Source organism: Pseudodesulfovibrio sp. S3 (assembly GCF_004025585.1).
GTDB lineage: Bacteria > Desulfobacterota > Desulfovibrionia > Desulfovibrionales > Desulfovibrionaceae > Pseudodesulfovibrio.
In genome coordinates this window covers 57672-288357 of sequence record NZ_QTZO01000005.1, presented here as the reverse complement: position 1 = coordinate 288357, position 230686 = coordinate 57672, and the positions used below count along the sequence as shown (strand labels likewise).

The window sequence follows — 230686 nt, the reverse complement described above, 5'->3', positions numbered from 1 at the left end:
AGTCTGCCCGCAGGCGTGCTGACCAACAGGCAAACCGAAGTCATCACCCTCTTCTTCAAGGAAGGGATGGTTGCCTGCGAAATCGCCGCCGCCCTGAACATCACTTCGAGAACGGTTCGCAGCATCAAATTCCAGGCCCTGGACAGACTGCGCAATCATTACGGAACCGCCACGCCGCTGGAAGCGATCCAGGACCGGGCGGACGAGACAAGGAGGAAAGTCTCATGACGGTTGATACCACCAGCTATTACGATTCCCTCATTACGGCGAGTACCGCGGCCACCGCCACCACAGAGAGCAGCACCTCGCTGACTTCGGATGACTTCATCACGCTGCTGTGCGCGGAGTTGCAGTACCAGGACCCCACCGATCCGGTCGACAACTCGCAGATGGTCGATCAGATGACGCAGTATTCCCAGCTCTCGGAATTGTCGGACCTGAACGATAAAATGGACACCCTGACCGACAGCCTGGACTCCATGTCCGCCACATACGGCCTGGACTACCTGGGCAAGCAGGTCGAGGCGTCCGGGTACACCATCAACAAATCCGGCGACGACATATCCAGCCTGTACCTCACGCTGGAAGAGGACTCGGCGAACCTGACCGTCAACGTCTACGACACCAGCGGCAATATCGTGGACAGCCAATTGTTCTCGGACGTCGATGCGGGCACCACCGCATTTGTCTGGGACGGCACCGACTACGACGGCAACGAAGCCGACGACGGAAACTATTACATCGTTGCCACAGCCACCAATTCCGACGGTGATGAAGTCACCTGCACCACGACCACCACAGGCACTGTCACGGGGCTCAGCATAACCGACGACGGCGTCATCCTGACCCTTGCCGACGGCCGAACCGTCAACATGACTGATGTGACTTACGCAACCGAGTAACAAGCGCCTTTTCCCAAGCCCAATATTCAAGGAGATTCACCATGAGTATCACCGGATCCATGTACACCGGCATTTCCGGCCTCCAGGCCCAGAGCAAGGCCACTTCGGTGGTCAGTAACAACCTCGCCAACTCCACCACCACGGCCTACAAAAGCTCGACCATCACGTTTGAAGACGTCTTCTATTCCACGGTCTATGCCGGAGGCTCCGCCGACCAGGTCGGCAACGGCGTGGCCGTATCCTCCATCTCCACGGATTTCTCGCAGGGTGCCTACACCACCACCAACACGGTCACTGACGTGGCCCTCAACGGCGACGGATTCTACATCGTGGAGGACCCCGACACCGGCAACACCTACTACACCCGGGACGGCAGCTTCGAATTCGATACGGACGGCTACCTTGTGGATGCCCACGGCAACAGGGTCCAGGGTTGGGTGACGGAAGACGGCTCCATCACCGGCGGCCTGGTGGACATCCAACTGGACAATTCGCAGTCCCCGCCGCAGGCCACCAGTACCGTCAAGTTTGCCGTGAATCTGGACTCCACCTCCACGGACAACACCACCTCGACCACCAACCCCTACGCGGCCCTGTTCAATGTTTATGACGGCACATCCGATCCGGCCCTCGACGACTCGCGGTACGCCTACACCACCACCATCACCGTTTACGACGAAAACGGCGCTTCCCATGATCTCTCGGTCTACTACGACCCCGTAGAGACGAGCGACGGCTCCATCGTCTGGGAATACGTAGTCACATGCGATGCCAGCGAAGACATGCGCGACTTCGCCGGAACGGACATGGACACCACCAGCGGCGCGGGAATGCTCATGACCGGAACCCTGACGTTCTCATCTTCCGGCGATCTGCAAGCCATGACCGCCTTCACCCTGTCGGACACCCCCACGGACACCACCAATCCCCTGGCTGAGGAGAACTGGGTTCTGGCCGAATTCGACACTGACGGCCTGCCCATCTTCGAAGCCAACTTCACCGGTTCTGACGAAAACCAGGCGATTACGCTCAACTTCGGCATCTCCAACTCGGATTACGCCACGGGAACGGGCTGGAACTCCGCCACTATCACCTCGTTGGACGACCTGAATGCGGCCACGGACGTCGACGACCTGCCCGCCTTCAACACCGGCATCCTGGCCACCAGCGCAGCCACAAGCACCACCTCCAGTTCCGCCACGTATTCCCTGACCCAGGACGGCTACGCACCGGGTGTGCTCGTCGACATCACCATCGATGAAAACGGGGTGCTCGAAGGCTCCTACACCAACGGGCAAAGCCAGGAACTGTTCACCTTCGGCCTTGCGGACTTCACCAATACCCAGGGGCTGTATGCCGAAGGCAGCAACCTCTATTCCGCCACAATGGAATCAGGACAGGCCTACATCGGCACCGCCGGATCGGCCGGATTCGGCACCATCGCCTCCAACGCCCTGGAGCAGTCCAACGTGGATACCGCCACGGAATTGACCAACCTGATCATTATCCAGGCGGCCTATCAGGCGAACTCCAAGATCATCACCACAGCCGACACCCTGCTCACGACCGCCATAGGCATGAAGCGATAGCTCAACCTGAGCCAGGAGGGCGAGATGATAAACAATCTGTGGAACATAGGGAAAACAGCGCTCCAAAACGCGCAGGTGGCCGTAAACAATGCGTCCAACAACATCGCCAATGCGGACACCACCGGCTACCAACGCACCTCCGTGGTCTCCGAGACCAGCAGTTCCATCACCGTACTCGGCCTTACTGTGGGTACCGGAGCGGACATCACGTCCATCCAGTCGGAGTGGGACAAGTTCGTGGAGTCGCAGTATCTCGACGCCCTTTCGGACCTCGCCACCCAGAGCATCTCCCTGGACTACCTGAGCCAGCTCGACTCCCTGCTCAACCAGTCCGAGGGGGGATTGAGCGATATCCTCGAAGACTTCGTCGACGGCTGGAACGAACTGGTCACGGACCCGGACTCGCTGTCCGCTCGGGAAGACCTCCTCGGCGACACCGAAACCCTTGTCTACGCCCTCAACTCCACAGCCGAGCAACTGGAGCAGACCGTGGAAACCATCAACTCGGAAATACAGGATCAAGTGGCGACGGCCAACGAGCTCATCGAAGGCATCGCCGAGGCCAACGCCGCCATCGCGATCAACCCGGACGACACGCAGGCCGTCTCGGACCGCTCGCAAATGATCCGGGAACTCGACGCCCTCATCGGCGTGGACGTTTTGTACCAATCCAACGGGCAGGTCACCATCCTGACCGAGGAGGGATATACCATGGTGGACGGCACTGAAACCCACAGCCTCGTATACCAAAGCGCCAAGGTGAACGAATCCCTGATGCGCGATTCCGATTATGACGGAACCCTTGAATACTCCGGCACCTCCAGCGAGGAACTGCTCCTGGAATTCGTCTCCACGGGCGCTGACGGCACGGCCCGGTTCAAGGTCTCCACCGACGGCGGCGAAACCTGGCTGACCGATGAAAACGGCGACACCATGCTCTACACTGCAGACGGTCAGGACGGGTCCGTGGAGATCGAAGGCGTGGAAATCTGGTTCGACGGAGCCACCACGGACCATGCCGAGGGAGACCGGTACATCATCATGGCCAAGTCCGGCCTGTATTGGGAATCCGGCGACGGAGGACTGACCAACATCACCCCCCTGACCGACGATAGCGGCCAGAGCGTTTCCGGCCGCACTTCAAGCGGCAGCCTGGCCGGGTTGTTCAACACCAGGGACGACACGGTGGTCCCCACCCTGGACGACCTGGACGACCTGACCGAAGCCCTCATCTGGGAAGTCAACTCGGCGCACTCCCAAGGCGCCGGGTTGGAACACCACACCAGCCTGACCGGCAGCTACTCCGTGGACGACTCCTCGGCCATGCTCAGCAACAGCGGTCTGAATTACGCCGACAACATCCAGGCGGGCGACCTCGAACTGGTGACCTACGACGCCGACGGCAATGTATCCACTTCATCCATCATCTCGGTCGACCCGGCCACAGATTCCCTGGACGACGTGGTGGCCGACATCAACACGGCCTTCGCCGGTGAGCTTACCGCCTCTGTCACGGCTGACGGTCAACTCCAGATTTCAGCCGCCACGGACGTGAGCTTCGAAATAGCCGGAGATTCCTCAAACCTCATGGCCGCCCTCGGCCTGAACACCTATTTCACCGGCACCAGCGCCAGCACCATTGCCGTGGACAGTTACGTCAGCACGGACACGTCCCACATCAATGCCGGGGTTGTCGGCGACGACGGATTGGTGGCCACCGGCAACAACGATGTGGCCTCCATCCTGGCCACCATAACGGAACAAACCTCGACCGTGGGCAACACCCAAACCACCTTGAGCGGCGCCCTTGCCACCCTGGTGGCAAACGTGGGTTCCGCCGCCTCCAGCGCGGAACTCCAACAGACCTATGCCCAGACATCTGCGGAATATCTTTACGAACAGCAGGCCTCGACCACCGAGGTCAACGTGGACGAAGAACTCATCGAACTGACCAAGTATCAGCAGGCATTCGAGGCAGCATCGCAAATCATCAACGTGACCAGGGAAATGATGGACACCGTCCTGGACATGGTCTGATCAAAGGAAAGCCATTATGCGAATCAGCACATCACAGATTTTCTCGCAATCGCTCAACCAACTGAATTCGGCCCTGAACGATGTCTCGAAGCTCAACTCCATGACCGCCAGTCAGAAAAAGGTCAACAGCCCGTCCGACGACCCCTCGGGCATGGGCAAGATTGTGGAGCTGAGCTCCTACCAGCAGTCCTTGAGCGGCTATATCGACAATTGCGCCGTGGCCCTGGAACACCTGGGAATGGCCGACGATGTCCTGCTCACGGCCAGCGAACAGATCACGGCGGCCCAGGAACTTGCCGAGCAGGCCTCCACAGAGACTTACACCGCGGAACAGCTCAAAATCATGGCCCTGGAAATGGAGAGCTACATGGACAGCCTGTTCGCCATCGCCAACACCCAGATGGGTTCGGATTCGGTCTTTGCCGGGGACGACACCGGCGACAACGCTTACGAGATGGGACTGGGCGTCACCCTGCCCAATGATTCCCTGGAGGCGACCGACTTCGTTGCCCTGACCGGCGAAACCGACTCCACGATATCCGTCCGCTTTGACAGCGACGGCACGATCGGCACCGATGCCCTGGATTACAGCTATTCCACGGACGGCGGGGATTCCTGGACCACGGCCACCCTGGCTGCGGGTGACACGGAACTCGACCTGGGCACCTGCCGGGCGGAACTGGCCACAGGCACGGCGGTGACAACTGCGGACGACGACGGCAACGGAACGCAATTCTACGTGCGCGAGGCCGCTGTCTACACCGGCAGCAGCGAGGCCATGTCGGTCTCCATTTCAGAAAACACTTCCGTGGACATGAACACCGTGGGCAGCACCATTTTCGGCGGCGTGGACCAGGCCACGGGCCAGCCGTACGAATCCCCGAACCTGTTCGAAACCATCAGCGACTGCATCGTCTACATGGAAACCGGCGACTACGACAAGGTGGCCGAATGCCTGGAGGACCTGAAGACCTGCCATGAAGACGTCGAAACGGGCGCGGCAAACATCGGTGCCCGGGAAAACAAGACCACTTACACCCAGACGTCCCTGTCCCTGGTCAAGGAACTGACCAACAACAGCATCAGCAGCATCGAGGACGCCGACGCCACCCAGTTGGTCGTCGAACTGGAGCAGGCCAATTACATCTACGAAGCCGTGCTCAGCTCTTCGGCGGACATCATGAACATGAGCCTGCTCGACTACATCTAGGAGGGAATTATGGGTTACGTTTCATCTCTGTCCAGCACCGTCACTGCTTACGAGCCTGTCACCACCTCGGGCGAAATATCATTCTCCGGCCTGGGCAACGGTACGGACTTTTCGGAAATCATCGACGCCACCATCGACGCCGAGAGCTACCAGTTGGAGAATTACGAATCGCAGAAGGCAGAGAATGAATATATCATCGACCTTCTGGAACAGCTTTCAGATGCGATCGACGACTTCAACGACACCCTGGACGACATGGATGAGCTGGACGAGTTCTACTCCATGGTAGGCACCGTGAGCGACGACCAGGTGGACGTAGACGTGGACGGCAATGCCGACGTGGGCATCCACACCATCATAGTGAACCAGCTTGCCCTGCAGGACGTCTGGGTCAACACCGAAACTGCATACGACTCTGAAGAGACCGTTGTCGCCAGCTCGGCAACAACACTGTCCATTGATTTCGACGGAGAGACCATAGACATCGATGTCGCCGGCGGCACCACCCTGGAGGGACTCGTCACCACCATCAACGGCAACGTGAATGCCCGCGACAAGTTCGAAGCATCCATCCTGGATGACGGCGACGGATACTATCTCGTCCTCAAGAGCACGGACGCCGGCAGCGACAACACCATCTCCATCACAGACACCGGTACATTGACAGGCATGTCCGTGGCCGGATTTGAAAACACCCAGGCGGGCCAGAGCGCCCAAATCAAGGTGGACGGGTTCCCCACGGGCGCAGACGATTGGATCGAACGCGATTCCAACTCCATCGACGACGTGGTGGAAGGCATAGAATTCAACCTGCTGAGCACCACGGACGGCGAAGCGATCCAGGTCTCAATCGATTATGACACCGACGACATGTTCGATACCATCACCGAATTTACGGAAGAGCTGAACCAGATCATCCTGGACATTCAGCTGCTCACGGGCAGGGTGACCGAGGAGGAGGATTCCGACGAAGAGACGTACACCATCGACAGCTATGCATTGGATATCGTCTACAACGAGATGAAGTCCATTCTTTCGTCCTCAGCTCTGGGATTCACACGTTATGACGAAGATACGGGCGGAGACTACTACACCGCACTCTCGCAGATCGGCTTCGAAACGGATACGGATGAAGGATCGGACACGTACGGACAGCTCATTCTGGACGAAGACGAACTGGAAGAAGCACTGGACAATGACCCGGCAGCCGTGGCTGCCCTGTTCGCTGCCCGATCCGAAGGCGAGTCGGACAGCGAGGGGTTCCAGGTCATCTCGGTCATCGACGGCGTGACTCCTGCCGGTGAACATAACGTGGAATACACAGTGTCCGGCGGCGTGCTGGTCTCGGCCACCATCGACGGCCAGGAGGCTTCGATTGACGGCTGGACCATTCTCGGCACCGGCAGCAAGTCAAAGGGGCTCTATCTGTCCGTTTCCGACGAAGGGGACGGCGACTTCGAAGGCACCGCCCGTGTAAAACAAGGCAAGATCGGTGAGTTATCGGACTCCCTGGACGACGTGACCAGCTCCGAGACCGGAACCATCACGCTCCTCATCGAAAACTACGAGGAGCTGGTTACCAACCTGGACAACCAGATATATAATGAGGAAAAACGGCTCGACGCCCTGGAGACCTCGCTGGAGCGCAGATACGCCGCATTGGATGCGACCTTGTCTTCCTACGAAAACCAGAGCTCCCTGCTCACCTCTTTGACGGCACAACTGGATTGATCCCATCGGCGAAAGGCCTGAACGACCGAGCTTCCCCGCCGCATGGATCAGCCTCTTCACGACTGTCCCAGATCAACCGCCGGCCATCCTCCAGGGAGGCCGGCGTTGCTTGGCCTTCGTCGCGCATCCTGAGCAGGACACGCTCCAGTTGCTCCACCGACATCACCACCGGAAACAGCATAGGTCCTCCCACGGGATATAACGACAAAAACGGCCGCACCCAGGGGCGCGGCCGGGAGCCGTGGCTCCACATGAGCATCATTTCCGGAGATCGACCTTGGTCATCATGCGCTGACGCTCAGACCGGAAGAAGAGACATCGGCGCCCAAGCTGCCGAAGTCGAATGTCCCTTCCTGCATCTGGCCATAGGCTTCTGCTCCGCCCGCCTGGGTCTGCCCGGAACCCGATCCGACCATATTCAGCAACTGCTGAAACTGGTCTGAATCGCCGGACTCAATCCCGCTGAACATGCTTCCGGAAGAGAGCTGGTCCGCCATCTTGCCCAACCGGGACTCCATGTCGGCCTCAAGCTCTTCCTGGGAGACAAACCCGTCTTCGTTGGTGTCGAGGGCGTCGAACGCCTCCGTGCTCTGGGTTTCCCCATCGCCCACCGCGAACTCGGACTCGCTCAACAGGCCATCGCCATCCGAATCCATGGCATCGATGAAGTCGGAGGACGCTTCCGATGCATCGGGTTTTTCCATCCCCTGCATCATGCCGCCCTGCATGCCCATCATGCCGGTCATGGAACTCACTGATCCGATTTCCATTGACATTCTCCTTAGTTGATCCGTCTCTGGATTGCTCAGCCCGGCAACTGCCGAAGGACAGTCTCCCCTTCCCGTGGGCGGGCTGAGAACGAATGACGGAGTACTCACCTGAATCATCGGACACCGAGCGTTGGCAGTTACGTAATATATGTCTGTTTTCCCTAAAGAATCCTTAACAAGAGAACCATACCTCCAGGTGTGAGAGTCAGGGTAAATTGTCATTTCTTGCGCCAGGGGGATACAGGCAGGTATTTGTACTGCAGGACTCAGCATGGCCAACACAAGGCGGAGATGACCATGGACTCGCACGACTACGAAATATATGAATACAAGGGGAGGTTTGCACGCACCCCGATCAAATCCATACAGGAAGTGCCTCTGACCATCATGCTCAACGGGCGTGAGGTCGTGACCCTGCTCTGCACAGCCAAGCACCCCGAGTACCTGGCCATAGGCTTCCTGAAGTCCGATGCATTCCTGTCCAGCCCGGCCCAGATAACTGACCTGACCGTCCGCGACGAAGGCGACCGTCTGGTGGCCGAGGTCGAGACCTGCCACGACCCGTGGAAAGACCGGGTCATGGAGCGGTCCATCACATCGGGCTGCGGCAAGGGAACCAACTTCGGCCGCAATGTAGCCACCGTGTCCAAACGGTTCCTGGGCGGCGACATCAAGGTCACCCCCGAACAGATACTGGCCCACGCCAAAGAGTTGCACGAACGCTCCACCCTCTACAACGCAACCCGCGGTTGTCACAATTCCTCGCTGTGCACCCCGGACCAAATGCTCCTGTTCCGTGAGGACATCGGCAGGCACAACGCCATTGACATGATCTGCGGCCAATGCTTCCTCGACGATGTGGCCGTAGACGACAAGATGATCGTATCCACCGGGCGGATTGCCTCGGAAATCCTGCTCAAGGTGGTGCGCATAGGCATCCCCATCCTCGCCTCCACGGCCGTGGCCACCAGCTTTTCCGTGGAACTGGCCCGCAAGACCGGAATCACCCTGATCGGCAATATCAAGGATGACAGTTTCTGGGTCTACAACGACTGTGGACGAATCATCGGTTTCTGATCCGCACACCCCTTTTTTCCCTTCAGGAACAGCCTGAGTTCAATTTTCTTCATCTTTCTGAACACCCTGTTTTATTGACCAATTCCATACTAATTATGCCTATTGAGGCATAATTCCATTGAAACTTGTCAAGTTATTTAGACGGTTTACATAATTCTTGTGCCAGACCTTGAGTAAGTGCAAAAGCTTTGGCAAGATGGTGGGCGCCCCATAGGGTTTTCCAAACACGGAAAATACCAAGAGGACATCACATGGAACGCAACATGACCGAAGCAAAGCGCAAGCTGGACAGCAAGATCACCCAGTTGAAAAAAAAGTCGTATATCTCCAGTGAACTGATCGACCTGCTGGACGCAGTGGCGCACATACAGCTGGACGCGTATGCAGAGGCCGTTGTCACCCTGCCGCCCGACAGCGAACTGACCCCGGCCGAAGCAGTGTTTCAGGGGGTGTCGCTGATCGCCCGTGAAGACCTTCCCTATGATGCGGTCCAGGCCGAAACCCTGCTCGGCAAGCTCATCGATCTCCTGAGCAAGGCGGGTGGTCCCATGGGTGAAGGCGCCGACGCGGTAGCCAAAGCCCTGGCCAGCGACGAGTTCACTGCGGCAGAACTCTTCACAAAATTCCAGAACGACGACACCGCATTCTTCGCCTCCTGGACGGAACGTACTCCGAATGCGCCCAAGACCCTGCCTTTTTTGGCCTTTGCCTCCATGGGACCGTCCATCGAGGCCGCGGCGGGACTGCTGGCGGAAAAACTGCCCGCAATCAAAGTTCCGGCGGTCGGCACCTGCCCCGTCTGCGGCAGTCTGCCATTGATATCCTCCCTTGAGCAGAAAGAAGGCGCACGCCACGCCACCTGCTCCTTCTGCCGCCATCACTACCGGATCAAACGCATCAGCTGTCCGGTCTGCGGCGAAGAGGACCAGAAAAAACTCACCTTCTTCACGGTGGATGAAGAGCCGGGATTCCGCGTGGATGTCTGCGACACCTGCAAGACCTATATCAAGACCATCGATTTCCGGGAACTGGACCGTGTCGCACTGCCGGTTCTCGACGACCTGGACTCATTGGCCCTGGATTATGTGGCTGCCGGTCAGGGATACAAGCGGGCAACCCTGTCCGCATGGGGTTTCTAGACACAGGAGGCTTCCATGCCTGCTCTTCTCCGGGATACCATGCAGAAAAATTCGCACATCATGCCGATCATCGACCCTCTTGGCAAAGACGGGTTCGACATGCTCCTGTTCGATGACGCCAAGGCCAGGCAATACCTCCTTGCGCTGACCTGGCCCACGGGCGATCCCTTCTGTCCCCGGTGCGGACACCGTAAAGTATACTCCCTCTCCGGCGAACGGCTGCGCTGTGCCAGTTGCAAATACACCTTCCAGCCCTTTTCGGGCCGCTGGCTCAACAACGGCGCGCTCAGCCCGAGCGAATGGCTGCGACTCCTGGTGCTCTTCGTAAACGAAAATTCGGTCCACCAGATGAAGGAACAGCTGGAGCTGTCCTACAACACGGTCTACAAGGCACTGACCGCCATCCGGTTCGCCATCATGGCCCATGCCCTGGACGCCCGCCAACTGATCAGCTCCGCCACGGGCCTGGATTCATACCTCAAGGGCAACCGCCTGACGGGCGGCCCCCGTGAAATGCGCATGGACACCATCCCGGTCTACGGCATACTGCGTCGGGACGATCTGGTTTTCATCGACCTTGTGCCCGGCTTCCAGGCCGAGACGCTCTTCCACTTCCACATGAACTTCCACCTGAAGCTCATCCGCACCGGCAACCTGGTGTACACGGACAAATACAAGGAATATGACGCGCTCATGTTCTGCGGTAACGACTCCCTCCACTACGAGGTCATCCGCCGCTACGACGAGCCTCCCCACATCGACGCGGTAAAGGATGAATTCTGGGAGTACGCCCAGTCCCGGATCAAGAAATTCCGGGGCATCTCCTGCCAGCGCTTCCCGCTCTACATGAAGGAGTTGGAGTTCCGTTTCAACAACCGCGACAAGTCCCTGACCGAAATCCTGGCCGCCTATCTTTGCGCGCTGGTGCCCAGCGCGGACTGACCGGTCGGCACCTCTCTCTACGGCAGGCCGCCCGGACGCGGCCCCGCCATGCCACAGCCGGTCCGCTCCCTTTGCCCGCAGCGCCTGACGGTCAATTAATAATCCCTTTGATTACAGCTAGATGATTCGGCATACCCGCCCGGCCACCCGGCTGCCCTTCCTCAATTCGTCCATCATTAGCCCACCCGGGCAGATCTTGTGCAAAAGCGTGGTAAAGGTATCAATTTATGTCATTTTTGACATAACGCAAAACCATGCCCCCCAACATGTTTGAAAAAACATGTCGTTTTTCCCCTGTGCGAAAATAGTGCGAAGACACATTTCTTTGCCGCCCCCCTCCAACTCCTCCATAAAGGGGATAACCGAACAAATGGGAAAGGTACGCTCATGCGCATGATCAACAACCACTTGTCGGCTGCAACCGCGGCAGCCTCCACGCCCTTCCAGGGGCTTGGATTTGCCGTGGATGAGGTTTTGGCGGCGGCACAGACGATGACCCTGGTCCCTCACTGTCATGGTGGCAGTTCAGGCGTCTCTGTGTCCGTCCCGGAACCCGTAGTGCAGCCTGGCGGCTACAAGCTGCTCGTGGCCTTGGGCCGCGAGATCCGCGGGCGTTGACCCGCACCCAACCTCAGGAGGTCGAATGCATACCAATCGAAGAAACTTCCTCAAGCTCTCCGCTGTCGCGGCCACAGCCACGGCTTTCGGCGGACTCGGGCTTGGCAGCAATGCTCAGGCGGCTACCATGCCGAACCACGCTGCTGCCCTTGACCCGAAATGGAGCAAACAAACCACTACCGTCTGCTGTTACTGCGCAGTCGGCTGTGGTCTCGTCGTGAACACGTCCCTCAAGGACAAGAAGGCCGTCAACGTTGAAGGTGACCCGGATCATCCGATCAACGAAGGCGCCTTGTGCGCCAAGGGCGCATCCATCTGGCAGCTGGCTGACAACGACCGCCGCCCGGATTCCGTCCTCTACAGGGCTCCCTATTCCAAGGAATTTAAAAAAGTCTCCCTGGCTTGGGCCTTGGAGAAAATCGCGCACAACATCAAGAAGACGCGCGACGAAACCTGGACCGAAAAGAACGCCAAGGGCCAGGTGGTCAACCGTTGCGACGGCATCGCCTCCCTCGGATCGGCCGCTCTCGACAACGAGGAGTGCTGGGCTTACCAGACCATGCTCCGCAGCCTCGGCCTGGTGTACATAGAACACCAGGCGCGTATCTGACACAGCGCAACTGTTGCGGCTCTGGCAGAGTCGTTCGGACGCGGCGCGATGACCAATCACTGGATCGACATCCAGAACTCTGATTGCATTCTCATAATGGGCAGTAACGCTGCCGAAAACCATCCCATCTCCTTCAAATGGGTGACCAAGGCGCAGGAAAAGGGCGCAACCCTGATCCACGTCGACCCCCGTTTCACCAGGACCTCGGCCAAGGCCGACATGTACGCGGGCATCCGCTCCGGTTCCGACATCGCCGTGCTCGGCGGCATGATCAAGTACATCCTGGACAACGACCTGATCTTCAAGGACTACGTAGTCAACTACACCAACGCCTCCTTCATCGTCGGCGACAAGTACAAATTCGAAGACGGCATATTCGCAGGCTATGACGAGGCCACCAGGACTTACGACAAGTCCAACTGGGCCTTTGCCATGGATGCGGACGGCAATCCCAAGAAGGACCCGACCCTGACCGATCCCAAGTGCGTTTACCAGATGCTCAAAAAGCACTACGAACGCTACAACCTGGACAAGGTCTCCTCCATCTCGGGCATGGGCAAGGAAGACCTGACCAAGCTCTACGAGACCTATGCGGCTACCGGCGTGGCCAACAAGGCCGGAACCATCATGTACGCCATGGGCTGGACCCAGCACACCGTCGGCGTGCAGAACATCCGCTCCATGGCCATGATCCAGCTCCTGCTGGGCAACATCGGTGTGGCCGGCGGCGGCGTCAACGCCCTGCGCGGCGAATCCAACGTCCAGGGTTCCACCGACCACTGTCTGCTCTACCATATCCTTCCCGGCTACCTGAGCACCCCCAAGGGGTCCCAGCCCACCCTGGAAGCATACAACGAGGCATACACCCCGGTCTCCAACGATCCCAAATCCGCCAACTGGTGGCAGAACTACCCGAAGTATTCCGCCTCGCTCATCAAGTCCATGTGGCAGAACGACACCCCGGAAGACGCCTACCAGTTCCTGCCCAGGCTCGATTCGGCCTCGGCCATGGATTATTCCTGGCTGACCCTGTTCGACAAAATGGAAAAGGGCCAGTTCAAGGGATTGCTGGCCTGGGGCATGAACCCGGCCTGTTCCGGCGCCAACTCCAACAAGACCAGAAACGCCCTGACCAAACTCGACTGGCTGGTGAACGTTAACATCTTCCCCAATGAAACCGGATGGTTCTGGGAAGGGCCCGGCATGGATCCCTCCAAGATCAAGACCGAAGTCTTCTTCCTGCCCTGCGCGGTTTCCATTGAAAAGGAAGGCTCCATCACCAACTCCGGCCGCTGGATGCAGTGGCGCTACAAGGGACCGGACGCCCCTCACGGCCTGAAGCCGGACGGCGACCTCATGTACGAACTGATGAAAGAGATTCAGACCCTGTACAAGAAGGAAGGAGGCGCTTACCCCGAGCCCATCACCCGGCTCACCTGGGACGCCATCGCCACCAAGGGCGTGTTCGATCCCCACAAGACAGCCAAGCTGATCAACGGATTCTTCACCAAGGATACCGAGATCAAGGGCAAGATGTACAAGAAGGGCGAGCAGGTTCCCAGCTTTGCCTTCCTCCAGGCCGACGGTTCCACCGCTTCGGGCAACTGGCTGTATTGTCACTCCTACACCGACAAGGGCAACATGGCCGCACGCCGCGACCTGACCCAGACCCCGGAGCAGGCCAATATCGGCCTCTACCCGAACTTCTCCTGGTGCTGGCCCGTCAACCGCCGCGTGCTGTACAACCGCGCTTCGGTCGACCTTCAGGGCAAGCCCTACAACCCGGAAAAGGCGGTCATCGCCTGGAACGGCGAGAAGTGGGTGGGCGATGTGCCCGACGGCGGCTGGGCCCCCGGCACCAAGTACGCCTTCATCATGCGCAAGCACGGATTCGGTCAGCTTTACGGCCCCGGCCGCGCCGACGGTCCGCTGCCCGAATACTACGAACCGCTGGAATGCCCGGTCAAGAAGCATCCCTTCTCCGGCACCCTGCACAACCCGACCGCTCTCAAGTTCGACGCCGAGGAAAAGGCCGTGTGCGATCCCAGGTTCCCCCTGGTCGGCACCACCTACCGCGTCACCGAACACTGGCAGACCGGCCTCATGACCAGGAACTGCGACTGGCTGACCGAAGCCGAGCCTCAGGTGTTCGTGGAAATGAGTCCGGAACTGGCGGAACTCCGCGGTTTCGAGAACGGCGAGAAAGTCATTGTGGAATCGTTGCGCGGCTCCCTCTGGGCCAAGGCGATCGTCACCAAGCGACTGAAGCCGTTCCTGGTCCAGGGAACCACCGTCCATCAGGTCGGTCTCCCCTGGCACTTCGGCTGGACATGGCCCAAGGATGGCGGCGATTCCGCCAACCTCCTGACCCCGTCCGTTGGCGACCCGAACACGGGTATCCCTGAAACCAAGGCCTTCATGGTCAACGTCCGAAAGGCGTAAAGGAGGAATGACACATGAGTAAGACATTCTTCATAGACCTGACCAAGTGTACGGCCTGCCGTGGTTGCCAGGTTGCCTGTAAGCAATGGAAGAAACTGCCCGCCGAAAAGACCGAGAACTGGGGCTCCCACCAGAACCCCAAAGACCTGTCCGGCGTGACCCTCAAACTGGTCCGCTTCGAAGAAGTGGAAAAGGACGGCAAGATGCAATGGCTGTTCTTCCCTGAACAGTGCCGCCACTGCATTGAGCCGCCGTGCCTGGATGCCATGACCGTGCCCGGTTCCATCGTGCACGACAAGGAAACCGGCGCCGTGGTCTACACCGACCTGACTGCGAAGGAACCGAACAAGGATGCCTTCGGTATGTCTTGTCCCTATGACATCCCCCGCGTCAACAAGGAAACCGGCCGGGTGGTCAAATGCGACATGTGCATTGACCGCGTCAAGGCCGGCATGCTGCCCGCCTGCGTCCTGACCTGTCCCACCGGAGCCATGAACTTCGGCGACCGGGAAGACATGCTTGCACTGGCTGAAAAACACCTTGCTGCGGCAAGCAAGAAATACCCGGAAGCGGAACTTGTCGATGCCGAGTATGTGCGTGTCATCTACCTGGTGCAGACCGACCCGGACAGCTACTACGAGTCCATGTCCGCAGACGCTTCGCCCGTAAGGAACAGCCCCATGTCCAGGAAGCAGTTCCTGGCCGCCCTGGGACGTCCGGTCAAAAGCATGACCTCCTAATACCCCTCCCCCCCGGTGCGGACACTGTGTTCCGCACCGGGGTTTACTCTGCACGCCAGACATGCGAGAACACCTCCGTAGGCCACACCGTCCGGACACTGTCAGCGTCCGGGGCTATCGGAGTTTTTCACGACCCCGGCAATTGTTATTGTCGGGGTCGTCATGCAATGGCCAAAAGCCTGCCCGAATCCGATGTTACATTGTGGGGAAAAAGGGAATCCTTGTTTTTTTACGAGCGAGCCAGTAACGAGAGTGACAGCATAGTATTGTTGATCCCAATTTGGAGTAGAAACGTGCGAACCCCCTTTTGGATCTGTATTTTCACCTGCCTGACCCTTGTCCTGGCCGCATGTGATACCGCCGACGAATCCTCAATTACAGATTCGCCCACTCCGGGTGTGACCGACAACCTGATCACCCTGGGGTCATCCCTGGCCCTGACCGGCCATGCGGGATATCTCGGCACCCAGACCCTGCGAGGCGCCCAGGCGTACCTCCACCACATAAACGAGCAGGGCGGCGTCCACGGACGAAAGATCCGGGTGGACGCCGTGGACGACTCTTACGATCCGCCCCAATGCCTGGCCAACACCCAGCGATTCATCATCGACAACAACGTGTTCGCCCTGTTCTGCTACGTGGGCACCCCGACCACCCTCAAGGCGCTCCCCCTGGTGGAGGAAGCCCACATTCCCCTGGTGGGCATGTTCACCGGCGCCAATGCCCTGCGCCAGCCCGTCAACCGTTATGTGGTCAACATCCGGGCCTCATACTACCAGGAAACCATGGCTGCGGTGAGCCATATGGTCAACGATCTGGGGCTGCAAAAGATCGCCGTGTTCTATCAATTCGACGCTTACGGCTTTGACGGTCTCATCGGCACGGAGCTCGCCCTCAAGAAATACGAGCTTGAACCCGTTGCCCGAGGCTCCTACATCCGCGGAACGCAGGATGTGCAAGAAGGGCTGGAGAAAATCCGCAAATCCAACGCCGAAGCAGTGGTCATGATCGGCACCTACGGCGCCTGCGCGCAGTTCATAGAACTGGCCGAACAGCAGGAATTCAATCCGATTTTCTACACTGTATCCTTTGTCGGGGCTGAGGAACTGGCCCGCCGAGTCGGCATGAATTCTCCGGCCCACGTGTTCATGTCGCAGGTGGTACCGCCACCCATCGACACCCCCACGGACGGCTACTCGGCCAACGATTCCGCCAGCGACTACGTCAGGCTCCTCAAACGGTATTTTCCTGACGATACCCCGAGTTTTATCGGCCTTGAAGGATTCCTCAACGCGAAAATCATGGTGGAAGGCCTCAGAATCGCCGGGCGCAACCTGACCCGCGAACGATTCATCAACGCCATCGAATCCATCCACGATTTCAAGCTCGGACCGGGCATGTCCATCACCTACGGTCCTGCCGACCGCCAGGGGCTGGAGGCCATCCATTTCACCAAACTGCACCAGGGGCACTTCGTCCCGTTTTCCAACTGGTCCGGATTCAACGAAGAATTGAGGTCGCTTTGATGAGCCTCAGCACACAGGCCTCCACCCGCTTCGCCCGCATCGGCCTGCGCGAAAAGCTCCTGTTTTCCATGCTGGCAGCCGTGCTTTTCATCTCGGTGGCCATTGCACTCGTTTCCCGCTATATCCTGGTCAGCTCCCTGACCAACGAACTTGAAATGCGTGGCTTTGCCATCGCCCACTCCGTAGCGGAACGCGGCGGCTCGTACATCCTGGACAACGACATACCCAAATTGCTCTCCCTGATCTTCGACGAGGGCCGTCTCAGACAACGCAAGGATCTGGTCGCCTACATCTTCATCGAGAACCAGGACGGCAACATCCTGGCCCACACCCTGCCGCACAACCTCCCGGACAACCTGCGCGACAACACCATCCCGCCCGGCAAGCACGATTCCATCCGGCTGATGGAGTTGGGAGGCCAGGAGATATACGACCTGGCAGCCGCCATCAACGAAGGACTCTATCGCATCGGCACTGTCCATGTAGGACTGAACAAACGCCACATAGACTCCCTGGTGGGCAAGCTGCGCGTGGCCTTCCTCGGTTTCATCTCGGCAGTGATCATCATCACCATCATCCTCAGCTCCTGGCTGTCGAAATACATCACCAAACCCGTGTCGGACCTGACCCGGCTGTCCGACGAAATCAGCCGGGGCAACTTCGACATCCCGCTCAAGCTCGGATCGGGTGAGGACTGGGATGGCGCCGAGTGCCCGGCCTTCAGCAACACGGACCTGCCCTGCTGGCATTTCGACCAGTCCCGCAGCGGCCAGCGGCCCGGAGAAGCGCACCGAAAGTGTGCGGACTGCGCCTTCTACCGCAAGCACGAAGGAGACGAGGTCGTCCAACTCGGCGACTCCTTCCGCAACATGCTCTGGTCCATCAAGCTGTACCGACGCCGCCTGCGGGAGTCCGAAGAAAAATACCGTTCACTGTTCGACTCAGGCCCGGACCCGATCTTCGTGGTTGAATGCGCCACAGGCAAAATTCGCGATGCCAATCCGCGTGCCACGGAACTCTACGGATACCCCAAGCAGGAAATCATCGGGATGCGGTTTTTGGATCTCGGTCCCGAGCACAATATAGACTGCCTGACCTATTTCACGGATGGTGGAGGCGGCTGCGTCTACTACCCCAAGCTGATTCATTACAAGCAGGACGGCGAACCCTTCTTTGTGAACATACACGCCTGCCCCATTTCCTACAGGGGACAACACGCCATCATCATCGCGGTAACGGACATCACGGAACTGATCGAAAAGGATGCCCAACTCATCCAGGCGGGCAAGATGAAGTCGCTGGGCGAGATGTCGGCCGGCGTGGCCCACGAGATCAATCAGCCGCTCAACGCCATCAAGATGGGTAGCGAATTCCTCGCCAAGATGCAGGAAGAAGACCTGGAAATCCCCAAGGAACATTTCCTCGAGGTGGTCCGCGAAATTTCCATTCAGGTGGACCGTGCCGCCGAAATCATCAACACCCTGCGTTCCTTTGGCCGCAAGTCCGACCTCATGGCGGAACACGTGGACATCAACCAGCCCATCAGGGCGGTCCTGTCCATGGTCAGGCGACAGTTCGAACTGAACAACATCCGCTTCGTGTTGGAGTTGGCCGACAACCTGCAGCCCGTGCAGGCCCATTCCAACCGCCTTCAGCAGGTGGTCTTCAACCTGGTGGCCAACGCTCGGGATGCCATCAACGACGCTTCCTCACCTTCGGACGGCGATAGCGACCGCCGGATCATCATCCGCACCGGCGGAGAGAACGGCCGGGTTTATGCCGAGGTTGAAGACACAGGTTCCGGCATAGCCGAAAAGGATCAGCGCAAGATTTTCGAACCCTTCTTCACCACCAAGGAGGCCGGTCAGGGCATGGGGCTCGGACTGGCCATCACCTATGGCATCATTAAGGATTACGGTGGAGAGATACGCATCAACAGCATTCAAGGAAAAGGCACGGTTTTCAAGATTGAATTCCCTGCAGCCAGCAAGCGAGGAGAATGCAAGGCATGAAGAAAAAAGTACTGGTCATAGACGACGAACAGCCTACATTGAAGATGTTCTCCCTCCTGCTCGCCGCATACGGCTATGAGGTCCTGACTGCGGAGAACGGCCAGGAAGGCGTCGATACGTTCAAACGGGAGTCTCCTGGTCTTGTGCTGACCGACATAAAAATGCCGGTCATGGACGGTATCGAAGCGCTCAAGGCAATCAAAAAACTTGATCCTTACACGGAAGTCATCGTCATTACCGGCCACGGCGACATGGACCTGGCCATCCAGGCCCTGAACCTGGATGCCACGGATTTCATCAACAAGCCGTTGCAGCGCGAAGCCCTGGAAAAGGCCCTGACCCGCGCCGAAGAGCGGATGTCCATCACCAAGAACGAAGAAGGGCAGGTGGTGCTAGAAGAGCGAACCAGAGCTGCGGTCATCGGCGTGCGCGGCAACGTCACGGCCATGACCATGACCCGCCTGACGGAAACCTTTGTCCAGGCTGTGGCCCTGAAGAAAGACGTCATCCTCATCGATTTCGAAAAGAATGCCTCCATCAACGGGGCGGGCATCACAGGCCTGACCAAACTGATCAAGGAATATCAGACCGCAAATATCCGCATTATCCTTGCCGGCCTGTCCAGCAATTTCAAGGCGGTATTCGAGACCCTGGGCATAACCAAGCTCGTGGAAATGTTCGACACTGAAGAGGAAGCCCTGACCGCCCAATAGCGGAACGGTTTATTTGCCGAGTTTTTCCAATTCGTGAATCAATACGCCCAGATCGGGACGCATGTTGATGTCGTGGACATCAATGAAACGGATGATCCCTTTTGTATCGATGATGAACAGGGCGCGTTCGGTCATACCGTCGGACCGAAGCACGCCATAACTGGCCGCCGCCGCACCATGAGGCCAGAAATCCGACAGTACAGGAAAGTCCAGGCCATGCATGGCCGTTGCCCAGGCGGCCTGACTCGGGGTGTTGTCCGCGCTGATGCCCAAGAGTTCGGCATTGTTGCCGTGAAACAGTTCCAGGGCGAGGTTGTAGCCCGGCCATTGGTCGGAGCAGACCGGGGTCCACGCGGCCGGGACAAAGGAAATGACCACGTTCTTTTTGCCCCGGTAGTCGCTCAGGCGCACCTTGTTCCCGTCCAGGCCTGGCAACTCGAAGTCCGGTGCAGGATCGCCCACCGCGACCTTGAGCACGGAATCCGTCGGTTTGAGCTTCCCCACGTGATACGGGGTGAAATGTTCTGCAAAGGCCACGGCAGCAAACAAACAGGTCATCATGACCGCAAGAGACAGTTTACGTAACATAGCCCCCTCCTATCGACCTGTCTTGTCCAGGACGGTCTTCAAAAAAACGTCCTTGTCCGGGATTTCGCCCTCATGGAAAAACAAAATCTCCCTCTGGCCTTCCCTGAGATCGACCAAATAATATGCCGGGGTGCCGATTTCGCCCAAGGCCTTGTGGACCACGTAATCGGGGTCCTCGAAAATCGGAAATTCCACCCCGTACTTCTTGCGGTAGAACTCCACCTCAAAGGGCGTGTTGCCGACCCCGATGCCGATGAACCGAATGCGCTCGCCCTTGTCGGACGCGGTCGCCTCGACGAACATCCGGTTCACTGCGGGCGCTTCCCGCTGACAGATGGGGCAGTACATGCTGAAGACCTCGACGAGCAGGAAGTCAGCTCGGATGTCCGCCACGGAGAACTCGCCCTCGGGCGCGGCCAGATAGGCCCGATGTTCCGGACTGATCTGGCCCTTGAGGACCAGATCGGGGAATTGATCAGCTGCCATTGCCGGTGCGGTCGCCAATAACAGGCAGGCCGCCAAGGTCAGCATCATTTTCTTCATGTCATTATCCTCATCCTTGGGTGGATTTAACTCTCGTCGAAGGAGACCGGTGCCTATGAACCACGTATTTTATTATTCCAGAAAATACTCGCCTTAAGCAATACCCCCTCTCTCTCACATGCTTCTGCACCAAGGTTGCCACAGCCTGACCCGAACATCTTTTCTCGCCCTCTCCCATGGAGTTGTGATAAAGTGCGTCCACATGACGAATCACTAACCATAACCGGGCAGAAATGCTCTGCTCAAGAACGGGAAAAAGCATGGAACAGAAATACTCCTCTCACTCAATCATCACAGGGGCCATCCTGGCGCTGGGCATCGTGGCCGGCTGCTGGGTGCTGGGTAACGCCCTGGTCGGATTCAAGGCCATGGACCGGTATGTCTCGGTCAAGGGCCTGGCCGAACGGGAAGTGCCTGCCGACCTGGCCATGTGGCCCATCAGCTTCAGCGCCGCTGCCGACACCCTGCCCGAACTGGATGAGGCCCTGGCCCAATCCCGCGCCCAGATCATGATCTTTCTCAAGGCGCAGGGCCTGGGAGATGCGGAAATAATGAACGCAGCCCCGCTCATCCAGGACAACCAGATGAACATGCCGAACCAACGGCCCGCCCAGCGGTACACCGCCCAGGCCGTGCTCACGGTCCGTTCCAAGGATATCCCCACCGTGAAAAAGGGTATGTCCGCAGCCGGCGAACTCGTGTCCCTCGGTGTCATGCTGGTCCAGAACTGGGAATTCAGGCCGACCTTCACCTTCACCGGCCTCAACGCCATCAAGCCGGACATGATCGCCGAGGCCACCCGCAACGCCCGCGACGCAGCCAAACAGTTCGCCGAGGACTCCGGTTCCCGGGTTGGCAACATCCGCAGGGCCAGCCAAGGCTATTTCAGCCTTGAGGACAGGGACCAGTACACGCCGGAAATCAAACAGATCAGGGTCGTGACCAACGTCGACTATTTCCTGGAAGACTGATCGGGCTTTTCAAAAACAAACAGGCCCTGCAACAATTCTGTTGCAGGGCCTTGTTATTATCCGAATTTGCGCAAAGCTATTCGTTGACCGTTCGCAAGACTGAGTCCAGTGCAAGATACTTTCCATACAATCCGGTATATTTCTCCACGGCACCGGCTGAGGGAGTCGCTCCACCGGGAGCATCCATGACCACATACCTCGTCGCAAGATCGACCAGAGCCACTTTATCGCCGCCATCCCGTTTCACGCACCACACGGCCTGAATGGCCGCGCCGAGTGCTCCTGCTTCTTCTACCACGGGACAAACCACCGGACAGTCGAAAACATCAGCCACCATCTGCCGCCACAACGTGCTTTTGGCCCCGCCGCCGACCAGCCGGATTTCCGCAGGCTTCACGCCGAGACGCTGCAGGACGCCCATCCCGTACCGCAAACCGAAGGTCGCCCCTTCCATGGCCGCACGACACAGGTTGGCCGGAGTGTAGTTGGAAGTATTCAGACCGTGCAAGGAAGCCGTTGCCTTCGGCAGGGCCGGAGTCCGCTCGCCATTGAAATAGGGCAACAGCATGACGCCGCCCGCGCCCGCGTCGGCCTGGGCAGCTAACGTATTGAGCTTGGCGGTGTCCATAGCCAGCAGATTCCTGGTCAGCTCGGTGGCCACGGTCACGTTCATGGTGCAGACCAGAGGCAACCACCCGCCGGTGCTTGAACAAAACGCGGCCAGTTCCCCCTGCGGGTCGATGACCGGCTTGTCCGCATGGGCGTAGATAGTGCCCGAAGTGCCGAGCGAGGCCGTGACCACGCCCGGAACCACGTTGCCGGTGCCGATGGCCGCGATCATGTTGTCACCGCCGCCGCTGGAGACCAGGACGTCCGTGCCGAATCCGAACTCTGCAGCCACCTCCGGTCGAACCACGCCTGCGGGCTGGTCGGATTCAATCAGCTCGGGCAGACAATCGACCAGCTTGCCGGACGGGTCCATGGCGGTCAGCATCTCCATGCTCCAACGCCGCTGGGCCACATCGAAATAGGCCGTGCCGGAAGCATCGCCGCATTCGGTCCTGCGCTCACCCGTGAGCCAATAATTTATATAATCATGGGGCAACAGAACAGTGGACAGCCGGTCATAGTTCTCCGGCTCGTTGTCCTTGAGCCAAACCACCTTGGAGGCCGTAAACCCTACGGCCACGGAATTGCCTATGGCATCGACCACCGCCTCCTGACCGCCCATGGCTTCAGTGACGGCACTGCACTGGGCCGTGGTGGCCGTGTCACACCACAGCTTGGCCGGGCGGATGACCTCCCCGGCGGCGTCCAGGGGCACGAACCCGTGCTGCTGGCCGGATACACCGATACCGCGCACCAGAGACGGATCGACTCTGGGATCGGACACCAACTGGCCCAGGACGGCCCGACAGGCGGCTATCCACCAGCCCGGCTCCTGCTCGCGCTTGCCCGTACCGTCTTCAATCAGGCTGTGCGGAGCGTGGGCCTCGGCCAGAATACCGCCGGACTCCGCGTCCAACACCAACCCCTTGGTCCCCTGCGTCCCGGAATCAATCCCAATAAACAGTCCATTCATACGACAACTCCCGTCCGCCGAAGGCACCCTAGATAGCGTTGATCAAAATATTTTCGAGCATCTCCTGACGACCGGAAACACGCTTGGGTTCGCCCAATTCCAGGGCCTTGGCTTCCATGGATTCCAGGGTCTCGTTACCTTCCAGCATGGACTTGCCGAAACCGGTGTCCCAACCGGCATACCGTTGCGCCTTGAACTCGCTGATACGGCCGTCGTCCATGATGGCCTGAGCAGTCAGCAGGGCGCGGGCAAAGGTGTCCATCCCGCCGATATGGGCGTGGAACAGATCCGCCGTGTCAATGGAAGCACGGCGCACCTTGGCGTCGAAGTTCAATCCACCTGAACCGAGTCCGCCGTTTTCCAGGATCACGAGCATGGCGCGGGTGGTGTCGTTGATGTCCGTGGGGAACTGGTCCGTATCCCAGCCGAGCAGGGGATCACCCATGTTTGCGTCCACCGAACCGAGCTTGCCCGCTTCCGCGGCCACGGCCAGGTCATGGGCAAAGGAATGACGAGCCAGGGTGGCGTGGTTGGCCTCGACGTTGATCTTGAAATGGTCGAGCAGGTCGAATTCGCGCAGGAAGGACAGGACCGTGGCAGAATCGAAGTCATACTGATGTTTGGTCGGCTCGTGGGGCTTGGGTTCGATGAGGAACTGGCCGGTAAAGCCAATTTTTTTGGCATACTCCACGGCCATGTGGAAGAAGGCCGCGATCTGGGCACGCTCACGTTTCATGTCCGTGTTGAGCAAAGTCTCGTAACCTTCACGGCCGCCCCAGAAGACATAGTTCTGGCCGCCCAGTTCCCTGGTGGCGTCCAGAGCGCGGCGCACCTGCATGGCGCAACAGGCGACCACGTGCGGATCCGGGTTGGAAGCCGCCCCATGCATGTATCGGGGATGGCTGAACATATTGGCCGTACCCCAGAGCAGCCTGACGCCGGCTTCCTGCTGATAAACCTTGGCCTTGGCCACGATGGTCTCCAGGTTGTCTATGGATTCCCGGAAGGAAGCGCCCTCGGGCGCAATGTCCCGGTCGTGAAAGCACCAAAACGGTACGCCGAGCTTGGTGATGAACTCGAAATTGGCTTCCAGGGTCTTCTCCGCCACCTCCATGGGAGTTCCGGCATTCCAGCTGCGTTCAAAGGTGCCGGAACCGAACGGGTCGCTGCCCTGGGACTTGAAGGTATGCCAGTAGCAGACCGCGAACCGAAGATGTTCGGCCATGGTCTTGCAGCCTACCACCTGTCCGGCGTCGTAGTACTTGAAGGCCAGAGGGTTGGTGGAATCCCTGCCCTCGAACTCGATTTTCCGCACTTCGGGGAAAAAGTTATTCATTGTCTACCTCGCTCTTTATTTTCCTGTTATTATTGAAAATTGATTAATTATTGCGTTTACAAATCGATCATCTTGACCGATGTATCTTGTCCAGCGGCGACTTATAGAGTTCACTCAGGACGAACCCGGCAGCCCCACGCGCCCAGTCGTTGTCACCCCATGCCTGAATGACGATCTCGGTAGCCTCGAGCAATTCCTTGTTGAGAAACTTCTTCATGGCCCTGCGCATGGGCGTGTAGACAAGGTCTCCAGCCCTGACACCTTCGCCGGTGACAATAACCCGCTCGGGATTGAAAATCTGAATGAGTCCGGCAATGCCTTGGCCCAAGATGGTCCCGGCCTCGCGAAAAAGCTTCTGCAAACCGGTATCCCCGGCCTTGGCCATAGACGTAACATCCTCTATGATCAGAGTCTCCAGATTCGGAATGGAACCTCGCCTCCTGGACAGCTGTTCCTTTGCCCTGCGAAGAATGGAACCGTCGCAGGCATAGGCCTCCACGCAGCCGAACTTGCCGCACCGGCACGGCTCTCCATCAGGCACCAGAACCACATGACCGAATTCCGCACCGATGCCGGACGATCCCCGGTAAAGCTTGCCGTCCACCACGATGCCCATGCCCACACCGTGCTCCATGGTGACCACCAGAAAATTGTCGATCCCCTTGCCCAGCCCGAACCACTGGGAGGCCACGGTCACGGAATTGGCATCGTTCTCGATGTAAACGTCCATGTTCAGGCGGGCGGAAACCATGGCGCGGATGTTACTTTGTCCCTTCTTCAGCGGCGTCCACATGCAGGTACCGGTGGCCGAATCCACGAAACCGGATATGCCCAGGCCGCAACCGGCAATGTCCTCCATGCGCAACCGGGCATCCTCAACGCAATGCCGAACCCCGTCCTCGATAAAGTCGGCCACGGTCGCCTCCGACCGCTCGCTGACCCTGATGGGCATGGTGAGAGACGACTTCACGTCCCCCACGAAATCCACCACCGCAAAACTGACCTGGAAAGCGGAAATCTTGACGCCCACCACATGGGCGGCCTCGGGATTGAGGGTGAGCATGATACGCCGTCGCCCGCGCTTGGGTTTGCACCCGCAGTCCTCTTCGCGGATGAGCCCCTGGCTTATCATGGCTGCAGTAATGTTGGTCACCGAGGCCCGGCTTTGCCCGGTTCTCTCGGCTATCTCCACTCTGGAGATACGCCCGGCCTCGCGTATGCTGTTCAGAATATTGAACTGATTTACGGCACGGGTAAAATCTTGGTTGGCAGCCTTCATTACTGGACGTCCTTTAATTCACTCACAAAACTTAAAAATCAACTTCGCAACCAGGGACTGAGGAAATTTATAAAACAAAAAGAACGATATTAAATTCAATAATTCAAGATTAATAGAAAAAGAAGCCATTGTTGAAATCATAAAAAAATGTCCCTATTATCAAAATGTTTAACAGGGATAGGATGGCATGGCAAGAAATGCAACAGCCTATTATTATTGATATCATCGAACCAGACAAGGTTAATCAAAGCCTAAGATTGGTTAATTATATCAGTATTTCAAGGCAGTTAAAAGACAGATGCAACAAAACTCGACAACACTTCAATTCTTGTCGTTTTCAAGTTTATTGAACGAATTAATTCTTGCCACAGGCATTATTTTTTGGCAGAGTTCGCCGTATGATGTGGCAGATTTTCCGCCGGGGAGGCAGGAAGTCGGCCCGGGCCGTTTGCCGCACCATCCCATTTTGGAATTCAGTTGCGGATGCCCTTAATCTGGGCATTGAATGCCAAGAATGGCGGACGGGCGGCTCTTCGCCCCCCTGCCCCGCCCGGGACAGATAAACGGAATGTGGTAAGGAGGAACCCCACATGTTGAAGAAACTCACATTGCTGGCTGTTGCTGCCGTCGTGATCATGGCCTTTGGCACCAGTGCCGTGGCCAAGGACCTGATTGTCGGCGTTTCCTGGTCGAATTTCCAGGAAGAGCGTTGGAAAACCGATGAAGCGGCCATCAAGGGCCAACTCGAAAAAATGGGCGCCAAATACATCATGGCCGATGCCCAGGCCTCCGCCGAAAAGCAGATCGCCGACGTCGAGAACCTGATCGCCCGGGGAGCCAACGCCCTGATCGTGCTGGCCTGGGATGCCGATGCCGTCCTGCCCGCCATCGCCAAGGCCGAGGCCGAGGGGCTGCCTGTGGTCGGCTACGACCGCCTCATCGAAAAGAAAGGCGTTTTCTATCTGACTTTCGACAACAAGGAAGTTGGCCGCATGCAGGCCCGCGCCGTCTATGCCGTCAAGCCCGAAGGCAACTACGTCTTCATCAAGGGCGCACCCACCGATCCCAATGCCGAATTCCTGTACGAAGGCCAGTTGGAAGTCCTGGACGAGGCCATCAAGGCCGGAAAGATCAAGAACGTGGCCGCCCAGGGAACCGAGGGCTGGAAGCCTGAAGTCGCCCAGCGAAACATGGAACAAATCCTGACCGCCATGGACAACAAGGTCGACGCAGTCGTCGCTTCCAACGACGGCACCGCAGGCGGCGTTGTGGCCGCCCTGACCGCCCAGGGCATGGAAGGCATCACCCCGGTTTCCGGCCAGGACGGCGACCATGCCGCCCTGAATCGCGTTGCCCGCGGCATCCAGACCGTCTCCGTATGGAAGGACGCTCGCGTGCTGGGTGAGGCTGCTGCCAGAATAGCTGTGGAACTGGCCCAAGGCAAAACCCCGAAAGCCACCATCAAGTGGTCGGGTGGAGCCAAGGGCGTTGAAATGGACGCCATCCTGCTTCCCCCTATTCCCGTCACCAAGGACAATCTGAGCCTGGTCATCGATGCAGGTTGGATCACCAAGGACGTCCTGTGCCAGGGCGTCGAGGGCCAGTGCCCATAACCCGCTGAGTAATCGCATATACTGTGGGGGACGTCCGAATGGGCGTCCCCTTTCCGCACCCGTTGAGCTGCACCTTTCCCCATGGCCGCTTTCCGGGTATACATACTACTAAACAGCAACACTTTTCAGGGGGCAGGCGGCTTTATGGATTCCCAAGAACAAGAGAGCAGGCTTTCATCCTTCGAACGCCTGTGCAGTACCCTCGAGATCGACACCCGAATGCTGGCCATGATCGGTGCACTGCTCGTCATCTGGATCACGCTCAACATCATGACCGACGGCATCTTCTTCACGGCCCGGAACATGTACAACCTGGCAGTGCAGACCAGCGTGGTCGGGATCATGGCCACCGGCATGGTGCTCGTCATCGTGGCCCGGCACATCGACCTCTCCGTGGGGTCGGTCATGGGCTTCACCGGCATGGTCATCGCTTTTTTGCAGGTCCACATATTCACTCTGGGCGCCGCCTGGAACTGGCCCCTGACCGTTGTCTGCGGCCTGTTGCTGGGCGCCCTGATCGGCCTGTGGCAGGGATGGTGGATCGCCTTCCGCGGCGTTCCCGCCTTTGTCGTCACCCTGGGCGGACTGTTGGTCTTTCGCGGCGCGGCCTACCTGGTCACCGACGGCCGAACCGTAGCCCCCATGGACAAGACCTACCAGTTGCTCGGCGGCGGCATCGACGGCTCCATCGGGGCCACCGGAAGCTGGATATTCGGTGCCATCTGCATCCTGGCCCTGCTCTTTGCGGCCCACCAGGGGCGCATTCGGCGCAAACGCTATGGCTGCAAGCCCAAGGCGCTTTGGGCGGAACTGCTTATCCTGGGCGTCTCCATCGGACTTATCTGCGGCTTTGTCATGATCATGAACTCCTACTACAAACCGCGTACGGAAATCCCGCGCGGCATCCCCATCCCGGTGCTTATTCTCATCGGCGTGGTGGTCATCATGACCCTGCTGGCCAAGCTCACCAAATTCGGCCGCTACGTCTTCGCCATCGGCGGCAATCCCGAAGCGGCCGAGCTGTCCGGCATCAACGTGCCGCGCGTGACCATGTACATCTTCGGCGTCATGGGCGTCCTCTGCGGCGTGGCCGCGGTCATCACCACGGCCCGCCTCAATGCAGGAGCCAACTCCATGGGCATGATGGCAGAGCTCAATGTCATCGCTGCTGCGGTGATAGGCGGCACGTCCCTGGCCGGAGGACTCGGTTCCATTGCCGGGGCCATCCTCGGCGCACTGATCATGCAGTCGCTGGAATCCGGCATGGTTCTGCTCGGCGTATCCAGCGCCATGCGTCAGGTGGTCATCGGCCTGGTCCTGATCATGGCCGTCTGGTTCGACGTGGTCTACAACAAGAACAGAAGATAGGAGCGCATCATGTCACAGACACCATTGGTTGAAATGCGCAACATAAACAAACGATTCGGCGGAGTCCATGCCGTGCAGGACGTATCCATCGACCTCATGGCAGGCGAAGTGGTCGGTGTGCTCGGCCACAACGGCGCGGGCAAGACCGTGCTCATGAAGGCCCTGTCCGGGGCCATCCCCTGCGATGAAGGAGATATCTTCATCAACGGCGAAAAAGTGGAAATTAAAAGGCCACGCGATGCCCGTGCCCACGGCATCGAGTGCATCTACCAGACCCTGGCCCTGTCCGACAATCTGGACGCCCCGGCCAACCTTTTCCTGGGCCGGGAGATCATGACCAAATGGGGCACCCTGGACGATGGGCGCATGGAAAACGAGGCACGCGCGGTCATCAGCCGCCTCAACCCCAACTTTACCAACATCAAGGACCCGGTCCGCAACATGTCCGGCGGCCAACGCCAGTCCGTGGCCATTGCCAGGGCCATCTACTTCAATGCCAAGATCCTGATCATGGACGAACCCACGGCAGCCCTCGGCCCGCACGAGACAGCCATGGTGGCGGAACTGATCAAACAGCTCAAGAGCGAGGGCATCGGCATTTTCCTGATCAGTCATGACCTGCACGACGTCTTCGACCTGGCCGACCGGGTGTCGGTCATCAAGAACGGCAAGCTCGTGGGGACGCAACGCACCAGGGACGTGACCAAAGACGAGGTGCTCGGCATGATCATCCTGGGCAAGAACCCCGGAGAACCCAAGGCCGCATGACAGCCCGTTCCATGACAGCAAAACGGCCGTCTCCTTACGGATGCGGCCGTTTTGCTGTCATGGATGAAAGGACCTACTCCAGCAACAGGAGTCGCACCGCCTCCATGCCGGACCAGGACTGATACAGGGCCATGAGAAAAAGAAGCGCGTTGGTTGCCCCGTGGGTCAACGCCAACCGGGGCTTCTTTCCGCCGGGTTTTTGCAGGATATACCCGGTGACAAGGCTGATCAGGATAAGCGGCACCATGAACATACCCACAAGATAGTGGCCGCCGGTCAGGCCCAGGGTACCCCAGCTTTGCTGCGCCATGTACAGACCGAGCACCATACCGGCCAGCCAGACCCAATCGACCACCTTACCGAGCAGCACGTGCCGCTTCCAGTTGAAGGAAGCCTTCTGCTTCAGATGCTGAAAACGAAATCGATTGCACCCCATGTACAGGACATAGGAGGCAAGGATAAGGCAGAGCGCCTGCATAATCGGATGTATCCAAAGCATGATCGTCCTTTCCGGCTACAAGGTGTTTATTAAAAGCGGGAACAATCCCAGCGGCAGGGAAACATACATGGCCGTTGACGCCGGACGCAACCGGTTGGTCGCAGCCATGCCGGCGGCCGCGCCCCCGGTCAGCAGCAGGACCGGCGGGACTATCCACCGAAGCGATTCCGGCCCGGCCAACCCGGCCAGACAGCCCAATCCCACGAAATACGCCCCCACCCACACGCCCATGAGTCGGGAACGGAAGGCCGGAGACAGGGAGGCGGAGAGCATGGCGAATCCGGCGCGTTGGTAATCGGCGCGGTGCTTCTCGGCCAACAGCCAGAAATGGGGCACCTGCCAGAGATAGAAAACCACAGTCACGGCCAGGATGCCCGGATCAAACGGTTGACCGCCTGCGGCCATCCACCCGGTCAGGGGCGGCGCGGCCCCGGCAACCCCACCGGCCAGCAGGGCCAGGGGTGTAACCCGCTTCAACGGGGTGTACACGCCGTTGTACACCGCCACTATAACCACACCAAGCAGGAACAGCGCCCCTCCACCGGCCAGAAAAAAGCTCGCCAGTCCGGCCGACAACAGGAGCGCTGCCAGCAGGGCGGCCCGTGCAACCGGTATCCGGCCAGAGGCCAGAGGGCGGTTCCGGGTGCGCTCCATGCGTGCGTCCGGCCCACGCTCCTGAATCTGGTTCACCACGGAACAGGCGGCGCACAGGGCAAACGCCCCGACAGGGGCCAGGACCGCCCCGGCAGGATCAGCCCCGCCGTGATACAGCACGCCGAACAGGCTCCCGGCGGCCACGGCCAGACTCACGCGCGGCCGGATCAGCCGCAGGCCGTCCCGGATCATTGTGCACCTTCCGCGCCCAAAGACTCAATATAGCCGATCAACCCCTGCAACGTTTCCTCATCAAGGTCGTCGTAAATGGGCATCTCGTCCTCGAATCCCTCGGGGATATTGGCCGAAGGGCCGACAATGGCCCGCCTGACATAGGCCTTGTCCGCAATGGCCGTGTAGGGCTTGCCGTCAGCATCCTTTCCCTTGCGCTCGGAGCCGAACAGTCCCAGGAAGGTCGGTCCGACATCATCCTCGCCCGTGGCGGTGTGGCAACCGAGACACCCCTGCTCTTCAGCCAGGACCTGCCCCGGATGGACCTTGTTGCCCTGAAGCAGATAGGCGGCCATGGCGTCGATCTGGACATCGGAAATATCTCCGTCAAAGGACGGCATCTCGTCATCCCACCCCTTGACCAGCTCGGCCCCCGGCTCCAGCACGGATCGCCTGAAGTAGTCCGCGTCCGCCTTGAGCGTCTTCTCGGAGCCGTCGGCAAGGACCACAGTCCGATCCCGGTTGGCCATATTGAGCAGACTCGGGGCCGCGTCCTCGGACAGGTCCATGGAGTGGCAGTCGAAACAGCCGAACTCCTTGAGCAGGGACAGCCCCACATCCCCTTCTTCGGGCTGTCCGGCGTCGGCCAGCCAGGCGTCGAACTCGTCCTGTTCCAGCACCCGCAGGATGGAAAGCATGTTCGCGTGTTTCAGGCCGCAGTATTCGGCACAGAAGATATCGTAGTCGCCCAGCGTATCGGACTGAATCCACACGCTCGTTTCCATGCCCGGCACCATGTCCCACTTCACGCGCATGGCCGGGATGTAAAAGGAGTGGATAACGTCCCTGGCCGACAGGCTCAGCTTGACCGGCGTGTTCACCGGCACCACCAGCTCATTGGAGGATTTGCCGTTTTCGTAGGTGAACCGCCAGGACCACATGCGCCCTTCCACGGCCACGACCATGGCCCCCTCCGGGATGGTCCGCATGGCCTTGAACGAGGTCCAGCCGGTCCAGAACAACCCCATGACGATGATGGCGGGCAGCACGGTCCAGATCACTTCGAGCAGCACGGAACCCTTGATTTCCGTGGCCTCGGGATTGCGCGTGTAATGGTATCGCCACAGGAAATAGAGCATGACCACGGTCACGGCCACCAGAATGAACACGGAGAATCCGAGAATGATGAGGAAGGCCTGGTCCACTTCCCTGGCTGCGGAGAAAATCTGCGGATACATCGTTTCCTATCCTGCTTCCTTTACTTCTTCCGGTCGTTCAAAAGCCGCGAGGACAAGGCGCAAGAAAAAGGCAAGACCGAAGCGTATCCGGAATACGTGAGGGTTTGTCTTTTTCGCAGCAACGCAGTCCTCGTGGAGTTTTCAACGACCGGCTACCTGTTCGCCGTATCGAAAAAGGTGAAACCGATGAAAATGGCCAGGATGACAAAGGCCAACAGGACCATGCTCTTGAGCGTCCAGCTCTCATATTTCAGGTGCATGAAGAAGAAGACCACCAGGGCCGCCTTGGTCGAGGCAATCGCCATGGCCACCACCACGTTCAGGAACCCGAGGTCCACGGTGGACGCCCAGACCGTGATCCCCGTGAACACCATGAGCGCGGCCCATACGGCGACGAACAGTCCGTAACCGGGTCCGTGATGTCGTGTCTGCTCACTCATGCCCGCACCCTCCTAGGTGATGAGGTAATAGAGCGGAAAAAGAAAAATCCAGACCAGATCCACCAGATGCCAGTAGAGTCCTCCGTTTTCCAGGGCCACGTAATGATCGGACGTACACTTCCCTGCCCGTATCAGCCACCACACCCATCCGAACAGGGCCATGCCGATGAGCACGTGCACCCCGTGCAGGCCGGTCATGGTGTAATACAGGGCAAAGAACGCCTGCTTGCCGGGTGCCCAGTCCGCTATGTCCGCGGAACCGGGATAAATGCCCATATGGAACTTGTGGGACCACTCAAAGTACTTGATGACCAGAAAGCAGCAGGCCAGGGCCACGGTCAGACCGATGAATACTTCCGCCAACCTGCGGTTGCCCTTTTGCAGGGCGGTCACGGCCAGGGCCGCGAACAGGCTGGATGTTATCAGAACCACGGTATTGGTGGTGCCCATGGTCACGTCCAGCAACTTGCTCGCCTCGTGAAACTCGATCGGGAAGCGCCCCAGGGTCACGGCATAAAGCACGAACAATCCGCCGAAAAGCAGTATCTCCGTGAACAGAAACAGCCACATGCCCATCTTTGCACCCTGATAGTCCCTGTGCTCATGCATCGTCCTGCACCTCGCCGAATTCGTAGGGACCATGCGTGACAACGGGTTCTTGATCGAAATTATGGGTGGGCGGAGGCGACGGCAGGGTCCACTCCAGGGTGGCCGCCGCCCACGGATTGCGTCCGGCAGGTTCGCCGCGGTAGCGCGACCGGATCAGGTTGTAGCACATCAGCCCCAACCCGATCAGGGTGATCCACGAGCCATAGGTGGAGAACTGATGCAGCTGGGTGTACTGGGGCAGATAGTCGTAGTAGCGGCGCGGCATCCCGGCCAGACCGAGCAGGTACATGGGAAAGTACAGCCCGTTCAGGCCGACCACCAGCAGCAAGGCGCTGATGATCGCCTGCCTGCGATCGTACATGCGCCCGTACATCTTGGGGAACCAGTAGTGAATGGCCGCGAACATGCCGAACCCGGTGCCGCCGAAGATGACATAGTGGAAATGGCCGACCACGAAATAGGTGTCGTGGACGTGCATGTCCGTGCCCGCACTGCCGAGCACCAGCCCGGTGATGCCGCCCATGGCGAACAGGAAGATGAACCCGAGCGCGAAGATGAGCGGCGGCTCCGGCCGGATGGACCCCTTGTACATGGTGGACAGCCAGTTGAAGACCTTGACGGCGGAAGGCACGGCCACCACGAAGGTCAGAAAGGAAAAAACCATGACCGCCGTGTCGGACATGCCGGACACGAACATGTGATGCGCCCAGACCAGCGACCCGGCAAAGGCGATGGCCAGGGACGAACCGACAATGGTCTTGTATCCGAAGATGGACTTGCGGCAGAAGACCGGGATGATGTCCGAAATCACGCCCATGGCCGGGAGGATCATGATGTAGACCGCCGGGTGGGAGTATATCCAGAACAGGTGCTGGTAGAGGATGGGATCGCCGCCCCGGGCCGGGTCGAAGATGCCCATGCCGAGCAGCCGCTCGATGATGATCAGGACCACGGTGATGGACAGGATGGGCGTGGCCAGCACCTGAATCCAGGCCGTGGCGTAGAGAGACCATGCAAACAGGGGCAACCGCGCCCAGGACAGCCCCGGCGCGCGCAGCCGGTGGATGGTGACGATGAAATTCAACCCCGTCAGGATGGACGAGAAACCGAGGATGAATACCCCGGCCACGGCCATGGAAACGTTGGTGGTGGTCACGGACGAAAACGGCACGTAGAAGGTCCAACCCGTATCGGGTGCGCCTCCGCCGGTGAACAGCGAGACGAGCGCCGTGCCGCCGCCGATGACGTACAGCCAGAACGAGAACGTGTTCAGCCGGGGAAAGGCCACATCCTCGGCCCCCAGCTGCAGGGGCAGGAAGATGTTGCCGAACGCCGCCGGAATGCTCGGGATGACCACCAGGAAAACCATGATCACCCCGTGCAGGGTGAACACCGCGTTGTACTCCTGCGGTCCGATGAGGTCCTTGCCCGGCCAGAACAGCTCCAGCCGCATGAGCAGGCCGAGAAATACGCCCACCGCGAAAAAGGCCATGATGCACCACAGGTAGAGCATGCCGATGCGCTTGTGGTCGATGGTGAACAGCCATTCCCGGACCCAGGACTTGTCGCCGGGCGTCATGAAGCCAGCATCAACGGTCATCAACGCCTCTTCTTTTTTCCGCCCAACAGCAGCCAGGTCAGGAAAATGCCCACGAAACCGAGGATGGAAAACCCGGACACGCGCAGGATGTCAAAGACGTACCGGCGCCCGTCGGGATCATAATTATAACAATAGGAAAGCAGCCGCTTCACGGACAGCCCGGTCTTGCCCGTGGCCGCTTCGGTGCCTGCCATGGTGATGTCGAACGGCAGGAATGTGGTGCCGTAGAGGTAGCGCACCACCTTGCCGCCGGGAGCAATGGCGATGGCTGCCACCGGGTGCGCCCACAACCCGCCCTGCTTCTGGACCGTGTAGCCGATGGCGCCCAGAACCGCGTCGATGGCGTGCTGGTCGCCGGTCAGGAAGGTCCAGTACTCGGCCGGGAAACCGTCGCCGGTAATGGCCGTGTAGTTGCGCTTGGCCCGGGCCGAATCCCTGGGGGTTTCACGGGCGTCAAAGCTCATGGAGACGACCCGGATCTCGGTGCCGGGCGTGAGCTTCACGTCCGGCAGGATCGAGGCCATGGACCCCTGGAGCAGATTGCACACGTCGGGGCAACGGTAATAGATGGGCAGCAAAATGGTCGGGACGTCCGTCAGTTCCCGAAGATTGACGCGATTGCCCTCGGAATCCGTGAACTCCGCATCCGGGAGCATGTTGCCCAGCCTTTCCTCGATGCCCACGGGGAGGTCCGCCTCTTCCGCTTCCTCCATTATCCGAGCATGGTCGTGCCCACTGTCGTACATGGGCATTTGGTCCATGGATTCCTGATCCATGGCATCATGCTGCTCATGAGAGCTCGCCTCGCCCATATCCATCGGCCCCGCCTCGTTGGCCGCCCGACAAGGGAAGGCCAACAAGGCGGTGATGATGACTGTTGCGATCAGACTGCGCATGGGCCGTTAGAGTGAACCGATATAGGTTGCCAAAGCCTTGGTTTCCTCGGCGGACAGCCCCGAAGCCACGCGTTCCATGGTCTTCTTCTTTTTTCCGCCATAAGTGCCGTCAACATATCCGGTGAGCTTCATCTCGATTTCACCCGCAGACTGGCCCTTGAGGACCACATCCCCTCCGGCGGCGGAAGACTCGCTTCCGTCCCGATGGCACTTGGCGCACCGTTTCTGATAGAGTTCACCGCCGTCAACAGCAAAGGCGGCAGTCACACCAAAACAGCAAATCGCGGTCAATACTATAAAGAGCTTCTTCATGTCGTTCCTCTGGGGATTAAAGGGTTTGTTTCGACAGTCTCATTAATAGGCTGATTCCATTTTTTTTGTAAACCTCATATCAGGGGCAACACCTCAATCAACTTGAGGCCGTCCTGGATCACAGGGGCTTGATGATTTCGCAGAAGAAACTATCTCATCGCAAAAAACAACATTTCTAGTGGCGTTAACTCCCAACTGGTCATAGATTGAAGAAAATTAAATTCTAGGGAGAAGCATATGAGCATCAAATGGAAATTATTACTCGTGGTCGGCGTGCCGATCTCAGCCATCCTCATCATATTCATCGTGGGGCTTAGCAGCTTCAACATCATTCATGGGGACATGAACGCCATGAACGGCCTGCACATGGATCGCGCGACCATGATCGACGCCGATCGGGACGCATACCAAGCCCAGGTAGCCATACTGGAAGCCGTCGAGGCGAAGTCGGCTGAAGAACTGAGCAAGGCCAAGACCGATATTGAAGAAAATGCCAAACAGACCTGGGAACGCATACTCGGTCCTGCGGAACACTTTACACCGGACATGTCCAATGGACTCGCTACGTTCAAGACGGAATACGACAAGTGGAAAAAGGGACAGGAGGAGATTCTGACCCTGTCCGCCAAGACCATGGAAGCGAACCTGGCCCGCGATGAAGCCGAGAAGCAGGCCCTTGCATCCTTTGATTCCATGCGGGAAGTCATCAACAATCTTGGTGAATTAGCAGGGAAGAAGCTCAAGACTGCCAACCTGGACCAAGCGGAGCGGAGACGTCTTGAAGAGGCACTCGACAAGATTCTCAATGGCGACCGTGACGCCTACCAGGCATATGTGGCTCAGATCCTGATCGTCCAAACACTTGATGCGGAACGCGTAGCCGGTTTAGCCGAATCCTATGAAGAAAACCTGGGACAAACCCGGGACCGGATTTCCGCAGGCGCGGACTTGATTGGGTGGGAAGGCTCTGAGTTCAAAGAAGAGTTCATGACGCAGCTTGCAGCCTGGCAGAGTCACAGCCAAAAGGTGGTAGAACTGAGCAAAGGCAACATTGACGACAACATCAGGGAAATCGAATTAATCGCGCAGAGCGGCAGGAGCTTCTCCGCCATGCGCGAAGCCATTAACCAGCTCGGGGAAAAGGAAGTCAATCGTGTCGAGGCCGCCTTGACCGCTCTGGAAGAAATCATCTCGACCACCATCTGGACCTATGTCCTGATATCCATCCTGTTCACCATCGCCGCCGTGATAGTCACCCTTATATTCTCCACAAAGGTGGCCAATGTCATGCGATTGACCGCTCAGGTGGCTAAGTCCCTGTCCAATGGCGATTTCACCGTACGACTCGACGTGAAACGCAATGACGAAATAGGCCAGTTGGCCGATGCCATCAACTCCATGATCGAACGGCTCCGCTCCATCGTCTTCGAAGTGCAGTCAGCTACCGGAAACGTGGCGGCCAGTTCCGAAGAGCTTGCCGGTGCCTCGCAGGCCCTGAGCCAGGGAGCCACGGAACAGGCTTCGGCTGTGGAAGAGGTCTCCGCTTCCATGGAGCAGATGTCGTCCAGCATCAGCCAGAACTCCGAAAGCTCCGGCAAGACCGAGGGCATTGCCCGCAAGACAGCGAAAGAAGGCAAACAGGGCGGCGAGGCCGTGCGCCAGACCGTGGAAGCCATGACCCAAATTGCGGAAAAGATATCCATCATCGAGGAAATCGCCAGGCAGACGAATCTGCTGGCCCTGAACGCGGCCATTGAGGCCGCCCGTGCAGGCGAGCAGGGCAAAGGTTTTGCCGTGGTTGCGGCCGAAGTTCGCAAACTGGCGGAACGAAGCGGAACGGCAGCGGCCGAAATCGGGGAGCTGTCCGCTTCCAGCGTCGAAGTGGCAACAAGAGCCGGTGAAATGCTCAAATCCATTGTCCCGAACATTGAAGAAACAGCCGGAATGATTCAGGAGATTTCCGCCGCGAGCAACGAGCAGAATGTCGGCGCCAGCGAAATCAGCAACGCGCTCCAACAACTTGACAACGTGATCCAGTCCAACGCCAGTTCCTCGGAGGAAATCGCCTCCACGGCCGAAGAGCTTTCTTCCCAGGCCGCACAGCTGGAAACCACCATGGGCTTTTTCAAGCTCGGCGCGAAGAGCACCGGAACTCCTGCTCCTTCAAATCGGACCGTGGTCAAAAAGCATCCGCATATGTTGACGCATACAGCCCAGAAAACCCAGGGAATTGACATGGAGTTGGATGACGACATGGATGATTCCTTCGAAAAATTCTAACCCCTCCCGCACAAATCAAAGGGCGGCTCCATGAAAGCGGAGCCGCCCTTTGCCATTGCGTTGACCTCAGGATCGTCCCGACCATTGCCATCCCCCCATACCCTCAAGACAATTTCCAAAGAAAGCTCCCTGCGGCCTCAAAAACGCCGACAACGGGCCGGAGAAGGGTTTAAAAGCATACCAAAGCAGTATGGAATACTCAATTATCTCTGAAAAGAATGGACTACTTTCTTCCCATATGCTTATACAGGACGCTATCTCAGACCGAGGGGTCGAGGTGGCCGGAGCCATATGACGATTTATGCAAATCGCCTGCCCCGCCGCACGGCAGTTGGTCTGGGTTTTAGCTGGTAACAGCGACGGAGTTGAGGGTGCACTTTGGGAAGGGATGCACGTACGAATTTGGATGGCCGACGCCGTCTGAATCCGCCTCAAATCCTTGGGCGTCGAAATCGTCATGAGTAAAGATCATGGGTAAATCGTTCTTGGCAGGTTTCAAAAACCTGTTTTCGGGTCATCCCTTGGAGTTTGCGCTCCGTAAAGGCTGCACGTCACGCCGCCTTGCGACAGCCTGCAACCGATGACCTTTGTCGGGATGGCCCGTGCATATCGCCTTCTGACGAATACGGCCCCACTTTGAATGACCTGTCTCGCTCATTAAGCGGGACGCTTTTTGCCGCTTCCCCGGTGGAGCGGTGTCACAACACAAGGGGGTGCTATGGGAAAAATCTCCTCTTGGGATTGGGAAGTCGGCCAGAAAACGGTCGTCAAATCCCTCTCCCCACTCGAAGGCCACGCATGGCAGGAAGAGCCTTATGTTTCACCGGACGGTGAGACTCTGGCCGCAATCGTCAAAGTTGGCGACGGCGAATTCTCCATTCGGACCAACGACTCGGTTTGGGAAAATACGTACGAAAAGATCTGGTCTCCTAAATTTACGCCGGACGGCAAATTGACCGCTATCTGTCAGCAGGACATGGAGTGGGCCATTAACGTCGACGGCGAAATGCTGGGAGAGGCCACTGACTACGTATGGGACAGCATGATCAGCGAAGACGGCTCCGTCATTGCCTCCATGGTCAAATCCATGGAACAGTACGCAGTAGCCGCCAACGGTGAACCTTGGGAAACCCTATTTGAAAACGTCACTCACCCCGCACTGTCCGCCGACGGCTCACACACCGCCGGCGTTGCTCAGATTCACAGGATGGCTGCCGCTGACATTGAAGCTTTCAAACGCGGCGTCTACACCGTTGTCGTGGATGGCAAGCCTTGGGAAAAGCTGTTTGTCAATGTCTGGACCCCGACCTTCAACAAAACGGGTGACAAAGTGGCCGCTCAGGTACGCGTCACCCCTTACGACAACACCATCGCTGTGGACGGCAAGCCCTGGTCTTCCGTTTACAACCAAGTGTGGGAACCGGTATTCAATCCAGCGGATGATTCCGTGGCCGCTCCTGTCCGCCTGGCAGGCAAGTGGGGCGTTGCCAAAGACGGCAACATCCTCTGGGAGCCGCGCTACGTGCAGTGTCTGGGATTGCAATACTCCAAAGACGGCAGCAAGCTGTGGGCCATTGTTGCCACCGGCTACGGCCAGTTCACCGCCTGTATGAACAACGCCCCCTGGGACGAAACATACCCCACGGTCACCGACCTGGTGGTCAGCCCCGACGGCAACCGCGCCGGCATCATCGCTAGTGAATACAGCGCTGACTTCCGCATCGTGGTTGATAAAAAGCCCTGGGCTGGTGCATATGAAATGGCTTGGCCGGTCGCTTTCTCTGCCGACTCCAAAAACGCCGCCGTCATGGTCGAGAAGAACGGCAAACGCCGGATCCTGGTCAACGGAAAGCCGTTTGAACGCGACTTTGATCAAGCATGGCCCCCGATCTTCAGCGAGGACGGCACCAAGGTGCTCATCCGCGCCATCGAAAACAATAGCTACATCCGCATTGTTGCGGAAGTAGCCCAGTTCTAGGCGGAGGGAGACAATATGACTGCTTTATACACTCTCGCCACCGGACCCCTTGCCTGGGTAGCCTTTGGCATATTCATCATTGGTTCCATCTACCGCCTGGTCAGCATGTATGCCCTGGCCAAGGCCAAAGACGGTTCCTCCACTGCGTACATGAGCTGGTATTACGGACTGAGGTCCATCCTCGCATGGATGGTCCCCTTCAAATCCATGGGTTGGAAGTCCGACCCGCTCATGACTGTGACCACATTCGTGTTCCACATCGGCTTCCTTCTGGTGGCCGTGTTCCTGAGCGCGCACGTGGTTCTCTGGGATACCAACTTCGGCATCAGCCTTCCGAGCCTGCCCACTTATACCGGCGACATCGTCAGCTTCGTGGTCATCGCAGGTTGTGCTGTCTTTGCATACCGCCGTTGCGCGCTGCCCCATGTCAAGGGTGTTACCCGTTGCCAGGATTGGTTTGCCCTGATCCTCGTCGTGCTGCCGTTCATCACCGGTGTCCTGGCCTATCACCAGATCGGCCCGGTTCTCCTGATGACCACCCTGCATGTGCTCACCGCTGAACTGCTGATCGCTTTGATCCCGTTCACCCGTCTGAGCCATGCACTGTTCGTCCTCTTTACCAGGGCGTACATGGGTTCGGAGTTCGGCGGCGTTCGCCATGCCAATGATTGGTAGGCCAAACCATCACAGTAACGCGAGGTACGAATAATGAGTCACATAGCTGACAGAATCATATCCGATGTCGGCCTTGAGGTCGGTGTCGCGAGCCTGACCACGGAAAAGATTCAGGAAGTGGTCACCCGGACGCTTAAAGGCGAAACCGGAGCCAAGCTGAAAGCATATAGAGAAACATGCATGCGTTGCGGCCTCTGCTCGCAGGGTTGTCACTTCTATATGTCCCACGATCAGGATCCGAGCTACTCCCCGGTGAGCAAAGCTACGGAAACCATGTACGAACTCATCGACAAAAAGGGGAAGGTCTCTCCTGAGCGCATCTACGAAATGGCTCAGATTGCCTTTACCGAGTGCAACCTGTGTAAAAGGTGTGCACACTACTGTCCGATCGGAATCGACATCGCCTATGTCATGATTACGGTTCGCCGCATCTGTTATCTGCTGGACGTTGTCCCGCAATACATCCGCGACACCGCTCATTCCCACTCCTCCACCATGAACCAGATGTGGGTCAAGGATGACGAGTGGATCGACTCCCTGCAGTGGCAGGAAGACGAAGCGCGCGATGAATTCCCGGAATTGCGCATCCCGCTGGACAAGGAAGGTGCCGATGTCTTCTACTCAGTCATCGGACCGGAACCCAAGTTCCGTACCCAGCTCATATACCAGGCTGCCGCCATCATGAACGCTGCCGGTATCGACTGGACCATGCCCTCTCATCCGGGCTGGGACAACTCCGACATGTGCATGTACGTAGGCGACTACGAAAACATGGGCCGCATTAAACGCGCCCACTACGAAGCCGCACAGAAACTGCGCGTCAAACGCATCGTCATGGGCGAATGCGGCCATGCCTTCCGCTCCATCTACGACATGGGCAACCGCTGGCTCGGCTACAAGGAAATGCCGATCCCGGTCATCCATGCCATCGAATTCTACTGGGATTTGATTCAGGAAGGGAAGCTCAAGATCACCCACAAATACGAAAAACCCGTCACCATTCAGGATCCGTGCAATGTCATTCGTGGCCGCGGCCTGATGGACAAACTGCGTGACGTTGTCCACTACCTCTGTGAAGAAGTGGTGGAAATGACCCCCAACCGCGAGCACAACTACTGCTGTTGCGCCGGTGGCGGCGTCATCAACTGCGGTCCGCCGTTCAAAAACACCCGCATGACGGGCAACCGGGTCAAGGCTGAACAGCTCAAGGACACCGGAGTCAAGGACATCGTCATTCCGTGTCACAACTGTCACGGCGGCATTGAAGACATCATCGGTTATTATGATCTCGGGATGCACGGCAAGTTCATCGGCGACATCATATATGAACTGATGGAAAAACCGGAAGTGTAGGAGGACGCCATGCACAAAAGAAACACCATTAAGCTTGCGGCCTCCATGCTGACCATCATTCTGTTGGTCATCGCATACATGGCTCCGGCCGCCTTTGCCCAGGACGATATGACCATGGTCCCCGTGGACGCATTCGCCAAGCTGGAACGCCCTCAGGTTCCCTTTGCCCATGACGCTCACAACGAAAAGGCCGGCGTGGACGATTGCGTGGTCTGCCATCATTCCAAGAACGATGACGGCACCCGCAACACCGAAGAGTCCTCCGAGGGCGAAACCTGCGCATCCTGCCACGCAGTGGAACGCACCGACGGCGGCACCCCGCTCATGCGGGCCTACCACCAGCAGTGCATCGATTGTCACAAGCAGCAGGCCAAAGGCCCTGTTGCCTGCGGCGAATGCCACCCGAAATAGACCCCAAGGACACACGTTAACCAAAGCGGCCCCGGATTTCTCCGGGGCCGCTTTCTTTTGCGGAAACAACAGGAAAGACTCGACACGCCTTCGGCGGAATTGTCAGGTGATTTCGCCTCCGGCGGCCAAAGGCCGAGGGCCTTTGGAATCCCGGGTCGCCTGCGGCGAAAGAGTTCTCACGCAAAGCATCGCCACAGCAACCACAGACCCCGCGAAGCGCAAAAAAAGTTTTGAAAGGGACGGCATTCCCCCTTGGCGACTCTCAGTCGAACGGCTTGAAATCTTTCAGGAACCGGGCACGCCTTCGGCGGAATTGTCAGGTGATTTCGCCTCCGGCGGCCAAAGGCCGAGGCCTTTGGAATCCCGGGTCGCCTGCGGCGAAAGAGTTCTCACGCAAAGCATCACCACAGCAACCACAGACCCCGCGAAGCGCGAAAAAAAGTTTTGAAAGGGGAGTCCAGAGGGGAAAACTTTTTCAAAAGTTTTCCCCTCTGGCCGCCGGAGGCATTCCCCCTTGGCGATTCTCAGTCGAACAGCTTGAAATCTTTCAGGAACCGGGCACGCCTTCGGGCGACTTGCGCCTCGTTGGACATGATCATGTCCAACTGTCGGGTATGCGTGATGAGATAGCCGATGATTTTCAAACGGTGGGCCATGGTTTGGCGGTCCACCCCTTCCAGCCGGGCAAACATGTTGTCCTGGCGGACCCTGACCCTGAAATCAAATTCTTCCAGCAGTTCACCGACAAACCGGGCACGCAGGATGCGCCGCTCCATGTTCGCAGCACCACCCTTGAACTGGAAGCTGGCGTAATTCTCGCTGATCCGGTCACTGACCAGGGCCTCCACTCCGCAAAAATGGAACCCGAAACGGGATTGCAGCGAGCAGTAGTTCTTGGAGACCATGAAATAATTCTTCTGGGTATAACGGGTGCCGGAACTGGGGTTCAGGTCCGGGTTCATGGTGGCTTCGAACATGACCGACATCAGTCCCCTGGCGTGTACCGGAGGCGGTCCCTCCCAGGGCACGGCCTGCATACCTTCCCATATTGCCTGCATGGGTTCGGAGACCACATGTTCCAGAAGGACGCACCGATCCTTGCGATCCTGACCTTCAGGGGAAAAACCGTCGTCGAGATTGAGTATCCAGAACTGCTTGGGCACGTCACTGATGAGTTGACGGCTGGCAGATTCGAGAAATTCGTCGTTGGTGCCGAACTCGAACATACCGGTCACGGCCTTTTCATGGCAATAGCGCATAATGTCATGCAGGGTCCGACAGTTGACCGGATTGAACTCCGTGGAGTCCGGGTCGGTCAGGTTGAGCCGGACGATGTGCCGCGCTGCCTTGCGCAGCGTCGCCTGCACCGGACTGCCGCGCATGATGCGCTGCTTCGGGCGCTCCACCAGCAGCGACTCCACCGCGCCGTCGTACACGGCCCGGCCGTCCGCATCCACCGTGAGGATATGCCCGTTCTCGAAACGCCCCACCACGTCCGATATTCCGAAAAGGGCCGGGACCCCGAATTCTCGGGCCACGTTGGCCAAGTGTCCGGCCATGCCGCCCTGTTCGGAGATCAGGGCGCTGCACCGATCAAGCAGGGCCGCGCGGCTGGGCAGGGCCTGCCGAAGTATCATCACTGCGCCGTCGGGGAAGGTGAGCGCATCCACGTCCTTGCGAACAGTGTAAGCCGGGCCGACTCCAACGCCGGGGCTGGCCGTTCTGCCGCCGGTCACCAATGGCACGGACCGGACCGCCGGTGGCACCATGGCTTGCGGGTCCGACGACATCCGCATGAGCGGACGGCATTGCAGCAGATGAAAAATCCCGTCATCGGTCATGGCCCACTCGATATCCTGGGCCGAACCAAAATGTTCCTCGATGCGCATTGCCTCACGGGCCACGACCAACGCCTGTTCCTCGGAGAGGGACGACAGTTTGCCACGGCCCTCGGGGAGCGGCTCTCGGCACACGCCCTCTTCCATGCAGCACACATACATGTCGGTCTTCTCGGCGATAATGGTATCCACCACCCGCAAAGGCTCGCGGCCCACGAGAATGACATCGGTCCCGGACGTGCCGTCCACCACGGGCTTTGGCAATCCCCATACCGAGTGAATGGACACCGTATCGTCGTGCACGTTCAGCGGACTGCTGGAATAGGCTACACCGCCCGACATGGCCCGAACCATGGTCATGCACCCCACGCTCATGGCCACGTCCTCGTCCCGGATGCCGTGTCCCAGACGATAGGCCATGGCCTGGCGCGAATACTTGGAAGCAAGGACCTCCTTGTAGGCGGCCAGGAGCGAAGCGCGGTCCACGTTGAGCACAGAACGGTACTGGCCCGCATAGGACGACCCCTCGATGTCCTCCCCCAGGGCACTCGAACGGACGGCCAGTTCGGGCAATCCTCCCACATCGGCGGACAGCCTGTCGTAGGCGGACAGGATATCTTCGGCCAGATCGTCGGGCAGCATGGTTTCCATGACCAACTGCATGACACTGGATGAGACCTGAAAAACGGATTCCCGGTCATTGCCGTCCATGGTCTGGATGAGCCGGTCGATCTCGACGCCAAGCCCGCCGTTCTGCATGAACCGCTCATAGGCCGTCACGGTAATCACGAAGCCGTCGGGAATTTTCAACCCAAGGCTGGTTCCGGCCTCGCCGAGCATGGCCATCTTGGGTCCGCACAAATCGGCGTGGTCACGGCCCACCTCGGCCAGATCTATGACCGACGCACCCTCAACGGCCAGTGTCTCCGGCTCCAACTCCGCCATGATGCGCTTGTTGATGGAATGCATGGCCTCCACAAGATCGGCATGACCTCGGGAATCCAGCTCACCCAAATGACGGACCATCTGGTATATGGACGTGGAAATTCGTGTGCACAGAGTCCGGACGTGATGCATACCATAGGGAGTATAGCCCCGGAGCGCCTCTTCAAGTTCGCCGATCAACTCATGGGCACGGGTATTGGCCTGGATGAGCAGACGAAAGTGGTCGAACCGGGTGGCGAACACCCGGCGGATTTCCGCACGCTCTTCGGGAGTTTTTTCCTTCCTACCAAACGACAGCCAGTCGAAAAAGCCCATAGCAGGTCTTCCTCCGAGGATATCCTACGATACATTCACAGATGGATGTCAGACAGATTCGAGGCGCACAATCAGAGGCCAAGGACGGCCCCTATTGACTGTTCGTCTTGGCCGCCAGCCTCTCTTCGAGACGCTTCTTGCGGGTAAATGCATCCTCAAGCTTGTAGAGCAGTTCTTCAAACTCCACGGGCTTCATCAGATAGTCGAACGCGCCCAGCTCCATACCCTCAATGGCAATCTCCATATTGGCATGGCCCGTAAGCATGACCACTTCCACCTGCGGACTCGCACTCTTGATCTTGCGCAGGGCCGTCAGGCCGTCCATGCCGGGCATCTTGACATCAAGCAGGATCACGTCCGGTTGAAACTCCTCCAACTTTTCCAGGGCCTCTTCGCCGGACCCGGCCTGTTCCACAATCACACCCCGCCGGGTCAATCGTTTGCCCAGCGTACTGCGAAAGGAATCTTCATCATCCACGAGAAGCGTTCTTATTGGGGCCATGGGCCTCTCCATGTTTTCCGTCCGTTTTCTTCTACCGAGCTACAGCCTGGTGTATTTTCGCCAGAAGAGCCTCCAGATCGCACGGTTTGAGCAGGTAGTCGAAGGCGCCGAATTTCACCCCTTCCCTGGCTGCCTGCTCGGAACCGTGGCCGGTGAGCATGATCACCGGCAGATCCGGTACCATCTTCTTCATGATCTGCAAGACTTCAATACCGTCCATATCTTCCAGCTTGAGGTCAAGCACAACCACATCGAAATCGTTCTTCCTGAGCACCTGAACGGCCTCGGTTCCACTGATGGACGATGTGACGAGGTAGCCGCGCCTGCCCATGCGCTTGGCAAGCACTTCCACAAAACCGACCTCATCATCCACCAAAAGCACGCGAATGGGCGTATCGCTCATGAGATTCTCCCTAATCGCCCCTTCGCAAGACGATATGCCTGGCGCGGGCCTCCAAAATCTTGGTTTCGTGAGCCTGCTTCTTGTCGTAGGCATCCCCGACCTTGGCAATCAGTTCCTCAAGGTTACACGGCTTCATCATGTAATCGAACGCCCCGCCCTTCATGCCCTCAATGGCGGATTCCACAGTGGCATGCCCGGTAAGCATGATGACTTCCACCAGGGGGAATTCCGCCTTGATGACCTTCAGCACCTCGTTGCCGTCCATGCCGGGCATCTTGACGTCAAGAATGACCACATCGAAGTTTACATCACCGCCCAAGGCATTGATGCCGTCCTGACCATTATAGGCGGAACGCACGGTGAATCCACGGTTTTCCAGGCGCTTGGCCATGGTGTCCACAAAACCTTGTTCATCGTCAACGAGAAGAATTCTTGCAGGCATCTGCCCCTCCTGATTGTTCTTTATTGTGGCCCGTTCAGGCCACTGTTTCATCCTTTCGCGCGCCGGTTTCCACATCCCCCGCCACCGGAAGCCGGAGGGTGAAGGTGGTCCCCTGCCCCACTACGGAACTTACGGAAATCGTGCCGTCCATCTTGTTGATGATGCCGTAGATGATGGACAGCCCCAGCCCGGTCCCCTTGCCCACGGGCTTGGTGGTGAAAAACGGATCGAATATGCGCTGCAGGTTCGCCTGGGGAATGCCGCATCCGGTGTCCGAGATGGACACCACCACCACGCTCCCCTCAAAACGCGTAATAATGTCAAGATCGCCGCCGCCCGGATCCATGGCGTCGATGGCGTTGTTGACCAGATTGAGAAAAACCTGCTGCATCTCTGACGGACTCGCCTTGACCGAGGGAATACCGTCCCCCAGGCTCGTCTCGATGACCACATTGGCGTACTTGGCCCTCTGCTGGGAAAGTTCCACGATCTCCATGACCAGATTGTTGAGGTCGAAGGTCGTGACCGTAGGGTCGATCTTGCGGGCAAAACTGAGCAGCTTGTGCGTGATCTCCTTGCACCGTGTGCCCTGGGTGCGGATCTGGTTCAAGGCACGCTGAACCTCACGTTCGTTGTCTCCCTTTGCCAATCCTTCCTCAAGAAGATCCTGAATCCAACCGGCCTCCTCCACCATTATGGCGACCGGATTGTTGATCTCGTGAGCGATGCCTGCCGCCAGTTCGCCCACACTGGCGAGTTTGCCCGCCTCGATGACCTGATCGTTCATGATTTCCTTGGCCTCGTCAGCCTTCTCCACCTTCCGGGCCATGCGTCTGCTCATCAGGAGAGCCATGACCGTGATGGCAATGCCACCGATAAGCAGGACGAGCAGGGCGAAATTCCGGCTGCGGTTGAGGGTGGCGAAGGCGTCGTCGACATCCTGCTGGTAAACCATGAGCCAGTCGCCGCCCTTGATGGGGCTGGTCACGAATATGGTTTCGCGGTTGGTGGCCGGGTTGGTGATGATGGACATGGAGGCCCGACCACGCACCAGGTCACCGCCCAGCGTCATGGACTCAGCCATCTGGCGCAGAAACGGAACCTCTGAGGTCAGGTCGCGGCGGGGGGTGGTCTGAAACTGGCCGTGCTTGTTGATGATGTAGGCCATGCCGGTTTCACCGATACGGATGTCCTCAACCAACCTGTTGAAGGCGATAAAATCCAGGGTGGTACGCAGCACCCACTCCTTGCCGCCCGCCTGCATGCGCTGCGCGATGATGAAATGGGGAACGCCGCGGAGTCCGAGCCCGACATCGCTGACGTGAACATCCCGCTGTTGCACGGCCTTGAACCATGCCTGCTGTGAATAATCCACACCCTGCAACTGGAACGGCCCGGAATAGGCCACCTGGATGCCTTTGTCGTCGATCAGCCCGAGATCCACGAAATCACTCCCGTGCCCACGGGTCAGCGCGGCGTGCAGTGCGTGTATCCCGTCAGGATTGTACAACTTGCCCAGGTCGATGACCTCGGACAACACCCGGATTTCGGCAACCTTTTCCTCAAGATAGGCGTCAACGGACTGATCATGTTTGAGCACCAGTTCGCGCAGATGCGCCTCGACCTTTTCCTCGTAGGCTGCGCTGTACTGATATCCTGCAATGAGAACGACGGCGAGCAGGGGCGCGAACGAAACGAGAATGATGGTGAACATCATGCTTTTGGCCAAGCCGCTATAATAATGAGCCTCAGACATCGCCTCACTCCGGTCAATGTTCAAAGATGCATGGTGAAGTCTGTCCGGCCCCATGGCTTAATGGGAAAAAACTTCATTACATGCTGCCATTCTATAACCAATGTGCAAGAAGAAGCAACAAACTCCGGTTGTTCCACACGAAAAACTGTGCAAAAATCGGGTATAAGCTTCCGCCCGAATTCCGCAAAACTCAAAGCAACTCTTTATCAATCGAACACATTCCTGTTGATCATGCCCGTTGATCCGTGGTTTAGTCCTGTTCGAAAGGCATATATCTCATCATATCAACATCGGGCAGAGAACATGTATAGAAACTTCGTACTCATCAGCATAACCTTGGCCCTGCTCACCGCTTGCGGTGCCTCCGGCATCAGCCGGATGCAACAAAACACCCCCATGTTCTATACCAAATCTCCGACCAAGACCGCTGCCACGGTAAGCACGAGCAACACCCCGGCTACCATGACCCCCCAGGAACTCCAGGCCGCGGTCATGGCCTTTGCAGACACGACCAACACACGCATGGCGGAAGCTGCCGCAAAACTTGAAGAAATAGGGACACCTCAGGCCAGAATCACCGCTGCACGCATGTTGGTATTCAACCTGGCCAGCAATGTTGAAATAGCCGCTGGACCCTATCCCGGAGTCGCTTTGTTGGACCTGATCGTGGTCGTCTCCCTCAGGCGCATGGTCTGGGAAGATTTCTGGGTACCCAAGGTCTTCGGGGAACCCGCCAAGCCCATCGTGGGCATATTCAGGGAAGTGGAGAAGGAAGTCTGGGAACTTGCAGCCAAGATAATGGACCAGGAGCAGATGGACGAACTGGCCAGGGTTATTCTCCTGTGGCGCAAGAACAATCCCGACAAGGTCGCCGTCAACTACGTGCGCTTCGAGGACTTCGGCGAACTCGGCCTCAAACCCTCCATGGAAAAACTCAAGGCTCCGGGCGGCCTGTTCGCCAGCGTCGAAACGGCCGCCGAGGTTGCCCAAGACATAAAAATAGCCATTGACCGCGCCTTCTATCTCATGTCCCGAATGCAGATCGCGCTCAACTTCCAGGCAAAGCTGGCCTACCTGGAAATCATGTTCCAGCCGGAGATGAACGGCCTCATAACGCAGACGGACAAGGCGGTCGGGCTGGCCGAACGATATGCTGAGATCGCCGAAAACCTCCCCAGAGAATTCAACGTGGTATCGTCCAATCTCATGAACGAGATGTTTGTCAGGCTGGACCATCAACGCACCGAGACCCTGAACCAGGCCCTGGCCGGAATGAACACATGGCAGAACGCCATCGTCACCGACGTCATGACCAATGTCTCACAGGAGCGGAAAGCGGCCCTGGATCAAGCGCTCGAAGGCATCGGACTTCAGCAGGAAGCCCTTTTCAAGCACGCCGAGGAGTTGATGGAGCAGAGCGAGCAGAAACTGGAGAACACTCTTGAGTACGCATTCGTTCTTGGGCTATTGCTCATCCTGGCTTTTTTCCTGGGCCTGAGTCTATACAAGGTATTGGTGGTCAGACCGCTGCAGAAGTCCGCCAGACAAGGCTGAGCGCCGTCAAGAATAATGGACCAAGTGCCTTTTTCCATCTAATATCAAACAACATCGACAATTTCTTCTTACAAGTTGGTTCAATATGCTTTCCTTCCTCGACAAAGTATCAATCGGAACACCTCGGATCAGACGCGTCGTCTTTTGGCTGTTCATCACCTTCGTTGCCTACATTCTTTTCGGATTCCTGGCCGTTCCGCCGATCCTGAAGAGCGTGATGCTGCACCAGATCGACGCCAACCTGAAACGGCCGGCCAGCATCGAGGAAATTCGCTTCAACCCGCTCACCCTGCACCTTGAAATCACCGGCCTGAAGATACGCAACCTGAAGGAAGAAGGCGACCTTGTGTCCGTGGGCAGTCTGATGATCGCTCCGGGCGTTTCCACCATATGGGAACTGGCACCCGTCATCGCCTATCTCCGACTGGATGACTTCAACTTCAACCTCACCTTCTACGGAGACGGCCAGTATTCCATATCCGACCTGCTGGGTACGCCCGACAGCGTTGGTCAGCCCAAGGGCAAGACCGAAGAATCCGAGCAGGCAGACGCGGTCTTTCCCTTTGCCCTGTACGGCTTTGAAATGACCAACGCCAACATCACCTTCGACGACCGCCCGCACAACAAGAAGCACGTCATAGCCGATATATTCCTGCGGGTTCCCTTCACCTCAAGCATCTCGAACAAGGTAAAGGAATTCACTCAGCCCAAGTTCACGGCCGTGGTCAACGGCGACCCCGTGGAACTGAAGGGCCGCACCTTGCCCTTTGACAAGACCCTGCTGACCGAATTCGAGCTCGGCGCAGTCAACATCAACCTGGACCAATACTGGAAATATGTCCCCATCAAAACGCCGCTCAAGCTGAAAAGCGGAAGATTCACCTCGGATATTTCCCTGTATTTCGAACGCCCGGACGCCCAAAGGCTCAACCTCTTTCTGGGCGGCGGCGGCACGCTGTCCGGCGTAGACCTTGAAGACCCAAAGGAAGGATCGGTTTTCTCCTTCAAGGAACTGGCCTTTGAAATGGAACGGTTTTCCCTGGACGACAACGCCCTGATCTTCAAGAGCCTGACTCTGGACAAGCCGTTCTTCAAGATCATCAGGGGCGGAGATAATGAAATAAACTGGGCAAACTACTTTCCTGGCTCCGAAATGGGGCCTACCGGACCGAAGATCAAGACAGAAGCGGACACCGACTCCGCCTTTGTCATGGACATCCGTAACTTCGAGTTGAAGGACGGCACCCTGGACACTCTGGACCGTGTGGTGACAGGCGGCTACAAGCGCACCTATACCGGCCTCAATTTCTCCGGCTCCGAACTCTCCACACGGAGCGAACGTCAATGCTCGTTCAAAGGCTCCATGGGCAAGGAGGGGATCATCTCCCTCTCCGGTCTGGCCACTCTCGAACCGCTGGCGGCCACGGTCACCGTTTCCGGCGAGAACCTGTCCGTGCCTTCCTACGGACCATACATCAATCATGTCCAGCCCCTGATCGTGGACTCCGGCACGGCCGGATTTTCGGCTGACATCGGCTTCAAGATGGTGGATGAGGAACCGGAACTGACCGTGACCAATGGATCTGTCAGCCTGACCGGCCTTGCGGTCCGCAAGGCAAAGGCCCAAAAGCCATGCTTCACCATGGACGCACTCACCGTTTCGGGAGCTTCTCTGGACCTCAAGGAACAATCCGTCAGCGTGGACGAAATCAAGGTCTCGGGTCCTTCGGCCAGCGTGACCAGGGAAAAGGACGGACAGTTCGACCTGCAAAAGGAATTCGCCAGGGGCAGGGAGCAGGCCGAAGCCGAAAACAGGACCTCCCCGGTCCTCGATGCCGCAAGGGCGACCTGGGCCGGAGGATGGCAGGCAACCTTCACCCACATCATCCTCGAGGACGGAACAGCGGACTTCCGTGATCTGACGGTAAAAGACCCGGCCACCCTCGGGATCAGGAAATTCCGGCTGGACCTGAAAGACCTGACCACCGAAAAGGACGCCGCAATGCCCTTTGCCCTGAACGGCGCCTGGAGCGGTGGCGGAACGTTCTCGGCCCAGGGCAAGGCATCCATCGAACCGCTCTGGTCCGACGGACAAATCCGGGTCGACGGCATGGGACTTCGCCCCCTGGACAACTACCTGGCCGAAAACACAGACCTGCTCATCGCCAAGGGGACCGCTTTTGCCGATCTTGAATACACGTTCAAGGGCGGCGATCGACCCAAGGTGACCGTCACCGGCAAGACGGCCCTGAGCGACCTCCAGATGAAGACGACTTTTGACGGCAAAGAACTGGCGGGCATGGACCGACTGGACGTCACCGGCATCACCTTTGCCACCGAGCCGAACACCCTGTCCATCGGCGAGATCAGTCTGAGCGGACCAAGGGCGTTCGTCCACTTTGCCAAGGACGGACGGTTGAATATACGACGCGCCCTGCACCTGCCCGAACCCTCCCCGCCGGTCGAGGAAGACAAAACGGCCGCCCCGGCGAACAAGGCCGCCGGAGCCTTGGCCGAGGCCGCGACAGGAGTGCTTGAGACCGAGGTCGAAACCGCGGAAGCGATGGCCAAGGCCGATGCCGGAAAGCCATTTTTCGAAACCCTGGAGATCCGCAAGGTCAGCATGCAAAACGGCACGGTCCGATTCAGGGATGACAGCATGCAGCCGGGGTTCGCTACCGAGCTGACGGCCATGACCCTGAGCCTGACGGAAATCGGCAAGACCCCGGAGGCCCGGCCCAAGGTGGATTTCAAGGCCAATATCGGTCCCACGCCCATGTCCGTCACCGGCGTCCTGAACCCCGTCATCAGCCCCATTTATTCCGATCTGGCCATCTCGGTGAACGGCATGGAGCTGGTCCCGCTGACGCCCTATACACTCAAAAACCTGGCCTATCCCGTGGAAAAGGGACGGCTCTATGCGGATGTCACCTTCAAGACCGAGAACTGGGTGCTCGACGCCAAAAACAAGTTCTTCATCGAACAGCTCAAACTCGGCAAAAAGGACACCCGCCCGGATGCCCCCAACATTCCCGTAGAATTCGGCCTGACCCTGCTCCAGGACTCCAACGGCAACATGGAGCTCAACCTGCCCATCAGCGGCAGGCTGGACGATCCGAACTTCCGCGTCGGCGGTATCGTGTTCAAGGCCATCATCAACCTGTTCTTCAAGGCGCTGGCCTCGCCCTTCTCCCTCATCGGCTCCATCTTCGGCGGCGGAGAAAACATGGACTTCGTGGTCTTCGAGCCGGGCAGGGCCTCACTTGACGCCGGGGGCGAAGCCAAGATGGAGACCATCATCAAGGCCATGACCGAGCGAAGCAAACTCAAACTGAGCGTAGACGGCGTCATCGACCCGAACGCAGACAAGAACGGTTTGATCCAGGCCACCCTTGAACGCAAGATAAAACAGGCGAAATACGATTCCCTGCCCCGGTCAAAACGAGCCGAAACCGCCGTGGACAAAATGGTCATCACACCGGAAGAATATGAGGATATGCTCTATGAAGCCTATGCTGATGAACCGGACGAAGAAGGCGTCAAGCCCACCACACTGTTCGTGACAGACCGCCAGCCCGTGGAGGTCATGGAGAAATTCATCCGTGACCGCATCGTCATCACCGACGAACTGCTGAACAAGCTGGCCTTGCAGCGGGCCAATACGGTCAAGAATTACATCCTAGGAAAAAACCCGGAACTGACCGAACGCGTTTTCCTGCTCGACCGACGCGAAAAGGCCAAGGGCAAGACAGGTGTACCTGCACACCGCGCCGACCTCGGCATCAAGTAGGGAAAATGCCTCCGGACTCACCCTTCAGAACTTTTTGTCGCCGCTTCGCGGGTTGAGGAGGGTTGAGTGAGGAAGTACTTCTTTTCAACTGTTCCGAAACATGGCCATTACCAAACCTCACCTTGACCTCGAAAGCCTCAGAAAAGGAAAACGGGCCGCATCCCTGCAAGGATGTGGCCCGTTGCTTTCATGTGGTCGCCGGGAAATGGAATGCGGGTCATCCGCCGATGGACGCCATTCTCGTTTTGCAGACGCCCTTGCCTGCGGGCATGCGCTTGAGCAGATCGTTGCCGATGGGCTTGGATTTCCCGGCCAGTCGAATGATCCGCTCCACTGCCTCCAGCCCCAGGGCGGGATGGCGCAGGGCCGGACGCAGCCGGTAGACCCTGTCCGAAAAAAGACAGGTCCGAAGATTGCCGTCCGAGGTGATGCGCAATCGGTTGCAGGTGGCGCAGAAATGATTGGTGTAGGGAGAAATCAGACCGATACGCCCCTTGCCGCCCTTGATGTCGAACATACGGGCAGGGCCGTGACGACGCTCTCCGGCCGCGCTCACCGGAACCAGCTCCGCCAATTTTCCGGCTTCGGCCAGAATGTCTTCGGCAGTCCAGACCAGACCATCGTCCCACCCGGTCTCAAGCCCCACGGGCATGAACTCGATGAAACGGAAATCCACGGGATGGGTACGGGCAAACTCCACGAAGCCAGGCAATTCGTCGTCATTGACGCCCTTCATGGCCACGGCATTGATCTTCAGCTTCATGCCCGCTTCCAGACAGCGGTCAATATTTTCGCGGACAACAGCATACTGGTCACGGCCGGTAATACTCTCGAATCGTTTGGCATCGAGCGTGTCCAGGGAGATGTTCACCCTTTTGACACCAGCCCGGGCCAACCGCTCGATCTCGTCGCCGAAAAGCGTGCCGTTGGTGGTCACGCACAGGTCCATATCCTTGAACCGTATGGCAGTGTCGGCCATGAACTCACCGAATCCCTTGCGCACGAAAGGCTCGCCGCCGGTGAAACGGATCTTCTGCACCCCCAGATTGCGGGCCATACCGATGAAACCGGCAATCTCTTCATAGCGGAGAATGTCCGGATGAGGAATGAATTGCATTCCTTCCCCGGCACAGTAGGTACACCGCAGGTTGCAACGATCGGTCACGCTGATGCGCATGTAGCTGACCGTGCGCCCGTGGGTATCCTCGAGAATATGATGCATGGCTGCCTTTATGCGAAAATTTCTTTTTTGGTCACGGCCTCGGCCTTGACCCGATCCAGAAAGTCGGCCAGGGCGGGCTTGACATTTTCACGGATATCGCCAGCCACGATCAGGAAGAGCACGTCGTCACCGGGCTGCATACGCCCGGAACGGGCATGGGCCACGGCACGGAAAATGCCCTCATAGGCCTCGATGTCCTTGCGGATTTCCTCCATCTTGTCCAGATCGGGGGTGATTTCGATGGCGACGACTTCGCTGTGATCCTTGCGGGACCACCCTCGGACGATTCCGTTGTGCACCAGCACCATGCCCACATTGTCGGCAAAGCCGGGTTCCTTTTTCAGGTCGCTGAGCGCTTTATTGATATCCATGACATACTCCTTGTGGTCGTGTAGCCTGTTGCCGGTACCCGGTCAAATTAAGCCCTTGCCCTGCCATTGACAACCTTTGCGGTTTTCCCCCAGATCAGGCACCTGTCATATTCCAATAATATAATACCATCACAGAAAAATAAGACTATACTTGGATCAAAAGGCCGCACAGGCCTTCAAATATGGCAATCCTCCCCTAGTTGACGGCTCGAAGAGGCATCGTCATCGCCAGGAAAACGCGTCCCGCCGGTCAATGCCCTCCACTGCCCTGATCGGCGGATCCTGCTACGCGGAAAGGATGCACTCGAGCGTCGTGCTTGGGGCCAGGGTCAGCTTCCGGACTTACCCAATCCGGAACCGCCTGGCCCCAGTTTTTTTACAGGGACTCCAGCCCGGCCAACACTTCATTGATGAGCGTTCTGGGGGTGGATGCACCAGCGGTGACCCCTATCCGGGCAAACCCGGTAAGGGAATCAAGGGACAGATCGTTGAGGGTCTCCACATGCTTGCACGGAGTCCCCTGGGCCGAAACCACCTGGGCCAGTCTGCGGGTGTTGCCACTGTTGTAGCCGCCCACCACCACCACGAAATCCACTTCGGCAGCCAGTGTTTTGGCTTCTGCCTGGCGGAGCTTGGTGGCATCACAGATGGTTTCGAGCACGGTCACATCCAGACCGAACTGGCCGGACAATTTTTCGGCGATCCTGTCGAAATGCACCCTGTCCTGAGTAGTCTGAGCAGCCAGAACATATTTTTGACCGGACTTGAGGCCATAGGACTCCAACTCCTCCTCGACCCCGAACACGCGATAGCCGTTTTGTGCATAGCTGACCAATCCGGCCACTTCCGGATGGTCCGCTTCGCCGTAGAGCAGCAGTTCGCCTCCTCCATCGGTATGATCGGCTATGAGCAGTTGCGCCTTCTTCACGCGGGGGCAGGTGGCGTCCTTGATCCTGACGTCACGGGCGCAAAGCTGCGCCTCCACCTGTCGGGGGATGCCATGTGCCCGGATGACCACATAGGCCCCGCCCGGTACGTCCTCCGGCCTGTCCACCATGATCACGCCCTTGTCCGCGTAGCGCTTGAGTACCTGCGGATTATGGATAATGGGACCGAGGATATAGATGGGACGGTCCTTTCCCTTGGCAACCAGCTTGTCCAGATGGGTGAGCGCCAGCCCCACGCCCATACAGAAACCCGCTGTTTTCGCTAAAATGACTTCCACGCACTTATCTCCTTGGCAGAACACGGGCCCAATTACCCGCCTCAGGAAAATCTTGACTTGCCGGTCCCTCTGAGGAATAACTTGTTCAAACAACCGTTTCAAGCAAACCGGGCGACTGACGCCTCCGTAGGACTATTACTTATGAACGATTCGCCCGACGTCAACACCAAAACCGCGCTTTTGGCGGCAGCCATCGAAGTGTTTGCGGACAAGGGATTCGATTCGGCCACGGTGCGCGACATCTGTAGCCGTGCCAAGGCCAATGTGGCCGCCGTCAATTATCACTTCGGCAGCAAGGACGGCCTGTACGCATCGGTGCTGGAGGAAATTTTTCCAAAGGGCGAAGAGTGGCAGGCCAGGAAAACCTCCGCAATCTCCACCAGGGAACGGCTGCACAATTTCCTGCACGGCCTGGCGTCAGAAATCTACGAACCCACCGGCAACCTGGTTGCCCAGAAATGGGCCATCTTTCTCCGCGAAATGGCGAAACCGAGCCACAACCTCGACATCATCGTCCAACACCAGGTGCAACCTCGCGCCAACGAGCTGCGGCAGATACTTTCCGACATCCTCGGCCCGACCGTCCCGGACCATGCCCTGGCGTTTTGCAGCTCCAACATCTGGGCCATGATGCTCGACCACCTGCTCACCCAGCCCATTCTGGACAGACTCAATCCGCACCGGCCAAACCTGAAAACCAGCATGGACCAGTTCGTGGACCACGTGGTGATCTTTTGTCTCGGCGGTCTCGAAGCCATCAAAAACAACACGTAAGCAAAACCGTCCCAGGGCACCCTCTCCTTGACCGCCTCCCGGATTCCTGCAACCTTCCCCCCAGCGGCGGGAATAGGCTTACCGGGACACCCCTCCCCGCCCTGCCAGATTCAAGGATATTCCATGCGTGCCTATGCCGTCATAACCGCCGTGTTCCTGCTCATGGCCTCCATTCTGGTCCTACCGACTCCAGGCCGGGCCGAAGCACCCGTCATCCCCTGCCGCCCGATCAAGGAATTCCCGCACGACGCAGGCACATCGACTCAGGGACTCTTCTGTTTTGACAACAAGTTCTATGAATCCTCGGGCGGCTACAATCGCTCTTTCCTGGCCGTGGTCGATCCGGAAACCGGCCGCCATATGCAAACCGTGGCCTTCAGCCCAGACCACTTCGCCGAAGGCATGGCCCCCTTCGAAAACTCGCTGTATCTGCTCACCTGGCAATCAGGCGTGGGATACATCTACACCCTGGCCGGGCTGGAACCTGTCAGCAGGTTTGCCTACCGCAAGACATTCGAGACCGTCGAAGGATGGGGACTGGCTTTCGATTCGGATCATTTCATTCTTTCCTCCGGTACAGCCCAACTCCGTTTCCACGACCCCAGGACCTTCGAATTGATCGCGGTCAAAGACGTCACGGACGGGGACAAGCCCGTTCCAAGGCTCAATGAATTGGAATATGTAGAGGGTCTGATCTATGCCAATATCTGGAAATCCGACCTTGTGGCCATAATCGATCCGGCCTCCGGCCAGGTCAGGGCGTGGCTGAACCTGGACCCGCTGCGCAGCCGCATCGACGAAAAAAGCGGCGTGGCCAACGGCATCGCCTATGACGCAAAGGGCAAACGGCTCTTTGTCACCGGCAAACATTGGGACAAGCTGTTCGAGATAGAAATCCCGAAGTTATGACGCCTTTCTGTAGGCCCACCACAAATACCCGATTCCAAACAAGATCATGGGCATACAGAGCAACTGCCCCATGGACATCCAGTTGAGGGCCACAAACCCCAGATGTCTGTCCGGTTCGCGGACGAATTCAACCAGAAAGCGGAAGACGCCGTAACCGAGCAGGAACACTGCGCCTACGCACCCTTTGGGCCTGGGTTTGGCCGAATACCACCAGACAATGATGAAGAGGAGCACACCTTCCAGACCGGCTTCGTAGAGTTGCGAGGGATGCCGGGGCAGGCCTCCTGCGCCGGGGAACGGCATGGCCCAGGGCAGATCAGTATACCGGCCCCACAACTCCGCGTTGATGAAGTTCCCCAAACGTCCGAAAAAGAGACCGGGCGGCACCAGAGGCGAAACAAAATCCCCCACCTCGACAAAGGACATGCCGTTGAGTCGGCCAAAAATCCAACAGACAAAAAGTACGCCGATCACCCCGCCGTGAAAGGACATGCCCCCTTCCCAGACTGCGAACATCTTGAGCGGGTTGGCGATGAAATAGGAAAAATTGTAGAACAGGACGTATCCGAGCCTGCCGCCGACCACCACCCCGAGGATGGCCCAGGTGATGAAGTCGTCCATCAGCTTGGGGGACATCTTGTTCCAGGGTTTGGAGGCCCTGTACCGGCCCAGGAGCCAGCCCGACAGGATGCCGAAAACGTACATCATGCCGTACCAGCGCAAGGAGAGCGGGCCTATGGAAATCATGGTAGGATCGAATTGGGGATACTGGAGCATGGAACGGATCTCCGTCTGTGATGTCTTTCTTTGTTTTCTTCAAAAAATCAGGTACGCTGTCGCATAGCGAACAGGGTGTCTCTTTTTTTACCGCCCCGTCAACCCCAAAACGTGGTGTCATGAAAAAGCAACCGGATATTGACATATTGGAAATGCCCGTGGAGGGCCTGGCCGCTTATTGGCTGTCCATCAAGAAAATCATGGATGCCAAGAAAGGGCGCTCCATCCTGGACGAAGAGATCGCCAGCGCCACGGAACCGTATATCCTGCACCTGCTGGATACGGTCTTCTCGAAATTGGATACCGCCCTGGTGCGGAGACTGGCGGAAACCAAGCGGGACATCCAGCTTGACGACTACCGGACCAAGATCGACCTCATGCGATTGGCCATCTACGCCATCGCATCAGGCGAAAACCCCCGCATCACATTGGTCCGCATGGACTCCAAGTTCGCGCATCCCCTGATGACCGAGGACCGCGCCTTTGACATGGCCACCTCCATGTTCGACGCCATCAAGCCCAAGGGGGTCGACATGACCACCCTGCTTTCCGTGAACCACAAGCTGAAGGCCGATCGCCTGCTGGTCAAACTGCTGTTTTTCGTCATGTACGCCCGCCGCGAAGGACGGCAGAACATGGACAGGTTCATCCCGTTCCTGGGGTCCCGGTTCTTTTCCGAAGGAATTTCCCTGGCCATCGACAACTTCGAAGCCGATTTCCTGGCCAACCACCTGGAAAACATCCGAGACAGAGTCGTGATGGAAACCGCCCGCAAAATGGACATGGCCCTGGAAATGGCTCTGGGCATTCGAGAAAAAATGGCCTATGACGACATTTTCCGTATAGCCAGGGCGTATATGCCCTGAACGACGAGGATGACATGCGTAAACTCACCTTATTCATATTGACAATGGCCCTTTTCCTGGCCTCTGCATGCCCGGCGGCCGCTTCGGCCAGAGGCGGAGACCGGAACTTTGAACGGGCGTGGCGGGTCTTCTCCAACAGCCAGACCGACAAGGCCTTGGAATATTTCAAGAAGGCCGCTCAGGAATATACCCAGGCCCTTCAGGAAGATCCGCCGAGCAGGACCATGCGTTTTCCTTCCACCCTGATCAAGGCGGGTATATCCTTCTACTATGCCGGAGACTACGACCAGTGCATCAAGACCATGAAACTGGCCGCCCGCAAGGACGAGCGCATATGGGAAGGTGACATCTACACGGCCCTTTCCCACGCCAGACAAGGAGATGCGGACGCCGCCATGAAGTCCCTTCAGTTGTTCCTCGACTCCATGTCCTCGCAACGATTCATCACCAATGAAGTAATCAGCCAGATGCCCGGCATGAAAGATGGCTCCGTCCCGCTGGCGAACGGCATGGAGCTCATCGAGCAATCCGTGCAGAGACAGATCGTGGACAATGTCGTCAAAACCAAAAATCGCCGGGCTGGTCCCATACCCAAGGAACAGTGCAGCGGTCCCTACTGGTGGCGCATGAGCGCATCTCCCTGCAGCACGGCCAGTTCCAGCTACGATTAGACACCATCATGGGCTTGACGAACCCGCAGGAATGTACAACGATTACCAAACTTCAAACGACAACGCCGAAGCATTCATGACCACGGACACAATAGATATACCACTAGAACACCTCCGCGCCTTCACCAAAGATGACATAAACGCCATGCCTCTCCGCCATTACGAGGGGGAGGTCAAGGTCATCCGTACGGAGGAGGCCTGCATCGAGGCCATCGAAGAGATGCAGGGCCACCCCCTTCTGGGCTTCGACACCGAGACTCGGCCCGTGTTCAAGAAAGGCAAGAAGCCGGGGCCGCCAGCCATTCTCCAACTGGCCACGGGCGACTGCGTCTACGTCTTCCAGATAAGCATCCTGCCGCTGAACAAGGCGTTGTGCGGATTATTGTCCGACCGCCAGATCGTCAAAACCGGCGTGGCCGTGCGCGATGACATCCTGGGGCTGCAAAAACTCGCCCGGTTCAAACCGAGTGGCTTCGTGGACCTTTCCGACATCACTTCCAAGGCCAACATGCAGACACACGGCCTGCGCAACATGGCCGCCAACCTCCTGGGTTTCCGCATTTCCAAATCGGCCCAATGCTCCAACTGGGCCAAGGAAAAGCTCACACGGCAACAGATACTCTATGCCGCCACCGACGCCTGGATCAGCCGCGAACTGTATCTCGCCCTTGATGACCTCGGCCTGACCTAGCCTTTTTCTCCGCCCCGCTCCCGATTCGGGCCATGGCATGTATCGTGCAAACTCCGTAGGGCAGGAAAAACCTGCCTTTCCTCATGCCGTTAGCATGATGGTCTGTCGCGAGTATATGACTACATAAACTGGATATACGGGATTAATCAGTGAATCAGCGACATTCCTGCACATCAGCAGGTCACCCAACGGTACTCCCCATGAAGATCGGCAGGAGGGACAGGTCGTGAAGCGGATCGCCTGGGTCGGTGGACAATATTTCAATCCTCGTCAGGTAAAGGAATTCGGCTTCGACGTCATCAACATCCCCCTTGACGAGTCAACGCCCCTGAGCTGGAACGATATTACAGACCGGTGCAGCGGGGAACCCGACCTGGTGCTCTATGCCGACCGCAGCGTGCCGCCGCCGCTCATCGGCATCGAGAGATTCCCCTGCCCCACAGCCTTCTATGCCATTGATTCGCACATACACTCCTGGTATCCCATGTATGCCCAAGCCTTTGACCTTGTGGCCGTGTCCCTGCGCGACCACATGCCCAGATTCCGCCAGCGGCTGACGCACGATCAGGTCATCTGGCTGCCGCCCTATCCGCTGCGGGACGAGCAGCCGCCCGATACACCGCCAGCCAAGGAATGGGATCTGCTCTTCGTCGGCAATGTGGACCGGGAAACCACGCCCGTCCGGTACGAATTCCTCAGGGAGCTCAAGGCCAGACTGCCCAATCTGACGGTCATGAAGGGCGAATTCGGGGAACTCTTCCCACGCGCCCGAGTGGTCCTGAACATCGCCGAACACAATGATCTCAACTTCCGCGTGTTCGAGGCCTTGGCCACCGGATCCTGCCTGGTCACGCCCGAAGTCGGCCACGGTCAGTCCATGCTCTTCGAGGACGGTACGCATCTGGTCACCTACCCGCCCAACGACATGGATGAGCTGATTGCCATTGTCTGCGATCTGCTGGGAGACAAGGCCAAAAGGGAAACCATCGCCCGCAACGGCCATGCCGAAATCGAGGCGAAGCACCGGGCAAGACACCGGGCAGCGACCCTGCTCGAAGCCCTGAACGCCATTTCCGAGGCCGTGGTCAAGACCCGGCTGAACACGGCGGACTACATCCACACCAAATATCTCAAGGTGGTCTATCTGCTCCTGGCCGAAGCCTACGGGGATACCGAACTGGGCAGGCAATACCTCACAGCGGCCCTTCAATCCAAAGCTAGTATTCGCCGCTGAAATCCGGCAGTTTGCGGTTCTGCTTGCGCTGGCTCGTACGCTGCTTGCGCTCCAACCGCTTCCGCTTGGCCGACTTGGGAATCCGTGTTTCCTTTCGCGGAATCACCGGCTTGAGCGCCCATTGCAGGAGTTCCACGAACCGCTCTATGGCCGAATCCTTGTTGGACTTCTGACTGCGGAAGACCTGGCTGGAAATCTGGAGCACACCGTGCTTGTCGATGCGCCTGCGCAACTTGCCCTTGACCGCCACCTTCTGCAATTCGGTCAGGCTGGGAGATTCCTCCACGTTGAAAAGCAGGGTCACCCGCGAATCGGTGGTATTCACGTGCTGACCGCCAGGCCCGGAGCTGCGGCTGGTGATGAAGCGTATCTCTTCATAAGAAATGACGATTTTCGGTGTGATGCGGAGCATGACCACAAATTGCCACGACTTGCCCTTTGGGGCAAGCTCTTACTCATTGACACTTGGGCGGTTTTCTCTACAATCCCCTGCACCAAAACCAAACGAGGTATCCATCATGTCCAAAGAATGCCCCTGCGGGTCCGGCCTGGATCACACCAAGTGCTGCACCCCATATATTTCCGGAAAGACCCCGGCCCCAACTGCCGAGGCGCTCATGCGCTCCCGCTACTCCGCCTATGTGTTCAAGGAGATCGACTATCTCAAGGCGACCCTGGCGCCAGAAGCCCTGGAAGGCCACGACGACAAGTCCGTACGCGAATGGGCCGAGTCTGCAGAGTGGTTGGGATTGACCATCCACGACACCTGGGCCGGACAGGAAGGCGACGAGGCGGGCATCGTGGAATTCTCCGCCAACTACGCCATCGACGGCGAAGAGCAGACTCACCGCGAACGCAGCGAATTCAGGAACGAAGGCGGCAAGTGGCTCTACGTGGATGGCCACATGGTCTCCGGCCCGCCGGTTCGCAAGGAAAAGAAGATCGGCCGCAACGAGCCCTGCCCCTGCGGATCGAACAAAAAATACAAGAAGTGCTGCGGACGATAAACGGCGTACCTTGACGGCGCATCTGCGCCGCTTTTGACAGCCAGATCACTGCCAGGAACAAAAAAGGAACCGCTCCATGGAGCGGTTCCTTTTTTATCGTTCTGTACTCAAGCGATTATTTACAGAGCTTCTGCATGGCGGTCTTGATCCCGTTGGTGTCGATGCCGAGCATGTGCCGCAGTTCCTTTTGCGTACCGTGCTCGATGAACTCATCGGGGATGCCAAGCAATTTGATTGACTTGCCGTGTAGGACGTCATGCTCGGTGAGAAGCTCGAGCACGGCGGAACCGAACCCTCCTGCCAGGGCGTTTTCCTCCACCAGCAGAATACGGTTGAACCGACCGGCCAGATCCAGGATCTGCTTTACGGGCAGGGGCTTGACGAACCGCGTATTGAAGACCGCCACGTCCACCCCGGATTTTTCCAGTTCCATGGCCGCCTCCACCGCAGGGTAGACGCGGGAACCGAGGGTGATGATCACGCCGTCCTTGCCTTCGCGCATGAGTTCGCCCTTGCCGATGGCGATCTTGCGCGGATTGGCGGACACCTTGGCGCCGACCCCGGTGCCGCGCGGATAACGCATGGCGCAGGGACCGTCATAGGCAAAGGCCGTGGCCATCATCTGGGCCAGCTCGGCCTCGTCCTTGGGGGCCATAAGCACGAGGTTCGGGATGTGGCGCAGGTAGCTCAGGTCAAAGGCTCCGTGATGAGTAGCCCCGTCCTCGCCGACCAGACCACCTCGGTCCAGGAAGAAATTCACGTTCAGGTTCTGCAGGCAGACATCGTGGATTATCTGGTCATAGGCGCGCTGCATGAAAGTGGAATAAATGGCCACCGCAGGCTTGAATCCCTGGGTTGCCAACCCGGCGGCAAAGGTGACCGCATGCTGCTCGCATATCCCCACGTCCACGAATCGTTCCGGATAATTCTGACGGAAGCATTCGGTCCCGGTTCCCTCGGGCATGGCCGCGGTAATGGCGAATATCCTGTCGTCCTTCTGTGCCAGGGAGCACAGGGTGGACCCGAAAATGGAGGTGTAGGAAGGAAGGCCGGAACCGGAGAACTTGCGGGCCAAGCCGGTCTCCGGGATGAACTCGCCCACCCCGTGATAATGGGACGGATCGGATTCGGCTGGCTCATACCCCTTGCCCTTCTTGGTCATCACATGGACAAGCACGGGTTTCTTAAGCTGCTTTATCTCTTCGAAAACCTTGACCATCTTGGCTGTGTCGTGGCCATCGATGGGACCGACATAGGTGAAGTGGAACGCCTCGAACAGGATACCGGGGGTGAAGAAGGACTTGACCGAGTCCCCGTACCGCTTGGCGTATATGGCCAGATCGCCGCCGATCTTGGGTATGGTGCCGAGCAATCCTTCCACATCGGCCTTGAGCCGCTGCAAAAACGGAGTGGTCATCTTGCGGCTCAAGAACTGGGACAACGCGCCGACGTTCTTGGAGATGGACATCTCGTTGTCGTTCAGGACCACCACCATCTTGCGCCCCAGATCGCCCGCCTGGTTCAGTCCCTCGAAGGCAAGCCCGGCGGTCAGGGAACCGTCGCCGATGACCGCCACGACCTCATGATCTTCACCCTTGAGGTCGCGGGCCATGGCCATGCCCAGGGCAGCGGAAATGGATGTGGACGAATGGCCCACGCCAAAATGATCGTATTCGGATTCCGCCATGCGCGGAAAGCCGCTGAGCCCGCCCTTCTGGCGCAAGGAGGGGAACGCTTCCATCCGGCCGGTGAGCAGCTTGTGCGCGTAGGCCTGATGACCGACATCCCAGACCAGCTTGTCCCGCTCGAGGTCAAACGACCGGAACAGGGCCAGGGTCAGCTCAACCACGCCGAGGGAAGGGGCAAGATGTCCGCCGTGGTCGGAGACCTGACTGATGATGACATCCCGCAATTCCTGGGCAAGGATGTCTATCTGATCCCCTTCCAGTGCACGAACGTCGCCGGGCCTGGTTATCTTGGACAGAACGGTTGTTTTTTTCGGATCTTTAATCATAGGGGCAAAATACTATTCCAATCAATACACCCTGTCTACTATGTATCGGGCCAATTGCCACAGGAACTCCTGCTCGCTCCCATAGTAGCCGGACAGATGCTTCAGGGCCTCGTCAATGTAGTCCCCGGCCAGTTCCTTGCTCTTTTCCAAGCCCATGAGCGCCGGATAGGTGGACTTGCCCATGGCCTCGTCACTCCCTGCGGGCTTGCCCAGGGTCGCGGTGTCACTGACCACGTCGAGCACGTCGTCCACGATCTGGAAGGCCACGCCGATATTGCGTCCGAACTCGCGGGCATTGTCGATGTCGCATTCCGCTGCACCGGCCAGTATGGCCCCGCACTCGCAGGCCGCAGTGATGAGCGCCCCGGTCTTCATGGCATGCATCTGCTGCAATTCCTCGAGCGGCACCCCGGTACGACCCGTGAACTCCATGTCCACGGCCTGGCCGCCGACCATACCGCCTGCACCGGCCGCCCTGGTCAGGGTAAAGATTGCCCGCATCACCCGGTCTGCCGGCAAGCCGTTCACAATGGAAGCCGCAGACATCAGTCCGAAGGCCTCGGTCAGCAGTCCGTCACCGGCCAGGATAGCCGTGGCTTCGTCGAACTGCTTGTGGTTGGAGGGCTTGCCGCGCCGCAGATCGTCGTCGTCCATGGCCGGAAGATCGTCGTGGATCAGAGAATAGGTGTGGATGCACTCCAGGGAAGCGGCAAAGGGCATGACCTTGTCCGGTTTCCCCCCGAGCAGGGAGGCCCAGGAAAGGAGCAGCACTGGTCGAAGCCGCTTGCCTCCGGCCAGCAGGGAATATTCCATTGCCGCCAACAACCGGGAAGGAATGCCCCGATCCCGCAGGCAGGTGACCAGAAACTCCTCGACGGCGGCGGCACGCTTTGCCAGTTGCTCCTTGACCTTCACTACGCTTCCTCCGGGTCGGCGGCCAGGGATTCCAGGGCATCAAACTCCCGGACCAGCCCTTCGGACACGATTTTAACGTCATGCCGAGCGGTTTCCAACTGCTTTCCGCACGCCTTGACCAGTTCCAACCCCTCCTTGTACAGGGCCACGCCCTCTTCCAGGGGCAGATCGCCGCGTTCCAGCTTCTCGACCACGAGCTTGAGCCGTTCCAACCTGTCTTCAAAAGTCTCTTTCGCCACGGGTTCCTCCAGCAGCAGAACTAATCAATAATATATTATTCTAACACCTTGAAATCATCACATTCAAATAAAACCTCAGGATCCACCACTTGCCCCAAGGCAAAGATGCTCAGGTGCAGATGGGCACCGTTCACCCGGCCCGTGGCCCCCGACAAACCGATCTTCTGCCCAGCATCAACCATATCCCCTTCCCTGACAAGCATCCTGGACATGTGACACGACATGGATATCAATCCATTGCCATGGTCGATCCACACCGCATTGCCAGCATAATAAAAGTGGCCCGTAAGAACAACTCTGCCTGCGGCTATGGCATGGAGCGGCGTGCCTTCCCAAGCCCTGAAATCCAACCCGGTATGGCGGCTTTTGGTCTCACCGTTGAACACCCGGTGCAGACCGAAGCGACTGAGCATCTTGCCCTTGACCGGCCTGACGAATGGTATATTCCAGAACCGTTCGGGGGACACGGTGTCCAGTACGGCCAGAACCTGCTCACGCTCACGTTCGATACGGGCCAACTCGGTCGCGGGCGGCTTGACCATCTTCGGCGGCACACTCAGGGTCTCCTGACCCCAGGCCGACTCCACCACCTCGATATCCCGGGAAAACCGTCGTTCGTGCCCCCAAATATCGGCGATCACCTCCAGGGTGTAGGTCCCGACATCCTGGCGCAAACCTATGCCGAGCAGGAGCATGGCCCCGGACTTCCCGTCCCACCAGGTTACCGCCGGCTGCACGGTCTTTTCGTTCCAGACCACCCGGAGGTTCTCCAGAGGATACCAGGTGCTGATACGGACCAGAAAAGGCTTGCCTATCCCAACCTGCTCCGGCGCAAAGACGTCCACCATATCTCCTGCCAGCGAGAGGCAAGGAAGGCAGACCAAGAACACCAGAAAGGCCAGTGTGGGCCCGAGGGGTTGTTTTTTTAGCATAAATTAATCAATAGCCTACTATTGCAGCATGTTATCAGCAGAGTTTTTGAATAAAGGCGCTGGATCGACCAGCTTGCCCAGGACCGATACGGAAAAATGCAGATGCGGTCCTGTGGCCCGCCCGGACTGACCGGACAACCCGATGGCCTGACCGCGCTGGACCTTGTCCCCCTCCTTGACGATGGGCTTGGACAGATGGAAATACATGGTCACCACGCCGTTGCCGTGGTCGATGTACACGGAATTGCCCGCATAGTAATGATCGCCCACCAGGATGACCACGCCGTCGGCAGCCGCCTTGACCGGGTTGCCCATGGGGGAGCGCAGGTCCTGTCCCCGATGGGGATTCTTGGGCGTGCCGTTGAGGATACGCTTCAATCCGTACAAGCTGGACACCTCGCCCTCCACCGGACGTTCAAGGGGCAGCCGCCACAATCTCTGGGCCGAGACCGTGTTCTTGGCCGCCGTGGTCAGCTCCCGTTCGGCAGCAATGCGGTCATAGACGTCCTGTGGCGGCGTGACCATGCCCGGAGGCAGCGTCAGCTCCTGTTTCGGATACTCCACCGACGTGACCTGAACAGAACGGCGCAGGGTATTCTCCTTGCCGTCCACCGAGGCGATGACGGACAAATCCTGCTTGCCCGGCTTGGCGTCGATGACGTCCGTGCCGAGCATGACCAGGGCCACATGACGGTTATTCCAAACCGAAATGGACGGTACCACTTCCTTGCCCAGCCAATGCACGGACACCGAATCCAGGGGCTGATCCGAGGTCAGACGGACCAGGAACGGCTGGCCCACGCCCACCCGGCCCGGCGCAGCCAGAATCAGGGCGGACCCGGCATGGACGGGAGCGGCCTCGCTGGCAGCGGAAGCATCCTTCGGCAGGACGAGGCCGATGTCATCTCCCTCTTGCAGCCCGAAATCCTGGGCCGTCCCGGACACGGGAATCATGGGTAGGGCCAAAATGACTACCAGGAACAAACTCAGAAAAAACCGTTTCATCAATACCCCTATGCGTCGGTTGGTTTGGTATCGGTCACCGTGGCCGCAACGCGACCGTCTCGGACCCTGATATCAAGTGCGTCGCCCTTCGTCACCCCTTTAGGGTCACGCAGGAATTTACCGGTCCCGACCACCTGCACCAGGGCATAGCCCCGCTCCAACGGCGCTTCCGGGTCCAGGCCACGCAGCACGGTCTCAAGCAGGGCCAGTTCACGGCCCTTTGCCTCCGCAGCATGGTACGCCCCCTTGTCCAGCCGTTGACTCAGCCCGGAAAGCCCGTCCGTCAGGCCCTCCACCCGGCTTGGACCAAAGGCCCTCGACAGCCGGTACGCCACCCCGGCCACGTCCCGGCCGAGGTTGTCCAGCCGCTCCGGCCCGAACGCACGGTCCAGACGGTCCGCAGCCTGCGTGGCATTCCCGGCACAATCATAATAGTGATCCAGTCCGGCTCCCTGAAGCCGGGCCATGAGCGCGGAGAACCTGTCCTCCATCCGCTCCAGCCGCCGTTTGGGGGAGAGCCACACCATGGCCTTGCGCAGATTCTCGAACTGGCCGTCCTTGCCGGACAGCCAGTTTCCGTAAGCCCGGTTCAACCCCATATCGAGCACGTCCAGTTTCTGGGCCAGGGTCTCACGCCGGGGCCACAACTCCTGGGCCGCATGGCTCGGCGTGGCCGCACGCTTGTCCGCAACGAAATCCGCTATGGACACGTCCGGTTCATGCCCCACGCCCGTGATGACCGGCAGTCTGGCCCGGTAAATGGCGTCCGCCACTTCCTCGGTATTGAAGGCCCACAAATCCTCCAACGACCCGCCGCCGCGAATGAGCACGGCCACCTCGGCCCAACCCTCGGCATCCACCTGATCCAGGGCCTCGGCGATCTGCCAGGGAGCACGTTCACCCTGCACCAGACACGGATAAATACGAATTTCCGCCCCGGTGCCGCGCGTCTCCGCAATGCGCAGAAAATCCCGGATGGCCGCGCCGGACCGGGAAGTGATCACCGCCACCCGCCTCGGGTCACGGGGCAACGCAAGCTTGCGGTCTTCGTCGAAATACCCTTTTGCGGCCAGCTTTTTCTTGAGCGCCTCAAAGGCCACCGCCAGATCGCCCACGCCCTGACTCTGGACCAGTTCGGCCACCAACTGGTACTGACCGCGCGGCTCGTACACGTTGAGCCTGCCTGCGCACAGCACCTCCATGCCGTCCTCTATCCCGCTGCCGCTCAAGGCCGTGCCGCCCTGCTCCTCCTCGATCTCTCCGGTCAGCGGATTGACCGTGTCCCCACCCCGCTTCACCGGCTCCGACGACATCTGCGAGGACTTGAACCAGACCACGGACAACGCCGCATCCCCGTCCGAAAGCGTAAAATACACATGCCCGCTGGCCGGGCGCGCAAGATTGGTCACCTGGCCGCGCACCCACACGAACGGGAACTCCGCCTCAAGCAGGTTCTTGACTGATCGGGTCAGCTCACTGACGGTCAGGATGTTGGACAAAAGGCCTCCGGCGGCTGGGGGGAAGGGAGAGAAAACTTTTTGAAAAAGGTTCTTCTCTCCCTTCCCCCCAGACCCCCTATCCCTCTCTTTCCAAAAATTTTTGGTGCCGCTTCGCGGGTGTCGAGAGTCGAATGGGGGCTTATATTTTAATAAGTTAACGTTAGCTTCCCGGTTTTCATCTTACTCCGACGCGATAACCGCGCCTGCGCCGATCATGATGGTGCCGGCGGTGCGGTTCATGACCTTCCACAGCCGCGTCGATCGAATCGCATTGCGGCCCCTGGAGGCCAGCCAGGCGTAGACCAGGGGAACCGTGGCGATGATCGGCACGATGATGGAGATCACCAGGATGATGTCCGAACCGGTCAGTTCGCGCATGTTCACGAAACCGGGCAGGAAGCCGCAGTAAAAGGCGATGGCCTTGGGATTGCCCATGGTCACGCACAGGCCGGTCAAAAAGCTCCTTCCGGGCCTGACCGCCATGGGGCAGGCATCCCCCTGACTGGCCGAGGGCTTGGCCAACCAACAGTTGACGCCCATGTAGACGAGGTAGGCGGCACCCGCCCATTTGAGCACCACGAAATACGGACCGATCTGCGAGGCCACCCAGCCCATGCCGAACAGGGCCGTGAGCAGGTAGCCCACATCGCCGAGCGCCAGGCCGCAAGTAAAGCTCGCTCCGGCCTTGAATCCCCGCGCCAACGACTGGGCGACCACGGCAGAAATACCGGGGCCGGGAATGCAGGCGAAAACAAAGGTGGCCAGTGCCAAGGCGATTCCGCTTTCAAGAGTCATTTTCTCTCTCCCAAACTATTCGTTATCCGATTAAAGGCAACCTAGCACCCCCCTCCTCACGCTTCAACCGTAAAGCTAAGGGAGAGGGAATGCCTCCCCCTCTGGACTCCCCCTTCCAAACTTTTTGTGTGCCTTCGGCAAGGGTGTGCGAGCGCGTTCAGGTCTAGCCTCTTTGCCCATAGTTCTTGGCAAAAGCGCACAGGTATTTCCCTCCACTCTCCTCGCGCAGCGACCCAAAAAGTTTAGGGAAATGAGGGGATGTGGGGCCGGAGGCATCAAAAAAACCCCGGCGCGGGGTTCCGCGCCGGGGTTTTGGTATCAATGAACGTGCGGAATCTAGGCTATTTCCAGACCCCAGTTATTCCAAATCTGCTTGCGCCAGGCAATGAAGGCTTCGGCGAAACCGTCGAGGGGCAGTTCGATTTTTTCGCCGGTCTTGCGGTCCTTGGCCTCGATGATGCCGCTTTTCAACCCCTTGCCGCCGAGCACCAACTGCATCGGGTAGCCGATCAGGTCGGCTTCGGCGAATTTGACGCCGGGACGCTCGTTGCGGTCATCGAAAGCCGCGTCCACACCAAGGTCCATAATGGTCCCGTAAAGCTCTTCGGCCTTGTCGACCACGTCCTGATCCTTGCCGCCAAGGGATATCAGGCAGACCTCGAACGGGGCGATGGAGGGCGGAAAGATGCAGCCGTTTTCGTCGTTGTTCTGCTCGATGGCAGAGGCCACGATGCGGGACACGCCGATGCCGTAACAGCCCATGACCATGGGCTTGGACTTGCCGTTCTCGTCCAGGAAGGTGGCTTCCATTTTCTCGGAGTACTTCAGGCCGAGCTTGAAGACATGGCCCACTTCGATACCCTTGGTGAACTCGATCCTGCCGCCGCATTCCGGGCAGGGATCAGTGGGGTCAATGACGCGCAGATCGGCGTATTTCTCGATGGTGCAGTCACGACCCAGGGCGAGATGCCGCACATGGGTATCGCCCTTGTTGGCCCCGGCCACCCAGTCGGTGGCGGTGAGCAGTTCGTGATCGGCAAAGACGGGCACGTCCTTGTCCAAACCGGCAGGACCGGCAAACCCGACAGGGGCGTTGGTCAGTTTCTTGACCAGGGCCTCGTCGGCAAGCTCGATCTCGTTGCCGCCGACCAGGTTGCGCAGCTTGACGTCGTTCACTTCGCGGTCGCCGCGCACCAGGGCGGCCACGGGCTTGCCGTCCACGATAAAAAGCAGGGTCTTGACCAGCTTGTCGGCGGTGATGCCGAGGAAGGTACAAACCTCCTCCACGGTGTGCGAACCGGGAGTGGCCACTTCCTCGAGGGCAGGCACGGCGGACTCGTCGCAGACTGCGCCCTTGGGCGGCGAAACCTTTGCCTTTTCCAGGTTGGCCCCGAAGTCGCAGGACAGGCAGGAGGCTATGGTGTCCTCGCCGGTATCGGCCAGGACCATGAATTCATGGGAGAAGTCGCCGCCAATGGCCCCGGAATCAGCCTGAACCGGCTTGAAGCGCAGCCCGATGCGGGAGAACGCAGCCTTGTAGGCGTTGAACATGTCGTAGTAGGACTTTTCCGCGCCCTCCTCGTCCTTGTCAAAGGAATAGGCATCCTTCATGATGAATTCGCGGCCGCGCATGAGGCCGAAACGGGGACGGATTTCGTCGCGGAATTTGGTCTGAACCTGATACAGGTTGACCGGCAGTTGCTTGTAGGACTTGATCTCGCCGCGCACCAGATCGGTGATGACCTCTTCATGGGTGGGTCCGAGACAGTAGTCACGGTCGTGCCTGTCCTTGAAACGAAGCAGTTCCTTTCCGTAGTAGTCCCAGCGCCCGGTCTCCTTCCAGAGGTCGGCGGGCTGGACCATGGGCAGGAGTACTTCCAGGGCTCCGGCGCGGTCCATCTCCTCACGCACGATGGCAGCGACCTTGTTGATGGAGCGCAGGCCCAACGGCAGGTAATTGTAAATGCCGCTGGTCAGCTTGCGGATCATGCCCGCGCGCATCAGAAGCTTGTGGGAGACCACCTCGGCGTCCGCCGGGTCTTCCTTGAGGGTCGGGACGTAATAACGGGAAAGACGCATTTATTCACTTCTCCTTTCTTCCAGGAATTTATCGATTTCCTTCATGAATTCCGGCAACAGGTTGTCGCTGCCCCGGACCTTGCGGACGATCTCGCCCTTCTTGAAAATTATGCCCAGATCACGGCCTCCGGCAATGCCGATATCCGCTTCCCTGGCCTCTCCGGGGCCGTTGACCACGCACCCCATGACAGCCACGGTGAAGACCTCTTCCACCCCTCGAAGGGCCGCCTCCACCTGTTCGGCCAGCTCGATCAGGCCGATCTCGGTTCTTCCGCAGGTGGGGCAGGATATAATCTCCGGGCCACGTTCACGCAAGCCCAATGATCGCAGGATTTCATAGGCCACGCCGATCTCGGCCACCGGATCGTGGGTCAGGGACACGCGCAGGGTGTCGCCGATACCGTCATGCAGCAGGATGCCCAGTCCTACAGCGGACTTGACCGCTCCGCGCACCAGGGTTCCGGCCTCGGTGATGCCGATGTGCAGCGGGTAGTCCACCTTTTCCGACATGATCCGGTACGCCTCGACGGTTTTCAGGACCGACGAGGTCTTGAGCGAAATCTTGATGTCGTTAAAACCGCGCTTTTCGAGCATGGCCACGTGACGCAGACCGGATTCCACCATGGCCTCGGGCGTGGGACCGCCATGGTGCCGGAGCAGGTCCTTTTCGAGGGAACCGCCGTTGACGCCGATGCGGATGGGGGTGCCGTGGGCGAGTGCAGCCTTGACCACGATGTCCACCTTGTTTTCGTCCCCGATATTGCCGGGATTGATACGCAGGCCGTCGAACCCCGCCTCCAGGGCGGCCAGGGCCAGACGGTGGTCGAAATGGATGTCCGCAATGAGCGGCACCGGGGACTGCTCGCGGATGGCGGCCAGCTTGGCGGCTGCGGCTTCGTCGGGCACGGCCAGACGCACGATCTCGCACCCGGCCTCGGCCAGTTGGTTGATCTGGGTCACCGTTGCCAGGACGTCGCGGGTGTCGGTGTTGCACATGGACTGGACGCGAACAGGGTTGTCCCCGCCGATGCCCACACCGCCTATACTCATGGATCGTGTCTGCTTGCGTTGCATAAGAATTTGCACGTTACGCAATTTCCCTATACAAGCCAAGTGGCCCAGTCTCGTTAAAAATCGAGGGTATTTATAATTGAATCTTCGTCAGACTTTCTGCATTTTATACTAACAGTATCAACCTTCAACCGACGAGTGAGTCAGCCATGAAAATCAATGTCAGAGTAAAAATCCTTCTGTCGTTTGCACTTTCGCTCTTTTTGCTCTGCGCTGCCATTCTTGCGGTCAGTCTTACATCCATTTACAACGATTCCGTAGAATACAGCCAGACGTCTGCCGCCGGTCAGTTGAAGCACATCGACGGCACAATCTCCATGTATATTCAGGAGACCCTCAACAACACGGTCATGATGGCAGAAGACCCGCGCGTCCTCAGGGTGGATGAAATCCTGACCAATTACCTGGACCCGAACAAGGAATACAAGACCACCGATCCCGAGCCTGGAGATCACCTCGGACGCGAGATCCGCGGCCTCTACACGATGATTCTCAAATCCCATCCGAACTACAAGGATTGCTATCTGGGAACCAGCAACGGCGCCTTCATCATCGGCGGAAACGACCCTCTGCCAGCCGGGTATGACCCCCGCAAGCGCCCCTGGTATCAGAAGGCAACCGCCACCCCGAGCAAGGCCGTCATCTCCGAAGCCTATGTATCCACCACCAACGAGGCCATGATCAGCACGGGCAAGGCTGTCCTTGACGGCAACAAAGTGGTGGGCGTGACCGCCATGGACCTCTCGCTGGCACAGTTGACCAAGCTCATCGAACAGGTCAAGCTCGGAAAAACCGGCTACGTCATGATGGTGCAAGATGACGGCGTGGTCATCGCCGACCCCAAGAACACCGTCAATAATTTCAAAAAGATAGGCGAATTGGGCGATGACCTGTACCGCAAGGCGTTCTCCATGGAAAACGGAGCCGCCGAAGGCGTCATCAAAGGCGTGGACTACATGGCCGTAGTGCACACTTCGCCCCAACTCAAATGGAAATTCATCGCCTTCATCGAGACGTCCGAGATCATGGCCCCGGTCTGGTCCAACGCCCTCAACGCCACAGTATTGTCGATCCTGGCCCTGATAGTCATCGCCGTATGCATATGGTTCTACATGAACGGCCTGCTCATCAAACCGCTGGACCAGATCGTCCGGGCACTCGGCCTTGCGGCCAATGGAGATTACACCACTCGGGTCGATGTGTACCGCTCAGACGACATAGGCGCGATCTTCCAGGCGCTCAACGACATGTCGGACAAGCTTTCCTCTATCGTCGGCGAGGTCGTGGACGGCAGCTCCCGCGTAGCCTCGGGCAGTGAGGAGCTTTCCGGCACCTCGAAGTCCCTGTCCCAGGGCGCGACCCAGCAGGCTGCAGCACTTGAGGAGGTCTCCTCCTCCATGGAAGAGATGGCGGCCAACATCAGGGCCAACGCGGAAAATGCCCGGACCACTGAGTCCATCGCCACCAAGGCGTCGGAAAACGCCCGTGTCGGCGGTGTGGCCGTGAACGAAACCGTTTCGGCCATGCAGGAAATTGCCGAAAAGATCTCCATTGTCGAGGAGATTGCGCGCCAGACCAACCTCCTGGCCCTGAATGCGGCCATTGAAGCGGCCAGGGCCGGTGAACACGGCAAGGGCTTTGCCGTGGTCGCGGCTGAGGTCCGCAAGCTGGCCGAACGCAGCGGACATGCCGCCGCCGAGATCAGCGAACTCTCCTCAACCAGCGTGGAAGTAGCGGTCAAGGCGGGTGATCTGCTCCGGGACATGGTCCCCGACATTGAAAAGACTGCGGAACTCATCCAGGAAATCACGGTGGCCAGCAACGAGCAGAATACCGGTGCCGAGCAGATCAACGCGGCCTTGCAGCAGCTTGATCAGGTGGTCCAGCAGAACGCCGCAGCTTCCGAAGAAATGGCCTCCACATCCACAGACCTGGCCAGCCAGGCCCACGGCCTGCAACAGATCATCTCGTTCTTCAAGGTGCAGGGCGGAAGGCAGGAACAGGTTCGGCGAATGCCATCGGCTCCAAAGACAAAGGCCCAAATAAGCAAGCCACGGAAGCCGAAACCCCTGGCCCCGGCAAAACCCGCTCCCGCAAAGGAGACCGGCGGCTTCGACCTGTCCATGGACGATCCGGACGACGGTGATTTCGAACGCTTCTAGTCAGTTTCGAAGAACACAATACAACGGCCCTGTTCCATGATGGACAGGGCCGTTTTCTTCATGAAACGCCACCGACGTTCAGGACGCAACGTATGTCAGACAGGCTCCGACCATGATAAGCGACACGCCAACCACACGCGGCAAATGGAGGGACTCGCGCAGTACCAGCCATCCCAGGCCGACCCCGACGACAAGACTCAACTGCCGCAATGCACCGACGTACGTGACCTTGCCCATATTCAACGCCATGAGCATGAGGACAAATGAAAGCGTGTTCAATACCGAGACAGTGAGGATGCTCCATTTGTTCCGTTGCCATTCCTTTACGACGGCAACACGGTCAAGCCGTCGCAGCAGTGGCAGAAAATACGCACAGGACGCCAATGTATAGCAGTACATGTAGATGAACGGGTGGATATGCAGGACGGCTTCCTTGCCCCACAGCGTATAGAGCGCCACAAAAAAAGCCGCGGCCACGGCGAACAGCAATCCCGAACCGCTGTTCCGGCTCCCCCTGAACAGACCGGACAGGCTGAACTCCTTCATCTGCACGACGAGAACACCGACCGTAACGAACACAACGGAACACCAGCCAACACCATCAATGCTTTCCTGAAATACCAGATATGCCAGAAACGGAAGAAACAACGTGCTGGAACGCGACACGGGATACGCAATGGAAAGATCAAGGCGTTTGTAGCTGTTGGCGAGACAGTAATAATTCACCACGGAGAGGAGTGTGCCGACACCTGCGAACCAGAGGGATGCCGGGTCAAGGCCCCATTTGCCGACGGCCACGGCAAAAGGGATTGCATAGATGACCGGCTCGGCCATTTTACTCAGGCCGAGAAAAGCGTCCTTGTTTTGCGCCCGCTTCAAGAGGAAGTTCCAATACCCATGCGCAATGGATGAGAGGATCACGAGAAGAAATGGAAGTTCCTGCATACCCTTTTACAATGTCCCCGGTTTCAATTCAGCAGATGTGCCCCTATCATCCTCTTTCCTCACAAAATGTAAAGATGTCCGTTCGATGCAAGTAAGGCATACTGCGCCCCCACTGGCACGGCCCGGCGCCATAAAAATACTGTTCCGAGGTCCCATACATGCTTATACTGGGCGGGAAAATCGGAGGACGCCATGCGTACCGGGAGACCATCCACACTCTGTCTGCTCTGCCTGCTCTGCCTGTTCGCGGCAGGACAAGCCATTGCGCAGGACGCCTCCATTTTTACTTCGGCTCCGCCCGAAATCCTCGACTGCATGGATTCCAAACTCGATGCAGACCTCATGGAGCAGGTCCGGGCAGGGATCAGGCCAAAGGAACGAAACTCACGAAAAATGATCCGGGAAGCCTATGAGTCCTGCCTGTCCGCTGGAGATTATCCGAAATATTCCCGATACGACGGCCCGCTGTTCGACGCCATGAGCCAGATCGACGAAACCGTGGACATGGACGCGGCCATCAGGAACGTCCGGGAAGCCGGAGTAGACAAGCTCGCCCTGTTCGCCCGCAGTAGCAAGCGGTTGCATGACAATGAACTGGCCGTGATCGATATGGCAAAGCGCAACCCGGACCTGATTGTGCTCGGCGCACCCAAGTTCTTCCAATTGTCGGAGGATGTCTCCGACAGGTACATCTCTGCCACGGTGAACGGCATCCGAGGGCACGGCTACCGGTTCATCGGCGAATTGCTCTACACTCACGGTGACAAGCAAACCGGGAAAAGATACGAGGCTGGCGAGCGGTATGTGGACCCATCCAAAACCGGAACCGCCAAACTTCTCGAAGCGATAGCACCCCTGAACATCCCCTTCATGGCCCACTGGGAGCCCTACGCGCCCGAACGCGACTTCCCCCGCTTTCACGCGCTCTATTCCGCCTGGCCCGACCAGACCTTCCTGCTGCCGCACATGGGATTTGCTTCCGCCCAACAACTGGACGAATTCATGCGCCGACACCCGAACCTCTTTCTGCTGACATCCAAGAAAGAACGGTACATGGACGACTTTGCCGACCCCGAAAAGCAGCGGATGATCGGTCAGGCCATGCTGGATGGCGACCTGCTCAGGCCCGAGTGGAAGGAACTCCTCATCCGCTACCAGGACCGCATCCTGTTCGCCACTGACCCGCACATGAAAAAGCTCTGGATGAAGTATGGAGATGCGGTCGGAAGGCAGCGGCTCATTCTCGGACAGCTCCCCCGCGACGCGGCCGAAAAAATCGCCTATAAAAATGCGGAAAGGATGTACGGTGTTCGTCTCAACGACACATGGACGGTACGATAGTTTTCGCACCAGAAAGGGAAAAAGCCCCGACTCGCATGAGCCGGGGCTTTTCATTTGTCGTTTGCCGACGGCTATTCTTCGTCGGTCTTCTTCTCTGCAGCGGCTTTCTTGGCCTTGGGCTTGGGCGGGGTGCCCTGCTCGATCCAGGTGACCTTTGCTGCCATGGGTTTGCGGTGCGTGTCGTTCATGGTCAGGCACTTTGTCGGGCAGTTGTCCCGGCAGTAGCCGCAGGAGATGCAGGCGTGCGGATCGCACTGCCAGGTACCGGCCTGTTTGTCCACGGTGATGCACTGGCTGGGGCATTTGCGTTCGCACATGCCGCAGAAGATGCACTTTTCGATGTCAATGACCAATTCACCACGGAAGTTGGGAAACGGCTCGCGTACCACGAACGGGTAGTTGCGGGTGGCGGGCTTCTTCAGCAGGTTCTTGATGACGGTAGGTGTAAACAACATACGGTCCTCCTAGCGTTCGGTGCAGCTGATGCACGGGTCGATGGCCAGCACGATGACCGGCACGTCGGCCAGTTCGCAGCCAGGCAACATATGCAGGAGCGGCGGGATGTTGGCGAACGTGGGGGTACGGATGCGCAGGCGGTCCAGATGCTTGGTGCCGTTGCCCCTGATATAGTAGACGCACTCGCCGCGCGGCTGTTCCACGCGCATGTAGACTTCACCTTCCGGCGGATTGCCCTTGACCTTGGCGGCCAGGTCGCCTTCAGGCAGCTTGCTGATGGCCTGGCGAACCAGGTCGATGGATTGACCGACTTCCCGGAAGCGGACTGCGGAACGGGCCCAGCAGTCGCCGGATGTCTCGATGACCGGTTCGAAGTCCAGCTCCGAATAGGCGCCGTAGCCGAGCATACGCATGTCGGATGCGACACCGGAACCGCGCAGGGTGGGACCGGCGGCGCCGAGGATGTAGGCGTCGTCCTTGGACATGTAACCCACGCCCACGGTACGGGCCTTGACCGAGTAGTCGTTCATGATGGTGTCCTGCATTTCACGGACTTCTTTCTCCACGATTTCCAATTCGCTGAGAATCCAGCGAAGCTGATCCGGGGAAAGGTCTGTGCGGACGCCGCCGATGATGTTGACGGACACGATGACGCGGCTGCCGGCGGTGGCTTCGTTGATGTCCATGATGCGCTCGCGAACCTTCCAGAACTGCATGAACAGGGCTTCGAAGCCGAAGGCGTCGGCAAACAGGCCCAGCCAGAGCAGATGGGAATGCATGCGGTGGAGTTCGCTCCAGATGACGCGCAGCATCTCGGCGCGGGCCGGGACTTCGATGCCCATGAGTTCCTCGATGGACTGCGAGTAGCAAGTGCCGTGGATCATGGAGCAGATGCCGCACACGCGTTCGCACACGGTGATCATCTGATGATAGTCGCGGATTTCGGCCAGCTTTTCCAGGCCACGATGGACGTAGCCCAGTGCCGGAATGGCCTCCTTGACGATCTCGTCCTCGACCTTGAGGGTCAGGTGGACCGGCTCGGGAAGGACGGGATGCTGCGGGCCGAAGGGAATTACGGTAGTAGCCATTTCAGCCCCCTATTTTTTCGGCGCGATCTTGACGTTGGACACCAGGGGAACCTGAGTGACCTCGGGGTCGAGATAGAGCGTACGGTTGAAGTCGAGGACCAGGCCGTCGAACTTGACGTCCCACTGGTCGCGAATTTCGTTTTCCACCAGCAGAGCGGCGAAGTAGACGCCGGAAACGCTGGGGATGGGCTTGTCCATATCAGCGACAAGGCGCAGATGGGTATCCTCGTAATCCTTGTCGAAATGGTAGAGGATGCCGATCTTGCCCTCGCCTTCCTGATAGGTCGAGAACGTGACGAACCTCTGCCCGTCGTTCTTCATGTTCATGACCTCGCCGACAATGTTGTCGATGGTCACGTCAATAATTTTACCTTGCATATTTCACCTCTGTGGACGGGCCTATTCGGCTTCTTCCACTTTTTGCGCGAACTTGGCCAGACCCATGACAACGCCGTCGATGATGGCTTCTGGCTTGGCCGGACAGCCGGGAACATACACGTCCACCGGGATGACCTTGTCCACGCCGCCCACGACATTGTAGGCTTCGCGGAACACACCACCGGTATTGCCGCACGCGCCGATGGCGATGACGGCCTTGGGCTCGGGCATCTGATCGTAGATGTTCTTGAGCACCTTCTTGTTCCGGTGGTTGACCGTGCCGGTGACCAGAAGCACGTCTGCGTGCTTGGGGTTGCCGACGTTGATGATGCCGAACCGCTCCACATCGTAAAGGGGAGTCAGGCAGGCCAGTACCTCGATATCGCAGCCGTTGCAGCTACCGCAGTCGAAATGCATGATCCACGGAGACTTGGCGCGAGATTTCTTGATGAATGATCCGAACATGATTTACCTCGCGTACAGCCAGATGAGGTTGACGACGGACAGGCCCATGCCGAGCACCCAGACGCGTTTGAGCATCCAGCGCCAGGTCATGCGGGCCATGGTGTTGTCCACCAGGATTTCGAGCATGTAGGTGGCCAGCAGCAGCACGGCCATCCAGGCCACGTTGGTGTGCCAGAACAACGCGCACACGCCGAGCACCAGTATGGTCTCGTACCAGTGGGCGATCTCGATCAGGGCCAGGTAGGGGCCGGAATACTCGGTGAGCACGCCCTTGACCAGTTCCTGATGTCCGTGATGGGAAGTGGAGAAATCAAACGGCGACTTGCGCAGCTTGATGGTCAGGGCGTAGCCCAGGGCCAGATAGAGAAGCGGCATCTTTGCCAGCAGCGGGATGTCCTGCGCCCATATGGCATCGATGGAGAAACTCCCGGTGACCATGTAGAAGCCGACGAAAACCAGGATCAGAACCGGCTCGTAGGCCAGGATCTGCAGGAGTTCGCGCTGTGCGCCCACCTGGGAATAGGGAGACTTGGCAGCCATGGCGCCCATGACCAGGAAGACCGCGCCGATGGCCTGCACGAAGAAGACGAGGAGCAGGTCGCCCTGGGCAAAGAACAGCGCGACCGAGGTGGCCGCTGCGATCAGATACACCCAGGCGCAGAGGATCTGCCACTGGTTGACGACCATTTTCTCTTTGCCGAACAGCTTGGCCACGTCATAGAAGGCCTGCATGATCGGGGGACCCTGACGGGACTGGAACCAGGCGGTGACGCGACGATCCAGACCGGCGATAAGGCCGCCGACAAGGGGCGCGACCAACAGTCCTATGATAACAAGAATAAGCGTTTCCATTAGAGCGCCCCTCCCAGCATGAGGACGATCAAAGCGACCGCCAGTGCGTTGAAGATGGAGGTGAGCTTGCCTTCTGCAAACAGCTCGCCCAGATACATGTTGCTGGCGGCAAACGGCACTTCGCCGTTCATGGGACCGATGTAGGTGCCGTCAGTGGTCGCATTGGCTCCACCCAGGTAGGGAGGCACGATCTTGACCTTGCGGTAGCCGGAAGCGGCCTTGACCGCATAGAGCAGCCCCAGGCCGAGGACCAGGAAGAGCGGCACCACGATGAATGTTCCGTGCACGGATTCAAGGGAGCCGAAGCCGACAACAAAGGGAGTCGAACCGAGCCAGGGGGCCAGCATGGAGTTGTATATCCAGGGGGAAGCCACGGACAGGACCACTGCGCCGAGACAGAGCAAGGTCAGCGGCAGCCGGGTCAGCAGGGGCTGCGTTTCAGGCCTTGCGCCCTCCTCGCGGGTACCCATCATCGAACCGGCCCAACGGGCCAGATAGACGACCATCATTGCGGAACCCATGGCCAGCATGACGATGACGAAGATGTTGCTGTCGGCAGCGGCCTCAATGGCCATCCACTTGCCGAGCAGCACGCCGAACGGAGGCAGCATCATGGTCAGGATGCCGATGATGGTGATCAGGGCGGTCCGGGGATGCTTGGCATACAGTCCGCGCATGTCTTCGATGTCGCGGGAGCCGATGGCCTGCTCGATGGTGCCGACGCACAGGAAGAGCAGGGACTTGGAGATGGCGTGGAACAGGATCAGCATGACCGCGGCCGTCAGGGCCAACGGAGTGTTGATGCCCGCGCAGCAGATGATCAGGCCGAGGTTGGCCACGGTGGAGTACGCCAGGATCTTCTTGCCGTTGGACTGTCCCACTCCCAGTGCGGCGCAGGCCAGGAAGGTGAACGCACCGCAGATGGCCACGCCCGTGGACAGGAAGGTGCCTGCATATGCGGGCGCAAACCTCAGGACCACGAAGACACCGGCCTTGACCATGGTGGAGGAATGCAGGAGCGCGGAAACCGGGGTCGGAGCGACCATGGCGCCGAGCAGCCAGCTCTGGAACGGAACCTGGGCGGCCTTGGTGAACCCGGCCAGACAGAGGAAGCCCACGCCGGTGACCATGAGCGCACCGGCAGGACCGGCGGCCAGGATGGCCGAGATGTTCAGGGTGCCGGTCTGCATGTAGACCAGCATCATGCCAAGCACGAAGGCCAGGCCACCGAACGCGTTCATCCACAAGGCGCGAACGGAATTCTTGGTGGCGACCTCGGTGCCGTCGTGACCGATGAGCATGAACGAACAGAAGGTGGTCACTTCAAAGAAGAAGTACATCCACAGAATGTTGTTGGACAGCACCAGACCGTTCATCGCTCCCAGGAACAGCACCAGGTAGAAGAAGAAGCGCGGCTGACGCGAGGTTTTCAGGTGCAGGTGCTCTTCGTGTTCCTTCATATAGGGAATGGCGAAGATGCAGATCAGCGAGCCGATGATGGAGATCACCAGGACCATGATCAAGGACAGTTGGTCGCCCATGAGCGCGGGAACCGCCTCATGTTCGACCATGACCAACTCAAACCACACGAGCAGAACGGCCTGGGCCAGGGTGAAACCCTGAATCAGGATGCTCTTGTGTTTGATACCATAATAAAAAATGACGCCCAACAGTGCGAAATCCAGGATGGTGACCAGGAAGTCGCTGCTGATGCCAAGGAATGAACCGACCGCAATCGGCTCAAAGGTCCCCTGCCCGAGCAGGCCCAGAGACGCAAGCGTCAGGACCACGCCGGTTCCGAGCACGGTCAGCTTCCGTGCGGCCGAAGACCGGACGAAATAGCAGACCAGCGCGGCAACGGCTGGCAGAAGGATGAGAAGCAGTAACAGATTCGACATGAAGACCTCGTTTCAATAGATGATGAACGAGTACAGCAGACATGTGGATTCCGGAAACACCTCCGACCGGATTCCACAATGCGAATGCACTTTACCCTTAGCCTAGTAAACATGTGTCCTTAGGTGAAGTTAACCCTCAGGTCAAGACAGAAACCGACTTTTGGGCCTATCTCTCTGCCCTGTCCAACTGTTTAGCTTTACTCACGATTTAGCACAAAGATCCATTGGCGACACCATTTCCCCACCATTCGGGTGGGGAAAATTTGTGAAAAAAAGTGCAATTAACCCGAGGGTTACTTTCGAAGTCCGTTGTTGTTCGCGAACGTGCGGATCAAAAATAGCCGAGACTGGTCAGGGAGCGGAGCATTTGTTCCTTGTTCCGGTCGCGGCCCGACCGTTCGGGACCGCCCTTCTCCGGCCGTGCCGTGCAGGGACGGCAACCGAGGGAGCGATACCCCCGGTCGTAGAGTTCACAATGCGGCAGGTCGAACCGGGCGTGGAAGGCCCATATGTCGGTCTCGGTCCAGTCGAGGATGGGATTGACCAGGACATGCGGCGGCGTCAGGCGCTTCTCCTGGGCTTGTCTGTCCGCTCTGTCCGGGTGCTCGTCCCGGCGAATGCCGGTCAACAGATGCGTGGTCCCCGTGGCGGCAATGGCCGCCTGCAACGGCTTCACCTTGAGTTCCAGGCAACAGGCCAGAGTGTCCCGGGCCAAGGGATAGCCTTCCAGGGCCACAGCCGGACGGGCCACGAAAAGCTCCAAACCCCACTCTCCCGTCAGCCGGTCGCGGAAGGCCAGCACCTCGGGGAATTTGCAGCCCGTATCCAGGTTGATGACCCGGCCGTTCCCCAACCCTGCGTGATCCAAAAGCATCTTCCATATGAACAGGACCACTGTGGAGTCTTTGCCCCCGGTCCAGGCCACACGCACCGACTCGGCCCCGGCTCGTTCTAGCAGGTTCGATAATTGGGCTTCGCTATTGCGGATCTTGTCGTCAAGGGTCGTCATGCCCACTCCGGGGATTGCTTTATAATGGATATCGAAACGAAGATGCGATATGGACATTTCATGAGCAACGAAAAAATGCAAATAATCGATGACCTGATCACTTCAGAGGACATCTGCGTTTTGGCCACGACCGACGGTATTCAGCCTCACAATTCGCTGATGCATTTCTTTGCCGACCACGCGGCCATGAAGTTCTATTTTCTTTCACGAAAATCCACGCAAAAGAACAAGAACCTCAAAATATGCCCTCATGTGAGCATGTTGATCGACCGGCGCGACGAAAAAGTGGCCCTGGTCATCCAGGGGGTCAACTCCCCCATCAAAAAAAAGCAGACAGAGGACGCCATTATCAAGCTCTACCTGCTGAAGCACCCGCAAATGCGCGCACTGGCCGAAGATCCTGACACGGAACTCATCAGAATCCTGGGCCGGTCAGCCGAACTCTGCTGCGGTTTCACCGATGTTTTCACAACCAAATTGCAAAATTCCTGAAAAAACCGCTTGACGTCCCAAGCACATGGGCATAAACAGACTCTTCCTTTGTGCGCCCGTGGCTCAGCTGGATAGAGCATTCGGCTACGAACCGAAAGATCGCACGTTCGAATCGTGCCGGGCGCACCACGATAGTCAAATCCCCTGCAAACACCGTTTGCAGGGGATTTTTCGTTGCACGTTCCGTCAAGTAGTATAGGCTGTCTCGTCCGCTGTCTGATTGAGGTCCGATCAAGGAAGACCCGAGACCCATTGACTCCGGGCACATTGCCACTCATGCTTAAAGACAACTGCAAGGAGTCATCCATGGACAGATTCAAGATTTACATCACCCGGCGGATTCCGCAGGCGGGCATAGACCTGCTCCGGCGCGTGGCCGACGTGGAGATCAACCCTGTCGACGCCCCGCTTCCCCGGAAGCAACTCCTGGAAAAGGCCGCCGGATGCGACGGCGTCATGGGTCTTTTGACCGACAGGATCGACGCCGAATTCTTTGACGCGGCCACGAATCTCAAAGGGTACGCCAACTACGCCGTGGGTTTCGACAACATCGACGTACCCGAGGCCACGCGCCGCGGGCTGCCGGTGTCCAATACGCCCGGCGTGCTGACCAACGCCACCGCCGAATGCGCCTGGGCACTGATCTTCAGCGTGGCCAGGCGCGTGACTGAGACCGACCGGATCATGCGTTCCGGCTCCTGGACGGGTTGGGGACCGATGCAATTCATCGGCGGCGACATTTCCGGCAAGACTCTCGGCATCGTGGGTGCGGGCCGCATCGGCACGGCCACGGCGCTGATGTCCAGGGGATTCGGCATGAATGTCCTCTACACCAGTTCATCGAACCGCAAAAACGGCGTGCTCGAATCGGAAATGAACGCCAAGCTCGTTTCCTTCGACCAACTGCTGACCAAGTCCGACTTCATCTCCATCCACACCCCCCTGACGCCGCAGACCCGGCATCTGTTCGACGCGAGCGCTTTTTCACGCATGAAAAAAACCGCTTATCTTGTAAACACGGCGCGGGGACCGATCATCAAGGAAGACGACCTGGTGGCCGCCCTTCGCGCAGGCGAAATCGCCGGTGCGGGGCTGGACGTGTTCGAGAACGAACCGGCCATGGCACCGGGCCTCGCCCAACTGGACAACGTGGTGGTACTCCCCCACATCGGCTCCGCGACCGCTTCATCGAGGACGGACATGGCCACCCTGGCCGCACGCAACCTCATCGCCATGCTCAAGGGGCAAAAACCGGAAACCTGCCTCAATCCCGAAATCTATGGTTAGCAGGCCGGGACAGCTACAGGGACGTTACATACCGACATGACCGCATATACCAAACAGAAGGCCCACCTCCTGAAAATTGTCGAAATGGCCCTGGAGGCAGTGGCACCCGCCCCGGCCCTGCGCGCCGCCCTGGCCCTGGAAGACGATAAACTGACCGTGGGTGGACGTACATACGACCTCTCAGCCCATGACCGGATATTCCTGACAGGCGCGGGAAAAGCCTCGGCTGCCATGGCCCACACCATGGAGGACATCCTCGGCGACCGGCTGCATCGCGGCATCGTGGCCACGAAATACGGCCACGGCCTGGAGCTGGAAAAGACCGTGGTCATGGAGGCCGGACACCCGGTGCCGGACCGGGCCGGCGAACTGGCCTCAAGGAGAATGCTCGAACTGGCCCGAGAGACCACGAAGCACGATCTGGTCTTCTGCCTGCTGTCCGGCGGAGCCAGCGCCATCATCCCTGCACCGCGCCAACCGGTCAGCCTGGCCGACAAGCAGGCAACCACGGGCAGTCTGCTGGGGTGTGGAGCGACGATCAACGAGATCAACGCCATAAGAAAGCATCTCTCCCGATTCAAGGGCGGCCACTTCGCCAAGGCCCTGGAACCGTCCACGGTCATCACCCTGATCATATCGGACGTGGTCGGCGACCATCTTGACGTTATCGGGTCCGGCCCCACCGCTCCGGACGACTCCTCCTTTCTCGACTGCCGGACCATCCTGGACAAGTATCGCCTCTGCGGCCACATGCCGGACGCAGTGGTCAAGGCGGTCAACGACGGATGCGCAGGGCTTGTGCCCGAGACCCGCAAGGCCGGAGATTCCTGTTTCGACCGCGTCCACAACGTCATCGTGGCAGGCAATGCCATGGCCCTGAACGGCGCTGCCCAAGCGGCCAGGAAACTGGGCTATACCCCTGTTGTGGTCGACTCTGCCATGGAGGGGGAAGCCAGGGATGTGGCCGCCCGGCTCGTTCGGCTGGCCCAAGGATACTGCCGAGGCCAACACGGATCAGGAGAACCGGTCTGCCTTCTGGCCGGAGGAGAAACCACGGTCACCATCCGGGGCAAGGGCAAGGGCGGACGCAATCAGGAACTGGCCCTGGCAGCCGCCGTGGAGATTGCACAAATGGGTAAAATGGGTGAACGCCTGGCAATCCTGAGTCTTGGAACGGACGGCACAGACGGCCCGACCGATGCGGCGGGGGCCATGGCCTTCCCGGACACCGTGGCCCGATCCGGCCCCTTGGCGCAAGCAGCCCGCACCTACCTCGAAGACAACAACGCATACGCGTTCCTTGCCGATGCAGGCACACTGGTCATGACCGGCCCGACCCGCACCAATGTCATGGACGTGGTCGCCGTTCTGGTGGACCCGGCATAGGGAGCCTTCCGGCTCCCTCCCTTGGATCTATCGGAATTCCTTGATCTCACATCCGAAAACAATTGCACCGCTCTTGCAAAACCCCTTTACTTCCATTAGCCTTCTTCGTGGCTGAATCCGCCTACTATGGTGCTGACCACGAATCACTTTTCGGATCAGATTTTTCGTTGAACATTTGAGGAGGAATAATGAAACGTCTTACTACGTGCCTGGCCCTCATGCTCTGCATGCTCCTGGCCATGGCAGCCACAGCGTCTGCCGACTCCCTGGCTGAAATCGTCAAGCGCGGTGAACTGCGCGTCGCCGTCCAGACCCAGTGTCCCCCGTTCAGTTTTGTGGACAAAAACGGTGAGCGCACCGGCTCTTCCGTTGAATTCTGCCGCCTGATGGCCAAGGAAATGGGCGTTGAAATCAAATTTCTGGACTACGATTGGGACGGGCTGATTCCGGCCCTGCTGTCCGGCAAAGCCGACATGCTGGCTGCCGACATGACAGCCAACCTGCAACGCGCCCTCAAAGTCTCTTTCTCCGATCCCTTCTACTTCTCCGGCTCGGTGGCCGTGGTCAAAGCCGACTCCACCATCACCAGCTGGGAGCAGATCAACAAGAAAGGCATGAAAGTCGCCGTACTGCTCGGCGGTACCGGCGAAGTGGACGCCAAGCGCCTCTTCCCCAATGCTGAAATCAAATCATACAAGGGCGGCGGCCCCATGCTCCTCAATGCCCTCATGGCAGGCAAGGCTGACGTGGCCGTCAACGACAACACCTCCATCGCAGGCAGCATGGCCTCCTTCCCCCCGAACTCCATGAAATTCGTGGGCGACATCATGTCCAAGCAGCCCCTGGCCTTTGCCGTCCGTCATGAAGACGAGAACCTGCGCCAATGGATCAACCTCTTCTTCGGCTGGGTGAAATCCGACGGCCGCTACGACGAAAACATCAAATACTGGGTCGAGTCCAAGGCCTGGGAAAAAGATCACTAGACCGTCAGCGATGCGCCATGTCCCGCCGGGGGCATGGCGCATCTCCATACGGATTCAGCGCACATGCTCGAATATTTCAATTTTCGCATCATATGGGAGTACATGCCCCTCTTCATGGACGGGCTGTACCAGACTGTCTGGATTTCACTGGTCGGCATCATAGGCTCGCTCATCGTGGGCATGATCGCCTGTTCCTGCCGTATCTCAGGCATCAGGATACTGTCTGCTCCGGCCGTGGTCTTCATCGAGGTAATCCGCTCCACGCCCCTTCTGGCCCAACTCTATTTTCTCTATTTCGGGCTCCCGTCGCTGGGAATTCAGGTAAGCGAACTGACCACCGGCATCGTGGCTCTTTCCGTCAATTCGGGAGCATATGTGGCAGAGATCCTGCGCGCCGGGATCAAAGGCATTCCTGGCGGCCAGGTGGAAGCCGCCATGGGACAGGGGTTCAATGTCTACCAACGCTTTTTCTACATCCTTTTGCCCCAGGCTCTCGCCAACACACTGCCCACAATGCTCGGTCAGGCCATAGTCCTGGTCAAGGACTCCGCTGTCCTGTCCCTCATCTCGGTGATGGAACTGACGCGCGCAGGGCAGATTCTGAACTCCGAGCGATTCATGCCGTCCGAAGCCTTCCTGACCGTGGCCGCCCTGTACCTGCTCGTTTACTACGTGCTCAAGGGGCTGAGCAAATTCTATCAGATGCGCATGATGCGCTTCAGGAGCGCATAAACCATGTGGGGTTTCTATTTCGATCAACTCATGAACAGCATGCCCATGTTCTACAAAGGCATGGGCATGACCGTGGCGGTCTCCGCCCTGAGCCTTGTCGGCGGCACCGTCATCGGGACCATCGCCGGCATTCTGCGCTCGAACAGAGGCACGTTCCTGTCCCGCATCCTGTCGCTTTACGTGGATTTCATGCGCGGCACACCGTTTCTGGTCCAGTTGTTCATCATATTCTTCATCCTGCCGGAATTCGGATTGCAGATGGAGGCCTTCACGGCTGCGGTGGTCAGCCTGACCATCTACGCGGGTTCCTACATCTGCGAGATCGTATCGGCAGCCATTCAGGCCGTGCCCCCGGGCCAGGAAGAGGCGTGCCGGTCACTGGGCCACACCCGTAGCCAGGCCATGCGCCTGGTCATCCTGCCGCAAGCCCTGCGCATGGCCCTGCCCGCCCTTGTCGGCCAGTACGTGCTGCTCATCAAGGACTCGTCCATCGTCTCAGTCATCGGCCTGACGGACATCACCCGCGCAGGTTGGCTCACCGTTCAGCGCGTACCGGAAGGCATCATGGTGTTCGGACTTGTCGGACTGCTCTACTTCGCAGTCTGCTACCCGCTCATTCAGCTTTCCAACATACTGGAAAAGAAATTCTCCACCGGCGACATGAAGCTGTAGTTCAACAATAGGACACGAGCCGCCAGAACCGGCTTCTGCCAGGGTGTGGAACAGAGCAAATCACAATGAAAAACCCCGGAAGTTATCTTCCGGGGTTTTCCTGCATCATATAAATTTCTAATGAGTGGGCATCAATTGATAGCCGAGGGGAGTTCCGCGAAACTGCCTGCGGTAAAGGTCATGGTGCCAAGACCGTCAAAGGTGGTTGCCTGACGGACAGTCAAGGGCAGCGGATTACCTATCTTCACGGTAAAGCTCTCCCCTTCGGACAAGGGCATGTCCCCGGCTGTGGCCATGAGCTTGTTGCCCGGACCGTTGCTCCAGGCCGCCTCAAGCACGTACTCTCCTGCGGGCAGCCGGTAACTGCCGCCTGAGGTCCAGGGGATGAGGAGGTTCTGGCCGCGCTTGTCGGCCAGCCTGAGTGCGAGCACCTTGCGCGGCACGATGTCCACATAGAACGAGGCGCTGGGCACCCCGGGGGTCTCGCGGACCACCTTGAACCGGGTCGCGTCCGGCCGATCGGTCGCCATGGCGTATTTTCCCATGAAATTATCGGGGTCGAGGATGATCTCCCACCCCATGTCCTGACCGTTGTTGGCCCAGGGAATGGCAACGAACCCCTTCAAATTGACGATCTCCTTGAGATCGCTTCCCCACACCCCTTCAAGGATGAGCTGATCTCCCAGCACGGTATGAAGGACTTCGCCGTCACGCACGAACACCGGATTGCCGTTGAGCCAGCAGACGAACGCGGGCTTGTCATCACCCGCCGAAGACGGCAGTTTGCCGGTCCAGCGGACCTGGGCCGTTGCCACCTGCTTGCCGTCCGAGCGCAATTCCAACTCGCTGAACGGTTCCAGGGCCATGCGCTGGGCATTAATCAGGTTCACGCCGGGACGGTCCGATGCGAACAGGGCCAACTCGGGTGAAAATTCGCGTAACCCGGAAGAAATGGACTTCACGGTCAGGGTCGAACCTGGAACCATGTTGATGACGGAACTGGACTCCAGGAGCCGCCCGTTGACGCTGACCTTTACTCCCTTGAGGGCGTAAGCAAGCACGTCCTCGTCGGAAAAATCGGGCGGCGTGACTTCCACACCCAGCCGGTGGAGCAGCATGACGGTGGCCGACAACTGCTGACGGACCTTCCAGTCGATCTGGCGGATGGACTTGGAGACCTCCACGGCCATGGCCGGAATACCGTGTTCGGCCAAGGCATAGCAGGTCAGTGACTTGCGCATTTCCGGGTAGTCCGTTCCCTTGTCAAAGGTCCGTGTATTGAAAAGTTTGAACTGGTAATCGCTGAAACCGATCTTGCCGTTGAGTTCCGTCAAAACGGAATTGACGGTCTGTTCCAAATCGATCTTGTCATAGACCAGGGTGTCCACGATGATGGACTGACCGTATCGCTTGGGGTTGCGCAAATTGTCCACGTAGGTGGGGTTGTAGAAACCGCTGCCCTCGTGAAGATGGATGAAGGCGTCTGATTGCGCCAACAGGAAGCGGATCACCCGAGCCACGCGGTCCTCGTAAAACCGGTTGTAATTCTGGTCAAACCGCCGATTCATGTCGACGTTGATCTGCCTCTTGCACAGATTGATGGAGGGAACGTTGGCCCGGGGCAGCACGATGACGTTGCCGCGAAGGACTTTCGCCTGGGTCAAGAGTTGTGCGGTAACGAACCCGGATGTTTCATCCCCCTGGATGCCGCCCTGAACCATGATGGTGGGACCGGGCAGTTCACCCTGGAGATAGACTACCCTGAGCGGATACTGGGTACCTGTGAAGAAAGCATGTTCCCAGGAACCGGCCACCGCGTGAGTGCCCATTGTCAGCAGGAAGAGTGTTGCCAGAAAAAACTTGATTCGCATCCCTTTCACCAATTATCTCCGGTATTCCCAACTATCAGACGGTCCTGACGGCCGTAAAAGGTGTCACAGCACAACGAAAATTGAAGCGCACTCCATACGAGAAGGGGGGGGGACAACGCTTCAACAGCGCCGGTATCGTCCAATCGGCTAGGATGCCAGAATGTGATAGAAGGGATATGTTTCGGCGAAAATGACATCCCCGTCCTTTCCCCTGATCTCAAGACGCAACCCGAAGAGATCCTTCTTGTCCATCCCCTCGGGGAGAAGGAAGTCTGTCTGAATGCGCTTGAATCGTTGAATCTGGAATGACAGATCGGTTTTATTGGTTTCGACATCCACGACCTTGCCTGCCTTGGTCAGATAGATGAAGTCCGCCTGTCCGGCCATGGACTTGGAGGCCTGAAGGTTGTTCAGTTCAAATGAGACGGAAAGCTTGCTGCCCGTCAGCTTGGCCTGCATGTTTTCCACACCGACCTGTCGTGTGTCGATGCGAGCAAAAAGCTTGTTGAGATCCACATCTTCTTTGGTCTCTGGCTGCTCCGCCTCGGTGGTGGCGGCGGAGAGCAGGGACTGCAACTCCGTGGGATCATAGGATTCGAGAATCTTTTCCATGTTGCCCAGCCGCTCCAGCCGGACCTCCGCGTCCACCAGGCGCTGTTCAAGCCCTTTTTTTTCGGAATGGAGCTTGGAGTTGATCCCGAAGCCGCGAACTCCCATGTATATCCCGCCCACAGCGCACAGCAGCAGAAATATCTGACTGAAGACGAACATCTTGAGCCAGAAAGGGCTGATGCGATACCGGGTCACATCCCGGTCGTCTCGCATGAAGAGTACGCTGTACTTGGAATCGCTCATCTTCCTCGTCTCCACTCCTCACTTCCGATTTTCCAGGTACCGCCGTCCGGAATCAGGACCAGGGTCTTGCGGCCTGCATCGCCATATCCGCTGGCGTCTTCAAACACCTGATCAAAGGCCACCTTGAGTCCCCTTGGGTGCAAAGCCACTTTCAGGCCATCAACTTCAAGCTTAACAGGAGGCGTCTTGTCCCACAATGTCTTTTTGTAATCAGCAATGTTGGTTGCGCCCTTTCTCCCCCCCTGATCGGCCTGGGAGACATAGAAGTTCTTGTAGGCTTCCACATCGGCGGACAGCCAGGCAGTTCGCCATGACTCCACCACCTCCCGGACCTCTTCGGACTTGGCGGCCAGGTATTTGGCATCCAGCTGTTCCGACGCCGGGGTGTATTCGCGCCCGGCAATACGCCATTCTCCATCCGCGTCCCGGAGCCAGTAAAACCGCTTGCCGGTGGTCGAAGCTATTCCCGGAGCACGATAATACTGATCGAACCAGGTCACCCAGTAGCCGGGCCCGGGGATAGCCCGGACATTGTCGACCATGACCTGAATCCATGGCTGGGACGCAAAAATGTTCCGCTTGTGGTTCTCGAAATTCGTGAAGACCAACCCTTCGGACGATTCTATGGATTCGGCATCGTAGTAGGCAAAAAAAGCCTCGTCCTTATTGCCCCAGTCCGTTGCCCAGCTTTCCAGCTTCTTGGCCAGGGTCAGGGCCGTGACCTCGCTCTCGCCCGGCTCCGAAGACCAGTCCAGATCGTTGGCAATGACCACAGGGGTGCCGAAGGCGGCCTCCATGGCCACGCGCTCCATGTCCGGCACCTTGAGCGCCACGCAGCCCAGCGTGTCCCTCGGAAGAAAGGTCTTGCCCCGACCATGCAGCCAGATGCCGCTGCCGGTCTTGCCCTTGATCCGATCTATTGGATTTGGATAATTCAAGGAATACGCTATGTTGCCGTAGAGACCCCAATCGAGCTTCCGATTGATGCGGCCCCCCACGAAGTAGATACCTTCGGGGGTGCGCAGATCGCCTTCCTCGCTCTTGTCTCCGAGGGACTGTCCCGTGGTGCACGGGAAGCGGCGAACCTCGTGCAAGGGCGACTTGCGTTCCAGCATGATCAATTCCTGAGACTGCTTGTCCACGGCAATGATCCGCTCCGGGCCATACGCATGGGACGAAAGCACCGGCGCCCAGCCCTCTGCACAGGCCGCGCTCACAGTCATCAAGATAATCAGAACAATGATTGCTACACGCATCTACCACTTTCCCGCTCAGGTTTTCCCCGAACCTAACCGACGTCTCCCCCGACGCGCCTGTCTACCTTCCCGCAGCCAGCAACTCCTGACGGGTAAAGATGGAATTCAATTCCAGTCCCGCCGACTTGAGTTTTTCCCTGCCGCCCTCTTCACGATCCAGAACGGCCAACACACCGACGATCTCAAGGCCCGCATCCCGCACGCGTTCAGCGGCCGTGATCAAGGTCCCCCCCGTGGTGCACACATCTTCCAGCAGGACGACCTTGTCACCCTTGCTGAAATTGGCCAATCCTTCAAGATATTGATCGGTGCCATGCCCCTTGGATTTCTTGCGGATGATGAATCCCGGCAACGGCCGTCCTTCCAAATAGGAGACCACGGTCACCCCGGAGATCAGTGGGTCCGCGCCCAATGTCATGCCGCCCACGCCGTCCACATCATAGGCCTTGAGCATTTCGAAAAAAAGACGCCCGATGAGATAGCCGCCCTCGGCGTGCAGGGCTGTCTGTTTGCAATCGAAATAGTAGTCGCTCTTCTTGCCGGAAGTCAGCGTGAAGTCGCCTTCCTTGTAAGAAAGCCTGAGCAACAGCTTTGCCAGCCTGGACTTGAACTCGGTCATACCTACTTCCCCCCAAAGACGCGGCTGAAAACCACATCCTCATATCGTTTGTAATACGAGGGGTCGAAAGCTTCGTCAAGGTCGTTAGAAACAAGATGTTTGTTTACTTCCGCATCGTTACGCACTTCATCCTCGAATTGGATGCGGCCTGCCCAGCAACGCATGGCCACTTTCTGAACCATTTCATAGGCTTCCTGCCGCTTGAGGCCGGTGCCGATGAGCTTGTTCAGCACCCTCTGCGAGTAGAAAAGACCGAAGGAACTCATGAGGTTGCGTTCGATGACATCCTCCTTGACCACCAGCAGTTCCAGCACGCCGGACATGCGATTCAGCATGTAGTCCACCAGAGCCGTGGTATCCGGCATGATGATCCGCTCCACAGAGGAGTGGGAAATATCACGCTCATGCCACAGGGCCTGATTTTCCATGGCCGCCACGGAGTTCGACCGGATGAGCCTGGCCAGACCGCAGAGATTCTCCGCAGAAATGGGGTTCTTCTTGTGCGGCATGGCCGACGACCCTTTCTGGCCCTTGGAGAAGCCTTCCTCCACCTCAGAAACCTCTGTGCGCTGCAAATGCCTAAGTTCCAGCCCGAGGCGCTCGATGCCTCCGGCCAGCATGGCCAGGGTGGTGAAAAACTGCGCATAGCGATCGCGCTGTACGATCTGGGTGGAGTGGGGATCGGCCTCAAGCCCCAGAATGGCGCAGGTGCGTTCTTCCAGTTCAGGGCTGAGATGGGCGAAAGTGCCCACTGCACCGGAGAGCTTGCCCACACGGATGCTCTTTCGGGCCGCTTCGAACCGCTCCTTGTGGCGCATAAACTCGGCATAGAACCCGGCAAACTTGAGGCCGTAGGTGGTCGGCTCGGCATGGATGCCGTGCGTGCGGCCCATGCAGATAAGCCCCTTGTGCTTATAAGCCAGGTCCTTGAGCACTCCGAGAATGCGATCGATGCCTGCAGCCAGGATGTCGGCGGCGCGGGTCAGGAGCACGCCGTTGGCCGTGTCCACGATATCCGAGGACGTACATCCCAGATGGATATAGCGAGAATTGGGACCGACCTTTTCCTCCACTGCGGACAAAAAGGCGATAACGTCATGCTTGGTGGTTTCCTCGATCTCCAGAATACGATCGATCTCGAAGTCTGCCTTGGCATGGATTTCGTCACAGGCTTCCTGGGGGACTACGCCCATTTCAGTCCAGGCCTTGGTCACGGCCAGCTCCACCTCAAGCCAGACCCGAAATTTGTTTTCCAGGGTCCACAACTCTCTCATCTCCGGACGGGAATACCGTTCAAGCATTGTCTCTCACACTCCACGTTATGGTGCTTGGTCTTGCAGGGGCATACTATGGCAAGGAAGCCATAAAACTCAAGGGCGTCGATCTCCAAAAAAAAAGGCAGCCATAGCTGCCTTTGGCGCATACTCTAGGATGCGGAGCCTGCGCTCGATTTGTCCGCAGAAACTGGACATTTGGAAACCGGAGCGGCTTCGGATTTGGATTCGGGTGTACTGTCGCCACCACTCCCTTCAACAGGCTTCTGCGCTTCGCCAGGCTTAACCCCGGCATTCTTTCCGCCATACCCGTCGGCATACCAGCCGGATCCCTTCAGATGAAAAGACGAATGCGAGATGAGCCTCTTGGACTCACCGCCGCACTCGGGACATTCCATATCCTGTTCTTCAAACCCGGACTGCCACTCCTCGAACAGGGAATGGCAGGACTGACACTGATACTCGTAAATCGGCATGACGAATACTATCTACTTAAAATACTTTACGAACGGAACACTGTTCACCAAGACTGGATGCGAGGCCGCAGGTACAATGCCTCCCCAGACGCGAACACCACGCTGAGGTCGGCCCTGTGCCCACAAACGATTCGACCGGCTCGACGACAGCGAGCTTAGGCTTTTGCGGCCTTGGCTTCCTTGATTGCTGCCTTGATGGCCTTCTGGCGGCGATGACGCTTACGGTCCAATTCTTTCTTGCGCTCATGTTTCTTGTGACGTGCCATGTTTGTCTCCTTGATATTTCAGCCCGGTAAGGGCGTTTCATTCTTGCGAGCCGCACTTCATATAACAACTGCGACCGCTTTGTCTACCCCCGCGACAACCGATTTTCCCTTGACTCTGCCCCGCTTGATGTCCATATTCCCTGCTCCAAGCCATTTTTCCAAGAGGATTATCATAATGATCAGAAGTGTCAGCATTAAAAACGCGGTCAAGGATGCCCTTGAGATATTCCAGTTCGACCAGTGGATCCGGTTTTATTTCGTCACCGAAAAGGACGATGCGCTCTGGGTGGAAATCCCCGACGCCGTCATGGAGGCCCTCCGGGAGGACCACCCTGCTTTTCACAGCTTCGCCGACATGGTGAACAACGCGATCACCGACTACAAGCGATCCCAGGACAATGTCTGCTCCTTTGTGGCGGCCCGATTGGACGGCCAAAAATACGAAGCGACCGTCCTGCCCCAGGTGTTCGACAACGCCACCTTCAAGGTGGAGATGTACATTTTCAACGTCTGGCTCAAGATGCATGAATCCCACCTCGACGAAGAGTACATGGACTTCAATGCATGGATGGAAATGTACGACGGCTGGAACTCCCTGGACGAGGTCAAGGAGTACCGCACCAAACTGTTGGAGAGCGGTACCGATCCGCAGATTCCGACCTGCGGAACCGCCCAGTAGCCAACGCCGTCGAAAACGCGCAAAAAGCCCCTGCAACCCTATGGTTGCAGGGGCTTTTTGCGCTGACACCATTATTTCTTTTTTCTCGGGCCGGGTGGTTCCTGTTGCACCCCGGTCACCTTGCCGCCCTTGCCCTTGATAATGAGCATGGGAGGCTGGCGATCGGTCTGCCCGTCCTTTTTCTTCCTGTTGCCCTGCCCGTTTTGGTTGGAGGCCACGAGAAAAGGATCAGCCTGAAAGCGGACATCCGCAGCCAGGACCGGCGAGAGCATCATGAGAGTGAGGACTGTTGCCAAAAGAATCTTCTTCACTCGGGCCTCCGCTGAAAAAATAGCAAGTGGCGTGCCTGACAAAACAACAGGTATTCCAAGCCGCTGCCCCGGACCACGCCGTATGCGCAGACAAATAAATGCGCACATGGGACCATGTTTTCACTTCGGAGCGCATCGTATCCGGCCCGACATCGGCCTGTCAACGAAACGATCAGTACCGGATATTGTCGTCCAGATACAGAGAGAGCACGGCTTTGTCGATGCTCTTCCTGGCTTGCGCATCGCCCGGATCCACATACCCCACAAAGGTCAACATGCCTTTCCTGGTATACACGATGTAGGTCAGGCTGAGCATGGTCTCACCGCGATGCACCACCTCACTCTCAAGCCGCAGGGTCTTTTTTTCCTGAATGTAGGTGGCATCCTTGAGGGTCAGACGAGGCGTATCGGGCAACTGCCACTGGGCCTGGCCTGACCGGCTTATGGATTCGACGATGAATCGATTGAAGTTGGATATGTCGGCGGCATGCATCTTCCGACCCGGCTGGACCTCCACGAGCAGACTGTGAACGCCGCCCTCGGCGGGACTGCAATACCCCGCCTGCCAGTCGGGCATCATTCCCCGAACAGGAAACGGAGTGCCAGCCTGTTCAACCGATTTGAGGTCGCATTCCGAGACCTCGCTCCAGCCCTTGGGCAGCCAGATAGTGTACCCGATGTCGGAGTTGTAATAGGGTAGAGAGGCCCAGACAGGAATCGAAAAGACAAGCGCCGCTATCAAGGCAGCGACAAAACATACAATGCGCATATGATAACCTCAGCTTCACGGATGCGAAGCGGTCAGAGCAGGGAGGCAAGATACTCTTTCCCCGAGACCAAGGCAACACCGAAATGACAAACGTCACCACGGTCACCCTCTTTCCATGCCCGTTTTTTTATCTTATACTTTATATATACCGAAAAACAGCAACGGAGGTTCCTCATGCAGAGCTACAAGTGTACTGTTCACGGCAAGGTCACCGGCGGCAACTTTCAGCTTTGGGTTCTGAACGCCGCGCAAAGGCTCAATTTGAACGGATGGGTCCGCAACATCGCCGAAGGCAAGGCCGAAATCCTGCTTCAGGGCGACGACGACAACTACGCCGCTTTCCTGGAACGCCTCAAGACTGAAGCGCCCATTGTGGACAAGGGTGAAATCGCAGGCTTCCCCATTGAATATGACAAGGTTTACGACAAGTTTGAAATACGAGGCTGAATGAAGTTTTCACGACAACAGGCACTGCCCGCCGCACCGCGCTGTCCGGCGGGCAGTATCGTCTCCCAGGCCGTCACCGCGCGCATTGCCCTGGCCCCGCGAATGAACTAAGAGACATGGCATGTCCCCGGTCCGCCACCTGAATATCGCCACCAAGCTCACCATATGGGCCTGCGCCCTGATCATTCTGTTCTTTGCCACCTCAGCCTATCTTTTCCGGCAGGTCAGGCATGACGCCGAGATCTCAAGCCGTCTGGTCACGGAAAACCACGACCTCGATTCCGCCATCCAGCGCATGCTGGAACGGCTCTACAGCGTCCAGGACAACATCCGGCGCTACCGACTTCTGGGAGGAGACGAAGCCGCCGTCGGATTCATCGTGGAAGACCTCTCCCGGTTCGGCGAAATCCTCAACGAGACTCTGAAAAAGCATCCCCAATACACGGCTGAATGGCAGGAACTGACTTCGGAATACGAAATAACCCTGGGCCCGGGCGAGACGTTGGGCGACAACCTGACCCCAAACGTGACTGTCCGGGACTGGACCGACATCCTGGAACAATCCCTGCTCGACAACGTGACCGACATGCAGGCCCGGCTGACCAGGCTTCATGAAGCAGGGCAACAGGCGGCGGATATCGGCCTGTACGGACTCATTGCCTGCCTGATTCTGGGCGTGGGAGGAAGCCTGCTCCTTGCCTACACCCTGAACCGCTCCCTGGCCGAAGTACGCACGGGCATCCGGGAACTGGGCACGGGTGCCACCCCCCGCGACGTACGCATCCTTTCCAACGACGAACTGGGCGAACTCGCCCTGGCCTTCAACGCCATGGCCGCCCGTCTGCGCCGGGAGGAACGTATGCGCGCCGACTTCATCGCCATGCTCTCCCACGAGATCAGGACGCCGCTGACCTCGGTCCGGGAGGCCGTGGACTTGATCGAGACCGGCGCCTTCGGCGAGGTCAACGAAAAGCAGCGGCAGTTCCTCAGGATTGCGGAAAAGGAATCGGCTCGACTGTCCGACCTGCTGACGCGGCTGCTCTCGGTCTCCCGCATGGAGTCCGAGGAGCTGGTGCTCCGGCCCGAAAGCATGGACGGGAAACGGCTCATCGAATCCACATTGGAACGGCTGCTGCCTGCGGCCAGGGCCAAATCCGTCACCCTTGAATCCCAGGCCGACGACGCCCTGACCCTGACGGCGGACACCGGGCACATCCGTCAGGTGCTCATGAACCTGGTCGGCAACGGCATCAAGTTTTCCCCGGAAGGAGGCCATGTCAGCGTCACCGGAACCGGACGCCGCAACGACATCCTGTTCTGTGTGCGGGACAACGGTCCCGGCATTCCCCCCGAGGAACAGGACCGGGTCTTCCATAAATACTACCGCGAACCAGGGGTACGTGACTCCATTGACGGCGCAGGACTCGGACTGGCCATTTCCAAGCGCATCATCTTGGCCCACGGCGGCCGCATCTGGGTAGAAAGCGAACCAGGGCAAGGCTCGAACTTCTTTTTTTCCCTGCCCTCCACTCCCGCAAAGGACATCGCATGAGCAAAAAAATTGACATCCCGACCATCCTGGTGGTGGACGATGACGAGAATATCCTCCAGGTGCTTGAGGCCAGACTCCTTTCCTCGGGCCTGACCCCCCTGCTGGCCGACCGGGCTGAAACCGCCCTTGAAATGTTGGCCTATGAGCCCGTGGATCTGATCATATCCGACGTGAAGATGCCGGGCATGGGCGGCCAGGGATTGCTCAAGGAAGTGATGGAAAACTGGCCGCACATTCCCATCATCATGCTCACGGCCCATGGGACCATCCCCGATGCGGTCGGGTCCATCCAGGCCGGTGCCGCCGACTACCTGACCAAGCCCTTTGACGGCAAGGAGCTGGTACGCCGGGTCAGGGCCAGGCTGGAAGAACGCCGAACCACGGCCCCAAGCAGCGGGAAATCGATTGATGCGGCCCCGACCGGACATTCTCCGGCCGCTGTAAACGGCTTGCTGGGCGGCAAAGCCCCGTCCATGGCCCGGTTCCTGGAATTGCTCGAACGCGTGGCCCGGTCCACGGCCCTGGTCCTATTGTTCGGCGAGTCCGGCACAGGCAAGGAAAAGGCGGCGCGAAGACTGCATGACGCCAGCCCCCGCGCCGACGGGCCGTTCGTTGTGGTGGACTGCGGCTCGACCCAGCCCACGTTGCTGGAGAGCGAACTATTCGGACATGTCAAGGGATCCTTCACCCACGCGGTCAAGGACAAGAAAGGACTGATCGAAGCGGCGGACGGCGGCACCCTGTTTCTGGACGAGATCGGCAACATTTCCCCGGACATGCAGACCAGGTTACTCCGTTTTCTACAGGAGGGCACCATTCGACGGGTGGGAGACAATGCCGAACGATCAGTGACCTGCCGAGTCGTTGCCGCCACCAATGCGAACCTGCCGCACATGGTCGCCCAAGGCCAATTCCGCGAAGACCTCTACTACCGGCTCAAGGTCGTCACCCTGACCATCCCACCCCTGCGCGAGCGCAAGGAGGACATTCCCGCCCTGGCAAAAGGATTTGTTGCCGAATTGTGCGCCCATCAGGAACGCCCTCCAGTGGTCATCTCTTCAGGCGCCATGGACATCCTGACCACCCACCCATGGCCCGGCAACGTCCGCGAACTGAAGAACACCCTGGAGGCCGCCCTGGTCTTCTGTCGGGGAGACACCATCCAGGCCGATGATCTCAACATCGAGGAGCCTCCTGCCGGTTCACCCGCAGCCAGAGTCCACGGCCTGTCTCTGGAAGACAGCGAACGGGAGGCCATCATCCATGCTCTGGATGCGTCAAAAGGCGTCAAGAAGGTGGCTGCAGACCGGCTCGGCATCAGCCGCAGGGCCATTCACTACAAAATCAAGAAATACGGAATCGACAATACAGAGGCATAGACCCTGTCAGTATTTCCACTGAGCCGAACACACAGGGTTGCGCCCGGCAAACCCCTTGTATATGTATTGGGTCTGGACACTGCCCAACTTTGTGGATTTCCCTGGAGACACCGTTCATGAGCGAAACCAATATCCTGCTTGAATCCGGCACCAACGAACTCGAAATTGTCGAGTTTTATCTGGACGAGACGCGCGCCTCCGGGAATTACCGTGGCTATTACGGCATCAACGTGGCCAAGGTGCTGGAAATCATTCAAATGCCCAACCTGACGGAAATGCCCGAAGCCGCACATGAATCGGTAATGGGTGCCTTCAACCTGCGCAACGAGATCATTCCGCTCATCGACCTGGCAGGCTGGCTGCATAAAAAACGTTCCGAAAACGATGCACCCAAGGTCATCGTCACCGAATTCAACCGCACCAAAAGCGCTTTTCTTGTCTCGGGCGTGACCCGAATCCACCGCATCAACTGGCATGAAGTCGAAGCACCTACCAATTATGTCTCCTCACTGACGGTCAATTCCATCACGGGAGTAGTAAAATTCACTTCCCGCATCATCTTCATCCTGGACATGGAAAAGATCTGCATGGAACTCAACCCCGAGGGGGAGCCTGTTCTCGAACCCGTAGAATCGGTCAAACAGGAAATCACCCAAAAGGATATCAGGGTGGTCCTGGTCGACGACTCCAACATGGCTCGCAAGATGATCGCCAACATCATGACCTCAACCGGCTTCAAGGTCCACACCGAGGAAAACGGGGAGCTGGCCTGGAAATACCTGCTCAAACTCAAGGCCAAGGCCGAAGCCGAAAACAAACCACTCGAAAATTTCGTCAACCTTGTCGTATCAGACATCGAAATGCCAGCCATGGACGGGCATACCCTCACCCGCCACATCAAAGAGGATGCCCTGCTGAAAACGCTCCCGGTAATCCTGTGCTCTTCCATCATAACCAAGACCCTGCATCACAAGGGCATTGCCGTGGGGGCCGACGAACAGATCTCAAAGGCTGAACTCGGAGAACTCGCATCCAAGGCTCTGAAATTACTTAGCGCGTCCAGAACTTGACCCGGACTGCCTCCAACACACACCACCTCATGAAAAACAAAACCGCCAAGAAGTTCTTTGCCTACGTGGCCAAGCACTTTCCAGTCATGTGTGCTTCCGGGGCTTTTCCCCTGATGCCGCCCGTATCGGATTCCTCCAAATGGATGGATCGCCTGGACGACCTTTCCTCAAAAGGCATTGAACGGCATCTGACCGCCTTGAACGACTTCAAAACGGATTTCCTTACGGCAGCGGACCGGGCAGCAGGACAGGAGGAAAAAGCAGAGGCCCTCGCCCTCACCCTGAGCGTTGGCGGCGCCATCACCGAACTGCACGACATCCGGGCCTGGGAACGGGCCCCGGAGCATTACCTGCTCGTCGCCTTTACCGGCCTTGAACAGGCGGCAGACATGCCCGCCAAGAGCGATCGACTGCGGCAAAAACGGTTCATAAAACGACTCCGGTCCATCCCTGCCCTCCTGGAGCACGCTCCGGGGAACATCGAAACCATCAGCGCCACCAGCCGAGCCACCTCCCAGACCATGATACGGGATTGTGCCCGCTATCTGACCGAGCTGGGCAATCACCAACTGGGCCGGGTCGGCAAGGCCCCCCACTTCCTGGCAGACGCCCTGGAAGCTCTCAAGGAATACGACCGGTTTGTGACCAGCCGCACGGAGACACCCGACAATGAAGGGCCATCCTTCCAGCACATCACAAAAAACGTATTCGGCACGGACAAGGCACCGCAGGACATCCTTGCCCTGGCCGAAGAAGAAATCGAACGAAGGCTCCAATCCCTGCATTGGCTCCAAACAAAAATCGGGGGGGGAGACTGGAAAACCCTCTACAACGAGTATCAGGGACCGCCCACCGACAACCTGGAAGCCCTTGATCTCATCGTCCGCGAGATTCACCGGCTCCGCAGCTTCGTGCAAAACGGCCCCCTTGCGGACACCTTTGCCGACACCGGACTGCGCGTGGACCCGCAGCCCCTGCACATGGCTTCCACCCTGCGCCCCATCCATCTTGACCCGGCACTGGGCGCATGGGAAAATGAATTTTCACGCTGCTACGTCAGCCCGCAGTTATTTTCCGGGAACCGGTTCAGGGACACCCCCGACCGCCTGGCCCGTATGCGCAAGGAATTCCCTTTCATGGCCGCCGCGCAGACCTATCCAGGCCGACACCTGCTCGATTCACAACGCCGGCTTCTGGGCGAATCTCCGCTCTCCCAGGTGACCAATCCGCTGTTCATGGCCGGGTGGCTGGCTTTTTCCGAAAACCTGCTTGAAGAGTTGGGGTATCTAGAGGCCCCCCTTGACCGGCTGGTTCATCATGTGCGCGGTCTGCGCCGGGCCACATTGGCAAAGATTGATGCCGGGCTGGCCATGAATACCCTGGACCAGGACCGCTGTCTGGAAATTCTGAGCGAAGCGGGGTTTTCGCGTGGAGAAGGACTCGGCACCATTCGGACCATCCGTCTCGCCCCAGCCAAGAAGGCCATGCCTATTCTGGGCCTGCACGAAATAACGGCCCTCCGAAAGGAATGGAAAATGGACCTCGGCCCGTTCTGCAAGACGCTCTTTGCCGGGGGGCAACTGCCCTTTTCCTGCATCAGACGCAAAACAAATCTGTAACAGACCCAATACTATTCGGAGAATACCCCAAACGGGGTTAGAGACCGGAGAGATTGCCCAGGGCCGATATGTGCGTGGCCTTGGTCACCTTGACTTGGTCGGACAGGGTTTCGATGCGCTCGATGTTGTTCAGGAAAAAAGCCGTCAGATCGGCGTCCAGCTTGCCTGTCGCCACTTCCTCGCGCAGGATTTTCACTGCCTCGCTCCGGGTATAAGCAGGCTTGTAGTGCCGTTCCTGGGTAACGGCGTCATAGATATCGACGATAGCCATCAAGCGGCTCTGAATCAGCAGCTCATCCCCTTTCAGCCCGTCGGGGTAACCTGATCCGTCCATGCGCTCGTGATGTTGGCGAATGATGGTCAGCATATTGCTGTAGTTGTCGTGCATGGGGATGTGTTGCAGGATGCGTTCACTTTCCGCCGGATGGCGTTGGATTTCCTTGCGCTCGTCCTTGGTCAGGTTGCCGTAGGACAACAAAAGATGCTCCAGTTCGTCTTCGTGCAGATACGGCAGGTTCGTCTCCCCCTTGCGCATAGCCCGCGATCCCAGACTCTTGATGAATTCCAGATCCTTGGATTCCGGCGTCATGGCCTTGTTCACATCGCATAGACATTCATAGGCCTCGGCCCAATTGAAATTGTCGAATTGTCCCATGAGTTGGAAACGGGCCCGGACGACTTCCATACGCCGTTCAGACAGGCGGGTGCGCTTGGTCAGCACCTCCTCCTTGATGCCTATCTTGCCGACGTCATGCAGGATTCCGGCATAATATATCTCACGCAGTTCATCGTCGGAGAATACAGTCCCTTTGTGACCGCCATCCTCGTTCATGGCATGGGCAAACGCCACGGCCAGGTGAGCCACACGCTCGGAGTGACCAGCCGTGAACGGGTCCCTGGAGTCAATGGCTTCGGCCAACGCCTGCAGGATGGCGTTCATCAGTTTCTGAATGCCCTCGAAATTGAATGAGTTGCTCACGGAAATGCCTGCCACCGAGGCCAACGTGGACAGGCTGCGCCGATGGGCGGCTTCGAACACACCGGTATTCTCCGATGCCAGGATGAGCACTCCCTCGCAACGGTTGGGGGAACTGATGGGAATGAGGATCATGGAAGACAAGCCGGGCAGTTCGTTGTCCCACCGCTTTTCCTTGGCCAGGTCGTTGACGATCTCACCGTGGCCCGAATGAACCACCTCGTTGAACAGGGCGCTTTCGGCCATGGGTTGTAAATAACTGCCAAAAGGAAAGCCGAATTGAACGGCCAGGCGGAACATCTTTCTGCCCGGTTCCAACAGAAAAATCATGCCGCGCTCGCCGGGGTAGTTTTCCAGGCGGCATTCGTCGATGAGTGCGCTGACCACATCGCGCATGTGCAGGGATGTGTTGATATTCGGAACCGACCGATGCAGCAGGGCCAACTCACGGTACTTGGCCAGGGCTTCCTCGGCTATGGACCGTCTGGCCCGCTCCATGTCGATGAGTTCTTGAATGGAATAGGCTATGAAATCAAGCAACCGCCCAAAATCGGTCGAAGAGCAGGACGGCGCAACTCGAATGGCAACACACCCGGAATGAATATCGTCATACTGAAGCGGCGCGACAAGCACGCCGGGTTCGTTCTCTCCGAAGCCCGTCATGGAATCAGTGCCTTCCACGATGACCACTTCGCCGTCATACTTCATGGCCAAAGGGCATTCGCCGCCAGCCATCTCATGGGCCTTGCGCAGAAAATTCCGCAACACGCCCGGACGGATGTATTTTTTTAACGGGGTCATAGGGAATTCAGCAGCACCGGGAAAAAATGGTTTACAGCTCTAGCAGTTCTTTCGAAACCCGCAAAATCTCGTCGGGATCAAAAGGCTTGGTCATATACATCATGGCTCCCAGCTTCAGCCCCTGCTTGCGGTCCACTTCCTGCCCCTTTGCCGTGAGCAGAATGATCTTCACATCCTGAAGATTGCTGTCATCCTTGACGATGCGGCAGACCTCGTACCCGTTCATTTTGGGCATCATTATATCCAAAAAAACCAGATCAGGACGCTTGCTGCGAATGAACTCAAGACCCTCCTCCCCGTCGGAAGCCGTGAACAGTTCGACCTCGAACTCGTCTTCGAGTTCCTCAAGCGTCTGCTCCAGCAACATTTTGATATGCACCTCGTCATCGACTATGAGGATTCTCTTGGTCATTGCAAAACTCCTTAAGAAGCCGGTTGAAACAAATTGTCATTATTAATGACCATCACAATAAGTTATGCCACAAGAGGGTTTGACCTCGCAATCGGAATCACGCATTAATCCGTTATTCTTCCAGAATAGGCTGGCAGGATGATGACGGCAACCCCCGGCAGATGGGTCAGCCTCTCCAACTCGATCCTGTCGATTTCTGCGTTAGGAATAAAAACCGTTCCGGTAAACCCTCGGTCTACCATACCCCAAAACTCTTCCGTGGAAGAGAAAGTCACTTCACCCGTGCACAGGATCATCAGCCCATCCAGATCACATTCCTGCTTGTTCCCGAGCACAATGCACGACTTGCAGCATTCCTTTTCCCTGAGCAGGATGCGGGCGGCCTGATTCAGTTTGATCTCATCCACCGGCTTGACCAGTGCCATGTCGCCGGCCTCGCCCTCAAAGCCGCTCAGCGCCGTGATCACCAGAATGGGAATATGCCGTGTGGCCGGAATAAGGCGCAGCCTGCGGATGACCTCATGACCGTCCATACCCGGCATCATGAGATCCATGGTGATCAGGTCCGGCAGTATTTCCTGAGCCGTCTTTATGGCGTCCGGGCCATTCAGGACTTCACAGACCCTGAAGCCCTGTTCCTCGAAAACCTGTGCCAAAAAACGGGTCAGGGAAGGGTCGTCGTCCACGACCATGATCAGGGAACTGGCGGCACCCTCCCGTCCGCAGCCCCGGCCCTGCGACCTGCGATGGTCCTCGACCTGGCAGACGGCCTTGCCTTCGGCCCCGATCGCCGGAGGCATTCCACTGACAGGGATGGAAAAATGAAATATGCTGCCCTTGCCGGGGAGACTCTCTGCCCAGATACGCCCGCCATGGCGTTCCACGATCTGGCGGCAGATAGGCAGCCCCAGCCCTGAGCCTTCGGGTTTGCCGGTCAAGGTGTCTCCCACCTGCTTGAACTTGTCAAAGACCAGGTCCAGTTCCGCCAGTTCAATGCCGGAACCCTTGTCGGCCACCGACACCAGCACCGATCCGCCGTCCAGAACGGCCGTACAGACGATAGGGCTTGATTCCGTGAACTTGACGGCATTGGAAATAAGGTTGACCACCACCTGCACCAAGCGGTCGTAATCGCCGTACACTTCCGGCAGGCCGTCCTCTACGCGGGTCTCGACCAGAAGGTTCTTGGCGCCCCACAGCCCCCGTGTGGCTTCCTTGGACTGCTCCAGGATCTTGGACATGGAGACGTTCCCGTCCCGCCACATCAGTTCCCCTGCCTCCATCCTGGCGATGTCCAGGACATCATTGATCAATTCCGTCAGCCGCTCGGCCTCGGAGACTATGATCTCCATGTTGCCGCGCACCTGATTGACGGGCTTCACGACTTCCGCATTGTCCGCCAGAAGCGGGAAGATGACCTGCTCCAGCTTCTTCTTGATGATCTTGGAAAAGCCGAGCACCGATGTCATGGGCGTTCTCAATTCATGGGACACCGTTGATATGAAGTCCGTCTTGAGCTGATCCAGCTCCTTTTCGCGGGTGATGTCCCGGATGAGAATGACCCCGCCGAGACACTGCCGGTTCGGTTCCTCGATGAAGATGGAAGACCCCACGGCCTTGCCGGTCCTGCCCCTGGACAGGGGGATCTCGGCGGACAGTATCTCGCTGTCGCACTTCCTGATCTTCCTGGTTATGCCCACGACCTCGGGCGGAAAGACCACGGACGAGGCCAATCCCGCATACGACGGAGCCTTGAGATCGAAAAACTCCCGCATTGCCGGGTTGATGACCGATATCTCCCCGCTCACGCCGACCACCAGCAGACCGTCCGCCAGGTTGTCGATGATGGCTGCGAGGTAGGCCATGTGATCCCGCAGTCCCACGGTTGCCTTGTCCACCTCGCTCTCCATCTCTGAAAAAAGCAATGAAAGTTCCTGGCCCATGGACTGCATGGCTCTGCCGAGCAGGTCGAGTTCGTCCTTGGTCCTGATGTCGATGGAAGCGGAAAAATCATGTGCCGCCAACCTCCTGGCATACTCCGTCAACTGATGAAGCGGGCGGGAAATTCGGCGGGACATCAGATAGAGGATGCCGACGCAACCCCAAAAGACAAAAAACAGCAGGCCCTGCATTCTGATCACCGCCTGCCAGAAATAGCTCATGATCAGTTCCCTATCCATGCCCACGTGCACGTACCCGGCCACGCCCGCCAGAATGGGCTCGCAAATGTCGATCACCCGACCGTAGGGTTTGATCTCGATGTCCGAAAGGGTATGTGCATGTTCCGAATTGCGGAACTCGCGCAGAATGGAAGGCATTTCAGGGACAAAGGTATGCGAAACCACGAATCCTTCCCTGTCCACGACAAAGACGTAGGCCACGCCGTCGATCTCGTGGTACTGATCGATCATGGCCTGCACCGTGGCCGCATCGCGGTTCAGCAGGATTTCCTGACTGGCTCCGGCAATGGACCTGGCTATGGCGATCCCCTTGCTGATATATTCGCGGGTCATGTGCTCATGCAGGGTCCAGGCCGCAAGCGCAGAGGTCAGGGTGGAAATGACTCCGAACAGACAGAACGCAAGAAGACCGGTCTTCTTGAACAGAGACATGCCCCTTATTTCTGCCATGTCTGCCACTGCTCCGCGTCAATGGGAACGAACTTCCGATCATTGACCGTGGTAAAATAGACCCGATCCAGTCCCTGATGCCTTTCAGGGCCGAAACTCACCGGGACGTCTATGCCAAGATCCGCTTCCCGTATGGATTCGGCCGCATGTTTGAGTCCTTTTGAGGGATTGCCGTCATATGTTTTCAGAATGCATGCCATGACCTTGGCGTTGAGGAATCCCTCAAAACTGGTAAAACTGTAGCGCAGGGGCGTGTAATGCTTTTCGGCCAGCACCGGCGGCACCGGCATGAACCGGTCCATGAAATCGCGATATTCCCGGACAGCGGGCAAGCTCACATCCTCGTAACTGGGGACCACCTGGGTATTGATGAGGTCGACCGTATAGTCCCGTCCGGCCGCTTCTCCAGCCGCCACCAGCAGTTTGAGCAGATTTTCACTGCCCACAAACGAGACATTGGCAATGGGAACGTCCAGGCCCATGTTCCGGGCATCGCGGACAAAGGCGGCGCAGGCGGCATAGGAGCCGATGGACAGCACTGCGTCGGGGTTGGAGCGCATGATGATTTCCACCTGCTGTTTCATGGACGTGCCAAACGGCGCCCCGCGCCTGTAGGTGGCTTCGCTCGCCAGTTGCAGTCCCCTGGCGGCCAGGGCGCGGCGAGCCCCGTCCCATCCACTGCGGCCGTAAGCGTCGACCTGATAGAAAACCGCCAGGCGATTACGACCGAGATCGGCGAACCTGTCGACCAGGCCGGACAGTTCCTGCCGATAGGAAGCTCTCAGGTTGAAAACATAGTCGACGTAAGGAGGCTGCCGCTGCGGCTCGGCCCCGGTAAAGGGAAAGAACATGAGTTTCTGATATTCCCCGTATCCCTTGAGAAGAGGAAGAACGCGGGTCACCGTGGGCGTTCCGACATAGTTGAACAGGCACAAGACTTCACTCTCTTCCAGAAAATCGATGGTATTCTTTATGGCCGGATCGGGCTGGTACCCGTCGTCCAGGGTTTGAACGGTCACCATTTTGCCATTGATGCCGCCCTGATGATTGAGGTGTGTGAAGTACGCCATGGCCCCACGGTAGACCTCCACACCGAGCCCGTCGCTTGGGCCGGTGAATGCGGCTGACATACCGAGTACGTACTTATCGAAGGCACGGGCTGGCTGACCCCAAACAAAAAAACAAAGCAGGCCAAGGACGCACAGCAATGGCAGCCGCAACTTCCAAGAGACACAGTTTGCACTGCAAGCGCCTGCTTTTTCAATCTGATTCACGAATTTGTCCTATTTCTTTATTGCATAGCATTTCATTTCATTATTGAAAAGACAGTTAGAACCAAAAAAGCACTCAGGAAACCCGCCGTCTCCCCTTCCAAGACCATCCCTGTCCAGACTTTGTTCCGACCACCCTTCGAGCTTGCAAAGGCCTGCCATGTGCAGTAATTCTTCAACCGAACGCAGGATGCCCGGCGCGCACCATGCGACCGTCGCCGCATATTGTCCCACGATCCGAAACCATCCATCAGGAGTTTATGACCGCCATGTGTGGCATCGCCAGTTTTTTAAGCAACAACAAATGGTTGGACAGGCCAGACACCGACTGGCTCTTCACTCTTGAAACCGCCTTCGACGACATCCGCAACACCAATGATCTGCTTGAGGCCGCCGTTCCCATGACGGCCCTGGCCGACCATTTCTATGAACTCATGGCCTTTGGCCTGCACCTGCTGCTCGTGGCCGACCCCGACACCAGACGCGCTGTCACCGGCATCCGCGACACCATCAGGAATCTGCGCAACGCCGCGGCGGTCAAACTGGAACAGGGGCCGCGCACCGACGAATTGGAAGCACTGCGCGAAACCCTGGACGACTATCTCTGGCAGATCGACCAGGAGGTCCTGACCAACGCGGACCGCACCCTGGCCCTCATGCCCGAAGCCCTGTCCCGGAACACGGACGCCCGCGATCGTCAGTTCCTGGCCTGGGGAACGGAACAGGTACTTCAGGCCATAGACAAGCTCGAAGTGCGCGGCCGGGACTCCGCTGGCGTGGCCGTGGCCTTCATCCTGCCCAGGGACAAGGACCCGGAACTCGCCCTGACCAAGGAACAGAAGACGGAGCTGTGCGACCGCTGCTCCATCGGCAACGCCGACACTCGCCAGGTGCTCGTGCGCAAACTGCCCGATGGCCGGACCGCCTGCCGCTTCCTGTACAAGGTGGCACAGCTGGTGGGACAGCTCGGGGACAACGGCAGCGCCCTGCGCGACTTCATCAGAAACGACGAACTGCTCTGGTCCATGTCCGAGGGACTGGAAACCCTGAATATCATTGCCCACACCCGCTGGGCCTCCAACGGCATCATCTCCGTGCCCAACTGCCACCCGGTGGACGGGTTGGTCGAGGGCGACATCTCCACCGGCCTGGAAAAGACCATGTTCGTGCTCAACGGTGACGTGGACAACTACCGGACCCTGGTTGAGGAAACCGTCCTCTCCAAGGGCGCGCATATCCCGTCCGTAATCTCCACGGACGCCAAGATCCTGCCCGTGCTTTTCCACCTGGGCGTGGACGAAAACGGCGATGCCGAGGAGCGGTTCCGCAGCGTGCTCAAGCAGTGCGACGGCTCCCTGGCCGTGGTCATGCAGAACCTGAGCGACTTCGACTCCCAGTTCCTCGCCCAGAAGGGATCAGGCCAGTCCTTCTACATCGGACTGACCCGGGACGGCTGGCTGGTGGCTTCCGAAGCCTACGGCATGGCCGCCCGCGCGCGTTCCTCCTACCCCATCGCCATACACCAGCAGGGCGGAGTCTCGGTGGTGCTCAAGGATTCGGACCCGGCAGGCAGCATCCCCACGGCCCGGTATCTGGACTCCGGCAAATCCGTGAAGCTGGCCGAAGAAAAAATCGAAATTTTCTCCAGAGACATTTTCCGGGGCGATTACACTCACTACATCGAAAAGGAAATCCACGAGGCATCCGATTCCGTGCGCAACACCCTGCACGGAAAATATCTCAAGAAAAACGGTGGCGTGGAGTTCCTTCCCGAAGGGTTCGGCAAAGGCCCGGCCCTGGTAAAACGGTTCCGGGATACCGACAAGCCCATTAAGCGGATCATCTGCGTGGGTCAGGGTACCGCTGCCGTGGCAGGTATGGCCGTAGCCCAGCTGCTCAGGCGCACCCTGGCCGACACCGACATACGAATCGAATCCTACACCGGGTCCGAACTGGTCGGTTTCATGGGCGACGAACGCATGGACGACGTCTTCCTGATCCCGGTCTCGCAGAGCGGTACCACCACGGACACCAACCGGGTGGTGGACCTGTGCCGCGACCGCGGCGCCTGGGTGAACTGCATCGTCAACCGGCGCAATTCGCCTCTGGTCCAAAAATCCGACTCCTACATCTACACCAGCAATGGCCGCGACGTGGAAATGGCCGTGGCCTCCACCAAGGCCTTCTACTCGCAGATCGCTGCGGGCAAGCTCCTTTCCCTTTGGCTGGCCGACGTGCTCAAGACCATGGGAAAAAAGGCCATCCTCACCGAGATCCAGGCTCTGGAAGCCTTGCCCGGCAAGATCGACGAAGTGCTGACCGGGAAGGACTCCATCGCCGAAGTGGCGAAGAAATACGCCCCGGTCCACCGCTATTGGGCGCTGGTCGGCAATGGCCGGAACTGCATCGCGGCCCAGGAAGTGCGCATCAAGCTCTCTGAACTGTGCTACAAGTCCATCCCCTGCGACGTGACCGAAGACAAAAAACACATTGACCTGTCCACCGAACCGCTGACCCTGGTCATGGCCTCGGACCTGCCTGAAATGGTTGTCATGGACACGGTCAAGGAAGTGACCATCTTCAAGGCACACAACGGTTCGCCCATCGTGTTCTGCGCCGGGGATGAAACCCGCTTCGACCATGTGGCCGAGGCAGTCATCAAGGTACCCCGGGTGGGCGGCGGCCTGGACTTCGTCCTGGAAACCGTTGCCGGTCACTGGTGGGGCGTGTGCGCGGCCAAGGCCATCGACAGCCATGCCGAGCCCTTCCGCGCGGCCCGCGTGCTCCTCGGCAAGGTGATCGAGGACACGGCGAAATGGGACCGCAAGGAACTGCTGGTGGCCCTCAACAACTGCATAGACCGCATAGCCTCCGGGGCCACGGACTCTGCCCTGCCCGCACGGGTGGCGGCATCCCTGTCCAACTACATGCTCTGGCTGGTCAACCAGTCCGAAGCCATCTGCGCCTCCGAAGCCAGACTGGCCGACATCCTGACCATCCTGAACAAGGCCATAGAGGAAATGACCCGGCCCATCGACACCATCCGCCACCAAGCCAAGACCGTGACCGTGGGCATAAGCCGACCGCAAGGGTAGACAACTTGTGGGAAAGTAATAAAGTTCTATAGCAAGTAATAAAGTTGTTAACAAAAGCCGCTTCTGGCGCTCGTAAAAAGAGCAAGCCAGGAGCGGTTTTTCAGAACTTTTTTTGCGGAGGGGGATTCTCACGCCGGCCATGAGCAGGCTAGGTCAAAGAGCAAAGGAAAGGCCCGGTTTGACCGGGCCTTTCCAGCTAATAGATATGTATGGTGTCCCCCTAATTCCGTGTCCCCCTAATTCCCACCCCTAATTCCCGGCTATAAACAAAAACCGCAGATCACATAAGTCTTCACAATACAACCATTAGCAATATTACGCGAAAAAGCTAAAATATAAGACCTGACCCCTTTCTTCCTACACGTGAAAGAACGTGAATTCCTGGAGTTAAGCTGAATTGTGTGAATCGGGACGAGAGTGAATACGTATCGCCTAGAACATCGTATGGGCTGTATTTTATTTGAAAAAAACAGCGGGAGATGCTTCGCATAGTTGTATTCACTTGTATTCACATGGAATCAAATTGACCGGAGAGTCGTAAATGCGTTTACTTGTTGTGTAGCCATGAACTGTTTGGCGGGGGGGCTATGTATTTTTTGTCGGTGCCCCTACCTTTTATGTGGCGGATAAAAAAACAGGAGGAATTATGCGGATTATTTCATTGAAGGATACGCGGCTGATTGCCCAAGTTGTTTTATTGTGCGTGGCAATGCTCGTTGTCAGTGCCGGGGCTGGGTTTGCGGAATCATTTGTCGACAATAATGATGGCACGGTTACGGATACAATGTCCGGATTGATGTGGTCAAAAAAACCGGCTCCTGGTGGGCCTGTTCAGTGGGAGCAGGCTAAGTCCATAGCCTCATCCAGCAGCTTTGGCGGGAAAGGCGGCTGGCGGGTTCCGACCAAAGAGGAACTTGAGGAACTTTATTCTCATTTGAATAGCGGCAGTAATCCCTTTGATATGGGATTCCCTTCATCTATCCCGCACTGGTCGAGTACTGCTTACGATCGTGGTTTTTGTGATGGGTGTCAGTATTTTGTAGATATGCACTCAGGGAAAGTAGAAGTACATCGCCCTGTAGGAATCTACTCATATGTGTGGCCTGTCCGAAGCGGTAACTAAACAGGCAAATGGGGTCAGGTCTTATATTTTAGCCTTTTAGAATGGGAAAAGCTGAAATACAAGACCTGACCCCGCTCTTACATGTTGTATGGGGTAAATTAAAATTTCCTACTATAATGCACTCTTATTGTGAATTCACAAATCATGCACGCTGAGAGTAGCATAAATATTGAGTCGTAAATATCAAAATGCTGTTTTATTGCCGTTAGCAATGCGACGGTAACGTAAAAAACTAAAGTAGCTATTAGCACTGTTTTTTTATTGTGCTTCAACTTTAACGAGCCACTATTAATGCTCGCACAATATTTGACGTATTTATTTTGGGAAAAAATAAATATGCCCTGTAATATAATATACAGCAACAATGCGCTAAATGTAGAAAGTCGAACATTAAATGGTGTTTCTTGAAAACAAAACGTCACAACTGTAAGAAATATATATGAAATTAAGAGAAATATGCCTGATATCGGCATCGTATTGTCTGCGAATGATAGCATTTTTCTGTTAATTGGGATTGTCTTTGTGCATCTAAAATGACTCCTACTGTCAATTGATAAGGAAAGTGGAATCAGTGACAGCGCTATAGATGCAAACAAAAAAGAGTGGAATGTCGAATATAATGCGATTGATGCAAGCGCAACTAATATTGACAGCGTATACCTATAGACAAAGCAGTATTTTGGTGCGGCTAATTTTCGCAAAAGCTTAAACCTCTTTTAGCGCTCAGCTACAGCTCCTTGACGATCGGCTCATGGAGGCCAGGCTCTAGTTGAATATATTTTAAATTTTGATCAGGAAATACCTGCGACTTTACGGAGCTAATAAGGTCTTCATGAGCCCCAAATGGTGAGGCAATATCCATTAAGCCTACTGACCCCACTATAATGAAGGCCTGTGTGATTTGCGATTTCCTGCTGCTTATAACCATATCCGAAGCGGGCTTGCCATTTATGATCCGTAGCACAGCAAATGCTAAGATAAAAGACCTGACCCCTTGCTTCGGACCCATTGGTTCATCCGGCCAGGGCGTCCTTTGATTCGTGAATGCCCACGGCGCTAAATCCGGGGATACAATACTCATGAAAACAGTATCGTATCCCCGGATTTTGCATTCAAGAGGCAGGGACTTCCGTAAGGAGTCCACCACGAGTTCGTCGTTCCTTTTGGCGCGGACTTGCCTCATGCATCTATCTGTGACAAGCCAAAAGGGTGCCCCCCCCTCTTGCAAGGACAGTCCGCATGCAGCAGCGATTTATACTCTTTCTTTGTGCGTTGGTTCTGTTTGCCTCTTGCGGTTGTGTTGCCCGTCAGGACCGGCAGACTGTCCAGGAGCAGACAGCCAGCGTCAACGGCGTGCAGCTTGGATACCGTATTATCGGCAGCGGCCCCCCTCTCTTGTTGATCATGGGCTATGCCGGAACCATGGACGTGTGGGATGCCGACATGGTGGGGGAATTGGCGCGACAGAGGGCCGTAATCCTGTTCGACAACCGCGGCATGGGACATTCAACCATTGACGACACGCCGTTAAGCATGAAGCTGATGGCCTCGGACGCAGCGGCTTTGCTGGATGCCATCGGAATCGAGCGGGCCGACGTCATGGGATGGTCCATGGGGTCGATCATCGCCCAGGAAATGGCGCTCGCGTACCCGGACAGGGTCGGCAAGGTCGTGCTCTATGCAACGGCCGTGGATTCGGCCCCGGTCAAAGCCGCATTGGATGGAATGGGAGCCCTGAGCCATGAGGAATTTGTGGCTCAACTGTTCCCCGACGCCTGGAAAGAACTGCATCCCGATATATATTCCCAACTCCCTTCGCCCGCCATTGCACCGCCGCTTGAAGTTGTCCAACGACAATATGAAGCCTTGACCAACTGGTCCGGGACCAGAGAACGGCTCGCTTTGATGGACAAGGATACACTCGTTGTTGTGGGACAGGATGACCGGATTACGCCCCCGGATCAGGCCCTGGCTGCCGTCGGTCTCATCAAGGGGGCATGGCTCGTCCGATTCAAAGGGGCGGACCACTGGTTGATGTATCAGGCCGGAAAAGACCTGGCCTTGGAGGTTGAGCATTTTCTTGGTGCGCGGGAGAACCTGTTGCTCCGCCGAGCGAGTGGATCAGAGGTAGAATGAAGACCCAGAATATGAAAACCCTGGAAATATAACACCAATAAAAACAATATGGTGTCCCCATATTTTCAGCCGTGAAATTTCACGCCGATCCTTTGTCCTTCGAGAAGGCAGGTGTTTGCGAAAAGCCCCTCATCGAGAGAGCCCGGTACGGATTGAACAAGATCGCTATTTGAAACGCTCAAAAATATAATATCACCTGGATTTGGCAAGGCAGAAAAAACAGTGTAATTAGCCAATTAAGGTAACAACAAGATCGCTATTCGAAACGCTCGTTTTTTTTGGAGGGAGTATGCAAAATTGGTCCTTGATAGTCCCTGAAAGCCAGGACCTTGGACGTTTGAAAGATATCGCCCAGGATCTGGTAGCCTCCTCTGCTTCTCTGGAAGGCAGGGTTGCGCCCGAGACCGCTAGAATTCTTGGCGGCCACCTTCGGCTGATCAACAGTTATTACAGCAATCTCATTGAAGGTCACAAATCGACGCTTCGGGGCATTGAGGACGCAATGAATAAGCGCTTCGATGCCAATGTAGAGAAACGGTATGCCCAGGATCTGTGTGCCGCTCACGTGTTGGCCGAAAAAGAATTGATGGCGGACCTTGAGAACGGGACCATCGGTGATGTTGCAAGTCCTGCCTCGTTGAAACTCATCCATTCACGATTTTACAGCCACCTTTCTGCTGATCATCTTTTTACTCATGACCGAGAGGGGTTCACGGATATACCGGTTTTACCCGGTGAATTCCGTGACAGGCTTATTTCGGTGGGGCCCAATGCAGCGGTGGGAGCCTCTATCGGTCCTTCTCCCGAAGAGTTGGAGAGAGCGTTGCAGCAATTCGCAGACGACTATGGCTCCAGCCATTTCTTTGGTGACGAGCGGCTTGTTGCAATGGCTGCCTCACATCATCGTTTGACATGGCTACACCCATTCAGAGATGGGAATGGCCGTGTAAGCAGGCTTTTTTCGACTCTCTATATGGCCCGCTGCGGAGTCAACAAAGCCAACCTGTGGTCTTTGTCCCGGGGATTGTCGAAAAATAAAGATGCGTACATGATTAATCTGTTCTCGTGTGACCCTGTCCGAAAGGGGGAAGTGTCCGTGCATACCCCAAGTGAGGTGCTTGCAGACTTCATCGAATTCATGTTTGAGGTCTGCTTGGATCAAATTCAATTCATGAGCGGGCTGCTTTCCCTTGAAACGATTGAAGGGCGTATTGAGTGGTATGTTCATGCAAATTCAAAAAAGCATGGGGGGAGTTTACATCCTGATTCGTCCCGTTTGCTCCGGGCTGCTTTTATGCAGGGAGAAGTCCCCAGGGGTGAAGCCGGTAAGATTCTCAACAAGGCAACCTCCACGGCCAGGAAAATTGTAAAAGAACTCATCGAGGCAGGCCTGCTTACATCGGATTCGCCAAAATCCTCTTTGAAGGTGGCACTTCCATCAAAGGCCCTTTCCTTCTACTTTCCCGCCCTTTATGACCCCAGCGTTGTGGGTGAAGATTATATGGCCATGATTGAGAAAAAATAGTGAAAAGCGTTCGTTTTGCCTTGTAAACAGAGGTTGTCCCGGTTGCTCGAACAGGTGGGCAGCAAGATTTATGAGGACAGTTTAACCATCCAGCATATCTGAAGAATTTAACTAACGACTCTATTGTTCCGGCATTGATTTTGGGCCATTTAAAATGGAGACTCTGTGGTGGCCTGTAAGCAACTTTCTCATGCTCCCCCACCAGCTGGGGGTAAGTAGTAAAGCTGTTTCCTGGGAGACCTTGGCTACCAAGAATAAAAAAGTATTGTGTCCCCAGATTGACAAAGCATAAGCATGGAAAATAAAGGGGTACCTACCGGATACGGCATCAAGGATTGCTAAAAACAGTTCTCTACCCGTGTCCTTAAAAAAGGGGTAACCGCGCATTTCCACGCGCCACCACAGGATATAATGCCCCAGAAAATTCCATGCGAAGAGGTTGTTACGTGAAGCTCTACAATAAAATCAGTACGTTTTCCCTGGGCCTTTTGCTTTTTGTCGGCGCACTGTTTCATTGCTCCCCATCCTGGGGGCAGTCACTTCAGACGATCTTCAAAGAGGCTGCTTCAGGTGGACGATTTGCCATGCCGACCCATGGAGAACTGGCCGAGGCCCAACTCCTCTTCGAGCTTCTGCTCGCCGGGAAAAAGAATACCAAGGCATTCGAAGCACTGCTTGATTCGCTCCACATGGAAATGGTCCCCCTGGAACATGAGGGGGACACGCTGACCGTCATACGCGAGGCAAAAGACCGGAAGACCGGGCGAGGATTGTATGTGCACTGCGATGCAGCGCCGGCCTCCGCATATCTCATGGCTCCTCATTCATTCACGGATATCCATACAGGCCGCATCGCGCTCAAGCTGGTGGAACTGGGAGGCTTTTCTCTCACGGCTTTCAATACTGAAAAAAGGTCTCGTGTCGACGGGAATGTCAAATTGAACCAGGACATGGCTCATTTGACCGGGACATATTTCACCGCACTATCGCATGCCATCGCCAAGCAGACAGGCTCACCGAGAGTTGTCCAGCTTCACGGATACGAACAAGGACACCAGAAGACTCCGGAAGCACGTGAAGCAGAGATAATCATCAGTTCGGGACAACGGCCTTTGCTGCCTGTGGTGAAAAAAATCTCGGACAGCCTTTCCAACACCACCCCCTTCTTAACGCGCACATATCCTGACCATGTGGACGAGTTGGGGGGAACGACCAACATTACCGGCAGGATCATGCGTAAGGCGAGGCAGGAAGGTTTTATCCATGTGGAGTTGAGCCGCCCGGTGCGAACCAGGCTCAATAATGATCCGGAAACATTACATAAATTCAATCAATGCATCACAGGTCGCCAGTAACAGGGAACCGGGACAGGCCTTGAATTACAAGGCTTAAAACCCACTTCTTTCATACTAGCACCGACCCTAGTCCAGGCTTGCCTGGACAATTGCACGATTACGCTCCTGTTTGTTGGGAACGCCCCCTTTGGACGCCGGGTTCTCTAGAGAGAGGAGGGGCGAAGACGCACATTTGGCAACGTTATTGTTCTCCATTCTGCCAGCCTGGTTCGTAGATCACTGCTGCAGTCTGCGCAAAGAGCGTTCGTGCGCACGGCGCAGAGGAACGCTCAGCCTATTTCTGTTGCTGTTCTGGATTCCGGAAGGGGCGTCCTTCCGGAATCCTTCTGATGCAAGTCTGTTTACAGCGCCTTGAGGTATATTTCCGTGATTTCATCATCCGTGGCGCAACGCGGATTGGTGAACTTGCAGATATCCAGCTGGGCATTGGCCGTCATGATGGGAATATCGGATGCCTTGACTTCTTTGCCATAGCGTTTGCCCAGTTCTGTCAGGGTCTCCGGGATACCGACATCGACCGACAACTGACGGATGGCCTTCAATGCCAGTTCGGCAGCGTCGCGGGGTGACAGACCGTCCGTATTCTCCCCCATGATCTCTGCCATTTCGGCAAACTCTTCGACCTTTGCGATCAGATTGAACTCTTCGATATAGGGCAGGAGCAGGGCATTGCATTCGCCATGCGGCAGGTTATAGAGACCGCCAAGCTGATGGGCCATGGCATGCACATAGCCAAGGCTGGCGTTATTGAATGCCATGCCGGCCAGGTACTGGGCAAAACACATGCCTTCACGGGCTTCCAGATCCTGTCCGTTTGCCACTGCCCTGCGCAGGTACTTGAATATCAGCTTGATCGACTCAGTGGCGCAGGCATTGGTGATGGGGGTTGCGATCGTGGAAACAAACGCCTCCACTGAGTGGGTCAAGGCATCCATGCCGGTGGAAGCCGTAAGGGCAGGCGGCATGCCGACCATGAGAACGGGATCGTCAATAGCGATGCCCGGAGTGATGCGCCAGTCTGCAATGGCCATTTTGACGTGGCGTGATGTATCCGTAATAACCGCAAAACGGGTCATTTCCGAGGCTGTTCCAGCCGTGGTGTTGACTGCCAGGTAAGGCATCAATGGTTTGGTGGCCTTGTCAATGCCTTCATAGTCGTGGATTTTGCCTCCGTTTGAGACAATTAGCCCTATGCCCTTGCCGCAGTCGTGCGAGGAACCGCCACCCAGCGTGATGAGGCTGTCACACTTGTTTTTCTTGTAAAGTGCAATACCGTCCTCGACGTTCTTGTCCGTGGGGTTCGGGACGGTTTCATCATATACGACGTATTCCATGGATGCGGCGTCGAGCAGATCGGTTACCTGTTTGCAGACGCCGACAGCCACGACGCCTTTGTCGGTAACGAGCAGAGGCTTGCTGCCACCGAGCGCTTTGATCTTTTCAGGTATCTGCTTGGATGCGCCAATACCTATCAATGTCATGCTGGGAATAAAAAAGCCGTACACCTGTTCTTGAAGCGCCATTACTACCTCCTGAGTCTGTTGGAGCTGTTCATGAACACGCCGCCACTGCCAGTCGGATCGCATGGAACATCCATGCCGTACAGTGACGAACATGCCCTCTGTGGATGTCGTTCAAACCTGTCCCCTCCTTTTCTATCCGAATCCCGCAACTTGAAGCTCTTCAGGATAAGCGTGTACAGAAGGTGGGCAACATCCTGTTCAAGGTCACACACCTGAAAGCAAAAGGCAGGCCACCCTGCTCGGCGCCATGATATTTTATATTGGTCTGTTATTTTAGTATGATAGAAAAACCAGAAGAGAAGGCTGCGGCTGGCACCAATGTCCAGAAACTGAACATGTCCACTGGACATGTCGGCAAGCTGGACACAATGCTACGGGTTTTGCGCGTCTATTTTAGGAGAGGCCAACGGGGCCCGCCAGGCGTTCTGGCCTGGCGGGCAGGATGTTCATCTTACGCTTCGCGGAATGCATCCACCTCGATGCGATACTGCTTGAGTTTGGCATACATGGTGGTTCGGGAGATGTTGAGAATTGTCGAGGCACGGCGCAAATTGCCATTGGTTTCACGCAATGTCTCCTGAATGATCGATTTTTGGAATCCTTTGAGCGACAGAGCGCCGCCACCGGGCCCTGTGAGAGATTCCTGCTTCTCACCGGCAACAATATCCTGGGGCAGGTCAACAACGTCGATGGTATTGCCTTGGGCCACATTCACCAACCGTTCCATGCAGTTTTCCAGTTCACGGATATTGCCCGGCCACTGGTATGTCTTCAGGGCGGTCATGGCTTCATCGGAGAGCTGCAGCGGTTTTTTTCGCAGGGTCGTGACGAATTTGTTCAGGAAAACCTGAATCAGCAGTTCCACATCGCCGTAGCGCTGGCGCAAAGGGGGGATCGTGATGGTCAGGACATTCAGGCGGTAATAAAGGTCTTCACGAAAGGCCTTGTTGCGAACGGCGCCGGGAAGGTCTTTGTTGGTTGCCGCAATAATGCGGACATCGATGCGCTTGGCCTGTTTACCGCCCAACCGGGTGACTTCGCTTTCCTGGAGCAGGCGCAACAGGCTCACCTGTGCCTCCAGAGGCATTTCGCCGATCTCGTCAAGAAACAATGTTCCGCCGTCCGCCAGTTCGAATTTACCCGGACTGCCCTCCTTCAGTGCCCCGGAAAAGGCTCCGGCCACGTATCCGAACAGCTCGCTCTGCACGAGGTTACGCGGCAGTGCGCCGCAGTTGACCACCACAAACGGCTCTTTGCGCCGGTTGCTGGCGTTGTGGATGGCCTGGGCAAACAACTCCTTGCCCGTGCCCGATTCACCAACCAGCAGCGTGGTGGCTCCGCTCTGTGACGCGACCTGCGTCAGGCGCAGTGTCTCATGCAAGGCAGCGGAACCCCCGACGATATTGTCAAAGGTATAGACCGCCTTGGCCCCTGCCACCCGTGCCGCATAGTGGCGCATGCGTTTGACGCCCCGCAGAGTCAAGATCACCCCGGAGTCTCCGAAGGGGACACAGGACAAGGTGCAGAAAAGTTTCCCCTCACGCAATTCGAATGAGACCTCCCGGTCGTGAAAAGCGTTTCGATCGGCCAGGATGGATTGGAGTACCGTGCTGGAAGGTATGTATATCTGTATTCTGTCGCCTACGGGCTGGGTGTCCAGACCGAGCATCTTGCTTGCCTGAGGGTTGATGCTGGTGATGACGCCGTCGCATCCGAGGACGATGACGCCTTCGTCCAGTTGTTCCAGAATAACCTTTTGGTTGTGTACCAGACTTCGCAACCGGAGCTGTTCCTCGATGGCGTGGGTGGCTGCTTCCACCAGCCCCAAGGTATGCTGATGGAAATTCTCCGTATCGATGGCCAGATTGAGCGCGCCGACAAATTGTCCGTCGGGATCATGAATGGGAGAAGCAGAACAGCTGAGATAGTGCAGCGAGGAACTGTAATGCTCCGAAGCAACAACATGGATCGCCTTTTTTTCGATAATACACAGCCCCATGCCGTTGGTGCCGATGGTGGCTTCGTCGCATCGCCGTCCCGGCATGCCGTAGGGAACATTGTCGAGGTCCTGGCTTGTTGCCGAGGCGTAGAGCACCAGTCCGGTTGTATCGACCAGCGTGACAACGCTTTTCGACAAATGAATGGAGTGCGCCAACTTGTCCATGATGAGTTTTGCGCTTTCCACCAGATGTCGATTGAAGGCAATGGCCTTTTCCAGGGCGGGCGTATCAATGGGGCATAGCGGCAGGGAACCACTGGGCATATTGGCTCGGCGGCAGCGTTCCCAGGAACTGTGGATCACCGGGCGCACCACACTGGGGTCCACTGGACACCGGGCCTGAAAGCGTTGCCATTGCTTTGTTATTGCAGATCTTCGATCATGTGACAAAGGAGACCAGACTCTTTTTCCCATTGAACAACCTCACAGATAGAATCCCAGTACCCTGCTGCCCAGCACTGACGTATTGTCCGGACACAGTTTTCCGCCGAAAAAACTGTTAAAAATCAAACAAACAAGCTGTTTGTAAAGACACGCCCCCGTTGCTATCAATGAAGGGTTTGTCTGAACTCTATGAAATGGAGAAAACAATTACAAGTGCATAAACAGATTACAACACACTGAAACACTTCCTGAATTTCAGACATACACAGTATGGAATAAGGCAAAAGAAGAGACGGTATGCATAGCCGGGGTGGTGACGGATCAGGCAGGAGAGGCGTTTCCGCCTTGGGAATACAGAGGGGCAGAAAATATGGGAAATCTCAAATCTGGGGGGACACAATCCTATTTTATCTTTGGCCGCCCAGGCTGCCCAGGCAATAACAATTTCCTGAGAAGCCGTTCAGTTTTCTCCACAAAGTCAATATTCCCAACTTATGGGGACACTTTACCTTTTTTTTACAGATAGACATGGTGTCCCCCCCCCGAATTGTTATTGCACAGGTAAATGCTAACATCATATGATCTCTGTCACCATGTTAACAACGGAACAACGGCCGGCCCTTTGGCGGGCAATCGGAATATCGTAAATCAGACCGCTTCCGGCAGGGCCGACCAAAGTGCCCGGGAAGCCATTTTCCTCGGAACAAGGAAATTCAGAAACAACAAGGGATATCCCCATGCAAATGACCGTCACGACCCCGGCCCTGCTTTTCCCGGCCATCTCGCTCTTCATGCTTGCCTTTACCAACCGGTTCCTGTCCCTGGGAGGCCGCATCCGCAGCCTTCACGACCAGTACATGAAATCCGGGGATGCCGGCATCCGCGCCCAGATCGAGAACCTGCGCGTACGCGTGCACATGATCCGCCACATGCAGGGGTACGGCGTCATGTCCATGCTCGCCTGCATCTTTTCCATGGTCTGCATCTTTCAGGAATGGCTGCTGGCCGGGCAGATCCTGTTTGGCCTGAGCCTGATCTTCCTGATCATCTCCCTGGTCTACTCCTTCATGGAGATACGCATTTCCATCAAGGCCCTGGACATCCTGCTCAAGGACATGGAGCAATAAAAAAGGCCCCGGTCACTGCCGGGGCCCATAAAAAAACGGAATGCGCCTTAGATATAGAGCGTCTTGAAATTCTGTTTCACGTCGGGATACCGCTTGAATTCCTCGTATTCCCCGGCTGCTTTCTGCATGTAGGCGACCAGTTGCGCGATCATCTTGCCGCGCTGAATTTTCCGATTCCACGACTTGACAACCAAATCCTCGTTGGTCTGCAGGGACACGGCGAATTCCAACACCGTGGACTCGTTGATCTCATCGACGGAACCGACCGCATTCACGGTCAGGTCAACCCTGGTAAAGGTATTCCGGTGTTCGCTGACAACCTTGTTGATAATACCCACTTCCTGGGTGGTCAAACGCAATTGCTCCAGGGAAACCGATCCCCTGACCGAGACCAGACCGGACAACCCCCCAGCCGCCTGTCTCTGAAACAACTGGGTCTTGAAAAAAAACAACCCGACTCCTGCAACCAGGAACAGGGCCACAACATACACACCGACCGGGAACTGTTTCCCGGTCCTCGCCCTCTTGGAAACCATTATACACCGCCTTAAAATTCATTATATCCGGTAGGAAAGCATGTGGAAAACATATTTTCATTCTGGTTTTTATAATATTTTACGGTTCTTGGCAAATTGTTTTAATACCCCGCTTCCACAAGTCCGCCCCAAGATGTCATCATCGTCCGCGTATTGCTAAATTCAATACTTTCCAATTAAAAACTCTATCTTACTAAGTATTTATAATCCCTCCACGCATCAAAACAGTTGTCTGGCATCTTCCTATGATGTAAAATTGTTCATCATGGTGGATAAAAACACTCCTGAATACCGCATATCCGTGGACCAGCTCCGACCCGGCGTCTTCATTCGGCTCGAAAAAACCGGCTGGTTCGACCACCCTTTCCTGTTCAGCAATTTCAAAATTAAAGACTTCGACCAGATAGCCCTGATCAAAAGGCTGGGCATCACGCATGTTCTCTGCATTCCTGAAAAATCAGATGTCCTGCCCGCCAGTCCCCAGGTGGAAGAAAAGCCCGATGCACTGCCAAAGGAAAAACAACTTTCCCAGGAAGTCATTGACCACTTATGGGTAATTAAAAAGGAACGGACCCGACGCCTCAAGGAAAAAAAAGAGCAGATCGCCCTGTGCGAAAAACGGTTCAACATCTGCATCAAGGCTTTCAAAGGCATCCTCAAGGGGGTGCTCAGCGGTAACGTCGAGTCGTCGGAAGCCGCTGTGGAATTCGTCGACAGGCTCTCGAACTATTTCCTGGGAGACAAGGAATCCACCCTGCATCTCATGAACGTCATGGACAAGGCGGAATCGAGCTATTCCCATCCCATGAACGTGGCCGTCCTTTCCCTGATCGTGGGCAAGGAGGCCGGCCTGGACAAGACCGAAATGACCACGCTCGGATTGGGAGCCCTGTTCCATGACATCGGCAAGGATCGCATCCCCAAGATGCTCCTGAAAAAAAAGAGCGAACTGACCCGCCCCGAACAGGACATTATTGAACAACACCCTTTGTTCGGCGCAGGCCTGCTGGACAAGATCGACATCTTCCCCAAAAAGGTCGGCCAGATCGTGGCCCAGCATCATGAGCGCATGGACGGTTCGGGATACCCTGAAGGATTGAAGGGAAACGAAATTGACCGCCTGGCCCGGATCATGGCCATTGCCAACGCCTACGACAACCATTGCAACCATGACGACCCCATGGAGTCGCTGACTCCGTACCTGGCCCTGTCCTACCTGTTCGGCCAGCAAAAACACCTCTTTGACGTGGAGGCCCTCGCCCTGCTCATCCGCTGTCTCGGCGTGTACCCGCCCGGAACCGTCGTAGAAATTACCAACGGCGAAGTCGGCATGGTCATGGCAGTGAATCCGAAGAACCAACTCAATCCAAGCATCATGCTCTACGATCCGAACGTTCCCAAGAAGGAAGCCCTCATCGTGGACCTGGCGGACGAGCCTGACCTGCGAGTGGAAAAATCCATCCGACTGGCCCAACTCTCCAGGGAAATGTACGAATATCTTTCGCCGAGGACACGAATCACCTATTTCGTGGACCCTACCCTCTAGCAGTTTTCCGGCTTTTCCCCGACAGTCCGCACCCCGAACCGGACAGACAAAAAAAGCGGACCGGAATCATCCGGCCCGCATTCCTCTTCATGTCACAGGGCTTGTTACAGCCCCTTACAGTTGGCGTAGTAGGTCACGGTGGCGGGCCAGTCGCTGAATATCCCGATGACCCCCACCTGCTGGGCCAGCACGTCCACCAGGGTCATCATGTCGCCGGGCTTGCGGATCACGTCCTTGATCGACTGGTAGTACCACCCGCCGCCGTCGGCCAGCAGGCCGGACCGCTCCAGCGACCATGTGATGATACCCAGACCGGCGGCCTTGGCCTGCCTGGCGTACTCCGAAGGCCTGATCTTGCCGTTCTCGACAGTGACCAGAAACCACAGGGGCGGAGCCACGATCTTCACGCCCTCGGCCTTGAGCTCGTCGATGGTCGGAGACCATGTCTCTGGCTTGTTGTTGTCAAAACCCTCAAGCCCATCCTCATCAAGGAACACGGCCTGTCTGCCGAACTCTGGCTCGTTCCTGAGCCAGTACAGGATGTCATCCAACTTGAAGGACTGGGCATAGACCATGGATGCATCCACGCCTGCGGCCTTGTACTCGTCAATCATCTGCTGGGCGTATTTTTCCTGCGTGTAATCGCCCTGGTAGGGCATGTCCACGCTGGGAGTCTTCAGTTCAGGCGTCATCTTCACCCCCAGCTTCTTGAACAGTTCAATGGACTCGGCGTGGGTAAGCACGGTGCCGGTGGCCGTATACAGATCGGTGCGCCAGGCAGGCGTGCCTTTCATGAACGCCTCGACCGTGGTGGCGGCTGGATCGGAAGCGTCCATTTTGCCCTTGAGCCGCTTGAACTCTTCCACAGTCAGGTCGCTGGTGCAGCACATGGCGGTGGCTGGTTCCAGTACCTTGCCGGTGGCGGCGTCGATCCTGGCGGGCCGGAACGGCTTGGAGCACTTGGCGGCCAATTCGGGGATGGCCAGGATATCGGTGGTAGTGGCCAGATCACACTGGGAATGGCGGCAGACCAACTGGCGATCCTTGGTAAAGGCCACATCGCATTCGAGCACACCGGCGCCCATACGGGCGGCGGCCTCGTAACTCTCGCGGGTATGCTCCGGGAACTGCATGGGCGCACCCCGATGGCCGATGGAAAAGTCGGTCTTCTTGAACGGCCCGTCCGCACACATCTTGAGGGAATCCTTCAGCGGCCCGTCATCCATGTTGTCCACAAGATAAAAAGGCCTGGGGCCGAGCTGGACAGCGTCACCAGCGGACGCCACAAGGGAGCCGCCCATCAGGCAGACAGCAACCATCCCCACAATGAAAGCAAAACGCAAACGCATGGTTTCCTCCGGGAATCAGTAAAAAGTGCATATGGAAACAACAAGTAATCCATAAACATATAGCATGGACCCGAAATCGTTCACATTGCAGGATGGCGGCAACAAGGAAAACTTTGGGTTACGGCGCAAGTGGCGACTGTAACACGGAAGCCGTGGAATGCCCCGATGCGTTGCGGGAAAAAGAGCTATTTTTGGGAAAGCAAACGGCTGATGGAGGCCACGAGGTCGTTCTTCAGAATCGGTTTCATGATGAAATCGCCGATGCCGATGTCGCGCAACCGGTCGTAGGAAACGGCATCCGAAAACCCCGTACACAGGATAATTGGGATATCCGGCCGAATCTTGAGCACCTCGCGGGCGAACTCCATGCCGGTCATGTTGGGCATGGTCTGATCAGTGACGATCAGATCGAAATCCGTGGCCTTGAACTTGAATGCTTCCAGGGCCTCGATGCTGGATGTTCGGGTGACGACCTCGAAACCACAGGATTCGAGAATCTCCCGCCCGATATCGACGAGAGGCTTTTCGTCGTCCACAAACAGGATACGTCCTTCGCGAAACACGAGTTCCGTGGGCATCTCCAGGTCTCCACGCTCCACTTGAGAACTCCTGGGTAAGAAGACATGGAAGGTGGCCCCCTGCCCCGGAAGATTCACCAGATCCAGATACCCGTCGTGCCGCTTGACGATGCCATGCACCATGGCCAGCCCCATGCCCGTTCCCTCGCCCTGCTTCTTGGTCGTGAAGAAGGGATCGAACACCCGGTCGACCACGTCGGGATCAATGCCGGGACCGGTATCGGACACGGTCAGGCGCACAAACCGTTCCGCCCTGCCGAGATCTTCCGGCGGGATGACAGCATCGTCCGGGGAAACGTCGGCCAAAGTGACGGTAAGGGTGCCGCCGCTTTCCTGCATGGCGTAAGACGCGTTGCCGCACAGATTGAGCATAATCTGATGTATCTGCGTCGGGTCGGCCATGACATGGTCCTGGTCGGTCTCCATGCGGGAGATGATCTCGACATTGGTGGGCACGCTGGCCCTGAGCAGCTTGAGGGCTTCCTTGATGAGCGGCGTGAGCGTCATGGCATGCCGCTCCTGCGGACCCTGCCGGGAAAAATTGAGGATCTGGGTGACCAGATCACGGGCACGGCGGCCCGCACGGGAAATCTCCCCGATGCGACGGTCCAGACCGGAGTCGGGCTCGGCACTGGACTCGATGATCTCGGCGTAGCCGAGAATGACGCCCAGAATGTTGTTGAAATCGTGGGCGATACCGCCAGCCAGGGTTCCCAGTGCTTCCATCTTTTGGGACTGACGAAGCTGCTCCTCCAGTCGCTTCGGCTCAGAAATATCAAAAAGATAGCCGCGCAACTCCTCCACATTTCCATCGGAATCGGTCACCGTATCGCAACTGACGAGCAGGTGCCGCCGAAGCATGCCTTGGGAAAAAACCACTTCATGATTGGCCAGGCGTCCGGCACCGGACACAAGATCACTCAAGGATTCCGAAGCCCCTGCCTGATCCCACAGATCGAAGATGTTTGAACCGTACGCATCCTGTGGCGAGATGAAATGGAACAGATCGGCAAAGGCCACGTTGCACTCCAGGATGAGCCCGTCCCTGTCTGCCGCAAAGTTGCCGGTAACGTTTTTTTCAAAGAGCAGCCTGTAGCGCTGCTCGCTGGCCTGAAGTTCACGCAACACGGCGGCGCGTTTGGAGATATCGAGCCGCAGCCGACGGTTGGCCGCATTGAGCTCACTGGTGCGGGCCTCGACCTTGACGGCCAGGGTTTCATTGAGGTCGCGCAGCCGGTTCTGGGCATCCCACTTGGACCCGAGCGACAGGACAATCTGCTTGAGTTCGGGTGAGCGAAAGGGTTTCTGGATGAACAACAGCTTTTCGGGCGGCTGAACGCGCTTGTTGATCTCCTTCAGGGGCACGGTATGACTGGACGAAAAGAGCACGATCTCGATATTCGGGTCCATGGCCCGGATTTCCTTGGCAAGATCCAGTCCGGCCAGGGATTTGCCATCATCGGACAGGTGAATGTCGATAAGGGCAATGGCAAAGGGACAAGCGATCTCAAGGGCACTGGACATGGCCTCCTTGGCTTCATCCCCGACAGTCGCAAAATCGATCTCAAACACAGGCTTGCCGGCGTCCTCATCGATCTCCTCCCTGGACGGGAGCCTTGCATCATCACAGAACAGCGCTTCCAGCGCGGACGGCTCCTCGACTTCATAGCAGAGGATATCGCGATAAAACGTGAGCATATACTCGTCGTGATCCACGGCAAGAACGCGAAAACGCGTGATCATATCGGCTGCCAAGAAGCGTCTCCCTAATCGGCTCAAGCCCCAGGTCGTTGTCTTACTCCGCGAGGAAACATAATGAAATCCATCGGAAAAGGGAAGGTTCGGTTCAAACACAGGCACCCCGGAACGGACAGGGTCAGCCTGTCCGTCCGAGGTACCGCCGGTGCCGATATCCTTCTTGTCTTTCATAAACTTCCCGCCTTACAAATGGAACCCTTCCACCTTGGGGACAACGCGCTCGAAGACCGGCGCGCGTTCGAGGTTCAGAACGGCCAGCACGTCGGGACGCTCGGCCTTGGCCTCGTCGATCGAAACGAAATTGCCGACCAGAACTCTGTACCAGATGCCCTTGTCTCCAAGGTTCACCTGATTGATCCAAATGTCAAAGCCCTGCTTTCTCAGATCCGCACAATGGTTGAAGGCGCTTTCGTGGTCGCGCCAGGAACTGACGTGCAGGCCAAAGGACTTTTCAAGTATAGTGTCTGCCCCGGAACCCGGCTGCTCAAACGATACCTTCTGGATATCGGAGGTACGGGGTGGCGAGCCTGCGGACGCGGGAGATGCCGCAGGCTCGCCGGGGTTCTGCTTCGCGTCGGGGAAAGACTGACGAAGCAGAGGGTTCGGGGTGGAACCGCTGATTTGGGTGCCGTTATCCTGGAAGCGGGCGGCCAGACGCGCGCGCTTCAGATTGTCGGCGGCCTTCACGTAATAGCTGGTGGATAATTCAATGGCCTTCTCGAAATACGGCACGGCCTTGGCGGGCATATTGTCCGTCAGCAGAACGTATCCGAGATTGTTGTTGGCCTTGGCTTCGCCACCGGCATACTTGAAGGATTCGAGGGCCTCGTCGAACCGACCCATACGGGTCAGGGCCAGCCCCAGATTGTTGTAAGTACGGGCGGACACGCCGCCGGATTGCAGGGCCAGGCGGAACGCCTCCACAGCCTTGCCATATTCCTCGCGGGCAATATGCACCACGCCAAGATTGTTGTAGATATCGTCGACATCATTGCCCTGGTGCAGTTCCAACGCACTGTTGAAATGCTCGATGGCCCGACCGTGTTCGGACTCGCGGTCATAGAGGATGCCCAGATAGTTGTTGGCCTTCCAGAGCATCGGGTTCAAGGCCACGGCCTTGACCAGATGGGCCTCGGCTTCGGTGTACAGGCCGGCCCTGAAATAGACGCCTCCGGCGGCCTCGTTGGCAATGGCGTGATCAGGGTCCTTTTCCAGGACGTTGTTGAACTCGGCCAAAGCCTGCTCTTCCAGCCCCTGATCCGTCAGCAGGTTGCCCCGCTTGACGCGCACATCCAGGTTGTCCCCGTCTAGTTCGATGGCCTTGTTGAAATGCACGAGGGCCATTTCCGGCTGGGAACGCCGAACGTACCCGTCGCCCACCTGCTCATGCTGCTCACTGGAAAGGTTGATGGAAGAGTCTTCGCCGTAGGCGAGTTGGTCAAATGTCTTGTCGTCATGGGACTTGCCCATGCAGCCGGAAAGAACGAACCCGGCAAGAAGGGTCATGGTGATGAAAATAGTCTTGTGCATGATAAATCTCCTTGGCTCTTCGGGCCTACTTGTTCATCACAATGAACATGTCCATACACATGATCACTGCTGGTCCAAGGATAGTCACGAAGAGGGTCGGCAGGATAAACAGAATAAGGGGAAGAAGCAGCAACACAGGCATCTTGGCCGCCTTCTCCTCTGCGCGCTGAGAGCGCTGGAGGCGCATTGCATCGGAATAGACACGAAGAGTTCTACCAACGCTTATGCCGAAAGAATCGGCCTGGATGAGCAGCGAGGTCAGGCTGTTCAAATCGTCCAACCCCGCCCTGAGCGCCAGGGACCGAAGGGCCTCCACGCGGGATTTTCCCGCACGAAGTTCCAGTGTCAGCAGCTTGAACTCCGAACTGATGATCGGGCCGGAGGTCCGCATTTCGTGGCAGACCCGATCCACGGCCTGGTCCAGCCCCATGCCGGACTCCACACAGACCACCAGCAGATCGAGGGCGTCGGGCAGCTCGTCGCTGAGCTCCGCCTTTCGCCTGGCGATCTTCTTTGACAGCCAATATTCCGGTCCGTAGACACCCAAGGCAGCCAGAAGCACGGCACCAAATGCGGTTACGGCCAGGCTCGTGTCAGTAATTATCAGGTAACGGGCAGCCAGGAATATGCCTGCAAAAACCACGGCCAGGCATCCCTTGAGGCCCTGAAAGACCTTGTAGGAATCGGGCTTGCGCAGACCGGCCTGAACCAGGCGCATACGGCTCTTGTCGATTTCAGCGGTCTCGGAGGGACCTATCTTGGTGCCGAGACGGCCGAAGAAGTCAACAACGTTGCCGAGCACAACGGAAAGCGGCGCAACCAGAGCGGCAGACCGCTTGACCGTGGTGCCGGACACACGCTCCTTGAGCCTGGCCGATTCATTTGCGCCGCTCAGGTAGCCTATGAGGCCGTACCCGGCCAGGAGAACGGAAACGAAACCGATACTCGCCGCGAACAGGGGGATCATTTGTTCATTCATGCCACCCTCCTAGACCTTTATCTTGATGATCCGGCTGATGATGATCGAGCCGAAGACCATGGATATTACAGCGCCCCAAGTCATGTTTTGACCCAGTTCGCGGGTCCACAAAAGACTGACGTAATCGGGATTAACCGCATAAAGAATGCCGCCAAGAACAAAGGGAAGCGCCACCAGAATGTAGGCGGAAATACGCCCTTCGGCCGACAGGATCTTGATCTTGCCGAACAGGGCGAACCGTTCGCGCACCAGACTGGCGATCTTGGCGATGATCTCGGCCAGGTTGCCGCCGGTTTCGCGCTGGATGTTCACCGACACGACAAAGAACTTCAGGTCCGGGCAATCCACCCGCTTCTGGAGATTGGCAAGGGCCCGGTCCACGTTCATGCCGTAGTTTATCTCGTCCAGAGTCTTTCCGAATTCGGGACCTATGGGAGCATCGAACTCATTGGCCACCATGCGCATACCGCCGCCGAAGGTGTGTCCCGCCTTGAGGGCGCGGGCCATGAGGTCCAGCGCTTCCGGAAGCTGCTTTTGAAACTGATCCATACGCTTGCGCTTCATGGACTGAAGTCGCCAGAGAGGGATGTACCCGAGCAGAATGGTTGCGGCCAGACTGACCCATACCCTGCCGGAAAAGGTCCCGACATAGAAACCGATCACGGCCAGCAGGGCGCAAGCAAGCAGATATGCGCCTGCCGAACCCTTGGCATCGGCCTGATACATGAGTCTGCTGAACCTGGCTGACCAGCGCATGCTTTCGAGCAGGCGGTTGAACAGGGGCACCTCGCTCATGGAAGTCTCGCGCAGAACCAGGTCCACGATGTCTGGATCGACATCCGACATGGCCAGGGCCTTGAGACGGCTCTTGACGCGGCGCTCGGCCTTGTCCGATCCCGACTGCATGAGGGAACCTATGCCCATGATGAGCATGAAGACGATGAACACGGCCACAACGGAAATGATGATGGTCAGTGACATGCCTTACCCCTTCATCCCGGCCAGGGCCTGGGGCGAGAGATCGAACATGCCCGATGTGAACGGACAGCCCATGCGCTCCAGACGTTCGGCGAACTTGGGCCGTATGCCGCGGGCGGTGAAATACCCTTCGACCTTGCCCGCTGAACTCACGCCAGTCTGCTCGTAGGCGAAGATTTCCTGCATGGTGATCATCTCCCCTTCCATGCCGGTCACTTCCTGAATGGAAATGACCTTCCTGGTACCGTCCACCATGCGGGTGGCCTGGATGATGACGTCGATAGCCGAAGAAATGTACCGCTTCATGGACAGGGGATTCAGATTCAGACCGGCCATGGAGATCATGGTCTCAAGCCGCATCAGTGCATCGCGCGGGGTGTTGGCGTGGATGGTGGTCAGGGAGCCGTCATGACCGGTGTTCATGGCCTGGAGCATGTCCAGTGCCTCGGAAGAACGGACCTCGCCCACGATGATGCGGTCAGGGCGCATGCGCAGGCAATTCTTGACCAGGTCACGCATGGTGATCTCGCCCTTGCCCTCGATATTGGCCGGGCGGGTCTCCAAACGGACAACATGTTCCTGCTTGAGCTGGAGTTCCGCCGCGTCCTCGATGGTGACGATGCGCTCTTCCTCGGGCACACTGCGCGACAGGCAGTTCAGCAGCGTGGTCTTGCCGGAACCCGTACCGCCTGAAATGAGCACATTGAGCTGCGTCTTGACGATGCCGTGCATGAGTTCGGCCATCTGCGGATTCAGGGAATTGAAGCCGATCAGGTCGGCCACTTCCAGGGGGTCCTTGGAAAACTTACGAATGGAGAGCGACGGGCCGTCTATGGCCAGCGGCGGGATGACCGCGTTGACGCGGGAGCCGTCCAGCAGGCGGGCATCGCAGAGGGGCTGCGATTCGTCGATGCGGCGTCCGACCATGTTGACGATGCGGTCGATGATCTTGCGCAGGTGGTCATCATCCTTGAACCGGGCCTGGGCCCGTTCCAGCTTGCCGGAACGCTCCACATAGATATGCCTGTAGCCGTTGACCAGGATATCGTTGACCGTGGGGTCCTGGACAAAGGGCTCCAGAGGGCCGAGGCCGATGACCTCGTCCTGGATTTCGGCCAGCATCCGCTTGCGCTCGGCCAGGTTCAAAGGCGCGTTCTGGAACTCGTCCCAGAGCAGGCCTTCGGTCACCTTGGCGATTTCAGAACGCATCTCGGTCTCGCTCAGGGAATCCAGGAGCGAAAGGTCGATCATGTCGATGAGCCGGTCATGAATACGGGTCTTGATGTCGAAATAATGGTCGGCAGCCTCAACCTTGGAGGTTCGGGTCTGCGCTTCCGCCTTGCCTGAGACAACCGGGCCGCGCTTGGCGGCATTTCTGTTCAGTCGTTCTGCGAGGTTCATAAGGTGGCTCCTGCAAAGGTGTCGCTGGCGTCCGCCCCCCTGCTCTTCTTGCGGAACAGGGAACCGAACGAGAAACCCTTACGGGTCTTGACGGGCCGGGGAGCCAGGGACTTGGCTATGCCTTCAATGACCCTGGAAACCGGAGACTTGGGATAGGCCAATGCCAGGGGCGTCCCCTGGTTGATGGAGGAAAGCACGGAATCGCCGTCCTCAGGGATCACCCAGGCAATCTGCCGTCCCAGAACTTCAGCCGCCTCGGACACACCTATGCTGGAATTCCTGGACACACGGGTGGCCACGAGCTGCATACGCCTGTCCGCGTCCGGGTCCTGGCTGCGAATGGCGTCCATCAGGCGGGAGGTCCGGGCCAGACACGGCAGTGACAACTGCATGGCAATCAGGATGGAGTTGGCCAGTTCGATTTCCTTGGGCAGGTCGTCATCACCGGTGTGGGCGGTGTCCACCACCACATAGTCGTAGCTGCTTCTGAGCTGCTCCAGAATGAGGAACAGATTGTGATTGCTCGGTCGTTCCGCATTGCCGGGTGCGGGCAGGACATGCAGGCCGGACTCGTGCTCGGCCATGACGCTGCGCAGGTAGGTGGCGTCAAGACGGGAAATGTCGTGCACCAGATCGCCCCAGGTGTATTCGTACTTGAGATCCAGGAAATAAGGCACTTCGCCCACGGGATGGCGCAGGTCGAACAGCACGGTGCGGCCCGGTTCGCGAGCGTTCAGGGCGCAGGCCAGACTGACGGCCAACGTGGTGGAACCAAGTCCGGCCTTGCTGCCGAGCAGGGTGAAAATCTTGCCCTTCTCGCCCTCGTCGCACCCCAGGCTGGAACGCATGGCAGTGCGCACGATGGCGGCACGGAAGTCGTTTTCGTCAACAGGGAACTTAAGATATTCACGGACGCCGCTGCGCATGGCCCGGATGAGGATTTCGGGGTCGGCCACATTGCCCGCCAGATAGACATCCTCAGCCTGCCCCGATTCCAGGGCCTGGATGATGTGGGGCATGTCCTCGGCAACGTTATCGCCCGGTTCGTAAATGAGCACGCCCATCTCGTCGGCCTCGTCTTCCACGAGACGGACCATGGAGTTGGCCGAGATCAACTGCTCGATCCGCAGACGCTGCTCCTTGTCGCTGATAGCCAGCGAAACCGGTATTATTCTGTTGTTCATGGTTCCCCCTTTCCCCCGTATTTTCTAGTTGGCCTTAATGACAGTGACCGACTGGCTACCGTTTTCCCCATAAGGCCGCAGATTTTCGTACAATGTCAGATCAAGAACCAGCACGGACAACATCAGGAGCACCAACACCAGCTCAGGCCAGTATTCGAACCGCCCCTGACCGCGCATCACTTATCCTCCACCACACCGAAAATTGATCCGAAATTCCGCTCTGACTTTTCCTTGGGACCGGCCTGATGCTTTTCAGCCGCTGCCGCAGCGTACTTGCCGTCCAAGCCCACCACCAGGGCATCGGAACCGGCCTCGGGATTGGCGGTCTGGCTGGCCACGGCCATGCGGACCGAGCTGCCGAACGGCGGCGTTGATTCCTTCGGGAAAATGGCACCGCAACCGGCCTGGAGCATGATTCCCACGATAGCGAGATAGATCATAAAGTTCTGCATGACGCTTCCTCCGCTCTCAAAATTACTTGGGCCAGGAATGGCCGAACTCCCCGTCGAATCCTGATTCGGGACGGACAACGGTTCCAGGTTCGGCAGCACCCACTTGCGCCGTGTGCGCGGCCTTGGTTCCCTTGTTGCTGTCCTGCCCTTCCAACAGGCCGAAGAGATAGAACTCCTTGTCGTCGGGTTCCTGGAACCCGTCAGTGGGCAAGGTCTGGGAATCCCTGTCCACGGGCTTGGCCAGGTGGGCGGTCACCAGGACCACCAGCTCGGTCTTGTTGCTGGAAAAATCCTTGGAACTGAACAGGGCACCCAGCACCGGGATCTCGCCCAATCCCGGGAACTTGTGGGAGTTTTCCTTCAGGGAGTCGCTGATAAGACCCGCGATAACGAAACTCTGGCCGTCACCCAATTCCACCACGGTGTTGGCGCGGCGCGTGGAGATGGTCGGCACTTCGTAACCGGCCACTGGTACCGACTTGGAATAATCCAGTTCGGAGACTTCGGGATTGACCTGGAGGTTGATGCGGCCGGAATTCATGACCGTGGCCGTGAACTTAAGACCAATGCCGTAGGGCTTGTATTCGATGGCGATGGTACCCAGTGAGCCAGGCATGGGGATTGGCACCTCGCCGCCGACCAGGAACTCGGCGGATTCGCCGGAGATGCAGGTCAGATTGGGCTCGGCCAACATGCGCACCAGCCCGTTGGACTTGAGCGCGTCTATCATGCCGTGGATGGTCGTACTGCCGGACCTGTAGCCACCGGTGAAGTTGATTCTGTCGGTCAGATTGAAAATGCCCTTTTCAGCATCGTAGCTGGTCAGGTTGTTGATGATGGAATAAATGGAGAAATTGGAGCCTATGGCCGCAAAGTTGATGCCCAGCCGCTTGGTCACGGCACGGGACATCTCGGCCACACGGACCTCCAACATCACCTGGTGGATGCCGTCCACGCTCAGGAGGTTGACCACCTTGTCCGGGGCGGCTGCCTGGGCCAGGGCGAGCACCGAAGTCAGGCTGGAAGTGCTGGAAACATACCCTGACAAGGTGACTGAATCGCCGGAAGACAACACCTTGACGTTCTGTTCTGCGGGTAAGATCTCGTGGATCATCCGCTTCAGGTGGGTAACGTCAGGAATGACCGCCACATCGAAGACATCGGACACCTGCCCGTCGGTCCACAGGGTCAAGGTGGTGGAGCCGAGTGCGGTGCCGGTAAGATAAATCTGTCGGGGAGAAAGAACCACGATGGAAACCACGGTTTCGGACCCGACCGAGACGCGGCTTATTCTTGACTCGGTGTTGATGACCGTGGACTTGCCCACCACCAGTCGAATCTCCTCCTGGGCTTCGGTCTCATACACCGCAGCCTGAACAGTAACGGCAGCCAGAAGGACCACCAGCACTATCAGGGCGGCGTAAACGGTTGTTATGGAGCGTATATTCTGCATGGTCGATCTCCTAGAACTTCACCGAGAAGCTGTTGCCGCCGGTAATGACCTCGACCTTTGACGCCCTGTTGGGACGAACCTTGGCCTTGGGCCGCAGGGCTGCCAAGGTCTTGGGAACGGAGGAACCTGTGGTCAGTATGTTTTCCTTGTCCTGCTCGTTGCGCAACGCGAAATGAAGGGTTCCCCGGGTGGCGGCCAGGGCCAGACGCTCAGATTCCTCAGGGGTCAGTTCCAGCGTATAGACATCGACAGAGGCGGCCTCTCCATCCTCGTCGGGCGGAGCAAGCTGGGTACCGGTCGCAATAACCTTGATCTGTTCAAGAACGAGCTTGGTAACCGGTTCTTCATTCGACCCCTTGGTCATGGAGACAATGACGTCCACCCGGTCGCCGGGACGAACAAACCCGGAAAGTCCCATAACGGCGTTGCCCTTGACGGCCATGGCCCGCTTGCCGGGCTCGATGAGCGCGGAAACTCCGCCGCCGATAACGGATTCGTCGGCCAACTTGTTGGCGGTGACGGCCTCGTTGGCACTCACGTCCTGGTTGAGCACACGTCCAGCCAGCTTCTCCGGGTCGGAAAAGGCACCGGAGGGACGGGAATCGGTGGTAAACTTGCGGACCTCGATCATTTCCTCGGTCAGCTTGACACCGCGCTTCAGGTCCGACTTGGCCACCATCACAGGCACCGTGCTTTCGACAGCGGCCACCGGAGCGGCCTGCTTCATATTGCTGACCCACATGAAAATGAGGACTCCCGCGACCATGGCAAGAATCAGCGACAGGCTGATCTGCACCAATGCTCTGGTTGACTTGCTCATGACATCTCTCCTTTAATACCCGCTGTGGATGGAACCGGTCTGCCAGGCATACATACCCATGGCGAGAGCGGTTCCAACGGCGATGGCCACACCGTAGCAGAGCCGGGGTATGACCTTTTCAGTGGTTACAGGGTCGAAGTCGAACTTGCGGGTTGCCATGAAGACATAAAAAGTGCCTGCAATATTGTGCAAAACGGCCTTCAGCACCTGGCGATTGAATGCCAGGACGCCGAGGGCATAGATTCCGCCAGCCATGGACGTGAACAGGAAGGCGGTGAAGGTCGCTTCCAGGCCGAGCCAGGCACCCACACCCGCCATGAGCTTGACATCGCCCGCGCCCATCACGCCCATGAAATAGGGAATGGCCATGGCGATGAACCCCAGAGCGAACCCGCTTGCCGCGAACTTCAAGCCCTCAAGGCCGCCGAACACGGTGTGCGTGGCGAACCCGGCCAGAATGAGCGGGAAGGTGAGCCAGTTGTAAATACGCTGGCACCTTATGTCCGTGATGGTAGCAGTGATGAGTGCCACTGCGAGCACGATGGTGACGAGAATATCCATGGTTCCCCCGATCTGCCAATGCCAACCTGTCTTGCTGTCTTCGCTTTCCCTCGAAGACAAAACCGGGGCTGACGGGACCGTCCCGCAAGCCCCGGTTCGGCTGCTCTGGCTGCTTCCGTTAAACGGTTAGCTCTGTTTCGATCTACGGCGTGACCATGGCGCCAGACATCTTGTCCTTGACGTAGGTAAAGGTCGCGACAACCTGATCGCCCAGGGCGGTGGTAGCAGTCGCAATACCGGCGGCGATCAGGGCGGCAATCAAACCGTATTCAATCGCGGTTGCGCCTTCTTCATCCCGGATAAGGTTCATAAGCTTCGTCATTGTCATTCTCCTTAGTTTGTTTCAAAGAATTTCAAATTTGTTTTGTTGCATCTCAGCATCAGCCACGCTCACCATATAGCAACCGGTGTGCCACAACGAGAAACCACTCGACACCACCATGAGCAACTCGCTTAAATAACATGATAAAATTTTATTCCTGAGGATTCAGGCGCAAGAACCCACCATTTTCAGCAAAGGGGAAATCTAATATTTATGGACTAAAAACAAACCTCAAAGGTCAAGAATTGATGAAAAAACTGTTTATATTCAGTATATTGCATTGATCTATTAAAAATAGATACGGCTGTTTCAGAAGCACCCGCCCACGCTAAACACGAACAAAGGCTGCGTATTGTCCGCCACGGCAATGTACCGGGCTGACAACAGCCCATAAAAGATGGATAAGGAGAGATTCTGCCCGGAGCGGCAGAGGGTCCTGGAGGAGAGAGGAAATCTAATTCTTAAATAATACCGGATTGATGCCGTGCTTCTTGAGCTTGTTCCACAGATTCTTGGCAGACACGCCCAGCGCGCTCGCTGCCTCGGTCTGGGTGCCGCCGCAGGCCCGGAGCGAGCTTTCTATGAGCATCTTTTCGTACTGGTTGAGGGCCTGCTTGAGGGGCAACCCCTCGCCCGTGGGCAGGGTCATTCCTGCATCGGCCGCAGGGCGGGTGTTGGAAAAGGCCTGATCCACCTCGGCGGGCGTGATCCGTGTGGAGGTGCAGAAGATGGCGGCACGCTCCACGGCATTGGCGAACTGGCGCACATTGCCCGGCCAGTCGTAGTTGTAGAAGATCTCCATGGCCTCGGAAGACACGGCGACGATGTCGGTCCCGAGCCTGCGGTTGGCCCGATCCAGGAAGAATTCCGCCAGTTGCGGCAGGTCGGACTTGCGGTCCCTGAGCGGCGGCAGGATAAGGGTGGCCACATTCAATCTATAGTATAGATCGCTGCGGAACTTGCCTTGCTGCACGTGCTGCTCCAACTCCTGGTTGGTGGCCGCAATGATGCGCACGTCATACTTGATGGGCTTGGCACCGCCCACACGCCCGGCCTGTTTCTGCTCCACGGCCCGAAGCAAACGGGGTTGCAGATGGAGCGGCATGTCGCCGATTTCGTCGAGCATGAGCGAGCCGCCCTCGGCCAGCTCGAACTTGCCCTGCTTCATGCTGGTGGCCCCGGTAAAGGCCCCCTTCTCATGGCCGAAAAGCTCGGACTCGATGAGGCTTTCGGGAATGGCCGCGCAGTTGATCTTGACGAACGGAGCCTTGGCGCGGGAACTCAGGGAATGGATCGTATCCGCCACCAGCTCCTTGCCGGTTCCTGTCTCGCCCATGATCAGGACATCGGCATTGAGTCCGGCGATCCGGGCAATGCGCTCCTTGACCTCCATCATGGGCGCGGATTGGCCGATGATGTTGTTCAACGGACTGGTCCCGCCACGGCGCTTCAGTTCGGACAACTCCACCTGGAGCCGACGCTTTTCCAGGGCACGGCGCACCACCACTTCCATTTCCCGCAGGGAGAAAGGCTTTTCGAAATAGTCGTAGGCCCCCTGCTGCATGGCCGTGACCCCGGAATCCTTGGATGCATAGCCGGTCATGACGATGACGTCGACGCCCGGAGCAACCTTGGTCAAATGCTTGAGGGCTTCCAGCCCGGACATGCCGGGCAACTGGATGTCATGGAGGATGAGATCGAAATTGCTCGCCCCGGCCTTTTTCAAGCCATCTTCGGCGGTCGACGCGGTGTCCACTTCATAGCCCTTGTCGGCCAACACTTCGACCAGCATCCCCTGGAAGGCTCGATCGTCATCGACTACAAGTATTCTTTCCGGCACAATCCTTCTCCTACGATGTATTTTTCCCGCGCAGCATAATCCTACACGAATCAGAGACCCTTATCCACAAAAAATAGACTGCCGCATCATTCACCGTCTACCAAACCGGCACTCCTGGTTGGTGTTTCAAAATATTATTTCAATTATTTTATTGAGATACAACCACTGCACACCCTGTTCAAGAAACTTTGGCACGTACAATGCTCATATAGGATTACCCCGGAATCCAGCCGGGGAAAAACGGAACGCAAGGAGAACGGGAATGAGAAAGAGAGACGACAGACGACAAGGGCTCGCAGCCGTCGAATTTGCCTTGTTGCTTCCCGTCCTGGCCCTCATGATCATGCTTTTGGTTGAAGGGGCCAATGCCATGCACACTTACTCCGCCCTGGTAGAAGCCAGTCGGGAGGGAGCGCGACATGTGCTCATGCAAGGGGACGCAGCAGATGTTGAGGCGTTGGTTGACGCTCTTGTTGCCGACCTCAATGCCCAGGACCTGTCCACCAAGGTGGTCACGGACCCGGTCGCCAATACAATCACAGTAGAGGTTTCTTATGATTACCGACCGTTCGGAAGCGATAATGGTGCAACAATCCTCGGAGGCGAAGATGAATCATTCCAGATTGTCGCACAGACCACCATGCCGATGCCATAAATCCCGCAAGGGAACCGCAAGCATACTGATTGTAGTGCTCCTCCCAGTACTCCTGGGGTTTGTGGGCATCGCCATTGATATGGGCAACATATACATGACCCACACCAAGCTGCAGGCCTCGGTGGATGCCGGGGCATTGGCCGGAAGCCTTGAGCTGCCTTACGACCCCGACCTCTCCAAGGGTATCGTGAAAAAGGCGGTCGAGGACATGGTCGCCGCCAACATGGAATCCGCCGTGGTCATATCCGTGGTGGCCGGAACAGAAATCCGCAGTGTGAAAGTCATGGCCCAGGCCGAGGTCAAGATGCTGCTCATGGAAGTCCTCGGCATTGCCGACAGTGTCGTCGAAGCCCATGCTTCAGCCGGATTCAACAAGCTTGAGGTGGTCTTTGTCGTGGACAACTCCGGCTCCATGAAGGGCACGCCCATCGACATGGTCAAACAGGCATCCATCGAACTGACCGAACTGCTCATCCCGGACGGCGCCACCCCCGACACCAAGGTCGGCATGGTCGCCTTCAGGGGCAAGGTCCGCATCGGCGAAGGCGTGGAAGGCTTTGAACCCGGTTGCCACAATGCGGACGGCAGTCTCAACACAGGCATCCATGAAGATTTCATGGACGACTACTGGGCACTGTCCGATTATTATAGAAGATACATCACCCTGGACACCTGCTCCGACCTGCCCGAGGCCCTGCCGCTGAGCCAGGACAAGGATCTGATCATTTCCTCCATCAACACCCAGACCGCTACGGGAGCATCGTCCGGCACGGTCATCCCCGAAGGCATCAAGTGGGGCCGTCACATCCTGACCAGTGAAGCCCCCTACACCCAGGGCGGCGACAAGGAAGACTTCCGCAAGATCATGATCGTGCTGACAGACGGCGACACCGAGGACGGCGAGTGCGGCGGCCCCTACCGCGCCTATTATCGACCCAACAACTACTGGACCAATGCATACTTCGGCATGGGCGTGGATACTGCCCACTGCGAGGACGGCGGCGTGCTCAACACGGACATGCTGTCAGAAGCGCAGGCAGCCAAGGACGCGGGCATCGAAATCTTCACCATCCGTTTCGGCACCTCGGACAACACGGACATCGCCCTCATGAAACAGATCGCATCAAGCAAGGCCGGCACTGACGACCACTATTTCAATGCCCCGTCCGTGTATGACATCCCCGACATCTTCAAGCAGATCGGCAAGCAGCTCGGCTGGCGACTGCTCTAGGGAGGTTTCCATTATGCTCAAGAACCAAAAGAACTCCCGACGCGCCGGGGTTGCGGCTGTGGAAATGGCCCTGATCCTGCCCATCATGTTCGTGCTGGTCATGGCCATCATAGAAGGCGGCAATGCCTATTACTCCTGGCTGACCGTACAGAAGGCCGCGCAGATCGGAGCCAGGTTCGCCGCGACCGGCAGGGGTGATGAGGAAGGCACACGTTTGAGCCAGATCATCGCCACCACTGAAGCCGGAGTGGCCGCCCTGAAAAACGGCACCATCGACATCTCCGTGCGCTCCTGGCCCGACCTGACGGCCACGGGAGACGGCATCGACAACGATCCCGGCGCACCCTGCCAACTGGCAGAGGTAGCCGTGCTTTACAACTACGAGCCTTTTACACCGCTGGTCAGTCCGCTGCTCCCTGATACCATCCCGCTGCGCGGTTATGACCGAAAGGTCAACGAACCATGGAAGCCCTGCGATTAACCACCCCCCCTCCCCTCCACGAAAAGCCCCCCCCGGGGCTTTCTCTTTTTCGAGGCACGGGTCGCACATCAAGCATGAATAATCATTGATCTATGTCCCAACCTGCGATATTCTTTACAAGATGCATAAAAGATGCATTTCCTAAAAAAAGACAATGAGCAGGACAGGGAGCTTTGGCCCGTGAGCGATTATCCGACAATACTCGGCGTGTATTCCCTCCAACTCGACGCTGAGTTGGGAACCGGTGGAACTGCGTCCAAGCATGAGAACGTCACCTATTGGTATGCCCGACAGTTGTCCGGTACGGAGTTCGAAATCCAACCGCTCAACGCACACCACGTTCCTTCCGGGGTCCGCAGCGTCCTCAATGAAATGGATTTTCTCAAGCAATACACACCCGAACCGACCTTTTATAGAATCCACACGGTACCCGCCCTTGAGACGCTCAAGCGGAAAATCCAAATGGGCCAGGAAGCCTTTGCCGAAGGCAAACTGGACGAGGCCGAACGCCAGTTCATCAAGGCGCTGATGATCGACGACAAGAACGTCGACGCAAACTACGGACTGGGAGAAATCTACTCCGAAAAAAAAGAATTCGACAAACTGAAAAAAGTCTTGGACACCCTGCTCGGCCTGGACGAGGCCTTTACCTATGAGTTCCGTCAGAAGTTCAACGAATTCGGCATATCCCTGCGCAAAAACGGCCACTATGACGAATCCATACGGTATTATGAAAAATCCCTGGAGATCGTGGACACGGACGAAAACGTCTATTTCAACCTGGCACGGGTCTTCTTTGAAAAGGGACAATACGGCCCGTGTGTCGACAACCTGGAACACGCCCTGGAGATCAATCCGGGCTTTATCGAAGCACAGAAATTCGTCAAATACTGCCGGAAAAACATGTGACGAGCTGACTCCGGCTCCCCTTTTTTACTCCCCCCCTTGCCAAACACGGATGCATGTCTATATTTTCAACATGTATTCATGTGTGATTTTTTCGGCCAAAAGCGAAGGCCGGTTTCCCATACAATGACCCAGGAGGCTCCTATGCCCAATATGGATTACCCCGGACCGTGCCTCTCCTGCATCGACCATAGCTGCGGGCTGTGGGATGAAAACATCACGGAGAGCAAGGACGAACGTTCTGAAGAAGAAGAAAAGTAACTCTGAGAAACACCAAATAAAAGGCCTTGCCGTATAAACGGCAAGGCCTTTTCTCTTCAACGATTGGAACGGCTTCGGGTACAAGGCATCCGGACAACGGCTCTTCCTCCTCTCACGAAGCAACCGGATGAGGCTTGTGAGAGTGGTGTAGCTGCGCATTTTCTCCCGGCCGAGACAACCGCAGCGTAGGCTGACTACGCGAGGATCGGATCGGACGGGAAAAATGTGCAGATGCGCCGCTATCGCAAGCCGCCCCCTCTATTCTTTCACCGAACCCGCCAACAACCCCCGAATGAAGTATCTTCCAAGGAAGATATAGATGCACAATACGGGCACGGCAGCCATGATGGAACCGGCCATGGGCAGGTTCCAGGAAACCGCCTGACCGCCAGCCAGTTGAGCCAGCCCCACGGTGATGGGGTTGTCCGCATGGCGCGTCAGACAGATGCCCCAGAGGAATTCGTTCCATATCTGGGTGAACTGCCACAGGGACGTGACCACGAATCCCGGAATGGAAAGCGGGAACACGATGCGCAGATAGATGGAGAAGAAGCCCGCGCCGTCCAGTCGGGCGGACTCGATGAGCGCGGTCGGAATCTGGGCATAGAAGTTGCGGAAGATCAGCGAGGTGATGGGCAGCCCGTAAACGATGTGCGCCAGGATCAGGCCCGGCAGACCGCCGTACAGATTCATGGCCCGCAGGGTCTGGAACAAGGGAATCAGGATGACCTGGTACGGGATGAACATGCCGAACAGGAACAGGGTGAAGACGATGTCGGACCCCTTGAATTTCCACTTGGAGAAGACGTACCCGTTGAGCGACCCCAGCATCGTGGAACCGAAGGTAGCGCAAATGGTCAGGATGATGGAATTGATGAAATTGGGCCGAAGCAGTTCGATTGCCTCGGAAAAACTGGCCCAGTTGAACACGGGCGGCAGCTCCCAAGCCGAGGGCAGGCTGATGTCCGCAGGCATCTTGAGGGCGGTCACGGCCGCCATATAGGCGGGCATGAGGAAAAACAGGGCCAACACGGTCAGGATGCTGTACAGGAACACGCTGCCGGGGGTGATCTTGGAACGTACCATACTAGTCCCTCCCCCGCTGCCGGTACTGTCCGACCAGATACGGCACGATGAACATGGCCGCTATCAGGAAGAGCACGATGGCAATGGCCGCGCCCCGGGCAAAGTCGTTGGAACGGAAGGTCGTCAGATACATGGTCAGGGCCGGATGGCCTGTTTGGGCATTGTCCGGTCCGGTCATGGCAAAGATGAGGTCGAACATCTTGAGCGAGATGTGGGACAGGATGATGACCGCGGAAATGGTGATGGGCTTGAGCATGGGTATGGCGATGTGCCGATAGTAGCCCACCTGGGTGGCCCCGTCGAGCATGGCCGCGTCGCGCAGATCCTGGGAAATGCCGTTGAACCCGGCCAGGTAGAGGGCCATGGTATAGCCCGAATACTGCCAGATGGTGGCCATGATGATGCCGAGCGTGGCCATGTTGAAGCCGTGCTCCTCTTCCATGAACAGGGCATCCGGGATGATGTCCCCGAACAGCCAGACGAACGCACCGATGACAATGCCCGGAATGAGCCACCGCCCGATCGCCCGGCCCTGGTCCCTCCTGAGCATGAAGAGGCCGACCAGAATCAGGATGAAGGCGGCCATGAAGAGCAGGATGCGTAACAGATCCTGCCAGTTGAAGACCAGGATGGCGGCCTGACTGGAGAGCCAGCTGAAGGTCATGGGCTTGAGGCCCACATACGTGGGCAGGATGTTGATCCCGCCCTGGGGAGCGAGCAGCCAGCGCCAGATGGTGCCGGACACGATGAAGGAAAGGGCCATGGGGTAGAGGAATATGGTCCGCAGGACATCCTCGCCCCTGGGCTTCTGGTCGAGCAGGATGGCGATGAACATACCCAGGCCTACGGCTCCGGCCAGAAGCAGGACGGAATAATAGACCGCGTTGACCAGGTCCTGGCGAAATCCGCTGCCCAGGAATCCGGTGAACAGGTCGATATAGTTGTCCAGGCCGATGAAATTCTTTTCCGGCTCAAGCGCCAGCGAGCCAGAGCCGCCCCAATCGGTCATGGAGGTCCAAATGGTGTTGCCGATGAACCCGTAGACAAAGACGCCTACGAGGATCATGGAAGGCAGCAACGTAAGAAACGCCTTGATTCTGTCGTGCGAGGCTTCCCGCATAATATTCAACCCACTCGCTGTTGATGCATGGCTCACCGGTGCCGGGGACAGACGCCCCCGGCGCCGGCGGGCCTTTTAACTCAATTAGATCCCGGCCTTCTCGGCCAGCTGGGCGCACGCCTTGGCGGCAGCCTCAGGACTCTTGGACTTCAGGAACATCTCCATGACGGAAGCGAATCCGCCCATGAAGGTCTCGTTGGCGGCAACGCCGTGAGCCAGGGAACCGACCACGCGGTCCTTGCCGAAATCGGCGGCAGCGGACTGCAGGTAGCCGTTGTACTTGCTCAGGTCGGAGTCGGTACGGGCAGAGATGGAACCCTTGAGCGGGTTGAACGTGTCAGAGCCTTCCTTGGAACCGAGCACCTTGAGCCAGGCAATGGCGTTGTCACGGTGCGGCGATCCCTTGGGCAGACCGAAGGAGTCGGCCAGGAACATGAACTGGCCGGAAGTGCCGGGCGAGGAAAGCCAGCCGTAGCCTTCGCCGGGTACCAGCTTCTTGGTGGTGGTCATGTAACCGGCGGCCCAGTCACCCATGATGTTGAAGGCTGCACGGCCGTCAAGGACCATGTCCGTGGCCTGCTGCCAGGACAGGGAGGAAGCGTCGGCATTGGTGTTCTCAAGGACCTTGCCGAACAGGCTCCACGCCTTGACCCCTTCAGGGGAATCAAAGGCCAGCTTGCCGGACCACAGGGCGTCCCAGTTGTCGGCACCCATGGAGGCCAGGGCAACGGACTCCCACAGATGGTTGGCGGTCCAGTTCTCGGCCAGGGCCAGGGGAATGATCCCGGCGGCCTTCAGCTTGGCGGCGGCGTCAAAGAACTCGTCCCAGGTCTTGGGCGGATTCACGCCCCATTTCTCCAGGTTGGCGGGCACATACCACATCACGTTGGAACGGTGGATGTTGACCGGAACAGACCAGATGCCTTTGTCGGTGCCGATGAGCTTGACCAGCCCTTCAGGAAAGGCGTCCATCCAGCCCTGCTCTTCGAACAGGGGGGTCAGGTCTTCCATGCGGTCAGCCTTGACCCATGTGCCGATCAGTTCCTGACCGGCGTGGACCTGGAAGGAATCCGGCGGCTCACCACCGAGCATGCGGGTCTTGAGAACCGCCTTGGCATTGACACCGGAACCGCCAGTGACGGTGGCGTTGATCACGTTCACGTCGGGGTTCTGTTTTTTGTAGATCTCGATCAAAGCTTCCAGAGCAGGGCCTTCGTCGCCAGCCCACCAGGAGAAGATTTCCAGGTCGTTGCCTTTGGCCGGAGCAGGGGCGGGAGCTTCCGCCGTCGGAGCCGGAGCTTCTTCGGCCTGCTGTTCCTTCGGCTCTTCACCACAACCCAACAACAGAAGCATCGCTGCTGTTAACACCAAAAAACTTGTCAGAATCCTTTTCATGATACCTCCATGGAACGATTTACTTCATCCGGTTACACAATTAATAACTCAACGAATCGCCAAGGTGGTCTCCGGGTCAAACAGGACCATGCGGTCGAACTCGAAGCCGATGGGAACCACCTCGCCCGGGTGGGCGATCACGCGCCCTTCCACCTCGGCGAGAAGGTCATTCTCTCCGTCAATCACGATCTCCAGGTGGGAGTGACCGCCGAGAATCTCGGAGACCACCACTTCGCCCTGACACCACCAATCCTTGGGCAACTTCTCGATTCCTTCGCCCATCTTGATGGAATCCGGCCTAAGCCCTGCCAGCACGGGAGCACCGTCCGTCAAGGCCTCGGCCTTGCCGTCCGTGACCGGAAATCTTGATTTGCCCACTTCCACGCACCGTTTTCCGTCCAGAACCCGGAAGGTGCCCTCCAGAATATTCATGGGCGGATTGCCTATGAACTGGGCCACGAAAACATTGTCGGGCTGCTCGAACACCTCGATGGGCGTGCCCACCTGCTGGATGTAGCCGTCCTTGAGGATGACGATACGGTCGGCCAAGGTCATGGCCTCGATCTGGTCATGGGTGACATATACCGTGGTGGTGGACAGGCGCAGGTGCATCTTCCTCAACTCCATGCGCATCTGGGTGCGGAGCTGGGCGTCCAGGTTTGAAAGAGGCTCGTCGAACAGGAACACGTCGGGGCTGCGGACCAAAGCCCGGCCCATGGCCACGCGCTGCCGCTGTCCGCCGGAAAGCTCGGACGGTTTGCGATCAAGATACGGCTCCAACTCCAGAATACGCGCAGCCTCGTCCACCTTTGTCTCGATGTCGGCCACGGACTCTTTGCGCATCTTCAGGGAAAAGCCCATATTCTCGCGCACGGACATGTGCGGGTACAGGGCATAGTTCTGGAAGACCATGGCCACGTTGCGATCCTTGGGCGAAACCTGATTGACAACCCGGTCACCTATGGAAATTTCCCCGGAACTGATGACCTCCAGACCCGCGATCATGCGCAACACCGTGGACTTGCCGCACCCGGACGGCCCCACCAGGACAATGAACTCGCTGTCCATGATGTCGAGATCAATGCCGTGGACCACTTCCACGTCACCAAACCGCTTGACCACTTTTCTCAATTGTACGTTTGCCATGCTATCCGTCTCTTTTTCTTGTCACAGCGTACTGTGCTACTTCACAAAAAACTTGTACATTATTGACTGCCGATACACGGCTCCCGGTTCCAGGGCCACAGAGGGAAACCCGGCCCGATTGGGAGCATCGACGAATCCTTGCGCCTCCAGACAGAACCCGAACCTTCTACCATAAACAGCTCCATCCTTGCCAGCCATCCTTTCCGGGATATGGTTGCCGCAATAGAACTGCACGCCCGGGTTGGCAGTCCAGACCTCCATGCCCCGTCCGGACACGGGTTCATGGACCGAAGCCGCCAGCTTGACCCCCTCGCTGTCGTCATCAAGCACGAAGAAATGGTCATACCCCTGTCCGATGCAGAGCGCCGGGAAATTCGCCTCGATGCGGCTTCCCATGCTCACGCCGTCAGTGAAATCAAGGGGGGTTCCGTCCACCTCGGCCAGCCGTCCCGTGGGAATCAACTCCCGGTCGGTCTCGATATATCTGTGGGCCGGAAGAGTCAGCACATGGCCGAGACAATCCGAGCCGGGTTGACCCGACAGATTGAAATAACTGTGATTGGTCATGTTGACCACGGTGAGCCTGTCCGTGGTGGCCGAAAAATCCAGGCGCAGGCCGTCCTCCGTCAGGGTATACATAACGCGTGCCTCCAGATTGCCGGGATACCCCTGCTCCCCGTCAAGGCTGGCATACATCAGAACCAACTCCGGCTCCACCCCGTCGGTCACCGATTCGACCCGCCAGACACGGGAATGAAATCCCCGGCCTCCGCCGTGCAAATGGTGGCTGCCGTGGTTCTGATCGAGCCGGTGTTCCCGGCCGTCCAGGAAAAATCTGGCATTGGCGATCCGATTGGCCACCCGGCCCACGAGACACCCGAAAAAACACTGATCATCGAGGTAGCCGTCCAGAGACGGGTACCCCAAAGTCACGTCGGCCATGACGCCTTTCCGATCCGGGGCGGTCAGGCGAACGACCACTCCGCCATAGGATGCAATGGACGCTTCCATGCCGGACGCAGCAGTCAGGGTGAACAGGTCCACGGGCGTACCGTCGCGGGCGACGCCCCATTGTTTTTGCGCAATGCCCATCAGTTTCCCCTCGGTGCCGAAGAACCGCGAACCATGAGTTCGGTCTCCAGGGTCACGGTTTCCGGCTTGAAATCGACACCTTCCCCAATCTGCCGAAGCAGCAGGGACACGGCCGTGCGGCCCATCTCAAAGGCGGGCTGGTAGACCGTGGTCAGCGCGGGTTCGATGAGTGCGGCGGCCTGAGTGTCGGAAAAACCCACCAGGGCCACGTCAGCGGGGATGCGGATTCCGGCTTCCTTGAACCGGATGAACACCCCCACGGCCACGGGATCGTTGATGGCCAGGATGGCGTCGGGCAGCTCATCCATGGCAAGATAAAGCTCGGCCCCTCTGCGGCCGTCTTCCTCGCGGTATCCTCCATGAAGATAAAATTTTTCCTCGACGGCAAGGCCGTGGGCATGCAGGGCGTCACGATATCCCTCGAACCGATGCCGATTGAGGGCAATGCCCTCCTGTCCTGCAAGATGGCCTATGCGCCGGTAACCGGAGGCTATGAGGTGCTCGGTGGCTCCGAAGGCGGCGGCATAGTCGTCCACCACCACCTTGCCCGTATCCAGCGCCTCCACCACCCTGTCGAACTGGACCAGGGGAACGTTCTGCCGGATGACGCCCGACAAATGTTCATACCGGGTCGTCTCCGAAGAAATGGCAATAAGCAGCCCGGCCACGCGGTTCGCCACCAGGGCCTGGACGTTGAGAACCTCGCGGGCCAGATTCTCGTAGCTCTGGCAGACCATGATGGTATAGCCGTGCTCGTAGGCTATTTCTTCTATGCCACTGATGACATTGGAGAAGAAATGATGTCGTATCTCCGGGACGATAACGCCGATGGTGTTGCTGCGTTTTTTTTGCAGGGACTGGGCCAGTTGGTTGGGCTGATAGTGATGTTTCTCGGCGGCCTCGTTCACTCTCCGTTTGGTGGCCGAACTGATGTCGGGATGGTCGCGCAGGGCCCGGGACACTGTGGACGGCGAGACTCCGAGCTTGCGGGCGAGGTCCTTGATGGTGAACTGGCTCATCCGCTCACCCCTTTGCCGAGTCTGATGCAGTCGAATCCGGGTCTGCGGATCTTGAGCGGCATGACCGAACCCGGGCCAAAAACCGTTTCCATGAACCGGCCGTACTCACCGAACCGGACCTTGGGCACATAGGCCTGAATGGTCCCGGCAAAACCGCCGCCCTGAACCCGACAGGCACCGTTGCCGGACAGGAACTTGTCGGTAAGGGCCAGGGCCAGGGGGATGGGCTGCTCCAGGTAGTTGGCGGTGGAGATGCAGTTCTGCAGCAATCGCCAGGAAGAATCACCGGCCTCCCTGACCAGACGCAGGAAATAGGGCATATCCCCGGCCCGGAGCGCAACGGCCTGCTTCTGGGCCCGGTCGTTTTCCTCGATGAAATGTATGAGCCGCAACACACCCCGATCTCCGGCGGCCTCGCGGACACGCCCGACCTGTTCCAACACCTGCCGGATGGTCAGTCCACGTGCCTTTTCCTGCCCCAATGCCTTGGCGGCCAGTCCCATCTCATTGGGGATGGCAGCGTACTCAGGCGTCAGGTCCGCGTGGCTTCCCCCGGTGTCCACAACCGTGAGTTGATACTCTGTCAGATCGAAATCAAAGGGCAATTCGGTGACCACGGGCGCGGAAGGGTCCTTGAAATCAATGGACAATATGCCCTGGGTGGCGCAGGCGAGCTGGTCCATGAGCCCGCAGGGTTTTCCGAAAAAGACGTTTTCCGCCTCCCGGCTGACAATGGCCAGGTCCAGGGACGTGCGTTCTCCCCGATTGAAGAGATGATTGAAAATCTGCCCCACGCAGACCTCGAAGGCGGCCGAGGAACTCAGCCCGGCCCCAATGGGCACGCTGCTGGCGATGCAGGCATCGAAACCGCCCACAGGCCAGCCGCGCGACCGGAACCCGGCGGCCACGCCGCGCACCAGGGCCTGAGCGGTGCCGTCCTCTTCCGGGCGGGGCATGAGGTCTTCAAAGTCCACCTCGATAACCTCGGAAAAGCCTTCTGACCGAACACGGATAAGGGTCCCGCCCGTTGAAGCGGCCACAGCCAGGCAGTCGAAATGAACGCCCGCAGCCAGGACCATGCCATGGTTGTGGTCGGTGTGGTTGCCGCCCAGCTCGGTCCTGCCCGGAACGTTGACGAGAATAACGGGCGAACCTTGATGCCATTCCCCCATGCGTCGCAGAAGATCATGGTACCGCTGCCGCTGCACGGGCAGGGAGGCCGTCCCGTACAACTCGGTCAGGGTCGAATCCAGGCCGCCGCGATCAAGGGCCTGAAGATAGGTTTCAGCGGTCGGCATCAATCCGCCTCCATGTAGTGGACCTCGGCCTGCTCCCGCAGACGGGCGGCAGCGGCTTCCGCCGTGAGGTCGCGCTGGGGCATGGCCAGCATCTCGTACCCGACCATGAACTTCTTGACCGACTGCGAGCGCAGAAGCGGGGGATAGTAATGGATGTGGAAATGCCAGTGCGGATATTCGACGCCATCGGTCGGGGCCTGATGGATGCCCATGGAATAGGGAAACGAGGTCTGGAAAAGATTGTCGTAGCGCACGTTGAGCCGGACCATGGCGTCTGCCAGATCGGCCCGCTGGGCCTGGGTCATCTCCAGGATGTTGCGCATGTGCACCTTGGGCAGGATCATGGTCTCGAAAGGCCAGAGCGCCCAAAAGGGAACCAGGGCCACAAAGGATTCGTTTTCGAAAACGACCCGCTCTTGCCGGGCCAGTTCGGTCTCCAGATAGGAGCAGAGCAGGCACCGGTCCCGGTCATGGAGGTGCGCAGCCTGACGGACGTCCTCGGTCGCCGGGTACATGGGAACGCTGCGGGTGGCCCATATCTGGCCGTGCGGATGGGGGTTGGAACAGCCCATGGCGGCCCCCCGGTTCTCGAAGATCTGGACGTATCCTATGTCGGCGCGGCCGCCCAGCTCGGCAAATTCGGCGCACCAGACATCCACCACCCTGGCGGCCTGACCGGCCCCAAGCCTGGCAAGGGTCAGATCGTGGCGAGGAGAGTAGCAAATCACCCGGCAGACGCCTGTTTCAGGCTCGGCCACCAGCAGATCGTCCGCACCGGCGTCTTTGCCGGAGTCATCGGGCGGTTCGGGCAGGAGCGCGGCAAAGTCGTTGGTAAAGACAAAGGTATCCGCATAGTCGGGATTGACCGCTCCTCCGGCCCGGCCATTGCCGGGACAGAGATAGCAACCCGGGTCATAGGCAGGCAGGGCCACCCTGTCAGGCTCTTCCTGCTGCCCCTGCCAGGGCCGCCTGGTCCGGTGCGGCGACACCAGAACCCACTCTCCGGTGAGCTGATTCAACCGCCTGTGTGGATGATCTTCGAACTGCATGGATTCCCCTGATATACGCCCTTCGAAAAACACGGAACGCCAACGCCACAGACTTTCAGCATGGCATCGCAAACGTTACCGCAAACGTTTGCGGTTAAAAAAAACACCATATAAACACTTTTTTGTCAATATGGCGTCACGGAATAATCACCTCCGTGCATCATGGAAATACACAGGGTGCCTTCGCCGTGCGCACGTTTTTCGGACGGGACCGATCCCGATCGGTCAGGCATCATGATGTCAATCCAGGTGAAGGGAAATGCTGAATAACCGAGCCCCGGCAAAATCACTCCGACCGAGCGATCGGCAAATGAAATTCGACCATTTCGTTGTAGCGCGGGGATTCCTTCAGACGACGCAGTCCCCGGTTGAAACGGTCCATCAGCTTCTGGACATCCTTCACCCGCAGGGACAGGACAAGGTGATTAGTTTCCTTGAAAATGGGACGCGGATGATAGGTGATGGACCGTGCGGCCTTCTCCGACAGCGAGTGCTTTATCTCGTACAGTCCTACAGCCAGGTTGCAGGCATAGACATCGATACGTCCGGCCGCCAGCATCTTCATGCCCGAGGCATAGCTCCTTGCGACATTCAGCGTCCCCTTGCCCGAGGCCATTATTCCATCCAGGGGATACTCATCCGCGCTTCCCAGGGCCACGCCCACGCGCAGATCCTGAACGTCAGTCAGGACAGTCCAGTCGAACGGCCTGTCCTTCCTGTGGAAAAATACCCGTTGGGATTCGAAGAGGGATTCGCTGAACAGGAAATCCTTTTCCCGCTCATCAAGCCTCAACCAACCGGCGGAACCGACGGCAGGACCGGTCCGGGCCTCGCTCAGGGCGCGTCTCCAGGGCAGGTATTCATAGACGACTTCGATGCCCTCAAGGGCGAAGCTTTCGGCGATGATCTGATTTCCGAGGCCGCCATGGGGGAGGTTCTGCGAATAATACGGAGGCCATTCACCGGTGGTCAGCAGGACGGTCTCCGCCCCCATGGAGACAAGCGGACTGGTCAGCAGCAGCAACAGGAGAAGTGCATATGCGGCCGCAACCCGGCAGCATGATCCGGTTATATCCCGGAGCCTTCCCCTGCTCCTCATGAGACCTCCTATTCAGGCACCTGGGACAGTACCTGCCCGACGGCAGCCGCGGTCAATATGGAAAAACACATCCGTGCCCGGGTCGCCCCGAAGAACACATCCAGATAGACTGTATCGCCGTGTTGAAAGCTGTCACCGTCCACGCCGGTCAGAAGCGGCAACTCGGTGGTCTCGGACAGGTCGAACTCCAGGGGGATCATGCCCTCACGCTCAGGGCCCATGACGGCCTGGCTCATTTCGGTGAGGGCCGCAGCCAGGGGTCCACAGGCAGCGAGCGCCACAGGAAGAAAAAGCTGATCGAACTGAAACAGACAGACTTGATGTTCATCCAGGAGCATGGCCTGAGGCTCCACGGACAATTCCTGGAACAGATACGGTCCCTTGTCGCCGAACTCGATTCTCTGGTCCTGATCCGACATATCCCCCCCTAGTCCAGGTAGGAGCAGCAGTAATCGGTGACCGCCGTGACCCTGAGCCGGAACTTGGCGTCGCCGGGCACATTGAAGCTCTGGCCGCCGACAACGGACACCCATTGGTCGGAACCGGGCAGTTGGACGGTCAGCTCCCCGGCCTGGATCTCCATGAGCTCGGGCTTGCCCGTACCGAACTCGTATTCGCCGGGCAGCATGATGCCGAGCGTTTTCACGCTGCCGTCCCCAAAGGTGACGGCACGACTGGTGACCTGACCGTCAAAGTAGATGTTGGCTTTTTTGGCCACGGTGACATTGGTGAATTCGGACATCGGCTCTCCGGCTGCTTGCGGTGAATTATTTTAAGGACATTCCCACTTGCATGGGGTCTAAATACAGCTATACTGAGTGGCAGCAACCACCGTCAACCCCTGGGGGCCCCATGAAGAAAATTCGCATAGGAATTCTGTCCACCGCCAAGATAGGCCTGACCAAAGTCATTCCGGCCATGCAACGATCCATGCACTGCGACGTGACCGCCATCTGTTCCCGCAACGAAAAATCGGCCCACATCGCGGCAAAAGCACTCAATATCCCCAAGGCCTACGGCAGTTATGAACAATTATTGGCCAACCCGAACATAGACGCCGTGTACATCCCCCTGCCCAACCATCTGCATGTCCAATGGGCCATGACCGCACTGGAAGCGGGCAAGCATGTCCTGTGCGAGAAGCCCATCGGACTGAACACTGCCGAGGCCAGAACCCTCATGGACACCGCCGCCAAACACCCGGACCTCAAGATCATGGAGGCGTTCATGTACCGCCACCACCCGCAGTGGATCGAAGCCGGAAAGTTAGTCACCACGGGAGCCATAGGCGAGCTGGTCACCATCCAGTCCTTCTTTTCCTATTACAACGCCAACCCGGAAAACATCCGCAACAAGGCGGACATCGGCGGGGGCGGCTTGATGGACATCGGCTGCTACAACATCTCGCTGTCGCGCTTCCTTTTCAGGCGGGAACCCGACCGCGTGGCAGGGTTCATGGACCTGGACCCGACCTTCGGCACGGACCGCCTCTTTTCGGGCATGATGAATTTTGCAGGCAAGGTCTCCACCTTCACCTGCTCCACCCAACTGGCCGAATACCAGAGGGTGAACATCCTCGGCACCACGGGCCGCATCGAAATTCTCATCCCTTTCAACGCCCCGCCCGACAAGCCCTGCACGATCATTCTGCAGGACGACTCCACAGACACCGTGGAAAATATCTCCTTCGACGCCTGCGACCAGTACACCATCCAGGCCGACCGCTTTGCCATGGCCGTGATCAACAACACGGACGTACCCACCCCGCTCAGCGATGCCCTGAACAACATGCATGTCCTGGAAACCCTGGTCAAAAGCGCCAAAACCGGCCAATGGGTGGCCTGCTGACCACGCAAATAAAACCGGGGGGAGGACTTCATGGCCCTCCCCCCGGACGAATTCGATCCGACCTACCGTGCCGGGATATAGGTCACGCCGTATGCGGCGAGCGGCGTAAGCGTCTTTTCCTTCTGCACGTATTCGATGAACGCCTCGGCATCGACAAATCCCGTGTCATAGCTGCTTGTTGCCTGCTTCATGACCTCGTAGCCGTCGCCGCCGGAAGCGAGAAATGAGTTGGTGACCAGCCGGTAGGACCGCGCCGGGTCGAGTCCGGCCCATTTGCCGTCTCGGCCCAGAACCTCCACATCGGTGATGCGTTCGCCTTCGGCCCTGTTCATGTCCGCAGTGTAACGGGCGCCGCTCATATAGGGAAAAGCCCCGCCACTTCGCGTCACGCCGGTCTCAAGGGCGGTCTTCACCTGCGCGCCGGTCAGGGTCAGAAGGATCAGGGTATTGTTGAACGGCATAAGGGTGTAGGCCGTGCCCACGGTGATGTTCCCCTGGCTGACGGAATCACGCACGCCGCCCGCGTTCATCAGGGCGATGTCCGCCGGTTCCTTGGTCGTGCCGAGCTTGGCGAGCATGGACTGGCAGACGATCGGGGCGATGAGGCTGCCGTGGGGCAGGGATTCCCCGGAATCGGTAAGGCCCGGCACCCGGATATGTGTCAACGTTGCAGCGGCGGTGCCGATGACATCGTTGCGCATGGCGTCCACGCCCTCGCTGAAGGGGCCGAGAAAGGTCGTAGCCCCACTGTCCGCAACCACCACTTCGGCCATGGGATTGGCCTTGATCAGGGCCAGCAGTTCCTCGCGGGGCGCGCCCGCAAGCTCGGCCTTCCTGCCCGCTTCGTTTTTGCGCTTGAAGGTGTCGGCCAGGATCAGGACCGGCTTTCCCCGGGCGGCGGTGGCATGGCCCTGATCATCAAAGGTCACGTCCAGACGGCCAAGGATGCGGCCCCATTTCCAGGCCGTGACCACATAGACGTCGTTGCCGTCCGCACCCTTGACCACGACGGGATAGTCCGCCTCGGGATGCAGACCCAACGCGCCCAGCACCTCGGAACCGCCGAGCAGGGAATGGGAATGACCGCCCACGATGACGTCCACGCCCGGCACTGAAGCAGCGAGCTTCTTGTCGGTCTCAAGCCCCACATGGGTCAGGAGGATGATCTTGTTCACGCCCAGGGCTTCAAGCTCTCGGACATATTTTAAGGCGGTCTTCGCCTCATCAGCAAACGTGACCTTGCCGGGGCTGGAGATGGTCGCCGTTTCCTCGATGGTCAGGCCGATAATGCCGACCTTCTCACCCTGGAATTCGGTGACGACATACGGCTTGACCCTGGCGGCCAGGGCAGGGACAGCGGACGCGTCCATGTTGGCACAGAGGATCGGAACCTTGGTATACTTGAGAAATCCGGCCAGGAAGTCGGCCCCCTTGTCGAACTCGTGGTTGCCGAGGGTCATGGCTGCAAAACCCAGGCGATCCAGTAGTTCCATCTCCGGCTTGCCGCCGTATTTCATGAAATAAAGATCACCCTGCACCGCGTCTCCGGCATGAAGCAGGACCACGTTCGTCCGCTTTCCGCGCACGTCATCCACGGCGGTCTGCAACCTGGCCCAGCCGCCCGTCTGCACATACGTCGAAGCTCCGCCGGGTGCGAGCTTGTCTCCGGTGGCGTCAAGATACGAATGTGAATCGTTGACATGCAGCACGGTCAGATCAAAGGCCAATGCGCACTGGGGCCCCAGAGCAATCACAAGGGCCAACAAACAACTGCTCATCATTTTAAACATAAGCTCCTCCCTTCATCCCATGCGCATATCAGGATTTGAAACCGAGGGAAACGGGTGCGGCGCATCCTGGATCGGAATCGTTCGTTTTTTTTCGCCACTGTGACGAATTGTTACGATTCCCCGGCGGCCATTGTATTGACGCCCAAACTCACGATACTGAGGTGGAATCAATTTTCTAAACGGAGTCCCCTGATGAACGACGACAACAAGCTGAACAGGTATGTGGATCAAAAAGAACTGGCCGACTTTTTCCGCACCTTGGCCGACGCCATTGAAAAAGGCGGACAGGACGAGTTCGCCTGCATCGACAATTTCAAGAAGATCAAGATCCGTGTGAAAAACGAGTTCGGACAGATCAATCTCAAAGCCAGAGTCAAGTCGGCCAAGCCGTGCGAGGTATCCGAAGACGAAACCGTGCAGGCCGTGGACGGAAAGCCGAAATACAGCGCACTCAAAAAGCGCATGAAATCAAGCTTCAGGGTGCTGATCAAGATGATTCACGACGGCATTGTTCCGCCGAAAGAGGCCGTTGAATCCTTCCTTGCCGACTCCGCACTCATGGTCACCTACGCCGGTTTCGGTGACGAGTACTACGAGAGTTACACCCTGGCCTGCGCCGCACTCAGGGAAGCGTTCGACTCCGGGGACATCGAGAAGATGCACGCGTCCGTGGACGTGCTGATCCATGAGAAGAGCCGCTGCCACGCCAAATTCGACTGAAACACCCGACCCAAAGCGATACAAATGAAATTGATCAAGACCGAAAACAGTGAACTCGAAGTCCGCGCCTTGAACGCGGGAACGGCCAAAGAGATAACCGAGGAAGACCAAACCAGATTCCTCCAGGTAGTATCCACAGACCTGGCACCGTGGCAGGTGGAGCAGGTGGTCACGCCCTCCGCAGTCCATGCCCGCCAGGAAGCCCTGCTGGCCGTGCACTGGCACCCGGAATTCGTGCCCATGGAGCACATCCGGAAACGGGTGGACGCCATGTTCCCCAACCGCACGGACGAATTGCTCATCCCCACCCAGCACAACGAACTGCTGAGCTGGGGCGACTACTCCGGCGTGGAGGTGGACTGCTTCTCGTCCGGCTTCAACCGCAAGGTGCAGTTGCTGCTCCACTTCGCCAACGACAGGGTCAAGGACGCGGGCGTGCTCAAATCCATGCTTGCGCACACCTTCAAATACCGCTCGGGCCAACTCTTCGAATTCATGGACACCATCACCAAACCGGTGGAGGGGCGCATCGACCGGGCGGCCAAGGCCACGGGCGCGGACAGCGACCTCATTGAATTCGTCCGCATCAACGTGTCCAAGATACAGCAGCTCCTGGATGAAAACTGGTCCGACATTCCGCGCCAATCGGTGAAAAACAAGCTCCTGCGCAACTGGTTCGACACCATGCGGGCTGACCTGGGCGACAACACCGTAGACCGGATTCAGGCCTACCTCAAGGAAGTCAAGCAACTGGTCAAGCAGGGCTTCAACCTGTCCTTCTTCTACCGGGCCAGCGAAGTGATCGAAGAAGTCCGCTCCCTGGGAGGATGCATCGTCATCCCCCACCCGGAACAGTTCTGGCCCATCCTGCTCCGCAACTACGACGTGGACGGCATCGAGGTCTGGAACCCGCAATCCCAGGAATACACCGAGTTTCTCATCTCCGTGGTCAACGAACAAAACGCGCGGCGCGACTCCAGGCGCGACATGCTCGTGTTCATGGGAGACGACTGCCACATGGGCGAAAAAACCAAACCTGCGGATCAACAGGATGAAGCCAAGGCAGCCCGCGAGATCGGGCTGCAACCCGCCTGGGACGACCTGAGTGTTCGCAAGCAACTCATCGTCAACAACATTTCCAGACGCACCATCATCAAGGAATACACGGACCGCCTGGCAGGCTAGTCCCCGAGGAAGCACAGACATGGCAGATGACAAGTTCATTTTCGATTCGCTGCAGGACAGCGACACCATCAAGGCTTTTTTGCAGGCACTCACCGAGGGGTTCGACAAGGGCTCCATCACCCTGGATACCAACGGCGACGAAATCCACCTCTCCCCCAAGGGTCTTCTCAGCTTCACGGTCAAGGCCAGGAAAAAGGGCAATGAGAACAAGCTCTCCATCAAAATTGCCTGGAAGGAGAACGCATCGGCCCTCTCCTCGCAATCGACCGCCCTCACGGTGAGCTGACAATTATGGTCACATTCGAAGGGCTGGACGAGAACTTCAAGTTCATCGTCCTCGAAGTGGAAAATCAGGCACGCAGCACGCGCAAGTTCCTGGCTTCACCGTCCAGGAAGCGGTATTCGAAAATCACCTCGCGCGACGACTACATAGACAACCTCAAGACCATCATCGAGAACAAGTGCTACTCGCGCATCCACTCGGACCGCACCCTGGACAAGAACCAGCTCAACAAGATCCGCGCCATGCAGGTCATGTGCGTGAATCTCGAGAAGATCGCCGATTATTTCGTCAACATCGTCAAGCAGATGCAATATCTCGACGATCAGTCGTTCATCCTGCGCTACGACTTCAACGAAGTCTTCGACATCATACTGGGGCGACTGGCCGTCATCCTGGAGGCCTTCCGCACCGAGAACATGTCCAAGGCCCTGTTCATCTGCAAGGCCGAACCCCTGCTGGACGATGCATACAAGGTCCTGTTTGACCGGGTGATGAATGAGATGGGCATGGGCCGGGAAGCACAGAGCCTGATAACCGTGATCTTCATATTCCGCTATCTGGAGCGGGTGGGCGACGCACTCCTGAATGTCGGCGAGGCGATCATATTCTCGCTTCTGGGCGAACGGATCAAGATAGAGCAATTCGAAGCCCTGCAGCAGACCCTGTCCAAGTCCGGGTTCAGCGACTCCTTTTCCGACATCGACTTCAGCGCCATCTGGGGTACCCGGTCCGGCTGCCGCATCGGCAAGGTCGAACCGCGCGACACCCCCGAGAACACCTCCAAAAGGAGGAAGCAGGGGTCCATCTACAAGGAAGGCAACCTGGAAAAGATCCGCAAGGAACGGGAGTCGATCAAGCGTTGGAAGCAGGCCTTCCCCGACCTGGTGGCCGACATCTACGGTTTCCACGAGGAAGCGGACAAGGGCTCCATGCTGGTGGAATTTCTCAACGGCTGCACCCTGGACGAGGTGGTCCTGTCCGGCGACGACGAGTTCGTGGGCAACGCCCTGTTCATCTTCGAAAGCACGGTGCTGGAGACCTGGACCACGACCATGGAACATTTCCCGGTCAAGACAAACTACATCGGGCAACTCCAGTCCAGGCTGGACGATGTTCTCCAGACCCACCCGGAGTTCTGGCGCACCCCCAAGACCCTGGGCGGTTCCGAGGTGAAATCCACCGAACGGCTGCTCAGCTCCTGCGCCGATATCGAAAACGAACTGGAAGCGCCCTTTTCGGTCTTCATCCACGGCGATTTCAACATCAACAACGTGGTCTACAACCATGAGGCCCAGCAGGTCCACTACATCGATCTCTACCGCTCGCGCGATTTCGACTACGTCCAGGACGCTTCCGTCTTCCTGGTTTCCAACTTCCGCATCCCGCTCTTCGATTCCGACCACCGGAACAGGATCAACAGCGTGATCAGACAATTTTACGGATTCGTGAAGGGCTTTGCCGAACAGCACGAAGACCACACCCTGGAGGCGCGCATGGCCTTTGCCCTGGCCCGATCCTTCTACACCTCCACGCGGTTCGAACTGAACTACAAATTCGCCAAGGAATTGTACAACCGGTCCATATTCCTGCTGGAAAAGATACACGATTACCGGGGCCGCAAGTGGGAACATTTCACTCTGCCCGAAGACGTCCTCTATTATTAGGCCACAAGGAGCATGCTCGTGAAAATCGGAGTCATAGGTATTGAAGGCGGCTGGTCGTCCGAAAAGCTGGCCGACACTGTCGCGGAAAAAACCGGCGGCGAACGCGTGCTCATCAACATGGAAGATGTCCGTCTGGACCTGCCGTCCGGCAACGCCTACTACAACGGCCACAATCTCACGGATTTCGACGCGCTCATCATCAAGAAGATCGGGGCACGCTACTCGCCGGACCTCCTGGATCGACTGGAAATCCTGCGCTATCTGCATGAAAGAGGACTGAAGATATTCAGTTCGCCCTACTCCATCCTGCGGGCCCTTGACCGGCTTTCCTGCACCATCTCCCTGCAACTCAAGGATATCCCCATGCCGCCCACGACCATCACCGAGAGCGTGGACCAGGCATTGATCGCCGTGGCCGACTACGGCGAGGCCGTATTCAAGCCGCTCTATACCTCCAAGGCACGGGGCATGTTCGTGCTCGAACACAGCCCGGATGCACGGGCCGCCGTCGAGAAGTACAAGGCGGAAAACCCGATCATGTACATCCAGAAAACCATCGACCTGGGAGAACTCGACCTCGGCATCGCCTTTCTGGGCGGCGAATACCTGACCACCTACTCCCGATGCAAGACCAACGGAGCCTGGAACACCACCACGGCCTCGGGCGGCAAGTACCGCGCCTACGAACCTTCCCCGGAAATCATCGAACTGGCCCGCAGGGCCCAGGCCGACTTCAACCTCGACTTCACCTGCGTGGACGTGGCCATCACCGACCACGGCCCGTACGTCTTCGAGGTCTCGGTTTTCGGCGGGTTCCGAGGCATTCAGGAAACCAGCGGCATCGACGCGGCCGCACGATACGTTGACTACGTCATGGAGAACATCAGATGAAGCTGACCGGCACCACTCGAAAGGAATTGGCAGCCGAAATCAAGGAGGCCGCCCCGGCCACACGGGAACTGCTCCTCCACTTCGGCGGCTGCATCATCCAGGCGAACAGCTCTTCGGACGAGCTCCATGCAGCCCTGGCGGGCTACTTCAAGGAATTCGTCACGGAACAGGGCATCCCGGAAATCGTCATTTCCGCCCACGAAACACCCTCGCCGGAAATGCGCCTCGACTTCAACGTCAAGCAGCCCGATTCCGGCAAGACCAGGATCAAGGAAGAATGGGCGGACCTGCCCGACGGTCGCGTCGTGCGCAAACGGCTCACCGGGATGCACTTCCTGTTCGGCCAGGGCGAGAACGTGGCCGTGGGCCCCTGCCTGGACAACAGCAACCAGGTCATCAATTTCATCAACAACCGGTTCATCGAGTGGAAGCTCAACCGGGGCGGTTTTCTCGGCCATGCGGCCGGTGTGATCCATAACGGGCGGGGTATTTCCCTGGCCGGTTTTTCGGGTGCAGGCAAGTCCACCCTGGCACTGCACCTCATGAGCAAGGGCACCACCTTCGTCAGCAACGACCGCATCATGGTCGAAGAGAACGGTGACGGCCTGACCATGTACGGCGTGGCCAAACAGCCCCGCATCAACCCCGGCACCGCCCTGCACAATCCCGATCTGAACGGCATTGTGGAACCGGATCTACGCGATGAGTTTCTGGACATGCCCTCGGATAAACTCTGGCAGTTGGAGCACAAGTATGATGCCCTCATCGACGAGTGCTACGGACCGGGAAAATTCGAGCTGCGCAGCCCCATGAACGCCTTGGTCATCCTCAACTGGACACGGAGCGGCGGCCCCATGAGAACGGCCATGGTTGACCCCATGAAACGAAAGGACCTGCTCCCGGCGTTCATGAAATCCACCGGCCTGTTCTACCTGCCCGAAAACCAGGACAGGCAATGCGACCCGGACATGGACGCCTACGCCAAACTGTTGCAAAAGACCGATCTTGTCGAGATCTCCGGCGGAGTGGACTTTGAGCAGGCATCCGATATATGTCTCAAGTACATGGAAACCGGCGAACTTGTGAGTTAACGGAGATCGTATGCGCGTACGTGTCACACGGGATGTCGAAATCCCCGACCCACGAAAACTGGAGCGGTACAGACGCACCCCGGAGCTGGGACCGTCCATCCTGTTCTTCAGTGGAGGCACGGCCCTGCGCGACACCTCCCGCGCGCTTATCCGGTACACCCACAATTCCATCCACCTGATCACGCCCTTTGACTCGGGCGGCAGCTCGGCCATCCTCCGGCAGGCCTTCGGCATGCCCGCCGTGGGCGACATCCGCAACCGGCTCATGGCCCTGGCCGACCAGTCCGTACTGGGCAACCCGGCCATATTCGACCTGTTCGCCCACCGCCTCCCGAAAGCGGCGACTCCGACGGACCTGCGCCGGGAACTGGACACCCTGGCCTCGGGCAAGCATCCCCTGATCCGACGCGTACCGGACCCCATGCGCAAGATCATCCGCAACCACTTTCACCAATTCGTGGAATTGATGCCCGAGGATTTCAACCTCAAGGGCGCGAGTCTGGGCAACCTCGTCCTGACCGCAGGTTACCTGTCCAACCGCCGGCAGATGGACCCTGTCATCTTCCTCTTTTCCAAACTGGTCCAGGTCTGCGGCCTGGTCCGGCCCACCATCAACAAGGACCTGCACCTGGCTGTCCGGCTCGAAAACGGGCAGGTAATAGTCGGCCAGCATCAGATCACCGGCAAGGAATCCGCTCCGCTCGCCTCGCCCATCAAGGACATCTGGCTGACACAGTCCCTGAACTCCGTCGACCCGGTGCAGCCCGCCATCCGCCGCAAGGTGGCGGAGCGCATCCTTGAGGCGGATCTGATCTGCTACCCCCCGGGCAGCTTCTTTTCCAGCGTGGTCGCCAATCTCCTGCCCGACGGCGTGGGCAAGGCCGTGGCCAGGAACCCCTGCCCCAAGATTTTTGTTCCCAACACCAGCGTTGACCCGGAAACCCCGAACATGAGCGTAACAGCCCGTGCGGACATGTTGCGCAGATCTCTCGTGGCGAGCGGCGCGCCGACCGGGTCGGACGTTCTGGGGCACGTGCTCGTGGACGGCACACACGGGGAATATCCGGGAGGCCTGGACCCGAAGGAACTTGAAAAACGGGGACTGACAGTGATCGACGCCCCGCTGGTGACCAAAGAAAGCGCGCCGTATATCGACGCGAAATGCCTGAGCGAAATTCTGCTGTCGCTATGCTGACGGCGCAACCCGTGCAAGGAGGAACTGGCATGGAAAAACAGAAAGTCGGCGTGACAAAGACCCTGGAATACGAAGATGCCGTGGCCTACCTGGAGGCCCTGACCAAGAGCTTCAAGTCCGGCACCATAGTCATTGAATCCGGCGAGGATCATGTGGTCATGAAACCCTCGGGCCAGGTCTCGATCAAGGTGGAAGCCAAGACCAAGAAGGACAAGCAGAAAATCGGTTTTGAGATCGCCTGGAACGATGCAGACGCCGCCGATCTCAAGATCAGCGACAGGGAGCCCGCAGGCGTGCCCGCCGAGAGAAAACCGGCTGAAGTCCCGGCAACCCAACAGAAGGCGGAAGTACCTGCCAAGGTGGAGCCGTCCAAGGCTCCGGCAAAGAAATCCAAAGAGAAAAAGCCCAAGCCCAAAAAAAACAAGGCAGCTCCGACTGCCGGCAACAAAAAATGAACGCGGCAGAATCCGCTTCAAGGGAAAAATCATGACTGACAGCTACAACGAATCCTTTGATTGGAATGAGGTCGTCGACCTTTTCGGCATTCAGGAAAGCTCGGAAATGCTGGAGCAGGACCGCGACAAATTCCTGGAAAAAATCAATTCCCTGACCGACAGGTTCGGCCGGGACTACGTGCTCAAGAAAATTGTCCTGCAAAACACCCACTAAAAGCACACGGCACGCACCGGGAGCGGAATGCGAATCATAGCAGTACTCAACCAGAAGGGCGGAGTGGGCAAGACGGCCACCACGGTGAACCTGGGGGCAGCCCTGATGCGCCAGGAGCGGAAGGTGCTGCTGCTCGACCTCGACCCCCAGGCGCACCTGACATATTCCCTGGGCGTCATGGCCCATGAACTGCCGCGCACCATGGGGGCAGCCCTGATGCAGGACTGCGGCCTGTCGGACGTGACCATGGAGCGGGGAGGCCTGCATGTGGTGCCCGCCTCCGTGGCACTGGCAGGCACCGAGGTCGATCTGGCAGGAACGGACAACCGCGAGACCCGTCTTCGAACCGCCCTGCAAACGGTTGCCGGATACGACTTCGTCCTCATCGACTGCCCCCCGAACCTCGGGCTGCTCACCCTCAACGCCATGGTCGCTGCCTCTGAACTGCTGGTGCCCGTGCAGCCGGAATTCCTCGCCCTGCAAAGCCTGGGAAAACTCATGGAAACCGTGGGCGCGATTCAGGGCGGCTGGAACCCCGGCCTGGCCCTGACCGGCATCCTGCTGACCCGATACCAGCGCACCAAGAAACTCAACCGGGAGATCCGGCGCAACATCAAGGACTATTTCGGCGATGCCCTGCTGGAGACGAGCATCAGGGACAACATCTCCCTGGCCGAGGCTCCGAGTTTCGGCCAGGACATCTTCACCTACAAACCCCGCAGCAACGGGGCCTCGGACTATCGCAACCTGGCCCTGGAACTGCTTCGCAGAGGTATTCCATGAGCGACGACAAACGGCTCGGAACCAATCCCCTGAACTGGGTCGCGCCCAACACCGCCCTGCCCAGGGATGAGCGGACTCCCGATACCGCCTCCGACAACAGACCTACCGCCGGAGCCTTCAACGGCATGTCGAGCGGATTTTTCCAACCCGCCGGGACGATCACCAAGGAGGATCAGATGGGCAAAGGCAAGATCAAGATCAAGCAGACCATGGACACCGCACAGGTCGTCGCCTACCTCAAGGATCTGACCCGGTCTCTGGAGTCCGGCGTCATCCGCGCGGAAAATGAGGAAGGAACCCTGGTCCTCGGCGTGGCCGACACCATGGAAGTGGAACTGAAGCTCGCCCGCAAGAAGGACAAGGCCAAATGCGCCATCGAAATGGAATGGACCGACGACGGCTCCAAGGCCGAAGGATTGATCATAAAAAACAGTGACTGACCCAACTTGTCACCTGCCGCCAACCACGAATCATCCATCCAATAAAAAATAGGCCTGCTGACCCGCCACCCCGCGAAGCGCGATAAAAAATTCTGGAGGGGGAGGCCAGAGGCTCCGAAAAAGAAAGGCTCCGGCGCAACCGCGCCGGAGCCTTTGAACTTACTTCTACAGCAATGCTACTTGATGAAGAGCATCTCCTGGTAGCTGGGCAGGGGCCACATGTCGTCGGCCACGATACCTTCCAGGGTATCGGCGACTTCACGGACAGCCAGCATGGCGGGCAGGGTCTTGGAGACCTTGTACTTGGCTTCGTCCTCTACCGAGGCGAAGTCCTCCTTGGCGATGATCTTTTCCAGGGCCACGATATTGGCCTGGAGGTCGCGCAACTTGTCGGTGACTTCCTGCAGCAAGGAGATGCGAGGCTCGACGCCGGCGGCCTTGATGGAGGCGGCGACAGTGGCCAGCTCGCCCTGGTAGCGGATGGCTGCGGGCAGGATGATGGTCTTGCCTATCTTGACTACCAGCAGGGACTCGGTCTGTATGTGCTGGTTATACTGCTCGAAGAAAATCTCCTTGCGGGATTCCAGCTCTTCCCTGCTCAGGACGCCGTACTTCTCGTAGACGGCCACGATGTCGTCATCGGTCAGGCAGGGCAACGCATCCGGGGTGGTCTTCAGGTTGGGCAGGCCACGCTTGGCCGCTTCCTTCTGCCACGCATCGGCGTAACCGTCACCGTTGAAGATGATATGGCCGTGTTTCTTCATGATGCCCTGGATGACGGTCTGGCAGGCTTCGTTGAGTTTGGCCTTCTTGCCGCCGGTGATCTTCAGGATCTCGTCGGTAACAAAGTCCAGGGACTCGGACATGATGGTGTTCAGTGCGACCTGGGCACCGGCAATGGACTGGTTGGAGCCCACGGCGCGGAACTCGAAGCGGTTGCCGGTGAAGGCGAACGGCGAGGTGCGGTTGCGGTCGCCGGAATCCATGGGCAGGGAAGGCAGGGTATCGACGCCCAATTCCAGGCACCCCTTGGAAGTGCAGCCCTTGAGGTCGCCCAGTTCGATCTGGTTGAATATCTCGGCCAGCTCTTCACCCAGGAAGATGGAGATGATGGCCGGAGGCGCTTCGTTGGCCCCCAGACGATGGTCGTTGCCGGCGGAAGCGACCGCAGCGCGGAGCAGTTTGGAATATTTTTCCACGGCGCGGATGGTGGCGGCGGTCACGGCCAGGAACTGCATGTTCTTGTGCGGGGTGTTGCCCGGAGAGTACAGCGACCCCTGGGTGGGAGTGGAGATGGAATAGTTCAGGTGTTTGCCGGAACCGTTGATGTTGGCAAAGGGCTTCTCGTGCAGCAGGCAGGCCATACCGTATTTCTTGGCAACGGATTTCAGGATGGTCATGATCATCTGGTTGTGATCAGTGGCCAGGTTGGATTGCTCGAAGACAGGCGCGATCTCGAACTGGCCCGGAGCCACCTCGTTGTGACGGGTCTTGACGGGCACGCCGAGCTTGTAGAGCTCGCGCTCGGCTTCCAGCATAAAGGCCAGCACCCGGCGCGGGATGGCGCCGAAGTAGTGGTCGTCCAGTTCCTGGCCCTTGGAGGGCTTGGCACCGAACAGGGTGCGTCCGCAAACCATCAGGTCGGGACGGGCAAAGTAGAAATTGCGATCAAGGAGGAAATATTCCTGCTCGGGACCGGCGTTGGACACGACCATGTTGCCGTCGTCATTGCCGAACACTTTCAGGAAGCGGCGACCGGCCTTGTTCAGGGCCTGGTTGGCGCGCAACAGCGGGGTTTTCTTGTCCAGTGCATGGCCCTTCCAGGAAACGAAAGCAGTGGGGATGCACAAAAAGGTGCCGTTGGGGTTTTCCAAAATATAGGCCGGGTTGGTCACGTCCCAGGCAGTGTAGCCGCGGGCTTCGAAGGTGGCGCGCAGGCCGCCGGACGGGAAGCTGGAGGCATCGGGCTCGCCCTGAATGAGCAGCTTGCCGTCAAATTCGGCAAAGGCACCGCCTTCGCCGTCAGGGGAAAGAAAGCCGTCGTGTTTCTCGGCGGTCAGGCCGGTCAGCGGATAGAAAACGTGGGTATAGTGGGTTGCGCCCTTGGACAGAGCCCATTCCTTCATGGCGGCGGCAACGGGACCGGCAATGGACGGGTCCATTTTCTCGCCGGTTTTCTTGGTCTTCATCAGGGATTTGTAGACATCCCCCGGAAGCATGGATTTCATGACCTTGTCGGTGAAAACGTTGGACCCGAAAACCTGCTCCGGAGAGGTCTCCGCAAAATTCAGGGGGCCGTTGGTGGGTTTGTAATTGGTCACCGCATTGATTGCGTTCTGACGAGTCTGGTATCCGCTCATGTAAATACTCCTTCAGGCATGTAAATATGGGTTTCTCCGGCGTCCGACCGGACCAAAGGGCGCCTGCCCCTTATTGTCTAGGTGCCCACTATACCAAGTTATATGCCAAACGATGAAAACACTGAATAAACAAATAGATACACTTGAAACGCTTTCTTGCAACCCTCAACAAAACTACAATAATGTAGTTTGGAGGTGCATTTGCACCCCTTTTGGATTACAATTTTGCAAAAAAATAAACTTTTTCTCACAACATACTGAATTATAATGTTTAAATAATCACATAAATGGGAACAAAAATTGCCGAAAACCCCAACTCCGCTGTCCCGACCGGGACGGGCTGGTGTCGGTGCCATATTAAATACCACAAATTTGGCACTTTTCCCACTTGGAGACGGTCCCCGTGTCTGCATCAAAAGGGGGCCGGAGAAACAAAATCCATGCTCTCCCTGGTGACGGGATGCCGGAAGCGCAGAGTCGAGGCGTGCAGCTTGAGCTGCCCCGGTGCCGTGCCGGTGCCGTAAAGGCGATCGCCGACAATGGGAAAGCCCAACCCCTTTTCGTGGGCGGAGTGCAGCCGGAGTTGGTGGGTACGGCCGGTATGCGGCATGAACTCCACGCGGGTGCGCCCGTTCTCCACCCCGAGATTGCGCCAATGGGTGACACCGTTCTTGCCGTTGACCGGGTCATATACCTGATATGGCCGGTTGTCCGGGTCGAGACGGAACTTCAGCTCGATGATCCCTGCCTGATCCGTGAGCACGCCGTCGATGAGTGCGGTATAGCGCTTGCCCACCAGCCGGTCCATGAACTGGACCGACAGGGTGCGGTGCGCCGATTCGGTCAGGGCCAGAACCAGCAGGCCGGAGGTGTCCTGGTCGAGCCGGTGCACGGACGGTTGGTCCATACACCCCGGGTACAGGGCCTTGACGCGGGCCACCACGCAATCCTGATTGGCCTCGCCCTTGCCCGGTACGGACAAAAGGCCGCTGGGCTTGTCCACCACCACAATGGCGTCGTCCTCGAACACGATCTTCAATCCGGGGGGAATGGTCATGCGCCCTCCAATCCGCAGAGCATGAAGCCGAGAATGCGCGCGCATTTGTCAGGACAGGACGGGTAGAATTCGCCATGAGCCTTGAGACCGGAGCGGTTGGCACGGCCAAAGTAGAACTCAGACAGGCCGAGCGGGGTCAACCCGTTCAGGGCCGCATATCCCAACAATTTGGGCGCACAGCAGTCGCCGGTGCCGGTGGGCACGCCGCCTTGGCCATGGGTCGCCGAAGGAAGCGGCAGGCGTTCACCGCGAAAATTGGGCAGCGTATACATGGCGTGGATTTCCTGCATCAGCACCTGTGAAGCCTTCTTGCGTTTGTCGATGAGCGCATCCCGTGCAGGCGCCCCCTTGGGCAGGCCGAGGATCTCACGCCCCATGGCCTTGATCCGCTGCTCGCCCGCCAGGGTGTCCCGCTTGAACCGGGCCACGTCCAGCAGGGGCGGCACCCAGCCGTCCACCTCCCATACCGAGTTGTATTGGCCGGAAAACGCCTTGAGCACACCTGTCTGCCCCTGTCCGTTCCGGACCACGAGCACGCCGAACATCTGGCCCCGGGCATCGCCGAGAAGGTACTCGATGGAAAATCGCGGATCGGCTGCGGGCGCGTCGAAATCGATACGCCCTTCCTGCTCCAACCGCCTGAACAGTTCCACGGCAGGACCGTGCGAAGGCCCCACGGGCAACGTATGTTCCCGGCCGCACCGGGCACACCCGCCCCGGCAGGCGATGGAAGGGTCATGTTCCCCTGTCAGTTCGGTCGGTGTCAGCAACATAATAGAAAAGCCCCGTCGCCGAAGACGACGGGGCGAATGTACACATTCTCGTGCGGATGCGCTATTTTATATTCAATCCGGCAGCACCGAGGAACTTGACGGAAAGGATTTCGTACTCGATGCGGCCGCGGGGGGCATCGACGATGGCCTCATCCCCCACTTCCTTGCCGACAATGGCCTGCCCCATGGGGGAAAGCACGGATATCGTACCGTTCTTGTGGTCCGCGTCATCCGGGCCGAGCAGCGTAAAGGTACGCACCTCGTCGGTGTCAAGGTCCTCCACTTCCACGGTAGAACCGAAAATGGCGCGGTCGCCGGACAGGGTGTCCAGATCGAGCACGTCGAACAAAGGCATGCGGGAATTGATGTAGGTAATACGAGCCTCCAGCATGCCCTGACGTTCGCGAGCGGCATCATAACCGGCGTTTTCGGACAGATCGCCTTCTTCGCGAGCTTCCTTGATGGCCTGAATGATGGCAGGACGCTGGGCTTTCAGGTCGGCCAGTTCCTTGGTGATCTTCTCATACCCTTGCCTAGAGATGGGAATGCGATCCATGTTTGAAACCTCACTAACTGAATTCAAAACCAATAAAAGTAAAAAAAGAGGCAGGCCGCGCGGCCCTTGAAAAGCTACGCGGCTGCATATGTGTCAATCGCATCTGACGAAACGGAACTTAAAACATCCCGGGCAAGAGGTCAAGTGCTTCGGTTTGGCCCTCTCTTTCCGGGGGGTGCGCAAAATCGCGGACACCGGGCGACCTCACGTACATGCTCTCCAAATCAAAGACAGGAAGCTGTTGACACAACCCCGACTTCTCATTCAAGAATATATTTTTGCGGGCGAGTGAATCTTTTCACATGTCCCGCCATATTTTTCTCGACCCCGACTCGGGGTTTATGGCCCACAACAGCCCGGCGACACTGCGCATTTTCAAGGTCGGGCAATGAACACGGAGGAAAGAATGTTGCAATTACGTTCCCTAGCTGCGCTTGCCATGGGCGTCTGTCTGCTCGTGGCCCTCGGCTGCTCGTCCGAGCCCAAGAAGGAAGAAGCCAAATCCGAAGCCCCGGCCACGGTCGAGGCACCAAAAGAAGAGGCCAAACCCCTGACCGTCGGCCTGATCCTGGTCGGCCCATACAACGACAAGGGATACAGCCAGGCCCAGTATGAGGGCGGCAAATACGTCGAGGCCCACTTGCCCGGCGCAACACTGATCTACCTGGACAAGGTCAATCCGGCCGACCGGCCCGGCCTGACCATCCCCCAGGTGGCTGACGACCTCATCGAAAAAGGCGCCACCCTGATCATCGCCGGTTCCGACGACATGAAGGACGGCATCGTCGAAGCCGCCGCCATGCACCCGGAAACGACCTTTATCCATGCTTCCGGCGACGCGGTCTGGACCGGCAAGGCCCCGGCCAACCTCGGCAACCTGTTCGCCCGCATGGTCTATTCCAAGATGATGGCCGGCTTCACCGCCGCCATGACCACCCAGACCGGCAAGATCGGCGTGGTCGGCCCGCTGATCAACGAAGAGACCCGCCGCCTCATGTCCGCTGCCTACCTCGGCGCCAGCTACGCCTGGACCCAGGTGCGCGGCAAGGACATCAAGGACCTCTCCTTCAACGTCAAATGGATCGGCTTCTGGTTCAATATCCCCGGCGTAACCGCCGACCCGACCCAGGTTGCCGGCTCCCTGTATGACGCCGGTTACGACGTGCTCATCTCCGGCATCGACACACCCGAGGTCGTGACCGTGGCCAAGCAGCGGGCTGCCGCAGGCAAGAACGTCTGGGCGCTCCCCTACGACTTTGAAAAGGCCTGCGAGGGCCAGGGTGCCATCTGCCTCGGCGTCCCGTACTTCAACTGGGGTCCGGGCTTCCTGCGCATCGCCAAACAGGTGGTTGACGGCTCCTACACATCCTCCTTCGAATGGGATGCCCCCTACTGGGCGGACATCAACGACCACGACAACTCCCCGGTCGGCTTCATGCCCGGCGAGGGCATGAGCCCGGATACCAAGGCCGAACTCGACAAGTTCATCGCCAAACTCGGTTCCGGCGAACTCAACCTCTTCACCGGCCCCCTCAACTACCAGGACGGCACCCCGTTCCTGAAGGCCGGGGAAAAGGCCACAGACAAGCAGATATGGTACATGCCCCAACTGCTTGAGGGTATGGAAGGACTCTCTTCCCCAGAATAAGGGATGATCGTCCTCAACGACATACATAAGCATTACGGTCGGGTTCGGGCCAATGACGGTATCAGTCTGACCCTCGAACCCGGCCGTATTTATGCCCTTGTGGGTGAGAACGGTGCCGGCAAGTCCACGCTCATGCGCATTCTTGCCGGGCATACCCGCCCCACGTCCGGGACACTGACCTTCGGCGGGGAAACCATCACCTATCTCACCCCGACCCTGGCCAGAGAAAAGGGCGTGGGCATGCTCTACCAGGACCCACTGGACTTCCCGGCCATGCCCGTATGGGAGAATTTCCAGCTCGGCGCGCCCAAGCGTACCAAGCGGGAAGTGGTGGATATCATCGGCGAGCTGTCCTTCCGCCTGGACGCCTGTTTCCTGCCCGACGAGCCGGTCTCAAGCCTGACCGTGGGCGAGCGCCAACTACTGGAACTGTTGCGGTTGCTGGACCTCGGCGCATCCACCCTGATCCTGGACGAACCCACCACCGGCATCACCCCGGAGCAGAAACAGGACCTCTTCGACCTGCTCATGAAGCTGGCCCGCGAGGAGGGACACACCATCGTCCTGGTCACGCACAAATTGTCCGAGGCCTTTGAGATGGCCGACTCCATCTTCATCATGCGCCAGGGTGCACTGGTGGGCACCCTGACCCCGCCCTACGACGAAAAGGAACTGGTTTCCCTCATGTTCGGAGAGACCGCCGACAGCGAGGCGGCCCCCCTTCCCGAACCGCCGGCACCCGGCGGGACGCCCCGCCTGGTCATGCATGACGCCCTGTTCGCCGGGCCCAAGTATTCCATGGGCAACCTGAATTTCACGGCGCGACCGGGTGAATGTATCGGCTTGGCCGGGCTGGACGGCTCGGGCCAGGAACTGTTCCTGCGCGGCCTGTGCGGCCTTGACCGCATGCCGGGCGGGTCTTTCGATTTGGACGGCATCACGCACCGAAACAACGATTTCAACACCCTGCGCAAGGCGGGCGTGCAGTTCGTGCCCGCAGACCGCCTGAATCTGGCCCTGTTTCCGGCCCTGAACCTCATGGAGCACATCACCCTGGCCTTCCCGGACCGCGAGGGCGACCTGACCGATTTCTACCAGTCCCAGTGCGTGGAAGGATTCAATCTCCAGGCCCACCCGGAGACCCAGGCCGTGGAGCTGTCCGGGGGCAACCAGCAGCGGCTCCTGCTCTCGCTCATCCCGGACCAGACCAAACTCCTGCTCATGGAGCACCCCACGCGCGGCCTGGACGCCGGTTCGGCCCGACAGGTCTGGAATCACCTCAAGGAACGGTGCGCCAACGGTTCCACCATGATCTTCTTTTCCCCGGACCTGGACGAGGTGCTGGAACACAGTCACCGGGTCATCGTCTTCTACGACCGGGCCATTGCAGCCGTGGTCGAGGGCGAGGACATCTCCATGAACGTCGTCGGCGCGCTCATGGCCGGAAAGAACTATGCGGACATCAAGGAGGCGGGCGCATGAACCGCGACTCCCTCCTGCCCCAGATCGGCTGGCTCCTGGCCGCCCTGGCCCTGGCCCTGATCCTGACCGTCATCGTAATGCTGCCCTCAGGGGCGCCGCCATTGGAGACCATCTACGTGCTCTTCAAGGGCGGACTGGGTTCCATGTCCAAGATCGGCCGCGTACTGGCCGGTTGGGTGCCGCTGACCCTGTGCGCGGTGGGACTGCTCATCCCGTTCACGGCACGGCTCTGGAACATCGGCGTGGAGGGCCAGGTCATCATGGGGGCCATATTCTGCACCGCAGCCCTGCGCCCCTTTGACAACGGCGGCATCGCACAGATCATCCTGGCCATATTCGCCTCCATGCTCGGCGGCGCGCTCTGGGCGCTCCTGGCCGGACTGCTGCGCGTCTTCGGGCGGGTGCACGAAATATTCTCAGGTCTTGGGCTCAACTTCGTGGCCCTGGGCGTCACCCTGTGGCTCATCTTCGGCCCCTGGAAACGGCCCGGTGTGGCCTCCATGTCCGGCACCCAGCCACTGGACGTCTCCCTGTGGCTGCCGCGCCTGGGCACGCTCTCCGTGAGCTGGATCGGCCTGGCCCTGGCCTTTGCCGCCATCCTGCTCGTCTATATTTTGCTCTACCGCACCAAGTGGGGACTCAAGATGCGCGCCGTGGGCGAAAACCCCAAGGCCGCCACCCTGTTCTCCCTGGGACCGCGCCGCCGCCTGCTTCAGGCCTTCATGCTCTGCGGCGCCATGGCAGGTTTGGCCGGAGCCACCCAGGTGCTCGGTGTTTACCACCGTCTGCTCCCGTCCATATCCTCCAACTACGGATACACCGCCCTGCTGGTGGGCATGATGGCTTCCTTCAGGCTTCCCCTGGTGCCGGTCATCTGCCTTTTCTTCGCCATTCTCAACGTCGGCTCCATCCAGCTCCCGCTCCAGCTCGGCCTGGACTCCTCGCTGTCCGGCGTGATCCAGGGAATCATGGTCCTCTCGCTCTTCATCGTGCAGGGGCTCCGCCTGTGGCTCAAGCAGAAAAAGGCGGCGAATTAAATGGAAATGTTCGCACTGACCATCGCCGCCGTACTGATAGCCGGAGCCCCGCTGGTGCTGGCCACCCTGGGCGAGACACTCACAGAGAAAGCGGGCATCATCAACCTCTCGCTGGACGGTTCCATCCTGCTTGCTGCCATGGCTGCTTTCGCAGTCAGCACCACCTTTGACAGCCCGTGGCTCGGCGCTGTGGCGGGCATGGGCGTGGGGGCGGGCATTGCCGGACTGCTCGGACTGATCGGCATCTACCTCGGCCAGTCACAACTCGCCGTGGGCTTCATCCTGACCCTGCTCTCCCGTGATCTGGCCTATTTCCTGGGACACAATTTTTCTCGCCAGCCCGGACCGGACCTCGGCCTGTGGACCATCCCCGGCATAGGAAACGTCCCCTTCCTCGGCCCCATATTCGGTTCCCAGTCACCGGTGGTCTATATGGGGCTGGCCGCCATTTTCTGCTGCTGGTGGTGGATGTATCACACCGAGGGCGGCATGAGATTGCGGGCCGTGGGCGAATCCCCGCGCGCAGCCTTTGGCCGCGGCATACGGGTGCGCCTGGTCAGACTCTGCTATTGCCTGGCGGGCGGAGCCCTGGTGGGTCTGGCCGGAGCCGCCTATTCCCTGGCCGTCAAGCCCGGATGGGGCCGTCCCCAGGGCTGCGAAGGCGCAGGCTGGATCGCCCTGGCCATCGTCATCTTCGGCGGCTGGCATCCTGTACGGGCCGCGCTCGGCGCATTCTTCTTCGCCGCCCTCCAGGTATCGGGCATTTATCTTCAGGAAATGTTCCCGTCCATCCCGGCCCCGGTGTTCCAGGTGGCCCCTTTCCCCATGATGATCCTCACGTTGCTGGCCGTGAACATGGGCCGCATGGGCTGGGTGCAGGACATCGTGCGCCGCCACCCGTTCCTGAAATCCTTATCCAAAGGTTGGTCCATAGAAGCTCCTGCCGCCCTCGGCCAGGACTTTGATTCCAAAAAGGGACTGTGATCACAACGAGTCAAGTGGTCATGCTTCCAACATCCTTGCTCTCAACAAGCAAATCCTATATTCATTAGATAAGGCCTTAACCATTTGGAGACGTTCATGGACACAGCCGACCGTCCTACAGTACTGGTTGTCGACGACAACCGACTCAACATCGACCTTCTGGTGGATATTCTCAAGGACGACTACAAATTACTGGTAGCCCTGAACGGCATCTCTGCCCTTGAACTCATCCAGAACACCCTCCCGGATATCATTCTCCTGGACATCATGATGCCGGAAATGGATGGCTATGAGGTCTGCAAACGGCTCAAAAGCGCTCCTCGAACTCAGTCGATTCCGATCATCTTCATCACGGCCAAGGCCCAGACCGAAGACGAGGCCAAGGGGTTGTCCCTGGGGGCCGTGGACTACATAACCAAACCGGTCAATCCGGCCATTGTCCAGGCCCGCATCAAGACACATCTGGCCCTCTACAACCAGAACCGCGAACTCGAAGAAAAAGTCCGCGTCCGCACCAGCGAACTCGAATCAAGCAGGGAAAAGGCTAACGAGGCCAGCAAAGCCAAGTCGGCATTCCTGGCCAACATCAGCCATGAACTGCGCACCCCGCTCAACCACATCATGGGTTTGTCCAGCCTGCTCCTGGAAATGGATGACAACCCGGAGCGGATGGAGCTGATCCGCCCGATCAACGAAGGTGCCGCGCAACTGACCGGCCTGTTCGACCAGCTGCTGAGTCTGACCATGCTGGAATCCGACGCCATTAGGATCCGGTTCCAGGCCTTTGACTTCATGAAGGCCCTGTCGCAGCAGACCGCCATCTTTCGGGCCTATGCCCAACGGCGAGGACTGGAGTTCGAATTCGTCACCCAGGAAACGCTGCCCACCGCAGTACACGGTGCGCCCGTCGAGACCGTACAGGCCCTGAACAACATTCTTCTCAATGCCTTCCGGTACACCGAAAAGGGCAAAGTAACCCTGGAAATCCGCATCGACCCGGACAACTTTGCCGGTGCCGACGCCGATAAGGTCATGTTGCGGTTCATGGTCAAGGACACCGGCATCGGCATCCCCGAAGAACGCCTGAAAACCATCTTCAACAGCTTCGAAATCGGGGAAAAGGTCATGACCAAGCGGCTGAGTGGCTCCGGTATCGGCCTGACCATCTCAAAATACCTCATAGAAAAACTCAACGGTAAAATCTGGGTGGAAAGTGCGCCGGGCAAGGGGAGCACCTTCTATTTTTCCCTGCCCTTCACCATATTGGACAGACTGCCGGACAAAGAACTGGCCGACGGCACTCCCTAAACCGGACCTCGTCACGACCGATCAGGCCAACTCGTTCTCCCCGCCACGAATTTCCGCGAACACCGTCCGCAACGCTTCCAACTCGATCGGCTTGACCACGTAGCCGTCCATGCCTGCATTCAAAAATATTTCCCTGTCGCCGACCATGGCATACGCAGTCACGGCAATAATCGGAATCGACGCCCGGCCCTCTCCGGCAAGTCCGGTCCGTATCGCACGGGTGGCCTCGATGCCGTCCATCTCCGGCATCTGGATGTCCATCAGTACGACATCGTAATCCCGGGCCTGCAGGGCCTCAATCGCTTGCCGACCATTTTCCACGGCAGTGACAGCATGTCCGTCCTTTTCAAGAATCCGCTGCGTGACCAGACTGTTGACACGCTCATCCTCCGCCAGGAGAATGCTGAACGACTTCTCGACCACGGCCTGGCCACGGTCCTTTGACGGGGACGCCTTCGGTAGCTGTTCACTTCTGCCAAAGGGAATCGCAAAATATAACGAGGTCCCCACGCCTTCCTCGCTTTCGATGGTCATGGCGCCGCCCATCAGAGTCACGAGACGCTTGCATATGGACAGCCCCAGGCCGGCCCCCTGGTGGGTCCGGGTGTATCCCTGGCTGACCTGAGTAAAGGGATCGAACAGGGTGCCGAGTTCGGCGTCGGGGATTCCGACGCCTGTATCCGAAACGGAAAACAGGATACGGTATTCATTTGACGAGACATCGGGCAATCTGTGCGCGGACAGGACGATTTGGCCGTGCGTCGTGAACTTGAACGCGTTGCCCACCAGGTTGGTAAGCACCTGCTGCAACCGGACGGCATCTCCCAGAGCCATCCGGGGAAGGAGGGCATCGATGTCGCACTTCAGGGCGACACCGGTCTGCGCTGAAGTGAGCCTGAACATTTCGCAGACCTGTTCACAGGCCTTCGGCAGGTCGAAAGGAGTCCTCTGCACCACCATCTTGCCAGCCTCTACTCTCGAAAGATCAAGAATATCGGAGAGCAGGTTCATCAACCGCCGCGAGGATTTGAGAGCAGCCTGAGTATACTCCGACTGCTCATCATCCAACCCGGTCGTCTGCATGAGCTGCAGCATTCCCATGATTCCGTTCAGCGGGGTTCTGATCTCATGACTCATGTTGGTCAGAAACTCGGTCTTGGACTGGCTGTACGCTTCGGCCTCTTCCTTGGCCCTTCTCAACTCGTCCTGCGCTTCCTTGCGTTCCCCGAAATCCTCCATGGTGGCAATCACTTCGGTGGGCGACTGACCGGGATTCACCGGGTTGAACTGCGCATGCAGAAAAATTGTCTTATTACCCGTCACCGAAGTATAATAATCTTCATAGGATGAAGCCTGACCCGCCATGGCCATGGCCAGTGCTTCATACATTTTGAGATTACTCTGGCGCTCGGCAATGAATCCGACCAGCTCCTCTTTGGAGGACCCCATCAATGCCACGAAATTATCGTTGCAATCGAGAATGGTGCCCTCCTTGCTGAAACGGACCACGCCCAACGGAGAATTTTCAAAAATGGCCCTGTGCCGCTGTTCACTGTCCTTGAGTTCCAATTCCGCCCGTTTGCGCTCCGTAATATCCCGGAACTCGACGACCCTGACCATCGCGCCCTTGTAAGGAATATTTCTCGCCTCCAACTGAAGCGGGTATTCCTTGCCGTTCTTGCGAAGTCCGAAAGCCTCGTAAAGTTCCTCGTAACCTTCAAGGATGTGTTGCATGACCAACCCTCGGGACGATTCGGCAATGAGCAGCAGCCCGTCCATGCCAATCAACTCTTCGGTGGCATAGCCGGTAATATCGGACAATCCTTGGTTGCAGTCCAGAATGAGTCCCTTGTCATGGATGGCTATGCCGCCAAAAGAGGCGTTGTGCAGCGTCTTGAAACGCAATTCGCTCTCTTTCAACGCATGCTCTATCCGTTTGCGCTCCGTAATATCCCTGGCAACCCCGAGCACACCGATAAGCTCTCCCCTATCGTCGTACATGGGCGTCTTGATGGTCTCGAGTTCTTCGGTATGTCCGTCGTCCTTGTAGGTAACCGTCTCTTCGTTGATCACGGATTTACCCGCCTCTATGGCAGCCCGGTCGTTTGCCCTGAAGAACTCGGCCAGCTCCCTGTCAACAAAATCATAGTCTGTCTTGCCCACTATATCCGCTTCCGAGGCCCCGTAAAATCGCTCGAACCGATGGTTGCAGGTGACGAAGACACCATCCACGTCCTTCAACCACACAAGTTCAGGTATGGTTTCCACCAAGGTGCGGAGATGCGCCATATTGAGCCTGAGTGCCCGATTCGCCTTCTCCGTTGACTCCCTGGCCTGTTCCTCGAAGGTCTGGTCGATGCCCAGGCAAGTGATATCCGCAACACTTCCGTCAGGGGCCTGGGTCAGGACATTGAACCAGAGCACGGGACGAAGGCTGCCGTCCCTGGTTACGATCTCATTCCGGTATTGCGAATGCGGCCCCACCTGTTTCTGTTCCTTTGACCGCAGGAACACGCCCCGAACATCCTCTCGAACATCCTCGGGGAGAAACAGGTCAAACCAGCTCTTCAGGTATATTTCCTCGAACTTCCACCCGGTCAGATCGAGAAAATGCTGATTGGCAAAAACTATTTTCCCGTCAGGATTCAAGCTGACGCCGATCTGCGGCATGTGTTCAAGCACGCTGCGCCATTTCGACTCGGATTTCACCAGGTCGCTTTCCAGCTCGGCCACTCTCTGCCGACTGCGTTCGAGTTCATTTTTTAATTCAGGATTTGCCATATCATGACTTTTCCATTGCAGCTTCGGGTTTCACGAAAACAAGAACACGAGATAGTGACAGCATCGCATTCTCAACGAGGATCTGAATATTATAACCTGCACGGACGCCAAGAGGAACAGGCGAAAACCGCATCCAATTGCCTGCTCCTACCGCCTGTTAACCGCCACAGCAACCCTTGGCATGGGCGTTGTCACATGAAAAAGGTTTATCGTGTCAGGTTTTCATTATATCATGAGACTGAATCAGGATGACGACATCACGTATTACCATCCATGCCGTATGAAACAGAGGTGCAACTCATGGCCAGATTTCTGAAAAAACGCCACAACGCCACAGGGCAACCCCCGGGGTCGCTGATCTTTGTCGGGCAACAAAAAACCGACACCCCCCGGTTGAGACTGATCGACTACGATGTTTCCACCTTGCGTGACGAATTCCTCGAGTCTGCGGAAACACTCTCGCCCTGCCTGTCCAGCGAATCAACGAGCTGGCTGAACGTGGACGGCCTGCATGTCCCGGAACTGATGCACTCCCTCGGCTCGATATTCGACATTTCCCCAATGGTACTTGAGGACATCGTCAACACAGGCCACAGACCCAAGATGGAAGACTTCCCGAACGGGGTGTTCATCACCCTCAAGATGCTCTCCCTGAACGAGGACCAATCCGAAATCCAGTCGGAACAACTGAGCGCATACCTGACCGGACGATGCCTGCTGACATTCCAGGAGAAACCCGGAGACGTATTCGAACCCGTACGCGAACGGATCAGGCGTCAAAGCGGCAGGCTGCGTAAAGCGGGTCCTGACTACCTGCTCTACGCCCTGCTCGACTGCGTCTTCGAGAACTATCTCAAAGTTGTTGAAATCATGGGTGAAAGAATCGAAGGCTTCGATGAGGAGGTGCTCAGCGACCCCACCAACGAACTGCTGGAAGAAATCAACACCTGCCGGAGGGAGATGGCCTACATCCGCAAGGCGGTGCGCCCGGCCAGAGAGATAGTCCTCAAACTGCTCAAGCTGGAAAATGACCTGATCTCAGAGCAACTCTCCCCCTTTATCAGGGATCTGATGGACATGGCCGAGCAGATCAATGACGCAGTGGACATCTACAGGGAGATGCTCAACGACCACCTCAACAGCTACAACATGGCGGTTGCCAACAGGCTCAATGATGTCATGAAATTCCTGACGATCTTTGCCACCATATTCATTCCCCTTTCCTTCCTCGCAGGCGTGTACGGCATGAACTTCGAGGTCATGCCCGAACTCCGATACCCCTACGGCTACTATGTCCTGCTTTCGTTCATGGGGGCCGTGGCAGTGACCATGCTCATCTACTTCAGAAAACAAAAATGGATATAGGGATAATTCGCAGGTAAAAACCTCAGCCATACACAGACCAGCATACAGGGTACCAATCATACAGATTGGTGCCCTTTCCCATTCAATGGCAACAGGTTGCCGCCCATTCCCGGCAAGTATTCCGAAAACACTCCACCCTTGCATCGGGGGCCGAGGTTCTCATCGGCACCTATAGATGAGCCCACATCGGCTCCCCCCCCTTGACACGGCTACTATTTTTACAATAGTAGCTGTATTGTGTTATTATTTTAGATTTCGTGTTAACGACGGGAGTAGCACCCTGTCAACACATCGAAAGGAGGAGGGTATCCTATGTCAGGATGCACACCAAAGGCTTCACCGGCGATAACGCCGGTGGATTTGTCTTCAATCCACCCCAACAAGGAGGGCACCATGAAACAGATTGAAGGCGTGATGTACCAGACCAACGCACCCAAAGGCATTGATCCAGACAGCATTTTCTTTGTCCAGGTCGATGCCACCAAGTGCCAGGCCTGCGGAAATTGCGAAGAAGCATGCGCAACCGGCGCGATCCAGTCCATAAACGACGACGGTATTCGTCAGGTTGTGGACCCGGCCGCCTGCATGAACTGTGGCCAGTGTCTGATCAACTGCCCGTACGACGCCATCTACGAAGGCGTTTCCTACGTGGACGAGGTCTTCGAGAAACTCAAGGACCCGAACACCGTCGTGGTCTCCATGCCCGCTCCTGCCGTTCGCTACGGCCTGGGCGAATGCTTCGGAGCCGCCACCGGCACTTACGTGGGCGGGAAAATGCACGCAGCCCTGCGCCAGCTCGGCTTCGACTACATCTGGGACAACGAATTCACTGCCGACGTGACCATCATGGAAGAAGGCACTGAGCTGATCCAGCGTGTGGGTGAACAAGGCAAGAAGGGCGCTCGTCCGCTGCCCCAGTTCACGTCGTGCTGTCCCGGTTGGGTCAAGTTCGCAGAGACCTTCTACCCGGATCTCATGCCCAATCTGTCCAGCTGCAAGTCTCCCATCGGGATGCTCGGCCCGCTGGCCAAGACCTATGGCGCACACGAGACCGAAACCCCGGCCAAAAACATCTACACCGTCTCGATCATGCCCTGCATCGCAAAGAAGTACGAAGGACTGCGCCCCGAACTGGCCGACAGCGGCTTCCGCGACATCGACGCAACCATCAACACCCGCGAACTGGCCTACATGATCAAGGCTGCGGGCATCAACTTCAACAGCCTGCCCTCGCAAGCACCCGACCCGATTCTGGGCGATTCCACCGGAGCGGCCACCATCTTCGGCAACAGCGGCGGCGTCATGGAAGCGGCTCTGAGGCTTGCCTACGAAGTGCTTTCCGGCAAAAAGCTGTCGGACCCGACCATCAAGGTCGTGCGCACCCACGAGGGCATCAATGCTGCCGACGTCGACGTGCCCGGGTTCGGCACGGTCAAGGTGGCTGTGGCCAGCGGACTCGATAATGCTGCAAAACTGTGCGACGAAGTTCGGGCGGGAAAATCCCCATACCACTTCATCGAAGTCATGACCTGCCCCGGCGGCTGTGTGAACGGCGGCGGACAGCCTCTTGATCCCGATGTCCGAGCCTCCCTGTTCAAAAGCACCGTGGCCCAGATCAACAAACGCTTCCGGGCACGCACTGTCAGCGCATAAGAAGGAGACCGACCATGAAAATGAACAGACGTGGCTTCATCAAGGCGTGCGGCGTCATGACCGGATACGCCGTGCTCGGCCTGAACCTGACCAAGGAAGCGGTAGCAGCCTCCATGGACTTCGTGGGCCTTCGCCAGAAGTCCGTATACGATGCCGATGCCAATCCCAAGATCTACAAGCTCAGGAAGTCTCAGGACAATCCCATGATCAAAAAGATCTATGACCCCAAGGACGGCTTCCTGCATGAAGGTCCGTGCGGTCACATGTCGCATCATCTGCTGCACACCCATTACAATGACCGCAGCGCCAGAGTGGCCGCCCTCAAGGCCAACGGATTCAAGCTGAAGTTCTAACCTCTCATTTGTGTCTCCTGCGGCGAGGATGCTTCTGATCCTAGGGCGACATTCCCCTCCCTTCTCCGAATACGGTCTTTCCGAGGCGGCCTGAATGGCCGATCTCATCTACTCTTTGCCGATCCCGACTGCATATTTTGCCGCTGCATCGTGTTACTATTTTAAAAAAGTTATCCTTTGCGTATAATTTTTTCTTGATTAGTATCCAAAAGAACGCTAGTGGTTTTCGCCAGAACACCTCCGACCGGAGAAAATCTGCCTGCGGGAAGGGTCAGCCTGAACCCCAGGGTGGAGCCATCTGGGCCCTACCCGCATTCTCGCAGGCAGAACACCATCCAGAAGCTCCCCCCTTCCCAGCATGCAGAGATCCCGGGAGTGCTAACCCGGGGTCTCGCGGTTTCCGGCACAGACCAAAAAAGGGAGACTGAGCGTATGCAGAAACGACTCGGCATTATCGGCATCATCATCAAGGACAGGAACAAGATGGCCGTCACGGTCAACACCATCCTGAGCGACCATGGAGACATGATCGTCGGTCGGATGGGCCTGCCCTTCAAGGAACGGGGCGTAAACATCATAGATCTGATCATTGAGGCCACCACCGACGAGGTGGGCGCCCTGACCGGCAAGCTCGGCATGCTTGAAGGTGTTCAGGTCAAATCTCTTCTGGTTTAACAAGGGAGCTAGAGAATGAAAAAGGACAGCACGTTGAGCGATGGCCTGAAAAACTTCATCGACGAAGAAACCATCCGCACAGAAATGCGCAAGGGAGAAAATCCCGCCCCCGGCCTGATCCGCGAGATCCTGGCCAAGGCAAGGGAAAAACAGGGGCTGGACCCGGACGAGGCCGCCGCACTGCTCGGCAACACGGATCTGGATCTGGACCAGGAAATTTTCGAAACGGCCATCGCCATCAAGAAGGCCATCTACGGCAACCGGCTGGTTGTCTTTGCCCCCCTCTACATCACCAACGAATGCGCCAACCAGTGTAAGTACTGCGGATTCAAGGCCACCAACACCGAATTGGACCGGCGCACCCTGTCCACGGAGGAAATCCACCGCGAGGTTTCCGTACTGGAGGATCTCGGGCACAAACGGCTGCTTCTGGTCTACGGAGAGCACCCCACCCTCGGCGCGGACTGGATCGCCCAGACCGTCAAGGATGTCTACGCGGTGACCTCGGCCAAGAGCGGCGAAATCCGCCGGGTCAATGTCAACTGTGCTCCCCTTGATGTCGAGGGATTCCGCAAGCTGCACGAGGTCGGCATCGGCACCTACCAGTGCTTCCAGGAATCCTACCATCGCCCGACCTATGAAAAACTGCACATCAAAGGGCGCAAGACCGATTACCTCTGGCGATTGCACGCCATGCACCGCGCCCAGGAGGCGGGCATCGACGACGTGGGCATGGGCGCACTCTTCGGCCTCTACGACCCCACCTTCGAGGTGCTCGGCCTGCTGCACCACGCACGCCAGCTCGAACTCGACTGGGGCGTGGGACCGCACACCATCTCATTCCCCCGCCTGGAACCCGCATTGAATTCGGATATCGCCTTCAACCCGCCCTATCCGACCACGGACCACCAGTTCAAGAAAATCGTCTCTGTACTGCGCCTGGCCGTGCCGTACACCGGGCTGATCCTGACCACCCGCGAAACCGCGGAATTCCGCAAGGAACTGCTGGAAGTCGGCGTTTCCCAGATGTCCGGCGGTTCAAGGACATACCCCGGCGCATACAGCGATCCCGAATACGACAGGCCCGATGTGCAGCAGTTCTGCGTGGGCGACAGCCGCAGCCTGGACGAGGTCATCCGGTCCATTGCCGGAGACCACGGCTACGTACCCTCCTGGTGTACGGCGTGCTACCGGCTGGGCCGCACCGGAGAGCACTTCATGGAATTGGCCAAAACCGGTTTCATCCAGAAGTTCTGCCTGCCCAACGGGCTGCTGACCTTCAAGGAATACCTCGAAGACTACGCCTCCGAAGAGACCAAGGTCATCGGCGAGGCGCTCATCCGCCGCGAGATCGAAAACTACCCGGACCAGGACCGCAAGACCCTGCTTACAGATCGCATGGCCCGCATGGAAGCCGGCGAGCGGGACCTCTACCTGTAGGCATGGAGGAATGAAGCGCATGACAGGGACAGTGAAGGCCACCGGGTTCAGGTTGGAACACGACGGATTGGGCGAGCTTGCCGTGCCCGTGGATGCCTACTATGGCATCCACACCCTGCGGGCCGTGCGCAACTTCCCCTTTTCCGGCTACCGGCTGCACCCGGCCTTCATCCGGGCCTTTGCCCAGGTAAAGCTGGCCTGCGCAAAAACAAACATGCTCCTCGGGTACCTGCCCGAGGAGTATGGATGGGCCATCTGCGATGCCTGCACCGAAATCGCCTCGGGAAAACTGCACGACCAGATCGTGGTCGACCCGTTTCAGGGCGGGGCCGGAACCTCGACCAACATGAATCTCAACGAGGTCATTGCCAGCCGCGCGGCGGAACTGCTCGGCGCTCGGCGCGGCGACACATCCCGGGTCCATCCCATCCTGCATGTCAACATGCACCAGTCCACCAACGACGTGTACCCGACGGCCCTCAGGGTGGCCGTCCTGTTCCTGCTCACCGACCTGGAAACCTCGGTCGCGTCGCTCCAGGAAGCCTTCCAGGGCAAGGAAGCGGAATTTCGCGACGTGGTCAAGGCCGGACGGACCGAACTGACCGACGCCGTGCCCATGACCATGGGCATGAGTTTCGGGGCCTTTGCCGACGCCGTGGCCAGGGACCGCTGGAGGCTCTTCAAATGCCGGGAACGGCTCAAGAAGGTCAACCTCGGCGGCACGGCCATCGGCACCGGTCTGGGCGCTCCGCGAGACTACGTCCTGAGCGTGGCCGGGAGCCTGGCGGCCATTACCGGACTCCCCCTGTCCCGAGCGGAAAATCTCGTGGACGCCACCCAGAACATGGACACCTTTGTTGAGGTCTCGGGCATGCTCAAGGCGTGCGCGGCAACCCTGATGAAAATCGCATCCGATCTGCGCCTGCTCTCCAGCGGCCCGAAGACCGGCCTAGGGGAACTGACCCTGCCGCCGCTCCAGACCGGTTCGTCCATCATGGCGGGCAAGATCAACCCGGTCATGCCCGAGGCCGTGACCCAGGCCGCCCTGCGGATCATGGCCAATGACCAGACCATTTCCCTTGCCGCGGCCATGGGCCAGCTCGAACTCAACCACCTGCTGCCCCTGCTCGCCCATTCGCTGCTCGAATCCCTGACCCTGCTGGTCAATTCCTGCCGCGGACTGGCTAAGTGCACGGACGGAATCCAGGCTGACAGGGAACAATGCCGGGCCCATGTGGAGCGCAGCGGTGCCCTGGCCACGGTCCTTGTTCCGCTCCTCGGCTACGATCGCGTAGAGCGGCTCATGGCAGACGCCCAAGCCTCGGGCCGTACCGTCCGTGACGAAGCGGTATTGTGCGGCGTGGCCTCGGTCGAGGCCCTGGACAGGCTTCTGTCTCCCAAGCGGCTGTGCAAGCTTGGATATACTCCGGAAGAATTCGAAGAAGTGAGGATTCCATGAAACTCGTGACCGGTATTGACGCCCTGGACACGCCAGCCATGTTCGCCTCCAGCCGCCGGAGGATCATCCTGCACGCTGCGGTGTACGGGGCCTTTGCCCGATCCCACCCCCACCGCGAAGGGCTGGAAACCGCACTGGCACGCCCCGAATTCAAACGCCTGGATATCATCGTATTGGAACCGGACAGTCCGGCCTGTTGGGTGCGCCCCTTTCTGGATGCCCTCCGATTCGGAATTTCCACCCAGGCCACGGACGATGAGGTGCTCCTGTCGCATCGGTTCATGTCCGAACTCGCCCAACGCCATCCGGACAAGGTCCACCTGCACCCGGCCCGGCGGCTGCCCTGCCTGCCGATCATCATTGCAGACGACGCCATTGTTTTCGGCCAGTACGCCCATGCCGGAACCCATGCGCCCCAGGGATTCTGGGGCATGGTCCAGGCGGACGTGCAGGCCCTGCTTGAATGGACCGCCCGCGGCAAGCCCCCGACCTGGGCCTCAGGTGAAGAGGTGGCCGCCTTCCGGCTCGTCAACGAGTGCGCACGGGCCATGTGTCCCTGCCGCTCATTCTCGACATTTCCCACTCACAATCTAGACCACCGGGAATTCCCGGCCAACGACACGCCATGAACGCACACGACATCCTCACCGCTCTGACCGGCGCGGACGACCCGTTCCTGTTCGCACGGGCCAACGAAACTCGGAAGTGGGTCTTCGGCAACGAAGTCCATATCCGGGCCATCGTCGAATTCTCCAACATCTGCGACAAGCATTGCCGCTACTGCGGACTGCGCGCCGACAACCGCAATTTGCACCGCTACCGCATGTCCGCCGACAACATCCTGGCCGCAGCCTCGGACGCCGTGTCCCAAGGGGCCGGGACCGTGGTCCTCCAATCCGGGGACGACATGGGATACTCGACCGAGACACTCGGGGAACTGATCGGGAAAATCAAGGCGCGGCACGACGTGGCCGTGACCCTCTCCCTGGGGGATCGAGGACTGGACGAATACGCCTTTTGGCGCGACTGCGGAGCCGACCGGTGTCTCATCAAGCTGGAGACCACGGACCAGCGCCTGTATAAGCACCTGCGCCGGGGAGAGGATTTCTCGGCCAGGCTGCATCGGGTCGAACGACTGCGCCGCATGGGCTACGAAATCGGCTCCGGGGTCATTGTCGGCCTGCCCGACACCGACCTTTCGGACGGTCTGCGCGACATCCTGTTTCTCACGGATCTCGAACTCGACATGATCGCTGTCGGGCCTTTCGTGCCCAACCCGGACACCCCCCTGACAAACACGGCACCCGGTTCCGTCACCCTGTCCCACAGGACAAGCGCCCTGCTGCGCCTCCTCAACCCGAAAGCCAACATCCCGGCCACGTCCGCCCTGGACGCCCTGCGTCCGGGCAGCCGCGCCCTGGCCCTGACCCGGGGATGCAACGTGCTCATGCCGTCCATGACCCCGGCACGGCATCGCGGCGACTACACCATCTACCCCGGCAAGAACGCCGGGGACATGGACGACGGGGCCTCCCTGGACGCGGCCCACCAGACCATCAGGGCAACGGGCTTCATCCCTTCCGCAGCCAAAGGTTTTTCACCCAGGAGGAGCCATGTCGGGTAAGGCGCCACGCGGAGTACGACTGATCATCGCCCTCGCCGGGCGGCGGAATGCGGGCAAATCATCGCTGATCAACGCCATCACCGGCCAGGAGACGGCCATTGTCTCGAACACGCCGGGCACGACCACCGACCCCGTGGCCAAGCACTATGAACTGCTCCCGCTCGGGCCGGTGACATTCTACGATACGGCCGGGCTCGACGACACCGGAGACCTGGGCGGACTGCGCATGCAGGCCACGCGCAAGATACTCTACCGCTGCGACGTGGCCGTAATCGTAATAGGTGAAGCGGGCATCACGGAGCATGAGCGCGCCATCCTCGACACGGTCAGGAGATTGGACATTCCGTACATCGTGGCTTTCAACAAGATGGACCTGCACGCGCCCTCACAGAAGGAAATGGACAGCCTTCGGGCCGAAGGCACCCCCTGCCTGGCCGTTTCCGCCCTGAGCGGACTCAACGTGGACGGCCTCAAGCAGGCGATCATCGACGCCACGCCGCCGGAATACAGGCAGGAACGCGCTCTGGTGAGCGACCTGATCAACGAGGGCGACTGGGTCGTCTGCGTGGTGCCCATCGACCTGGCCGCCCCAAAAGGCCGCCTGATCCTGCCGCAGGTCCAGGTACTGCGGGAAATCCTGGACTGCGACGCGCTGGGCCTGACCGTCAAGGAACGCGAAATAGAAGCGGCCCTGGACGGACTGACCCGCAAACCCGCCCTGGTGATCACCGACTCACAGGTGATCATGAGCGTGGCCGCCGATGTCCCCGGAGACATCCCGCTGACCACGTTTTCCACCCTGTTTGCCCGGTACAAGGGCGACCTGCCGAGCCTTGTCAGGGGCGCCGACGCCATCGACACCCTTGAAGACGGGGACAGGGTACTCATAGGCGAGGCCTGTTCCCACCACCCGGTGGCCGACGACATCGGACGCGTCAAGATTCCCCGCTGGATGACCCAGTACACGGGCAAGGACCTGAAGTTCGAGGTCTATTCCGGGCACGACTTCCCCGGAGATCTGGAGCGATTCAACTTGGTGGTCCACTGCGGAGCGTGCATGCTCAACCGGACCGAAATGCTCCGCCGCATCCAGGAATGCACCCGCCGCAACATTCCGGTGACCAACTACGGGGTGGCCATCTCAAAGGTACAGGGCGTGCTCGATCGGGTTCTGGCTCCCTTCCCCCTGTAAAGAGATCAGACCGAGCCAAGGCCTGATCCACTCACTGCTCGAAAAAATCCCTTGCACCTGAATGCAAGGGATTGATTGCCTTTCTGCCGAAGTCGATTTGCCCCTCGGCATCGAGTGACCGCATTTACCCGCGAATGTGCTTGAACGCCTCCACGGCTTCGGCCGGAGGCCGGACCTCGACCCGCCGGTACTCCCGGCCATCGGCCGTCCGGGTCATGAGCTGATGATCGACCAGCAGCCTCCGCAACAGCGCATGGTCTTCGAACAGATGCTGCTGTTCGAGCAGCTCGCTGATCTCGCATTCCGTATAGGTCTTTTTCGCACTGATCCGCGACCACATGACCCACAGGCAGATGACGCGCTCGCTGTACTTCTTGGGCCAGTGCGTCAGGTAGCCCTCGTCGTTGAACAAGCGCACTATCCGCTTGACCAGCTTGTAATTGATCTCGGCATATTCTTGTTCCGGCAGGTCAAGCCCACGGCGCGCATCATACTGCGCCTTGAAATGCTGATAATTCCGAAACCCGCCGGCCTTGACCAGCAGGTTCAGCATCTCCACATGACCTGGAACTGATTCGGATTCCTGAAGCTGGCTCCGCAGATTGCAAGCCAATGCGGATAGGTCGCCCACGTACAGGGGCATTGGGGATTTGGACATGGTTCATCCTCGCTCTCGCGCCTACCACGGATGGATTGCCGGTGGTCGCCCTTCCGACTCGGCACGCGGACAAGGTGTCGGGTGGAATGATGTGATGGCAGGTTTAGCTCCCCCAAAGGGGCGGCGACGCCTCGGTGAACTGCCGACCAAGGATACACATATAACAGAATGCCGCCCCATGCAAGACGGGCAGCTACTCCTGCGGGCAGGGAAAGGTCAGCGGTTCGAACGCCTTGGTCTGGGGCAGATAACTCAGGAGCTGACCGGATTCCATGTCGAAATACCAACCGTGTACGTAGAGACTGCCGTCGGCCACGCGCTCCGCAAGCCAGGGAAAGGTCATGAGATTGTCCACGGACCGGAGGATTCCCGCCATTTCGCAGGCGGTACAGGATTTTTTGTCCACCTTGCCGAAATGCTTCATGACCTGATCCCGCACGGGATTCATCACGGACAGCCACCTGTTGATAAACTCGCTGTCCTCACCCGCGTCGTTCTTCATCAGTGTATCGATGCCCCCGCAATGACTGTGGCCAAGGACAATGATGTTGGCGACCTTGAGCATCTTCACGGCATACTCGATGGCCGAGGACACGCCGTGATACCCGCTGTCGGATTCATACGGCGGCACTATGTTGGCAACGTTGCGCACGACGAAGATTTCGCCCGGCTCGCATTGCATGATAAGCGAAGGATCGGTGCGCGAGTCGCTGCATGCGATGACCATGGTGGTCGGGGTCTGCCCCTCGCACAACGTATTGAAGGGGGAATCCTCACGACAGAAATATTCGTTACGGAAATTCTTGAACCCGGCAATGAACCGTTGGATGTCCTTCATGACAGTCTGTCTCCTCGCGGGAGTCCGGTCGGGCACATGCCGCCGTCAACTCTCCCATTATCATATTCACGCCTGATTCAGGACTGGCCGCTCCACCCCGCCTCTCGACCGAACCAGTCTCCCCTAGTTGATTTCACGCCGGGACGCAATGCACTGCCAGCCGCCCGAAAACGGAAAATGACGGAATTGTCCTTGCATGCCGGAGCAATGCCGACGGCCATAAAAACCGGGTCGGCGGAAAGACATTCCCACCGACCCGGCCGCTTGATCAAATCGGACTGGTTCGACTACTTGAGAACGGCGGCTCCGGCCATGGCCACGCCCTCGTCCTCGTCCACACTGCCGCCGCTGACGCCGATGGCGCCGATGATGACATTGTTGGCATCCACCAGCGGAACGCCGCCCGCGAACAGAATCAGACCGTCATTGCTGACCTCGATACCGTACAGCGACTGGCCCACCTGGGAAACGCTCCCCAGGGTGCGGGTGCTCATGTTGAAATAACGGGCCGTGACGGCCTTCTTGATGGAGATGTCGATGCTGCCGATGAAGGCGTCTTCCTGACGATAGAAGGCCTTGAGATTGCCACCCGCATCCACGATGGCGATGTTCATGGGCACCTTGATGGTTTCGGCCTGCTTCAGGGCAGCGGCCAGGACTTTCTGGGCCTGCGCCAGGGTGATGTCACCGGGCAGGGTCTTCACAGGCTCTGCGGCCATGGCAGGCAGAGTGAGAACCAACACGGAAAAAACCAGGGTCAGGGAAAGGATCAGTTTGCGCATATGCGACTCCTTTTGTTTTGTTGGTGCGGACGGGACACTCATCCACGCCCGCTTGCCAGAGTATCCCCGCGTGGCCGGCTTCACTTCCGAGACCATGGGCCGCGCGACAATCTCCGCATACGCCTGCGCCAAAACGCAAAACGTAAGACAACCATGCCATTCAACACAAGAAATTACTTCTTGAACACAGTAACCAACAGGTACGCCTCCTGTTTTCCCGCCGCAACAGAATTTTAGTGTTTTTTCATTTCACACCATCCGTGGGAGTGCAAAAACGCTTGCCAGTCCGTTTGCTCTCATGAATATACAAAGGCATTGTGCTCACACCGACATAACAAATGAGTAATAAAAATGCCGCTGACTCACAATAATGTCGCAAAGCCGTCCCGACCCGGGCGTTGACTGCCGGACGGCATGCGCCTGTCCGCAAGGCGCCCCAATATGGTCATGCAGCCTGCCCGCTTGCCCCAGGACCGTTCGCCGCCTGAAAACGCCTCTGCCAAATGACGAACATGCCCGGTTGGAACAGTCCCTGCACTCACCCGTGGACCCCAGAAGGAAAAAACAGGGCAGATGCAATAAACCAGCTGCAGACAGCTAAACCAGGAGAGCTCAATGGACATGAAACTCTGGATAGACGGCAAGTGGACCGATGCGAACGACGGCGCAACTTTCAAAGTGGAAAACCCTGCCACCGGGGAAACCGTGGCTACAGTGGCCAAGGCCGGGGAGATAGACGTACTGAAAGCTGTCGCTGCCGCGCGCACGGCTTTCGAGGATGGTCGCTGGTCCGGGTTGACACCGGCAAACCGGGCCAAAGCACTCTGGAAGCTTGCCGACCTGCTGGAAAGCCGCATGGAAGCGTTCGCGCGGGTGGAATCCGAGGACACGGGCAAGCCCTACGAATTCCTCAGCCTGGGTGCGGACCTGCCGTTCTGCATCGACAACCTCAGGTTTTTTGCCGCCGCCGCACGGGATACGGGCGGACATCATGCCGGTGAGTATGCCGCGGGCTATACCTCCATCTATCGCCGTGACCCCGTGGGTGTCGTGGGCCAGATCGCGCCCTGGAACTATCCCCTGCTCATGGGAGTCTGGAAGATAGGCCCGGCCCTGGCAGCCGGATGCACCGCCGTACTCAAACCCGCCACGCTCACGCCCCGCACCGCCCTCATGCTCGGCGAACTGACCGCCGAGGCAGGCATTCCCGACGGCGTGGTCAACGTGGTGGCCGGGAATGTCGGCCAGATGATCACCTCCCACCCGGACATCCGCATGGTCAGCCTGACCGGCGCCACTGAAACCGGCAAAATGGTCATGAAAAGCGCGGCGGACACGGTCAAACGCGTACACCTGGAACTGGGCGGCAAGGCTCCCGCCCTCGTGTTCGAAGACGCCGACGTTTCCCTGGTGGCCGAGAAGCTTCCCCTGGCCGCCTTCTGCAACTCCGGTCAGGACTGCACCGCAGCCACCCGTATCATCTGCCACGAATCCCTGCTCGACGATGTGTGCGAGGCCATGACCGAGGCCATGGGCAAGGTCAAGGTCGGCGACCCGTTCGATCCGGCCACGCAAATGGGACCGTTGATCTCCGGCAGGCACCGGGACATGGTTTCCGGCTTTGTGGAACGGGCGAAAAAAGACGGCGCAACCGTGCTGACCGGCGGCAAGGCATTGGACGGTCCAGGCTATTTCTTTGAACCGACCGTGATCACCGATGTCGGACAGGAAGCCGAGATCGTCCAGCAGGAGGTCTTCGGGCCGGTAATCACCATCCAGAGCTTCAAGGATGAACAGGAAGCCGTGGCCATGAGCAACGATGTGGTGTTCGGCCTGGCCTCCTCGGTATTCACCCGCGACGTGGCCCGCACCATGCGTGTCAGCCGCGCCCTGGAATTCGGCACAGTCTGGGTCAACGACCACCTGCCCCTGGCCTCGGAGACCCCCCACGGCGGTTTCAAGCAATCCGGCTTCGGCAAGGATCTCTCGGCGGAGGCCGTCGGCGACTACCTGGTCACCAAGCACGTCATGATCAATACCACGAGCTAGAAAGGACTCTGATCACTCAGATTGGACCTGCGCGGCTCACGGGATAAAAATCCTTGCAAGACCGTTGGTCCCGGTATCGAAACTCAAAACCCGAACCTGCCCCCTGAAACCGGCCCGGCGCGAACGCGATGCCTGGCCATTCAGGGGGCGGGCCTCTTTTGTCTCGCCGGCCGAGAGCCTCCAGCCACGCCTTCAGAGGCACCGTACGCTGTCCGTGGAGCACACCTGCGGGCGCAGATCCACACAGATCATTATAATAGCATCAAGTGTTAATTTGTGACCATTCTTTTACCTGCATGCCATGACATGCGGCACAAAGGTGGTCATTCCGTTTAATTTTATTATGCTTCAGGAGATGCCATGCAGTTGAAATCAATCAAAACCAAAATCGTCCTCATGTCAGGGCTGTGCCTCCTTGCCACTGTTATCATACTCATCTCAGTCCAAATGATCTCTCAGACACAATCCGAAGAGTTCGTGACAGAGCAGGTGAACATCCTCATCGAGGAGCAGACCAAGCAGGGGTTGCTGGCCGTAGCCCAGCGTGAAGCCGGAGCCATCAGCAGCAAGCTGAACATCAACCTGAGCACGGCCAGGACCATAGCCGACGCCTTCAAAGCCCTGAGAGCCGATTCCGACATCGTCTCCTCCATCGACCTGAGAAAGGCGTTCAACGACATACTGTTGACGTCCCTGGAAGACAATGTCGAATTCCTCGGCACATACAGCGCCTGGGAGCCGAACGCTCTCGACGGAAAGGATTACAGTTACGCCGGAGATACCGCCAGCGGCCACGATGCCACAGGCCGGTTCGTTCCCTATTGGAACAGGGATGAAAACGGCAAGATAGCACGCCAGGCCCTGGTCGGCTATGAAGATGCCTCTCCGCACCCCAACGGCGTGACCAAGGGCGGGTGGTATTTGTTCCCCCGCCAGAAGCGGAAAGAGAATATCCTCGATCCTTTCCCGTACATAGTCCAAGGCAAACAGGAATGGCTCACGACCATGTCCGTCCCCATTGAAATCAACGGGAAATTCCTGGGTATCGGCGGTACCGACCTGAGGCTCAAATTCGTGCAGACATTGAGCGAGGAAGTTGCCAAGAATCTCTATAAAGGCAAAGCCGTTGTCCGCGTCATCAGCAACATGGGCATCGTTGTCGCCAACAGTGCGAATGCCAGCGATGTGGGCAAGCCGTTGAAGGACGTATTCCAGGGAGATTGGCAACAAATACTCAAAAGCACCAAATCAGGGACGACATTCGTAGCCATGGAGCCTGAATCCACGATTGTGAACGTCACGGCTCCCATACAACTGGGCAGAACCGACACCCCCTGGTCCATCCTCATAGAGGTGGACCGTGCAGTCGTTTTCGCAGAGGCCATTCATCTGACGGAAGTCATGGCCGAAAAGTCCCGGCAGAATGCCGTGATCAGCGTTTCCGTGAGCGCAGGCGTCACCCTCCTCGCATGCCTGATCCTCTGGTTCCTGGCCAACGGAATCGTCCAACCGATCAAAAAGGCCGTTGCCTTTGCGGAAAAAATCGCCGGCGGTGATTTCAGGGACAATTCCATTGACGTGGACCAGGCGGACGAAGTCGGCGTCCTGTCGTCAACGCTCAGCAGCATGGCCGAAAAGCTCAAAGGTGTCGTGCAGGAAGTCCAGTCCGCATCGGAAAACGTCGCCTCTGGGTCCACCGAGCTTTCATCCTCCTCCCAGTCCGTGTCCGAAGGCGCTACCGAACAGGCGGCTGCCATCGAGGAAGTAACCTCGTCCATGGAGCAGATGACCGCAAACATCGGGCAGAATGCACAGAACGCACAGGAGACGGATTCGTTGGCCACCAAAGCTGCCGCAGACGCAAAGGCCAGTGGCGAGGCTGTGGCAAAAACGGTCGGCTCCATGCGAACCATTGCCGAAAAGATCTCCATTGTCGAAGAAATCGCCAGGCAGACCAATCTGCTGGCCCTCAATGCGGCCATCGAGGCAGCCAGGGCCGGGGAACACGGCAAGGGCTTCGCGGTCGTGGCCGCCGAAGTGCGCAAACTTGCCGAGCGAAGCGGTGAAGCGGCTTCAGAGATCAGTGAGCTGTCAAGCAGCAGCGTCGAAGTGGCTGAAAAGGCCGGAGAGATGTTGAAAAAGCTCGTCCCGAACATTGAGCAGACCGCTTCGCTGGTTCAGGAAATTACCGCAGCCAGCAACGAACAGAACTCCGGCGCGAACCAGATCAACCAAGCCATCAGCCAACTTGACCAGGTCATCCAGCAGAATGCGGCCGCAGCCGAGGAAATGGCTTCCACATGTGAAGAACTCGCGACCCAGGGACAGTACCTGCAAGAGGTCATGTCCTTCTTCCACATATCTGACAGGCGCACCCTGCCCGGATCCTCTGTCAAGGTCGTACAGAAAAAGCCCGTTGCCATCGCGCAGGGGAAATCCAAGAAGAAACCAGCGGCCCAGCCCCGACCCAAGGGACTGCAAATGGACGGCATGGACCCTGAAGACTCCGGGGAATTCGAGCGCTTCTAAGACTCGAAGCATAGCACTCAACCACACGGGGTGGGGCCTTTCCATGAGGCCCCACCCCAAAAAAATGCACACAGGCGCAAGGCCGTCCTTCCGTGCCGCAGAAATGCCCCCTTTCACGGCCAAGCAATGTGACAAGATCGGGCAATCCACCCAGAACACGACCCCTCCCGATTATCCTATTTGTCATTTTCAGGGCGAAGCCCCCTGTCCAACTCGTGTCGAATAGACAAAAGTTGCATTCCTCCTCCTTTCAGCATATCAAACTGGTCTGTTTTGTTGTGTGGCATCAGGCGGGGGCATTGCCTGACACGCTCGGCTTGAATCGGGCAAACCATGAGATACGGAGAGAGAGTATGAAACGTCTTCTTTTGCTGCTGTGCGCTGTTGTCCTGTGTGCTTCCACGGCGTTTGCCGGAACGCCCGTCAAGGTAGCCCATGCCACCTGGGTCGGATACGGCCCTCTGTATATCGCCAGAGATCTCGGCTACTTCGGCGCAGAAGATCTGGACGTGGACCTAGTCATCATCGAGGATGAGGCGCAGTATGCCGCTGCCCTGGCTTCCAACAACATCGACGGCCTGGGCAACGTACTCGACCGCGAGGTCATCCACTACGCCAAGGGGACCGACGAGATCGTGATCTTCGGCATGGACGAATCCTCCGGCGGCGACGGCGTGGTCGCCTCTGCCGAGATCAAGACGGTGGCAGACCTCAAGGGCAAGACCGTGGGCCTGGACAAATCCTCCACTTCCTACTTCTTTTTCCTGAGCATCCTGGACAAATACGATGTGGCTGAAGAGGATATCGACATTCTGGAAATGGGCGCTTCCGATGCGGGCACCGCTTTCGTGGCCGGTCGGATCGACGCCGCGGTCACCTGGGAGCCTTGGCTCACCAATGCGAGCCAGCGTGAAGGCGGCCACGTCCTCGTCTCCAGCAAGGACATGCCCAAGACCATCGTCGACGTGTTCGTGCTCAACGGCGCCTTTGTCAAGACCCACCCCGAAGTGCCTGCAAAGATGACCAGGGCCTGGAACAAGGCCGTGGAATGGTACAAGGCCAACCCCGACAAGGGCAACGAAATCATGGCCAAGGCCATGGGTCTCGACGTCCAGGAAATGGCCGACATGGCCTCTGGCGTCACCTTCATCGGGGGGGAAGACAACAAGATTTTCTTCGACAAGACCGCCGAACACAGCGTTTATGAAGTGGCCGCTCGGGCCATCAGCTTCTGGAGATCCAAAGGCATCATCACCGAGGATGTGGACGTGAACAAGCTGATCTCCTCCGACTACGTCAACGCCGACTAATATGGATCGGCATACGTCAACAAAACGGACAGGGATGTGGCTTGCGGCCGCGTCCCTGTCCGCCGTTTTTGCCCTCTGGGCCGCAGCCGCCTATTCCGGCGCGGTCAAACCCCTGTTCCTCCCGCCACCGCACAAGGTCCTGTTGGCCTTCGGCGAGATGTACGAAGAAGGCATCCTCTTTTCCTACACCTGGGACAGCGTGTACCGGGTCATGGTCGGGTGGTCCCTGGCCGTGGTCTTCGGCGTGCCGCTGGGCATGCTCATCGCCACCTCCAGGCGTGCGGCGGCCGTTCTCGCCCCGCTCATGGAGTTTGCCCGCTACCTGCCCGTGGTGGCCCTGGTGCCGCTCACGCTGCTCTATTTCGGCATCGACGATACGCAAAAATTCGCCATCATTTTTCTCGGAACGTTTTTCCAGCTCGTACTCATGGTCGCCGACAGCGTGGCCTCGGTTCCAAACGACCTGAGCCGCGCCGCTGCCACCCTGGGCGCCAACACGGCCCAGACCTACAGGCTGGTCCTGTTCCCCGGCGCACTGCCGGGCATCATGGACGACCTGCGCATTACCGTGGGCTGGGCCTGGACCTATCTGGTCGTGGCCGAACTGGTGGCCGCCAACTCCGGCCTGGGATACATGATCCTGCGCGCCCAACGGTTCCTGGCCATCGACCGCATCTTCGCCGGTCTGATCATCATCGGGCTGCTCGGCCTGCTGACCGATTACCTCTTCAAGTTGCTGACGCGCATCATCACCCCGTGGAGCGAAAAACAATGAGCATGCTCGACATCCTCCGACTGGGGAAGGTCTTCGAATCCAGCAAGGAGCCGGTCGTTGCCCTGGAAGACATCAACCTGACCGTGGAGCGCGGCGAACTGGCGGTCATCGTCGGACCGTCGGGCTGCGGCAAGTCCACACTGCTCAACATTGTGGCCGGATTGGAACGGGAGACATCGGGACAGGCCGTACTTGAGGGCGCGCCCATAACCTGCCCCGGCGCGGATCGCGGCATGGTCTTTCAGTCCTATACGCTTTTCCCCTGGCTCTCGGTCCGCAAGAACGTGGAATTCGGTCTCCGCCTCAAGGGCGTCTCCGCAGCCGAACGCAGGACCGCGGCACGCAGATACCTGGATCTCGTCGGACTCGGCGACTTCGAGAACGCGCTGCCCAAGGAACTGTCCGGCGGCATGAAACAGCGGGTGGCCATTGCCCGCGTGCTGGCCAACAACCCGGTCATGCTGCTCATGGACGAACCTTTCGGCGCTCTGGACGCCCAGACCAGACTGCTGCTCCAGGAACTGCTCCTCGACGTCTGGCGGCAGGAGCAGACCACCATCCTCTTCATCACCCACGACATCGACGAGGCCATCCTGCTGGCGGACAACGTCTACATCATGTCCCGGCGTCCGGGCCGCATCAAGGCCAAAATCCCCATCGAGATCCCCCGCCCCCGCGACCACAGAAACACCCTGACCCCGGAATTCACCGCGGCCAAATCACACATCATGGAACTTCTCTGGGACGAGATTTCAAAAGAATAGCAAGTGCTACGGCGAGGGCCTGCAATAATCCGAATTAGCCTCTAGCAACCGCTGATAACCTCTCTTCTTCTATTGAAGAAAGAACGAGAGCCACACTCCTCTTTCGTCAAATTCTCAAACACCAAGCCCCCACCGTAGCTTTGCTGACGAGTTGTCCGAAGAATCAGGACCACCACTCAACAAAGTGTCTCCGTATTGATGGCCGTTGAATACGCATCGAACATCTGGTAACGGGGGTTGTGTTCAACTTAAAATGCTCCCGGAGGCATGATGCGGAAATTTATTTTGGCGGTAGCGACGTTGGTGGCTGTGTGCGTGTTTGTTGGGTGTGCGAGCCGGCAACATCTTCGGGATACGTGCATGAGACACAAACATCTTTACGTGGACCACGGGATGCCGACTATGGACGACGTAAACAGCACTCTTAACTATTGCCGCCATGCCATTGATGCCAATCCCGGAGATGAGGAACTAATCAGGGCCTACAACGAGATGTACCTGCGGTTCTACAATGAGGATGGCACGGTGAAATGAAAGCATTTATCCCCATTTATCTCCTCGGCGACCTTGCGACCTTCATCTATCTCATGGCGACCGATTGGAACGAGACTTCGGGCTTTTTCTCCCTGCTTGTCTGCTTTGTCGTGAACGTCTTTCTTGCGCAGATTTGGCCCATATATTGGGTTATTCTTCATTGGCTCTCCTAAGCCATATTTCAAAGAGCTGTTGACGAGATTTGAGATCAACCTAAAATGCTCCCGGAGGCATGATGCGGAAAATTATTTTGGCGGTAGCGGCGTTGGTGGCTGTGTGCGTGTTTGTTGGGTGTGCGAGCCGGGGCGAGAAGTATGCCAGTAGTCTCAAGTCAGACACAGAGAAAGTCCAAAAATGCCAGTCCTTGGCAAGGATTTGCACCTCCCCAGGTGCCTACCTTGGGAAGAGTCCCGGCGACATGGAAAACGCTATTGATTTATGTCAGGCCGTTGTTCGCCAGGTTCCCAATGATATTCGCCCATTGCTTTCGCTCATAGAGTTGCAAACTTACAAGGGAGACAAAAAGGGGGCTTGCAAAACCTATGCAGCATTACGTGAACGTGGGTATTTTGGTTCTGCCGGTGCGTTTTGCAACGATGACGGGAGTCTGAAGGAGTAACCTCCATTGTTTCCGTTCGTCATTTCCGTATTGCTCATTTTTTCCCAGAGTACATAGAGTGTAATCCTCTTGACGAGTTTTTAGACTAACTCGATATGTCAAAGAGCTGTTGACGCCGCTTTGCGTGCGCTCCAGCCGGAGCCGGATGGGGGGAACCATGTTTCGGGCCGGTTAAGCCAAATTCGACCGATTTGCGGGAACCGCCTTTCTTCGGCGATGTAGGCAAGGGATAAAACGGACAAATCCCAAATCCCGGTCGTGCGTCAGCCTCATTTCAAATACGCTCACAGCAATCCCCTTCGGACCACCGAACAGACGGCCCTGCATTGTTTGCGAGAACGTATCACGGAATTTTCGGGCAACAGGATTTTGTCGAAGAATGTCAAGGAAAAGCAACCAAAAGGCATAAAAAAGCAGCTTGACCAGTTTTGATAAAGGTCGGAACCCAGCTAAACAACAAGGGCGAAACAACATAAAAAGAAGCCCCGGAGACAACAACGTCCGGAGCTTCTTTCGAGCCTTTTACACAAAATTATCCACACTTCACCCCAAAACCCGACCAAAGAAAAAGGACCTACATTTACATGTAAGTCCTTGATCTTTAGTGGCGGAGCCGACGAGACTCGAACTCGCGGCCTCCGGCGTGACAGGCCGGCGTTATAACCAGCTTAACTACGGCTCCGCACTTATATAATAAAGGGTGTTAAGCGTACCCTCTATGTCAACGGTGGTGGGCGCTACAGGGCTCGAACCTGTGACCCTCGCCTTGTAAGGGCGATGCTCTCCCAGCTGAGCTAAGCGCCCGTAGGAAGAGTGTCTTTAGCTTGGCTCGGTTCACTTGTCAACCACATTTTTTTGCAGTTGCTTCGCAATGTTGCCCGAACCCTCTTCCGCGTTCAGCGAAGGGCATACTGCCCATACGGCTTTTTTTTGTCAACGGTTTTTCATAAAAATTGTTATCAGAGCAACAGGCTGAAATAATTTATTTATTTTGCGGACCACAGGAGCCTGTTCCCTTTTCTCGACAGCCACCCCAGGGAAAGACCCCGATAGTACAGGCCAACCGGCCCCTTGCCCTGTCGAAAAGAAATACTCTGGCCGGTAAAGAGCTGTTCAAGGAGTCCGGCCTCTTCCACGTCCAAAACATCGACGTCAGCCCTGGAAGCGTCCTCCGGCAACAGCACACGGGCCATTGGGCCGGGGATGAACTTCATTCTGTCGCCCTTGCCTGAGATCTTGCCCAGGGGAAAACCCTGCCACCGAACCGCACCCGGCACCATGGCCAGGGCCTGTTCGTGAAGGAAAAAGGCCTTGCCTCCGAAATCGTACACCTCGCCAGGGGGGAGTCTGGACATGTCCAGGCCATGGCCGCCGACCATGGCCGACAGCTTCAACCGGTTGCCGGGCAGTTCCCTTTTTTGCACACATTCACCCGTAGTTGCGCTCCCTGTGTCCTTCTTTCGGAACCGGGCCAGGAAAAACCCCTGCCCGTCCGAGTCCTCGGCCACGCGCAGGACGCCGGCCATACCCGGCAAAAGAGGCTCGCCAAAAACAAACCCCTTGGGCTCGGCAAGCGGCTCCAATTCAAGGTCAAGAAATTCCAAGGCCCATGTAACCTGCTGCTCGTTCTCTTCGATATTAGTTGTACAGGTTGAGTACAATACGACTCCACCGGGCTTGAGCATGGCCGTTGCCCTCTCAAGGAGCGTCTTTTGCAAAGCCACCAACGGAGCCGTCTTGGACCCGGACCACACTTCCATGACCTTGGGATTCTTGTCCACGGTCCCCCACCCGCTGCACGGCGGGTCGAGTTGGATATAGTCCCAGGTACAATCCTGAAACGGAAGGTCCTGCGCCATGGCCTTGGCTGTGACGGCGTTGACGGATCCGGTGCGGCGTAGGTTGGCCCTGAGCGTCCCCAATCGGTCGGCCGACGGCTCGGACGCGAACACGAATCCCTGCCGCCCCACCAACCGGGACAGCAGACTTGTCTTGCTGCCCGGAGCGGAGCACATGTCCAGGACACTTGCCCCGATCGGCGGGGCAAGGGTCAGCGGAGGCAACATGGAGGACCGATCCTGAATATAAACCAGGCCGAAACGAGCGGCCAAACTTTCACCAAGGGGAAACGGCTCATGGACAAGCTTGCGGGCGAATTCGTAGAACGGCTCGGGTTCAAAATCAAACCCCTGCGATTCCAGCAGGTTTTCCACGATAGGGATGGCCTGCTGCTCGCAGACAAGCCTGAAAGTTCTTCCGAAATAGGTCATGCAAACTCCCTGGACCGCCCTGAAAACCGACCGCCCGAACGCGATCCGGCCCGACCGGTCAAGGCAGCAATACCGGCTATCCATCGGCTAATCAACACTCTTGGCCCTTTGCATCCCGCCCGGAAACTGGTACAAGAGCCTGCCGTGCAGACATGCACAACATCAATAACATGAAATACTGGTTACCACCTATATTTGGAGGAATACATGACAAGACAACGCGTTATCAACGCCTTGGTCACCACATTGGCAATCCTGCTCATGGCTGCACCGGCCCTGGCCCAAGGTGCAAAGACGTTCGCAGTCCTTCCTTTCACCTACAACGGCCCACAGAAATACGAATACTTTTCCAAGGCGCTCCAGGCCAGCCTGGACAGCGACCTTGAATGGCTGGGACAGGTAGAACCTACCACCAAGAGTCTTGAAGGCATTGCCATTCCCACGGACAAGGGAGGGGCCCTCAATTCTCTCAGGTCGCTCGGCGTTGATTACCTCGTCTACGGCGATATCGCAGTCCTCGGCAAAAAAGCCCACGTCAAGATCGAGACGGTCAGCCAGGACGGTAATTCCTGGCTCAAAAAAGGCGAAATGCCCATAGACGAGATCACTTCCTGGCTGGATGCACAGGGCAAGGCCATTCAGGGCGATGCATTCAACCGTCCCGGCTACGGCACGGCGGAGACAGCCGTGGTTCAAGAGAACAAAAAGGTCATAACCAAAGCACCGACGAACTCCCCCTTCATCACCGCCGACGGAGAGCAGTACAGGACAGACACCCTGAATCCGCAGTTCCGCTATGAAGGCGGTACCGAAACCGAAGGCCGCTGGAGAAGCCAGACCCTGCCCTTCTTCTCCTACGGAATGAGCATAGCTGACGGCGATGCTGACGGCCGCAACGAAGTCTTCATTCTCCAAGAATCAGCCATCTCCGCTTACCGCGTCAAGGATGACAAGCTGCAGCACCTGACCACTTTCGAGATGCCGGCCAACACCATGAACATCCGGCTTGAAATCGCCGACCTGAACCGTGACGGCATGCCGGAATTCATTATCGGGGGCTACCAGTTCGAAAGCCAAGGCGGCCTCCGGGCGCCCAGGGGCACACCGCGCTCCAGCATCCTTTCCTTTGACGGCGGGAAGTTTAAATACATTGTAAAAAGTTACGACAAATTCCTCGGCCTTCTCCGCATCCCCCCGACCTTTATGCCCATCCTGGTCGCCCAGAACAAAGGCCAACGCAACCTTTTCGACAAGCACGTCATGGAAGCTTTCATCAAGGGAGATGACGTCCATCTTGGGCAGGAAATCAAATTACCGCCTTTCGGCAACGTCTATAATACAATATATCTTCCTGACGGCCTGGGTTACAACTATGTCGTCATCAGCGACAAGCACAAGCTCGTGACCTACAGCCAGAGTTTCGAACGGCTCAACGAGACCGATCAGACATTCAACAGTTCAGGCATCGCCATCGAAACCGCAGACAAGATGATCGGCATGGGCGGCGGCCCTACAGAAGAACACGGCATCACCTACAACATCCCGTTCAGGATGATTACCGCCCCCCTGAGCTCGACCACCAAGTATGAACTCCTGGTCAACAAGGACGTCTCGGCCGCAGCCCAGGTCTTCCAGAACTACAAGTACTATACCCAGGGAGAAATCCACTCCCTGGTCTTTGATCAGGTAGGCATGAACCTGGCCTGGAAGACCCGCCGCATCAAGGGGCAGGTCTCCGACATCGCCCTGGCCGACCTGAACAACGACGGCAACAAGCAACTGTGCGTGCTGGTGAATACCTTTACAGGAGTCGGATACGGCAACCGCAAGACCGTGTTGCTGGCTTATGCTCTGAACCTCGAATAACCAACGGCGACCAAGCCGTCTGCAACCATACGTACTCCCAAGGAGAGAGAGTGATGCGAAAACCGCTGAGCCTGCTGGCGTCCGCCCTGGTCCTGACCTGCCTTCTGGCAGCCACGGCCCTGGCCGGAACCACCGTGACCTATGCCAACTTCCCACCCGCCAAGACCTTCCCCTGCATCCAGATGGAGCAGTGGAAAACCGAGGTGGAAAAACGCACGGGCGGTGAACTGGCTGTGCAGACCTTCCCCGGCTCCACCCTTCTGGGTGCCAAGAACATGCTCCGGGGAGTACAGACCGGCCAGGCCGACATCGGCTGCATCTCCATCCCCTATTACCCCGGCGTGTTCCCGCTCATGTCCGTGGTCAACCTGCCCGTGGCCTTCACCTCCACCGAGGTAGCCAGCCTGGTCATGTGGGATCTGTTCCAGAAATACCAGCCTGCTGAATTCAAGGACGTCAAGGTCCTGACCCTGTTCACCTCGGCCCCGTCCCAGATCATGAGCAAGGTGGCCATCAAGAGCCTGGCCGACTTCAACGGCGTGGAACTGCGAGCCTCCGGCTCCATCCTGCAGATTCTCAGCGGCCTGGGAGCCCAGGGCGTGGGAATGCCCATGTCCCAGACCCCGGAAGCCTTGCAAAAGGGCGTGGTCAAAGGCTTGGTTTCCTCATTCGATGTGCTCAAGGACTTCAATTTTGCCGAGAGCTGCCGTTTTGAGACCATCACCAACCTGCCGGTGTATCCCTTTGCCGTGATCATGAACAAGGACAAATGGGAAGCCCTTCCGGCAGACGTCAAGAAGGTACTGGACGATCTGGGCCGGGAACAGGCCCAATGGACCGGCCAGTATCTGGACAACCACATCAAGGATTCCCTGGCCTGGGCCAAGGAGAAGTACCAGGTGGAAGTCTTTGAACTGACCGCCGAGGAACAAGCGGAAATCAAGGGCCGCGGCGAACCCCTGATCAAAGACTGGAAGGCCGAGGCCACCTCAGCCGGACTGGATGCAGACGCAATCCTGGCCGACATGCTCGCCCTCAAAACCAAGTACGAATCCAATTAACGCAACCCCTCAGCGCCTCCGCAAGCATGCGGAGGCGCTTTTTTTGGAATTTACCATGATAGATTTTCTGGACAAAGCAAGCGGCACGATCGCCAAAGCCCTGACCGGACTGGCCGGTCTGTTTCTCGTGTCCATGATGCTCCTGGCCTGCGCCAACATGGTGCTCCGTGCCGTGTGGGCACCCGTGCAGGGCACGTTCGAACTCATGGGCTTCCTGGGAGCCGTGGTGGCCGCCTTTTCCCTGGCCTTTGCCCAGCGCTCCAAGGCGCATATCGCCGTGGGCATCCTGCTTGCCCGATTCCCTGCCCCGGTCCGCAGACTGACCGATGCCGCCACCAGCGGCGTGTCCTGCGGCTTCTTCGTCCTGGCCGGGCTGGAAACAGGGAAATGGGCCGCGTTCCTGGTACAGACCAACGAGGTCTCCGAAACGCTTCAGGTCGTCTATCACCCGTTCGTGTTCGCCGCAGCGGCAGGCTGCCTCGCCCTGGCCTTTGTCCTGGCCGTGGATACCCTTAAAATCCTGACCGCTGAGAAGGTGGCATAATGGACCCGATCACCGCTGGCATCTTCGGCACTTTTCTGCTGCTGGCCGCCATCTTCCTGCTGCGCATCCCCGTGGCCTTTGCCATGGGCCTCATCGGATTCGGCGGCTTTGCCTACGTCCTCAACTGGAACGCGGCCACGGGCATGCTCGGCACAGAGCTGTGGAACGTCTTTTCCAACTACGGCCTGACCGTAATCCCGCTCTTCATCCTCATGGGCCAGATCTGCTTCTATTCCGGGGTCAACGAAAGGCTCTACAAGTCCGCCTATGCCTGGATGGGCGAAATCCGGGGCGGCATCGCCATGACCACGGTCCTGGCCTGCGCCGGGTTCTCCGCCATCTGCGGTTCCAACTCGGCCACTGCGGCCACCATGAGCACCGTGGCCCTGCCCGAGATGAAAAAATTCAATTACAACCCGATTCTTTCCACCGGGTCTGTGGCCGCAGGTGCGACACTCGGCGTGGTCATCCCCCCGAGTGTGGTGCTCATCATCATAGGATTGCAAACCAGCCAGTCCATTGCCCAGCTCTTTGTGGGCGGCATGGTACCCGGTGTCCTTCTGACCACGCTTTTTCTCGCCACCATCTGGTATCTGTGCAGGAAAAACCCCACCTGGGGACCGGCCGGACCCAAGACCACCTTTGCCGACAAACTCCGGTCCCTGCCCGGCTCCATCGAAATGGTCATCCTGTTCTTCCTGGTCATGGGCGGACTGTTCCTCGGATTCTTCACACCCACCGAGGCAGGCGCGGCCGGTGCGGCCCTGGCCCTGATCATCTCCCTGGTCTCGGGCCAGATGAGCTGGAAGAAATTCCATCTGGCCGTGAACGACTCCCTGAAAATCTCCTGCATGATCATGGTCATCATGCTCGGCGCGGTCATCTTCGGCCGATTCCTGGCCGTGACCCGCCTGCCGTTCGAGGCCGCAGACTGGGTGGCCGGACTGCCCATACCGCCCATGGTCATCATCATGGTCATCTGCCTGATCTACGTCATCGGCGGCATGGTCATGGACGCCCTGGCCCTGCTCCTGATAACCATCCCCATATTCTTCCCTGTGGTCACGGCCATGGGGTATGACCCGCTCTGGTTCGGCATTCTCATCACCGTGGTCACCACCCTGGGCGCCATCACCCCGCCTGTGGGGGTCAACACCTTCATCGTGGCCTCCATGGCCAAGGACGTACCCATGACCGACGTGTTCAAGGGCGTGTCCTACTTCGTGGCCGCCTACATCGTGTGCGTGGCCCTCATGATGCTTTTCCCCGCCATAGTCACTTTTCTACCGAGCTTGATGTAGGGACAGCCTATCGGAATCCCCGCCGAAGACGGCGTTAAAAAGTTTTGAAGGGGGAGTCCAGAGGGGGGAACTTTTTCAAAAGTTCCCCTCTCTGGCCGCCGGAGGCATTCCCCCGATGACACTTGCCAATGGGGAAGCAGGGCCGTATAGTTATTAAATGTCCGCTTCCCTTGGCAAAAAAATCCTCAGATGGACGGTGCTCATCACGCCGTGGCTGCTTGCGTTCGCACTGGCTGCGGGATGGGGGCTGACACTGTGGACTCCGGGGTATCTGGAGCAACTAGTGCCCAAGCTGGCCAGCGACATGGGGTTGTCCCTGACCGAATTCAACATCCGCAACGCCGGGTTGTTCTCGGCGGACATCGGCCCGGTGCAACTGGGTTATGGCAACAAGGGATTGCGGCTGGCCAATGTACACGTCACCTACACCCCGGCCTCGCTTAAACTGGGACGGGTGAACTCCGTTGAACTGGACGGCGTGAGCCTGTCCTGTGCCTATGACGGCAAAACCTTCACCCTGCCGATCCTTGACCTCCTGCCCGAATCCGAGGGTGACCCTTCGGATAATGCCATCCCGGAACTCCCGCTGGACACACTGGTCATTCGGGAATCCACCCTGTTTTGCGACTTGGGCGACCGCTCTCTGTCCATCCCGTTTTCCGCCGACATCGGCCCCGGGGAGTCCCTCGATTTCACGGCCACGCTCAGACCTCGCGACCAAATGATCTCGGTCACGGGAACCCTCGGTCCCACCCTCGACGACTTGGCTCTGACCGTCAAAACAGATGCCTTGGATCTGGGAGCCTTTGCCGACGTCCTCCCTATTCCCGTGGCCGGGCTGGTGGACCTGGACATGCAGACCGAACTTGACCTGAACCGGCCTGAGGAACTCAAGGCTAAGTTTGACGCGGCCATGAGCGAATGCGACCTGAGCGCTCTCGACGTGGAGTTGGTCAAGGGCGCGGTTCTCAAGATCAAAGGATCGATTGCCGAAAAAACCGTCAAGTATTCCCTGGACAGGGTCTCCCTGGCCGAACCCTATCCGGTCACCCTCGACATCCCTGCGGGCACACTGGACGAAGACTCCATCTCGGCCCAATTCTCCCTGGCAGGAGCCGGCGTCGAGATGGGTGGTCGATTGGACGCGGACCGACTGCAAGACGACAGCGGATTGTGGGACATCTCGTTCACTGCCGCCAATCCCGACAATCTGACAGTGCAGGCAGCCGGGCGAACCATCGGGCTGGCCGGTTTCATCTTCTCCCTGCACGGCCTGGCAGGACCGGACTCGGCAGACGTGGTTCTCAACTGCGGAACACGCGCAGTCAAATTCAGCAATCTCGGGTTGAGCTCAGGGGCCATGCGCCTGAATCTGCCGCTTAAATGGCCCGCACCCAAAAGCCACCTCCCTGGCAACATACGCATGTCGGACCTCAACCAGGGCAAGCACCGACTCGGCAACGTGACCGCCCAAATCCGCCAGCAGGGGACGGACCTGGCCTATGACGGCACCCTGTTCACCGAGCTTCTGCCCGGTCTGCGCGTCCCGTTCTCCGGGCAGTCGTCCATGGTCCGCAACCACACGGACATCACGTTCAGAATGAATGACTACCCCATCCCCGACGGATTCGACCCGGCCACGCTGACGCCGGACATGGCAGGTCTCATCCTGACAGGAGTACTCAAGGGAACCGGAGGACTCCTGATAGATGAAAACGGCATAGAGAGCTGGCTGGGGGTATTCTTCACCAACGGCAGCCTGCACTTTACCGAGGGCAAGACGGCCATTCAGGGCATCAACCTCGCCTTTGAAACGCCGGACATCCTCTCGCTGCGCAGCGCCCCGGCCCAGCGCCTGACCTTCGATTCCCTCCAGGCCGGAGACATCATCCTGAGCAACGGCGAGATCATCTACCAACTCGAGCCAAAGGGTTCCGTGCTGGTGGAACAGGCCGGGTTCGACTGGTGCGGCGGCCATGTCTCAAGCCGGTCCTTCCGGGTGGTACCGGCTTCAAAGGAATACAAGGTGACCCTGTTCTGCTCGGAACTGCGGCTCTCCGAAATTCTTTCCCAGCTCGGACTGGCCAAGGCCAAGGGCGAAGCCGCCATGTCCGGCGAACTGCCCGTGAGCTGGAAAAACGGGAAAATTTCGTTCAAGAGCGGATTTTTGCACTCGACACCGGGCGAAGGGGGGACCATACAGGTGGAGGCCATGCAGGATCTGGTGGCGTCCATCCCCGAAGGCACGCCCCAGCGGGGACAGATCGAACTGGCCCAGGCTGCGGTCAGGGATTTCGAGTACAAGTGGGTGCGCATCAAGGCTGACACCGTGGGCGAAGACCTGTTGGTGCGCCTCTCGGTAGACGGCAAGCCAGCCGGGACACTGCCCTTTGTCTACAAGCGGGAATTCGGCGGTTTCATGCGCGTCACCGGAGACGTCAAAGGCTCCAATTTCCAGGGCCTGCGCCTGGACGTGAATTTCAGCGTACCATTGGACCGCATTTTGCTGTATAAGGACATCACCCGTATGATCGAATAGGGAGAACCGAATCATGACACGAACATTTTCTTTGATGGCCTGCCTCCTGCTGCTTATAAGCTGGGGCTGTTCCACCAGCCACAGGGTGGAAGTGGCCCCTGTGGAAGTCAAACCCATCCACATCACCATTGACGTAAACGTCAAGGTTGACAGGGCATTAGACGATTTCTTCTCCGACATCGACGAAGCCCCAGATGCACCGGAGGCAACCAATGCGAAATAAGACCCATCTCATCGTCATTCTCATCCTGACGGTCTGCGTCCTGGGCAGCACGGCCATGGCCCAAGGACTCAAGGACCGGATGATCGCCCGCAAGCCCGCCGTGGCCGCATTGCTGGACGACGGCACCGTGGGCGAAAACAACCAGGGCTTCCTCGCCTTCCGGGGTGCCCAGAAACAGGCCGACGTGGTCGCCGCCGAGAACAAGGACCGGGCCAGCGTGTATCAGGCTATTGCCCAGAAGACCGGGACCACCCCGGATCTGGTCGGTCAACGGCGTGCCACCCAGATTGCCGAAGACGCCGACCCCGGCACCTGGCTCCAGGACCCCGACGGCCACTGGTACCAGAAGTAACTCAAGAACTCCGGCCCCCCCACTCCGCGAAGCGGCACCAAAAAGTTTGGGAAAGCGAGGGATGAGGGGGGGGGGCCGGGGGCACTCTCCCCCACATGTCCGAAGCCCAATTCATCACAGTTACCCAGGCCGAATCCGGCCAGAAGCTGCTCCAGTTCCTGGAACGGCGGCTGACCGGCGATGTGCCGCGCTCGGCCATCCAGCGATGGATTCGCAAGGGACAGGTCCGGGTGGACAAGGGGCGCAAAAAACCGTTCGACCGCATCCAGGCCGGACAGACGGTGCGCATCCCACCCTACACGCCGGGTGAGATCGCCCCTGTGACCGAAACAGGCTCTCTGGTGATCGTGCATGAGGACAATGACCTGATCGCCGTTGCCAAACCCGTCGGCCTGGCCGCCCACGGCGGCGACAAGATCACGGACTCGGTGGTCGCTCGCCTGAATGCCCGCTACGCGGGCGCGAATTTCATGCCCACCTTGGCCCACCGCCTGGACCGGGACACCTCGGGGCTGCTCCTGGCAGCCAAGAGCTACGAATCCCTGCGCACCCTTAATGACCTGTTCGCATCGGGCGGCGTGGGCAAGCTCTACCTCGCCTGGGTCAACGGCCAATGGAGCGAGCCGAGCGTGGTCCTGCTGGAAGACGTCATGGAGAAATCAGGCGCGCCCGGCAGTGAACGGGTGCAGACCGGATCGGGCAAGACCGCCCTGGCCAAGGTCATGGGGCTGATTTTCGACTGCAAGCAAAGTCTGGTAGCCGTCCGACTGCTCACCGGGCGCACCCACCAGATCAGGGTCCAGCTCGCATCAAGAGGCCACCCGGTGGTTGGCGACGGAAAATATGGGAAAGGCCAGGCACGCGGCCCCATGCGCCTGCACTGCGCCGCCATGCAAATCAAGGAAATGACCCTCACCCTGGCACCGCCCTGGACCGGCAAATGGGAAGCGCCCGCAGACGCACTGCAGGAGGCGCTCGGCCTGTTGTACGATTAAACCGGTCCGGCTGTCAGTGGATGACTATGGCCGCATCCGCCTTGCTGTCGAACCCGGCGACAGCGTCGAGACTCTCGGCAAGGAAAGCCTCAGAGTTCTCCCAATGGCCGCACCCTCCGGCATCATCGGCACAGGACAGAATCTTGAGCGCCGCCACACCGTCCGAGTCCAGGGTTATGACGTACGCCCTGACCAATTGACAGAACCGGGGCAAAAAAACCGCCTTTGGAGGATAGGCCGTAACACCCGTGGCCGGGGCCTTGATCTGCCGCCTGTCAAATTTTCGAACACATCGCGGGGCAACGTGCGACGAGCACCGACGAACCGTCTTCGGCCTTGAACAGATATCCCTTGACGTTCACGCCCATGAATTCCCGATCAACCCGCTGTTCATAGACACAACCGCCGCCGACACTCAAGGACACGGACCGCCAGGAATCGACTCGGGTATAGGTGATCACTTCGCCTGCCCGGTCCTCCGTCAGGCTGCTTTTGACTGCGCACCCAGAGGACATGAATACCGCCCCCGTCAAAAGAACCAGCAGGATTTCACGCAATCGTTCCTTTTCTTCACATTCTCAACCGATGTATTTGGAATCATAGCCTATAGGCAGGGTGGGTCAACAGGCAGACCGCTCCTTGCCGGACAATCTTGCGGACGCGAAGGAAAACAGGTATGTAGATTAAGTCTAGAAAAAAAATGTGAGGTATTTCATGCATCGTATCATTTCTCTATTCATGCTCCTGGGCCTGCTCGGCACAAGCATCCTGTCTGGCGGCTGCACAGCCTACAACGTGGCCGTGGAAGAACGCAGTGTGGGAGATTACGCGAACGACGAGAAAATCACCTTCATCATCGAGAAGGATTTTCTTGCCGACGATCTGGTAAAATACATGGATTTCGATGCCTCCAGCTATGAAGGGCTGGTCTATATCGTGGGCGAATACGAATCCCGCGCCCAGGTGGACCGCGCCGTCAAGATCGCCAAGGCCGTGGACGGCGTCCGCACGGTGACCACCTACATGCTGCCCAAGCGAGTCAACGACAGTTGCGGCACCACCGACAACCTTGATCTTTATGCCAGGCTCAAAAGCGACCTGGTAGCAGACAAGAACATATGGTCCACCAACATCGAGATCAAGACCATCCAGTGCAACATCGTCCTGCTCGGAGTGGTGGGATCCACTGCGGAAAAGGAACGGATCATCGACTACGCCAACAAGGTGCCGGGCGCGCGCTCGGTCAAATCCTACCTGAGAGTCAAGAGATAGGCCTGGAGGGGGCGGCATGACGGCACACAGAGATATGTCTCGCATCCGCCCACTCCTGCTTTCCGCCTTGTTGCTGGCCTGCTGGGCCTTCCTGCCCGCCTGCGCCGCAAAGTCGCCTGCCCCGGTCCCGCCCGAGGCGGTGGTGCGCAGTCAGCCAGCCTCGCCCAAGGCCACAAAAATCATCCGCCTGGCCCGATCCATGGTGGGTGCGCCCTATAAATGGGGCGGCTATTCACCCAGGACCGGATTCGACTGCTCCGGTCTGGTCTGGTTCGTATACTATCAAAACGGCATCAACCTGCCCCGCATGGCCAGTCAGCAATTCGGCACGGGCACGCCGACCGATCGAAGCGACATGCGCCCCGGCGATCTCGTTTTCTATCAGGTGGACAAGAAGGGAAAATCCCTGCATGTGGGCATCGTCACCGACCGGGGCACCTTCGTGCACGCCCCCAGTTCCGGGAGGCAGGTCATGGAATCGAGCCTGAACACGCCTTACTGGTTCGAGCACTACCTGGGCACCCGTCGGGTGTTCTAGTCCCCTTCTGAAGTTTCTTTCGGAGGCTTTTTCCCAAAACGCAGGCTGTCCCGAACCTTTCTGGCGCGGTCCTCGACGGACTTTCCGGTGGACCGCAGCATCCCCTTGGCCCTGCCTGCGACCGCATCCACTCGGGCCTCGGCCTTTTCCAGGACCGGACCGACCTCACGGGTCACACTCCGGGCCGCTTCTCCGACCTTGCGAACCGACCGCTTGATCTCAGTGGCCGCCCTGTCCACGGCCTTATCCACGCCATCCACCGCCGACCGGGTGGAATCCGTCACTCCGCGCCCGGCGGACCTGGCCGAATCCTTGACCCCGCGCCCCACGAACTTGGCTCCCGAACCCACGCTTCCCGCCGCACCGGTCACGGTCCGGCCCATTGACTTGAACGCCTTTTTGGCCCCGTTTTTCACGGCCCCGGAAGACCCCTTGACCAACAGTCTGGTCACCTGGGTCACGGTCTCGCCGGAAATGGACATGAACATTCCCGCAGCCTCCAGAGTGGCACTGCGACGCATGGCCCCCTTGGCGTTCAGGTCGAGACTCATGTAGTTGCGGGCCACGATGCCGCAGCGCATGGCCAGCAAGGCATTGGTGGAGCCGCTCAGGATGGAGCTGGTCACGGTCCCGGCCACGGCTTCGGCTCCGGGCATGGCCCCCAGGGCCGACCCGGCCACCAGCGGTCCCATCAGCTCATGCACGTATTCCTCGATGCCGAATTCCTCGATGCTGCCCGCCAGAAAAGACGTGACCGCGATATTGACGTACAGATTGACCAGTTCACGGTAATGCGGCCGCTGGCAGTAGAGCTTGGAAATGCGCCAGGCCAGCCTGGAGATGAGGAAGAGGACCACCAGGGAATCGAGACGACCGTTCTGGGATACGGCAGAACCGATAAAGACCCTTTTGGCCGTGCTCCGAATCTCCTCATCCGCCTTGGCCTTGAGATATGCCAGTCCGGCTTCCAGGTCGGCCTCGTCACGCACGCGGATGTTTGCCACTTTGAGGATGCGGTTTCGGGACAGCCTTTTCACCAGTTCCTGTTTGAAACGGACCATGTCCTCGGGCGAGGGGTCGGCGTGAACCAGGATGGGCCGGGGCCGCACCAGAAGCAGCGCCGCCCACCAGCCCACAGACCCCACCACTGCCGCCAGCAATATCCAGAATGTCCACGGGGCCAGAGCAGGGTTGATCCGTCCGGCAAAATCCGACAACCCGACGATGCAGTCAAAGAGAAAGGCGAAAAACGCCCCCACGACGATGATGCCGACAATGGTCAGAAAATTCTTCATCTGTTTGGACATGATTCCTCCACGGACATCATAAGTCCGGGATTACGAATGGCAAAGCCCAAAAAGGCCACTCCCCGGGGAGCGGCCTTTGATGCCAGGAAAGAGGCAGCCGTTATTCCTTCGGAATCAGCGGTTTGTAATACATGCCGATCTTGATGCGGTCCGTGGAGTACTGGCTCTTGAGCTTGATCCTGAGGTCCTCGGTTTCCCACCTGTATTCGTCCCAGCCGTCGGATTTCTTGTGGTCGGGCAGGCCGTAGCTGTCCATGAGCAGGGACACCACTTTTTTCACATCCTTGGCCTTGTCGATCTCCACCAGGGTGGTGAAGAGCTTCCCTTCACGGAAACCATAACTGACGTGCGCGCCCTGAACCTTGAAGATACCGCACGGTTCAACCTTGGTGACCGTGTAGAACTTCACGCCACCGGCTAAATGGGAAAAGGTGATCTCCTCCACGGCGGAGATAGGCGCGCCCCAGGGAATGGCCTTGCACTCCTCCGCCGCAGGGGAGGTCGAGACAAAGGCCAGCACCAGCATGATAGTGAAAAACAGTACGCGAATGTTCAAACCAGGCTCCTTGATCGTTTGTTCGGATCACATGTTGTTACACTTTCCCGGATGCACTGTCCTGTGTCAACCGTTCGTTTTCGTTCCCTTGTAGGTGAAGGCATTCTTATCCATGGTGAAATAGCTCCCCCGGTCTATGCCCACGGCCTTGCCGCAGACGCAATAGACCTTGCCGTCACGCTCTTCCATGTTCCAGACCTTCTGAATACGGTCCTTGTGGCAGCGGTGCACTTCTCCCTGGCCTATCTTGTGATACTTCCAGAGCTTGCGGCGGCAATCGGCACATTTGAGCGTGAGCATGACGAACGGGCTATATCTGATCGAACTGCACGGTCTCGATTTCCGGGAAATCCCCCAGGCTCTTGGCAATACCTGCCTGGAGAAAGGAATCAACCCACCAGAAGATATTGTTCTTGCGGACCTGGTCCCGAAGCTTGGACATGTGGCTCCGGCGTTCGTCCTTTTCCCAGTGCAGGGCGCGATGCAGCGCCTTGGCCACCCCTTCCATGTCGTAAGGGTTGACCAGATAGGCATGCCGCTGGAGCTGGGCCGCGGCCCCGGCGAATTCACTCAGGACCAAGGCGCCGCTTTCGGAATTGTTGCAGGCGCAGTATTCCTTGGCCACCAGGTTCATGCCGTCGCGCAGGGGAGTGACCAGCCCGATGTCGGCCGCCGCATAGTAGGCCACCAACTTGTCATGGGGCAGACTGCGATAGAGATATTGCACCGGCACCCAGCCCGGATAGGAAAATTCGCCATTGACCCGCCCCACCAGTTGTTCGATCTCCGTGCGCAACTCCTTGTATTCGTCCACCTCCTCGCGACTGGGAACCGCTATCTGAATGAAAACGACATGCCCCTGGAGATCGGGATAGCTGCGCAACAGGGTCTGGATGGAGCGGATACGCTCCGGGATGCCCTTGGTGTAATCCAGCCGATCCACACCGAGAATGATCTTCCGATGGTGCAGGGCTTCCTTGAGGTCGAACGTTTGCCGGGCCACCTCCGGCCGCTTGGCCATCTCGGAAAACTGGTTATAATCTATGGAAATGGGGAACGCGCCCAACCGGAAGGAGCGGGAGCCCATGTTCACGGTCACCACCGCGCCCCGTCCCTCGACCTTGGCCCCGGGCATGAGACGCTGAAGGCAGCCCACGAAATTGCGCCGGTCCTGAGCGGTCTGGAACCCCACGAGATCGAACTCGGTCAGGGCCTGGATGAGCTTTGCCCGCCAGGGGAGCTTCATGAAGATGTCGGGCGGCGGAAAGGGAATATGCAGGAAAAATCCTATATTCCGCTTCACCCCCATGCTCTTGAGAAAAAAGGCCTGGTGCATGAGGTGATAATCCTGAACCCAGATGTAGTCCTCGTCCGTGGTTGTACGGGCCACCACCTCGGCGAACTTGAAATTGACGTCAAGATAGGACCTCCAGTACCGGGGGTGGAACCGGCAACGGGATTGCAGGTCATGGAACAGCGGCCAGATGATTTCATTGGAAAAACCGTAGTAGTACCCCTCCACCTCCTCTTCGGTCAGGGACACGGTGCACAGATCATAGCCGGCTTCATCGGAAAAATCGGCCAGCAATCCTTCCACGTCCACGTCCGGGTTGGCCGCTCCCGACCAACCTATCCAGACTCCACCTCGATTCTTGAGCACCGGGGCCATGGCCGTGACCAGGCCGCCGGACCCTTGCTGCACTTTCCAAACACCATCCTGCTGTTTGAGCGCGGCCGGAAGTCGATTTGAGACCACCACCAGTCTTCGTAATCCGGTTTCCATGCCCTGCTATCCCCCTTGTGACTTTCTATAATGATTTTATTTACCAATGATTGTTATCGTTCTTTTGACAGGATATCAACCGCGCCTCCGAACAGAGTCGGGAAAATGTACCCTTCCCTGTTGACATGCCCCCTCCCGTGCTTATCTCTTGCCGCAGTCGACATCACACGCCGCCTATTTTCAGCGGTGAAGAGATCATAAGGAGAATATTCATGGGTTTGAAACCATTGCATGACCGCGTCATCGTCAAGAGAAAAGAGAAAGAGGACAAGACCGCCGGGGGCATCTACATCCCGGATTCAGCCAAAGAGAAGCCGCAGAACGGCGTTGTCATGGCTGCCGGTCCCGAATGCAAAACCGTCAAGGACGGCGACATCATCCTGTTCGCCAAGTATGCCGGAAGCGAATTCACCATGGACAGCGACGAGCTGATCATCATGCGTGAGGACGATATCCTGGGCGTTTTCGCCTAACTCTGCCCGAGAAGGTTTGCCCGCGTCGAGGCTCACGATTCCGACCTGCCGCGCAGAAGAATCTGCACTTTGGCCTTGAGTCCTTCCCTCGCCCGGCATCCGGCTTTTCGAGCAGTTTTGTACCGGTTGAAGAACACAAAAGATTGAACCTGAATTTATAGGATTGAGCACAATGGCAAAAGCAATTGATTACACAGCGGTCGCCCGCGAGGGCATGCAGAGAGGCGTCAACATCCTGGCCAACGCCGTCAAGGTCACTCTCGGCCCCAAGGGGCGCAACGTCATGCTGGAAAAGACCTGGGGCGCTCCTCAGGTTACCAAGGACGGCGTAACCGTTGCCGAAAAGATCGACCTGGAAGACAAACTGGAGAACATGGGCGCACAGATGGTCAAGGAAGTCGCCTCCAAGACCAACGAGATCGCCGGTGACGGCACCACCACCGCCACCATCCTGGCCCAGATCATCTTCAACGAGGGCGTGAAGCTGCTGGCCGCCGGCCGCAATCCCATGTCCATCAAGCGCGGCATCGACATGGCAGTAGCCGCAGTGGTCGAAGAACTGGATGCCATGGCCAAGCCGGTCAAGAAGAGCTCCGAAATCGCCCAGGTCGGTGCCATCTCCGCCAACAACGACATCACCATCGGCGACATCCTGGCCCAGGCCGTGGAAAAAGTCGGCGACAACGGCGTCATCACCGTTGAGGAATCCCAGGGCCTGACCACCGAACTGGACGTGGTCGAGGGCATGCAGTGGGACAACGGCTATCTCTCCCCTTATTTCATCAACAACCAGGAAAACCAGAGCGCCACGTACGAAAACCCGTTCATCCTGGTTTCCGAAAACAAGATTTCCAGCATCAAACCGCTGGTCCCCATCCTGGAGGCCGTGGCCAAGGCAGGCCGTCCGTTGCTCATCATAGCCGAGACCGTTGAGAACGACGCCCTGGCCGGTTTGACCATCAACGCCATGCGCGGCGCCCTCAAGGTCTGCGCGGTCAAGGCCCCCGGCTTCGGCGACCGCCGCAAGGACATGGTCCGCGACATCGCCATCATGACCGGCGCCACCCCGGTTTCCGAAGACACCGCCGTGACCCTGGAGTCCATCAAGCCGCAGGATTTCGGTACCGCCAAAAAAGTGGTGGTGGACAAGAACAACACCCTGATCGTGGACGGCGCCGGTGACAAGAAGGCCATCAAGCTGCGTTGCGAAGAGATCGCCAACATGGCCAAGAACGCCACCAGCGACTACGACCGCGAGAAGCTCCAGGAACGTCTGGCCAAGATGGTCGGCGGCGTGGCCGTGATCAAGGTCGGCGCGCCCACCGAGATCGAGATGAAAGAACGCAAGGACCGCGTGGAAGATGCGCTCAACGCCACCCGCGCAGCCGTTGACGAAGGTATCGTCCCCGGCGGCGGCACCGCCCTGGTGCGTGCCGGAAAGGCCCTCAAGGCCCTCAAGGGTGCCAACGACACCGAGCAGGCAGGCATTGACATCATCATCCGCGCCATTGAAGAGCCGCTCAAGCAGATCGCCAACAACTGCGGCCTTGAAGGCACCGTCATCGTGGAAAAGGTCAAGGAACTGAAGGGCAACAACGGCTTCAACGCAGCCACCGGCGAATATACCAACCTGGTCACCGCCGGAGTCATCGACCCCAAGAAAGTCACCCGCATCGCCTTGCAGAACGCCGCGTCCGTGTCCAGCATGTTGCTGACCACCGAATGCGCCATCTCCGAGGCTGTGGCGGAAACCGAGTAACACCGTTTTCCGAACCGACCGATATTCAAGGCCGGGCGCTCACGCGCCCGGCCTTTATTCTTTCCCGGTTGTCCTCGGCAGAGCAAAACGCTAGGATTCGTTCATGTCGTTCTTCTCCAAACTGGTCCGGCCCTGTCGCAAAGGCGAAAAGAATTTCCAACGCGGCCGTGCGGCCGAACAGCGCAGCGACTTTGTCAAGGCCAAGCAATACTTCACAGAAGGTGCGGCCGCCTTTGACGAACACCTGGCAGAGATAAACGCCAAAAACGAACGCCCCAGACCTTCCCACATGGTCATGGCGGGTATCTGCTACACCCGCACAGGTCGGTATGCCGATGCCCTGCGCATCCTCGACGACTGCATCGAGGCAAAGGACATCCCGGACGCCTTCCTGAACGCGGGCTATGCAGCGGCCAAGTCGGGCCAGGCGGAACGGGCCGTTGCCTACTGGCGGGACTACCCTGCTTGGGCCGGTCAACGAATAATCGCAGGCGTGCTCAAGGAGCTGGTTCGGGCCATCCGTTCCAGCGACTCGCCTGACCTTCAGGGAGCGTGCGAGGCCGTTGCCAACGCCGTGTTCGAACAGGACAAGGCCAACGCCCGCGACCGGAAGTTTCGCGAGAACGGCAAAACCACCTCCGAATTCAGACAGGGATACTGACCCTCTGCCCAGCGGTTATTGCTCGTATTCGACACCACCCCCCGGCAGTTCCAGTTGCCGCGCCTTCTTGTAGGCCAAGGCAGGATCATCACCTACCTGAAAATAGCGCATGGCCGTCTGAAGCGCAGCAGCCTGGCTGGCCAGTTCCTCCGCAGTGGAGGCCATTTCTTCCGAAGCCATGGAGTTCTGCTGGATGACAGCGTCGAACTGCTCCATGGCCTTCTCTATCTGACTGACCCCGTGGTTCTGCTCGGCGCACACCTCGGCAACCCCCCTGATCAACTCTGCGGTCTTGGCAATCTCCGGCGTCAATTTGGCAAACAGCTCTCCGGTCTGCTCGGCCACATCGACACTGGACACGGACAGGGTGCTGATCTCCTGGGCGGTCTGCCCGCTGCGTTCGGCCAACTTGCGGACCTCGGCGGCCACCACTGCGAATCCCTTGCCCTGCTCCCCGGCGCGGGCCGCCTCAATGGCGGCATTGAGTGCCAGCAAATTGGTTTGGCGGGCGATCTCCTCAATGAAGGACACCTTGTCGGCAATCTCGCGCATGGCAACCACGGTCTTGCGCACGGATTCCTCGCCGGACATGATGGCCTTGTTGCTCGAATCGGCGATCCGGCTCGTCTCCTCGGCATTGTCCGCGTTCTTGCGGATGGAACGTACGATCTCGACCAGGGATGCCGAAACCTCCTCGATGGATGCGGCCTGTTCGATGGTCGACTGGGAAAGGGTTTCCGACGAGGAGGAAAGCTCCTCGCTGCCTGCGGCCACATTGTCGGTAGCCCGCTGGACCTCGGTAACCACGCCCCTGAGGTTGCCGGCCATATCCTTCATGGATTTGAGGATGCCCCGCTCCTGATTCCCGTTGCCTGAGCTGGCAATGGTCAGGTCTCCATCCGAGACCCGAGCAGCTATGCCTGCGATGTCCACCGGCTCTCCGCCGATGGTGTTGGTCACGGACTTGGAACCGAACACCCCGGCGACCACACCCACCAGGGCGAGCGCCACGGATATGACCAGGACAATGAGCACCATGGAAGCGATGGTCTGGTCCAGGGCGGCCTTCTTGGCTGCGACCGCCTCATCAATACCATCGATGTAGACACCCATGCCGACGACCCATCCCCATGGCTCGAAAAGCTTCACGAATGAAAGCTTGGGAAAATCACCGTCCTTGCCGGGCTTGCCCCAATAATAGGAGACATAGCCCTGACTCTCCGCCTTGACCACCGAGACCATTTCCTGGAAGAGCCGCTTGCCCCGGCTGTCCTGCATTTCACCCACACTCTGCCCGTCGAGGTCGGGCTTGATGGGGTGCATGACCATCTTCAAGTCGAGATCGTTGATCCAGAAATAGTTGCCATCCGTCAAACGCATCTTGCCCACCTGCTGCAGGGCCTCGGCCTTCATCTCGGCCGTGATGTCCTCGATCCACGCCCCGGTGCCGACGATCCATCCGGCTTCGGGCAGGAAACGCACATAGGAGACCTTGAGCTTGGCTTCTTCCTCACCGGGCTTGGGCCACCAGTAGTCCACAATGCCCTCGCCCTGGCCCCTGGCAACCTCCGTCATGGAAGCAATAATCCTTTTGCCATTGATATCCTTGAGCTGGCTCATATCCTTGCCCATCATTGTTTCACTGGGATGTGCCAGGATCATGTTTTCAAGATTCTGCACCCATACATAATTGGCCCCATCGTACCGTGCAGGGATGACTATTTGAGCCAACCCCCTGACAAGCTCGTCCGGTCCCATGGCGTTCTTGTTGCGGTTATAGTAATCCTCCACCTGCCCGTACACCGCGTCCACGATCCGCTTGAGATCTTCCTGCTTGGCTTTCTTCAGGGCCTCGACATCCATGGACCGGCTGTAATAACTGTCGATGGTGCCGGTTGCCATCTGAACGAAATCCTTGAGTTGCTGTTGCTCCTCGACCATCTTTTCCTTACGGAATGTCTCCATTTCAGATTCTGCGTAGCTGGTGATCTGTTGAATAAACAACCAGCAAAGCACCATGATGGCTGCTACCACCGTGGCTACCTGCATCAACGTCATCCTTGTCCTGAGCCTCATACCCCACTCCTCACTGTTAGGAGTAACAACAATCCGCCTCAATCGCCTGGGTCTAATAGTTACTATCATTATTACATCAGCAATCATGCTCTACGCAATACAATGCTGAAATCTATAATAGGGGGGCGTAATCCGGTGTCTTCATTCCCGTTTCAGAGCAGCCAAGTAGACAATCAAGGCCACACAGAACGCTCCTGAAAGGAGCACCATGCCCATCCATTGGCACGGATTGTCAATCTCCATCAAAACATGTACTATCAAAACAGTATCTTAACTACACAATCGACCGTTTATTCGGAGGCGCCATGCATCCCCTTTGTACTACCCTGATATTCATGCTCTTCCTCGCAGTCCCGGCCCATGCCGATCAGGTCGTGATCGGTACAGGCCAACCGGCCCAGGACGTGGACAATGTCCAGGCAGCCGTGGACAAGGGAGGCTCGGTACTGCTCAAGGGCAATTTCAACTTCGGCCCCGAGGGGCGGGTGAAACTCACCAAAAACGTGCGCATCCGGGGCGAAGCCGACGCCATAGGCGAACCCGAAACAACCATTACCGGCGGATTCTGGACCCTGTATTCTCCCCTGCCCTACGAAGGGGCACCGCCTGCAGACGATGGACCCATCATCGCCATCCAGGCCCTGCGCTTCGATGGGGCCAAAGGCACGCCGCTGCATTTTCCCTATGCTGGCGGCTTGGACGTGAGCGGCTGCACGGTGACGGACGTCATTCCGCAACTCGTGAACATCGAATGGTCCGGCGGCGACACCCTGCCCTTCCAGGCCGGGATCATCGTGGGCAACCGCATCGTCCACACCAGGGATCGATTGAAACGGGCTGTCACCGGAACCGTGCGCATAGCCGACAACCGGTTTCACATGATGAACAACAAACCTGATACCACCGCAGGATACGGCGTGCTCGTTGATTGGACCACCGGTGCTGACATCACCATCAAAAACAACATCATCAACCACACCTCGCGAAACGGCATCGAAGTCCTGGACAACATCCTCGGGAGCAAGGGGAACGGGACCATCAGCATCGCCGGAAACCGCATCACCACCGACGAGGAGGGCGTTGAATATCCGCACAAGTATGGTCCGAACGGAATCGTGGCCGGCTGGTATTTTGACACTTCCGGCGGAGCGGACTTCTCCCGCAACAACCGAATCGCCGTCACCGGCAACCGCATCGAAGGACGGGGCGAGGCCTCCACAGGCATCTTGCTCTATGCCAACGACATGGTAGTCGCCTGCAACGACCTGATCATGGGCGGCGGAGCCGAAGCGCGCGGCATCGTGCAGACCGGATCACGCGGGTTCTTCGCCAACAATCGGGTGCGGGGCGAAGCACGATATGCAGTCTATTGCCACCCCTTCGAGTCCCTGGTGGCCACGGCCAACACCTTTGCCTGGACCGACCTGAGCCTCTTCACCGGCATCCAGGGCCAGGTACTGCTCGGCGGCTCGGTCAACGTGGTGGTAGGCAAGATTTCTTCCCTCACGGACAAGGGCAAAGGCAACCGGACAGTGGAAACCCCGCCCTGCTCACTGCCCGAAGTCGACCCCGAAGGCGAATCATGGGAACCCGTGGACGCCCAGTAACCCGTCGGTCTCCCGGAATCGACCAGCCCGGACACACCAACTCGATTGCCCCATTCACTTCCCCTCTCCTTGACTTTCGCTCGAGGCCTCAATATATGTATGTGCATACATATAAGGATATCCATGCAAAACACATCGCTCTATCTTCAAAACTGTCTCTACTTTACAGCCAACGCCCTGGCCCGAAATATCACCAGAATGGCGGAGAGGGCGTTCAAGGACACGGACCTGTCCCCATCGCATGCCTTTGCCATCATGCTTGTGAACGAACTGCCCGGAATCACCATCAAGGAGTTGTCCGAACACCTGCACCTGGCTCATTCCACCATGGTAAGATTCACGGACAAACTTGTTTACCTGGACCTGGTCGAACGGAAACAAGACAAGCGGGTGGTCCGCGTCTACCCCACAGACAAGGCCCGAGAAATGCAGAAAGACATAAAAACGGCGTGGACACGGCTGCATGAGGATTACAGCAAGATTCTCGGCAGGGAGCAGGGGGACGAACTGACCAGGACTATTTTCAAAGCCAACCAGAGAATCGAAGATTTGGCTTAGCCACACCCGGAAGCACTGGACCCGGTTTTTTTCGAAAGGATGTATGTACATACACAACGCCCGGTCGAAAACGGTCGTCGGGTAAACGGGCTCCGGCAAAACAACCTTACTGTCAAAAAGGGAGAAACACCATGAACGGACGTATCAACATCGGCGACAACGCCTTTATCCTGCCCGAGCCTCAGACCATCCTGGGAACCATGCTCGACGGCAAACCCAACTTCATGGCCATGGCCTGGGTCACGAGGGTCAACTCCAAGCCGTGCCTCATGGGTATGGCCGTCAATAAGCGCCACGCCAGCCACAGGGCCATCCTGGCAACAGGCGAGTACTCCATCAACATCCCGTCCGTAGACATGGTCGCCGAGACCGACTACGTGGGACTGGCCTCAGGAAACCGGACCGACAAATCCGACCTGTTCGACGTCCACTTCGGGGAACTGGCGAACGCCCCGCTCATCCGGCAGTGCCCACTCTCCATGGAATTCCGCCTGCTCCAGCAGATGGAGTTAAGCAACGACACCCTGTTCGTCGGCGAGCTGGTGGCGGCCTGGACCGAGGAACAATTCCTGACCGACGGATATGTGGACATCAAAAAGGTCAAGCCCTTCACCCTGACCATGCCGGACAACCGCTTCTGGGCCGTGGGCGAACAGGTGGGCCGGGCCTGGCATGACGGGAAAAAGCTGCGCAATCTGCCAGATGCCGGGTAGGGGCTGCCCCATCCGTTCACTCCCCGGACCCTGCATGCCGTGAATCCGGCATCAGGAAAAAAAAGACCGCTCATATTATTCTGCGCTTGACACCCCTGACTGCTCTCTGTATTTATTGAAAACGATTTTCAATTTCAACAAAACAGGAGAATATCATGTGCGCAGCAATCATTGGCGGAATGGACCGGCTGAAAAAGGAATACCTGACTGAAGCCAAAAAAAATGGTATAAAGATCAAACACTTTACAGGAAAAGAACGGAAAATATCCAAGACGCTCGGCAATGTGGATTTCGTGGTCATGTTCACCAACAAGGTCTCCCACAAAGCCAGGACAGAAGTCCTTGATGCTGTCCGTGGCAAGGGCGTGCCTGTGTACATGCATCACTCATGTGGTCTGAGCACCCTGCGCAAGCAGCTTGAGGAAATGGCCGGCTAATCCACCGCATCTCCCCGATCCCAGCCCTTGATCAAATCAATGACCTTGCTCGTGAGGCCGTCGAATTCCGGTTTGGTCACCTGGGCATCGGCCATGACCGCCTTGCCCTTATGCAGGACGGACTTGGAGATGAGAGACGAGAACAGGGTCACTGGAAGCACCTTGAGAACAGGGTCTTCTTTTATGCGGCGGGTCAGGGTGTAGCCGTCCATCTGGGGCATCTCCACATCCGAAACCACCACATCCAGGTAGTCCAGTGGGCTTTTACCTTCTGACAGGGCCTGCGCTTTGATGGCTCCGAGCTTGGCCCAGGCCTCGGCTCCGTCTCCGACCACAGTGACCTCGAAATTGGCCGCCGTGAAATTCTTTTCGAGCAAGTGCCGCACCGAAGTGGAGTCGTCAGCGACAAGCGCCCTGTACCGCACATCCGAAACAAGACTGGTCAGATTGGTCTGGGTCTGACCCGATTCATCAAGATCGGCCAGGACCATCTCAAGATCGAGCATGATCACAAAGCGATCATTTATCTTGATGGTCCCGGTGATGCAATTAGTGTCCAGAGCGGAAAAATATTTGCACGGAGGCTCCACGTCAGCCCAGTTGACCCGATGGATCTGGGTTACGCCAGACACAAGGAACCCGGTGATCATGGCGTTGAACTCCGTCACGATGATCGGCTCGTTCACCTCATGGGTACGGGTGATATTCAGCCACACACTCAGGTCCACCACCGGAAGGATCAGGTCGCGCAAGGGGATGGTGCCAAGAAAACTCGGGTGAACGGCTGCTTCTGAACCTTCCAACCCCTCGGGGGCCTCCACCACTTCCAGAACCTTGGCGACATTGACACCGAAATAATGCGTCTCAACCCCCTTGGGGGTCTCTTCATTGATGAAAAATTCTATTATTTCGAGTTCATTTGTTCCCGTTTCCAGCAAGATATCCGTTTGGCTCATCCTTCCTCCTCCAGCTACGTGTGAGCACCTTCCGACATCAGTAGCACGCCGACCGCCAATAAATGAATGATTTTTTATACCTTTGCGCCTTTTCAGCTTGCCATGGTCTGATCACAAAAAAAAACACCGTGTCGCCACGGTGCTTTTTTTATCGACAAAATCATTAAAATCAAGACGATACGGCTCCGACGCATTCGGTTTCGGCCAGACTCAGTGCATCCCATTGGACCGGCTCCTCGTGCTTGACCGAACGGTTGAGCGCAACGCCGATGACCTCGTCCCAATGTACCGGGGAGACACCCACGCGCGGGCAACGGGTGGTCAGGTCGGCTTCGGTAAGGATATGGCCCGCCGGCAGGTCGCGCGAAAACACGATGCATTTTCTCAGCTTCTTGGCAGCGGCCTGTTCATCGGGAAAGACAACTTTGCCCTTGATCTGGAGCGCCTTCTCCACCTCACGGATCATGGTCACCATGCTGGCCAGTTCCTGCGGCTCCAAGGATGCCTGGTGATCGGTCCCCTTCAAGGTCTTGTCCAGAGT

At 58.0% G+C, this 230686-nt stretch carries 210 protein-coding genes and 3 tRNA genes (2 of these 213 only partly in view); 110 read left to right on the top strand and 103 right to left on the bottom strand.

All coding sequences use genetic code 11. The annotated features are described in order from the left end of the window. The 6 genes in view from DWB63_RS08245 to fliD are tightly spaced (at most 41 nt apart) and all read left to right on the top strand, a layout consistent with a single transcriptional unit that may run on beyond the window. On the top strand, nt 1–228 hold the end of the coding sequence (locus DWB63_RS08245; RefSeq protein WP_347231967.1) for a sigma-70 family RNA polymerase sigma factor. It extends 402 nt beyond the left edge of the window; the window shows 228 of its 630 coding nt (coding positions 403–630); the start codon falls outside the window, past its left edge; it ends in the stop codon at nt 226–228. After that, nucleotides 225–902, top strand: coding sequence for a FlgD immunoglobulin-like domain containing protein (locus DWB63_RS08240; protein ID WP_128328340.1), 678 nt, complete (start codon nt 225–227; stop codon nt 900–902). Before DWB63_RS08245 ends, DWB63_RS08240 begins: the two co-directional genes overlap by 4 nt. A 41-nt stretch (nt 903–943) precedes the next feature. Continuing rightward, nucleotides 944–2491 carry a flagellar hook protein FlgE gene (locus DWB63_RS08235; RefSeq protein ID WP_128328339.1) on the top strand — a complete coding sequence of 516 codons (1548 nt, stop codon included), beginning with the start codon at nt 944–946 and terminating at the stop codon, nt 2489–2491. Nucleotides 2492–2515: 24 nt separating this feature from the next. Then, a complete protein-coding gene (locus DWB63_RS08230; RefSeq protein WP_128328338.1) occupies nt 2516–4528 on the top strand; it encodes a flagellar basal body rod C-terminal domain-containing protein in 2013 nt (670 codons plus the stop codon). A gap of 16 nt (nt 4529–4544) precedes the next feature. Continuing rightward, nucleotides 4545–5738, top strand: a complete 1194-nt coding sequence (locus DWB63_RS08225; protein ID WP_128328337.1) for a flagellin — start codon at nt 4545–4547, stop codon at nt 5736–5738. 9 nt (nt 5739–5747) lie between these two features. Next, nucleotides 5748–7469, top strand: a complete 1722-nt coding sequence (fliD, locus tag DWB63_RS08220) for a flagellar filament capping protein FliD (RefSeq protein ID WP_128328336.1) — start codon at nt 5748–5750, stop codon at nt 7467–7469. A 284-nt stretch (nt 7470–7753) separates the two neighbouring features. Here the strand turns inward: fliD and DWB63_RS17270 are convergent, their stop codons facing one another. After that, complete coding sequence (locus DWB63_RS17270; RefSeq protein ID WP_164879817.1) at nt 7754–8239, bottom strand: EF-hand domain-containing protein; 486 nt, start codon at nt 8237–8239, stop codon at nt 7754–7756. 297 nt (nt 8240–8536) lie between these two features. Here DWB63_RS17270 and fdhD point away from each other — a divergent pair, with 297 nt between their 5' ends. The 9 genes from fdhD (at nt 8537) to DWB63_RS08170 (ending at nt 20058) form a co-directional block, all read left to right on the top strand. Next, nucleotides 8537–9316: a formate dehydrogenase accessory sulfurtransferase FdhD gene (gene fdhD / locus DWB63_RS08210; RefSeq protein ID WP_128328334.1), complete on the top strand. Its 780-nt coding sequence runs from the start codon at nt 8537–8539 to the stop codon at nt 9314–9316. A gap of 251 nt (nt 9317–9567) precedes the next feature. Next, nucleotides 9568–10455 carry a formate dehydrogenase accessory protein FdhE gene (locus DWB63_RS08205; protein WP_128328333.1) on the top strand — a complete coding sequence of 296 codons (888 nt, stop codon included), beginning with the start codon at nt 9568–9570 and terminating at the stop codon, nt 10453–10455. Between the two features lie 15 nt (nt 10456–10470). Further along, the gene (locus tag DWB63_RS08200) at nt 10471–11397 is read left to right on the top strand and encodes a transposase (RefSeq protein WP_128328332.1); all 927 of its coding nucleotides are present in this window, start codon (nt 10471–10473) and stop codon (nt 11395–11397) included. 387 nt (nt 11398–11784) lie between these two features. Continuing rightward, the gene (locus DWB63_RS08195) at nt 11785–12015 is read left to right on the top strand and encodes a hypothetical protein (RefSeq protein WP_128328331.1); all 231 of its coding nucleotides are present in this window, start codon (nt 11785–11787) and stop codon (nt 12013–12015) included. Nucleotides 12016–12040: 25 nt separating this feature from the next. Next, nucleotides 12041–15067 (top strand): formate dehydrogenase-N subunit alpha, encoded by a 3027-nt coding sequence (fdnG, locus tag DWB63_RS08190; protein ID WP_128328330.1) that lies wholly within the window; start codon nt 12041–12043, stop codon nt 15065–15067. A 14-nt stretch (nt 15068–15081) separates the two neighbouring features. After that, nucleotides 15082–15807: a 4Fe-4S dicluster domain-containing protein gene (locus DWB63_RS08185; protein WP_128328329.1), complete on the top strand. Its 726-nt coding sequence runs from the start codon at nt 15082–15084 to the stop codon at nt 15805–15807. Between the two features lie 341 nt (nt 15808–16148). Then, nucleotides 16149–17333, top strand: a complete 1185-nt coding sequence (locus DWB63_RS08180; RefSeq protein WP_279593562.1) for an ABC transporter substrate-binding protein — start codon at nt 16149–16151, stop codon at nt 17331–17333. Continuing rightward, nucleotides 17333–19345: an ATP-binding protein gene (locus DWB63_RS08175; protein ID WP_128328327.1), complete on the top strand. Its 2013-nt coding sequence runs from the start codon at nt 17333–17335 to the stop codon at nt 19343–19345. The genes DWB63_RS08180 and DWB63_RS08175 overlap by 1 nt, the downstream gene beginning before the upstream one ends. Continuing rightward, nucleotides 19342–20058: a response regulator gene (locus DWB63_RS08170; RefSeq protein ID WP_128328326.1), complete on the top strand. Its 717-nt coding sequence runs from the start codon at nt 19342–19344 to the stop codon at nt 20056–20058. Before DWB63_RS08175 ends, DWB63_RS08170 begins: the two co-directional genes overlap by 4 nt. Nucleotides 20059–20067: 9 nt before the next feature. Here DWB63_RS08170 and DWB63_RS08165 read toward each other — a convergent pair whose 3' ends face one another. Both DWB63_RS08165 and DWB63_RS08160 read right to left on the bottom strand, forming a co-directional pair. Further along, a complete protein-coding gene (locus DWB63_RS08165; RefSeq protein WP_241648747.1) occupies nt 20068–20616 on the bottom strand; it encodes a peroxiredoxin in 549 nt (182 codons plus the stop codon). Nucleotides 20617–20655: 39 nt separating this feature from the next. Beyond that, nucleotides 20656–21189, bottom strand: coding sequence for a TlpA disulfide reductase family protein (locus tag DWB63_RS08160; RefSeq protein WP_128328324.1), 534 nt, complete (start codon nt 21187–21189; stop codon nt 20656–20658). A 260-nt stretch (nt 21190–21449) separates the two neighbouring features. Between DWB63_RS08160 and DWB63_RS08155 the strand changes: the two genes are divergently transcribed. Further along, nucleotides 21450–22160: an SIMPL domain-containing protein gene (locus DWB63_RS08155; RefSeq protein WP_128328323.1), complete on the top strand. Its 711-nt coding sequence runs from the start codon at nt 21450–21452 to the stop codon at nt 22158–22160. A 76-nt stretch (nt 22161–22236) separates the two neighbouring features. Here the strand turns inward: DWB63_RS08155 and xylB are convergent, their stop codons facing one another. From xylB to DWB63_RS08140, 3 genes are all read right to left on the bottom strand, one after another. Continuing rightward, the gene (gene xylB / locus DWB63_RS08150) at nt 22237–23742 is read right to left on the bottom strand and encodes a xylulokinase (RefSeq protein WP_206613146.1); all 1506 of its coding nucleotides are present in this window, start codon (nt 23740–23742) and stop codon (nt 22237–22239) included. A gap of 28 nt (nt 23743–23770) precedes the next feature. Next, nucleotides 23771–25078 (bottom strand): xylose isomerase, encoded by a 1308-nt coding sequence (gene xylA, locus DWB63_RS08145; RefSeq protein WP_128328322.1) that lies wholly within the window; start codon nt 25076–25078, stop codon nt 23771–23773. Nucleotides 25079–25145: 67 nt separating this feature from the next. Next, nucleotides 25146–26357: an ROK family transcriptional regulator gene (locus DWB63_RS08140; RefSeq protein WP_128328321.1), complete on the bottom strand. Its 1212-nt coding sequence runs from the start codon at nt 26355–26357 to the stop codon at nt 25146–25148. Between the two features lie 590 nt (nt 26358–26947). Here DWB63_RS08140 and xylF point away from each other — a divergent pair. The 3 genes from xylF to DWB63_RS08125 all read left to right on the top strand — a co-directional run bounded on the left by xylF (nt 26948) and on the right by DWB63_RS08125 (nt 30106). After that, complete coding sequence (xylF, locus tag DWB63_RS08135) at nt 26948–27970, top strand: D-xylose ABC transporter substrate-binding protein (RefSeq protein ID WP_128328320.1); 1023 nt, start codon at nt 26948–26950, stop codon at nt 27968–27970. A gap of 144 nt (nt 27971–28114) precedes the next feature. Beyond that, nucleotides 28115–29338 carry a sugar ABC transporter permease gene (locus tag DWB63_RS08130; RefSeq protein WP_128328319.1) on the top strand — a complete coding sequence of 408 codons (1224 nt, stop codon included), beginning with the start codon at nt 28115–28117 and terminating at the stop codon, nt 29336–29338. Between the two features lie 9 nt (nt 29339–29347). Then, nucleotides 29348–30106, top strand: a complete 759-nt coding sequence (locus tag DWB63_RS08125) for an ATP-binding cassette domain-containing protein (protein ID WP_128328318.1) — start codon at nt 29348–29350, stop codon at nt 30104–30106. A gap of 73 nt (nt 30107–30179) precedes the next feature. Here DWB63_RS08125 and DWB63_RS08120 read toward each other — a convergent pair whose 3' ends face one another. From DWB63_RS08120 to DWB63_RS08085, 8 genes are all read right to left on the bottom strand, one after another. Beyond that, nucleotides 30180–30605 (bottom strand): DUF4079 family protein, encoded by a 426-nt coding sequence (locus DWB63_RS08120; RefSeq protein ID WP_128328317.1) that lies wholly within the window; start codon nt 30603–30605, stop codon nt 30180–30182. A 15-nt stretch (nt 30606–30620) separates the two neighbouring features. Beyond that, nucleotides 30621–31451, bottom strand: a complete 831-nt coding sequence (locus DWB63_RS08115) for a UbiA family prenyltransferase (protein WP_128328316.1) — start codon at nt 31449–31451, stop codon at nt 30621–30623. After that, entirely contained in the window at nt 31448–32668 is a 1221-nt protein-coding gene (gene coxB, locus DWB63_RS08110) for a cytochrome c oxidase subunit II (RefSeq protein WP_128328315.1), read from the bottom strand. Before coxB ends, DWB63_RS08115 begins: the two co-directional genes overlap by 4 nt. A gap of 152 nt (nt 32669–32820) precedes the next feature. Then, nucleotides 32821–33108 carry a cytochrome C oxidase subunit IV family protein gene (locus tag DWB63_RS08105; RefSeq protein ID WP_128328314.1) on the bottom strand — a complete coding sequence of 96 codons (288 nt, stop codon included), beginning with the start codon at nt 33106–33108 and terminating at the stop codon, nt 32821–32823. A 12-nt stretch (nt 33109–33120) separates the two neighbouring features. Continuing rightward, nucleotides 33121–33717: a cytochrome c oxidase subunit 3 family protein gene (locus DWB63_RS08100; RefSeq protein ID WP_128328313.1), complete on the bottom strand. Its 597-nt coding sequence runs from the start codon at nt 33715–33717 to the stop codon at nt 33121–33123. Next, nucleotides 33710–35317 carry a cytochrome c oxidase subunit I gene (gene ctaD / locus DWB63_RS08095; protein WP_128328312.1) on the bottom strand — a complete coding sequence of 536 codons (1608 nt, stop codon included), beginning with the start codon at nt 35315–35317 and terminating at the stop codon, nt 33710–33712. Before ctaD ends, DWB63_RS08100 begins: the two co-directional genes overlap by 8 nt. After that, nucleotides 35317–36213: an SCO family protein gene (locus DWB63_RS08090; RefSeq protein WP_128328311.1), complete on the bottom strand. Its 897-nt coding sequence runs from the start codon at nt 36211–36213 to the stop codon at nt 35317–35319. The genes ctaD and DWB63_RS08090 overlap by 1 nt, the downstream gene beginning before the upstream one ends. Before the next feature lie 6 nt (nt 36214–36219). Then, nucleotides 36220–36525, bottom strand: coding sequence for a c-type cytochrome (locus DWB63_RS08085; protein WP_128328310.1), 306 nt, complete (start codon nt 36523–36525; stop codon nt 36220–36222). Between the two features lie 237 nt (nt 36526–36762). Between DWB63_RS08085 and DWB63_RS08080 the strand changes: the two genes are divergently transcribed. From DWB63_RS08080 to tmcA, 5 genes are all read left to right on the top strand, one after another. After that, nucleotides 36763–38805, top strand: coding sequence for a methyl-accepting chemotaxis protein (locus DWB63_RS08080; protein WP_128328309.1), 2043 nt, complete (start codon nt 36763–36765; stop codon nt 38803–38805). Between the two features lie 718 nt (nt 38806–39523). Continuing rightward, a complete protein-coding gene (gene tmcD, locus DWB63_RS08075; RefSeq protein WP_128328308.1) occupies nt 39524–40783 on the top strand; it encodes an electron transfer complex subunit TmcD in 1260 nt (419 codons plus the stop codon). A 15-nt stretch (nt 40784–40798) separates the two neighbouring features. Next, entirely contained in the window at nt 40799–41458 is a 660-nt protein-coding gene (gene tmcC / locus DWB63_RS08070; protein WP_128328307.1) for a TmcC family electron transfer complex membrane anchor subunit, read from the top strand. A gap of 33 nt (nt 41459–41491) precedes the next feature. After that, complete coding sequence (gene tmcB, locus DWB63_RS08065) at nt 41492–42811, top strand: electron transfer complex ferredoxin TmcB (protein ID WP_128328306.1); 1320 nt, start codon at nt 41492–41494, stop codon at nt 42809–42811. Between the two features lie 9 nt (nt 42812–42820). Then, nucleotides 42821–43222 (top strand): acidic tetraheme cytochrome c3 TmcA, encoded by a 402-nt coding sequence (gene tmcA, locus DWB63_RS08060; protein ID WP_128328305.1) that lies wholly within the window; start codon nt 42821–42823, stop codon nt 43220–43222. Nucleotides 43223–43746: 524 nt separating this feature from the next. On the opposite strand, the gene DWB63_RS08055 is transcribed toward tmcA, so the two are convergent. The 5 genes from DWB63_RS08055 to DWB63_RS08035 all read right to left on the bottom strand — a co-directional run bounded on the left by DWB63_RS08055 (nt 43747) and on the right by DWB63_RS08035 (nt 49423). After that, nucleotides 43747–46320, bottom strand: coding sequence for a PEP/pyruvate-binding domain-containing protein (locus DWB63_RS08055; RefSeq protein ID WP_128328304.1), 2574 nt, complete (start codon nt 46318–46320; stop codon nt 43747–43749). 91 nt (nt 46321–46411) lie between these two features. After that, nucleotides 46412–46822, bottom strand: a complete 411-nt coding sequence (locus DWB63_RS08050; protein ID WP_128328303.1) for a response regulator — start codon at nt 46820–46822, stop codon at nt 46412–46414. Nucleotides 46823–46853: 31 nt separating this feature from the next. After that, nucleotides 46854–47225 carry a response regulator gene (locus DWB63_RS08045; protein ID WP_128328302.1) on the bottom strand — a complete coding sequence of 124 codons (372 nt, stop codon included), beginning with the start codon at nt 47223–47225 and terminating at the stop codon, nt 46854–46856. Nucleotides 47226–47235: 10 nt separating this feature from the next. After that, the gene (locus tag DWB63_RS08040) at nt 47236–47667 is read right to left on the bottom strand and encodes a response regulator (protein ID WP_128328301.1); all 432 of its coding nucleotides are present in this window, start codon (nt 47665–47667) and stop codon (nt 47236–47238) included. A gap of 34 nt (nt 47668–47701) precedes the next feature. Continuing rightward, on the bottom strand, nt 47702–49423 hold the full coding sequence (locus DWB63_RS08035) for an ATP-binding protein (RefSeq protein ID WP_128328300.1): 1722 nt from the start codon (nt 49421–49423) through the stop codon (nt 47702–47704). A 303-nt stretch (nt 49424–49726) separates the two neighbouring features. Between DWB63_RS08035 and DWB63_RS08030 the strand changes: the two genes are divergently transcribed. Then, entirely contained in the window at nt 49727–50977 is a 1251-nt protein-coding gene (locus DWB63_RS08030; protein ID WP_128328299.1) for a hypothetical protein, read from the top strand. 85 nt (nt 50978–51062) lie between these two features. Further along, the gene (locus DWB63_RS08025) at nt 51063–54767 is read left to right on the top strand and encodes a DUF748 domain-containing protein (protein WP_128328298.1); all 3705 of its coding nucleotides are present in this window, start codon (nt 51063–51065) and stop codon (nt 54765–54767) included. Nucleotides 54768–54984: 217 nt separating this feature from the next. Here the strand turns inward: DWB63_RS08025 and moaA are convergent, their stop codons facing one another. From moaA to ispH, 3 genes are all read right to left on the bottom strand, one after another. Further along, a complete protein-coding gene (gene moaA / locus DWB63_RS08020; protein WP_128328297.1) occupies nt 54985–55989 on the bottom strand; it encodes a GTP 3',8-cyclase MoaA in 1005 nt (334 codons plus the stop codon). 8 nt (nt 55990–55997) lie between these two features. Continuing rightward, complete coding sequence (locus tag DWB63_RS08015) at nt 55998–56360, bottom strand: molybdenum cofactor biosynthesis protein MoaE (protein ID WP_128328296.1); 363 nt, start codon at nt 56358–56360, stop codon at nt 55998–56000. Between the two features lie 376 nt (nt 56361–56736). Next, nucleotides 56737–57585 carry a 4-hydroxy-3-methylbut-2-enyl diphosphate reductase gene (gene ispH / locus DWB63_RS08010; RefSeq protein WP_128328295.1) on the bottom strand — a complete coding sequence of 283 codons (849 nt, stop codon included), beginning with the start codon at nt 57583–57585 and terminating at the stop codon, nt 56737–56739. 141 nt (nt 57586–57726) lie between these two features. Here ispH and DWB63_RS08005 point away from each other — a divergent pair, with 141 nt between their 5' ends. Next, nucleotides 57727–58359, top strand: coding sequence for a TetR/AcrR family transcriptional regulator (locus DWB63_RS08005; RefSeq protein ID WP_128328294.1), 633 nt, complete (start codon nt 57727–57729; stop codon nt 58357–58359). Between the two features lie 123 nt (nt 58360–58482). Further along, complete coding sequence (locus DWB63_RS08000) at nt 58483–59268, top strand: glutaminyl-peptide cyclotransferase (RefSeq protein ID WP_128328293.1); 786 nt, start codon at nt 58483–58485, stop codon at nt 59266–59268. Here DWB63_RS08000 and lgt read toward each other — a convergent pair. After that, a complete protein-coding gene (gene lgt / locus DWB63_RS07995) occupies nt 59263–60045 on the bottom strand; it encodes a prolipoprotein diacylglyceryl transferase (protein WP_128328292.1) in 783 nt (260 codons plus the stop codon). The genes DWB63_RS08000 and lgt overlap by 6 nt on opposite strands. Before the next feature lie 119 nt (nt 60046–60164). Between lgt and DWB63_RS07990 the strand changes: the two genes are divergently transcribed. From DWB63_RS07990 to DWB63_RS07975, 4 genes are all read left to right on the top strand, one after another. Next, complete coding sequence (locus DWB63_RS07990) at nt 60165–60911, top strand: hypothetical protein (RefSeq protein WP_128328291.1); 747 nt, start codon at nt 60165–60167, stop codon at nt 60909–60911. 14 nt (nt 60912–60925) lie between these two features. After that, nucleotides 60926–61582: a hypothetical protein gene (locus DWB63_RS07985; protein ID WP_128328290.1), complete on the top strand. Its 657-nt coding sequence runs from the start codon at nt 60926–60928 to the stop codon at nt 61580–61582. A gap of 76 nt (nt 61583–61658) precedes the next feature. Further along, entirely contained in the window at nt 61659–62273 is a 615-nt protein-coding gene (locus DWB63_RS07980) for a 3'-5' exonuclease (RefSeq protein ID WP_128328378.1), read from the top strand. 226 nt (nt 62274–62499) lie between these two features. Beyond that, a complete protein-coding gene (locus DWB63_RS07975; RefSeq protein WP_128328289.1) occupies nt 62500–63507 on the top strand; it encodes a glycosyltransferase in 1008 nt (335 codons plus the stop codon). Here DWB63_RS07975 and arfB read toward each other — a convergent pair. After that, nucleotides 63491–63919 carry an alternative ribosome rescue aminoacyl-tRNA hydrolase ArfB gene (gene arfB, locus DWB63_RS07970; RefSeq protein ID WP_128328288.1) on the bottom strand — a complete coding sequence of 143 codons (429 nt, stop codon included), beginning with the start codon at nt 63917–63919 and terminating at the stop codon, nt 63491–63493. The two genes, DWB63_RS07975 and arfB, sit on opposite strands and share 17 nt — an antisense overlap. 106 nt (nt 63920–64025) lie before the next feature. Between arfB and DWB63_RS07965 the strand changes: the two genes are divergently transcribed. Next, nucleotides 64026–64514 carry a YchJ family protein gene (locus tag DWB63_RS07965; RefSeq protein WP_128328287.1) on the top strand — a complete coding sequence of 163 codons (489 nt, stop codon included), beginning with the start codon at nt 64026–64028 and terminating at the stop codon, nt 64512–64514. 115 nt (nt 64515–64629) lie between these two features. On the opposite strand, the gene dxs is transcribed toward DWB63_RS07965, so the two are convergent. The 9 genes from dxs to ispG form a co-directional block, all read right to left on the bottom strand. Next, nucleotides 64630–66528, bottom strand: coding sequence for a 1-deoxy-D-xylulose-5-phosphate synthase (dxs, locus tag DWB63_RS07960; RefSeq protein ID WP_128328286.1), 1899 nt, complete (start codon nt 66526–66528; stop codon nt 64630–64632). A gap of 21 nt (nt 66529–66549) precedes the next feature. After that, nucleotides 66550–67443 (bottom strand): polyprenyl synthetase family protein, encoded by an 894-nt coding sequence (locus DWB63_RS07955; RefSeq protein WP_128328285.1) that lies wholly within the window; start codon nt 67441–67443, stop codon nt 66550–66552. After that, nucleotides 67443–67682 (bottom strand): exodeoxyribonuclease VII small subunit, encoded by a 240-nt coding sequence (gene xseB, locus DWB63_RS07950; protein ID WP_128328284.1) that lies wholly within the window; start codon nt 67680–67682, stop codon nt 67443–67445. Before xseB ends, DWB63_RS07955 begins: the two co-directional genes overlap by 1 nt. Before the next feature lie 35 nt (nt 67683–67717). Beyond that, nucleotides 67718–68530, bottom strand: a complete 813-nt coding sequence (locus DWB63_RS07945; RefSeq protein WP_164879816.1) for a M23 family metallopeptidase — start codon at nt 68528–68530, stop codon at nt 67718–67720. Between the two features lie 102 nt (nt 68531–68632). Continuing rightward, nucleotides 68633–69619 carry a M23 family metallopeptidase gene (locus tag DWB63_RS07940; protein WP_128328282.1) on the bottom strand — a complete coding sequence of 329 codons (987 nt, stop codon included), beginning with the start codon at nt 69617–69619 and terminating at the stop codon, nt 68633–68635. An 8-nt stretch (nt 69620–69627) separates the two neighbouring features. Beyond that, a complete protein-coding gene (gene xseA, locus DWB63_RS07935) occupies nt 69628–71118 on the bottom strand; it encodes an exodeoxyribonuclease VII large subunit (protein WP_128328281.1) in 1491 nt (496 codons plus the stop codon). A 180-nt stretch (nt 71119–71298) separates the two neighbouring features. Continuing rightward, nucleotides 71299–71913: a LysE family translocator gene (locus DWB63_RS07930; RefSeq protein WP_128328280.1), complete on the bottom strand. Its 615-nt coding sequence runs from the start codon at nt 71911–71913 to the stop codon at nt 71299–71301. A 336-nt stretch (nt 71914–72249) separates the two neighbouring features. Then, complete coding sequence (locus DWB63_RS07925) at nt 72250–73992, bottom strand: proline--tRNA ligase (protein WP_128328279.1); 1743 nt, start codon at nt 73990–73992, stop codon at nt 72250–72252. Continuing rightward, nucleotides 73993–75066 carry a flavodoxin-dependent (E)-4-hydroxy-3-methylbut-2-enyl-diphosphate synthase gene (ispG, locus tag DWB63_RS07920; protein WP_128328377.1) on the bottom strand — a complete coding sequence of 358 codons (1074 nt, stop codon included), beginning with the start codon at nt 75064–75066 and terminating at the stop codon, nt 73993–73995. Between the two features lie 146 nt (nt 75067–75212). Here ispG and DWB63_RS07915 point away from each other — a divergent pair, with 146 nt between their 5' ends. Continuing rightward, on the top strand, nt 75213–77225 hold the full coding sequence (locus DWB63_RS07915) for a methyl-accepting chemotaxis protein (protein ID WP_128328278.1): 2013 nt from the start codon (nt 75213–75215) through the stop codon (nt 77223–77225). Nucleotides 77226–77303: 78 nt separating this feature from the next. Here the strand turns inward: DWB63_RS07915 and DWB63_RS07910 are convergent, their stop codons facing one another. Then, nucleotides 77304–78170: an EamA family transporter gene (locus tag DWB63_RS07910; RefSeq protein WP_128328277.1), complete on the bottom strand. Its 867-nt coding sequence runs from the start codon at nt 78168–78170 to the stop codon at nt 77304–77306. Nucleotides 78171–78362: 192 nt separating this feature from the next. Between DWB63_RS07910 and DWB63_RS07905 the strand changes: the two genes are divergently transcribed. Next, entirely contained in the window at nt 78363–79511 is a 1149-nt protein-coding gene (locus DWB63_RS07905) for an amidohydrolase family protein (protein WP_128328276.1), read from the top strand. Nucleotides 79512–79582: 71 nt separating this feature from the next. Here the strand turns inward: DWB63_RS07905 and DWB63_RS07900 are convergent, their stop codons facing one another. From DWB63_RS07900 to DWB63_RS07870, 7 genes are all read right to left on the bottom strand, one after another. Further along, the gene (locus tag DWB63_RS07900; protein WP_128328275.1) at nt 79583–79966 is read right to left on the bottom strand and encodes a 4Fe-4S binding protein; all 384 of its coding nucleotides are present in this window, start codon (nt 79964–79966) and stop codon (nt 79583–79585) included. Between the two features lie 9 nt (nt 79967–79975). Next, a complete protein-coding gene (locus DWB63_RS07895) occupies nt 79976–81055 on the bottom strand; it encodes a nickel-dependent hydrogenase large subunit (protein WP_128328274.1) in 1080 nt (359 codons plus the stop codon). A 9-nt stretch (nt 81056–81064) separates the two neighbouring features. Continuing rightward, nucleotides 81065–81433 (bottom strand): NADH-quinone oxidoreductase subunit C, encoded by a 369-nt coding sequence (locus tag DWB63_RS07890; RefSeq protein WP_128328273.1) that lies wholly within the window; start codon nt 81431–81433, stop codon nt 81065–81067. Between the two features lie 21 nt (nt 81434–81454). Next, nucleotides 81455–81898, bottom strand: coding sequence for an NADH-quinone oxidoreductase subunit B family protein (locus DWB63_RS07885; RefSeq protein WP_128328272.1), 444 nt, complete (start codon nt 81896–81898; stop codon nt 81455–81457). A gap of 3 nt (nt 81899–81901) precedes the next feature. Beyond that, entirely contained in the window at nt 81902–82750 is an 849-nt protein-coding gene (locus DWB63_RS07880; protein ID WP_128328271.1) for a complex I subunit 1 family protein, read from the bottom strand. Beyond that, a complete protein-coding gene (locus DWB63_RS07875; protein WP_128328270.1) occupies nt 82750–84648 on the bottom strand; it encodes a proton-conducting transporter membrane subunit in 1899 nt (632 codons plus the stop codon). Before DWB63_RS07875 ends, DWB63_RS07880 begins: the two co-directional genes overlap by 1 nt. 331 nt (nt 84649–84979) lie before the next feature. Continuing rightward, entirely contained in the window at nt 84980–85657 is a 678-nt protein-coding gene (locus tag DWB63_RS07870) for a phosphoadenosine phosphosulfate reductase family protein (protein WP_128328269.1), read from the bottom strand. Nucleotides 85658–85717: 60 nt separating this feature from the next. Here DWB63_RS07870 and DWB63_RS07865 point away from each other — a divergent pair, with 60 nt between their 5' ends. The 7 genes from DWB63_RS07865 to DWB63_RS07835 all read left to right on the top strand — a co-directional run bounded on the left by DWB63_RS07865 (nt 85718) and on the right by DWB63_RS07835 (nt 91209). Further along, on the top strand, nt 85718–86149 hold the full coding sequence (locus DWB63_RS07865; RefSeq protein ID WP_128328268.1) for a pyridoxamine 5'-phosphate oxidase family protein: 432 nt from the start codon (nt 85718–85720) through the stop codon (nt 86147–86149). A gap of 52 nt (nt 86150–86201) precedes the next feature. Continuing rightward, a tRNA-Arg gene (locus DWB63_RS07860) sits at nt 86202–86278 on the top strand. Nucleotides 86279–86455: 177 nt separating this feature from the next. Further along, nucleotides 86456–87436: a D-glycerate dehydrogenase gene (locus DWB63_RS07855; RefSeq protein WP_128328267.1), complete on the top strand. Its 981-nt coding sequence runs from the start codon at nt 86456–86458 to the stop codon at nt 87434–87436. A 36-nt stretch (nt 87437–87472) separates the two neighbouring features. Further along, the gene (locus DWB63_RS07850) at nt 87473–88822 is read left to right on the top strand and encodes a glycerate kinase (RefSeq protein WP_128328266.1); all 1350 of its coding nucleotides are present in this window, start codon (nt 87473–87475) and stop codon (nt 88820–88822) included. A 188-nt stretch (nt 88823–89010) separates the two neighbouring features. Next, nucleotides 89011–89805 carry an ABC transporter substrate-binding protein gene (locus DWB63_RS07845; RefSeq protein WP_206613145.1) on the top strand — a complete coding sequence of 265 codons (795 nt, stop codon included), beginning with the start codon at nt 89011–89013 and terminating at the stop codon, nt 89803–89805. A 63-nt stretch (nt 89806–89868) separates the two neighbouring features. After that, nucleotides 89869–90537 carry an amino acid ABC transporter permease gene (locus DWB63_RS07840; protein ID WP_128328265.1) on the top strand — a complete coding sequence of 223 codons (669 nt, stop codon included), beginning with the start codon at nt 89869–89871 and terminating at the stop codon, nt 90535–90537. A 3-nt stretch (nt 90538–90540) separates the two neighbouring features. Further along, nucleotides 90541–91209 (top strand): amino acid ABC transporter permease, encoded by a 669-nt coding sequence (locus DWB63_RS07835; protein WP_128328264.1) that lies wholly within the window; start codon nt 90541–90543, stop codon nt 91207–91209. Between the two features lie 131 nt (nt 91210–91340). Here DWB63_RS07835 and DWB63_RS07830 read toward each other — a convergent pair whose 3' ends face one another. The 6 genes from DWB63_RS07830 to DWB63_RS07805 form a co-directional block, all read right to left on the bottom strand. Then, entirely contained in the window at nt 91341–93080 is a 1740-nt protein-coding gene (locus tag DWB63_RS07830; protein ID WP_128328263.1) for a M14/M99 family metallopeptidase, read from the bottom strand. Nucleotides 93081–93227: 147 nt separating this feature from the next. Beyond that, nucleotides 93228–93935 carry a hypothetical protein gene (locus tag DWB63_RS07825; RefSeq protein WP_128328262.1) on the bottom strand — a complete coding sequence of 236 codons (708 nt, stop codon included), beginning with the start codon at nt 93933–93935 and terminating at the stop codon, nt 93228–93230. Next, the gene (locus tag DWB63_RS07820; RefSeq protein WP_128328261.1) at nt 93932–95191 is read right to left on the bottom strand and encodes a L,D-transpeptidase family protein; all 1260 of its coding nucleotides are present in this window, start codon (nt 95189–95191) and stop codon (nt 93932–93934) included. The genes DWB63_RS07825 and DWB63_RS07820 overlap by 4 nt, the downstream gene beginning before the upstream one ends. 61 nt (nt 95192–95252) lie before the next feature. Beyond that, complete coding sequence (pyrE, locus tag DWB63_RS07815; protein WP_128328260.1) at nt 95253–95810, bottom strand: orotate phosphoribosyltransferase; 558 nt, start codon at nt 95808–95810, stop codon at nt 95253–95255. 2 nt (nt 95811–95812) lie between these two features. After that, the gene (gene purB, locus DWB63_RS07810) at nt 95813–97111 is read right to left on the bottom strand and encodes an adenylosuccinate lyase (RefSeq protein WP_128328259.1); all 1299 of its coding nucleotides are present in this window, start codon (nt 97109–97111) and stop codon (nt 95813–95815) included. A 125-nt stretch (nt 97112–97236) separates the two neighbouring features. After that, nucleotides 97237–97560 carry a zinc ribbon domain-containing protein gene (locus DWB63_RS07805; RefSeq protein ID WP_128328258.1) on the bottom strand — a complete coding sequence of 108 codons (324 nt, stop codon included), beginning with the start codon at nt 97558–97560 and terminating at the stop codon, nt 97237–97239. 441 nt (nt 97561–98001) lie between these two features. On the opposite strand from DWB63_RS07805, the gene DWB63_RS07800 reads away from it, so the two are divergent. Then, nucleotides 98002–98505, top strand: a complete 504-nt coding sequence (locus DWB63_RS07800) for a hypothetical protein (RefSeq protein ID WP_128328257.1) — start codon at nt 98002–98004, stop codon at nt 98503–98505. A gap of 71 nt (nt 98506–98576) precedes the next feature. Here the strand turns inward: DWB63_RS07800 and DWB63_RS07795 are convergent, their stop codons facing one another. Continuing rightward, nucleotides 98577–98816 carry a hypothetical protein gene (locus DWB63_RS07795; protein WP_128328256.1) on the bottom strand — a complete coding sequence of 80 codons (240 nt, stop codon included), beginning with the start codon at nt 98814–98816 and terminating at the stop codon, nt 98577–98579. Nucleotides 98817–98988: 172 nt separating this feature from the next. Further along, the gene (locus DWB63_RS07790) at nt 98989–99585 is read right to left on the bottom strand and encodes a hypothetical protein (RefSeq protein ID WP_128328255.1); all 597 of its coding nucleotides are present in this window, start codon (nt 99583–99585) and stop codon (nt 98989–98991) included. Between the two features lie 174 nt (nt 99586–99759). Between DWB63_RS07790 and DWB63_RS07785 the strand changes: the two genes are divergently transcribed. The 5 genes from DWB63_RS07785 (at nt 99760) to DWB63_RS07765 (ending at nt 105652) form a co-directional block, all read left to right on the top strand. Next, the gene (locus DWB63_RS07785) at nt 99760–100032 is read left to right on the top strand and encodes an acylphosphatase (protein WP_128328254.1); all 273 of its coding nucleotides are present in this window, start codon (nt 99760–99762) and stop codon (nt 100030–100032) included. 121 nt (nt 100033–100153) lie between these two features. Then, nucleotides 100154–101584 carry a HAMP domain-containing sensor histidine kinase gene (locus DWB63_RS07780; protein ID WP_128328253.1) on the top strand — a complete coding sequence of 477 codons (1431 nt, stop codon included), beginning with the start codon at nt 100154–100156 and terminating at the stop codon, nt 101582–101584. Next, the gene (locus tag DWB63_RS07775) at nt 101581–102963 is read left to right on the top strand and encodes a sigma-54 dependent transcriptional regulator (RefSeq protein ID WP_128328252.1); all 1383 of its coding nucleotides are present in this window, start codon (nt 101581–101583) and stop codon (nt 102961–102963) included. The genes DWB63_RS07780 and DWB63_RS07775 overlap by 4 nt, the downstream gene beginning before the upstream one ends. 116 nt (nt 102964–103079) lie before the next feature. Next, nucleotides 103080–104033: a chemotaxis protein gene (locus DWB63_RS07770; protein WP_128328251.1), complete on the top strand. Its 954-nt coding sequence runs from the start codon at nt 103080–103082 to the stop codon at nt 104031–104033. A 29-nt stretch (nt 104034–104062) separates the two neighbouring features. Beyond that, entirely contained in the window at nt 104063–105652 is a 1590-nt protein-coding gene (locus DWB63_RS07765) for a DUF885 family protein (RefSeq protein ID WP_128328250.1), read from the top strand. 37 nt (nt 105653–105689) lie between these two features. Here DWB63_RS07765 and DWB63_RS07760 read toward each other — a convergent pair whose 3' ends face one another. The 4 genes from DWB63_RS07760 to DWB63_RS07745 form a co-directional block, all read right to left on the bottom strand. Beyond that, nucleotides 105690–107429, bottom strand: a complete 1740-nt coding sequence (locus DWB63_RS07760; protein WP_128328249.1) for an HD domain-containing phosphohydrolase — start codon at nt 107427–107429, stop codon at nt 105690–105692. A gap of 31 nt (nt 107430–107460) precedes the next feature. Continuing rightward, a complete protein-coding gene (locus DWB63_RS07755) occupies nt 107461–107841 on the bottom strand; it encodes a response regulator (RefSeq protein WP_128328248.1) in 381 nt (126 codons plus the stop codon). 104 nt (nt 107842–107945) lie between these two features. Continuing rightward, complete coding sequence (locus tag DWB63_RS07750; RefSeq protein ID WP_206613144.1) at nt 107946–110471, bottom strand: ATP-binding protein; 2526 nt, start codon at nt 110469–110471, stop codon at nt 107946–107948. After that, entirely contained in the window at nt 110459–111601 is a 1143-nt protein-coding gene (locus tag DWB63_RS07745) for an ABC transporter substrate-binding protein (RefSeq protein WP_128328247.1), read from the bottom strand. The genes DWB63_RS07750 and DWB63_RS07745 overlap by 13 nt, the downstream gene beginning before the upstream one ends. Before the next feature lie 401 nt (nt 111602–112002). Here DWB63_RS07745 and DWB63_RS07740 point away from each other — a divergent pair, with 401 nt between their 5' ends. Together DWB63_RS07740 and DWB63_RS07735 are read left to right on the top strand one after the other, a co-directional pair. Next, on the top strand, nt 112003–114837 hold the full coding sequence (locus DWB63_RS07740) for an SIS domain-containing protein (protein WP_241648740.1): 2835 nt from the start codon (nt 112003–112005) through the stop codon (nt 114835–114837). Nucleotides 114838–115456: 619 nt separating this feature from the next. Further along, nucleotides 115457–115960 (top strand): DUF1566 domain-containing protein, encoded by a 504-nt coding sequence (locus tag DWB63_RS07735; RefSeq protein ID WP_164879815.1) that lies wholly within the window; start codon nt 115457–115459, stop codon nt 115958–115960. 727 nt (nt 115961–116687) lie between these two features. Here the strand turns inward: DWB63_RS07735 and DWB63_RS17265 are convergent. Then, entirely contained in the window at nt 116688–117041 is a 354-nt protein-coding gene (locus DWB63_RS17265) for a hypothetical protein (protein WP_164879814.1), read from the bottom strand. Between the two features lie 158 nt (nt 117042–117199). Between DWB63_RS17265 and DWB63_RS07730 the strand changes: the two genes are divergently transcribed. From DWB63_RS07730 to DWB63_RS07720, 3 genes are all read left to right on the top strand, one after another. Further along, a complete protein-coding gene (locus DWB63_RS07730) occupies nt 117200–118096 on the top strand; it encodes an alpha/beta hydrolase (protein WP_128328245.1) in 897 nt (298 codons plus the stop codon). A gap of 289 nt (nt 118097–118385) precedes the next feature. After that, complete coding sequence (locus tag DWB63_RS07725; protein ID WP_128328244.1) at nt 118386–119621, top strand: Fic family protein; 1236 nt, start codon at nt 118386–118388, stop codon at nt 119619–119621. A gap of 446 nt (nt 119622–120067) precedes the next feature. Beyond that, complete coding sequence (locus DWB63_RS07720) at nt 120068–120976, top strand: hypothetical protein (protein WP_128328243.1); 909 nt, start codon at nt 120068–120070, stop codon at nt 120974–120976. Nucleotides 120977–121317: 341 nt separating this feature from the next. Here DWB63_RS07720 and DWB63_RS07715 read toward each other — a convergent pair whose 3' ends face one another. Both DWB63_RS07715 and DWB63_RS07710 read right to left on the bottom strand, forming a co-directional pair. Then, entirely contained in the window at nt 121318–122499 is a 1182-nt protein-coding gene (locus DWB63_RS07715; RefSeq protein ID WP_128328242.1) for an iron-containing alcohol dehydrogenase, read from the bottom strand. Nucleotides 122500–122950: 451 nt separating this feature from the next. Continuing rightward, complete coding sequence (locus DWB63_RS07710) at nt 122951–124825, bottom strand: sigma 54-interacting transcriptional regulator (RefSeq protein WP_347231966.1); 1875 nt, start codon at nt 124823–124825, stop codon at nt 122951–122953. Nucleotides 124826–125619: 794 nt separating this feature from the next. Here DWB63_RS07710 and DWB63_RS07705 point away from each other — a divergent pair. Next, nucleotides 125620–126009: a DUF2721 domain-containing protein gene (locus DWB63_RS07705; protein ID WP_128328240.1), complete on the top strand. Its 390-nt coding sequence runs from the start codon at nt 125620–125622 to the stop codon at nt 126007–126009. Between the two features lie 47 nt (nt 126010–126056). On the opposite strand, the gene DWB63_RS07700 is transcribed toward DWB63_RS07705, so the two are convergent. Next, nucleotides 126057–126545, bottom strand: coding sequence for a hypothetical protein (locus DWB63_RS07700; RefSeq protein WP_128328239.1), 489 nt, complete (start codon nt 126543–126545; stop codon nt 126057–126059). Between the two features lie 265 nt (nt 126546–126810). Here DWB63_RS07700 and DWB63_RS07695 point away from each other — a divergent pair, with 265 nt between their 5' ends. After that, the gene (locus DWB63_RS07695) at nt 126811–128091 is read left to right on the top strand and encodes an HD-GYP domain-containing protein (RefSeq protein WP_128328238.1); all 1281 of its coding nucleotides are present in this window, start codon (nt 126811–126813) and stop codon (nt 128089–128091) included. Nucleotides 128092–128195: 104 nt separating this feature from the next. Here DWB63_RS07695 and DWB63_RS07690 read toward each other — a convergent pair whose 3' ends face one another. The 14 genes from DWB63_RS07690 to DWB63_RS07630 all read right to left on the bottom strand — a co-directional run bounded on the left by DWB63_RS07690 (nt 128196) and on the right by DWB63_RS07630 (nt 143296). After that, nucleotides 128196–129440: a glycerophosphodiester phosphodiesterase family protein gene (locus DWB63_RS07690; RefSeq protein ID WP_128328237.1), complete on the bottom strand. Its 1245-nt coding sequence runs from the start codon at nt 129438–129440 to the stop codon at nt 128196–128198. A 185-nt stretch (nt 129441–129625) separates the two neighbouring features. Then, nucleotides 129626–131947 carry a response regulator gene (locus DWB63_RS07685; protein WP_347231965.1) on the bottom strand — a complete coding sequence of 774 codons (2322 nt, stop codon included), beginning with the start codon at nt 131945–131947 and terminating at the stop codon, nt 129626–129628. 12 nt (nt 131948–131959) lie between these two features. Next, complete coding sequence (locus DWB63_RS07680) at nt 131960–133306, bottom strand: tetratricopeptide repeat protein (protein ID WP_128328236.1); 1347 nt, start codon at nt 133304–133306, stop codon at nt 131960–131962. Between the two features lie 25 nt (nt 133307–133331). Next, a complete protein-coding gene (locus tag DWB63_RS07675; RefSeq protein WP_128328235.1) occupies nt 133332–134285 on the bottom strand; it encodes a type II secretion system F family protein in 954 nt (317 codons plus the stop codon). 9 nt (nt 134286–134294) lie between these two features. Beyond that, nucleotides 134295–135266: a type II secretion system F family protein gene (locus DWB63_RS07670; RefSeq protein ID WP_128328234.1), complete on the bottom strand. Its 972-nt coding sequence runs from the start codon at nt 135264–135266 to the stop codon at nt 134295–134297. Between the two features lie 3 nt (nt 135267–135269). Next, complete coding sequence (locus DWB63_RS07665; RefSeq protein ID WP_128328233.1) at nt 135270–136664, bottom strand: CpaF family protein; 1395 nt, start codon at nt 136662–136664, stop codon at nt 135270–135272. Beyond that, nucleotides 136661–137848 (bottom strand): histidine kinase, encoded by a 1188-nt coding sequence (locus tag DWB63_RS07660; protein ID WP_128328232.1) that lies wholly within the window; start codon nt 137846–137848, stop codon nt 136661–136663. Before DWB63_RS07660 ends, DWB63_RS07665 begins: the two co-directional genes overlap by 4 nt. Before the next feature lie 24 nt (nt 137849–137872). Continuing rightward, nucleotides 137873–138025, bottom strand: coding sequence for a hypothetical protein (locus tag DWB63_RS17260; protein WP_164879813.1), 153 nt, complete (start codon nt 138023–138025; stop codon nt 137873–137875). Further along, entirely contained in the window at nt 138025–138300 is a 276-nt protein-coding gene (locus tag DWB63_RS07655; RefSeq protein ID WP_128328231.1) for a hypothetical protein, read from the bottom strand. Before DWB63_RS07655 ends, DWB63_RS17260 begins: the two co-directional genes overlap by 1 nt. Before the next feature lie 22 nt (nt 138301–138322). Next, entirely contained in the window at nt 138323–139753 is a 1431-nt protein-coding gene (locus tag DWB63_RS07650) for a type II and III secretion system protein family protein (protein WP_128328230.1), read from the bottom strand. A gap of 10 nt (nt 139754–139763) precedes the next feature. Continuing rightward, entirely contained in the window at nt 139764–140573 is an 810-nt protein-coding gene (cpaB, locus tag DWB63_RS07645; RefSeq protein WP_128328229.1) for a Flp pilus assembly protein CpaB, read from the bottom strand. A gap of 12 nt (nt 140574–140585) precedes the next feature. After that, on the bottom strand, nt 140586–141134 hold the full coding sequence (locus DWB63_RS07640) for an A24 family peptidase (protein ID WP_128328228.1): 549 nt from the start codon (nt 141132–141134) through the stop codon (nt 140586–140588). A gap of 142 nt (nt 141135–141276) precedes the next feature. Beyond that, entirely contained in the window at nt 141277–141456 is a 180-nt protein-coding gene (locus DWB63_RS07635; RefSeq protein ID WP_128328227.1) for a Flp family type IVb pilin, read from the bottom strand. 454 nt (nt 141457–141910) lie between these two features. Beyond that, entirely contained in the window at nt 141911–143296 is a 1386-nt protein-coding gene (locus tag DWB63_RS07630) for a sigma-54 dependent transcriptional regulator (RefSeq protein ID WP_128328226.1), read from the bottom strand. A 262-nt stretch (nt 143297–143558) separates the two neighbouring features. Between DWB63_RS07630 and DWB63_RS07625 the strand changes: the two genes are divergently transcribed. The 4 genes from DWB63_RS07625 (at nt 143559) to DWB63_RS07610 (ending at nt 146572) form a co-directional block, all read left to right on the top strand. Beyond that, nucleotides 143559–143951 (top strand): TadE/TadG family type IV pilus assembly protein, encoded by a 393-nt coding sequence (locus tag DWB63_RS07625; protein WP_128328225.1) that lies wholly within the window; start codon nt 143559–143561, stop codon nt 143949–143951. Further along, nucleotides 143905–145182, top strand: coding sequence for a VWA domain-containing protein (locus tag DWB63_RS07620; RefSeq protein ID WP_128328224.1), 1278 nt, complete (start codon nt 143905–143907; stop codon nt 145180–145182). The genes DWB63_RS07625 and DWB63_RS07620 overlap by 47 nt, the downstream gene beginning before the upstream one ends. A gap of 13 nt (nt 145183–145195) precedes the next feature. Beyond that, nucleotides 145196–145663: a TadE family protein gene (locus tag DWB63_RS07615; RefSeq protein ID WP_128328223.1), complete on the top strand. Its 468-nt coding sequence runs from the start codon at nt 145196–145198 to the stop codon at nt 145661–145663. A 180-nt stretch (nt 145664–145843) separates the two neighbouring features. Next, the gene (locus DWB63_RS07610; RefSeq protein ID WP_241648734.1) at nt 145844–146572 is read left to right on the top strand and encodes a tetratricopeptide repeat protein; all 729 of its coding nucleotides are present in this window, start codon (nt 145844–145846) and stop codon (nt 146570–146572) included. A 516-nt stretch (nt 146573–147088) separates the two neighbouring features. Here DWB63_RS07610 and DWB63_RS07605 read toward each other — a convergent pair. The 11 genes from DWB63_RS07605 to DWB63_RS07555 form a co-directional block, all read right to left on the bottom strand. Next, nucleotides 147089–147916, bottom strand: coding sequence for a carbohydrate ABC transporter permease (locus DWB63_RS07605; RefSeq protein WP_128328221.1), 828 nt, complete (start codon nt 147914–147916; stop codon nt 147089–147091). 1 nt (nt 147917) lies between these two features. Next, nucleotides 147918–148982, bottom strand: a complete 1065-nt coding sequence (locus tag DWB63_RS07600; protein ID WP_241648733.1) for a sugar ABC transporter permease — start codon at nt 148980–148982, stop codon at nt 147918–147920. A 138-nt stretch (nt 148983–149120) separates the two neighbouring features. After that, on the bottom strand, nt 149121–150431 hold the full coding sequence (locus DWB63_RS07595; protein ID WP_241648731.1) for an extracellular solute-binding protein: 1311 nt from the start codon (nt 150429–150431) through the stop codon (nt 149121–149123). Between the two features lie 48 nt (nt 150432–150479). Continuing rightward, nucleotides 150480–151577, bottom strand: a complete 1098-nt coding sequence (ugpC, locus tag DWB63_RS07590) for a sn-glycerol-3-phosphate ABC transporter ATP-binding protein UgpC (RefSeq protein ID WP_128328219.1) — start codon at nt 151575–151577, stop codon at nt 150480–150482. Between the two features lie 36 nt (nt 151578–151613). Continuing rightward, the gene (locus DWB63_RS07585; RefSeq protein ID WP_128328218.1) at nt 151614–152669 is read right to left on the bottom strand and encodes an aldose epimerase family protein; all 1056 of its coding nucleotides are present in this window, start codon (nt 152667–152669) and stop codon (nt 151614–151616) included. Beyond that, entirely contained in the window at nt 152669–153688 is a 1020-nt protein-coding gene (locus DWB63_RS07580; RefSeq protein WP_128328217.1) for a LacI family DNA-binding transcriptional regulator, read from the bottom strand. The genes DWB63_RS07585 and DWB63_RS07580 overlap by 1 nt, the downstream gene beginning before the upstream one ends. Continuing rightward, nucleotides 153685–154986 carry a galactokinase family protein gene (locus DWB63_RS07575; protein ID WP_128328216.1) on the bottom strand — a complete coding sequence of 434 codons (1302 nt, stop codon included), beginning with the start codon at nt 154984–154986 and terminating at the stop codon, nt 153685–153687. Before DWB63_RS07575 ends, DWB63_RS07580 begins: the two co-directional genes overlap by 4 nt. Beyond that, nucleotides 154986–156035 (bottom strand): UDP-glucose--hexose-1-phosphate uridylyltransferase, encoded by a 1050-nt coding sequence (locus DWB63_RS07570; RefSeq protein WP_128328215.1) that lies wholly within the window; start codon nt 156033–156035, stop codon nt 154986–154988. Before DWB63_RS07570 ends, DWB63_RS07575 begins: the two co-directional genes overlap by 1 nt. 286 nt (nt 156036–156321) lie before the next feature. Continuing rightward, nucleotides 156322–157134 carry a transporter substrate-binding domain-containing protein gene (locus DWB63_RS07565; RefSeq protein WP_128328214.1) on the bottom strand — a complete coding sequence of 271 codons (813 nt, stop codon included), beginning with the start codon at nt 157132–157134 and terminating at the stop codon, nt 156322–156324. An 8-nt stretch (nt 157135–157142) separates the two neighbouring features. Further along, complete coding sequence (locus DWB63_RS07560; RefSeq protein ID WP_128328213.1) at nt 157143–157553, bottom strand: hypothetical protein; 411 nt, start codon at nt 157551–157553, stop codon at nt 157143–157145. Between the two features lie 8 nt (nt 157554–157561). After that, nucleotides 157562–157876, bottom strand: coding sequence for a pyrimidine/purine nucleoside phosphorylase (locus DWB63_RS07555; protein ID WP_128328212.1), 315 nt, complete (start codon nt 157874–157876; stop codon nt 157562–157564). A gap of 110 nt (nt 157877–157986) precedes the next feature. On the opposite strand from DWB63_RS07555, the gene DWB63_RS07550 reads away from it, so the two are divergent. Then, on the top strand, nt 157987–158982 hold the full coding sequence (locus DWB63_RS07550; protein WP_128328211.1) for a Gfo/Idh/MocA family oxidoreductase: 996 nt from the start codon (nt 157987–157989) through the stop codon (nt 158980–158982). A 62-nt stretch (nt 158983–159044) separates the two neighbouring features. Here DWB63_RS07550 and DWB63_RS07545 read toward each other — a convergent pair whose 3' ends face one another. Next, nucleotides 159045–160772 carry a 5'-nucleotidase C-terminal domain-containing protein gene (locus DWB63_RS07545; RefSeq protein ID WP_128328210.1) on the bottom strand — a complete coding sequence of 576 codons (1728 nt, stop codon included), beginning with the start codon at nt 160770–160772 and terminating at the stop codon, nt 159045–159047. A gap of 192 nt (nt 160773–160964) precedes the next feature. Here DWB63_RS07545 and DWB63_RS07540 point away from each other — a divergent pair, with 192 nt between their 5' ends. Genes DWB63_RS07540 through DWB63_RS07490 form a run of 11 tightly spaced genes read left to right on the top strand, consistent with a single transcriptional unit; the run spans nt 160965 to nt 169693 of the window. Further along, a complete protein-coding gene (locus DWB63_RS07540; protein ID WP_128328209.1) occupies nt 160965–161492 on the top strand; it encodes a GAK system XXXCH domain-containing protein in 528 nt (175 codons plus the stop codon). A gap of 24 nt (nt 161493–161516) precedes the next feature. Further along, nucleotides 161517–162677 carry a hypothetical protein gene (locus DWB63_RS07535; RefSeq protein ID WP_128328208.1) on the top strand — a complete coding sequence of 387 codons (1161 nt, stop codon included), beginning with the start codon at nt 161517–161519 and terminating at the stop codon, nt 162675–162677. A 19-nt stretch (nt 162678–162696) separates the two neighbouring features. Beyond that, entirely contained in the window at nt 162697–162963 is a 267-nt protein-coding gene (locus tag DWB63_RS07530; protein ID WP_128328207.1) for an amphi-Trp domain-containing protein, read from the top strand. Between the two features lie 5 nt (nt 162964–162968). Then, nucleotides 162969–164624: a PhoU domain-containing protein gene (locus tag DWB63_RS07525; protein ID WP_128328206.1), complete on the top strand. Its 1656-nt coding sequence runs from the start codon at nt 162969–162971 to the stop codon at nt 164622–164624. Nucleotides 164625–164642: 18 nt separating this feature from the next. Then, on the top strand, nt 164643–165515 hold the full coding sequence (locus DWB63_RS07520) for a GAK system ATP-grasp enzyme (RefSeq protein ID WP_128328205.1): 873 nt from the start codon (nt 164643–164645) through the stop codon (nt 165513–165515). Beyond that, nucleotides 165512–166606, top strand: a complete 1095-nt coding sequence (locus tag DWB63_RS07515; RefSeq protein WP_128328204.1) for an HprK-related kinase B — start codon at nt 165512–165514, stop codon at nt 166604–166606. Before DWB63_RS07520 ends, DWB63_RS07515 begins: the two co-directional genes overlap by 4 nt. A 10-nt stretch (nt 166607–166616) precedes the next feature. Then, nucleotides 166617–167801: a GAK system CofD-like protein gene (locus DWB63_RS07510; protein WP_128328203.1), complete on the top strand. Its 1185-nt coding sequence runs from the start codon at nt 166617–166619 to the stop codon at nt 167799–167801. A gap of 29 nt (nt 167802–167830) precedes the next feature. Continuing rightward, the gene (locus DWB63_RS07505) at nt 167831–168256 is read left to right on the top strand and encodes an amphi-Trp domain-containing protein (protein WP_164879812.1); all 426 of its coding nucleotides are present in this window, start codon (nt 167831–167833) and stop codon (nt 168254–168256) included. A 31-nt stretch (nt 168257–168287) separates the two neighbouring features. Then, the gene (locus DWB63_RS07500; protein ID WP_128328201.1) at nt 168288–168470 is read left to right on the top strand and encodes a hypothetical protein; all 183 of its coding nucleotides are present in this window, start codon (nt 168288–168290) and stop codon (nt 168468–168470) included. A gap of 27 nt (nt 168471–168497) precedes the next feature. Then, complete coding sequence (locus DWB63_RS07495; RefSeq protein ID WP_128328200.1) at nt 168498–169253, top strand: ParA family protein; 756 nt, start codon at nt 168498–168500, stop codon at nt 169251–169253. After that, nucleotides 169250–169693, top strand: coding sequence for an amphi-Trp domain-containing protein (locus tag DWB63_RS07490; RefSeq protein ID WP_128328199.1), 444 nt, complete (start codon nt 169250–169252; stop codon nt 169691–169693). Before DWB63_RS07495 ends, DWB63_RS07490 begins: the two co-directional genes overlap by 4 nt. A gap of 176 nt (nt 169694–169869) precedes the next feature. Here DWB63_RS07490 and DWB63_RS07485 read toward each other — a convergent pair whose 3' ends face one another. The 4 genes from DWB63_RS07485 to greA all read right to left on the bottom strand — a co-directional run bounded on the left by DWB63_RS07485 (nt 169870) and on the right by greA (nt 174439). Next, a complete protein-coding gene (locus DWB63_RS07485) occupies nt 169870–172053 on the bottom strand; it encodes a glutamine synthetase III (RefSeq protein ID WP_128328198.1) in 2184 nt (727 codons plus the stop codon). A gap of 412 nt (nt 172054–172465) precedes the next feature. Further along, nucleotides 172466–173110, bottom strand: coding sequence for an RluA family pseudouridine synthase (locus DWB63_RS07480; RefSeq protein ID WP_128328197.1), 645 nt, complete (start codon nt 173108–173110; stop codon nt 172466–172468). After that, nucleotides 173107–173883, bottom strand: a complete 777-nt coding sequence (locus DWB63_RS07475; protein ID WP_128328196.1) for a hypothetical protein — start codon at nt 173881–173883, stop codon at nt 173107–173109. Before DWB63_RS07475 ends, DWB63_RS07480 begins: the two co-directional genes overlap by 4 nt. A 61-nt stretch (nt 173884–173944) precedes the next feature. Then, nucleotides 173945–174439: a transcription elongation factor GreA gene (gene greA, locus DWB63_RS07470; RefSeq protein ID WP_128328195.1), complete on the bottom strand. Its 495-nt coding sequence runs from the start codon at nt 174437–174439 to the stop codon at nt 173945–173947. Between the two features lie 406 nt (nt 174440–174845). Here greA and DWB63_RS07465 point away from each other — a divergent pair, with 406 nt between their 5' ends. From DWB63_RS07465 to DWB63_RS07445, 5 genes are all read left to right on the top strand, one after another. After that, a complete protein-coding gene (locus DWB63_RS07465) occupies nt 174846–176087 on the top strand; it encodes a BMP family ABC transporter substrate-binding protein (RefSeq protein ID WP_241648729.1) in 1242 nt (413 codons plus the stop codon). 3 nt (nt 176088–176090) lie between these two features. Beyond that, on the top strand, nt 176091–177569 hold the full coding sequence (locus DWB63_RS07460; RefSeq protein ID WP_128328194.1) for an ATP-binding cassette domain-containing protein: 1479 nt from the start codon (nt 176091–176093) through the stop codon (nt 177567–177569). Next, nucleotides 177566–178606 (top strand): ABC transporter permease, encoded by a 1041-nt coding sequence (locus DWB63_RS07455; protein ID WP_128328193.1) that lies wholly within the window; start codon nt 177566–177568, stop codon nt 178604–178606. Before DWB63_RS07460 ends, DWB63_RS07455 begins: the two co-directional genes overlap by 4 nt. Beyond that, nucleotides 178607–179590, top strand: a complete 984-nt coding sequence (locus DWB63_RS07450) for an ABC transporter permease (RefSeq protein ID WP_128328192.1) — start codon at nt 178607–178609, stop codon at nt 179588–179590. A gap of 96 nt (nt 179591–179686) precedes the next feature. Continuing rightward, nucleotides 179687–180898, top strand: coding sequence for a response regulator (locus DWB63_RS07445; RefSeq protein WP_128328191.1), 1212 nt, complete (start codon nt 179687–179689; stop codon nt 180896–180898). Between the two features lie 21 nt (nt 180899–180919). Here DWB63_RS07445 and DWB63_RS07440 read toward each other — a convergent pair whose 3' ends face one another. Continuing rightward, nucleotides 180920–183679 (bottom strand): PAS domain S-box protein, encoded by a 2760-nt coding sequence (locus DWB63_RS07440; protein WP_128328190.1) that lies wholly within the window; start codon nt 183677–183679, stop codon nt 180920–180922. 300 nt (nt 183680–183979) lie between these two features. Between DWB63_RS07440 and corA the strand changes: the two genes are divergently transcribed. From corA to hydF, 9 genes are all read left to right on the top strand, one after another. After that, nucleotides 183980–185044 (top strand): magnesium/cobalt transporter CorA, encoded by a 1065-nt coding sequence (corA, locus tag DWB63_RS07435; protein ID WP_128328189.1) that lies wholly within the window; start codon nt 183980–183982, stop codon nt 185042–185044. A 393-nt stretch (nt 185045–185437) separates the two neighbouring features. Next, nucleotides 185438–186697: a [FeFe] hydrogenase, group A gene (locus tag DWB63_RS07430; RefSeq protein ID WP_241648718.1), complete on the top strand. Its 1260-nt coding sequence runs from the start codon at nt 185438–185440 to the stop codon at nt 186695–186697. 14 nt (nt 186698–186711) lie between these two features. Next, nucleotides 186712–187050 carry an iron hydrogenase small subunit gene (locus DWB63_RS07425; protein ID WP_128328187.1) on the top strand — a complete coding sequence of 113 codons (339 nt, stop codon included), beginning with the start codon at nt 186712–186714 and terminating at the stop codon, nt 187048–187050. 432 nt (nt 187051–187482) lie between these two features. Then, nucleotides 187483–187725 (top strand): TM1266 family iron-only hydrogenase system putative regulator, encoded by a 243-nt coding sequence (locus DWB63_RS07420; protein ID WP_128328186.1) that lies wholly within the window; start codon nt 187483–187485, stop codon nt 187723–187725. A 15-nt stretch (nt 187726–187740) separates the two neighbouring features. After that, a complete protein-coding gene (gene hydG / locus DWB63_RS07415) occupies nt 187741–189165 on the top strand; it encodes a [FeFe] hydrogenase H-cluster radical SAM maturase HydG (RefSeq protein ID WP_128328185.1) in 1425 nt (474 codons plus the stop codon). A 10-nt stretch (nt 189166–189175) separates the two neighbouring features. Beyond that, entirely contained in the window at nt 189176–190624 is a 1449-nt protein-coding gene (locus DWB63_RS07410; RefSeq protein ID WP_128328184.1) for an aspartate ammonia-lyase, read from the top strand. After that, nucleotides 190621–191253 carry a hypothetical protein gene (locus DWB63_RS07405; RefSeq protein WP_128328183.1) on the top strand — a complete coding sequence of 211 codons (633 nt, stop codon included), beginning with the start codon at nt 190621–190623 and terminating at the stop codon, nt 191251–191253. The genes DWB63_RS07410 and DWB63_RS07405 overlap by 4 nt, the downstream gene beginning before the upstream one ends. Continuing rightward, complete coding sequence (hydE, locus tag DWB63_RS07400) at nt 191250–192248, top strand: [FeFe] hydrogenase H-cluster radical SAM maturase HydE (RefSeq protein ID WP_128328182.1); 999 nt, start codon at nt 191250–191252, stop codon at nt 192246–192248. The genes DWB63_RS07405 and hydE overlap by 4 nt, the downstream gene beginning before the upstream one ends. Then, the gene (gene hydF, locus DWB63_RS07395) at nt 192238–193440 is read left to right on the top strand and encodes a [FeFe] hydrogenase H-cluster maturation GTPase HydF (RefSeq protein ID WP_128328181.1); all 1203 of its coding nucleotides are present in this window, start codon (nt 192238–192240) and stop codon (nt 193438–193440) included. The genes hydE and hydF overlap by 11 nt, the downstream gene beginning before the upstream one ends. A gap of 124 nt (nt 193441–193564) precedes the next feature. On the opposite strand, the gene DWB63_RS07390 is transcribed toward hydF, so the two are convergent. The 3 genes from DWB63_RS07390 to DWB63_RS07380 all read right to left on the bottom strand — a co-directional run bounded on the left by DWB63_RS07390 (nt 193565) and on the right by DWB63_RS07380 (nt 195718). Next, complete coding sequence (locus tag DWB63_RS07390) at nt 193565–194098, bottom strand: DUF2087 domain-containing protein (RefSeq protein WP_128328180.1); 534 nt, start codon at nt 194096–194098, stop codon at nt 193565–193567. Between the two features lie 193 nt (nt 194099–194291). Beyond that, on the bottom strand, nt 194292–194936 hold the full coding sequence (locus DWB63_RS07385; protein ID WP_128328179.1) for a carbonic anhydrase: 645 nt from the start codon (nt 194934–194936) through the stop codon (nt 194292–194294). A 287-nt stretch (nt 194937–195223) separates the two neighbouring features. Next, the gene (locus DWB63_RS07380) at nt 195224–195718 is read right to left on the bottom strand and encodes a heme-binding protein (RefSeq protein WP_128328178.1); all 495 of its coding nucleotides are present in this window, start codon (nt 195716–195718) and stop codon (nt 195224–195226) included. Between the two features lie 615 nt (nt 195719–196333). Here DWB63_RS07380 and DWB63_RS07375 point away from each other — a divergent pair. The 8 genes from DWB63_RS07375 to DWB63_RS17425 all read left to right on the top strand — a co-directional run bounded on the left by DWB63_RS07375 (nt 196334) and on the right by DWB63_RS17425 (nt 204298). Further along, a complete protein-coding gene (locus DWB63_RS07375; protein WP_128328177.1) occupies nt 196334–197767 on the top strand; it encodes an aminobutyraldehyde dehydrogenase in 1434 nt (477 codons plus the stop codon). 360 nt (nt 197768–198127) lie between these two features. Further along, nucleotides 198128–200296 carry a methyl-accepting chemotaxis protein gene (locus tag DWB63_RS07370; RefSeq protein ID WP_128328176.1) on the top strand — a complete coding sequence of 723 codons (2169 nt, stop codon included), beginning with the start codon at nt 198128–198130 and terminating at the stop codon, nt 200294–200296. Nucleotides 200297–200649: 353 nt separating this feature from the next. Beyond that, nucleotides 200650–201606, top strand: coding sequence for an ABC transporter substrate-binding protein (locus DWB63_RS07365; protein ID WP_128328175.1), 957 nt, complete (start codon nt 200650–200652; stop codon nt 201604–201606). 34 nt (nt 201607–201640) lie between these two features. After that, nucleotides 201641–202381 carry an ABC transporter permease gene (locus tag DWB63_RS07360; protein ID WP_241648717.1) on the top strand — a complete coding sequence of 247 codons (741 nt, stop codon included), beginning with the start codon at nt 201641–201643 and terminating at the stop codon, nt 202379–202381. Then, complete coding sequence (locus DWB63_RS07355; RefSeq protein ID WP_128328173.1) at nt 202378–203145, top strand: ABC transporter ATP-binding protein; 768 nt, start codon at nt 202378–202380, stop codon at nt 203143–203145. The genes DWB63_RS07360 and DWB63_RS07355 overlap by 4 nt, the downstream gene beginning before the upstream one ends. Before the next feature lie 360 nt (nt 203146–203505). Then, nucleotides 203506–203679 (top strand): hypothetical protein, encoded by a 174-nt coding sequence (locus DWB63_RS17255; protein WP_164879811.1) that lies wholly within the window; start codon nt 203506–203508, stop codon nt 203677–203679. Next, on the top strand, nt 203676–203852 hold the full coding sequence (locus DWB63_RS17250; protein WP_164879810.1) for a hypothetical protein: 177 nt from the start codon (nt 203676–203678) through the stop codon (nt 203850–203852). Before DWB63_RS17255 ends, DWB63_RS17250 begins: the two co-directional genes overlap by 4 nt. A 245-nt stretch (nt 203853–204097) precedes the next feature. Then, on the top strand, nt 204098–204298 hold the full coding sequence (locus tag DWB63_RS17425) for a hypothetical protein (protein WP_128328172.1): 201 nt from the start codon (nt 204098–204100) through the stop codon (nt 204296–204298). A 605-nt stretch (nt 204299–204903) separates the two neighbouring features. Here the strand turns inward: DWB63_RS17425 and DWB63_RS07345 are convergent. From DWB63_RS07345 to DWB63_RS07335, 3 genes are all read right to left on the bottom strand, one after another. Beyond that, nucleotides 204904–204980, bottom strand: a tRNA-Asp gene (locus tag DWB63_RS07345). Between the two features lie 46 nt (nt 204981–205026). Continuing rightward, a tRNA-Val gene (locus DWB63_RS07340) sits at nt 205027–205102 on the bottom strand. Nucleotides 205103–205284: 182 nt separating this feature from the next. Continuing rightward, nucleotides 205285–206568, bottom strand: coding sequence for an RsmB/NOP family class I SAM-dependent RNA methyltransferase (locus tag DWB63_RS07335; RefSeq protein WP_128328171.1), 1284 nt, complete (start codon nt 206566–206568; stop codon nt 205285–205287). A gap of 207 nt (nt 206569–206775) precedes the next feature. On the opposite strand from DWB63_RS07335, the gene DWB63_RS07330 reads away from it, so the two are divergent. The 8 genes from DWB63_RS07330 to DWB63_RS07295 all read left to right on the top strand — a co-directional run bounded on the left by DWB63_RS07330 (nt 206776) and on the right by DWB63_RS07295 (nt 215449). Beyond that, nucleotides 206776–208434 carry a VCBS repeat-containing protein gene (locus DWB63_RS07330; RefSeq protein ID WP_128328170.1) on the top strand — a complete coding sequence of 553 codons (1659 nt, stop codon included), beginning with the start codon at nt 206776–206778 and terminating at the stop codon, nt 208432–208434. 53 nt (nt 208435–208487) lie between these two features. Beyond that, nucleotides 208488–209495: a TRAP transporter substrate-binding protein gene (locus tag DWB63_RS07325; RefSeq protein WP_128328169.1), complete on the top strand. Its 1008-nt coding sequence runs from the start codon at nt 208488–208490 to the stop codon at nt 209493–209495. Nucleotides 209496–209550: 55 nt separating this feature from the next. Beyond that, on the top strand, nt 209551–210039 hold the full coding sequence (locus DWB63_RS07320; protein WP_128328168.1) for a TRAP transporter small permease subunit: 489 nt from the start codon (nt 209551–209553) through the stop codon (nt 210037–210039). Beyond that, nucleotides 210039–211340, top strand: a complete 1302-nt coding sequence (locus DWB63_RS07315) for a TRAP transporter large permease (RefSeq protein WP_128328167.1) — start codon at nt 210039–210041, stop codon at nt 211338–211340. Before DWB63_RS07320 ends, DWB63_RS07315 begins: the two co-directional genes overlap by 1 nt. A gap of 157 nt (nt 211341–211497) precedes the next feature. Beyond that, nucleotides 211498–213879 carry a YdbH domain-containing protein gene (locus DWB63_RS07310; RefSeq protein WP_128328166.1) on the top strand — a complete coding sequence of 794 codons (2382 nt, stop codon included), beginning with the start codon at nt 211498–211500 and terminating at the stop codon, nt 213877–213879. 13 nt (nt 213880–213892) lie between these two features. Further along, nucleotides 213893–214102, top strand: a complete 210-nt coding sequence (locus DWB63_RS07305; protein ID WP_128328165.1) for a YnbE family lipoprotein — start codon at nt 213893–213895, stop codon at nt 214100–214102. Beyond that, nucleotides 214092–214454, top strand: a complete 363-nt coding sequence (locus DWB63_RS07300) for a YdbL family protein (protein WP_128328164.1) — start codon at nt 214092–214094, stop codon at nt 214452–214454. The genes DWB63_RS07305 and DWB63_RS07300 overlap by 11 nt, the downstream gene beginning before the upstream one ends. 95 nt (nt 214455–214549) lie before the next feature. Further along, entirely contained in the window at nt 214550–215449 is a 900-nt protein-coding gene (locus tag DWB63_RS07295; protein ID WP_128328163.1) for an RluA family pseudouridine synthase, read from the top strand. Between the two features lie 13 nt (nt 215450–215462). Here the strand turns inward: DWB63_RS07295 and DWB63_RS07290 are convergent, their stop codons facing one another. Together DWB63_RS07290 and DWB63_RS07285 are read right to left on the bottom strand one after the other, a co-directional pair. Continuing rightward, on the bottom strand, nt 215463–215663 hold the full coding sequence (locus DWB63_RS07290; RefSeq protein WP_128328162.1) for a hypothetical protein: 201 nt from the start codon (nt 215661–215663) through the stop codon (nt 215463–215465). A 61-nt stretch (nt 215664–215724) separates the two neighbouring features. Further along, nucleotides 215725–215964, bottom strand: a complete 240-nt coding sequence (locus DWB63_RS07285; RefSeq protein WP_128328161.1) for a hypothetical protein — start codon at nt 215962–215964, stop codon at nt 215725–215727. A 199-nt stretch (nt 215965–216163) separates the two neighbouring features. Between DWB63_RS07285 and DWB63_RS07280 the strand changes: the two genes are divergently transcribed. Continuing rightward, nucleotides 216164–216721: a BON domain-containing protein gene (locus tag DWB63_RS07280; RefSeq protein ID WP_128328160.1), complete on the top strand. Its 558-nt coding sequence runs from the start codon at nt 216164–216166 to the stop codon at nt 216719–216721. 16 nt (nt 216722–216737) lie between these two features. Further along, the gene (locus DWB63_RS07275) at nt 216738–217259 is read left to right on the top strand and encodes a C40 family peptidase (protein WP_128328159.1); all 522 of its coding nucleotides are present in this window, start codon (nt 216738–216740) and stop codon (nt 217257–217259) included. Here DWB63_RS07275 and DWB63_RS07270 read toward each other — a convergent pair. The 4 genes from DWB63_RS07270 to DWB63_RS07255 all read right to left on the bottom strand — a co-directional run bounded on the left by DWB63_RS07270 (nt 217256) and on the right by DWB63_RS07255 (nt 220905). After that, entirely contained in the window at nt 217256–218566 is a 1311-nt protein-coding gene (locus DWB63_RS07270) for a hypothetical protein (protein WP_128328158.1), read from the bottom strand. The two genes, DWB63_RS07275 and DWB63_RS07270, sit on opposite strands and share 4 nt — an antisense overlap. Nucleotides 218567–218666: 100 nt before the next feature. Beyond that, nucleotides 218667–219122 (bottom strand): hypothetical protein, encoded by a 456-nt coding sequence (locus tag DWB63_RS07265; protein WP_241648713.1) that lies wholly within the window; start codon nt 219120–219122, stop codon nt 218667–218669. Nucleotides 219123–219188: 66 nt separating this feature from the next. Then, nucleotides 219189–219422 (bottom strand): hypothetical protein, encoded by a 234-nt coding sequence (locus DWB63_RS07260; RefSeq protein ID WP_128328156.1) that lies wholly within the window; start codon nt 219420–219422, stop codon nt 219189–219191. A gap of 10 nt (nt 219423–219432) precedes the next feature. Beyond that, nucleotides 219433–220905: a trehalose-6-phosphate synthase gene (locus DWB63_RS07255; protein ID WP_128328155.1), complete on the bottom strand. Its 1473-nt coding sequence runs from the start codon at nt 220903–220905 to the stop codon at nt 219433–219435. Between the two features lie 212 nt (nt 220906–221117). Between DWB63_RS07255 and DWB63_RS07250 the strand changes: the two genes are divergently transcribed. The 3 genes from DWB63_RS07250 to DWB63_RS07240 all read left to right on the top strand — a co-directional run bounded on the left by DWB63_RS07250 (nt 221118) and on the right by DWB63_RS07240 (nt 223798). Then, nucleotides 221118–221378, top strand: coding sequence for a co-chaperone GroES (locus tag DWB63_RS07250; RefSeq protein ID WP_128328154.1), 261 nt, complete (start codon nt 221118–221120; stop codon nt 221376–221378). 172 nt (nt 221379–221550) lie between these two features. After that, nucleotides 221551–223137 (top strand): chaperonin GroEL, encoded by a 1587-nt coding sequence (groL, locus tag DWB63_RS07245; RefSeq protein WP_128328153.1) that lies wholly within the window; start codon nt 221551–221553, stop codon nt 223135–223137. A 103-nt stretch (nt 223138–223240) separates the two neighbouring features. Continuing rightward, nucleotides 223241–223798, top strand: coding sequence for a hypothetical protein (locus DWB63_RS07240; RefSeq protein ID WP_128328152.1), 558 nt, complete (start codon nt 223241–223243; stop codon nt 223796–223798). Between the two features lie 15 nt (nt 223799–223813). On the opposite strand, the gene DWB63_RS07235 is transcribed toward DWB63_RS07240, so the two are convergent. Further along, the gene (locus DWB63_RS07235) at nt 223814–225874 is read right to left on the bottom strand and encodes a methyl-accepting chemotaxis protein (RefSeq protein WP_241648711.1); all 2061 of its coding nucleotides are present in this window, start codon (nt 225872–225874) and stop codon (nt 223814–223816) included. Between the two features lie 305 nt (nt 225875–226179). Here DWB63_RS07235 and DWB63_RS07230 point away from each other — a divergent pair, with 305 nt between their 5' ends. From DWB63_RS07230 to DWB63_RS07215, 4 genes are all read left to right on the top strand, one after another. Next, on the top strand, nt 226180–227481 hold the full coding sequence (locus DWB63_RS07230; RefSeq protein ID WP_128328151.1) for a right-handed parallel beta-helix repeat-containing protein: 1302 nt from the start codon (nt 226180–226182) through the stop codon (nt 227479–227481). 123 nt (nt 227482–227604) lie between these two features. Next, entirely contained in the window at nt 227605–228039 is a 435-nt protein-coding gene (locus tag DWB63_RS07225) for a MarR family transcriptional regulator (protein WP_128328150.1), read from the top strand. Between the two features lie 131 nt (nt 228040–228170). Next, on the top strand, nt 228171–228752 hold the full coding sequence (locus DWB63_RS07220; RefSeq protein WP_128328149.1) for a flavin reductase family protein: 582 nt from the start codon (nt 228171–228173) through the stop codon (nt 228750–228752). Nucleotides 228753–228907: 155 nt separating this feature from the next. Further along, entirely contained in the window at nt 228908–229189 is a 282-nt protein-coding gene (locus tag DWB63_RS07215; RefSeq protein ID WP_128328148.1) for a DUF2325 domain-containing protein, read from the top strand. Here DWB63_RS07215 and DWB63_RS07210 read toward each other — a convergent pair. Next, entirely contained in the window at nt 229186–230145 is a 960-nt protein-coding gene (locus DWB63_RS07210; protein ID WP_128328147.1) for a chemotaxis protein, read from the bottom strand. The two genes, DWB63_RS07215 and DWB63_RS07210, sit on opposite strands and share 4 nt — an antisense overlap. Nucleotides 230146–230314: 169 nt before the next feature. Next, nucleotides 230315–230686, bottom strand: the 3' end of a protein-coding gene (locus tag DWB63_RS07205) for an N-acetylneuraminate synthase family protein (protein WP_128328146.1). It continues 720 nt past the right edge of the window; the window shows 372 of its 1092 coding nt (coding positions 721–1092); its start codon lies off the right edge, out of view — the gene reads right to left on this strand; the stop codon is at nt 230315–230317.

Coding starts and splice junctions, on each gene's coding strand:
- DWB63_RS08240 (WP_128328340.1), top strand. CDS start 225: ATGACGGTTGATACCACCAGCTATTACGATTCCCTCATTACGGCGAGT.
- DWB63_RS08235 (WP_128328339.1), top strand. CDS start 944: ATGAGTATCACCGGATCCATGTACACCGGCATTTCCGGCCTCCAGGCC.
- DWB63_RS08230 (WP_128328338.1), top strand. CDS start 2,516: ATGATAAACAATCTGTGGAACATAGGGAAAACAGCGCTCCAAAACGCG.
- DWB63_RS08225 (WP_128328337.1), top strand. CDS start 4,545: ATGCGAATCAGCACATCACAGATTTTCTCGCAATCGCTCAACCAACTG.
- fliD (WP_128328336.1), top strand. CDS start 5,748: ATGGGTTACGTTTCATCTCTGTCCAGCACCGTCACTGCTTACGAGCCT.
- DWB63_RS17270 (WP_164879817.1), bottom strand. CDS start 8,239: ATGGAAATCGGATCAGTGAGTTCCATGACCGGCATGATGGGCATGCAG.
- fdhD (WP_128328334.1), top strand. CDS start 8,537: ATGGACTCGCACGACTACGAAATATATGAATACAAGGGGAGGTTTGCA.
- DWB63_RS08205 (WP_128328333.1), top strand. CDS start 9,568: ATGGAACGCAACATGACCGAAGCAAAGCGCAAGCTGGACAGCAAGATC.
- DWB63_RS08200 (WP_128328332.1), top strand. CDS start 10,471: ATGCCTGCTCTTCTCCGGGATACCATGCAGAAAAATTCGCACATCATG.
- DWB63_RS08195 (WP_128328331.1), top strand. CDS start 11,785: ATGCGCATGATCAACAACCACTTGTCGGCTGCAACCGCGGCAGCCTCC.
- DWB63_RS08185 (WP_128328329.1), top strand. CDS start 15,082: ATGAGTAAGACATTCTTCATAGACCTGACCAAGTGTACGGCCTGCCGT.
- DWB63_RS08175 (WP_128328327.1), top strand. CDS start 17,333: ATGAGCCTCAGCACACAGGCCTCCACCCGCTTCGCCCGCATCGGCCTG.
- DWB63_RS08170 (WP_128328326.1), top strand. CDS start 19,342: ATGAAGAAAAAAGTACTGGTCATAGACGACGAACAGCCTACATTGAAG.
- DWB63_RS08165 (WP_241648747.1), bottom strand. CDS start 20,616: ATGACCTGTTTGTTTGCTGCCGTGGCCTTTGCAGAACATTTCACCCCG.
- DWB63_RS08160 (WP_128328324.1), bottom strand. CDS start 21,189: ATGAAGAAAATGATGCTGACCTTGGCGGCCTGCCTGTTATTGGCGACC.
- DWB63_RS08155 (WP_128328323.1), top strand. CDS start 21,450: ATGGAACAGAAATACTCCTCTCACTCAATCATCACAGGGGCCATCCTG.
- xylB (WP_206613146.1), bottom strand. CDS start 23,742: ATGAATGGACTGTTTATTGGGATTGATTCCGGGACGCAGGGGACCAAG.
- xylA (WP_128328322.1), bottom strand. CDS start 25,078: ATGAATAACTTTTTCCCCGAAGTGCGGAAAATCGAGTTCGAGGGCAGG.
- DWB63_RS08140 (WP_128328321.1), bottom strand. CDS start 26,357: ATGAAGGCTGCCAACCAAGATTTTACCCGTGCCGTAAATCAGTTCAAT.
- xylF (WP_128328320.1), top strand. CDS start 26,948: ATGTTGAAGAAACTCACATTGCTGGCTGTTGCTGCCGTCGTGATCATG.
- DWB63_RS08130 (WP_128328319.1), top strand. CDS start 28,115: ATGGATTCCCAAGAACAAGAGAGCAGGCTTTCATCCTTCGAACGCCTG.
- DWB63_RS08125 (WP_128328318.1), top strand. CDS start 29,348: ATGTCACAGACACCATTGGTTGAAATGCGCAACATAAACAAACGATTC.
- DWB63_RS08120 (WP_128328317.1), bottom strand. CDS start 30,605: ATGCTTTGGATACATCCGATTATGCAGGCGCTCTGCCTTATCCTTGCC.
- DWB63_RS08115 (WP_128328316.1), bottom strand. CDS start 31,451: ATGATCCGGGACGGCCTGCGGCTGATCCGGCCGCGCGTGAGTCTGGCC.
- coxB (WP_128328315.1), bottom strand. CDS start 32,668: ATGTATCCGCAGATTTTCTCCGCAGCCAGGGAAGTGGACCAGGCCTTC.
- DWB63_RS08105 (WP_128328314.1), bottom strand. CDS start 33,108: ATGAGTGAGCAGACACGACATCACGGACCCGGTTACGGACTGTTCGTC.
- DWB63_RS08100 (WP_128328313.1), bottom strand. CDS start 33,717: ATGCATGAGCACAGGGACTATCAGGGTGCAAAGATGGGCATGTGGCTG.
- ctaD (WP_128328312.1), bottom strand. CDS start 35,317: ATGACCGTTGATGCTGGCTTCATGACGCCCGGCGACAAGTCCTGGGTC.
- DWB63_RS08090 (WP_128328311.1), bottom strand. CDS start 36,213: ATGCGCAGTCTGATCGCAACAGTCATCATCACCGCCTTGTTGGCCTTC.
- DWB63_RS08085 (WP_128328310.1), bottom strand. CDS start 36,525: ATGAAGAAGCTCTTTATAGTATTGACCGCGATTTGCTGTTTTGGTGTG.
- DWB63_RS08080 (WP_128328309.1), top strand. CDS start 36,763: ATGAGCATCAAATGGAAATTATTACTCGTGGTCGGCGTGCCGATCTCA.
- tmcD (WP_128328308.1), top strand. CDS start 39,524: ATGGGAAAAATCTCCTCTTGGGATTGGGAAGTCGGCCAGAAAACGGTC.
- tmcC (WP_128328307.1), top strand. CDS start 40,799: ATGACTGCTTTATACACTCTCGCCACCGGACCCCTTGCCTGGGTAGCC.
- tmcB (WP_128328306.1), top strand. CDS start 41,492: ATGAGTCACATAGCTGACAGAATCATATCCGATGTCGGCCTTGAGGTC.
- tmcA (WP_128328305.1), top strand. CDS start 42,821: ATGCACAAAAGAAACACCATTAAGCTTGCGGCCTCCATGCTGACCATC.
- DWB63_RS08055 (WP_128328304.1), bottom strand. CDS start 46,320: ATGGGCTTTTTCGACTGGCTGTCGTTTGGTAGGAAGGAAAAAACTCCC.
- DWB63_RS08050 (WP_128328303.1), bottom strand. CDS start 46,822: ATGGCCCCAATAAGAACGCTTCTCGTGGATGATGAAGATTCCTTTCGC.
- DWB63_RS08045 (WP_128328302.1), bottom strand. CDS start 47,225: ATGAGCGATACGCCCATTCGCGTGCTTTTGGTGGATGATGAGGTCGGT.
- DWB63_RS08040 (WP_128328301.1), bottom strand. CDS start 47,667: ATGCCTGCAAGAATTCTTCTCGTTGACGATGAACAAGGTTTTGTGGAC.
- DWB63_RS08035 (WP_128328300.1), bottom strand. CDS start 49,423: ATGTCTGAGGCTCATTATTATAGCGGCTTGGCCAAAAGCATGATGTTC.
- DWB63_RS08030 (WP_128328299.1), top strand. CDS start 49,727: ATGTATAGAAACTTCGTACTCATCAGCATAACCTTGGCCCTGCTCACC.
- DWB63_RS08025 (WP_128328298.1), top strand. CDS start 51,063: ATGCTTTCCTTCCTCGACAAAGTATCAATCGGAACACCTCGGATCAGA.
- moaA (WP_128328297.1), bottom strand. CDS start 55,989: ATGCATCATATTCTCGAGGATACCCACGGGCGCACGGTCAGCTACATG.
- DWB63_RS08015 (WP_128328296.1), bottom strand. CDS start 56,360: ATGGATATCAATAAAGCGCTCAGCGACCTGAAAAAGGAACCCGGCTTT.
- DWB63_RS08005 (WP_128328294.1), top strand. CDS start 57,727: ATGAACGATTCGCCCGACGTCAACACCAAAACCGCGCTTTTGGCGGCA.
- DWB63_RS08000 (WP_128328293.1), top strand. CDS start 58,483: ATGCGTGCCTATGCCGTCATAACCGCCGTGTTCCTGCTCATGGCCTCC.
- lgt (WP_128328292.1), bottom strand. CDS start 60,045: ATGCTCCAGTATCCCCAATTCGATCCTACCATGATTTCCATAGGCCCG.
- DWB63_RS07990 (WP_128328291.1), top strand. CDS start 60,165: ATGAAAAAGCAACCGGATATTGACATATTGGAAATGCCCGTGGAGGGC.
- DWB63_RS07985 (WP_128328290.1), top strand. CDS start 60,926: ATGCGTAAACTCACCTTATTCATATTGACAATGGCCCTTTTCCTGGCC.
- DWB63_RS07980 (WP_128328378.1), top strand. CDS start 61,659: ATGACCACGGACACAATAGATATACCACTAGAACACCTCCGCGCCTTC.
- arfB (WP_128328288.1), bottom strand. CDS start 63,919: ATGCTCCGCATCACACCGAAAATCGTCATTTCTTATGAAGAGATACGC.
- DWB63_RS07965 (WP_128328287.1), top strand. CDS start 64,026: ATGTCCAAAGAATGCCCCTGCGGGTCCGGCCTGGATCACACCAAGTGC.
- dxs (WP_128328286.1), bottom strand. CDS start 66,528: ATGATTAAAGATCCGAAAAAAACAACCGTTCTGTCCAAGATAACCAGG.
- DWB63_RS07945 (WP_164879816.1), bottom strand. CDS start 68,530: ATGGTGGACGTCTTTGCGCCGGAGCAGGTTGGGATAGGCAAGCCTTTT.
- DWB63_RS07940 (WP_128328282.1), bottom strand. CDS start 69,619: ATGAAACGGTTTTTTCTGAGTTTGTTCCTGGTAGTCATTTTGGCCCTA.
- DWB63_RS07930 (WP_128328280.1), bottom strand. CDS start 71,913: ATGACTCTTGAAAGCGGAATCGCCTTGGCACTGGCCACCTTTGTTTTC.
- DWB63_RS07925 (WP_128328279.1), bottom strand. CDS start 73,992: ATGCGTCTTTCCCGTTATTACGTCCCGACCCTCAAGGAAGACCCGGCG.
- ispG (WP_128328377.1), bottom strand. CDS start 75,066: ATGCAACGCAAGCAGACACGATCCATGAGTATAGGCGGTGTGGGCATC.
- DWB63_RS07915 (WP_128328278.1), top strand. CDS start 75,213: ATGAAAATCAATGTCAGAGTAAAAATCCTTCTGTCGTTTGCACTTTCG.
- DWB63_RS07910 (WP_128328277.1), bottom strand. CDS start 78,170: ATGCAGGAACTTCCATTTCTTCTCGTGATCCTCTCATCCATTGCGCAT.
- DWB63_RS07905 (WP_128328276.1), top strand. CDS start 78,363: ATGCGTACCGGGAGACCATCCACACTCTGTCTGCTCTGCCTGCTCTGC.
- DWB63_RS07900 (WP_128328275.1), bottom strand. CDS start 79,966: ATGTTGTTTACACCTACCGTCATCAAGAACCTGCTGAAGAAGCCCGCC.
- DWB63_RS07895 (WP_128328274.1), bottom strand. CDS start 81,055: ATGGCTACTACCGTAATTCCCTTCGGCCCGCAGCATCCCGTCCTTCCC.
- DWB63_RS07890 (WP_128328273.1), bottom strand. CDS start 81,433: ATGCAAGGTAAAATTATTGACGTGACCATCGACAACATTGTCGGCGAG.
- DWB63_RS07885 (WP_128328272.1), bottom strand. CDS start 81,898: ATGTTCGGATCATTCATCAAGAAATCTCGCGCCAAGTCTCCGTGGATC.
- DWB63_RS07880 (WP_128328271.1), bottom strand. CDS start 82,750: ATGGAAACGCTTATTCTTGTTATCATAGGACTGTTGGTCGCGCCCCTT.
- DWB63_RS07875 (WP_128328270.1), bottom strand. CDS start 84,648: ATGTCGAATCTGTTACTGCTTCTCATCCTTCTGCCAGCCGTTGCCGCG.
- DWB63_RS07870 (WP_128328269.1), bottom strand. CDS start 85,657: ATGACGACCCTTGACGACAAGATCCGCAATAGCGAAGCCCAATTATCG.
- DWB63_RS07865 (WP_128328268.1), top strand. CDS start 85,718: ATGAGCAACGAAAAAATGCAAATAATCGATGACCTGATCACTTCAGAG.
- DWB63_RS07855 (WP_128328267.1), top strand. CDS start 86,456: ATGGACAGATTCAAGATTTACATCACCCGGCGGATTCCGCAGGCGGGC.
- DWB63_RS07850 (WP_128328266.1), top strand. CDS start 87,473: ATGACCGCATATACCAAACAGAAGGCCCACCTCCTGAAAATTGTCGAA.
- DWB63_RS07845 (WP_206613145.1), top strand. CDS start 89,011: ATGAAACGTCTTACTACGTGCCTGGCCCTCATGCTCTGCATGCTCCTG.
- DWB63_RS07840 (WP_128328265.1), top strand. CDS start 89,869: ATGCTCGAATATTTCAATTTTCGCATCATATGGGAGTACATGCCCCTC.
- DWB63_RS07835 (WP_128328264.1), top strand. CDS start 90,541: ATGTGGGGTTTCTATTTCGATCAACTCATGAACAGCATGCCCATGTTC.
- DWB63_RS07830 (WP_128328263.1), bottom strand. CDS start 93,080: ATGCGAATCAAGTTTTTTCTGGCAACACTCTTCCTGCTGACAATGGGC.
- DWB63_RS07825 (WP_128328262.1), bottom strand. CDS start 93,935: ATGAGCGATTCCAAGTACAGCGTACTCTTCATGCGAGACGACCGGGAT.
- DWB63_RS07820 (WP_128328261.1), bottom strand. CDS start 95,191: ATGCGTGTAGCAATCATTGTTCTGATTATCTTGATGACTGTGAGCGCG.
- pyrE (WP_128328260.1), bottom strand. CDS start 95,810: ATGACCGAGTTCAAGTCCAGGCTGGCAAAGCTGTTGCTCAGGCTTTCT.
- purB (WP_128328259.1), bottom strand. CDS start 97,111: ATGCTTGAACGGTATTCCCGTCCGGAGATGAGAGAGTTGTGGACCCTG.
- DWB63_RS07805 (WP_128328258.1), bottom strand. CDS start 97,560: ATGCCGATTTACGAGTATCAGTGTCAGTCCTGCCATTCCCTGTTCGAG.
- DWB63_RS07800 (WP_128328257.1), top strand. CDS start 98,002: ATGATCAGAAGTGTCAGCATTAAAAACGCGGTCAAGGATGCCCTTGAG.
- DWB63_RS07790 (WP_128328255.1), bottom strand. CDS start 99,585: ATGCGCATTGTATGTTTTGTCGCTGCCTTGATAGCGGCGCTTGTCTTT.
- DWB63_RS07785 (WP_128328254.1), top strand. CDS start 99,760: ATGCAGAGCTACAAGTGTACTGTTCACGGCAAGGTCACCGGCGGCAAC.
- DWB63_RS07780 (WP_128328253.1), top strand. CDS start 100,154: ATGTCCCCGGTCCGCCACCTGAATATCGCCACCAAGCTCACCATATGG.
- DWB63_RS07775 (WP_128328252.1), top strand. CDS start 101,581: ATGAGCAAAAAAATTGACATCCCGACCATCCTGGTGGTGGACGATGAC.
- DWB63_RS07770 (WP_128328251.1), top strand. CDS start 103,080: ATGAGCGAAACCAATATCCTGCTTGAATCCGGCACCAACGAACTCGAA.
- DWB63_RS07765 (WP_128328250.1), top strand. CDS start 104,063: ATGAAAAACAAAACCGCCAAGAAGTTCTTTGCCTACGTGGCCAAGCAC.
- DWB63_RS07760 (WP_128328249.1), bottom strand. CDS start 107,429: ATGACCCCGTTAAAAAAATACATCCGTCCGGGCGTGTTGCGGAATTTT.
- DWB63_RS07755 (WP_128328248.1), bottom strand. CDS start 107,841: ATGACCAAGAGAATCCTCATAGTCGATGACGAGGTGCATATCAAAATG.
- DWB63_RS07750 (WP_206613144.1), bottom strand. CDS start 110,471: ATGGCAGAAATAAGGGGCATGTCTCTGTTCAAGAAGACCGGTCTTCTT.
- DWB63_RS07745 (WP_128328247.1), bottom strand. CDS start 111,601: ATGTCAGCCGCATTCACCGGCCCAAGCGACGGGCTCGGTGTGGAGGTC.
- DWB63_RS07740 (WP_241648740.1), top strand. CDS start 112,003: ATGACCGCCATGTGTGGCATCGCCAGTTTTTTAAGCAACAACAAATGG.
- DWB63_RS17265 (WP_164879814.1), bottom strand. CDS start 117,041: ATGAGTATTGTATCCCCGGATTTAGCGCCGTGGGCATTCACGAATCAA.
- DWB63_RS07730 (WP_128328245.1), top strand. CDS start 117,200: ATGCAGCAGCGATTTATACTCTTTCTTTGTGCGTTGGTTCTGTTTGCC.
- DWB63_RS07725 (WP_128328244.1), top strand. CDS start 118,386: ATGCAAAATTGGTCCTTGATAGTCCCTGAAAGCCAGGACCTTGGACGT.
- DWB63_RS07715 (WP_128328242.1), bottom strand. CDS start 122,499: ATGGCGCTTCAAGAACAGGTGTACGGCTTTTTTATTCCCAGCATGACA.
- DWB63_RS07705 (WP_128328240.1), top strand. CDS start 125,620: ATGCAAATGACCGTCACGACCCCGGCCCTGCTTTTCCCGGCCATCTCG.
- DWB63_RS07700 (WP_128328239.1), bottom strand. CDS start 126,545: ATGGTTTCCAAGAGGGCGAGGACCGGGAAACAGTTCCCGGTCGGTGTG.
- DWB63_RS07695 (WP_128328238.1), top strand. CDS start 126,811: ATGGTGGATAAAAACACTCCTGAATACCGCATATCCGTGGACCAGCTC.
- DWB63_RS07690 (WP_128328237.1), bottom strand. CDS start 129,440: ATGCGTTTGCGTTTTGCTTTCATTGTGGGGATGGTTGCTGTCTGCCTG.
- DWB63_RS07685 (WP_347231965.1), bottom strand. CDS start 131,947: ATGAAAGACAAGAAGGATATCGGCACCGGCGGTACCTCGGACGGACAG.
- DWB63_RS07680 (WP_128328236.1), bottom strand. CDS start 133,306: ATGCACAAGACTATTTTCATCACCATGACCCTTCTTGCCGGGTTCGTT.
- DWB63_RS07675 (WP_128328235.1), bottom strand. CDS start 134,285: ATGAATGAACAAATGATCCCCCTGTTCGCGGCGAGTATCGGTTTCGTT.
- DWB63_RS07670 (WP_128328234.1), bottom strand. CDS start 135,266: ATGTCACTGACCATCATCATTTCCGTTGTGGCCGTGTTCATCGTCTTC.
- DWB63_RS07665 (WP_128328233.1), bottom strand. CDS start 136,664: ATGAACCTCGCAGAACGACTGAACAGAAATGCCGCCAAGCGCGGCCCG.
- DWB63_RS07660 (WP_128328232.1), bottom strand. CDS start 137,848: ATGAACAACAGAATAATACCGGTTTCGCTGGCTATCAGCGACAAGGAG.
- DWB63_RS17260 (WP_164879813.1), bottom strand. CDS start 138,025: ATGCGCGGTCAGGGGCGGTTCGAATACTGGCCTGAGCTGGTGTTGGTG.
- DWB63_RS07655 (WP_128328231.1), bottom strand. CDS start 138,300: ATGCAGAACTTTATGATCTATCTCGCTATCGTGGGAATCATGCTCCAG.
- DWB63_RS07650 (WP_128328230.1), bottom strand. CDS start 139,753: ATGCAGAATATACGCTCCATAACAACCGTTTACGCCGCCCTGATAGTG.
- cpaB (WP_128328229.1), bottom strand. CDS start 140,573: ATGAGCAAGTCAACCAGAGCATTGGTGCAGATCAGCCTGTCGCTGATT.
- DWB63_RS07640 (WP_128328228.1), bottom strand. CDS start 141,134: ATGGATATTCTCGTCACCATCGTGCTCGCAGTGGCACTCATCACTGCT.
- DWB63_RS07635 (WP_128328227.1), bottom strand. CDS start 141,456: ATGACGAAGCTTATGAACCTTATCCGGGATGAAGAAGGCGCAACCGCG.
- DWB63_RS07625 (WP_128328225.1), top strand. CDS start 143,559: ATGAGAAAGAGAGACGACAGACGACAAGGGCTCGCAGCCGTCGAATTT.
- DWB63_RS07620 (WP_128328224.1), top strand. CDS start 143,905: ATGAATCATTCCAGATTGTCGCACAGACCACCATGCCGATGCCATAAA.
- DWB63_RS07615 (WP_128328223.1), top strand. CDS start 145,196: ATGCTCAAGAACCAAAAGAACTCCCGACGCGCCGGGGTTGCGGCTGTG.
- DWB63_RS07605 (WP_128328221.1), bottom strand. CDS start 147,916: ATGGTACGTTCCAAGATCACCCCCGGCAGCGTGTTCCTGTACAGCATC.
- DWB63_RS07600 (WP_241648733.1), bottom strand. CDS start 148,982: ATGATCCTCGTAGGCGTCTTTGTCTACGGGTTCATCGGCAACACCATT.
- DWB63_RS07595 (WP_241648731.1), bottom strand. CDS start 150,431: ATGAAAAGGATTCTGACAAGTTTTTTGGTGTTAACAGCAGCGATGCTT.
- ugpC (WP_128328219.1), bottom strand. CDS start 151,577: ATGGCAAACGTACAATTGAGAAAAGTGGTCAAGCGGTTTGGTGACGTG.
- DWB63_RS07585 (WP_128328218.1), bottom strand. CDS start 152,669: ATGGGCATTGCGCAAAAACAATGGGGCGTCGCCCGCGACGGTACGCCC.
- DWB63_RS07580 (WP_128328217.1), bottom strand. CDS start 153,688: ATGAGCCAGTTCACCATCAAGGACCTCGCCCGCAAGCTCGGAGTCTCG.
- DWB63_RS07575 (WP_128328216.1), bottom strand. CDS start 154,986: ATGCCGACCGCTGAAACCTATCTTCAGGCCCTTGATCGCGGCGGCCTG.
- DWB63_RS07570 (WP_128328215.1), bottom strand. CDS start 156,035: ATGCAGTTCGAAGATCATCCACACAGGCGGTTGAATCAGCTCACCGGA.
- DWB63_RS07565 (WP_128328214.1), bottom strand. CDS start 157,134: ATGAGGAGCAGGGGAAGGCTCCGGGATATAACCGGATCATGCTGCCGG.
- DWB63_RS07560 (WP_128328213.1), bottom strand. CDS start 157,553: ATGTCGGATCAGGACCAGAGAATCGAGTTCGGCGACAAGGGACCGTAT.
- DWB63_RS07555 (WP_128328212.1), bottom strand. CDS start 157,876: ATGTCCGAATTCACCAATGTCACCGTGGCCAAAAAAGCCAACATCTAC.
- DWB63_RS07550 (WP_128328211.1), top strand. CDS start 157,987: ATGAAGAAAATTCGCATAGGAATTCTGTCCACCGCCAAGATAGGCCTG.
- DWB63_RS07545 (WP_128328210.1), bottom strand. CDS start 160,772: ATGTTTAAAATGATGAGCAGTTGTTTGTTGGCCCTTGTGATTGCTCTG.
- DWB63_RS07540 (WP_128328209.1), top strand. CDS start 160,965: ATGAACGACGACAACAAGCTGAACAGGTATGTGGATCAAAAAGAACTG.
- DWB63_RS07535 (WP_128328208.1), top strand. CDS start 161,517: ATGAAATTGATCAAGACCGAAAACAGTGAACTCGAAGTCCGCGCCTTG.
- DWB63_RS07530 (WP_128328207.1), top strand. CDS start 162,697: ATGGCAGATGACAAGTTCATTTTCGATTCGCTGCAGGACAGCGACACC.
- DWB63_RS07525 (WP_128328206.1), top strand. CDS start 162,969: ATGGTCACATTCGAAGGGCTGGACGAGAACTTCAAGTTCATCGTCCTC.
- DWB63_RS07515 (WP_128328204.1), top strand. CDS start 165,512: ATGAAGCTGACCGGCACCACTCGAAAGGAATTGGCAGCCGAAATCAAG.
- DWB63_RS07510 (WP_128328203.1), top strand. CDS start 166,617: ATGCGCGTACGTGTCACACGGGATGTCGAAATCCCCGACCCACGAAAA.
- DWB63_RS07505 (WP_164879812.1), top strand. CDS start 167,831: ATGGAAAAACAGAAAGTCGGCGTGACAAAGACCCTGGAATACGAAGAT.
- DWB63_RS07500 (WP_128328201.1), top strand. CDS start 168,288: ATGACTGACAGCTACAACGAATCCTTTGATTGGAATGAGGTCGTCGAC.
- DWB63_RS07495 (WP_128328200.1), top strand. CDS start 168,498: ATGCGAATCATAGCAGTACTCAACCAGAAGGGCGGAGTGGGCAAGACG.
- DWB63_RS07490 (WP_128328199.1), top strand. CDS start 169,250: ATGAGCGACGACAAACGGCTCGGAACCAATCCCCTGAACTGGGTCGCG.
- DWB63_RS07485 (WP_128328198.1), bottom strand. CDS start 172,053: ATGAGCGGATACCAGACTCGTCAGAACGCAATCAATGCGGTGACCAAT.
- DWB63_RS07480 (WP_128328197.1), bottom strand. CDS start 173,110: ATGACCATTCCCCCCGGATTGAAGATCGTGTTCGAGGACGACGCCATT.
- DWB63_RS07475 (WP_128328196.1), bottom strand. CDS start 173,883: ATGTTGCTGACACCGACCGAACTGACAGGGGAACATGACCCTTCCATC.
- greA (WP_128328195.1), bottom strand. CDS start 174,439: ATGGATCGCATTCCCATCTCTAGGCAAGGGTATGAGAAGATCACCAAG.
- DWB63_RS07465 (WP_241648729.1), top strand. CDS start 174,846: ATGTTGCAATTACGTTCCCTAGCTGCGCTTGCCATGGGCGTCTGTCTG.
- DWB63_RS07460 (WP_128328194.1), top strand. CDS start 176,091: ATGATCGTCCTCAACGACATACATAAGCATTACGGTCGGGTTCGGGCC.
- DWB63_RS07455 (WP_128328193.1), top strand. CDS start 177,566: ATGAACCGCGACTCCCTCCTGCCCCAGATCGGCTGGCTCCTGGCCGCC.
- DWB63_RS07450 (WP_128328192.1), top strand. CDS start 178,607: ATGGAAATGTTCGCACTGACCATCGCCGCCGTACTGATAGCCGGAGCC.
- DWB63_RS07445 (WP_128328191.1), top strand. CDS start 179,687: ATGGACACAGCCGACCGTCCTACAGTACTGGTTGTCGACGACAACCGA.
- DWB63_RS07440 (WP_128328190.1), bottom strand. CDS start 183,679: ATGGCAAATCCTGAATTAAAAAATGAACTCGAACGCAGTCGGCAGAGA.
- corA (WP_128328189.1), top strand. CDS start 183,980: ATGGCCAGATTTCTGAAAAAACGCCACAACGCCACAGGGCAACCCCCG.
- DWB63_RS07430 (WP_241648718.1), top strand. CDS start 185,438: ATGAAACAGATTGAAGGCGTGATGTACCAGACCAACGCACCCAAAGGC.
- DWB63_RS07425 (WP_128328187.1), top strand. CDS start 186,712: ATGAAAATGAACAGACGTGGCTTCATCAAGGCGTGCGGCGTCATGACC.
- DWB63_RS07420 (WP_128328186.1), top strand. CDS start 187,483: ATGCAGAAACGACTCGGCATTATCGGCATCATCATCAAGGACAGGAAC.
- hydG (WP_128328185.1), top strand. CDS start 187,741: ATGAAAAAGGACAGCACGTTGAGCGATGGCCTGAAAAACTTCATCGAC.
- DWB63_RS07410 (WP_128328184.1), top strand. CDS start 189,176: ATGAAGCGCATGACAGGGACAGTGAAGGCCACCGGGTTCAGGTTGGAA.
- DWB63_RS07405 (WP_128328183.1), top strand. CDS start 190,621: ATGAAACTCGTGACCGGTATTGACGCCCTGGACACGCCAGCCATGTTC.
- hydE (WP_128328182.1), top strand. CDS start 191,250: ATGAACGCACACGACATCCTCACCGCTCTGACCGGCGCGGACGACCCG.
- hydF (WP_128328181.1), top strand. CDS start 192,238: ATGTCGGGTAAGGCGCCACGCGGAGTACGACTGATCATCGCCCTCGCC.
- DWB63_RS07390 (WP_128328180.1), bottom strand. CDS start 194,098: ATGTCCAAATCCCCAATGCCCCTGTACGTGGGCGACCTATCCGCATTG.
- DWB63_RS07385 (WP_128328179.1), bottom strand. CDS start 194,936: ATGAAGGACATCCAACGGTTCATTGCCGGGTTCAAGAATTTCCGTAAC.
- DWB63_RS07380 (WP_128328178.1), bottom strand. CDS start 195,718: ATGCGCAAACTGATCCTTTCCCTGACCCTGGTTTTTTCCGTGTTGGTT.
- DWB63_RS07375 (WP_128328177.1), top strand. CDS start 196,334: ATGGACATGAAACTCTGGATAGACGGCAAGTGGACCGATGCGAACGAC.
- DWB63_RS07370 (WP_128328176.1), top strand. CDS start 198,128: ATGCAGTTGAAATCAATCAAAACCAAAATCGTCCTCATGTCAGGGCTG.
- DWB63_RS07365 (WP_128328175.1), top strand. CDS start 200,650: ATGAAACGTCTTCTTTTGCTGCTGTGCGCTGTTGTCCTGTGTGCTTCC.
- DWB63_RS07360 (WP_241648717.1), top strand. CDS start 201,641: ATGTGGCTTGCGGCCGCGTCCCTGTCCGCCGTTTTTGCCCTCTGGGCC.
- DWB63_RS07355 (WP_128328173.1), top strand. CDS start 202,378: ATGAGCATGCTCGACATCCTCCGACTGGGGAAGGTCTTCGAATCCAGC.
- DWB63_RS17255 (WP_164879811.1), top strand. CDS start 203,506: ATGAGACACAAACATCTTTACGTGGACCACGGGATGCCGACTATGGAC.
- DWB63_RS17250 (WP_164879810.1), top strand. CDS start 203,676: ATGAAAGCATTTATCCCCATTTATCTCCTCGGCGACCTTGCGACCTTC.
- DWB63_RS17425 (WP_128328172.1), top strand. CDS start 204,098: ATGGAAAACGCTATTGATTTATGTCAGGCCGTTGTTCGCCAGGTTCCC.
- DWB63_RS07335 (WP_128328171.1), bottom strand. CDS start 206,568: ATGACCTATTTCGGAAGAACTTTCAGGCTTGTCTGCGAGCAGCAGGCC.
- DWB63_RS07330 (WP_128328170.1), top strand. CDS start 206,776: ATGACAAGACAACGCGTTATCAACGCCTTGGTCACCACATTGGCAATC.
- DWB63_RS07325 (WP_128328169.1), top strand. CDS start 208,488: ATGCGAAAACCGCTGAGCCTGCTGGCGTCCGCCCTGGTCCTGACCTGC.
- DWB63_RS07320 (WP_128328168.1), top strand. CDS start 209,551: ATGATAGATTTTCTGGACAAAGCAAGCGGCACGATCGCCAAAGCCCTG.
- DWB63_RS07315 (WP_128328167.1), top strand. CDS start 210,039: ATGGACCCGATCACCGCTGGCATCTTCGGCACTTTTCTGCTGCTGGCC.
- DWB63_RS07310 (WP_128328166.1), top strand. CDS start 211,498: ATGTCCGCTTCCCTTGGCAAAAAAATCCTCAGATGGACGGTGCTCATC.
- DWB63_RS07305 (WP_128328165.1), top strand. CDS start 213,893: ATGACACGAACATTTTCTTTGATGGCCTGCCTCCTGCTGCTTATAAGC.
- DWB63_RS07300 (WP_128328164.1), top strand. CDS start 214,092: ATGCGAAATAAGACCCATCTCATCGTCATTCTCATCCTGACGGTCTGC.
- DWB63_RS07295 (WP_128328163.1), top strand. CDS start 214,550: ATGTCCGAAGCCCAATTCATCACAGTTACCCAGGCCGAATCCGGCCAG.
- DWB63_RS07285 (WP_128328161.1), bottom strand. CDS start 215,964: ATGTCCTCTGGGTGCGCAGTCAAAAGCAGCCTGACGGAGGACCGGGCA.
- DWB63_RS07280 (WP_128328160.1), top strand. CDS start 216,164: ATGCATCGTATCATTTCTCTATTCATGCTCCTGGGCCTGCTCGGCACA.
- DWB63_RS07275 (WP_128328159.1), top strand. CDS start 216,738: ATGACGGCACACAGAGATATGTCTCGCATCCGCCCACTCCTGCTTTCC.
- DWB63_RS07270 (WP_128328158.1), bottom strand. CDS start 218,566: ATGTCCAAACAGATGAAGAATTTTCTGACCATTGTCGGCATCATCGTC.
- DWB63_RS07260 (WP_128328156.1), bottom strand. CDS start 219,422: ATGCTCACGCTCAAATGTGCCGATTGCCGCCGCAAGCTCTGGAAGTAT.
- DWB63_RS07255 (WP_128328155.1), bottom strand. CDS start 220,905: ATGGAAACCGGATTACGAAGACTGGTGGTGGTCTCAAATCGACTTCCG.
- DWB63_RS07250 (WP_128328154.1), top strand. CDS start 221,118: ATGGGTTTGAAACCATTGCATGACCGCGTCATCGTCAAGAGAAAAGAG.
- groL (WP_128328153.1), top strand. CDS start 221,551: ATGGCAAAAGCAATTGATTACACAGCGGTCGCCCGCGAGGGCATGCAG.
- DWB63_RS07240 (WP_128328152.1), top strand. CDS start 223,241: ATGTCGTTCTTCTCCAAACTGGTCCGGCCCTGTCGCAAAGGCGAAAAG.
- DWB63_RS07235 (WP_241648711.1), bottom strand. CDS start 225,874: ATGAGGCTCAGGACAAGGATGACGTTGATGCAGGTAGCCACGGTGGTA.
- DWB63_RS07230 (WP_128328151.1), top strand. CDS start 226,180: ATGCATCCCCTTTGTACTACCCTGATATTCATGCTCTTCCTCGCAGTC.
- DWB63_RS07225 (WP_128328150.1), top strand. CDS start 227,605: ATGCAAAACACATCGCTCTATCTTCAAAACTGTCTCTACTTTACAGCC.
- DWB63_RS07220 (WP_128328149.1), top strand. CDS start 228,171: ATGAACGGACGTATCAACATCGGCGACAACGCCTTTATCCTGCCCGAG.
- DWB63_RS07215 (WP_128328148.1), top strand. CDS start 228,908: ATGTGCGCAGCAATCATTGGCGGAATGGACCGGCTGAAAAAGGAATAC.
- DWB63_RS07210 (WP_128328147.1), bottom strand. CDS start 230,145: ATGAGCCAAACGGATATCTTGCTGGAAACGGGAACAAATGAACTCGAA.